Source organism: Janthinobacterium algoris, from assembly GCF_051380935.1.
Lineage (GTDB): Bacteria > Pseudomonadota > Gammaproteobacteria > Burkholderiales > Burkholderiaceae_D > Janthinobacterium.
Window position 1 is genome coordinate 1 of the sequence record NZ_JBNYXZ010000010.1, and the last position, 228337, is coordinate 228337.

The window sequence follows — 228337 nt, forward strand, 5'->3', positions numbered from 1 at the left end:
CTGCTTATTTACTACTCTCGCGCTATCGACAAAGCGTTGTGTTTGTCAGCTGCGAAGAAGGAAGAGTATGAAGCATTTCAGCACAATCGTCAACTCCTTCTTTTACTGCCCAGCCCCTGAAGGCTGTCCCTTTTGTGCCGCAAACTAGTGCGTCTCATCGGGGAGGCGAATCATATCAAAGACCATCGAAGTTTGGCAAGCGCTTTTCCAGGAAAGCGTGCATGCCTTCTTTTTGAGCAGGGGTGCCGAAGGCGGCCTGGAACAAACGGCGCTCGTAGGCGACGCCGTCGGTCAAGGTGGTTTCAAAGGCGCGGTTGACGCAATCCTTGATCATCATGGCCACCGAGGTCGGCATGGCCGCGATAGTCTTGGCGGCGGCCAGGGTTTCTTCCAGCAATTTATCGGCCGGCACCACGCGCGATACCAGGCCGATGCGTTCCGCCTCGGCGGCGTCGATGGTGCGCGCCGTCAGCAACAGGTCCATGGCCTTGGCCTTGCCGATGGCGCGCGGCAGACGCTGCGTACCGCCCGCCCCTGGCGTGACGCCGACCTTGATTTCCGGCTGGCCAAATTTGGCGCTGTCAGCAGCGATCAGGAAATCACACATCATGGCCAATTCGCAGCCGCCACCAAGCGCGTAGCCAGCCACTGCGCCCACCACCGGTTTGCGTACGCGCAAGATATGCTCCCAGTTGCGGCTGATATAACCCTGGGTAAAGGTATCGGGATAAGTGTAATCGGCCATGGCGGCAATATCGGCGCCGGCGGCAAACGCTTTTTCGCTGCCCGTGAGCACGATACAGCCGATATTGTCATCGGCGTCGAATTTGAGCAGGGCGTCGCCCAACTCATTCATCATATTGTCATTCAAAGCGTTCAAGGCCTTCGGGCGATTCAGGCGGATGATCGCCACTTTGTCCTGGATGTCGATGATCAGATCTTCGTATTGCATAGTGTCTCCTCTGGATGAACGGTGTGACGATTGTAGCGGCTAACGGCAGCGGCGCGACAGGTGCGCTGCTATTATTGTGAGCCCGATCACCTTTATCGAGCAGCGTATTTTCTCCTCCTTCTTTCAGTACTGCACCCACTACCTGCGCGGTGACGGCAGCGCCGCCAGCGTCAATTTTCGCCGCCTGTGGTTCAGCAACGGCCTCAATTGCTTTGGCGCCCAGATCACCTCGCTGGCCCTGCCCCTGTGTGCGGTACTCTTGCTGCATGCGACGCCGGAACAGATGGGCGTGCTCGTTGCCCTGCAGGCGCTGCCGTTCGCCCTCTTCGGCTTGCCAGTCGGCGTGCTGCTGGACCGGCGCAGCAAGCACCCGATCATGCTCTTCAGCGAAAGCATGTCGGGCCTGGCCTTGGCCAGCGTGGCCGTCGCCTACTGGTGCGGCGTACTGTCGATGCCGTGGTTATATATAGTAGGATTCATCATCGGCACAGGTTTTGTCGTCGGCGGCGGCGCCGAACAGGTTTTCCTGACCTTTTTGGTGGGCCGCGATGGCTTGATCGATGCACAGTCGAAATTTGCCGCCACTGAATCGGCTTCGCGCCTAATCGGCCCAGGCCTGGCCGGCGTGCTGGTGCAAGTTTTGTCAGCGCCCGTCGCCATCCTGTGCACGGCCTGCGGCTATCTGGTTTCCGTCTTCAATTTGCGTGCCATGAGCGTACGCGATCCACGGCCTGCGCCGTCAGACAAGCACGCCCTGCGCGACATCGCTGACGGCTTGCTGTTTGTCTGGCGTGAACCGCTGCTGCGCGCGCTGGCATGGGGTGCCGGCATCTGGCACTTCCTGTTTTACGCCAGCATGGCCTTGACGGTGCTGTTCGCCACGCGCGACCTGGGCATGAGCCCCGGCGTGCTGGGCATGACACAGATGCTGGGCGGCGCCGGCGTATTGCTCAGCGCCTTCATCGTCAAGCCGCTGACGCGCCGCTATGGTGCCGGCCGCACCATCCTCATCGGACTGGCGTCCACCTCCGTGTGCTTTGCCATGACGCCCACCATCCCCGCTGCGCTGTTCGGCAGCGCGGTCGCCAGCGCCGTGGCGTATGCCGTGCTGATGTTCTTTTTCGATTGCGGCGTGATGCTGTTTTTTATTCCCTACCTGGGCCTGCGCCAGAAAGTCACACCCGACCCCATGCTGGGCCGCATGACCTCGACCATGCGCTTCCTGACGGTGGCGACGGCGCCGCTGGGCGCGCTGGCCGCCGGCTGGGTAGCGGAACACTTTGGCGTGCGCAATGGCCTGGCCTGCATCGCGGCGGGCAGTATCTTGTTGACCGTCGCCATGGTGTGGGGCACGCCGCTGCGTAGCGTGCGCACCTGAAGCGATAAACGGGCATACACTGCTGAAAGATTGCCTTGGCGACACTATTCATGCCAAAGCCTGTGAGGTTTGATTTACATCAAGGTTTTAGTTGATGTAAATCCATAAGCTGTCTTACATCACTCTAGGAGCACGTCATGTTTAACACCATTTTATTTCCCACCGACGGCTCGCCGCTGTCCGACAAAGCGGCCGAGACGGCTCTCGCCTTCGCTCAATTGAACAAGGCCAAGCTGGTCGCCCTCAGCGTGGTGCAGCCCTTCCCGTTCTCGCCGATGGCCGATGGCGGCATCGTGCTCGACGCCGGTTTGTACGAACAACAAATGCAGGAAGCATCGCAACGCGCTGTCGACAAGATCGGTGAAGCGGCGCGCGCCGTCGGCGTGCCCTTCGAAGGCGTGGTCGCCGTCTCGCCCAGCCCGCACGAGGAAATCGTCAATGCGGCGCAAACCTACCATTGCGACATCATCCTGATGGCCTCGCATGGCCGCAAAGGCTTGAACAAGCTGTTCGTGGGCAGCGAAACGCAAAAAGTACTGGCGCATACCCAGCTGCCAGTCATGGTCTTGCGCTAACCTTGCGTTAGCGCATCCCCGCCCGGCGCCGCGAGAAACTCAGCGCGCCGGCGCCTGTTTCGGCAGCAATACCCACACGGCGCCGCTCTGCTTCATGCGGCCCGCATTCTCCGCCGCTTCCGCACCAAAACCAAAGAAGTAATCGACCCGGATGGGCCCGCGAATGGCTCCGCCCGTATCTTGCGCCATCACCAGGCGCTGCATGGGAATCTCGCTATTGGCTTGCGTGGTGGACAGGAACACGGGCGCACCCAGCGGCAGGAAACGCGAATCGATGGCCACCGAGCGTTGCGGCGTCAGCGGCACGCCCAATGCGCCTTTCGGCCCCACTTTCGGATCGGGCAAACGCTCCTCCTTGAAGAAGACATAGCTCGGGTTGGCGTTGAACAATTCATCCTTGCGCGTGGGATGGCCGGCGATCCACGCCTTGATGCCCTGCGCGGACGCCTGGCTCAGGGTCAGCTCCCCCTTGTCGACCAGGTAGCGGCCGATCGATTTGTATGGGTGGCCATTCTGGTCAGCGTATGCCACGCGCACGGTTTCCTGCGTATCGGTCAGCTGCACGCGCCCGGAACCCTGCACTTGCAGGAAGAAGGCCTCGACTTCGTCATCCACCCACAGCAATTCCTTGCCCGTGACGGCCGTGGCACGCTCGATGTCGGCGCGGGTCGCATACGGGATCACCTTCTTGCCGACCAGCTTGCCCCGTAAACGCATGTTTTTCAGTTCTGGGTACACGCCAGCCAGGTCGACGGACACGAGATCGTCCGGCACCTTGTACAGCGGCGTCTGGTATGGACCGCCGCGCTTGCGCGCGCCGTGCAGCAGTGGCTCATAGTAGCCCGTGACGAGGCCAGTACTGACGCCATCGGCAGTGATGACTTGATTGGGCACAAAGAAAGTCTCGAAGAACAGGCGGATGGCCTTGTCGCTGTCGGCATTCACCTGACGCGCTATCGTGCATGATTCTTTCCAATCCGGACGTTTCACCAGCACGCCGCACGAAGCCATGAACGCTGGCCAGGCGGCGCGCATGTCATCGCGGCCCCAGCCAGGCAAGGCGGCAAATTTGGCGGGTACGAAGGTGGGCGCTGCCGCATCCGTGATATCCCTGGCATCGGCCGGCTTGGCCGGCACCGGCTTGACGACGGTCGGAGCGATGGCCGGCGCCTTGCCAGTCGCGGTGACCGGCGCTGCCGGCGGCGTGGTACAGGCGGAAAGCGCAAGCGCGACGGCGCCGACTGAAACGGGTAGACTACCGCGTGTCAACAGACGGCGGGTAAATACTAAGCTGCGGGTAAATAACATAGGAGTGCGTATGTGGATCTTGATTATAGAGGCGCTGGTGGCGTTCTTCTTGCTGGCATTTATAGTCTGGTGGACCATGTATTCGGGCAAAAAGCCCGCGCCACCGGCGCGCAAGCAGCTCAGCAAAGAACAGGACAGCACCGAAAAATTGAAGTAAGGGGGCACAAGCCCCCGGCGTCACGTCAGTGCAGGGTACGCGGCACCGACAGCACGAACTCGGGAATCGGCGCTTCGAACTGATGGCCATCTTCAGCCACGCAAAAGTATTCGCCGTGCATCGAGCCTTGCGGCGTGCCCAGCATGGTGCCGCTTGTGTATTCGAATTGCTCGCCCGGCTGCAGCAGCGGCTGGTGGCCGACGGCGCCCAGGCCGCGCACCTCTTCCACCTTGTTGTTCGCATCCGTGATGACCCAGTGGCGCGAAATCAGTTGCGCACCGGCCGTGCCCGTGTTGACGACGCGAATCGTGTAGCTGAACACATGCCGCCCCTCGTCCGGTGCCGATTGCTCGGGCAGATATTGCGTCTTAACCGTTACCGTAAATTCATAAGTCGCCATCGTTATTCCTATTCAGACATTGCCAGTCGTATATTGTGTGTCGCGCGCGCCGCCTTGGCCATCGCGCGCCGTGTATTCTGCGTTCCAGTAAGGCATGGTAACGGCGTCAAGCGTAAAATAGCGCATCTTCGCATTTTCTACTCTTAGCCCTTAGCCACCATGACAACATTCCGTATCGCTCCCAGCATCCTGTCCGCCGACTTTGCCCGCCTGGGCGAAGAGGTGCGCAACGTCGTTACCGCCGGCGCCGACATCATCCACTTCGACGTGATGGATAACCATTATGTGCCGAACCTGACCATCGGCCCGCTGGTGTGCGAAGCGATTCGCCCGCACGTGCAAGTACCCATCGATGTGCATCTGATGGTCAAGCCTGTTGATCGCATTATCCCGGATTTCGCCAAGGCTGGCGCGAACATCATCACCTTCCACCCGGAAGCGTCGGATCACGTTGACCGTTCCTTGCAGCTGATCCGCGACAATGGCTGCAAATCGGGCCTGGTGTTCAACCCGGGCACGCCGCTGCACTTCCTGGAACACGTGATGGACAAGATCGACATCATCCTGATCATGTCGGTCAATCCGGGCTTTGGCGGCCAGTCCTTCATTGCGCATACGCTCAAGAAAATCGCCGAAGCGCGCCGCATGATCGACGAATCGGGCCGTGACATCATGCTGGAAGTCGATGGCGGCATCAAGATCGACAACATCGCCGCCGCCGCTGCCGCCGGTGCCGACACCTTCGTCGCCGGCTCGGCCATCTTCGGCAAGCCGGACTACAAGGCCGTGATCGACGCCATGCGCGCCGAATTAGCCAAAACGGTGGGCAACTGATGCAGCCGGGCACGGTGAAAGACCACGTACTGGCCGGCGTGCGCGCCGCCATCATCGACCTCGATGGCACGATGCTCGACACCGTGCCCGATTTTCATGTCGCCATCAATGGCATGCGCGCCGAATTGAATCTGGCACCCATCAGCGCCGAGGCCATCAAGCTGATGGTCGGCAAGGGCTCGGAAAACCTGATCCGCACCGTGCTCGCGCTCGACTTCGATGCGGCCGGCGTGGAGCAGCGTTTTGAGCAGGCGATGGAGGCTTACCAGCGCCACTACCTGGCCATCAATGGCCAGTTCAGCACCCTGTATCAGGACGTGGAAGCTGGGCTGGCGGCAATGAAGGCGGCGGGCTTGCGCCTGGCCTGCGTCACCAACAAGCCGATCGCCTTCGCCCTGCCCCTGCTAAAGCAGAAAAACCTGGCACAGTATTTCGAGATCGTCTACGGCGGCGATTCGCTGCCGAAGAAAAAACCCCACCCCATGCCACTGCTGCAAGTGTGTGCGGACTTCGACCTGGCGCCAGCCAAAGTGGTGGCCATCGGCGACTCTTCGAATGACGCGCAAGCGGCACGGGCTGCGGCTTGCCCTGTCTTGACGGTACCGTATGGTTACAACCACGGACACTCTATACACGACACCGATTCCGATGGTATAGTCAATACGCTGCTCGAAGCGGCCAATTTTATTAGCATGCACAACAGACCAGCATACTGACCAACCCCAACACCATATCGTGAACACGTTTCTCATCAAAAAACACAATGTCACCCAAACCGGCTCGATTGAGGCCTGGCTTTGGCGACGCTGGCAATCCTGGCAGGCCTAAGGGCCGAGCCGTGTAAGATTGCTGTCGGCGGCAGGCGCGCATGTGCGTGCTGTATGCACCGGCAGGTTTTTTGATAACCCACCGCAGGGTTTGTGCTTTGTAAGCACGACGCACACGCGTACCCTGGCGGCATGGAGAGACACATGACCGAACTCGAATTCAAATCGCTGGCCCAGCAAGGCTACAACCGCATCCCCCTGATTGCGGAGGCTTTTGCCGACCTGGAAACCCCGCTCACGCTGTACCTGAAACTGGCGCAGACCCAGCAAGGCGGCAAGAACACTTTCTTGCTCGAATCCGTCGTCGGCGGCGAGCGCTTCGGCCGCTATTCCTTCATCGGCTTGCCCGCCACCACCGTCTTGCGCAGCCATGGTAACCGCACAGAGATCGTCAAGAACGGCGCCGTGATCGAAGAGCACGAAGGCAATCCGCTCGACTTCATCGAACAGTACCAGTCGCGCTTCAAGGTGGCCCTACGCCCCGGCATGCCGCGCTTTTGCGGCGGCCTGGCCGGCTACTTCGGCTACGACACCGTGCGCCACATCGAGAAAAAACTGGCCGGTGGCGCACCGAAAGATGATTTGAACCTGCCCGACATTCAGTTGATGGTGACAGAGGAACTGGCCGTCATCGACAACCTGTCCGGCAAGTTGTACCTGATCGTGTATGCCGACACCACGCAGCCCGAGTCGTTCTCGAAAGCGCGCCAGCGCCTGAAGGACTTGCGCATGATGCTGCGCCGCGGCGTCGATGCGCCGGTCACCAGTGCCTCCGTGCGCACGGAAACCATCCGTGACTTTTCCAAGGAAGACTATCTGAAGGCGGTCGCCAAGGCGCATGAATACGTGATGGCCGGCGACTTGATGCAAGTGCAGATCGGCCAGCGTATCCGCAAACCGTATGTCGATTCGCCGCTGACCCTGTACCGCGCCCTGCGTTCGCTCAATCCGTCGCCCTACATGTACTTCTATAATTTCGGCGACATGCAGATCATCGGCGCCTCGCCCGAAATTTTGGTGCGCAACGAGACGACGACGGACGGCGGGAAAAAAGTCACGCTGCGTCCCATCGCCGGCACGCGTCCGCGCGGCGCCACCCCGGAACGCGACGCTGAATTGTCCAGGGAACTGCTGGCCGACCCGAAAGAAATCGCCGAGCACGTGATGCTGATCGACCTGGCCCGCAACGACATCGGCCGCATCGCCGAAACGGGCAGCGTGCACGTCACCGACCGCATGGTCATCGAAAAATACTCGCACGTGCAGCACATCGTCTCGAACGTGGAAGGCACCTTGAAAGACGGCTTGTCGAACCTGGACGTGCTGCGCGCCACCTTCCCCGCCGGCACCCTGACGGGCGCGCCGAAAGTGCGCGCCATGGAAGTGATCGACGAGCTGGAAATCACCAAGCGCGGCATCTATGGCGGCGCCTGCGGCTACCTGTCGTTTGGCGGCGAAATGGATGTGGCGATCGCCATCCGCACAGGCGTGATCAAGGACGGCATGTTGTACGTGCAGGCCGCGGCCGGCATCGTGGCCGACTCGATCCCCGAAATGGAATGGCAGGAAACTGAAAACAAGGCGCGCGCCGTACTGCGCGCCGCCGAACAAGTGCAAGATGGCCTGGATGGGGAGTTTTAAGATGCTGCTAATGATCGACAACTATGACTCCTTCACCTACAACATCGTGCAGTATTTCGGCGAGTTGGGTGAAGACGTGCGGGTCTACCGCAACGATGAAATCACGATCGAACAGATCGAAGCGCTGAATCCGGACCGCATCTGCATCTCGCCCGGCCCGAAAGCACCAAAGCAGGCGGGCATTTCGGTCGACGTGCTGAAACACTTCGCCGGCAAGAAGCCGATACTGGGCGTGTGCCTGGGCCACCAGGCCATCGGCGAGGCGTTTGGCGGCAAGGTCATCCGCGCCAAGCAAGTCATGCATGGCAAGACTTCCCTTATCGCGCATACGGGCGTGGGCGTTTTCAAAGGCTTGCCCAGCCCCTTCACAGTGATCCGCTACCACTCTTTGGCGATCGAACGCGCCTCGCTGCCTTCCTGCCTGGAAGTGACGGCGTGGACGGACGACGGCGAAATCATGGGCGTGCGCCACCGGGAATACGATATCGAGGGGGTGCAGTTCCACCCCGAATCGATCCTCTCGGAGCACGGCCACGCCCTGCTGAAGAATTTCCTCGAGCGCTGATTCCATGCGCACGCCACGGCGTGCCATCAGTGTCCTCCTGCGCCATCATTGAAGAAGGAAGCATCATGCCGATCACCCCACAAGAAGCCCTGCTGCGCTGCATCGAACACCGCGAAATATTTCACGACGAAATGCTGTACCTGTTCCGCCAGATCATGTCCGGCGAAATGTCGCCCACCATGATCGCAGCGCTGACCATGGGCTTGCGCGTGAAAAAGGAAACCATCGGCGAAATCGCCGCCGCCGCGCAAGTGATGCGCGAGTTTTCCACCAAGGTGCCCATGGCCGACACCACCAACCTGCTCGACATCGTGGGCACGGGCGGCGACGGCGCGCACACTTTCAATATCTCCACCGCCTCGATGTTCGTGGCGGCGGCAGCCGGCGCGCGCGTGGCCAAACATGGTGGACGCAGCGTCTCGTCATCGTCCGGCAGCGCCGACGTGCTGGACTCCCTGGGCGTCAACATCAACCTGCAACCCGAGCAGATCGCCCAGTCGATCGCGCAGACGGGCATCGGTTTCATGTACGCGCCCAACCACCACGCGGCCATGAAGCATGCGGCGCCCGTGCGCAAGGAGCTGGGCGTGCGCACGATATTCAACATCCTCGGTCCGCTGACCAATCCGGCCGGCGCGCCCAACATTCTGATGGGCGTGTTCCACGCCGACTTGGTCGGCATCCAGGTACGCGTGCTGCAGCGCCTGGGCGCGCAGCATGCCATCGTCGTGTATGGCCGCGACAATATGGATGAAGTATCGCTGGGCGCGGCCACCATGGTCGGTGAACTGATTAACGGCGAAATCCGTGAATATGAAATCCATCCCGAAGACTTCGGCATGTCGATGATCGCCAGCCGCAATCTGAAGGTGGCCGACTCCATCGAGTCAAAGGCGAAGATGATGGAAGCGCTGCGCGGCGAACCGGGTGCTGCCGCCGACATCGTCGCCCTGAACGCGGGCACGGCGCTGTATGCGGCTGGCGTGGCCAGCTCGATTGAAGACGGCCTGGCGCGTGCGCGCACCGCCGTCAGCTCGGGAGCCGCCCTGGCAAAACTGGAACAATTCGTGCAGGTGACGCAGCAGCTGGGCACCCCGGCGCAAGCGTAAGTTCCCCGCCCTCCTTTATAGAATAGCGACCATCATGTCCGACATACTCGATAAAATCCTGGCCGTGAAGGCCGATGAAGTGGCGAAGGCCAAAGCCCACCGCAGCCTGGCCAGCCTGCGCAACGACGTGGAAAGCGACAACGCCCTGCGCGCCGGCCTGCGCGGTTTCGAGGCAAGCCTGCGCCAGCATATCGCCGCCGGCAAGCCTGGCATCATCGCCGAAGTAAAAAAGGCATCGCCATCGAAAGGCGTGATCCGCGCCGACTTCCGCCCGTTTGATATCGCCGCCAGCTATGCGGCGCATGGCGCGGCTTGCCTGTCCGTGCTGACGGACGAACAGTTCTTCCAGGGATCCGTGGCATATCTGCAGCAGGCGCGTGCCGCCTGCGCCATCCCCGTGCTGCGCAAGGATTTCATGGTCGACATGTACCAGATCTATGAAGCGCGCGCCATGGGCGCCGACTGCATCCTCCTGATCGTCGCGGCGCTCGACCATGGCCTGATGGCCGAGATGGAAGCGTGTGCCCACGAACTGGGCATGGGCGTGCTGATCGAAAGCCACGACGGCGAAGAACTGACGGCGGCGCTCAAGCTCAAGAGCGCGCTGATCGGCATCAACAACCGCAACCTGCGCACCTTCGAAACGTCGCTCGACACGACCATCAACCTGTTACCGCGTATCCCGCAAGACAAATTGATCATCACGGAATCGGGCATCCACAGCACGGCCGACGTGCAACGCATGCGCGATGCGCACATCCACAGCTTCCTCGTGGGCGAAGCGTTCATGCGCGCGCCGGACCCCGGCGTGGAGCTGGAGCGCCTGTTCAGTTAAACCGTGGTAGTCTGGCAGACATGAGACACGCGATCACCATCCTTGCCGCCACTGTCCTGCTGTCGGCTTGCCAGAATGCATCCCCGCCAGCGGGGCGCATGCCCTTGCCTGTGGAGCGCACGCCCCCTCGCACGCCGGCCGCGATACAGCTCGCCGCCAGCATCGACGCTTACAAGTCGCTGGTGGCGCAGCAGATCATGGCGGCCAACGGGGAATACACGTTCAACGGGCGCCTGCCGCCCATGTTGCCGGCCATCGTCGTGCTCGACCTGAGCGTGGGTCCCGACGGCGAACTGAAAAGCGTGCATGTCCACCGTTCGCGCGACAGCGAAGCATCGGCCGCGGCGCTGGCTGCCGTGCGGCGCGTGCCAGCGTTCTTTCCGCCGGCGGGACACCTGATGCGCCGCCACGCACGGACCTTCGATTTCTCCGAAACCTTCCTGTTCAACGACCAGTACCGATTCCAGTTACGCACCTTGTCCGGTCCTCAGTAAACGCGCAAGCATCGAGTTCGATGCGGTCGCGTCCCCGCTCCTTGGCCAGGTACAGGGCAGCATCGGCGCGCGACAGCAACTGTTCCAGCCCCTCCACCACCGATGCCTGGCAAGCGACGCCAATGCTGACCGTACACGATGGCAACCCCGTATGACTGGACTCGCGCAGCAAGGCGCGAATGCGTTCGGCCACGCCCAACGCACTTTGCGCAGGCATGTCCGGCATCAGCACGACGAACTCCTCGCCGCCGAAACGCGCCACGCAATCCGATTCGCGCAGGGCACCTTTGATAACGGTGGCCACATGCGCCAGCACCTGGTCCCCCACCGCGTGACCATAGCGGTCATTGATCGATTTGAAGTAATCGAGGTCGATGCTGAGCAGTGTCAGCGGCAAACGGCGGCGGCGCAGATTATCTATTTCGCGCGCATAAGCATCGCCAAAGCCGCGCCGGTTCAGCACCTGCGTCAGCGGATCGTGGGTCGAGCGGCGCTCCAGTATTTGTTGCAGGCGGCGCGTCGCCACCGTCATGAAGCCTACCGTCAGCAGCAGCGCCATGAAATTGGCGACCGCCAGATAGATGCCGGCCGGCGTACCGCTCACCGACAGGTTCACGCTGGCGCCGCCATGCAGCAACGCCGACACGCCACGCACCAGCACCACAACAGCTTGCAGCAGCATCAGCGCACCAAAGAAAAAACTCGAAAAATGGCGCTCGCCGTAGCGCCATACCAGCTGCACCTGCCGCGCATAAAACAGGAAGACCAGCAGGGAGAAGACCGCCACGCGCGCCGAGAAATCGGGGTGCACCAGCAACCACCAGCTGCTGCCAGCGATGGCCAGAACAAGTATCAGCAGATAGGCGCGGCGACTCGTCGCCAGTCCAAAGAATTTCTCTGTACCCAGCATCGACAGGCCGATGCCGGCCACCAGTGCCGCATTGGCCGTGATCAGGGACAATGCCGGCGGCAGCATCTCGCGTGTACCGAACAGCATGGACGCGCACACCAGCAACAGCAAACCGGCCGCCCAATGTCCCAGGCCATGCACCTCGCGCCGAAAACTGCGATAGACCGAGAACATGACGATGCTCATCGCCCCGCACATCAGGGTCGTCATCAACATAATCGTTCGTGGATCGAGAGTTTGCACGTTGGCGCGATCTAAAAGAAACAGTTCGGCAATTCTAGTTTAGTTAAAGAAAAATTAGTTCATTTGCAGTAAATATGATGGCAATCCACCAGTGCTGGCGGATGAGTTGCATCTGAGAAATTACTGCTTGAAATGAAAAACCGGCCAGTGACGGCCGGTTTTCTGTCTTACTGCATGACAAACAACATCATGCCGCGCTAGGACGCTTCGGCCCCGTGGCTTTCTTTGGCGCCGGCAACAACGCCAGGCTGACGCCAGGCACGCGGTCGCCCTGCAATACGGTAGTAAACGTCATCAGCTCATCGCGGCGAAAGGCGTGGATGGCCACCTTGGCGCCGACGGCGTAACGGCCCAGCAAGGTGTCCAGGTTGGCCGGGTTGCCCGTCACGCGCAAGCCATCGATGGCCACCAGCACGTCGCCTGCCGACAGGCCTGCCGCATGGGCGGCGCCGCCCTGGTGTACCTGCGCCAGCCTGGCATCGTTGCCGTCTCGGCCCAGGTTGACGTCCAGGCTGGGCTTTTCCGCCTTGCGCTGGTCGCTGTACTTCACGCCGAATGGCGCCAGCAGACGCGCCAGCGGCACGTCGTCCGTGCCGCGGATGTAGCGCTCGAAGAACGACTTCATGCGCGTGCCGGAGATCTCATCGAACAAGGCTTCGACTTCGGCCGGCGTCACGCCGCGGCCTTTACCTTCTCCTTTGCCATTGTAAAAATCGCGGCCATAGCGCTGCCACAGTGCCTGCATCACGTCGTCCAGCGATTGCTCGCCATTCGTCTTGGTGCGCAGCGTCAGGTCGAAGGCCAGCGCGATCAGCGAACCCTTGGTGTAGTAGCTGACGATGGCGTTCGGCGCGTTTTCATCCTGGCGATAGTACTTGCCCCAGGCGTCGAAGCTGGAATCGGCCACGCTTTGCTTGCTGCGACCGCTACCGCGCAGCACGCTGTTGACGGTCTTGCCCAGCAGCTTGAAATAGGCTGCCTCGTCGATCAGGCCGGCGCGCACCAGCATCAGGTCATCGTAATAGCTGGTGAAGCCTTCGAAGAGCCACAACAGCGGCGAATAGCTTTCCGCCTGCAGGTTGTACGGCGCAAAGGCGGCCGGCTTGATGCGCTTGACGTTCCAGGTGTGGAAATACTCATGGCTGCACAAGCCCAGGAATTTCAGGTAGCCGTCGCCGATCTCGGTGCTGTTTGACGCCGTCGTCGGCAAGTCGGCACGGGCGCAGATCAGCGCCGTCGAGGCACGGTGTTCGAGGCCGCCGTAACCGTCGCCGACGGCCATGGTCATGAACATATAGCGGTCCATCGGCGCTTTTTTTGTCTTCGGCTCAAAGAAGGCGATCTGCGTTTCGCAGATGGCTTTCAGGTCACGGCACAAACGGACCAGGTCCAGGTTTGGCACCTTGCCCGTGACGACGATATCGTGCGGCACGCCATGCGCCTTGAAGGTGGCCAGCGCGAAGTCGCCCATTTCCACCGGGTGGTCGATCAACTCATCGTAATTGGCGGCCTGGTAACTGCCGAAACCATAGCGCTTCGCGTTAAGTTCCGGCAGGGTGGTGGCCACGCGCCATGTCTTGCAAGCGGCATCCTTCGGCTGCACGATATGCACCTCGTGCGTATCGGATTCCTGGCCCAGCACGCGCAGGAACACGCTGGTGCCGTTGAAGAAGCCGTGGTTCTGGTCCAGGTGCGCGGCGCGCACGGATAAATCCCAGGCGTAGACGTCGTATTCGACCGTCAAGGTCCCCTTGCATGGGGCGGCTTGCCACGAATGCTTGTCCAACTTGGCCAGCGCCACGGCCTTGCCCTCGGACTCGGCGCGGATGCTGACGATATTGCGCGAAAATTCACGGATCATATAGCTGCCCGGGATCCAGGCCGGCAAGGACAAGACCTGGCCGATGGCGGCCGGCGACTTGACTGTCAATGTCACTTTGAACATATGACCGGCCAAGTCGGCCGCGGCGATGCTGTAGATGATGCCGGCGGCGGGCACCTTGGCGATGCTTTTTTTAATTGGAGCTTTTTTCATGTTTTTCTCGTGTCTGGCATGGATGTTCTAAAGTCGCCCGGGCGCGCCATGCACCGGCGACAAATCGTCAGGTGTATCAATATCGCGCAAGATGCCGCTGTCGTCCACTGTCACGTCGCACACGGCATGGCTGTTGACAATGCTGCGCGCGCCCTGGTCGCCATCGAGCGCCAGCAGCAGCGGCAAGTGAAAGGCGCTGAAGGCGACAGGATTGCCGCGCCGCCCCTGGAACACGGGCACGGCGATGCGCGCGCCATCGCCGATGGCTTGCGACAAGGCGGCGATTGTAGCCGGTTCCACACTAGGCATGTCGCCCAGCGCGATCAGCCAGCCCGGCGCGGCACGCACATAGTCGATGGCGCAGGTGAGCGAGGCGGCCATGCCCATGTCGGCATCATGGCAGACGCGCACCTCGCAGCCCAGCGCGCCGAGCACGCGCGCCACCTGCGTGTCGTCGGCACGCACCACGACAAGCACGCGCGGCAAGGCCGCCAACATGTTCCTGGCCGCCGCCGCCACCACGGGCAAGCCCGCATGCGGACCTTCCGTCAAGGGCTGCATCAATTTATTCTGCACGCCGGAAGGATCGAATCTGCGTCCCCTTCCGGCTGCCAGCAAGATGCCGACCGTACTCAAGACACCACTGCCGTCATGCGGCCGCCAAATCAAACGGCAGCTTGCGTAGGCGTTTACCCGTCAGGGCGAACAGCGCGTTGGCGAAGGCGGGCGCCAGCGGCGGCACGCCCGGTTCGCCCATGCCCGTGGGCGCGTCGCCCGACGGCACCAGGTGCACCTCGATCACCGGCATGTCGGGCATGCGCGGCACGGGGTAGTCGCCAAAGTTCTGCTGCTCCACCACGCCATCCTTGAGCGTGATGGCCGCGCCGGGAATGGTCATGCCCAACGCCATCAGCGCGGCGCCCTGCACTTGCGCCTCGATCGTCAGCGGATTGACGGCCAGGTTGCAATGCACGCCCGCCCAGACCTGGTGCAGCCTGGGCGCGCCTTCCACCACCGACGCCGTCACCACGTAGGCGACTACGGAATTGAACGATTCATGCATGGCCACGCCCCAGGCCTGCCCTTTCGGCAGCTTTTTCCTGCCATAGCCGGACTTGGCCACGGCCAGGTCCAGCGCGGCGATATGGCGCGTGTGCTTGGCATCGATCAGCTGCTTGCGGTAAGCGACGGGGTCCATCTTTGCCACATGCGCCGCTTCGTCAATCAGGGTTTCCATGACAAAGGCCGTATGCGTCGAGCCGACGGAGCGCCACCACAGCACGGGCACGTTCGCCTTGGCCGTGTGCACGGACAGCTTCATCGGCACGGTGTACGGTTCGCCCATGCCTTCGACCATGGTGCCATCGACGCCATTTTTCACCATGAAGGCTTCGAACGGCGTGCCGGCCATGATGGACTGACCCACGATGGTATGGTCCCAGGCGAGTATCTTGCCCTTGGCGTCGAGGCCAATCTGCGCGCGGTGCACATGCGACGGCCGGTAGTAGCCACCCTTGATGTCATCCTCGCGGCTCCACATCAGTTTCAGCGGCCCGCTCTTGCCGGCAGCCAGGTACGCCTTGGCGACGTTGACGGCTTCGACCACATAGTCGGACGACGGCACGGCGCGCCGGCCGAAGCCACCGCCGGCCATCATCGTATGCAGGGTCACCTGCCCGGGTTTCAGGCCGGAGGTAGCCGCGATGGCCGCCTGGTCGCCCGTCTGGAATTGCGAGCCTACCCACATCGTGCATTTGTCAGCCTGCAGGTCGATGACGCAATTGAGCGGCTCCATCGGCGCGTGCGCCAGGTAGGGGAATTCGTAGACGGCTTCGATCTTTTTCGGCGCCGTGGACAATGCGGAGACATCGAATGCGCGCGCCACCGTGCCCGGCGTTTTGGCCAGCGCCTTGAAGGCCGCCAGTTGCTTGTCGCTGCTGACCTTTTCCACGGCGCTGCTATTCCATTCGATCACCAGCGCATCGCGTCCCTGCTTGGCCGGCCAGTAGCCGTCGGCGATGACGGCCACACCGCTGCCGCCACGGTCGGTTTTCACTTCCAGCACCTCAAGTACCCCCTTGATGGCCTTGGCCTTGCTGGCGTCGAACTTCGCCACCTTCGCGCCGAACACGGGCGGGCGGGCCACCATGGCCACTTTCGCGCCGGGCGGTTTGAAGTCGATGCCGAACTGCTGCTTGCCAGTGGATTTGGCTGCCGCGTCCAGGCGTTTCACGGGTTTACCGATGATGACAAATTCGCGCGGGTCTTTCAGCTTGACGGTGGTGGGCACGGGTTGACGCATGGCCGCGTCGGCAAGTTCGCCATACGTCGCCTTTTGTCCGCCAGGACCATACAGCACGCCCTTGGCGGCGCGCACCTGGTCGGGATGGACTTTCCACTGCGCGGCGGCGGCGCCCACCAGCATGGCGCGCGCCTTGGCGCCGATTTCGCGGTACTGCGTAAACGAATGGGCGATGCTGCCCGAGCCGCCCGTCATCTGCATGCCGTAGGCGGCATCCTTGTACTGTTCCCCGGCCGGCGCCAGAGCGCCATGCACCTGGCTCCAGTCGGCGTCGAGTTCCTCGGCGATCAGCATGGGCAAGCTGGTTTGCACGCCCTGGCCAAATTCCAGCCGGTTCACCTGTACCGTCACCGTGTTATCGGGGGCGATGTGAAGGAAGGCATTCGGCGCATATACGGGCTTGGCGGGGGCGCTATCGGCCGCCATCGCCAGCTTGCCCGCGCCCGGCAGGAAAAAACCCAGCATCAAGCCGCCACCAGCCGCCGCGCCAGCCTTCATGAAACCGCGCCGCGACACGCCATCGGCCGCGCCAACCACAGCCATCGGCGCCGATGCCAGCGCCGCGCCCAGGGTCACTCCGCCATGCTGCAATGCTTCCTGATTCAACCATTCGATACGCATGTCGTTCTCCTCAGGCCAGGGTCTTGGCCGCGTCCTTGATGGCCGCGCGGATCCGTTGATAGGTGCCGCAGCGGCAGATATTGCCGCTCATGGCGCCATCGATTTCGGCATCGCTGGGCGCCTTGTTGGTGCGCAGCAGCGCCGTGGCGCTCATCACCTGGCCGCTTTGACAGTAGCCGCATTGCGGCACGTCGTGGCGCACCCATGCCGCCTGCACCGCCTTGCCCACCTGATCGTTTTCCATCGCCTCGATGGTGGTGATCTTTTGTGCGCCGACCGAGGAAATCGGCGTAATGCACGAGCGGATCGGCTGGCCGTCGAGGTGCACCGTGCAGGCGCCGCACAGGGCCGCGCCGCAACCGAATTTGGTGCCCGTCATGTTCAGGTTATCGCGCAACGCCCACAGGATGGGCGTGGAAGGATCGGCGTCGACCTGCGTGTCGCGTCCGTTGATATTCAAGGTAATCATCTGCTGCTTCCCCTTTTTTGGATTGTTATGGCATTTACAAACAACACTTGATGATACGACAGCGGAAAAAAGTGCAAAAAAAGGCGCGCCTTGCGAGGGCGCGCCGTCCAGCCTTCCTGGCGACAGCCCGGATTACTTAATGGTCGAGAATTTCTGTTCCAGCGTTTTCGCATCGACTGCGCCCGGAATGCGGCTGCCGTCGGCAAAGAAGATGGCCGGCGTGCCCGAGACGCGCAACTGCTGGCCCAGAGCCAGGATTTTTTCATGCGGGTTGGCGCAAGTGGCGGCCACCGTAGCTGGCGCCTTGCCGTTCAGCATCCAGTCATCCCAGGCCTTATTGCGGTCCGGTGCGCACCAGACATTGCGCGACTTGGCGATGGAATCGGGCGACAAAATGTTGTACATGAAGGTGTAGACGGTGACGTTGTCGATTTCCTTCAGCGCGTTCTGGCGGAAACGCTTGCAATAACCGCAGTTCGGATCTTCGAACACGGCGATCACGCGCTTGCCATTGCCCTTGACGGTTTTCATGGCCGAATCGAGCGGCAGGTCGGAGAACTTGATACGATTGACTTCGTCCAGGCGCACCTTGGTCAGGTCTTGCGACGTCTTGGCGTCAAAGACGTGGCCGACGAACAGGTATTGCGCGGCTTTGTCCGTGTACAGGATGTCGCCACCCGTGCGCACTTCGTACAGGCCGCCATACGGGGTTTCCTTGACCGAATCGACCTTGGCGCCTTCGCCCAGGCGCGGCTCGATCAGCTTTTTGATGCTCGCTTCCGTTGGCGTTTCCGCGCCGGCGCACGACATCATCAGGCCCGAGGCCAGCACTAATGCGATTCTGCTCATTTTTATCACTATCACTTCTCCACTTGAAACGCCTGGCGGAACTGGCATCTGGTCCGGCGGCGATCTTTTTAACAAAACGAACGCCGCAGACCAGCTGCGGCGACCTTGAATTTTCACTGCTACCATTATCCGGCGATATCTTAAGATTCGCTGATATCCCAACGCTTAAGACTTACTGATGTCCCAATGCGTGTGAAATCATTTTTCGCTTCAGGGCCGGTAATTTATCCAGCAAGTTTAATCCCAAATTGCGAACCACGCGCAGCGGTTCCAGATCGGCGCCAAATAATCGCGCCAGGCCATCGGTGGCCAGTTGCATCAGCAGCACGTCTTCCTTGCGCGCGCGCGCATAGCGGGCCAGCACGCGCTCGTCGCCGATGCCGCGGTGCGCCTCGCGTTCGCTGATCGTCTTGACCAGCTGCGCCACGTCGGCAAACCCCAGGTTCATGCCGTGACCGGCCATCGGGTGCACCACGTGGGCGGCGTCGCCCACCAGAGCCACGCGCGGCGCCACCATGGCGTGCGGGCGCATCAAGGTCAGCGGAAACGCGCGCACCAGCTCCGGCTGCAACGGCGTCAGTTTGCCCAGTTTGTCGTGGCAATATGCGGCCAGGCGCGCGGCCAGGGCATCGGCCGATTCGGACATCAAGGTGTCGGCCAGCGCATCGGGCGCCGACCAGACCAGCGAAACGCGGTCGCCCGGCAGCGGCAGCAGCGCGACGATGCCTTGGCTGCCCGTGAACCACTGGTGGGCCGCGCCATGATGCGGCTTTTCGCAGGCGAAGTTGCTGACCACGCCGCGCTGGCCATACGAGCGGTAATCGAGTCCGATATCGCACTGACCGCGCACCCACGACTGGGCGCCGTCCGCGCCCACCACCAGCGCGCAGGTGATGCTGTCGCCGCCATCGAGGTGCACGATGGCCGACTCATTCGTCCATTCCAGGCGGCTGGCGCGGCCCTGCACCACGTTGACGTTCGGCGCGAACTTCAGGGCGGCGTCCAGGGCCTGGCCCAGGTTGCGGTCTTCGACGATCCACGCCAGCGTGCCCACATGGGCGCCATAGGCGTCGAAACCGAGTCCGCCCGCCTGCGCGCCGTCGCCGTTGACCAGCATGGCGTCGACGGGCGCCACCCTGTCGGCCTGCAGCGCGCCCCATACCTTCAGCGACGACAGCAACTGGTGCGCCGTGTGATTGAGCGCATACACGCGCACATCCCAGCTGGCTTCGACCGGCTTGGCGGCCGGCGCGGGAGGGCTGACCGGGGATAACAGGGTGACGCTTTGTCCTGCCTGGGCAAACGCCAGCGCCGTGGTTTTCGCGATGGCGCCGTTGCCGACGATGCAAACGTCGCTGTGGCTATGCATGAAGCGCCGCATGGTAGGGGGAGTGGGACTGTTCATGCGGCCATTATAGCGTTTGCCTCAGCTGTTTCAGATAGTCCGGAAGTACAGGACGCGTGTCCCAGATCAAGCGGCGCCATGAAATACGGGCAGCACGTGGTCCGCGATCTCCTGTAGCGTCTCGGCCAGCGGGCGGCGGTTCTGCCGCAGCTGCAGGCCGATATGCCGCACGCCGGCCTCGCGCATCGCGTGCAGCTCCGCGATCAGGCCATCGCGCCCCATGCGCCCGCCGAAACGAAAACGCTGCAGCGGCAAGTTCGGATCTTCGTCCAGGTCCAGGTGGATGAAGCTGACGTAGGGCTTGTCGTCACCGGCCACTGCGCGCCATTGCGCCGCCCGCCGCGCATGGTCGTCCGGCGTGCCCGGATACGCGAGCCAGCCATCCATCTGTGCGCCGATCCACGCGGGCGACTGCTGCGCCAGCCCCGCCACCAGCAGCGGCAACGGCGCGGCGGGCTTGGGCAGCAGGCGGATGCCCGCTGGCAGGCGCGTCTCGCCCCAGTCGCGCAGCATGGCGACCTGCTCGCGGAAGGCAGCGCCACGCTGATCGAAGTCGCGGCCAAACACGGGATACTCGACAGGCCGGTCACCGCTGGCCACGCCCAACAGCAAGCGCCCGCCACTCAGCTGGTCGACGCTGGCCGCCGCCTTCAAGGTCAATACCGGTTCGCGCAGCGGCAGCACCACGGCGGCCGTGCCCAGCAAGATGTTCTTGGTGATGCCGGCCAGGTAGCCCAGATACGTAAATACCTCGAAGACCTGGGCAGCATCGCCGAACGATGGATCGTACAAGGGCACGTCGCGCAGCCACAGCGCTCTGAAACCCAGGCGATCGGCCAGCTGCGCCAGATCCGCATGCTGCTTCATGTCAGGCTCCCCCGGTACGCGGCGCGACGCCGCATTCGCCTGGCGTCCCACGGACGACCAGTCATTATCGAGCGGCAGTTCCAGGCCGATATTGAAACCGCCCTGCCCCAGCTTCGTCATGGCGCCCATATCAATCCCACTGCGGCGCCAGGCCGTCCGGGTTGGCCAGGCGCTCGCCCCGTTCCAGGGTCGCCATCTGCGCCATGTCATCCGGCGACAGGGTGATACGCTGGAAATGCAGGTTCGCTTCCAGGTTGGCGCGTTTGGTCGATGACGGGATCACGGCAAAGCCCTGCTGCAGCGACCAGCTCAGGGCCACTTGCGCCGGCGTCACGCCATGCTTGGCTGCGATGGCCGCAATCACGGGGTCGGCCACCACCTTGCCATACGCGAGCGGCATGTAGGCCGTGATGTGGATGCCCTGGCTGCGCGCGAACTCGATCACCTTGCGGTTTTGCAGGAAGGGGTGGATCTCGACCTGCTGCGTGGCGATTTCAGATGCCCCCACCGTATCGATCGCTTGCTGCAGCTGCGCATTCGTGAAATTCGACACGCCGATGGCCTTGGTCAGCCCCTGCGCCTTGGCGTCAAGCAGCGCCGCCATGTACTCGGCGACGGGAATCGCGTCTTGCGGCGACGGCCAGTGGATCAGGGTCAGGTCCAGTTGCTCCAGCTGCAGCTTGTGCAAGCTGTCTTTCAGGCTGGGAATGAGTTTGTCGCGCTGCAGATTGTCGATCCAGATCTTGGTGGTGACGAACAGATCGTCGCGCGGGACGGGGCTAGCGGCGATCGCCTGGCCCACTTCGGCTTCATTGCCGTAGATTTGCGCCGTATCGATATGGCGGTAGCCGACGTCCAGGCCCGTGGTGACGGAATCGATGACGACCTGGCCCTGCAGGCGGAAAGTGCCCAGGCCGATGGCGGGGATGGCGGTGTGATCGGTGGTGGCGTTCATGCGGTAGTCCTCTCAAATCAGTAACGATGAGTACACTATGCACTCTTCTTTTGTTGAGAAAAATACCGTTTATCTCAAATAATATTTGATCCACAGGCAAGTAAGGACCTGCCGCTGCAAGAAATCCGGGAAAAGTCACAGCCGGCTCTTGCATTCCCGTTTTGGTCTGCTATAATTCGCCACCTTGGCCTGGTAGCTCAGTCGGTAGAGCAGAGGATTGAAAATCCTTGTGTCGGTGGTTCGATTCCGCCCCGGGCCACCAAGAATTCGTTCACGCAACGCCCACTCATGTTAGTGGGCGTTGTCGTTTCTGGGGTGCGCAGTCCTTGGCGCCGTTTCATTTCCGGCGCAAAAGCTGCACCCCGTTGACATCCCTCACTTCAGCTCGACCTGCGCCGTGCCTTGCGTCGCCCAGAGGCGCCGATAGGCCCCGTCTGGATCATGGTCACGCATTTGCTTTTGCAGGTTGAACCGTCGCCCATTGCGCGGGTCGGTCCCTCGGCCGGCAACGTACAGCCAGTTACCCTGATTGCTGTAAACGTCGTAGTCGATCAGTTGCGCTTCAAACCAGGCAGCGCCGGCGCGCCAATCGCAGCCCAGATCGTGCACCAAGTAACTGGCAACAATTTGACGCAGCCGGTTGGAGAGATAACCGGTGGCACTGAGCTCGGTCATGCCCGCATTGACAAGCGGTTCACTGGTGCGGGCTTGGCACCATGCTTCGAATCGATGCGCATCGTGACTGGGCTGGCTCAGGCTGCTCAAGCCTTGCGCACGGTACAGCGCGCCCCCATGCTGCAGGTGCAGAAAGCGAAAATAGTCGCGCCACATCAATTCAAACCAGATCCAGTAAGTGCTGTCGTTGGCGCCATGCTCTGCTTCAAATTGCCTGAGTGCGGCGCACACCACGCGCGCGGATAGCGCGCCGCAGGCTAGCCATGGAGAAAATTTGGTGGAATAGCCCACGCCGGTCAAACCATTGCGTGAGAGCTTGTAGGTGTGTGCCAGCTCGCCACCGAAATACTGGTGCAGATGTTCAGCGGCGGCACTCGGGCCACCATAAAAAGCCGGTAGCGCGTACGGGAACGACGACCGTGCGGTGGCAAGATGCGCGTCCTGGAGCACGTACGGCACCACCGCCCAGGTTTCAGCCAGTGCTTCGAAGGTCGGCGGCAACGGCGGAATTGTCGGCGGCCGCGCGAGCGGGGTCGACGGCGCCACCTGCTCTCGCTCTATGAGTATACGGAAGTTGGTGAATACATCGGGCAAGGCAGCGCACGGAAACGGCAGCGCGGCCGGATCGAGCAAGCTCGATTGCCACAGCGCTTCTACTGTCAGGCCAGCAGCACGCAGTGCGGCAAGGTCGCCCTGCTCTTCTGGCGCGGCAATCTCCTCGCAATGGATAGTCGTCGCGCCGATGGAATGCGCCAGTGCCAACAACACCTGGGCGGGGTCGCCCTCGACCTCCAGCAACTGACTGCCGTGCGACACCAGCTGCGTCGCCAAGTCCGTCAGACCCGACCGGAGAAAATGCTGGCGATGCGGGCTGGTGCGCGGCACATTCCAGCGCGTCGCGACCGACGCGCTGCGATGGCAATACACAAACAACAGATGGCCGGCGCGTTGGCAGGCCTGGCGCAAGGCCGGATTATCCTCGAGCCGCAAGTCATTGCGGAACCAGTAAATATGCGTTTGTGCCGACCTTGCGACGGGGGCGATATTCATGTCTGACGCTTGCTATCCTGGCGACAGCGATCTGAACAGTATTTCACCTCGTCCCAGACCTTTTCCCATTTTTTACGCCATGCAAACGACAACTGGCATTGCTGACAGCGTTTGGTCGGAAGGTCAGATTTTTTTCGCATACGCATGTTGATAACTCTGGCTAACGAAGGACGCAGGGTGTCACGGGAGGCAGCCGAAACAGAAGCCGGTCGCAACTGGGCGGCCTGACGGCCCGCTCGATCGAGTATGCCACATTCGGGCGGCGCCACAATCTTACGGAAAAACGGATCTGGCGCTGTTATAAACTCCGTCCTGAACGAGCCGTTTCCGGCCCGCTCGCTACCATCATCCAACGCACCTGGCGCCGGGAAATCGCCTCCTTACCACATCAAATCATCAGGAATCTGGAACGCCGCATACGGATCATCCTCGTCCACTTCGGTGCTGGCCTGTTTTACACGCACGACGATGGCGGGATCGCGCTCGGCGATTTTGTCGGCGATGATGCGCGGCACCAGTTCCACGGCGCCGCCCAGGCAGACGATCACCAAACGGCCCGCCACCAGGTGGGCTTGCACGGCAGCCGTCACGTAGAGGCGCTCGATCTTGTTGTTGAACGTAAAGTTGTACGGCACGTCGCCGTTGTTGCCCTTGCTCTGGCGGTTCTTTTGCACCATTTGCGCAATCTGCGCCACGATGGCCTTCTGGTTGGCGGCCGCGTCGCGCTGGGCGTTCAGTTCGCGCGCGCGTTCGGCATTCTTGCGCTGCGTCTCCAAGGCGGCCAGGCGCACCTCATCGACACTTTGCGTACCGCTCTTGCGCTCGTCCTTTTTTTGCTTGCTCTTGTCCTGGTTGGCCAGTTTGACCTTCTTCTTGTCGACCAGACCGGCCTTTAAAAACTGCTCTTGCAACGAGACCATAACTACTCCGTATTGAGGGTGCGCCGGCCAAGACAGCGGCATCGACCGGTGGAAAGACGCTAGCATAGCAAAAAACAGGGCCGCTGCCGCCGCAGAATGGCTGCCCGGGCCAGCCGGTGGAGGCTTGGCGCCTGGCAGTAACAAAAAGACACACTCGATTAGAAATTTTGTTGATAAATGTCATATAGTTAGTTACGTTCTGCATATCGGCTTAGCTGCCGGTTGCATCCCCCCTTCCACTGACTGCGTCTACAAGGATTTGCCATGAAACAATTAATCGCCCTCTGCATCGCCGCCGCGTTTGCCAGCACCGCCTTTGCCGCCGCACCGGAAGCGGCTCCCGTCGCCAAGACGGCGCAACAGTCAAAAATGACCACTTGCAATGCCGATGCTGCCGGCAAGAAAGGCGATGAGCGCAAAACCTTCATGAAGGAATGCCTGAGCGCCAAGCCGGCACCGGCCATGACGCAGCAAAACAAGATGAAGGCGTGCAATGCCGACGCCAAGGACATGAAGGGCGACACGCGCAAGGCGTTCATGAAAGAATGCCTGAGCGCGCCCAAGAAATAAGCGCCGGTTCGAAGCGCCAGTGGACGCTTCACTCCACAGCGCCAGCCGGAAGGCTGGCTTTTTTTTGTTCCCGATATGGAACCCCCTCTTGCCCTATCGCCAGTCCCCTTCCTCTGCCAGCAGCCTGCTGGCCACCGCCTGCCTCGCCCCCCTCTTGGCAGGCTGTCACACGGCCACGCGACAAGGCTGAACGCTGAACGCCGGCAATCATGATGAATGATCAAGATGACATGGGGAAAGATAGCGCGTAGTATTTAATCAACCTACTGCTCAGTACGGTTACACGGCATTCTGGAGAAAGGACGGCAGCGTGGCGGCGTCGAACGATCTCGCGCACTGGCGCGGCCAGGTCTTTAACCGCCTGCTGCAGGTGGTGCTGCTGCTTGGCTTCGTGACGGCCATTCCCAGCGCGCTGCTGGCCGCGAGCGAAGCTATCTGGTCGATTGTCGCCCTCGACTTGCTGGCCATCGGCTGGGTCGGCGTCATCTGGCATCTGCGGGCCATGCCCTACCGCTGGCGCGTGTGGCAACTCCTCATCGTCGCCTACCTGGTGGGCGTGGGTCTGTTGCTGAAAATCGGCCCCGTCAGCCAGATCTACATGATGCTCATGCCCGTGCTGGCGGCCTTGCTGCTTGGAATGCGGCCAGCCCTGACGACGCTGATCCTGACTTCGCTGACCCTCTTTTTTCTCGGCCTGCATCCCGACGTCGCCCTGCAACTGCCGGGCACGCCCGATTCTCCCGTGCTGCGCGCGCTGATCGTGGCCCTGAACTTCCTGTTTATCGCCGCCGTGCTGACCCTGTCCTGCGCTTTCCTGCTGCGCCACCTGGAAGACAGCAGCCAGGCCCTGTCGCAACGCAACGCCGAGCTGCGCTTGACCGCCACGGCGCTGGCCCGCCTGAACGATATGGTGATGATCGCCGAAGTGGCCGAAGTGGCCGAAGTGGCTGATGCACCGCCCGGCCCCGGCGCGGTGCCGGCCACGCACATCATCTTCGTCAACGACGCCTTCGAGCGCAGCAGCGGCTATGCGCGCGCCGAGGTGCTGGGCCGCAGCCTGCTGTTCCAGCACGGCCCCGCCACCGATGCAGACGAACTGGCGCGCATCGCCGCCGCCATGGCCCGCGCCCAACCGGCTCGCGCGGAATTACTGAACTACAACAAGAGCGGCAAGGCGTACTGGGTCGTAGCGGAACTGGTGCCATTCACTGATGCGGACGGCAAGCAGACGCACTGGGTGGCCGTCGAGCGCGAAATCGACGAGCGCAAGAAATCGGAAGCGGACATCCACCGCCTGGCCTTCTACGACGTGCTGACTGGCTTGCCCAACCGGCGCCTGCTGATGGACCGCATCGCCCATTTGCTGGCCGCCGCGCCGCGCGACCATACAATCAGCGCGCTGATGTTCATCGACCTCGACCACTTCAAGCACATCAACGATGCGCGCGGCCATGCCACCGGCGACGCGCTGCTGCGCCTGGCGGGCGAACGGCTGGCGCAACTGATGCGCAAGGCCGACACGGTGGCGCGACTGGGCGGCGACGAATTCGTCGTGCTGCTGGCGCACCTGGCCGAGGACCTGGACAGCGCCGCCCATGCTGCATCCCAGGTGGCCGAGAAAATCCGCGCCGCCATCGCACGCGACTTCGATATCGGCGGGCAGTCCTACCATTGTAGCGCCAGCATTGGCGTGACCCTGCTGCCGAAAGCGGGCCGGCAGGCGCACGACCTGCTGCGCGAAGCCGATATCGCCATGTACCGCGCCAAGGCCGAAGGGCGCAACGGCGTCGCCTTCTTTGAAGCGGCCATGCAGGCGGGCGTGGAGCGGCGCCTGACCCTGGAACGGGCGCTGGCGCGCGCCCTCGATGACCATGAATTATGCATGCACGTACAGCCGCAGGTCGACCGCGATGGACGGGTGACGGGAGCCGAAATGCTGATGCGCTGGCCGCAGGCGGACGGCACGCACGTCGCGCCGGGCGTCTTCATCCCCATCGCCGAAGAATCGGGTCTGATCGTCAGGCTGGGCCACTGGGCCCTGCGCGAAGCGTGCCGCGCCGCTACGTTGCTGGCGCAGGCCGGATCGCCCATCGCCCTGTCGGTGAACGTCAGCCCGGCCCAGTTCCGCCAGCCCGATTTCGCCTCCCGCGTGCAGGCGGCGCTGGCCGAACACGGCACGCCGGCGGCCGCCCTGATCCTGGAATTGACGGAAGGCTTGCTGATCGACCAGCGCGACGCCTCGCTGGCGCGCATGCGCGAACTGGCCGAGCTCGGCATCCGCTTTTCCATCGACGATTTCGGCACCGGGTATTCCAGCCTCGCCTACCTGACCTCAATGCCGCTGTACGAACTCAAAATCGACAAGCGCTTTATCGACGACACGCCGCGCGATGCGCGCGACACGGCCATCGTGCAAGCGATACTGGCCATGGCGCGCCACCTGGGCTTGCGCGTGGTGGCCGAAGGCGTGGAAACGCAGGAGCAGGCCGACTTCCTGATCGCCCACGATTGCGACGGCTTGCAGGGCTACCTGTATGCGCGGCCGATGCCGCTCGAAGACTTTCTCGCCTGGCTGGCCCGGCATCAAGCTTAGCTTTCCGACATTTCCTGCACGAAACTCCTCCGCTAGAATACCGGCCTCATAGCCTGTACCTTCACCATCCCCTTTGATTAAAGTGATCCCCGATGCGTCTGGTTCTTCCCCTGCTGCCGCTCCTGCTGCTATCTCTGCTGCCCGCCGCCCATGCGGCCCCCTCCACCACCATCACGCCCACGCCGATCACCCTGGACCAGGCCATGGCCGATCCCGACTGGATCGGCACGCCCGTCGAAGCGGCGTGGTGGGGCTGGCATGGCCAGCTCTACTACAAGCAAAAACGCCTCGGCTCGCCCCTGCGCGACACCTATCAATTGCCAGGCGCGAACGCCAGGCTCAATAGCGGCAGGAAGGTCGACGATGCGCAACTGGCGAATCTCGATGGCCAGCAGATGGTGGTCAACCGGGCCGGCACGCGCGCCATCCTGCTGCGCAACGGGGATTTGTTCGAACGCGACCTGAAAAACGGCGCCTTGATCCAGATCACGCGCGGCGTCCCGGCCATCAGCGACCCGCAATATTCCGCCGACGGCAGCGCGGTACAGTACCGCAGCGACACCGACTGGTTTAGCTGGAACCGCTCTGACCGCCTGAGCGCCCCGGTGGCCCTGCTGCGCGCGGCCAAGGACCCGGACGCCAAGCCGGAAGCGGACACCCTGCGCGACCTGCAACTGCGCCTGATCGTCAACCTGGCGCGCCAGAAGGAAGACCGCGATGCCAGCCGCGAGCGTCGTCACGAAGAGCGCCGCCTGGACAGCACGCGCGCGCCGGAACCGATCTACCTGGGCGAGAAAGTCACGATTTCGGGCAGCGCCCTGTCGCCGGACGGCCGCTGGCTGCTGTTCCTCACGCAAGATAAAGCCGCCGAGAAGGGCAAGCTGGGCAAACTGGCCCGCTACGTCACGGAAACGGGCTACCCGGACGTGGATGACGAGCGCACGCGCGTGGGCCGCAACATGCCCATCGCACAAAGCCTGAAACTGGCCGACCTGCGCACGGGCCAGGTGCGCGAGATCGCTTTCGACAGCCTGCCCGGCATCGCCGTGGACCCGCTGGCCGAGCTGCGCGCCGAACAGAAGCTGCCGCCATTGAAGGGCAACCGCCCCGTGCGCATCGACGCCCAGCGCGACGGCATCGCCTGGACCGATGACGGTTCCAAGGTGGCCGTGCGCATCCGCGCCATCGACAACAAGGACGGCTGGATTGCCAATGTCGACCTGGCCAACGGCGCCCTCATGCCCGTGCACCGCATCAGCGACGCGGCCTGGGTCAACCGCCGCGCCGACGAATTCGGCTGGCTGCCCGACAATGCCACCTTGTGGTATTTGTCCGAGGAAAGCGGCTACGCCCACCTGTACACGAAAACCGGCACAGCACCCGCACGCGCCTTGACCAGCGGCCAGTGGGAAGTGAGCGCCGTCGAGTGGAGCCGCGACGGCAAGCACGCCTATTTTCTATGCAACCGGCAGGCGCCGGGCACGTATGAAGTGTGCGCCAGCACGGCCAGGGAGGGCGGCGCGCGCGAAGTGACGAACTTGAAAGGCGTGGAAAACTTCGGCCTGTCGCCCGATGGCAGCAAGCTGCTGCTGCGCTATTCGACCAGCTATGTGCCGGCCCAGCTGGCGACGGTTTCTGTCACTGGCGGCAAGGCGAATATCCTGACCGATACGCGCAGCGACGCCTTCAAGGCGCGCAACTGGATCATGCCGCAGCTGGTGCAAGTGCCGTCCTCGCATGGCGCGGCGCCCATCTGGGCCAAGCTGTACCGTCCGGTGCAACTGGAAGCGGGCAAACAGTATCCTGTCGTCATGTTCGCGCATGGCGCAGGCTACCTGCAGAACGTGACCGAACGCTACCCCGTCTACTTCCGTGAACAGATGTTCCACAACCTGCTGGTAGAGCAAGGTTACATCGTGCTCGACGTCGACTACCGCGCCTCGCTCGGTTACGGCAGCGCGTGGCGCACGGCCATTTACCGCCAGATGGGCCACCCGGAACTGGAAGATTTTATCGACGGCGCCAATTGGCTGGCGCAGCAACACCAGGGCGATATCAAGAATGTGGGCATCTATGGCGGCAGCTATGGCGGCTTCATGACACTGATGGCCCTGATGCGCGCGCCGGAAGTCTTCAAGTCCGGCGCCGCCCTGCGCCCTGTGACTGACTGGACCACCTACAACCACGAGTACACGGCGAATATCCTGAACACGCCGGACATCGATACGCAAGCGTATAAAATCTCGTCGCCAATCGAATACGCCGACAAACTGACAGGCAACCTCTTGATTGCCCATGGCATGATCGACGACAACGTGTTTTACCAGGATTCGGTGCGCCTGTCGCAGCGCTTGATCGAGCTCAAAAAGGATAACTGGGAAATGGCCAGCTACCCGATGGAGCGCCACGGCTTCGTGCAGCCGGAAGCGTGGTATGACGAGTACCGCCGGATTTATCAGTTGTTCCAGCGCACGCTGAAGTAAACCTCCAATGCCCGCTTTCAAGCGGGCATTTTTTATATGCAGCTCACTCAGTCAAACGGCACCGGCCGCGGCGTCGTGTCCGACGATGGCGGCAAGATCGGCAGCACGATGTGCGGCTGCTTGCCCGTCAAGGTCTTCAGGAAAGCCACCAGCTTGGCATTTTCATCGGGCGTAAACGTGCGGCCCAGTTGCAAGCGGCCCATCACGTCAACGGCCTGCGTCAGGGTCGCCGCTTCGCCATCATGGAAGTAGGGGTAGGTCAATTCCACGTTGCGCAGGGTGGGGACCTTGAAATTGAAGCGGTCCGCATCCTTGCCCGTCACGGCCGAGCGCCCTTGCGCCGTCATCGCCGTTTTATAGGGTTCCACCACGCCCATCTTCTGGAAGGTGTTGCCGCCCACGGCGGGACCGTTATGACAGGCGATACAGCCGCTCGATTTAAATAGCTGGTAGCCAGCCAGCTCGTCTTTCGTCAACGCGCTCTTCTTGCCGACCAGCCATTGGTCAAAGCGCGCACCGGGCGTCACCAGCACCTCTTCAAAGGCGGCGATGGCGCGCGTGACTTGCTCGATGGTCAGCTTATCCTGGCCAAAGACTTGCCTGAATTCCGCGCGGTAGGCGGGAATCGAGGCCAGCACGTCAATGGCCAGCTCGTGCGTAAAAGCCATCTCGCCGGGATTGGCGATGGGGCCACCCGCCTGCTCCTGCAAATCCTTGGCGCGGCCATCCCAGAATTGCGCCACGTTCATGCTGGCATTGAGCACCGTGGGTGAATTGATGGGCCCCCGCTGCCAGTTGTGGCCAATCGACGTCTTGATGTTATCCGTGCCGCCCATGCTCAGGTTATGGCAGCTATTGCAGGAAATGAAGCCCGAACGCGACAGGCGCGGGTCGAAAAACAGCTTTTTACCCAACTCGACCATCGCCGGATTGGCGACCTTGGCGGCAGTGATCGGCTGGATCGGCTCTTTCTCGGCGGCATGAAGAGAAACGGCAAAAGCCAGGCTGGCGATGAAGACAAAGGGGGATAAGGTGCGGCGCATAGTCTAACTCCTGGAAACATTCCCGAATCGGCGGCACGCGCCGGCGCGGGAATGCAGCACGCCGGCCCGGTTGCCACCCGACCATCGCTGGTTGGATGTTGATTTATATTAACTTTGACTGCTTGGCAATGAAAATGACCGGGATCAAGGATAGTCCAGCGCGCGAATCGAGCTTGCCATTTGGGCAAGCGTGGCACATGATGAGGGCATGCAAACGCCAATCTACCCCACCCTGTTGCCACTGCTGCGCGCCGCGTGCGCCGGCCTCCTGCTGCTGGCCGCCAGCGCCTGCGGCAGCGCCCCCACACAAAATGATGCACCGCCCGCCCCCGGCAATGCCGGCTTGCTGGCGCAGATCCAGGCGGAAGTGGGCAGTGCTGCCTGCGATTCCACCCAGCAATGTCAAACCATCGCCATCGGCGCCAAGGCGTGCGGCGGACCGGAACGCTACCTGGCCTGGTCCAGCAAGGACAATGACGGCAAAAAACTCAAGGCACTGGCCCAGGCGCACGCCGAGGCGAGCCGCAAGCAGCAGCAAGCGGATGGCATGATGTCGACCTGCTCCATCGTCACCGACCCGGGCACCACCTGCGAGGCGGGACGCTGCGTGCTGCAAAAGAGCGGCCTGGGCGGCAGTTCGGCCCTATAGGCAAGCATAACCACGCCGCTGGGTCAGCGGATTTTGGGGTTTTGCTACGCGTCAGGACTGCAATTGCAAGGTCTTGACGATCTTGCTTTCCACCTTCTCGCCCGCGCCTGAAGTGGCATTCTTGCTTTCCTTGCGCAGCAACAATAAATGGTCACCGCTGACACCATACTGGCGCGTCTCGTCCGTCTTTTGCGTAAAGCTGATAACGACAAAGGCGCGTCCGCTCACATCCACGTGGAAATGGCTGGCCAGCGGCGTACCGTCCGCGGCGATCCACACCTCAATGCCGCCTTCGAACTTTTTCACATACTTGCGGTCTTTTTCAGGCACCTTGTCGAGCGACAAAGTAAAGCTGAGCAGGCGCGCCGGCTTGCCCTTGTAGCTATCCATTTTTTCGCCGCTGAACACAGCTTCCTCAATCTCGCGCGACAGGGTATCCGCCGCCGACACCATGGCACGCAGCTCCGCCGCCTTCATTTCCCCCAACGCAAAGCCGATCGGCGTCTTGACCTTCGGATCTTTCACCCTGGCGCGCTGTTCGGCTTCCACTTTCGCCAACAAGTCCTTACTGTAGAGCACCTGCAAGCCCGCCGGCCCGCCCTCGACAGCCACCGTGGCCTGGCCGCTATCCTCGTCCGCCGTCTTGCCCTCGCCCTCGCGGCGCCAGGTTTTCGACTCGACCTGCGCCTTGATGGGCATTTGCCCCTGCAAACGCGCCAGTGCCGCATTCAAATCGGCCAGCCCGTCGGCCTGTGCGGCACCGCAAAACAAACTGAACAAGCCCGCCACCGCCAAGCCTTGCACTCCAATACGTCGCTGCATCGCCACATCCCTTCAGGTCATACAAGGATGCCAAAACACCATGTTTTGGCCATCTGTTGCATTTGAACACAGCTAGCTCTGGTCAGGTAGAAAGTCTTTCTGCTATAATTCGCCGCCTTGGCCTGGTAGCTCAGTCGGTAGAGCAGAGGATTGAAAATCCTTGTGTCGGTGGTTCGATTCCGCCCCGGGCCACCAAGAATTCAGCAGCACCTATCAAAAACGCCACCTTCGGGTGGCGTTTTTGTTTCCTTTCCACACAACTTCCGCCACGCCCCTCCGCTGTGTACGCAAACGTACGGACTGCAGCCGTCCAAGAGCACATGCTGCATGCAGACCAGCACTTCCCATCCCGCCGCCAGCGCCCTGCGCGACAAGGCGGAACGGCCACCTGGTCAGATTCTCTCCGTCACACCGCCATGCGAAACTCGCGCCCGACGCCGTCGAGCCGTTCCGTACCTAACGGCACACTGCCAAAGGATGCATCATGAAAACTACCCTGATATTACTCGCGCTCGCCTCTACCCTCGCCTTGACCGCTTGCCAGCGCGAATCACCACCTGTCGTGCAAGTCGTTCCCGGCCCTGCCGGCGCGCCTGGTCCTGCCGGCGCTACGGGTGCCAAAGGCGCCGAGGCCCCTGCCGGCGCAACCGGTGCCACCGGCGCCACGGGCCAGACCGGCGACAGCGGTGCTACAGGATACGATGGTGCCAAGGGCGCCACTGGTGCACAAGGCAACGAAGGTGCCAAGGGTGACGATGGCGCCAAGGGCAAAACGGGCGACACGGGCGATACCGTGATTGTCGTTCCACAACGCTAAGACGAGCAACCCCGTGAATCACCGGGAACTTTGTTCCCGCACAACGCCAACCCTTGCGGTTGGCGTTGTGCGTATGCGCAGTACCGTACAGTAGCATCGGCTGCATCGGCCTATCCTGTTCTTATTCAACAGGAGATATCGCATGCTGATGATGATGATGATGATGATGATGATGATACTGGCAGCCTTGCTCTGCCTGATCGCACTGTTCGCGCCCGGCCCCGTGCGCCGCGCCCTACTCGCTCCACGCCTGCTGGCCCTGTTCAAGCGCATCTTGCCAACCATGTCCGAGACGGAACGCGACGCGCTCGAGGCGGGCACCACGTGGTGGGACGCAGACCTGTTTTCCGGGCGGCCCGACTGGCCAAAATTGCTGGCCTACGGACGCGCCTCACTCACCGCCGAGGAGCGCCGCTTTCTCGAGCATGACGTCGAGCGGCTGTGCGAACTGGTCAACGACTGGGAAACGCAGCAGCAACTCGACTTGCCACCGCAAGCGTGGGCCTACATGAAAAGCCAAGGTTTCCTCGGCATGATCATCCCGAAACAATACGGCGGCAAACAGTTCTCCGCCTACATGCATTCGCAAGTGGTCATGAAATTGTCGAGCCGCTGCTCGGCGCTGGCGGTGACCGTGATGGTGCCCAATTCGCTGGGGCCGGCCGAATTGCTGTTGCACTACGGTACCGAAGAACAGAAAAACCATTACTTGCCGCGATTGGCTGCCGGCACCGACATTCCCTGCTTTGCGCTGACCAGCCCGTATGCGGGTTCCGACGCGGCCGCCATTCCCGACCTGGGCGTGGTGTGTATGGGCATGCATGAGGGGCGCGCCACCCTGGGTTTCCGCCTCACCTGGAACAAGCGCTACATCACGCTGGCGCCCGTGGCGACCTTGCTGGGCCTGGCATTCCAAACCAGCGATCCCGAACATTTGCTCTCCGATAACGATGCGCCCGGCATCACCTGCGCCCTGATCCCCGCCAGCCACGACGGCGTGGTGATCGGCCGCCGCCATCACCCATTGAACGCGGCATTCCAGAACGGCCCGACGTCAGGTCAAGATGTCTTCATCCCCATCGACTGGGTCATCGGCGGCCAGGCGCAAGTGGGCAAGGGCTGGCGCATGCTGATGGAATGCCTGGCGGCCGGGCGCGCCATTTCGCTGCCCTCGTCCAGCGTGGGCATGGGCAAGATGGCCGTGCGCGGCAGCGGCGCGTATGCGGCCGTGCGGCGCCAGTTCAACATGCCTATTGGCAAGTTCGAAGGCGTGCAGGAAGCGCTGGCCCGCATGGGCGCCAACTTGTACCTGATGGATGCGGCCCGCACCCTGGCCGCGCACGCCGTCGACCTGGGCGAAAAGCCGGCCGTCATTTCCGCCATCGTCAAATACCACGTCACGGAGCGGGGACGCGCGCTCGTCAATGACGGCATGGATATCCTCGGCGGCAAGGGCATCTGCATCGGCCCCAACAATTTCCTGGCCAGCGCCTACCAGCAAATCCCCATCGCCATCACGGTCGAAGGCGCCAACATCCTCACGCGCAGCCTGATCATCTTTGGCCAGGGCGCCATCCGCGCGCACCCGTATGTGCTCAGGGAAATGGCCGCCGTCAGCGAAAGCGACGGTCGCAAAGCCGTGCGCGATTTCGACTCTGCCTTCTTTGGCCACGTGGGCTTTGTGCTGGGCAACCTGGCCAGAGGGCTGTGGTACGGACTGGGCGGCGCGCGCCTGGCGGCCGTGCCCGAGGCCAGCGCGCCCGCACTGGCGCCCTACTACCGTGCCCTGACGCGCATCTCGACGGCCTTTGCCGTCATGACGGATATGTCGATGTTCGTGCTCGGCGGCGAGCTCAAGCGCCGCGAACGGTTGTCCGCGCGCCTGGGCGACGTGCTGGCGCAACTGTATCTGGCTTCGGCGGTGCTGAAGCGCTACGAGGACGATGGCCGGCCCGAGGCCGACCTGCCCTATGTGCACTGGTCGCTGCAAGATGCGCTGCTCAAGGCGCAACAGGGCTTGACGGGCGTACTCGATAACTTCCCCGCGCGCGCACTGGCGGTGCTGCTGCGCATGCTGCTCTTGCCCTTCGGCCTGCCCCATCGTCCGCCATCCGACGAACTGGGCAGCGCGGTGGCGCAGGCCTTGCAAACGCCGGGCGCCGACCGCGAACGGCTGCTGGCCGACGGCCATGTCGCCAGCGAGGGCAGCCACGGCGACGATCCGCTGGCCTGCGCCGAGCGGGCGCTGGCCTTGCTGCCCGAGGTCCTGCACATCGAAAACCGCCTGAAAGACACGCCCGCAGGGGCGGCCCTCCGGCACCTGCCGCAAAGCCTGTCCGCCATGCAACAGTGGCTGGCGACGGCCAAGCCGGCTGGCTCGGTCAGCTGCCAGGAGCACAATACCTTGCTGGAATATGCGCGCCTGGTCGACGGCTTGATACAGGTCGACGATTTCGCCCCCGCCGCGACGCAAGCCTCGCTTGCCTATCCCCGCGATGACGCAGGCATGTTTGATGCCAGCGGCAAGCGCAGCACGAGCGGCACCAAGGCCGCGTACACGACGATGGCGGAGAGCCAGATGGCGCCGGGCCAGTGCGCCCTGACGCCAAAATAAATACTGGAAAACACCAGCGGGCACAGCACGGATGCCAGGCTCACGGACGAGGCCAGTACGCCCTGGAATTGGCCTTGCCGGTCATCGGCAACTTGCCGCGTGGCCAGCGATTGCAGGGCCGGCGCGCCGATGCCGCCCAAGGCGAACACGGGCATGATGGCAAAGATCATCCAGCTGCGGGTAGCGAAGGCCATGACGAGCAGCGCCAGGCAGGCGCAGGCCACGCCCGCCAGGATGGTGGCGCGCTCGCCCAGCAGTTTCACTGCCGGGCCGGGCAAGAAGGCCTGGGCCAACGCCTGGCACACGCCAAAGGCGCCCAGCGACAGGCCGATCCACAGCCCGTTCCACTCGAACGCATCGTGGCCCCACAGCGCCCAGCACACGCCATACACTTCACCGGCCGCGCTGAAGGTAAAGAAAATGACGGTAATCGGCAGCAAGCTTTTCTCAGAGAAAACCCAGCGCAGCGGGCGCACGGGATTCAATGCCGCCAGGTCGATTTTTGCGCGCATGGGCGGGCGCATGAGCGGGCGAGATTCGGGCAACGTCAACAACGCCAGCAGCAGGTTAGCCATATTCAGTACGGCGGCCGCCATGAATGGCAGGCGCAGCCCGTAATCGCCCAGCGCGCCGCCCAGCACGGGGCCGATGATGAAGCCTGCCCCGAACATGGCGTTGAGCAAGCCGAAACGGCGCGCCCGCTGGTTTTCAAGAGAAATATCCGTGATGTAGGCCGTCGCCACGGAGATGTTGGCACTCGTCAAGCCCGCGATGGCGCGTCCCAGCAGCAGCATCCACAGGCTGGGTGCAAAGGCCAGGAACAGGTAATTGACGGCGGCGCCCGCCAGCGACAGCAGCAGCACAGGACGCCGGCCCAGGCGGTCGCTCAGCGCTCCCAACACCGGTGCAAAAATGAACTGCATCAGCGCGTACAGGGCAGTCATGATGCCGATATACGGTGCCACGTTGGCCACATGCGTGACATCTTGCAGCAGCGCGGGCAGGATGGGGAAAATCAGGCCGATGCCGATGGCGTCGAGGAGGACAGTGGCGAAGATGACAGGCAGCGCTGTCGCTGGAACCGATATTTTCATATACTCAATCTAAATATGTACTCAGTACATAAATAATACGCCACGCCTTGCTGCGCCATCAAGCGTTATCTGTACTCAGTACACATGGTGTATGATCGTGGCAACATGACGCTGCCTTCCGACCTACGCTCCCGCAAACGCCTTGCCACCCGGCAAGCCATCTCAAATGCCGCCACGCGCCTGTTTTTCGTGCGCGGCTTCGAGCAGGTGACGGTGGACGAGATCGCGGCCGCCGCCAACGTCGGACGCATGACCGTGTTCAACCACTTCCCGCGCAAGGAAGACATGTTCTTCGACCGCGAGGAAGAGGGACGCGAGTTGCTGCGCGAGGCGCTGCGCCAGCGCGATCACGCCATCGCCCCCATCGAGACCCTGCGCTTGCTGGCGCATCGGCTGGTATTGGAAGACAGTCCCTACATCACGTTTTCCGCCGCCGGCCAGGGTTTCATTGCCACCATCGAGGCCAGCGATACCCTCAAAGCGCGGGCACGGGCGATACGCGACGAGCTGGCGCAAGTGGTGGCGCAAGCGCTGACCGAGTGCACCGGGCGCGACGCGCGCGATCCCCAGGCCCACCTTGCGGCCAGCCTGCTGCTGGCCACCTGGAGCACAGCGCTCATCGAGGCCCACCGCGCATTCCGTCAGCATGGCGACGCGCAGCAAGCCAAGACCGGCTTTCTTGCCCTGGTGGACCAGGGGCACGCAGGCTTGAACGCCGCCATGGCGGGTACGCCTTACGCGTGATGTTGCCTGGCAGCGACCCGGAATCAGGGTTTCCTTGACCCAAAGCAATGCAATACGGCGCCAGCCAGCTTAAGATCGTCGGCTTTGCCCCTCCTCCATGCGCCACGCTCCCGAATTACTCCTGCCTGCCGGCTCGCTGGCCAAGATGCATGCCGCCTTCGACTATGGCGCCGACGCCGTCTACGCGGGCCAGCCACGTTACAGCTTGCGCGTGCGCAATAACGATTTTTCGACCTTGCAAGCCTTGCAGGAAGGAATCGATGGCGCGCATGCGCGCGGCAAGCAATTCTTTGTCGCCAGCAATATCTTCGCCCATAACGCCAAGCTGAAGACGTACGTGCGCGACATGGAGCCGGTGATCGCCATGCATCCCGATGCCTTGATCATGGCCGACCCGGGCCTGATCATGATGGTGCGCGACAAGTGGCCGGAGATTCCCGTGCACCTGTCCGTGCAAGCGAATGCCGTCAACTGGGCTGACGTGAAATTCTGGCACCGCATGGGCCTGACGCGCGTGATTTTGTCGCGCGAACTGTCGCTCGACGAGATCGAGGAAATCCGCCAGCGCTGCCCGGAGATGGAACTGGAAGTGTTCGTCCACGGCGCCCTGTGCATCGCCTATTCGGGCCGCTGCCTGCTGTCCGGCTATTTCAATCACCGCGACCCGAACCAGGGTACCTGCACCAATTCCTGCCGCTGGGATTACAAGGTGAAAAATGCCACGGAAGACGCCAGCGGCGACCTGGGCGGCATGCAGGTGGTGCCGCTGGAATTTCACCAGGCGCTGGCCGAGGCCGACAACAATGCGTTTTCCGCGCTGCACCAGCAGCCGCGCCATCCACTGGCCGACCAGCCCTATTTCATTGAAGAAGCGCAGCGCCCGGGCCAGCTGATGCCGATCCTCGAAGACGAGCACGGCACCTACATCATGAACTCGAAGGACTTGCGCGCCGTCGAGCATATCGAGCGCCTGGTGAAGATCGGCGTCGATTCGCTGAAGGTCGAAGGCCGCACCAAGTCGCTGTACTACGCAGCGCGCACGGCACAGGTCTACCGCCAGGCCATCGACGACGCCGTGGCGGGCCGTCCTTTCGATATCGGCCTGCTGGGCCAGCTGCAAGGCTTGGCCAACCGTGGCTACACAGACGGCTTTTACCAGCGCCACCACACGCAAACGCACCAGAACTACATGCGCGGCGCCTCCGAGGCGGACCGCAGCCAGTACGTGGGCGACGTGCTGGGCGTGACGGACGGCTGGGCCAGGGTGGAAGTGAAAAACCGCTTCGCCGTGGGCGACCGCATCGAGGCCCTGCATCCGGGCGGCAACCGCGATTTCACCATAGCACGCATGCTCAGTGATGACGGCAAGGAGATCCAGGTCGCGCCCGGCAGCGGCCACTTCGTGCGCATCGAACTCGACGGGGCACTCGACAAGGCCTTGCTAGCGCGGTATTTGTAAGCACCACTCTGGTGCGCGGGCGTGGCCGGCCCCATCATCAGCTGGATCAACACCCTGCCCGCCACATGGCGCTTGCAGGATTACAGGCTGACGTCAAACTTCTTCTGGATCGTCGTCCTCGCCACCACCTTCGGCTTGCTGCTCAGCTTTACCAGCGCGCGCAGCCTGGAAGGTGCGGGCGCCTCGGCCAATGGCTCGGCCATGCGGTACCTGCTGTTGGCCACCATCGGCATGCACATGGACCTCGGTGCCTTGCTCGACTAGCCTTTCCTGCTGGGCCTGATCGGGCTCGCCGGGCCTGGCGCTGAACCAACCTCATCACTTGCACCCAACAAGATCAGTGCCCTTTCCCTCTGCCGGAGAGCCTCCCAAAAATCACCACCATGTAGCAGAAACCCATCAAAACCAAATTTTCGCACCATTTTTGTGCGAAATCTGCGATGATCATTGCCCAAATAACCGATTACCTCCATGGAATTCTGATGAAATACGCATCTGCTCACGAGTATGTCCAGCATGTCGCCGCACGCAATCCAGGTCAAGCCGAGTTTCTGCAAGCCGTCACCGAAGTCATGGAGAGCTTGTGGCCATTCCTGGAACAGCACCCGAAATACGCGGAACAAGGCTTGCTGGAACGCTTGATCGAGCCGGAGCGCGTGGTAATGTTCCGCGTGTCGTGGGTCGATGACCATGGGCAAGTGCAAGTCAATCGCGGTTACCGCATCCAGCACAGCATGGCCATCGGGCCGTACAAGGGCGGCATCCGCTTCCACCCTTCCGTGACCTTGTCCGTGCTGAAATTCCTCGCCTTCGAACAGACGTTCAAGAATGCCCTGACAACCTTGCCGATGGGCGGCGGCAAGGGCGGCGCCGATTTCGATCCGAAGGGCAAGAGCCCGGGCGAAGTGATGCGCTTTTGCCAGGCGTTTGTCAGCGAACTGTTCCGCCATGTGGGCTCGGACACGGACGTGCCGGCCGGCGACATCGGCGTGGGCGGACGGGAAGTGGGCTACATGGCCGGCATGATGAAAAAACTCAGCAACCGCGCCGACTGCGTGTTCACGGGCAAGGGCGCCAGCTTTGGCGGCTCGCTGATGCGTCCGGAAGCGACGGGCTACGGCACCGTGTATTTTGCCGAGGAAATGCTGAAAACGCGGGGCCGCTCGTTCGAAGGCATGCGCGTTTCCGTTTCCGGCTCGGGCAACGTGGCGCAATACGCGGTGGAAAAAGCCATGGCCATGGGCGCGAAAGTCATCACCGTCTCCGATTCGAGCGGCACCATCATCGATGAAGGCGGTTTCACGCCGGAAAAACTGGCCATCCTGATGGAGATCAAGAACCATCTGTATGGCCGGGTCAGCGACTACGCCGAACGCACGGGCGTGCGCTTCGAGGCGGGCGTGTCACCATGGCATGTGCCAGTCGACATCGCCCTGCCCTGCGCCACGCAAAATGAATTGAACATCGACGACGCGCGCATCCTGATCGCCAATGGCGTGCAGTGCGTGGCCGAAGGCGCCAACATGCCCACCACCATCGAGGCGGCAAAAGCGTTCGAAGCGGCCGGCGTGCTGTATGCGCCGGGCAAGGCCAGCAATGCGGGCGGCGTGGCCACGTCGGGCCTGGAAATGAGCCAGAACGCGGCCCGCATGGCCTGGCCGCGCGAAGAAGTCGATGTGCGTTTATTGCAGATCATGCAAGGCATTCACGCAGCATGCAAACAGTACGGCACGCGCGCCGATGGCACCGTCAGCTACGTGGATGGCGCCAACATCGCCGGCTTCGTGAAAGTCGCCGATGCCATGCTGGCGCAGGGAGTGATTTAAAGCATTTCAGGCTTCATCAGGCTCTTGCGGCTGATCGTGCGGCCCGACACCATGAACTCGCCGTTGCCGCGGTAGTGCAGGGTTTCGGGCAGCTTGGGCGAGGTGGCCACGTGGGCCTTCACGCACTCGAAGATGAAGAAGCCACCCTTCGGATTGCCCGCCACCTGGGCCAGCTTGCATTCGAAGTTGGCATAGCACTCGGCAATCAGGGGCGCGCCCACCTTTTCGGCCGGCTGCGCCGTCAGGCCGAAAGCGGTGAACTTGTCCGTGTCTTCGCCACTGCAATTGCCGATGGCGACCACCTGATCGACCATGTCGGCCGTGGGCAGGTTGATCACGCACTCCATGCTGCGCTTGATCATTTCATAGCTGTGATTCGCGTCGGAAATGAAGCAGCCCAGCAAGGATGGCGACAATTCCATCAACATGTGCCAGGCCATCGTCATGACGTCGCTTTCACCCTTCCACGTTGAACTGACCAGCACCACCGGCCCCGGTTCAAGGAAACGGCGGATGTCGGCGACGGGATAATCTTCTTTGTGATAATTTTTCATCTGGTCTCCAGGACGCGGTACGCGGTACGCCATAGCATAGACCAACGGCGTCTGGCCGGGCGCGCGGCTGGCCGATGGCCGCTGTCATCCGCGCCGCGATTTGTGCAGTTCGTCGCAAATTTCTCCCCAATGGAGATGTTGCACAATAGAATACACTGATCAACTACTCAAGGAAACCGCCATGCGCCCTCTGTTCCTGTTGTCCGTCCTGTCCCTGGCTTGCCTCGCTACCCTCGCGCATGCCGACGAGCAAACCCGCACAGTCGGCGCCTTCAACGCCATCGATATCCGTGGCCCCATCAGCATCGAAGTCGAATCGGGCAAGGAGCAGACCCTGCTGCTGCGCGGCGACCAGAAATTCCTCAGCGGCGTGATCACGGAAGTGGTCGATGGCGAGCTGAAGATTTCCATGAAGGATAAAGATATCAAGAAAACGGAAGGCGACCCGCGGGTCATCATCACCATGCCTACCTTGCGCAAGCTGATCGCGGAAGGCGCGGGCGAGAAGATCTTGACCAAGCTCAATGGTCCACGAGTCGACATCAGCTACAAGGGCGCGGGCCGCCTGGCCGCCGATGGCCGGGTTGACTGGCTGCGCCTGAAGGCGCAAGGCGTGGGCGAAGTCGATACGAAAGCCTTGCTGGCGAAAAACGTCGATGTCAATTTCGAAGGCATCGGTTCCGTCAAGGTGTATTCCTCGGGCGAACTGAACGCCGTGGTGCGCGGCATGGGCGAGCTGACCTATTACGGCAAGCCGAAGATCGTGCACAAGTCGATCGCCGGCATCGGCAGCGTCAATGCCGCCAAATAAGATTTCCTAAAACAACAAGGCCATCAGGCCACTGGAGACCGCATGACCGCAACACATGACACGGAAGCGCCGCTGGTGCTGCGCGAGGATGAGGGTGGCTTGGTCACCCTGCGTTTGAACCGCCCCCTGCAATTCAATGCCCTGTCGGAAGCCATGCTGGCGGCGCTGCAAGAGGCCTTCGATACCATCGCGCAACAGCCGCACGTGCGCTGCGTGGTGCTGGCCGCCGAAGGCAAGGCCTTTTGCGCGGGCCACGATTTGCGCCAGATGCAAGCCACGCGCCAGCTTGCGTATTATCAAACCCTGTTCGCGCAATGCTCGCGCGTGATGCAGGCAATCCAGGCCTTGCCCGTGCCCGTGATTGCCAGCGTGCACGGCATCGCCACGGCGGCCGGCTGCCAGCTGGTGGCCAGCTGCGACCTGGCCGTGGCGGGCGCCTCCGCGCGCTTTGCCGTGTCCGGCATCAACGTGGGCCTGTTCTGCGCCACGCCATCGGTGGCCCTGTCGCGCAATGTATCGCCCAAGCGAGCCTTCGACATGCTGGTGACGGGCCGCTTCATCGACGCCGACACGGCCGCCGACTGGGGCCTGATCAATGAAACGGTGGCCGACGCGGCGCTCGACGAAGCCGTGGCGCGCCTGGCGCAACAGATCATGGCAAAAAGCCCGACAGCCATCCGCTACGGCAAGGCCATGTTCTACCGGCAGCGCCAGTTGCCGCTGGACGACGCGTATGCATATGCGGGCGACGTGATGGCGCGTAACATGATGGAAGAGGATGCGGAGGAAGGCGTGAGCGCCTTTTTAGAGAAACGGCCGCCCAGCTGGGCGCGGCCGTAACTTAATTTAGCGTAACTTAGCGTAACTTAGCGCTCTTGCTTCATCTGCTGCTGCACGGACAGACTCAAGGTACCCAGGTCTTCCTTGCCCAGCAGCGGCAATTGCGCCAGCAGTTGCATCAGGGCGGAACTGCCCGTCACGTCCAGCTCGGACGATTGCACCAGCACCGTGCCGGCGCCCGTGAAGTCGATCTGCTTTTCCTCGCCAGATAAACTGAAACCCGTGAGCGCGCCGGCAGCCGAGGCCCAGCCCTGCACGTGGGCATAATCGTAATGGTAGGAAGGGCTGGGGCAATCTGCCCAGCCCAGCACGGCCTGCTCGTCGACGCGGCATGGCAATTCCAGAAAATGCACGGGGCCGTTCGACGAGGCGATCACCTTGCCCGTGCCGATCATGGTGAGATAACCGGGCAAGGTCGATTCCTGGCAAATCACATCCTTGCTAAACCCCAGCAGGTTTTTCGCGCGGATGGTCATGTTGGCATTGTCCAGGTCATAGCACGCCAGGTCGTTGCCGTTGTCGCCCAAAATCAATTGACCCTGGCCTTGCGCCACGACAAAGTGGTGGATGTATTTCGGTGCATTGAAGGCATTGCGCACGATCAAATCGAGCACGCTGCTGCCCATGGCTTCGAAGCGCAGTTCGCCATAGAAGGCGATCATCTTGCCCTTGCGAATGAAGATCTGTTCCTTGACGTCGATGACATACGAAAAACGGTTCAGGTTATCGTTCTTCGGCAAGGTATCGGGAGTGTAAATCGTCATGGCTTACCTTTCGCTCGCTTGGATGTAGACCGTGCCCTGGCCCGTAAACTTCACCTGGTACGATTCGCCGGACGCCTGGCCGACAAAGGTTTTCCAGTTCAGGTCCGTGACGATGGTCGAGCTCAGCTGCCCCGTGTGGCCGATATACGCTTGCGGGTCGACAAACACGGGCACGTCCGGCGTGACGGGCAAGCCGATGGCATTGCCATCCGACAAAATCGCCACGTCGCCCGTGCCTTGCAAGGTGGTGGTAAACAAGCCCTGGCCCGAGGCCATGCCGCGCACCACGCCCTGCACGCCGCCCTGGTTGCCAAGGAACATGGTGCCGGCCGTCAGGCGCGCATCGAAGGCCAGCAGGGAATCGCTTTCCACATAGAATGTTTCACCGCGCACGGGAACGATGGTGACGAACAGGCCGCCCTGCGCGTAAAACACGCTGCCCGTGCCACGCGCCGACATCATGGCGTAGCCTTCGTTCGTGACGGCGCGCATGGCCAGGCTTTGCACGCCCTGACCGGCCAGGAAGGAGCGGCTGAACGCCACATCGCCCTGGTACGACACCATGGCGCCCTTGCGCGCGAACACTTCTTCATTGCCGAGTTTAACCTCTAGCATCTTTTCATTAATCTGCTGATAGACAGGCATCGCGGGTCCTCGCTAACTTAACGTTCGGCGGGCTGGATGAACACCACGCCCTGGCCGGTGAATTTGTGCTGGTACGATTCGCCCGAGCTCTGGCCGATCATGGTGCGCCAGTTGACGTCGAAGACGAATTCCTGGCGTATATCTCCCTTGAAGCCGACGAAGGCGTCCGGGTCCACGCACAGCGGGTGCGCCGGCGTCACTTCCAGCATGATCAGGTTGCCGCGCGAAATGACGGCCAGGTTGCCGTGACCTTCGACGGTGGTGGAAAACAGGCCCTGGCCCGAGCTGGCGCCGCGCAAGCCGGCAAAGCTGGTGCCCGTCTTCAGGCTGGTGTCATAGGCCAGCAGGCTGCTGCTTTCGATGGTCAGCTTTTCGCCGGCCAGCGCCATGACAGTGATCTCAGCCGCATTCTGCGCAAAAAACACGGTGCCCGTGCCGGCGGCCTGCATCACCTGCATGCCTTCGTTCGTTACCTTGCGCTTGAGCGCGCCGAAGAGGCCCTCGCCACCGAGCAGGGATTTTTCAAATTTGATGGCGCCCGTATAGGCGACCATGGCGCCGGCTATCGCCAGCACTTTTTCATCCTGCAGGCGCACTTCCAGCAGGCGGTCGGTATTGGTGCGGAAACTGGTCACGCGCGACTCCCCAAGAATGCCAGGGCACAAAGCCATGGCTATCCGACAAGATACCGGGGGCGTTACCGCCATGCAAGTGCTATTCCTCCCGAACGGGGGTGAGCGAATAAAAAAAGGCGTGCCCGAAGGCACGCCTTGCGTTCACACAGGGAACGGTTTATTCAGCCAGCACCGGTTTGGCGCCACGCGCGTTCTGCAACAGCGGCACGGGGTCATTGGTATTGACTTCCACCACCGTGACGCCCTGTACCACGCCAGCCACCTGGTAGCCGACGGCGCCCAGGTGACGCTTGCCTTCGGCCAGGTTGGACCAGCTCAACGAGACAGATGCGGTGCCGCCCGTGTAGGCCGTGCCCGGCATGAGCGCCTTGAAGCTGCCATTGTTCAAGCCCGGCGCCAGCACCCACGACGACAGGGTGTAGTCGGCCTGGCCGTTTTGCGGCGCGAAACCGATCACGCACACCTTGTACGTGCCGGCGGCAGGCAGGCGCAATTCCACTTGCTCATTGGAACTTTCATTGCCGCTGCTGCCGACCAGCACATTGGCGGCGTTGTAAACCTCCATGTCCATGTCGGTATTCGCGCCGCCCGTCGTTTCCGCATCGTAGGTGGCAAAACGCGCCGCCAGGGTACCGGCCGGTATCACCACGTTGTGCACGTTCACACCCGTGGCGCCACCGGCCTTACAGGCGGCCGATGCGGCGGCGCCCGTCGTCGCCTGGCCGACCGTGCGCGCTTCGCGCACGGCTTCGACCAGCCCCGACTTGACGCCCACCAGCGCGCCAGTGAAACCCGTGCCCAGAGTCAGCACCTTGCTGCCCGTGGCCGCTTCGCTGCTGACCCGCGAAATGGCGGCCAGCGAGGTGCCGCGCGCCGTCAGCGGGCTGCGCACCGTGTGCCTGCCATCCGTCCAGCTCAGGGCGCCGTAAGTCCAGGTATTGGCCGGCGCCGTGGTGCGCGTCAGCTTGACCTGGAACTGGCCCTTGGCGCCCGGTGCCAGGCTCAGGCTGGTTGGCGTCACCGCCACCGTATAGCCGGGCAGGCTAGCCGAGACGTTGTAGACGGCGCTGCTGGCGCCCACGTTGGTCACCGTGCGCGTCAGCGTTTGCGTGCCCAGCACGTTGGCCGCCGTCAGCGATGCCAGATTCAGGTTGTAGGCAGCGATGCTGCCGATGGCCTGGCAAGTGGCTGCGCTGTAGACCTTCAGGTTCAGGCCGCACAAGAAGCGCGCATAGTCTATTTCCGACATGTCATACACGAGGCCGGGATCGGCCGCGCTGTTCGGCGCGATGTGGCCGGCACCCTGGCCCCACGGCAGCTGGCCCGAGTTCTTCGCCGTGGCATCCCACGACACGGAACCGTTCAAGCCATCCGAATAGGTGCTGAAGGCCGTCGTCATCAGCGCCGACTTGATGGCTGCGGGCGACCAGTCCGGATGCTGCTGCTTGAGCAGCGCCGCCACGCCGGCCACGTGCGGGCTGGCCATCGAGGTGCCGGAATAGAAATCCCACTCGGCCGACGGCGCCACGCCACCGGCCGCCACGGCATCGCGCTGCGCCTGCGTCAGGTCGGCCGTCACGCCGGCCAGCACGTTGGTGCCGGGCGCCGACAAGTCGGGTTTCAGGATGTTCGCATTGGCCACGTTCGGCCCGCGCGAGGACCGGTCGCTGACGATCGGCGCCTGCACCGTGGTGTCGGCAATGGTATGGATTTCGCCCAGGGCCGCCGTGCCGTCGGGCGTCGCCGCCATGAAAACCTTCAGCGCGTCGCCCTGCGCCTGCGCCAGGTGCACGGTCGACAGCGCGTGCGCCTGGTTGATGATGGTGTTGGCGCCTCCGGCCACGTTGGCGATGATGACACCCGCCGCGCCCGCCGTCTTGGCGTTCGCGCTCTTGTTGACCAGCACATTGCCGCCACGATCGCACACCAACACCTTGCCCGCCACCTTCGCCGGGTCCAGATACGCCGAGCTGGCATCGGCCGCGCCGAAGCAGCGCAGCAGCTTGACATCCGTTGGCAACACGCCGGCCAGGCCAGCGTCGCGCGACCGGATCAGCGGCAGCGCGGGCGTCTTCGCATTGCTCGATGCGCCTTCCAGCTTGCTGCCGTTGCTGAGTATCACATTGCCCGCGTACAGGCGGTTGTGGGTGGAATTGGCCACCGTCGCCAGCCATGGGCTGATGTGCGACACGGGCGCCGGCACGTCGGGTGCGGGCGTGGCCGGGCCGGAATTGCCGCCGGACGTGGCGACAAACACGCCCGCTGCCGCCGCGCCGAGGAAGGCCACTTCCGTCGGTTCGTCGAAGGCGCCGCCGCCCGCGTTCGGGCCGATGGAGAAGTTGATGACATTCACGCCGTCCTTGACCGCCTGGTCGATGGCGGCCACGCTGTCGGCCGTGGCGCAGCCGTTGCGCCCCGTCGAGGCGGCCGTCCAGCAGACTTTATAGGCGGCGATGCGGGCGCGCGGCGCCATGCCCGACGCCTTGCCCAGCGAGACGCCGTTCGAGGTGGCCAGGGCGCCATTGTTGCCGCCGGCCGTGGACGCCGTATGCGTGCCATGGCCGCCGTGCCCCGTCAGGCCGGCGACGGAATCGCGCGGCGACAAGAATTCCGTCCAGTGCAGCGCCGACGTGGCGGCGCGGTAGTAGCGCGCGCCGATCAGCTTATTGTTGCAATTGTCGGCAGAGAAGCCTTCGCCCGTCTGGCATGTGCCCTGCCAGCTGGCCGGTGGCGCGCCGTACACGACGTTGTTGCCGCTGTGGCTGGGCACGCCATTCTCGTCGAGGCGGTCGGCAAAGGCCGTGTTCTCGGGCCAGATGCCGCTGTCGACGATGCCAATGATGATGTCTTCGCCCGCGTGCGCCTTGCCGCCCAGCTGTTCCCAGATGCCGCCCGGTTTGTCCAGGCCCAGGAAGCTCGGCGTGTAGCTGGTGTCGAGCTGCAGGATGGAATCGGCGCTGATGCTGGCCACGCCGCTGTTCTTCTTCAGGGCCCGCACTTCATCGTCCGTCAGCAAGGCGGAAAAGCCGTTAAAGACGACGCTGTACTGGTGCGTGATTTCAGCCGCGCTGACGGTGCCGGCCACGGCGGCCTGTTTGGTGTCAAGGTAGCTCAGGTAGGCCTGCACATCGGCGGCGCCCACATCGATGCGGGCGCCCGGGGCCGGCCTGGTGGCGGCCAGGCCGTCGACCTGGCCCGTGTAGGTGGCGGCCGGCTTGTCGACCAGCTGCACGATGTAGGAGCGGCGTTCCTGCGCCTGCGCCGCTTGCGCCAGGCTGGCGGCCAGCAGAAGGATACCGAGTGAAACGGGACGTAGTTTCATCTCACGCTCCTTGCACGGTGAAAGCTGCGAACTTGCCGGCGCGGCGGCGCGACAGCATGCCGATGGTGCCCAGGCCGGCCAGCATCAGCATGTAGGTCGACGGCTCCGGCACGGCGCTGATATTGATATTGTCGAGCGCAAACTGGCCCTGGTTAAAGGCGGGGAAATCGAGGGAATTGCTGCACGCGCCGGTGTCATTGAAAATGCAGGCGTTGAAGGTCAGACCCGTGAAGGCGTAGTTGCTGAAGCCGCTCAGCAGGGAAGCGCTCTGGAAATGGTAATTGCCATCGCTGCCCTGGCCGGGAAACGCCAGCGAGGTGCTGATCACCTGGCCGTTGCTGAGGGTGCCGCTCAGTTGCAGTTCGCCCCAATTCATGTTCGGCAAGCCCGACACGGGCGCGATGAAGGAATAGTCGAAACCGGCCAGGGTGAATGCCTGGTGGTCGGCACGCGCGAAATTCACGCCGCCATCGTTGAGGATGGCCAGGTAGTTGCCGGTGGCGCCCTGCGGGCAGGCAGCGATATCGCACGACGAGCCCGCGCGGCCATCGAGGATGGCGCCCACGCCGCTGACGCCGCCGCCGGCCGCCGTGGTCGGGTCGGCCAGGAACAGCAGGTTGTAGCTCGACGTATTGAGCGTCTGGCCGCTTGCATACACGTCGGGGCGCAAGTTATCAAAGCTCAGGACACCGGCCATGGCCGGCGCCGAGGCCAGCACGGACAAGGTGGCGAATACGGCAAAGACGGTGGAGCGACCGCGGGTAGCGGGCGGATTGACGGTGGCGGGCGATACCCGCGCATGTGATAAACGATTCATTCTATTCCCTTGATTGTTGTGGATAGATAGGTCGGCAGGTCTGACGCCCACTTTCAGCTTTTTCACAAAAGTGTCAACAAATATAGCAAATTACATAAAATAAATATCATATTTTTAATATCATTTATTTATTTTTTATCTAACTCTGCGAAACTTTGTTTTGTTTTATCTATGAAAGCTTGAGGAATCTCAACGTTACATTTGAACAACAGTTCATGGCGGCCCAGGCGTGCGCGCCAGCGTGCCGACGCGACTTCAGATAAGCTCGAAATCCGTGCTTGCCGCAGCGTCACATCGCGGTACACCTGTTCCATCCTGGAACACTGCCTGGTCTGCCGGCGCTCCGCCAGACGCCCCCCTTGCGCCCCCTGCGCCGATGGCATGAAGCTTGCACGATAAGGACATCGACCGTGCTTAGGGAGCAGCATCATGCAACACCATCAACTTGGCGCCCAGGCAAGCGCGCGCGCCCGGCCGCGCGGGTTCTTCCTGCTGTGCTGCGCGCTGGCGCTGGCTTTTTTCCTGCTGGCCGCCAGGCTAAACCTGGCCGAACGGCTGACGCATGCCCTCTGGCGCCAGGAGCACTGGCAACTCGATGAACTGGTCCTGAGCCTGCTGCTGCTGGTGCTGGCGCTGGCCGGCTTTGCCGTGCGACGCGGACGCCAGGTGGCGCTGCTGCTGGCGCAAAACCGCGCCCTCACGCAGCGCCTGCTGCGCGCGCAGGAAGAGGAACGCTGCGCGCTGGCGCGCGAGCTGCACGACGAAGTGGGACAAGACTGCACCGCCATCCGCGCCGCCGCCAGCTACATCCTGCGCGCGCGCGATGGCGACCAGGCGAACGTGCAAGCGTGCGCCGCCAGCATCGCCCGCTCTGCGGAAGCGCTGCAGGCGATGGTGCGCAGCATGCTGCGCCGGCTGCGCCCGCCCGTGCTCGACAGCCTGGGCCTGGAAGCGGCTCTGCAGGCGCTGTGCGACAGCTGGGCGCAGCAGCACGGCATCGCCTGCCGTTTCGCCCAGCAGGCCATCCCCGCCGACTTCGACGATAGCACCGCCACCGCCATCTACCGCCTGGTGCAGGAGGGCTTGACGAATGTGGCACGCCACGCCGGCGCCGACCATGCCACGGTGGAATTGCGCGCCGATGCGCACGGCTCGCTGCACCTGGCCATCGAAGACAATGGCCAGGGTTTGCGCCAGGACAGGCAGCAGGATGCCGGTTTCGGCATGCTGGGCATGCGTGAAAGAGTGGCTGGCTTGCGCGGCCATATCCGCTGGATCAGCGCACTGGGCAAGGGCTTGCGCATCGAAGTGGCCATGCCATTGACGGCCAGCGCCGCATGAACATGCGCCCGATCCGCGTGATGCTGGTGGATGACCACCCGGTGGTTCGCACGGGCTACCGGCGCTTGCTGGAACAGGGCGGCGAGATCGCCGTCGTAGCCGAGGCAGGCAATGGCGAAACGGCGTATGGCTTGTACCTGGAGCACGCGCCCGACGTCTGCGTGACGGATTTGTCCATGCCCGGCATCGGCGGCCTGGAATTGCTGCGCAAGCTGCTCGCCCGCGACGCCGCTGCACGCGTGCTGGTGTTCAGCATGCACGACACGCCGCAACTGATCGCGCGTGCCCTCGACGGCGGCGCCTGCGGCTACGTCAGCAAGCAAGCCGACCCGGAACACCTGATCGACGCCGTGCGCGCCGCCCACGCGGGCCGGCGCTACCTCGATCCGCACAGCGCGCCCGGCGTGCTGCAGGGCACGGCCCGCATGGAAGCGCAGCGTTTGAGCAGCCTGAGCCAGCGCGAATTCGAAATCTTCCGCCTGCTGGCCGAAGGCCGCAGCGCCGCCGACTGCGCCCGCCTGCTACACGTCAGCAGCAAGACAGTGGCCAACCACCAGACGTGCATCAAGGAAAAGCTGGACGTGCCCGGCCCCGCCGCCCTCGTCCATCTTGCGCTGCGCAATGGCGTCATTGAGCATATCCACCCTTAAAAAGCGTAGCGCAAGCCCACATTCACGCTGCGCGGCGCGCCGGCCGCATAAAACGTCGCATTGACCATCGGATAGTCGCCGTTCACGGCCGGCAGCGGCCTGGCGGCAAAGTTGCCGTTGGCATCGAAACCCGTGGCCCCCAGCTGGGCCGCCGTCGCGTATTTCCGGTCGAACAGGTTGTTCACCTGGGCAAATACGCTCAGGCGTGGCGTCAGCTGATACTTGCCATTCAGTTCGACCACGGCATAGCCGCCGCTCTTGCCCGAACCCAGATACGATGGTCCTCCCGCCTGGTGCTGCTTGTTTTCATTGCCGCGCGCATAGGCACTGGAGACGGCCGTCATGGCCAGGCCCACCGTCCAGTCGCGTCCTCCCTGGACATCCACGTGCGCCTTGAAAATATGGCTGGGTGTCAGGGGAATCCGGTTTCCCGGCGTGATGACGATATTGCCTTCCAGGCCGGGCGCGTCCGCGTCGCTGCTGCTGTTGGCGCTGCCGTTGACCACTTCGCGGCTTTGATAGGTCGCCTGCAGCCACGTGTAGTTGACGCCGAAATCCAGCGCGCCCGCCTTGCCATCCACCGCCAGTTCGACGCCCTGGTGGCGCGTCTTGCCGAAATTCTTGAAATAGCCAAAGCCGGCTTGGTTGTCGGCCACGAACAGGATATCGTCGTGGTTTTCCGCGTGAAACACGCCCGCGCTCCAGCGGGCCAGCTCGCCCCACTTGCCGCGCACGCCCGTTTCCCACGTCTTCGTCACCACCTGTTTTAATGGCGGGTCGCCGGCCATGGCGTTGGGCAGGCGGCATGGGTTTTCCGGGTCGGCGCAACCGAGTTCGATGGCCGTCGGCGTGCGGCTGCCTTCGTTGTAGCCCAGGTAGGCGCCGATGCCGGCCGCTGGCGCATAGGCCAGGCCGATGGCGGGATTGAAGCGGCTGAAACGGTGGTCGCCGTCCAGCGAACCGCTGCCGCCGCCGGGCGTGATGGCGTCGCGGTTGCGCACCGTGCTGCGGTTGTAGCGGCCCGAGACGGTCAAGGTCAAATTTTGATTGAACGCAATGCTGTCGCTCGCATACACGCTCCAGGTGCGCATGCGCCCGCTCAAGTCGACCCGGTTGTCCACTGGCGTGCCATCGTCATCGATTTCCGTGCCGTCGGCAAAGAAGTCGACGGGCGTGATGCTGCGGTCCGGGTTCAGGTAGCCGAACTGGCTGGTCTGGCGGAAGGTGGCGTGGCTGGCATCGAAGGCGGCGCCGGCCGTGACAGCATGGCGCGCTCCCGCCAGGTCGGCCAGCGCAGTGAACTGGCCAGAGAGCCCATAGTTTTCCTGTTGCGTATGGCTGCGGTTGATCATGCCGTTGCATTTTTCGGCCGGCTCATCGTTCAACAAGACATTGCCGATGCAGCGCCACTGCGGAAACGGCGTATTGCTTGCATTCGCTCCGCTGGCGGGAAAGCCTGTGTAGCCGGCCGCCGCCAGCGCCGCCCGCTCGGCCGCGCCGGGCTGGTAGACAGACTGGTCGAGCGACTCGTCGTTCAGGTCGCCGTTAAACGTGTGCGTGTCGATCTTGCGGTAGTACACATTGCCGGACAAGAGCAAGGTTTCGCTGGCCTGGTGCTTGCCCGTCAAGTTCAGCAGGGTCGACTTGTTCTGCGTCAAATCGGGCTTGGTGTACACGCTGCGGTAATCGCGCGCCAGCAAGCGCTGCTCCTGCAAGCCGTTGCCCGTCAGCGCATTGTCCGCATGGGCAACGGTGACGGCAAGGTCCGTGCGCGCATCGCTCCAGCCCAGCTTGCCAAACACCTGGCGCACGTCGGACGGCGAATTGTCGCGCCAGCCGTCTTCCTTGAAGCGGTTGCCCGTCACATACCAGTGCCAGCCCTGCGCATTGCTGCCGCCATGCTCGAATTCGACGGCGCGTCGCTGGTGCGAACCCAGGCGCGCCTCGATGGCGGTGCCGGGGCTGCTGCGGCCATCCTTGGTTTGCAGGGCCAGCGCGCCGCCCAGGGTGTTGAGGCCAAACAGGGGATTCGAGCCGGGCATCAGGGTCAGCGAGGCTATCGCCATGCGCGGGATCAAGTCCCAGCTGACGACGTCGCCAAACGGCTGGTTCAGGCGCATGCCGTCCAGATACACGGACAGCCCTTGCGGCGTGCCCAGCAGGGGCGAAGCCGTATAGCCGCGATAGCTGACGTCGGGCTGGAACGGGTTGTTCTGCACTTCATTCACGTAGACGCTGCCCAGGTTGCGGCGCAAGAAGGCGGAAATATCGAGCGCGCCGCTGCGGGTAATCTGCTGCGCGCTGGCCGTTTGCACGGGCGCGGCCAGCGTATCGCGCGGCTGCTCCACGCTGGGCAGCGGCATGCTGCCCGTGATGATGACGGTGGGCAAGTCGCCCGAGGTGGCCAGGCTGGAGGCCGGGTTGGCGTCGCCGGCAAGGTCGGCGGCCTGCGCCTGGCACAGCGCCATGGCGGTGGCGGCGAATAAAGTCAGTTTCATGCGTATCCCCGTTTTTATAGTGGTTTTTATTGCGTCCAGTATCGAACAGCCACCAGGGATGAACTAGGGAAAAACTCCCGCCGTGCAGGGAAGGGGTAACAAAGTCAGCGCTGCAGCGGCAAGTAACTTTGTTTGAGCTGGTGCAAGACAAAGCTCGATTTGCTGTGGCGGATGCCGGGAATTTTATACAGGCGCTCGCGCAGCAGGCGCTCGTAATCGCGCGTGTCGCTGACGGCGATGCGCAGATAGTAATCGTAGTCGCCCGAGACGAGAAACGCTTCCAGCACTTCCGGGATCATGGCCAGCGCGTGGCCGAATTCGAACAGGGCCTGGTCGGAATGGTCGTCCAAGGTCACTTGCACGATGACGGTGTCGGCCAGCCCCACCTTGGCCGCGTTGACGTTCACCGTGTAGCCCTCGATGACGCCATCGTCTTCCATGCGCTTGATGCGCGCCCAGCATGGCGAAGAGGTCAGGCCCACCTTCGCGCTCAGCTCGTGCAGGCTGATACGGGCATCCTGTTGCAGGGCCGTCAGGATGGCGAGGTCGAATTTATCGAGCTTCATTCTGCTAACTCCTAATTTAACAGCAAATTTTGCTGAAGTAGGCATTTTATACGAGAAAACCAGCAGCCTTTTCTGCCGAAGCAAGCAGAAAATAGACCCATGAAACCCGATCCCGCTCCCCTCCTCGCTCCCGCCCACGATCTTGCGCCGCGCAACGGCGCCAGCGTCCTCATCGACACCCTGCTGGCCCTGGGCGTCGACACCGTTTTCGGCTACCCGGGCGGCGCCGTGCTGCCCCTGTACGACGCGCTGCATGCGCAGCCCCGCTTGCGCCACGTGCTGGTGCGCCACGAACAGGCAGCCGTGCATGCGGCCGAAGGGTATGCGCGCAGCACGGGCCGGCCTGGCGTGGTCTTCGTCACCTCCGGCCCCGGCATGAGCAACACCACCACGGGCTTGCTCGACGCCCTGTGCGATTCGATTCCCCTCATCTGCATCAGCGGCCAGGTGGCCACCACCAGCATCGGCACCAACGCCTTCCAGGAATGCGACGCGCTGGGCATTTCGCGCCCCGTCACCAAGTGGAACCGGCAAATCCGCACGGCAGAGGAAACGGCGGCCGTCGTGCACGAGGCCTACGCGCAGGCCACGCAGGGCCGGCCCGGCCCCGTGCTGATCGACTTTCCCAAAGACTTGCAGCTGGCGCCGGTCAAGGCAACGGCGACGCTTGCCCCCAGTATGCCGGCCAGCGCCCCCCTGCCCGGCAGTGGCGACCTCGAACGGGCCGCCAGCCTGATCGCCAGCGCGCGCCAGCCCGTGTTCTATGGTGGTGGAGGCCTCATCAATTCCGGCCCGGATGCCTGCGCCGCGTTCGGGCAGCTGGTCAAGCTGGCGGCCGCACCCTGCACCTTGACCCTGCTGGGCCTGGGCGCCTTTCCCGCCTCGCACCCGGCCTTCCTGGGCATGCTGGGCATGCACGGCACGCTGGAGGCGAACCTGGCCATGCACCATGCCGACCTGATCGTCTGCGTCGGCGCCCGCTTCGACGACCGGGTCACGGGGCGGCTGGGCGCCTTCTGCCCCGGCGCGAAAATCATCCACATCGATATCGACCCGGCCTCCATCGGCAAGGTGGTGCGCGCCGACGTGGCCCTGCGCGGCGACTGCGCGCCCGTGCTGGCCGCATTGCTAACTACCTTGCTGGCGCAGCTGCGCGGGCGATTGCTGGCGGACCGCCAGCCGTGGTGGCGGCGCATCGATGGCTGGCGCGCGCAAGACAGCCTGGCGTTCGACGACACGCCGGAGGTGATCGCGCCGCAGGCGCTGATGCGCCGGCTGCAGGCAGCGCTCGACGGAATGGACGCCATCGTGTCCACCGACGTGGGCCAGCACCAGATGTGGGCGGCGCAGCACTTGCGCGTCGAGCAGCCGCGCCGCTGGCTGACTTCGGGCGGCGCCGGCACCATGGGCTATGGCTTGCCGGCCGCCATCGGCGCGCAGGTCGCCCATCCTGAAAAGTGCGTGGTGTGCGTCAGCGGCGATGCCTCGATTTTGATGAATATCCAGGAATTGGCGACCGCCACGCAACACCGTCTGCCTGTGAAAGTGGTGTTGTCGAACAATGGCACCATGGGCATGGTGCGCCAGTGGCAGGAACTCATCCATGGCGGGCGCTACAGCCACAGCTACATGGAAGCGCTGCCCGATTTCGTCGCCCTGGCGCGGGCGTTTGGCTGGCAGGCGCACACGGTGAGCCGGCGCGAGGAACTCGACGCAGCGCTGGCAGCCTGCCTGGAATCAAGCGGCCCGTATTTTCTCGACGTGCGCGTGCATGGCGCAGAAAACTGCTTCCCCATGATGGCCCCCGGCGCGGGCCACCATGAAGTCACGTTGACGAAAGGCGTCGTCTATACCGAGTAAAAACCCCGTTTAACTCCACACTCGATAAACCCAGTAACTTTCATCATCGCGGCTGGCACGCGCCAGTTCGGTAGGGCTCAAGCCCGTGATGGCGCGTACCTCGCGGCACAGGTGGGCCTGGTCGGCGTAACCGCCCTCGGCGGCGATATCGCTCCATGAGGCATTGCCTTGCAGCATGGCCTCGCGCGCGTCGAGAAACGACTGCTCCGCGCGGCGCATGCGGCGCAAGGTGCGCATGGGCTGGCCGGCCCAAGCCTTGATGCGGCGCTCGATATTGCGCGCGCCACTGGCCAGGCCCGTCGATGCCGCTTGCACGCCCAGGCGGCGCACCCAGTCCTGTATGGCGCCGGCCGGATGGTCGCCGCTTTTGCGCGCCACCGCCCAGCGTGGCGCCAGGAACGCTTCCACCAGCGCGATGCGCGCCGCGTCGTCGGGTGCGGCCAGCACGGCATCGGACAGCGCCAGCCAGTCGGCGTCAAACAGGGGGGCTAGCGGGCGCACCTGGTCGAACAGGACTGCCATGTCGATGCCCGTCAACGCATGCAGGGCGGCCGGATACAGCATCACCATGAATGAGTGCACGGGGCCGGGGTTGTAGCTGACCAGCGGATAGCCGCGCGGACCGCTGAACAGGGCGGGCGGCATGCGCACGTCCGGCAGCGACAGGCCGGGCGCCGCCGCCTCAACCTCGCCCGCGACGGTCCACAGCAGACAGCACATGGGCGTGGCGGGAAAGCGGTTCAGGCGCTGCTCTGGCGGCAACGGCGCGCAGCGCGTGGTGTCGCGCACGAGGAAGGCGCGCACACAGGAAGCGAGCGCGGCGCGTGGCGCGATCAAGCGGGTCAGGGGTGTAGGGGCGGCAGGCATGGCGACGATTGTACCGGCAATTTCCGGCGCCGCGCGATGTCGTATTCGTTCAAGACGCGGGCACGCAAGCGCGCTACAGTGATGCCATTGTCGCCATCCACCAGGAGTACGCCATGCCCCCACTCGACCACGCCATCGCGCCCGCCGCCACCCCGACCCTGCGCCAGATCCGCCAGTTGCCGGGGCCTTTCGCCCTGCCCATCATCGGCAACGCGCTGCAAGTGAAACTGCCGCGTATCCACCGCGACGTGGAAGGCTGGGTGCGCCACTATGGCCCCTACGTGCGCGCCTGGTTCGGCCGCACCCTGGTGCTGGTGGTGGCCGACAGCGAAGCCGTGGCAGCCGTGCTGCGCGACCGCCCGGACGGCTTCCGGCGTCCGCTGTCGAGCTATATCGTGTCCGAGGAAATGGGCGGCAACCCCGGCCTGTTCCTGGCCGAGGGCACGCAATGGCGCAACCAGCGCCGCATGGTGATGGCCGGCATGGCGCCGGGCGCCATCAAGGCGTATTTCCCCGCGCTGGTGACGGTGGCGCAGCGTCTGCAGCGACGCTGGCATCTTGCCGCCACGCAAGGCCAGGCAATCGGCCTCGATGGCGACCTGAAACGCTACACGGTCGACATCATCGCCGGCCTGGCCTTCGGCACGGCAGTCAATACGCTCGAATCGGGCGAAGACGTGATCCAGCGCCACCTGGACGCGATCCTGCCCGCCGTGGCGCGGCGCAGCCTGTCGATGCTGCCGTACTGGCGCTACTTCAAACTGCCCGTCGATCGGCGCCTGGACCGCGACGTGGCCGCGCTGGACGTGGCCGTGGCCGACCTGGTGCGGCAAGCGCGTACCCGCCTGGAGCGCGATCCCGCGCGGCGCGTACGCCCGCCCAACCTGCTCGAAGCCATGATCGCCGCCGCCGACGAAGCCGACAGCGGCGTGGACGACCGCGCCGTGGCCGGCAATGTAATGACCATGCTGCTAGCCGGCGAAGACACAACGGCCAACACGCTGTCCTGGATGATTTACCTGCTGCAACGCCATCCGCACGCCCTGGCGAAGGCGCGCGAGGAAGTGCGGCGCCTGGCACCCGACGTGGCGCACTTCACCCTGGCGCAAATGGACAGCCTCGACTACCTTGGCGCCTGCGCCAGCGAAGCCATGCGTTTGAAACCGGTGGCGCCCTACATCCCGCTCGAAGCGCTGCGCGACACGGTGGTGGGGGACGTGGCCGTCCCCGCAGGCAGTTTGCTGTGGTGCGTGATGCGCCATGACAGCGTCTCCGATGCGCACTTTCCCGATGCGCAAGCCTTCCAGCCCGAGCGCTGGTTGGAGGACAGCAGCGAGTCCAACAACAAGCGCGCCGCCATGCCGTTTGGCGCCGGTGTACGCACCTGCCCCGGCCGCTATCTGGCCTTGCTGGAAATCAAGATCGCCTTGGCCATGCTGCTGGGCAGCTTCGACATCGTCGGCGTCGATACGCCCGATGGCGGCGAGGCGCAGGAACTGATGGGTTTCGTGATGTCGCCCATCGGCCTGACGATGCGCCTGGCGCGGCCGCAGTGATACCATGGGGGACATCCTATTCATTCGATCTCCCCATGACTATCCGCCTGGAATCGCCGCAGCAAGCCGACGTGCAAACCCTGATTGCCGAGCTTGATGCCTATCAACAAACCCTGTATCCGGCCGAATGCGTGTATTCGCTGGACCTGGCGTCCGTGCCGCCGGACAGCCTGCTGTTTGCCGTCGCCCGCGATACAGCGGGCACGGCGCGCGCTTGCGGCGCCATCGTCGTCACGCCCGATTTTGGCGAGGTCAAACGCATGTATGTGCACCCGGAAAGCCGCGGCCTGGGCCTGGCCAAGCGCCTGCTGGCTCTGCTGGAAGAGCAGGCGCTGGCGCGCGGCTGCCGCTTGCTGACGTTAGAGACGGGCATCCACCAGCCCGCAGCCATCGCCCTGTATGCGCGCCACGGCTATCAACAGCGCGGCCCCTACGGCGACTATCCCGACGATCCGTTCAGTGTCTTCATGGAAAAACCGCTGCAGGTGGCGGCATGAACGCGCCCGTCGACAGCTTGCTCGACATCCGCGCGCGCCTGCGCGCCTTTGCCGACGAACGCGACTGGGACCAGTTCCACACGCCGAAAAACCTGGCCATGGCCCTGTCCGTGGAAGTGGCGGAACTGGCCGAGCACTACCAGTGGCTGCCCACGGGCGCGGACGCCGAGCTGGACGACGCCAAGCGCACGGGCATCCGCCACGAGCTGGCCGACGTGCTGATGTATCTGGTGCGCCTGGCCGACAAGAGCGGCGTCGACCTACATGCGGCCGTGCTGGAAAAGATGGAGCTGAACGCGCAAAAATACCCGGCGCAGCAGGTGCGCGGCGACGCGCGCAAGTATAGCGAGTACTGATAACCCCATCCGTGCGTGGCTGCAGCCTAAAAAGGCGTAGCATCAAGGCATGCGTATTCCTCTATCCCTGCTGCTCGCCGGCTTGCTCGCTGCCCCACCGTACAGCGCTATTGCGCTGGCGCAAACCGCGCCCGTGCCGCAAGTGAAAGTCGATGCCACGCGCGACCCTGTGGATAAATCCTACCGCAAGATGCTGCAGGGCGTGGACCGCTTCGAGCGCGACCATGCGCTGGCGCCGCAGGCGGTGTTGCGCTTTCGCTTGCTGCCGCGCCAGCCCGGCGTGGACATGACGGGCGTGCAGCTGCGCATCGCCGGCGATACGGTCAACATCCCCTTGCCCTTGGCGGAAGACAACAGCTTTGCCCCCGTGCGCCATGCGCAAGCCGCGCGCGAAGACGCCGTGCTGATCGCCAACCGCAAGGCCTCCACCATGAGCTGGCGCGCGCAAGTCATCACGCCCGGCTTGCCGCCCGGCACGCGGCGCCTGGGCGACTTGCGCCTGGAATGCCGCGCCGGCATGGATTCCGGGCTGATCTCGAACGACCCGCAAATCATCGCCTGGCTGTCCAGCATGCTCTACAGCACCGACAAGGTGTGTTCCGAGCCCGACGGCAATTATTTGTTTTTCACGGACCGCCCCCTGTTCGGCGTGACCCTTGTGCATGGCGAGCGCAGGGTCACGCTGCCATTCACCATGCTGTACGCGGGCGGCGAGCAAACCCCCGCCTCGCTGCCCTATTGCGATTGCCAGGTCTTGCTCGACCGCACGTATTACGCGCCCCTGTGGGATGCCAGCTGGCCCGACGATACCTTGCTGGAATTTACTTACATGGACGGGGTGGCCCCATGAAGTGGCTGAGTGTCTTCGCGCTGATGCTGCTCGCCGCCTGCTCCGGCACGCGCGCCTTGCAGGCAAGCAAGAATGTGCCTTACGCAACCCTGGAGCAGACGGTGCAGCCGGGCAGCAGCACGCGCGAGCAGGTGCGCGCGGCGCTGGGAGACAGCACGTCCATCCGCTTCGACAGCGGCATTGAAGTGTGGATGTACACCTACCCGATCGCTGCGGGCGCGCAGGGTGAGTATGTGATCATGTTTGGCGGGGATGGGGTGGTACGCAAGGTACGCAGCGGAGAAGTCTACCAGATACGGAAATGAACCCCGCCAGCGCTACACTGGCGGGGTGATTGTCTTAGCGCGCCTTCAGCAAGGCCCGTGTGGCCATGCCCGCGCCCACGCTGGGGTTGCGGCCTACGCCGGCAGCCTTGCGCTTGGGCGACGCCTTCAGTTTGAAGATGCCGATCGACTGGGCTACGCTGTCGGTGCGCTGCGCCAGGCTGGTGGCAGCCGCAGCCGCCTGCTCCACCAGCGCCGCATTCTGCTGCGTGATGCCATCCATCTGGATGACGGCCTGGTTGACTTGCCCAATGCCCTGATTTTGCTCGCGCGTGGTGGAGGAAATCTCGTCCATCACTTCCGTCACGCGGGCCACCGAGGCGATCACTTCCGTCATGGTGGCGCCCGCATTGCTGGTCAGCACGCTGCCCGCATTCACGGTGGCGATCGAATGGTCGATCAAATTCTTGACTTCCTTGGCCGCCGTTGCCGAGCGCTGCGCCAGGCTGCGCACTTCACCGGCCACGACGGCGAAGCCGCGGCCATGCTCGCCCGCACGCGCCGCTTCCACGGCCGCGTTCAAGGCAAGAATGTTGGTCTGGAAGGCAATGCCGTCAATCAGGCCGATGATGTCGAGAATCTTGCGCGACGACGTACTGATTTCATTCATCGTGGTGACCACTTCGCTGACGATGGTACCGCCCTTGGCGGCGACGGTGGATGCCTGCGCCGCCAGGTCGTTGGCCGTGGCCACGTGGTCGGCGCTATTCTGCACCGTGGACGTCAGTTCTTCCATGCTGGCCGCCGTCTGCTCCAGGCTGGAAGCCTGCGATTCCGTGCGGCTGGACAAGTCCATATTGCCAGTCGCAATTTCCGCCGTCGTGACGCGGATATCCTCAAAGTTGGCGCGCACGTCGCCGATGATGCTGTGCAGGTTGATGTTGGTCTGGCGCAAGGCCGCCATTAATTGCCCCATATCATCATCACGCACCTTGTCGATGACGCCCGTCAAGTCGCCACCGGCCATCTTGCGCGCCACCGTGATGGCGTCGCCCAGGGGCGCGACCAGCGAATTGTGCAGATGGGCCCAGAAATACAGCATCAGTGCGACGGCCACGGCGGCAGTGCCGCTGAGCCAGCTGCGCGTGGCCGTGCTCGTATCGCCATCGATATTCCATACGGCGCAGCCGAGGATGGCCAGCACCACGCCAAAGACGATGCAATGCAGGGCCAGGTCTTGCGACAGGCTCAGCTTGCGCCACTCGGCCAGCTTGGCGGCCCAGCCCTGGCGCACGACGCGGCCATTGCGGAATGCCAGCCTGGCGGCGTTGCCATCTTTAAAACTTTTATACAGGGCTGCTGCTTCGTTGATCTGCTCGCGTGTGGGCTTGGTACGCACGGACATGTAGCCGATCGGGCGGCCGTTCTCGATGACGGGCGTGATATTCGCAAAGACCCAATAAAAATCGCCATTCTTGCAGCGGTTCTTGACCATGCCGGTCCATGGCATGCCCGTCTTGATGGTATCCCACAGGTCGGCAAACGCTTCGGCCGGCATATCGGGATGACGCAGAATATTCTGTGGCGCACCCAGCAGTTCCATTTCTGAAAAACCGCTGACTTCAATGAAATACTGATTGGCGTAATTAATGTTTCCCTGTAAATCCGTGGTGGAAACAATCGTCATGCCTTCATTTAATACGTATTCATTTTGCGTGATAGGCGTATTGACCCGCATCGTCGCTCCTCTATTTTTTCAACTAGCATAACAAAAACATAAAAACAATATACCACATCAAGCACCAGCGAGATATCGCCACGGCGACAGTGACACTCGTCAAACAATTTAATAAAAGTCAATTTTTTTATGTTTTAGAATTTACTTTACTTCAACTTGATTGACTTTATTGAAATTAAAAATTTCAATAGCAGGCAGGACGGATAATTAATTAAATATTATTTATTGTTATCCGGTGCGATAAACAAGCCGCCTACGCCGATTAAAAGATGGCAACACCAGGCCAATAGGAAAAATACATGGCGCAGCCATCCGCGTTAGTAACGGAGCAATAAGGTTCATTTCTTGACGGGGGGAATAAAAACTGGCGCGAACGCGCCAGTGGGGGATATGTCTCCAATCCGCGACACAGGCGCCGGAGCGCCTGTGGGATGGCTTACTTAAATGACTTACGCGGCGGCGACTTCGGACGCGGTGCCGCAGGCTTGCGCTCCGTCGTGCCATCATCCAGGCTGATGCGCAGTTTCTGGCCCGAGACCACGACCGATTTCAGGTGGTCGAGGATTTCTGGCGGCATGCCTTCCGGCAAGTCCAGCACGCTGTAGTTGTCAAAGATATCGATGCGGCCGATATGCTTGGCTTCCAGGTTCGCTTCGTTGGCGATGGCGCCGACGATGTTGCTTGGCGTCACAGCGTGCTCACGGCCCACTTCGATGCGGTAGGCCGTCACGCCTGGACGTGGACGTTCCTTCTTCGGCGCGCGCGGCGCTGGTGCTGGTGCAAGTGCTGCGTCGCCCGCGTCGGCCGGCGCATCCTTGAACGCTGGCGCGGACTTGGCGGCAAACGGCTTGCGTGGCGCGGCTGGCGGCGCCAGGTCCGGTGCATCGCCATCGCGGCTGATGCGCAGCTGCTGGCCCGCCACCCACACGGTTTTCAGCTGGTCCAGCAATTCTTTCGGCATGCTGTCCGGCAAGTCCAGGACGCTGTAATCGTCATAGATTTCGATGCGGCCGATGTTTTTCGAATCGATGCCCGCTTCGTTGGCGATGGCACCCACGATATTGCCCGGTTTCACGCCATGCTGATGACCTACCTCAATGCGGAAGGTTTGCATGCCGGCGTCGGCTGGGCGCTGGATGCGTTCCTTTTTCGGGAAGGCCGGACGTTCGCCACGCTCGCTGCGCTCGTTACGCTCGAAGCGGTCGCCCCGTTCCGGACGGTCGTTGCGTTCGAAGCGGTCTTGGCGCACAGGACGGTCGTCTTGCCACGTGGCTTGCTCGCGCGCCTTATTCTTGTCCAGCAACAGAGGCACATTGCCACGCGCCATCTTCGCCAATGCGGCGGCGATCTCGATGGCGGGAATGTTTTTCTCGCGTTCGAAATCCTCGATCAGCGACTGGAACTGTTCCAGTTCGCCCAGGGCCAGGGTGTCGCTGATCTGTTCCTTGAACTTGGCGATACGCACGTCGTTGACGGCCTGAATCGTCGGCAGTTCCAGCATGCCGATCGGCTGGCGGGTCGAACGTTCGATGGCTTTCAACAAGTTCTTTTCACGCGGGGTGATGAACAGAATCGCTTCGCCGCTGCGGCCGGCACGGCCTGTGCGGCCAATGCGGTGGGTATAGCTTTCCGGATCGTGCGGGACGTCGTAGTTGACGACGTGGCTGATGCGCTCGACGTCCAGGCCGCGGGCGGCCACGTCGGTTGCCACGAGGATGTCGATCTTGCCGTCTTTCAATTGCTGGATCGTGCGCTCGCGCTGGGCTTGCTGGATGTCGCCATTGATGGCGGCAGCCGAGAAGCCGCGTGCTTGCAGCTTGCCGGCCAGCTCTTCCGTGCCCAGCTTGGTGCGGGCAAAGATGATCATGCCATCAAACACTTCCGCTTCCAGGATGCGGGTCAATGCGTCCAGCTTGTGCATGCCCGACACCAGCCAGTAGCGCTGGCGAATGTTGTCAGCCGTGCCCGTCTTGGCGGCGACCGTCACTTCGGCCGGATTGACCAGGTAGGTCGTGGCAATGCGCTTGATGACGGAAGGCATGGTGGCCGAGAACAGGGCCGTTTGATGGCCATCCGGCGTTTCCTTCAAGATGCGTTCGACATCGTCGATAAAGCCCATACGCAGCATTTCATCGGCTTCGTCCAGCACCAGCGTCTTCAACTTGGACAGGTCGAGCGAACCCTTGTCCAGGTGATCGATGACGCGGCCAGGGGTGCCGACGATGACATGCACGCCGCGACGCAGGGCCGACAACTGCGGGCCGTAGCTTTGGCCGCCGTAGATCGGCAACACGTGGAAGCCGGGAATGTGGGCGGCGTACACCTGGAACGCTTCGGCGACCTGGATGGCCAGTTCGCGTGTCGGTGCCAGGACCAGGGCTTGGGGTGAGCTTTGTTTCAGATCAATGCGCGACAGGATAGGCAAGGCGAAGGCGGCGGTCTTACCCGTGCCTGTTTGCGCCTGGCCCAGCACGTCGCGGTTAGCGAGCAATAATGGAATCGTGGCCGCCTGGATAGGCGACGGTGTTTCGTAACCGACATCCTTGAGCGCGCGAATCAGCGGCTCGCTCAGGTTAAGGTCGGAAAATAAGGAAATTGGTGTATCAGACATGAAATCACTCACAAGTTCGCTCGAATCGCCCAATGCGAAAGAGTGTATCTGCTAGTTTACTCTTTACTGGACCTTACCGGGTGGCTGCATGCCGCAGAACGCCGTTTTTTGCGCCATATCTACCGAAAAAAGGCAGAAAAATCGGTGATCCGCACGCAATTGGCGCGTGATTTTACCAACATTAAACGATACACAACAATGTGCCGCCTGCGCCTGTTCTGCGCGGCAACGGCAACGGCGGGCGCGGAAGCACTGCGGCGCCCGCCCCCCTCAGGTACGCAAGAACTCCAGCAAGTCCTCGTTCAGACGGTCTTTGTGCGTCGTCGCCAAGCCGTGCGGCGCGCCTGCATACACGAGCAGCTTGCTGCCGATGATGAGCTCAGCCGTGCGCCGCGCCGAGGCGGCGATCGGCACGATCTGGTCATCGTCGCCATGGATCACCAGGGTCGGCACGTCGAATTTGCCCAGGTCGCTGGTGAAGTCCGTTTCGGAAAATTGCTTGATGCACAAATAGGCTGCCGGCATGCCCGCCTGCATGCCTTGTCGCCAGAAACTGTCGCGCACGCCCTGCGACGGCTTGGCGCCGGGCCGGTTGTAGCCATAGAACGCCTCGCTCAAGTCGCGGAAGAATTGGCTGCGGTCGGCCTGCACGCCGGCGCGGATGGCGTCAAAGGCGGACAGCGGCAAGCCCAGCGGATTGTCGGCCGTTTGCAGCATCAGCGGCGGCACGGCGCCCACCAGCACGGCGCCGGCCAGGCGCTGCGTGCCATGGCGGCCGATGTAGCGCGCCACCTCGCCGCCGCCCGTCGAATGGCCCACCAGGGTGGCGCCCGTCAAGTCCAGCGCCGCGATCAACGCGGCCAGGTCATTGGCATAGGTATCCATGTCGTTGCCGTCGAAAGGCTGGCTGGAGCGGCCATGGCCGCGCCGGTCGTGCGCGATGACGCGGTAGCCGTGCGAGGCCAGATAAAACATCTGGTCTTCCCAGGCGTCGGACGACAGCGGCCAGCCGTGGCTGAAGACGACGGGCGGGCCGCTGCCCCAGTCCTTGTAGTAGATCAGGGTGCCGTCGGCGGTACGCAGGGTATTGCTCGATTGCAAGTCGGTGGCAGTCATGGGACGCTCCTTGTCGGTGGGCCAGCGGCCATTGTGGCCGCAATGGCGCGCGCACGCCGCGCGCTACGCTGGAGCATTGCGGTAGAGTAAGATTGCCGCTGCTTTGCTTTCCCGTATTCACTTTTGGAGTTGTCATGCGTTTTCCCATCGTCCTCGCCGCCAGCCTGTTCAGCACGGCCGCCCTCGCCCAACCGCTCGTTGCCGAAGCGCCCCTGCGCGCCCATCTGTCCTTCCTGGCCGACGATTTGCTGGAAGGACGTGGCACGGGCCAGCGCGGCGGCGACCTGGCCGTGCGCTACCTGGAAACGCAGGCGGCCGTGGCCGGCTTGCAGCCTTTAAAAGATGGCACGTACCGCCAGGCGCTGACCATCGTCGGCAGCAAGGCCTTGCCATCGAGCAAGGTCACGTTCAGCGCGGGCGGCAAGACGCTCGCGCCCGCCTTCGGCAAGGACATCGTCTTCGGCGCTTCCAATGGCCAGCAGACAGTGGCGTTTGACGCGCCCGTCGTGTTTGCCGGCTACGGCATCCGCGCCCCCGAGGAAAATTGGGACGATTTCAAGGGTATTGATTTAAAAGGGAAATTGCTCATCATGATGGTCAACGACCCGCAGCCGACAGCTGCCGAGCCGAGCCGTTTTGCCGGCAAGTCCCTCACCTATTACGGCCGCTGGGTCTACAAGTACGAGGAAGCGCTGCGCCAGGGCGCCGCCGGCGTCTTGCTGATCCACACGACAGCATCGGCGTCGTATCCGTGGTCGGTGCCCGCCAACGGCTTCGGCCACGAGCGCTTCAGCCTGGCTGGCGCGGGCAACGCCATGGAAGGCTGGCTGCAGGAAGACATGGCGCGCGCCCTGTTCCAGCAAGCAGGACAGGACCTGGACGCCTTGCGCGCGCAGGCCGAAACGCGCGATTTCCGCCCCGTCGCCTTGAACGCCACGGTCAAGGTGGCACTGGATAGCCAGATCCGCAGCATCGAGCAATTCAACGTGGCCGGCATCGTGCCGGGCACGGACCCGAAACTGAAGGACGAGGCTGTCATTTACTCGGCCCACTGGGACCACCTGGGCAAGGATGAGGAAGGCAGCAGCCAAGGTGTCAAACAGGGCCGGAGCGACCCTATCTACAACGGCGCCATCGACAACGCCTCGGGTGCGGCAGCACTGCTGGCCATGGCGCAGGTTGCCGTGAAAAAACCGGCGCGCCGCACACAGATCTTCCTGTGGCCGGCCGGCGAGGAAACGGGCATGCTGGGCAGCACGGCCTACACGCGCGCTCCCCTGTGGCCGCTGGCGAAAACGGCCGCCGACCTGAACCTCGACAGCATGAACTTTGTCGGCAAGACGCACGACATCGGCGTGGCCGGCGCCGAGCGCAGCAGCCTGTACGCAAGCGCCGCCAAGGTGGCCAAGCGCATGGGCCTGCGCCTGGCGCCCACCATTCCCGACCTATCCGGCGCCTTTTACCGGGCTGACCATTTTGCCTTCGCCAAGGCCGGCGTGCCCGCCTTCAACGTGGGCTCGGCAGTATTCTCCGGCGACGGCGCGTTCGACTTCGTCAAGGAGCCGACAGCGTCCAGCGAGCGCCTGGTGGCCTTCAAGAAGGATTACCATCAAGTCACCGACGAATACAAGCCGTCGTGGGATCTGTCGGGCATGGTGCAGCAGGCGCAGTTCACCCTGAACCTCGGCTATGCAGTGGCGAACGACAAGCACTTGCCTACTTGGAACAAGGGCGAAGCGTTTGGCAAGGTAAAACGCTAAGCGCCATGAAAAACACCGGCCTTGGCCGGCGGTGTTTTCATTTAAATCGCCATGATGCGTTTCAGATCCACAAACGCGGTTTCGTACAAATGCTGAAACGCGCCGATCATGACCTCTTCCACGCCTTCGGCCGCGTCGAACTCGCTCGACCATTCTGCCACGCAGGAAGCGACGCCCGGTTCGCCCGTGACGCGCAGGGTGGAACGGTAGTTCTTGACGGGGATCGGGCCAGAGACGATGGTGTAGCTGTAGCTCTTGTCCGCTTCGCTGTAGCTTTGCAGGCGTTCGGCGATGACGGCGCCGTCCGTGGTTTTCAGGCGGCGCACGCGACCGCCATGCTCGGACAGGCTGGTCTTGATGGCGCTCGACCATTCAGCCAGCGACTGGAAGCCGCCGATAAAATCCCACACGCGTTCGGCGCTTGCCGCCAATGTTACAGAAACAATTACTTGGGCCATCTTTAATTCGGTTCCTCATCCAGGTTTGCCGGGCGCGGCGCCCGGCCGGCCGGAGTTGCCCGGCACAGCCGCTATTTTAGCGCCCATGCGGCTTTGCTGCTGGGCGCATATCGGCCTGGACAATCGCGGCTGGTCAGCCTGGCGATGAGGTTTTACAGATTTTCTGCCAGGAAAATTAAAGAATTGCCATGCGCGTGGGCTGCGGCGCGCTGCTGGTAGCTGTCGCGGTGGGTGCAATTGAAACCGTGTTCGGCGCCCGGGTAGATATGGATTTCCACGTCTTGCCGGTCTTCGAAGCGCTCGGCGATCTTTTGCACGGCGTCCGGCGGGATATGGCTGTCCTGGCCGCCGAAATGCATGAGCAGCGGCACCGTGATTTGGTCGGCCAGGTCCAGCTTGTTCTGGATGCCGCCGCCGTAATAGGCGATGGCGGCGTCGACCAGACCGGCCGCAGCCGTTTGAAACGACAGACGGCCACCGAAGCAGTAGCCGACCGAGGCCAGCTTGCCCGTCACTTCCGGGCGCGCGCGCAAGACGGCGACGGTGGCGGCGATATCGCTGTCGGCGTGGGCGTTATCGGTGGCTTGCATCAGCTCCACGGCGCGCGTCCAGCCGTCAGCGTCATAGCCCAGTTCAATGTGCGCGCCCGCGCGCCAGAACAGGTCAGGCACCAGCACCACGTAGCCATCGGCCGCATACTGGTCGGCCACGGCGCGGATGTGCTCGTTGACGCCGAAAATTTCCTGCAACAAGAGGATGGCGGGGCCCTTGCCTACGTGCGGCACGGCCAGGTAAGCCTGAAAGCTGCCGTCCGGGCCGGCGATATCGATCCACTGCGAAGTTGTGCTCATAGAAACTCCAGTCTGAGGTTGGGGGAATGCCACAGCCAGGCATGTTACTGGTTTTTCGCTCTGCCTGCGTCCGCCCCCTTTGCCCAGGCTCAATACAGCTCGCGCAGGTAAATCACGGGGCCGGACTTGAGGATGCCAAAGACGACGGTACCGACCGTGCTGCCCAGGTAGGGATGGTTGCCCACGGATACGTCCACGCTGCCGGCCTTGCCGGCGCCGGGCGCCAGCAAAGTCAGGCGATTGGCCTGCGGTAGTGCGCCTTGCACGACGGTATAGGTCCGATCATCAGCTGCCAGTTTGCTGCAGTCCAGCGTTTTCTTGCAATTGGCCAGCACCACTTCCGACTTGTTGAACGCACTGATGCTGTCAAGCAAATTCGTCGTCCATTTCGTCCCATTCCAGTACTGCACTTGCACGGCCAGCCGGACGGGCAGCAACTCGGAGCCATAGCCGTGGGCTACTTGCCATTGCCCCGACAGCACGGTCAGCCTTGCCTCGTTGTGTATCAAGGCGGAAGTTGAACTGACGACGGCGCCGCCGGGATACGTGCTGCTGGCGCGCAGCCGCACGTCGGTGGGCGCCACCTTTACCGGCACGCCCGCCTTGCCCGGAAAACGGTAGGCGACCATGGGCGAGGCAACGCCCAGTATAAATATCACGGGCGCCACGCCGGTGACGGTGGTTTGCGCCCTGCTGCCATCGGTGAGCCGGCTGCGGCCATCGGAAGTGCTCGGCGGAAAGGAAATCGTGCCCTTGGCCGCATCCAGGCCTTCGAGCAACACGGGCGCCAGGACGCTCGGGACGCGGTCGTCATAATTTTGGGTCGTCGCCACCCCCTGGGCGCGCGCCGTCACGCGCACGCCTATGGCCTGCCCCGAGTATGCGTAGCGGCCTGTCGCCCCATCGTTGGCGCAGGTAAGCGGCGGCGCGCACGGCACGGCGATCCCGTTGCTAGCCTTGGGCTGGTCAGCTTCGTTGTCCTTGATCAACTCCGTGATGAAGTGGTGCGGGATGAACTGCACCTCCCCGCTCACGCGTGAGGGCTTGGGCAAGTCCAGCACCGGAGTATTGGCATCCAGGTAGCCGTTGCGATTGGCCAATTTGAAGGCGATGGTGATCGTTCCCACCTCTGGCCAGTTCATGTCGCTGCTGGCAACGCTGCCATTCTTGAAGACCACGCCACCCTGCATGGCTGGCTTGTTTGGCTCGGCAATCTCGTCCTTCGTCGGCCTGACCAGGCTGGCCAGCGTAGGCAGCACCGTCTCTGGCAATTTTTCATTGCCAAAGTTCGGCGTCACGGCACCCTCGTTATTGAGCGCGCTCATGCTGACAGCCACTGGCGCACCCGCGCGCTGAGGGCTGGCAATGATAGGGATGCTGAACGCGGCCGGCACGACAATGACATCGCCGTTGCCCGTCATGCTCAAGCCGGCGTCGCCGGAAGTGGCCGACCCCGTATAAGTGGCCTTCAAATTCACCTTCCCCACATCCGCGTAGGACATGGTGGCCTTGGCGACGCCCTGGTTATCGAACGCCAGGTTGACCGTCTTCCCCAAGATACTGCAAGCACTGCTGTTATCCGGGGCCAGGGCGATGAAGCCACCCGTGCCTTTGATAAAGACCGGCAAAGTGCCGCTGGCGGGATTGCTGTAGCTGCAAGCGAGCGTCAAGTCCTTGCTCTTGTTGGCAAACAGGGGCACGCAAGCTTGCTGATTGGGGCGGGCCTGCACCGCGCTGATGCCAAACGACGGCTGCGTGGCCGAGACATGGTTGACGGGGGTGACAATCAAGCCTGTTTCCGCGAAATCCATAACGCAACTGGCGCTCTTGTCCGAGCTGCGTTTGCACACCAGCGCGTCCGTAGCGCCGGGCACGCTCGTCAGGCTCAGCGTGGCACTGCCGACGGCGTACTGGCGCACGGTGGCCGTGACCATGCCACTGCTGCTTATCTGCGTCGCGTCGCCCCCCGGACTCAACGTGACAGTGGCGCCACCCGCGTACGTGCTGCCGCAGGCGGCATCCGCGCAAGCCGTCACCGTCACCGTTTGCGGCGCGCACGTCAGGGCAGTGCCTGGATGGTCGATCTGGAAATGGTGGGGTCCGGTCGGGGTGCCGGGGACGCACTTCGGACCCAGCGGCTCGTTGAAGGCATAGCCGCTGTTATTCGTCACGCAGCTGCAGGGGTTGGCCGGGGTATAGGCCTTGCAGGTGATCGTCTGATGCACCCGGCCGCGCGAGCCCAGGGTAATGTGATCGACCTTGGCATTGCCCGTGATATACGCATTCGCCGATTTCAAGGTCACGTCGCCGCCATCCACATTACCTTTGATGCCATTGCCAGAAGCAATGGTCAGCGTATTCGACGCTGCCACATCGCCCGTGACGAGCACACCGGACGCCTGCAGGTCGATGGTCGGCGAGACCAGGTTGCCCGTGACTTGGCTACCGGTACCGACGGTCAACGAGGTGCTGGCGTTGATGTCGCCTTGCACTTGACTTTGTGCGGCCTCGATGCTGACCACGGGCGCCTTGGTCTGGCCTTTCAAGGTGCTGCCCGAGCCCAGGCTGAACGACATGGCAGCCGTCACGTCACCCGTGATCGTGACCTTGGAGTTGGTGATGATGGTGTTGCCCTTGAGGGGACCGGCAATGGAAGAATTTGACGCGATATTGATCTCGCCGCTAGCCGTCACGCTGCCGCTGATAGCCACATTCGCGTTGGTGACGACCTTGCCGCCATCGATAGCGCCAACCAAAGTCGAGCTGGCTGAAATATCGATCATGCCCGTGGCCGTAATGTTGCCCGTGACTTTGACGGCAGAACCACCGAGGATCACGGAGGCAGCCGAAATATCGGCCACGATGGCCTGGCCGTTCTGCGAGCCCAGTTTGAAACTGCCGCCCTTGGCCGTCAGGCTGCCGCCCGAGATCTTCAGGTTGGGCGTATTGACGTTGCTCAAGTCGAGATTCCTGTTGACGGTCAGGGCCGCCGTGCCGCTCATGCTCAGTCCCTGGTTATAGCCCATGGTCACGTCGCTGTTGACCGTGACGCCGTAGCCGCTGGCGATCACGATAGCGTCGCTACTACCCACAAACTGGAGGTTACCGCAGGTATATTGTGCGCCCGACCGGGTGCAATTGCTGACGTCGCCGCCGTTGAAATTAAAAGTGACCGCCTGGGCCATGCCGGTCGATAACAAGAAAAACAAACCAAGGAAAAAAATGTGTATGCGCACGATGTTCAGAAATCGGATAAATGGGAGGTGGCCGGCGGCATATTAACTATCTCATGCTAAGCTACACCGTCGCCGCTCTTGCATTATGGCAGTGTTTTCCACCCTCACGCATATCGCATGATCAAGCAAAGCCCCAAAGAATTTCCCCTGCGGACCGTCGACATCATCGTCTACCCCGGCTTCAAGGCACTCGAAGCCATCGGCGCCATGAAAGTGTTTGACTACGCCAACACCCATTTGCGCCTGCGCAATTTGCCTGGCGGCTACGACGTGCGCATCGTGTCGACGGCCATCGGCCCCGTCGAGTCGGACACCCTGATGTCGCTGCACGCGAGCAAGGCGCTCGATGCCAACCGCCTGCCCGATTTGGCCGTCATCGTCGGCTGCCACCACGTCGAGCAAGTATTGCAAGACATCCCCGCCCTGGCCGCCTGGGTGGCAGCAGCGGCGCCGCGCATCGCTACCCTGGCGGCGCTGTGCACGGGCTGCTTCTTCCTGGCCGAAGCGGGCGTGCTCGACGGCAAGAGCGCCGCCACGCACTGGAGCGCCGTGGATAGCCTGCGCCAGCGCTATCCATTGATACAGGTCAATGCCGATGCGATTTTCGTGCGGGAAGGAAAATTCTGGACGTCGGCCGGCGTGACGGCCGGCATCGATTTGGCGCTGGCCCTGGTGGAAGACGATTTCAGCCGCGATATCGCGCTGGAAGTGGCGCGCGACCTGGTGGTGTATTTGAAGCGGCCCGGTGGTCAGTCGCAGTTTTCCGTACACCTGTCGAGCCAGATGACCACGCATCCGACCATCCGCCAGTTGCAGGGCTGGATCATGGAACACCTGGCCGAAGAACTCACGGTGCCACTGCTGGCGGCCAGGCTGGCCATGAGCGAACGCAATTTTACGCGCGTATTCCAGCGTGAAACGGGCAGCAGCCCCACGGAATTCATCGAGACGGCCCGCTTTGAGGTGGCGCGCCGCTTGCTGGAAGACAATGTGTCTTCCTTAAAACAGGTGGCTGTGCAAGCGGGCTTGCACAGCGAGGAAAGGCTGCGCCGTCTGTTTCAAAAGAAACTTGCCATCACGCCGCGCGACTACCGCGAACGCTTTTCCAGCACATCAAGATGACAAGCCGATATTAGTACAGGACGACGGAACGAATCGACTCGCCGCTTTTCATCAACTCAAAACCTTGATTGATGTCTTCGAGCTTCAGCCTGTGCGTGATCAAATCGTCAATGTTGAGCTTGCCTTCCATATACCAGTCGACGATCTTCGGCACGTCCGTGCGCCCGCGCGCGCCGCCAAAGGCCGAACCGCGCCATTCGCGCCCCGTCACCAATTGGAACGGGCGTGTGGAAATTTCCTGGCCCGCTGCCGCCACACCGATGATGAACGATTTGCCCCAGCCCTTGTGCGTGCATTCGAGCGCCTGGCGCATCAGGGTCGTGTTGCCGACGCATTCAAAACTGTAATCGGCGCCGCCATCGGTCAGTTGCACGATGGCATCGACGACGTTTTCCACTTCGTTCGGGTTGATGAAATGCGTCATGCCGAACTTGCGCGCGATGGCCTGGCGCGCCGGATTGATGTCGATGCCGATGATTTTATCGGCGCCGACCATTTTCGCCGCCTGGATCACGTTCAGGCCGATGCCGCCCAGGCCAAATACGGCCACATTCGCGCCCGCTTCCACCTTGGCCGAGAACAGCACCGCACCCACGCCCGTCGTCACGCCGCAGCCGATGTAGCAAACCTTGTCGAACGGCGCATCTTTGCGGATCTTGGCAAGAGCGATTTCCGGCACCACGATATAGTTGGAAAAAGTCGAGGTGCCCATGTAGTGGAACAAGGGCTGGCCGTTCAGGGAAAAGCGGCTGGTGGCGTCCGGCATCAGGCCGCGGCCCTGCGTGGAGCGGATGGCCTGGCACAAATTCGTCTTTTGCGACAGGCAGAACTTGCACTGGCGGCATTCCGGTGTGTACAGGGGAATGACGTGATCATCCTTTTTCAGGCTTGTCACGCCCGGGCCCACGTCGACGACGACGCCAGCGCCCTCATGGCCCAGGATGGCGGGGAAGATGCCTTCCGGGTCGGCGCCCGACAGGGTGTAGTAATCGGTATGGCAAATGCCGGTGGCTTTCAGCTCGACCAGCACTTCGCCGGCGCGCGGGCCGGCCAGGTCGACTTCTTCGATGGTCAACGGGGCGCCCGCTTTCCAGGCAATCGCGGCTTTGGTTTTCATGGGGATACTTCCTGCTCGGTTTCAGATGCGCCATTATCGGACGCTTGCGGGCGTGGCGGGGCCAGTGGCGGCGCGCTTGTCTGAAAACGCGGCGCATTTGTCCGATGCCGCCGCACGGTGCAGCAGCGCACGGAAGCGCGGCGTGTGTCAGGCGTATGCTTGCGTAAGCTCAATCTTGCGGGCACAAAAACGCGCATTCTTGACGCAACAGCATTCCCTTGATGCATCGCACTGACTCGTCCTCACCAACTCGCCATTTCATCGTTCCCGCAGGAGACTGACATGCGCACCTCGCTATCCCGACTGTTCCCCGCCTGGCTGGCCCTGCTGCTGGCATGCTGCCTAGCCCTGCTGGCCGCCTGCGGCGGCGGGGGCGGCCACCACCCGCCCGCCGCCACCACCGGCAGCCTGGCCGTCACCATCGGCGGCTTGCCGGCCGGCGTGGCGGGCGCCGTCACGCTCAGCGGACCCGCGTCCTACAGCAAGCTGCTGACGGCGAGCACCACGCTCACCGACCTGGCGCCCGGCGCCTATACGCTCAGCGCCGCCAGCGTGGCGCAAGGCACGGGAACGCTGGCGCCCACGCCCGTCACGCAGCAGGTGCAAGTCTATGCGGGCGCGACGGCCAGCGCCAGCGTCGCCTATGCGGCCACCGCGCCGCTGGCCCTGGCCCTGCAAGAGGTGGCCAGCGGCTTGAGCGCGCCCATCTTCCTCACGGCGCCACCCGGCGACAGCCGTTTGTTCATCCTCGAGCGCCCCGGACGCATCCGCGTGGTGCAAAACGGCAATCTGCTGGCCACGCCCTTCCTCGACATCAGCACCCTGACCACTACCAGCGGCGAACGGGGCTTACTGTCGCTGGCCTTCCATCCGCAGTACGCCAGCAATGGCTATTTCTTCCTGTATTACACCAACCTGGCCGGCGATATCGTCATCGAGCGGCGGCAAGTGTCGGCTGGCAACGCCAATGTGGCCGATCCCCTGTCTGCGCTGGCCATCCTCACGATTCCCCACCCCACGTTCAGCAACCACTATGGCGGCTTGCTCAGCTTTGGCCCGGATGGCTATCTGTACGCAGGCACGGGCGACGGCGGCAGCGCGGGCGACCCGTCCGGCAATGCGCAAAACACGAATGTGCTGCTGGGAAAACTGCTGCGCCTGGACGTCAACGCCAGCACGGTGGCCCAGCCATACGCCATTCCACCAGGCAATCCATTTGCCACGGCAGGCGGACGCGCTGAAATCTGGGCCTACGGCTTGCGCAACCCATGGCGCTACGCCTTCGACGTGCCGGCACAACTGCTGTACCTCGCCGACGTGGGCCAGGCCAATTGGGAAGAAGTCGATGTGCGCCCCGTGGGCCAAGCGGGCAACAACTATGGCTGGAATATCATGGAAGGCGCGCGCTGCTACAGCAGCAGCGGCAGCTGCAACCAGGCGGGGCTGGTACTGCCTGCCGTCGAATACGGCCACGATACGGCCGGCGGTTGCTCGATCACGGGCGGCTATGTGTACCGGGGCACGGCCTTGCCGGAACTGGCGGGGCAGTACCTGTATTCGGACTACTGCAGCGGCTGGCTGAAAAGCTTCAGCTACAGCAATGGCACGGCCTCCACCGTGACAGACTGGGGCATCACCAACGTGGGCAACATCCTGTCTTTTGGCCAGGATGCGCAAAACGAGCTGTACATGCTGAGCGGCACGGGCAAGGTCTACCGCATCGTACACAAATAGGCGTACGCAAATGAGCGTGCGTCAGTGAAGCGGAGCGCGCGTGGCAGAGGGCATTTTTCGACGGGGCGCGGGGAACCGGCTAGAATGGTTTTTTTCCGCCGCGCCCTGCGCACCAGCCCAAGAGAACACCATGGCCCGTTTGAAACTTGAATTTCCCGAAGACCAGTACTGCTATTCCTCGCAACTGACGGTACGCACCACGGACATCAATGCCGGCAACCATCTCGGCAACGATTCCATGATTTCCATGATTTCCGAGGCCCGCGCGCGCTTCCTGTTCGAATTCGGCGTGCGCGACATTGAAGCGGACGGCACCGGCATCATCGTCACCGACCTGGCCACCACCTATCGCGCCGAAGCCCATGCGCGCGACCAGCTGCTGTTCGAAGTGGGCGTCATGGATTTCAATAAATATGGCGGCGACATCACTTTCCGCATCACGCGTCCGCGCGACAACGCCCTGATCGCGATGGCCAAGTCGGGCTTTGTGTTTTTCAACTACAAGCGCAGCCAGGTCGTGCCCATGCCGGAAGAGTTCGGCAGCAAGTTCCCACAGGTAAACTGGATCAATTAAGCGATAGATTACGCGGGTCGTCATGCCGCCATGCTGTATGCTTGCTAGGAAGACATTAAAACTGGAGCGGCATGCAAGCAGCGATAACGGCAAGACTGTGCCTGGCCCTGGCGTTGCCGGGCGTGTGGCCAACCGCCCTGGCCGCGCCGCACACCGTCATCCTGTACGGCGACGACGACTATGCGCCATACAGCTACGTGGAAAATGGCGTGTTCAAGGGCATGTACGTCGATATGCTGCGCGCCGCCGCCACAAGAATGCCGGAGTATCGGCTGGACCTGCAGCCGCGCCCCTGGAAACGGGGACTCGATGCGCTGGAAAAAGGCCAGGTATTCGGCCTGTTCCCGCCCGGACGCAAGACGGAACGGTCGTACGTGCAAGCGTATTCGGCCATGCTGTACCGCGAATCGGTGGTGTTGTTCTGCCATGACGCCGTCATGCGCACGCCGCGCACGCACTTCCCGACCGACTTTGCCGGCCTGAGCATCGGCGTCAACACGGGGTTTTTACTGTCGGAAAAATTGATGGCGCCGGCCCGCCAGGGATTGCTGCACCTGGAAGCGGCCAAGGGCAATGAAGCCAATCTGAGAAAACTGGCCCTGCGGCGCATCGATTGCTACGCCAGCGACCGCGCCGCAGCCCGCCACACGGCGCGCCGGCTGCAAGGCGAACTGACCAGTTACGGCTTGCAATTGCACGAGGTGCTGGAACTGTCGTCCGAAGCCACGTATATCGCCTACAGCGCACGCAATACGCCGGCCTACAAGGCCGATTTCATCGAAAAGATGAATGCGGCCTTGCTTGCCATGCGGCAGAACGGCCAGCTGGCACGCATCGAAGGAGCCTACCTGCGCTGAAATAGCGACGCATGCTCACTTACTTGCGCGTCTGGCGCTTCACCTTGATGCCGAAAGTATCGGCAAACCAGTCATCGATCATCAGCTTTTCATAGCGCAGCTTTTCATTGCTGAAGTAATGATTGATGCGGCTCAGGTAAGACATGTCGGACAGAGCAGCATCGCCACTGCGAATGACTTTGCCATCCTGTTCCAGCACATAGTGCAAGCGCATGCGCGGCCAATCGACCCGGCCATTCATGACGCGGATATCCTGGCCGGCACGCAGCGCGGGATTTTCACGGCCCGCCAGGTCCACATCCGTGACGTCGATTTTCAAGGTCTGCCCGGGCGGCAGCGATGCGCCCAGTTTCTCGAAATGCCGGCTCAGTTCCTTCAATACCTCTTCCCGTTCCTGCGGGTTGAACGGGACATCCGTGTATTGATCCGGTTTGCTGAACTGCACTTCCGTTCCTGCCCAGGCCGCGCTGCTGGCCAGCAAGGCCAGGGCGGCGACCAGGGCGCGCGTCGTTTGTTTTTGCATGATCTACCCTTTCAGGAAATGTGAATGGCATGGGGCCACTTCTTATGCCTACTCAATATAGCGCGCTGCATCCCATTCTGGCGCGCAATTCATACCTTGTTACTTTTCTGATTTCCGCCAGGAAGGCAAGGCGCCGACTTTTTTTTACAGATTTATTGGCAATATTAATTAAAACAAAGTATTGTCTTGAAAATATAGTTGCCTAAGCGATAAAGTGTAGATAGTGTGAGCGGCATGGATTTAAAGTGCCTTTTTAGCACGTGTGTTGCATGACTTTAGTCAATTGTTCTTGCTCATTGTTAATACTTAGCTGTCAGTCTACAATCGATAAAATGCGCCCGAAAAACGCGCAACGCCGGTAATGGCGCACAGGAATTCCTGGCGCAGGCGTCTCAGCATTGCGTCAGTTATGCCTTTTAGCGGAACTCGCCCCTATGTCATTTTTGTCTTCAGCTTCGCCCAAGTTACCTCCCTGGAAAGTCCTGCTCGTCGATGATGAACCCGACATTCACGACATCACCAAACTGACACTGAACCGTTTTCGCCTCGAGGGCCGCGCCCTGAGCTTCGTACACGCCTACAGCGGCGCCGAGGCCAAGCAGGTGCTGGCGCGCGAAGAAGGCATCGCGCTGGTCTTCCTGGACGTGGTGATGGAACGCGAAGACAGCGGCCTGGAAGTGGCGCGCTGGATGCGCGAAGACCTGGGCAACCAGTTTACGCGCATCGTGCTGCGCACGGGCCAGCCTGGACAGGCGCCGGAAGAGCGGGTGATCGTCAACTACGACATCAACGACTACAAGGAAAAGACGGAACTCGACCGTACCAAGCTGTTTACCACGACCTTTGCCGCCCTGCGCGCCTACCGCGACATCATGAAGGTCGAGGACGCGCGCCTGGCCCAACTGCACTACCGCGAAGGCCTGGAACGGGTCATCGCCGCCTCGGCGCATATCTTCAAGCAGCGCAACCTGCGCGACTTCGCCAGTGGCCTGCTGCAGCAAGTCGTCGCCCTGCTGCGCCTGGAAACGAGCATGCTGCTGCGCCTGCGCGGCGCCAGCGCCATCTCAGGCGAACAGGATTATGAAATCCTCGCGCAAATCGGCGACCATGAAGCCGATGGCGGCATCCTCAGCCCATCCCTGCTGTCGCAGCTGGACGATGCCAAGAGCAACAAGATCTCGCGCCTGCACGGCGACACCTATGTCGGCTACTTTCCCAACAGCAGCGGCAAGGCGTCCTTGCTGGTACTCAAAGGGGTGGAAGAGATTTCCGACCTCGATGCGCAATTGCTGGAAGTATTCTGCTCCGGCGTGGCGATTGCCTTTGACAATATCCTGCTGACGCAGGAAATCACCGATACCCAGGCCGAACTGATCCTGCGCCTGGGCGACGTGGTCGAATCGCGCTCGCACGAGGGCGGCAACCACGTGCGGCGCATGGCCGAAGTGTGCCAGCTGCTGGCGCAGGCCTCCGGCATGTCGGAAGAAGAAACCATGGTGCTGCGCCACGCGGCACCCATGCATGACATCGGCAAGATTTCCACGCCTGACGCCGTGCTGCTGAAACCAGGCAAGCTCGACGCGGCCGAGTGGGAAATCATGAAGCAGCATCCGACGGTGGGCATGTCCATCCTCGACGGCTCGCAGCGCCCGCTGCTAAAGGCGGCCGCCGTGATCGCCCACCAGCATCATGAAAAGTACGATGGCAGCGGCTACCCGCAAGGGCTGGCAGGCGAAAACATCCACAAATACGCGCGCATCGCCGCCGTCGCCGACGTTTTCGACGCCCTCATGCACAAACGCTGCTACAAGGACGCCTGGCCCCTGGAGCGCGTGGTCAGTTATTTGCGCGAAGTGAGCGGCAGCCACCTGGACCCGCAGTATGTGGAGTTGCTGATTGCGAATCTGGATGATGCGCTTGCGTTGAATCAACGTTTCCCTGATTAGGCGCCACATTTAACCCAAGTACAAATACCGGGGTCAGACCCTGAGGGTCTGCCCCCCCCCCGCACACCGGCAAAACACGCTTCGGCCCCAGCCCCCAACACGGGCGTCCCGGGCCAAGCGGACCTGAAAAATGTCGAGGGCAAGGCGCAGCGACGCAGACAGTACGCATGTACGGCAAGGAGCTGCAACGCCGCCATCGGCATTTTCTCAGGCCCGCGTCTCCGGCCCGCCGTTTTCAAGCTTTCAAGCGCTTTTCGGCTCTAGCGGGAAGCGTATCTTGTAATGCAATCCCATGCCCGGCGCGCTGACCACCTTCACCGTGCCGCCCAGCGGCCCCGTCACCAGGTTGTACAGGATGTGCGCGCCCAGGCCGCTGCCGCCGGAACCCCGTTTGGTCGTGAAGAAGGGGTCGAACAGCTGGCCCAGGGTGGCGCTGTCCATGCCCATGCCATCGTCACTGTAGTCGAGTTCCAGCATCTCGCCGGCCGTCCGCACGCTGATTCTGATCTTGCCCGGCTCGCCTTCGACAAAGCCGTGCACCAGTGAATTGACCACCATGTTCGTGACGATCTGCGATACGGCGCCCGGATAGCTGCGCAGTTGCACCTCAGGCGCGCAATCGATCTCCACCTTGATCGGCTTGCCCTTCAGCTTGGGCTGCAGGGAGAGCAGGATTTCATCGAGGTATTTGCGCAAGTTAAAGCTGCGCAGCTCGTCCGAAGACTGGTCCACGGCCACCTGCTTGAAGCTGCGCACCAACGCCGCCGCACGCTGCGTATTCGTCGTCATGATGCGCAGGGTCTGGTCGATGATGTCGAAAAACTGCCGCAAACCATCTTCATCGAGCTGGCCGCCTTCCAGGTCTTCGCGCGTGAGTTTCAATTCCTGCACCAGGTGGCTGGTGGCCGTCACGCAAATGCCCAGCGGCGTATTGATTTCATGCGCCACGCCCGCCACCAGGCGCCCCAAGGACGCCAGCTTTTCCTGGCGCACCAGTTCCGACTGCGCTTCCTGCAAGGCGCTGAGGGCGCTGTTCAGGGCCGCGTTCTGCTCTTCCAGCGCTTCCTTGGCCTGGCGCATGGCGCTGTCGGCCTGGATGCGGGCCATCGCCACGGCCACATGGCTGGCCATGAAGGCCAGCACGTCCAGTTCCGCTTGGCCATACACGACGGAAGTGTCGTAGCTTTGCACGATGATCACGCCATATTTGCGCTCACCCAGCAGCATGGGCGCGCCCATCCAGCTGGCGATGCCCACATTGCCCAGCGGCTCGTCCATCTCGCCACTGGCCACCAGTGCCGCGTAGCTGTCCGCATCCAGCAGGCAAGCCTGGCGCCGCGCCAGCACGTAGGAACTCATGCCGATGCCGTAATGAAAGCGCTTCACGGGCGCTTGCGCATCCTTTTCATCGACAAAATACGGGATCGTGATGTCCTTGTTGTCCGGATGGTACAGGGCGATGAGGAAGTTCTTTGCCGTCACCAGCTCGCTGATGATGGCATGCAGGCGCACATACAGGGTGGTGGCATCGGCCGCTTGCGCCGACAGGTTGGCGATTTCATACAGCGCATGCTGCAGGTTTTCCGCGCGGCGCCGCTCGGCCACCTCGTGCGCCAGCAGGGCCGTGCGCTCCTGCACCGCCTTTTCCAGGCGGTCCATGCTTTGCATGCCTTGCAGCGCGCTCGACACGTGCGTGGCGATCAGCGCGAACAGGGCCTGGTCTTCCAGGCTGAAGCGGTGCTGCGCGTCATAGCTCTGGATGACGATGGCGCCCAGCACCTGGTGCTGCTGATCCAGCAGCGGGCAGCCGATCCAGTGCTCGGCCGCCGTGCCGCCGCCCCAGGCCCCACCACCGATGGCGCGCATGGCGTCGTCGTCGGCCGTCATCACCAGTTGCTTGCGGTTGACGATGACCCACGCCGTGGGCGACTGCGCGGCGCTGGCCAGGCGCACGCCCACGTCCGGGTCGGGCGCGGCGTCGAATTCATCGACAAAATAGGGAAAGTGGACCAGGCCGTCGTCGCGGTCGCTCAGCGCCACATAAAAATTGGCCGCATACATGATGCGCCCCAGCGCCGCATGCACCGCCTGCAGGAATTCGCTGATATCGCTGCAGGTGCTCGAGCGCTGCCCGATTTCCAGCAACACGGTTTGAACGGCTTCCAGGCGGCTGAGACGGCTTTCCATGGGTGACTATGTACCTTGCGCAAGTATATGTTCTGAAAATCAATATTATCAGTTCAGCCCAGCCTTGGCACGGCATAAAACGCAGAATCTTGCCTTGAGACAGCGCGACACACGCCACGTGCGCATTTGCCACGCTGGCAATACAGTGGCAGACTAGGCCCCTTCCTACAGACCAGACCGTCCTCATGACTGCCACGCTACGCGCCTCGCTTCGCCCCTACACCCTCGCCGGCCTGCTGGCCTTTGCCGCGCTGGGCATGCCGCCGCTGTGCGCCGCGCCAGCCAAGGCGCCGGCGGCGGAAACGGCCGATGGCGGACGCTATTTCGGCCCTCTCGTCGCGGGCAAGATGCATGGCCAGGGCCGGCTCGAGTACGCGAGTGGCGCGTTTTATGAAGGGGGCTTCGCGCGCGGCGTGTTTTCCGGCCAGGGCACGCTGCGCCAGGCTTCCGGCGTCGAATACACAGGCGCCTTTCGCCAGGGCGCCTTCGATGGCATCGGCCGCTACACCTCGCCCAAGGGCGAGATCTATGCGGGCAGCTTCATCAAGGGCAGCTTCGAGGGGCAAGGCCGCTTCCAGGGTGCCGACGGCGCCACCTTCGAAGGCCATTTTAAACACTGGCGCCCGCATGGCGCCGGCAAGCTGACCGACACGGACGGCACCGTCTTTGAAGGCGAATTCGTCCAGGGACAGGTACAGGGTAAGGCCACAGTCAGCACCAGCGACGGCATCCACTACGAAGGCGAGCTGAAAGACTGGAAATTCGAGGGTGTAGGCGTGCTGCGCACGGCCGAGGGTGACGAATACCGGGGCGGCTTCAAGAATGGCCAGTTCGACGGCAAGGGCGTGCTGCGCTACGCCGTCGCGCAGGCGGATGGCCGGCGCGAAGACAGCGGCCACTGGACGGAAGGCCAGCTGGACGACCCGGTCGCCGACAAACTCACGCGCGACAATATCGAACTGGCCCTGTATAACCAGCGCACCGTGCTCGATGGCGCCCTGGCGCGCATCGCGCCGCGCGATGCGGCAAAAAAAATCAATCTCTACCTGCTGGGCGTGGCGGGCGATGGCGCGCAGGAAGTGTTTCACCGCGAAACGGCCTTCGTGCAGCGCCAGTTCGACCGCGATTTCGGTACCGTGGGGCGCTCCTTGATGCTCGTCAACAGCCGCAACACGGTGGCGCAGCAGCCGATGGCCACGCGCACCAGCATAGCCGCCAGCCTCGATGCGCTGGGCGCAAAGATGGACAAGCAGAACGACATCCTGTTTTTATTCCTCACCAGCCACGGCTCACCCGAGCACGAACTGGCGCTGGCGCAAAACGGCATGGACTTGCACAGCCTGCCCGCGCAGGAGCTGGCCGGCATGCTCAAGCACAGCGGCATCCGCTGGAAAGTCATCGTGATCTCGGCCTGCTATGCGGGCGGCTTCATTGCGCCCTTAAAAGATGACAACACCCTCATCATCACGGCCGCGCGCAGCGACCGCACCTCGTTCGGCTGCGACGACCAGAACGATTTCACGTATTTCAGCGAAGCGTATTTCAAGGAAGCCTTGCCGAAGAGCAGCAGCTTCACGGAAGCGTTCGACCAGGCCAAAGTGCTGGTGCAGGCGCGCGAGGCGGCCGATTTCCGCGAGGGAGGCATGGAAACGGAAGAGCATTCCGAGCCGCAGCTATTCCAGGGTAAGGCCATCGCCGCGCAGTTGAAAGCATGGCGCACCCAGCCGCGCTAAGCGCGGCGCGGACTTCCTTCTTTCTGTACAATAGCTGTCACCATGCGACGATTTTTCCTCATTTTGCTGCTGTTCGTGCTTCCGCTCCAGATGTCCTGGGCAGCGGCGAGCGCGTATTGTCTGCACGAGGAAGGCAAGGCGGCGCAGCACCTGGGCCACCACAGCCACCAGCACAAGGCTGATGCGGACAAGAAACCCGTGGCCGACAAGGCTGACAAGCAATCCAAGGGCCAGCCGCACAGCGATTGCAACGTCTGCCATGGCATCGGCCATGCGTGGCTGCCGGCCGGCTCCAGCCTGCCCATCGGCGACACGGCGTCCGTGAACGCGGACACCGCCCCCTTCTTTTACGCTTCCCACATCCCGGACGCTCCCAAGCGCCCTGACTGGTCGTCGGCCGCCTAGGCCGACGGGACGTTTCATTCCACTGATCGCAATACACGCGCCTGATTGACTTGGGCGCCAGCCTGCGCGTCCCGTCGAATTCTTTTCCATGCTTTTGGAGAATTCGATGTACCGAACCATCTTGTTACTTTCCGCCGGCCTGCTGGCTGGCAATCTTGCCCATGCACAAGCACCTGGGGAACCTGCCGGCTCCCTGACTCTGCCCGCCGCGCTGGCCTTGGCCGAAGGCGGCAACGCCACCCTGTCGGCCGCCCGCCATGAACTGGCGGCGCAGGGCGGCGTCCTGCAACAGGCGCGCGCCCTGCCCAACCCGGAACTGCAAACGGTGCTGGAAGACACGCGGCGCGCCACGCGCAGCACCACCGTGCAGCTCAATCAGTTGATCGAGCTGGGCGGCAAGCGCGGTGCCCGCGCGGCTGTCGCCCAGCGCGGCGAAGAGCTGGCGCAAGCGGGCCTGTCACTGCAGCAAGCGGACACGCGCGCGCTAGTGACCACCGCCTTTGTCGACGTGCTGGCGGCGCAGGAAGGCTTGCGCCTGGCCGACAGCGCGCAGGCGCTGGCCGCGCGCGCCAGCGATATCACGGCGCGCCGGGTCACGGCCGGCAAGGCCTCGCCCGTCGAGGAAACCCGCGCCAAGGTCGCCGAAGCGAGCGTGCGGCTGGAGCTGAACCTGGCTCGCAGCACCCTGGCCAGCGCCCGCAAGCGCCTGGCCGCCCTGTGGGGCAATGCCACGCCCCGTTTTTCCCTGGCCGAGGGCCGCCTGGAAACCTTGCCGGAACTGCCACCGGCCAGCGAACTGGCGGCGCGCCTGGCCCAGGCGCCGGCCGTGCGCCAGGCGCGCAGTACGCTGGCGCAACGGCAAGCCATGCTGGACGTGGAACAGCGGCGCGCCACTCCCGACGTCACGCTGAGCATCGGCATGAAGCGCTCGGAAGAGCTGGGCCGCAACCAGGCCATCATCGGCCTGGCCTTGCCGCTGCCGCTGTTCGACCGCAATGCCGGCAACAAACTCGATGCCCTGCGCCGCAGCGACAAGGCCAGCGACGAGCTGGCCGCCGCCCGCATCGCCGTGCAGACGGCCGTGGCTGCCGCCAGCGAACGGCTGGCCACGGCCCGGCTCGATGTGGAAAGCTTGCGCCAGGACATCTTGCCCGGCGCCCAAAGCGCCTACGACGCGGCCAGCAAGGGTTTCGAGTTTGGCAAGTTCGCCTTCCTCGACGTGCTCGATGCCCAGCGTACCTTGCTGCAAGCCAAAAACCAATACCTGCGCGCGCTGACCGAAGCGCAGCACGCCGCCGCCGAGATCGAGCGCCTGCTCGGCGCCCCCGCTCCCCTGTAAGGAAGACCCGACATGCATATCAAACTCGACAAGAAACAGGCGATCGCCATCGGCGCCATCGCGGCCGCCGGCATCCTGCTCGCTACCCTCATCCTCGGCACGGGCAAGTCCATGACTGCGCCGCCCGCCGCCGTCAAGACGGAAGCACATGCTGAAAAGAAAGACGAACACGGCCACGAGGCAGTGGAAGGCAAGCTGGAATTGAGCGCCGCGCAAAGCCGCGCGGCCGGCGTCGTCATCGCCACGACCGCGCCTGGCCGCATCCAAACCACGGTGGCCCTACCCGGTGAAATCCGTTTTAACGAAGACCGCACGGCGCACGTCGTGCCGCGCCTGGCCGGCGTAGTCGAGGCCGTGCAAGCGGACCTGGGCCAGCTGGTAAAAAAGGGACAAGTATTGGCCGTCATCGCCAGCACGGAACTGTCGGAACAGCGCAGCGCACTGCTGTCGGCGCAGCGGCGCTTGTCGCTGGCCCGCTCCACGTATGAGCGCGAAGAAAAACTGTGGCGCGAAAAAATCTCGGCCGAGCAAGATTATCTGCAGGCGCAGCAAACGTGGCGCGAGGCGGAAATCGCCGTGCAGAACGCGCAGCAAAAGCTCAGCGCGCTGGGTGCCAGTGGCGTCAGCAAGGGGCCGCTGAACCGCTACGACATCCGCGCGCCGTTCGACGGCATGGTGCTGGAAAAACATATCACCCTGGGCGAAGCCGTCAAGGAAGACGCGAACATCTTCGTCATTTCCGACCTGTCGACCGTGTGGGCGGAAATCGCCGTGCCGGCGAAAGACCTGGCCACCGTGCGCATGGGAGGCAAGGCAGAGGTGAAAGCCAGTGCCTTCGACGCCAGCGCGCAAGGTACGATCACCTATGTGGGCGCGCTGCTGGGCGAGCAGACGCGCACGGCCAAGGCACGCATCAGCTTGCTGAACCCGGACATGGCCTGGCGTCCGGGCCTGTTCGTCAGCGTGGAAGTGGTGTCCGGCGAAGCGGACGCACCCGTCACCGTGCAAAGCACGGCCATCCAGACGGTGGAAGACAAGCCCGTCGTCTTCGTGCAAGTCAAGGATGGCTATCAGGCCACGCCCGTGGTGCTGGGGCGCAGCGATGGCAAGTTGACGCAGATCAAGCAGGGCCTGGCCGCCGGCACGCCGTACGCGGCGCAAGGCAGCTTCGTGCTGAAGTCCGAGCTGGGCAAAGATGCTGCCGGCCATGAACATTGATCACGTTAAACAAAGGAAACCATCATGTTTGAACGCTTGATCCGCTTTGCCATCGAGCAGCGCTGGCTGGTGATGCTGGCCGTCGCGGCCATGGCTGGCCTGGGCATCTACAGCTATCAAAAGCTGCCCATCGACGCCGTGCCCGACATCACCAATGTGCAGGTGCAAATCAATACCCAGTCCGCCGGCTATTCGCCGCTGGAAACCGAGCAGCGCGTCACCTTCCCCATCGAGACGGCCATGGCCGGCTTGCCAAACCTGGAACAGACGCGCTCGCTGTCGCGCTATGGCCTGTCGCAAGTGACGGTGATCTTCAAGGATGGCACGGACATCTATTTTGCCCGCCAGATGATCAACGAGCGCTTGCAGGAAGCCAAGGAAAGCTTGCCGGCAGGCATCACGCCAAAGATGGGGCCCGTCTCCACGGGCCTCGGCGAAATCTATCTGTGGACGGTGGAAACGCAAGACGGCGCGAAAAGGCCGGACGGCACGCCCTACACGCCGACGGACTTGCGCGAAATCCAGGACTGGATCATCAAGCCGCAATTGCGCAATGTCACGGGCGTCACGGAAATCAATGCCATCGGCGGCTACGCCAAGCAGTACCAGGTGGCACCGTATCCGGAAAAACTGGCCGCCTACGGCATCAGCCTGCAAGACGTGGTGACGGCGCTCGAACGCAACAACAGCAACGTGGGCGCCGGCTACATCGAAAGGCAGGGCGAACAATTACTGATACGCGCGCCGGGTCAGGTGGCATCGAAAGACGACATCGCCAACATCGTCGTCGCCAATGTGCAGGGCGTGGCGATTCGCATCCGCGACGTGGCCGACGTGGTGCTGGGGCGCGAGTTGCGCACGGGCGCTGCCACGGAAAACGGCCGTGAAGTGGTGCTGGGCACGGTCTTCATGCTGATCGGACAAAACAGCCGCGCCGTCTCGCAAGCCGTCGACAAGAAGATGCTGGAAATCAACCGCAGCCTGCCAAAAGGCGTGCACGCCGTCACCGTGTATGACCGCACGGTACTGGTCGACAAGGCCATCAATACGGTGAAGAAAAACCTGCTGGAAGGCGCCGTGCTGGTGATCGCCATCCTGTTCCTGTTTCTCGGCAATATCCGCGCGGCCGTCATCACGGCCATGGTGATTCCGCTGGCCATGCTGTTCACGTTTACGGGCATGCTGCAATACCATGTGAGCGCGAACTTGATGAGTCTGGGCGCGCTCGACTTCGGCATCATCATCGATGGCGCCGTGGTGATCGTGGAAAACTGCGTGCGACGCCTGGCCCATGCGCAGCAGAAACTCGGGCGGCCCCTGACCTTGCAGGAACGTTTTCATGAAGTGTTTGCGGCATCGCAAGAGGCGCGCCGCCCCCTGCTGTACGGTCAGCTGATCATCATGGTCGTGTACCTGCCCATCTTCGCGCTGACGGGCGTGGAAGGGCGCATGTTTACGCCGATGGCCCTGACGGTGGTGATCGCCTTGCTGGGCGCCATGCTGCTGTCGATCACTTTCATTCCGGCCGCCGTGGCGCTGTTTATCGGCGACAAGGTGGCGGAGAAAGAAAACGCCATCATGCGCGCGGCCAAGCGCTGGTATGCGCCGCTGTTGGACAAGGTGATGCGCAACACGCCCGTCGTCTTGACGGGCGCGGCGGTGGCTGTAGTGCTGTCGGGCTTGCTGGCCACGCGCATGGGCAGCGAATTCGTGCCCAGCCTGAACGAGGGCGACATCGCCATCCAGGCCCTGCGCATCCCCGGCACCAGCTTGAGCCAATCGCTGGCCATGCAGCAGCAGCTGGAAAGCAAGCTCATGGCAAACCACAAGGAAATCGCGCGCGTGTTCGCCCGCACGGGAACCGCCGAGATCGCGTCGGATCCCATGCCGCCGAATATTTCTGACGGCTACATCATGCTCAAGCCCCGCGATCAGTGGCCGCAACCGACAAAATCGCGCGAGCAATTGCTGGCGGAAATCGAGGCGACGGCCACCAGCTTGCCGGGCAACAACTACGAGTTTTCGCAACCGATCCAGCTGCGCTTCAATGAACTGATTTCCGGCGTGCGCAGCGACGTGGCCGTGAAGCTGTTCGGCGACGACATGAGCGTGCTCGACAGCACGGCGGCGAAGATCGCCGGCGTGCTGGGAAAAATCCCGGGCGCGACGGAAGTGAAAGTGGAACAGACGACGGGCTTGCCCATGCTGACGGTGCAGATCGATCGCGAGCAGACGGCCCGCTACGGCCTCAACATTGCTGACGTGCAGGCGGCAATCGCCACGGCCATCGGCGGGCAAGAGGCAGGCACCCTGTTCCAGGGCGACCGCCGCTTCGACATCGTCGTGCGCCTGCCCGACAGCCTGCGCAGCGACCTGGAGCAGTTGAAACGCCTGCCCATCGCCCTGCCCCTGGGGGCGGCGGCGGAAGGCCGCGCCCGCTTCATCCCGCTCGGTGAAGTGGCCAGCCTGCACCTGGCGCCGGGGCCGAACCAGATCAGCCGCGAAGACGGCAAGCGCCGCATCGTCGTCAGCGCCAACGTGCGTGGGCGCGATATCGGCTCCTTCGTGGCCGACGCCACGCAGCAGTTGCAATCGCAAGTGGCCATTCCCCCCGGTTACTGGACCAGCTGGGGCGGCCAGTTCGAGCAATTGCAGTCGGCCACGAAACGCCTGGAGCTGGTGGTGCCCGTGGCGCTGGCCCTCGTCTTCGTCTTGCTGTTTGCCATGTTCGGCAACGTGAAAGATGGTTTGTTGGTGTTCAGCGGCATCCCATTCGCCTTGACGGGCGGCATCGTCGCCCTGTGGCTGCGCGACATTCCCATGTCGATCTCGGCAGCGGTGGGCTTCATCGCCCTGTCCGGCGTGGCTGTACTGAACGGCCTGGTGATGATCGCCTACATCCGCCAGCTGCGTGAACAGGGCATGCCCTTGCAGGAGGCGATACGTGTAGGCGCCATTACCCGCCTGCGTCCCGTGCTGATGACGGCGCTGGTGGCCTCGCTGGGCTTCGTGCCGATGGCCATTGCCACGGGCACCGGCGCCGAAGTGCAGCGCCCGCTCGCTACCGTGGTGATCGGCGGCATCCTGTCATCGACAGCCTTGACCTTGCTGGTGCTGCCGCTGCTGTACCGGCTCGCGTACCGCAAGGAAGAGGAGGTGGAAATGCAGGCCGCGCCCAAAGGCGCGGCGGTACAACTGAGTAAATAAAGACGCTAGAGACGCGCGCTACCGCATGGGCTTAACCAGGCTTGCGGTAGCCGCCTTCGATCCAATTCGCCGCGGACGTGGCGTTGAATTTGAAGGCGGCCGAGGTGCGCACCTTGGCGATCTGCTCGCCATCCGGGTCATAGGCGCTCAGTTCCGCGTACGGGTGGTCTTCGTCGGGCACGATGTCGAACATCACCTTGACTTGCCCCTCGTCGGTGGCCACAAACAAGTTCTTGTGCAACTGCGCATGCAGTTGCTGCTCGTGGCGGCGCAGCACTTCCGAGGCCGTCTTCACCAGCGTGTTAAACGCGTTGACGTCGAGCGGCTTCGGGTTTTTCTTGTCGCGGCCCATGGTCCACGGACCCACCAGCGCCGGCTCCGGTTCGCCATCCTTGATCATGGCCACGGCCCAGCCTTCATCTTCCTCGTTCTTGATCACGCGCGCCGTCCAGCCATTGCCTACCCACAGGCGCGGCTCCTGGATCGGGGCGTCATTGTCTTGCTCGGCTGCTGCGTCGGAAAAGTCGGGGAAATCGGTACTCATGGCGGTGCTCGTGATGGAAGGTCGGGGCTAGCATGATAGTCGAAAACGCCCACCCGTGCCGCCTTGCCGCAAGGTAAGGCGCGGCCCGCCATAGTCGATCTCGGCAATAAGACAAGCTATCAATGTAGTGGCTTTATTCTAGCAATCGAGCTTTGATATTCCTCAAGTAATACTATTATTATTTTGCAATCTGAATTGTGTTTTTTATATTTCAAATATTGCATGTAGTAATGCTTGGCCACAAGAAATTCTTTTCATCATGCGACGCCCCTCACCCCTGCACGCCGCACTGCCACGCCACGCCACGCCAGGCACTTTCGTCGTTCTGATAAAAATAGCCGTGTACACCTATCTATATTCGAGGGTATCAACATGAAAATCTTGTCCACTATGGCCTTCGTGACGCTCGCCGCCGTCGCAGGAAGCGCCAGCGCAGTTCCCACCTTCACTACCGGCGGTACGGTACTGGCAGGTGAGGGGCTAGTCACGTCGGTCGCGGGCGCCACCACCATCAATTTCAATGATGGACTAGTGCCCAGCAATTACACGGGTAGCGTCTTTAGCAGCGATCACCCAAGCTACGCCGCGCAGCCACCGAACGATCTGACGGCCTTCTATTCCGTCGGCGTGACGAATGGCCAGATCACCCCTGGCGTCGCCACCTTCGGTGGCGGACTGAGCTATTTTGGTTTCTACATGGGTTCGCCAGATACGTATAACAGCGTCGTCTTCACCATGGCAAATCAGAGCACGGTCACGCTAACGGGATCGCAAATCAGCACGCTGGGCAATATCAGCGCCAATGGCGATCAATCGGTCGGTCTGTATGTGAATGCGTGGGCGGGCGAAGGGGAAAAATTTACCTCGATCGCCTTCCACTCAACAGGCCAGGATGCATTTGAAAGCGATAACCACGCCTTCATCACCGCCGTCCCCGAACCGGAAACCTATGCCATGCTGCTTGCCGGCCTGGGCTTGCTGGGCTTCATGCTACGCCGCAAACAATCCTGATGCCAATGCATGCACCAACAAAAGCCCGCGCGCGGGCTTTTGTTACGGCAGCCATTGCATGGACGGCGATGACGCAGGCAAGCGCTTCAGCACATGGACATGGCAGGCCGGTTGGGCCAGGTCAGCGGAGGACCGGGCGGTACCCAGCGCGGGTCGATGGCTGGCAGTGGCGCATGGTAATTAAAGGGATTGATGATGATCGGCGGTATCGCCGATGGCGCGCCGACGGGTTCGGCGCAGGACTGCGGGGCGCTACGCTGGCGCGTGATGTGATGACCAGAAGGGGATAGCGATTGATCCCCTGTATCTGCAAACAAAAGCATGTTGCCCTCCTTGCGAGACTGAGGTGTTCAGTATAGGACGGCTTGCGTACATTACAAGAAAAGAAATCTTGTTCTACATCAGCGTTTTCTGCCCGCCAGCGCCTTCCATACCGTGATATTGACCGCCTGTCGCACGCCGCTGGCAGCGCCAGCCGCGCGCCGCTACAGTGTGACCATGCAATACCCAGTCACCCATCCTCAGAGGCCCATCATGAAAAAATTACTCACCTTCGTCCTCATCGTCATGCTTGCCGGCCTGTTCCTCGACAAGATCGGCGGCAGCGACATGCACATGCAGTTCCACGGCGACGATATCGATGGGCCGCTGGAGTGGCTGTTCGGCCTGGTGTTTGCCGGCGGCGGCTTGCTGATCGCGGCCATTGCGCTGGTGTGCGCCGCCGTCGTCACAGGCGTCGTACTGGCCGGCGTGGGCGTGGTGCTGATCGCCGTGGTGGCCTTGTGCGTGGTGTTGGCGCTGGCGCTGAGCACGCCCGTGCTGCTGCCGCTGCTGATTCCCGTCGCCATCGTCTGGCTGATCGTCAGCCGCAATCGCAAGCAGGCGCAAACGCGTCAGCACAGCCTGTAATCACTGCGCCATGAACTTGCTGAGCACGCCGTCGCTGCCGCCGTCATTCTGTTCGATACGGTTGCGCCCACCCCGCTTGGCCCGGTACAGCGCCTCGTCGGCGCGTGCCAACACGGCGTCGGAATCGGCATCGGTACCGGCCATGGCGGCCATGCCGATGCTCACCGTGATGGTGATCAAGATGCCGCCATCGGTGGTCAGCGAACTTTCCGCCACACGCCGGCGCAGCCGTTCGGCAAACACGGCCGCCGCCGCCAGGTCGGTGCCGGGCAGCAAGATGGCAAATTCTTCGCCGCCCACGCGGCCCGGCACGTCGACCTTGCGCAGCGCCTGGCACATCAGCGCGCCCAGGTGGCGCAGCACGGTATCACCCACCGCGTGGCCATACTCGTCGTTGACGCGCTTGAAGTGATCGATGTCGAGCATCAGCACGCTGGCGCAGCTGGCCAGTTCGCGCTGCAGCCGTGCATGCTCGTTTTCCAGCGCCGCCATGAAGTGGCGCCGGTTCGGCAAGCCAGTCAAAAAATCGGTGGTGGCCAGCTGCAGCAATTCCGCATTCATGCGCTTGCGCTCGGTGATATCGAGCGAAGACACCATGACAAAGTCCAGGCTGTCCGCATGGCCGGGCATCACCAGCAAGCTCAATTCATTTTGGCGCGCCGCACCATCGAGACGCACGAAGCTGCTCTCGCACTCGTACAGGTGGGCGCCGCCAGCCAGCGCCAGCAGCGCATCGCCGAAACGGGGCAAGGCGCTGTCATCAAAATTCTGTGCCAGGCTCAGCGCGCCGCGGCGCTGGTCGTCCTCGTTGGCACGCACCTGCGCCAGTGCGGCACCGTTCGCATCGATGATGCGCACCAGCTCCGCCAGCCGCCGCAGCGCGTTCGGATTGGCATGAAAGTAGGCGCCCAGGTCGCGCACGCCCGCTTGCCCGAGTGCGTCGAGCGCGGCGCGCACGGCCGACCAATCCTGCTCCCACAGGGCCACCGGCGCATGGTCGTACAGGCTGCGGAAACGCGCTTCGCCGGCGCGCAGGGCCAATGCCACCTGCGCCTGTTCGATGGCCATGCCGGCCAGGTGCGCCGCCTCGCTCAGCCGCGCCAGATGCGCCGCGCCCGGCAAGGTGGGCTGGCGGTGATACGCCGTCAGGACGCCAAGCAGCTTGCCCGAGCCGCCACGCACGGGCTCGGCCCAGCACGATTGCAGCTGGGCTCGCCACGCCAGCTCCATCGTCTCTTGCACATTGGCGGCGGCATGCAAGTCGCCCACAATCACGCGCTGGCCGTCGCGCAGGGCTTGCGCGGCGATGCCATGCACTCCCTGCAGGGTGTCGAGGTCATGGCCATGGCTGGACAGGTTAAAGAACGCGGGCAAGCTCGGCGCCGCGCCCAGCACCAGGCGATGGCGGTTTTCATCGAGCAGCAAGATGCTGCACAGCATGGCGGGATGGTCGGCTTGCACGCTCAGCACCACGCTTTCCAGCACGCGTTCCAGCGGCGCGCCCGTGGCCAGCATTTCCAGCACCTGGCGCCGCGTGTGCTCGCGCCGTTCCATCTGGCTACGCTCGCTGATATCGCGGAAGGTCCACAAGCGCGCCTGTTCGTTGCCTAGCTGCATGCTGCGCACATATTGTTCGACCACCCGTCCATCGCGCAGGTGCAGCACATCGCGCCGTTCGCGGTGGCCGTGCGGCGCGTGAGCGCGTGCTCCAAGGAAAGGCGCCGCCTGCCACAGCTGGCTTTCCACATGGCGCACCAACACCGCGCCATCGGCTTGCCAGTCGAGCGCATCGGGCACTTGCCACAGGTCGCGGAAGCGCCGGTTCGAGGTGAAGATGCGGCCATTGATGTTATCGACCAAAATGCCGTCAATGGTCGAATCGAGGATGCTGCGCAGCATGGCCTGGCTGCGCTGCGCTGCCTCGGCCATCGCCAGCACGCTCGCCTGGCCCCGCTCCAGCTGGCCGGTCAGCTCGCTCGAGCGCGCCAGCGCCGCCTGGGCGCGGGCGCGACCCGCAGCCAGCAGCCAGGCCGCCAGCGCCAGCACGATGCTGGCCAACAAGCCGGTCAAGGCCACCAGGCGGGGCCGCGCCAGCAGTTCGCCATCGAAACCGGGCATGGTGCGCACGCGCAAGGTCCAGGCATGGCCGGCGATGCTGATCGCCTGCTGCGACAGCAGACTGTCCGAGGCGGCAGACGACTGCGCGCCCGGCAAGCGGTCATACATCAGGGCCGCCTCGGACAGTTGTGCGCCATCATAGATTTTCAAGTCCAACTGGCGCGCCCCCTCGCCGCCCACGCCCGCCATCAGGTCACCCATGCGGAATGGCGCAAACACCCAGGCGCGCAAGGCGGCGCGCCGCTGCTCCACGCTGGCATGCGGCAAGCCACTGTCATATACGGGCAGCACGACCAGAAAGCCATGCGTCTGGGCGCTGCCACCATCTTGCACCAGGTGGATCTTGCCCGTCATGGCGGCCTGGCCCGTATCGCGCGCCTGTTCGAGCGCGGCGCGGCGCACGGGTTCGGACCCGATGTCATAGCCGAACGCCAGCAGGTTGCTTTCGCTTAAAGGTTCCAGATAAGTGATGGGCGCATGCCAGGCGCGCTGGCCCGGCGGACGCACGGCATAGCCGGGATAGCCTTCCGCGCGCACGCTCGCTTCGTGGCGCGCCAGGGCGGCACCGGGCAACAGCGGCAGGTAACCGATGCCGTGGATGCCGGGGAAGTGCCGATCCACCTGCTGCACCGCCAGATAGGCATGGAATTCGCTGCGCGTGACGCCCTGCGAACTGGCATACAGTCCCTGCACGCCGTGCAGCACCTGGATGTAAGTCTGCATGCGAACGACGATGTTGTTGACCAGTTGGCGCACGCGGAAGTCAAAATCGGCCTGCACCTGCTGTTCGCTGGCGTCGTGGGCATTGCGCCAGGCGCCATACGTCAGTCCCAGGCACAACGCCAACACCAGCGCGGCCAGCACGCGCGGCCCCACCCAGTGCGACACTGACCGAGCAAACCACGACGAGGACGTGCGTGTAGGCATGACAGGCTAATAAGCAGGATGGACATCAAACCGCTACACGACCAGCAACATGGCTGGCAGCGGACTGCACGATTACCATCGGTAGTCGATGAAAACGATAGTACGTTACAGCGGGCGCCCTTGCAATGCTGAATATTGTATTAAAAAAATCACATATTTCGTCAATGCAATGATGCGTACTCCAGGAAAATTCGATGCCGTGAAAACCATCTCCACCGGCTGGTATGATCGCCGCGCAATCCATCATCAAGGAGTCGCGTTTGCAGCAGAATAGCTGGCAGGGAACACTATGGCTGGCGCCGGACTTTGCCATCCTGCATGGCGCAGTGGGCGCCACGGACAGCCACGCCCATTATGCGCACCAACTGATGCTGAGCACGGGCGGGCCCTTCACGGCAGAGCTCGACGGCATCGTCCACACCGCGCAGCACTTGCTGGTCGAGAGCCTGCGCCCGCACGCCATCCTGGCGGCACCGGCCCCCATGCTGACCATCTATGCGGAACCGCAGCGCCTGGGCGGGCGGGCCTTGCTGGCAGCCGCCGGCAGCGCAGGCGCGGCCAGCCTGGACAGCCTGGCCGCCGCGCTGCAGGCACAGCCGCGCGAAATCCTGGCCGACGCACGCGTGCAGCGCGCGCTGGACCAGGTCGATGCGCTGCTGTCCGGCAAGGTCAGCGCGGCCGCCGTGGCCGAGGCGGCGCATTTGTCGCTGAGCCAGCTGGAACGCCTGTTCAACGCCCAGCTGGGTTTGCCCGTGCGGCGCCTCGTGCTGTGGCGCCGCTTGCGCCTGGCCATCCGTTGTATTTTGCTCGGCAGCACCCTGACAGAGGCGGCCCACGGCGCCGGCTTTGCCGATGCCGCGCATTTTTCGCGCACCATGCGCAGCCTGTTCGGCGTGCGCGCCGACCGCAGCTTGCGCCAGCTCAACGTCAAACTGATCGGTTGACTTGTCGCCTAAGACCCGTGGCGCAAGCCTGCCGGCAGCTCGGGCGCGCGCACGCCCTCTTCCGCGCGGAACGGCTCGATCAACTGCGGCAGGTAGGCCACCGGATAGTTGGGACGGCTGCCGATGCCCAGGTCCTCGCCCCGCATGCGGTAACCGGGGGCATCGAAACGCGTGCCCAGCAAGCGGTCCCAGCAGGTAAAAAACAGGCCGAAATTCACGTCGCCGGCCGTGCCGTATTTCATGTGGTGGAAACGGTGCAGAGGCGCCCAGGCAAACACGTGGCGCAGCGGCCCCATGCGCATGTCGACATTCGCGTGCTGCAGCAATAGCTGGATCGCCACGGCAAACGCCAGCACGGCCATGACAGGCTCCGGGATACCCAGCAGCAACAAGGGCAGCATGCCGCCCGCCGCTTCCAGCAGCAAGTGCAAGGGATGTTTCATCCAGCCATTAAAACCGTACAGGCGCTGCACGCTGTGGTGCACGGCGTGCAGCTTCCACAGAAAGTAAGCACGATGGCTCAGGTAATGCACGAGCGTGATGCCGCAGTCGGCGATGAGGATCGCCAACAGCAACTGCCCCCAGAACGGCAACTGGACTGGCCACAACGGCCCCAGCGCCAGATGGCCAGCCAGCAGGGGAAATGCAGCCAGACCCAGCAAGTACAGCGCCTCGTTGACGAGCGCGTGCAGGCTGTCGCGCCAGCCATCGCCGTGTCCATGGTTCCAGGCAGCGTCATACGGCAGATAACGTTCGGCAAGAAAGGACGTGAACAGGGCCAGCAGCAACAGCGGCGGCAAGACCCAGAGGGAATGCTGGCGAAGCGCCACCAGCGAGCTGGCGGCGCCGATGAAGCCAGCCCAGAAGACGGGGCCGTACAACGCGGCAAAGAGGGATTTCATGGCAAGGCGCTCCTGTGGCAAAAACCACAGCATGGCCCGCAACCCTGCGGCGCCGCTTGAAGAAACGGCGCAACCTTTATTTGGCAGCCCGGCTTACTTGGCCGCCTTGCGCGCCGCGTATTGCTGGTAGCCGTTCGCGCGCAGGGCACAGGCGGGGCAGGTGCCGCAGCCATAGCCCCAGTCGTGCAGCTCGCCCCGCTCGCCCAGATAACAGGTGTGGGTGCCGCTGCGGATCAGGTCGACCAGCGGCTGGCCGCCCAGGTCTTCCGCCAGGTCCCAGCTTTGCGCCTTGTCCAGCCACATCAGCGGCGTTTCCAGTTTCAACCGCGTGTTCATGCCCAGGTTCAGGGCCACTTGCAGGGCCTTCATCGTGTCGTCGCGGCAATCCGGGTAGCCGGAAAAATCCGTCTCGCACATGCCGCCGACCAGCACCGTCAGGCCGCGGCGGTACGCCACGGTGGCGGCCACTGTCATGAACAGCAAGTTGCGCCCAGGCACGAAGGTGTTCGGCAAGCCGTTTTCCTGCATGACGATCTCGACATTCTGTGTCATGGCCGTATCGGAAATGGCGGAAATCACAGACAGGTCTATCATGTGATCCTGGCCCAGGCGGCTGTCCCACTCGGGCGACTGCTGGCGTATCTGCTCGAGCACGCCGGGACGCACAGTCAATTCGATGGCATGGCGCTGTCCATAGTCAAAGCCGATGGTTTCCACGCGGCTATAGTGCTTGAGGGCCCAGGCCAGGCAGGTGGTGGAATCTTGTCCACCGCTAAAGAGCACCAGTGCGGAGTCCGTTGCTAGCATAAATTTTCTTTCCATGTTTTTATCTGTTGCAATAGTGCGCGGGGAAACGAGATTCCCCATGCAAAAAATACTTATTCGTCCGCCATCAGTTTACCTATTCCGGTAACATGCAGTCAGCATTTACTCATCTGGAGCACCATGTTTTCTGCACGACCCATACGGCATACAGTTGCCGGCAAGGCGATACGACCACGAATTTTGGCACAAGTAGTGACAAAAGCAATGGGTCAACTGACACTGGCGGCCGCCGGCAGTGTCATCTTGATATGCCCGCTCGCCCAAGCCCGCGCGCAAGAGGGCACGCAAGTGAGCACGCAAGAGAACACGCAAAACTCGCCCGGCGACAACCCCGCCACGGAGGTGGAGGCGGCGCCCGCGCCGCTGCAGTACGAGGTCAAGGTCAACGCGCCCGGCGACCTCGATGAGTTGCTCGAAAAAAACCTGGACCTGGAACGCTTCCGCGGCAACCCGCGCATGGACCGCGAGCAATTGCAGCGCCTCGTGCGTGATACGCCTGAGCAAGCCAAAAACCTCGTCGCGACGGCCGGCTACTATACGCCCGTCGTCACGGTGCGCGTCGATACGACGGGCGCCAAACCCGTCGTCATCGTCGACGTCGATCCGGGCGCACCGGTGACCATCGACAAGGTCGAGCTGGAATTGCGCGGCTTCGATCCCACGCCACCCTTGGCCGCTTCCGAACAGTATGATACGGAAGCGCTCAAGCGCAGCTGGCCGCTGAAGACGGGCAGCGTGTTTCGCCAGTCCGACTGGGAATCAGCCAAGCGCGCGCTGCTGCGCGAAGTGGTGCAGACGCGCTATCCGCGCGCCCAGCTGGTCGATACGCAAGCCGTGGTCGACCCGGAAACGCACAAGGTGTCCTTGCTGGTGGTGCTCGACAGCGGCCCCGAGCTGCGCTTCGGCGAACTGCGCATCGAAGGCTTGAAACGCTACGATGCCAGCATCATCCGCAACCTCGACAAGATACACCCGGGCGACTATTACAGCGAATCGGCGCTGCAATCGCTGCAGGCGCGCCTGCAGGACACGGGCTACTTTGCCAGCGTGGAAGTGAGCGCCGACATGAGCAGCATCTTGGGCGAGCAGATCGAGGCAGGCCAGGAAAGCCAGCAAGCCGATGCCGCCGGCGCCGAAGCCAAGCCGGCCAATCGCGGCCCCGCGCCGCTGCTGCCGCTGGTCGTGCGCGTGACGGAAAACAAGCAGCAGAACGTCAGCGCCGGTCTCGGTTTCAGTACGAATACGGGGAATCGCGCCCAGCTCAACTATGACAACCTGAATGTGTGGGGCACGCGCTTCAAGAGCGCCCTCACCATGGAAACGAAGAAACAGGCGGCGCACGCCAACTTCTATTTCCCCACCACCGAGCGCGGCTACAACGACAGCGCGGGCGCCTCGTTCGAGCGCAGCGACATTTCCAACGAAATCACGGCCGTCACCACCATCTCGGCCAAGCGCAACTGGGGCGGTACCAACCTCGAGCGCAGCCTGACGTTCGAGTTTCTCAGCGAAGACAAGACCATCGTGGGCATGGAACAGACACGCAGCAAGAGCTTGCCCCTGACCTATGCCATCACCAAGCGCAGCCTCGACAGCCTGCTGTTCCCCACCAAGGGCTATGTCATCAATGCCCAGGTGGGCGGCGCCCTGCTGCCCGTGCTGACGGACGAGCGCTTCGTGCGCGTGGCCAGCAAGGCCGTGTATTACCGACCGCTGGGCGAAAAAGGCGAACTGATCGTGCGCGGTGAAATGGGCGCGCTCGGTTCGAAGGAAAAACGCGGCGTGCCGGCCGTCTACCTGTTCCGCGCGGGCGGCGACCAGTCGGTGCGCGGCTATGGCTACCAGGAACTGGGCGTGAAGGAAGGCGATGCCACCACCGGCGGGCGCTACATGCTCACCGGCAGCGCCGAATACCAGTACTGGTTCAAGCCGAAATGGGCGATCGCCGCCTTCTATGACGCCGGTAACGCGGCCGACACGGTAAAAGCGGCCATGACGCCGAAATCGGGCTATGGCCTGGGCGGGCGCTACAAGAGCCCCGTCGGCCCCATCAATGTCGACGTGGCGTATGGCCACGCCGTCCACAAATACCGTTTGCACTTCTCTCTGGGATTCACTTTCTGATGTCCGATATGACTACCGAGTCCCATAACGCCGCCCCTCCACCTCCGGCGAAAAAACCGCGCCGCTGGCACCGCTATGTGCTGATCGCCGTCACCAGCCTGGCCGTGCTGCTGGGCGCCGCCTTCTGGTTCCTGGGCCGCGAATCGACCTTGCAGATGCTGGTGCAAAAAGTGGCCAGCGCCAGCGGCGGCGAGATCGCCGTCACGGGCGTGTCCGGCTCGCTGTACAAGCGCATGCACCTGGGCCATGTCAGCTACCGCAGCAAGACGCAGCACATCACGGCCGACAATATCGACATCAACTGGTCGCCGTTCCAGTTTTTCTCGGAAGGCATCGCCATCAGCGAACTGCATGTGGCCAGCCTGTCCGTGGAAAGCACGGCACCCTCCGAGGAGCCGTCGATCATGCCTGCCAGCCTGGCCCCGCCTTTTAAAATCGGCATCAGCGACGCGCGCCTGGACAAGGTGACATTGGTCAGCGCAGGCGGCAACACGGTGTTTGAAAAAATCCATTTCAGCCTGTCGGGCGACAAGTCGCAATGGCAGCTGGAAGACGCCTCGGCGCTGACGCCGTTCGGCCAGGCCACGGCCAGCGCGACGATTGCCGCCACGCAGCCGTTCAAACTCAGCGGCAAGGCGGGCTTGACGCAGCTCCATGCCGCCGCCGGTGAAAAACCGGCCGCCCTGGCGCTACAGCTGGGCGGCGACCTGAATGTACTGAACGTGACGGCCAAGGGCAACGCGGGCGCAGCCACGGCCGACGCCCAGTTGGCGCTGGCGCCGTTCGACCCCGTCATCATCCTGCGCTCGGCCAGCATTCGCGGGCGCAACATCAATCCGGGCAAGTTCGACGCCACCTTGCCGCAGGCGGACCTGAGCCTGGAACTCGATGCCGCCATCGACACGCGCCCCAACGCGCAAACGGTGTCGGGCAAGCTGGCCATCCTCAACCACGCCACACCCGGCCCCATCGATCAGCAAAAGCTGCCGCTGCGCCAGTTCGAGGCGCGCCTGGGCGGCACCCTGACGGCCACGACGCTGGAATCGGCCATCATCGATTTCGGCAACGCGGGCAAATTCACGGGTAGCGGCAAGCTCAACCGCGACGCCGCCGATGCTCCCATCGGCAATGCGCAACTGACCTTGCACACCGACAAGATCGACTTGCAACATATCTACAGCAGCATCAACAGCACCAAGATCGTGGGCGACATCGTGCTCGACAGCGACGGCAAGACGCAAACCCTGCGCGCCAAGCTGGGTGAAGCCAAGCTGCGCCTGAACGTGGAAGCCACCCTGGCCGATTCCCTGGTGCAGCTGCGCAAGGCAACCTTGCAAGCAGGCAAAAGCAGCGTCAACGCGACGGGCCAGATCAGCCTGCAAGACGAGCAACCATTCAAAGCCGTGGCGAACGCCAGCCGCCTCAATCCCGCCGACTTCGGCGCCTTCCCCGTGGCCGACCTGAACGTGGACGTGCGCGCCAACGGCCACGTGGCACCCAAGTGGCTGGCGAATGCGGACTTCACCGTACGCCCCAGCAAGCTGCTTGACCAGCCGTTGTCGGGCAAGGGCAAGCTGACGGCCGATGCCGCCCACTTCAGCGGCATCGACGTGCAATTAGCGTTGGGCAAGAACAACGTGACGGCCAAGGGAAACTTTGGCGGCGCCGGCGAAAAACTCAACTGGAATATCGATGCGCGCCAGCTTTCGGCCTTGCAGGGCGACTTGCTGGGCGCCGTGCAAGCCAGCGGCGTGGTGCAGGGCACCCTGCAGCAGCCGCGCACGACGTTTGTTGCCGATGCAAAGGGATTGGGCCTCACCAGCGGCAAGCGCCCCGCGCCTGACAGCGCCATCCACGCCAGCGGCGACGTGGGCTTGACGGGGCCGAAGAAGGAAGCGGAATTGAAAATGAGGGGTTCCTTGCAAAAGATCAACCCGGCCGCGTTTGGCGCATCACTGCCCAACGGCAACGTGAATGCGGATTTCACCGGCAGCGGCCGCTTGAGCGGCGACTGGCAAGTAGCCCTCAATCTGGCCTTGCGCGAATCGACCCTGCAAAACGCGCCGCTGGCTGGCTACGCCAAGCTGTCGGCCAACGCGAAACGGGTCGACAGCGTCGATGCGGAACTGCGCCTGGGACCGAACAGCCTGCTGGCCAAGGGCGCGCTGGGCGGCGCCACCGACAAGCTGACGTGGAAACTCGATGCGCCGCAACTGTCGACGCTCGGTCCCCGCTTTGCCGGCGTGCTGCATGCCTCCGGCTCCGTCTCGGGCAAGATGGATGCGCCCGCCGCCCAGCTGAGCCTCGATGGCCGTGACTTGACCTTCTTTGGCGACCAGCAATTGAAAGCCGTCAAAGGCAGCGCCAGCGTGGGCGCCGGGCAGGGCGCACTCGACCCCATGGTCAGCAGCCTGGACATCACCGGCTACAGCACGCCCACCTTCAAGCTGGCCAGCGCCCGGCTGGGCACGACCGGCACGCGCGGCAGCCATACGGTCAGTTTGACGGCGCGCAATGACGATTTCGATGCCACCGTGCAAATCCGCGGCAGCCAGAGCGGTGCCAGCTGGACGGGCACCATCGACAGCCTGCAAAACAAGGGCCGCTATGCGCTGGTGCTGCAAGCGCCCGTGCCCGTGAAAGTGGCCGGTCCGGCCGGCAGCGGCGTGGCCGGCCTGGGCCAGCCTGAACAGATCAGCGTGGGTAACGCCGTCATCAAATTGCCAGCAGGCAGCATCACCATGCAAAGCCTGGTCAAGAACGGCCCCCGTTGGACCAGTTCCGGCCAGGCGGCCGGCGTGGCGCTGACCTATCTGGCGCAAGTGATCCCCTCGCTGCAAGCCAATGCGCGCAGCGACCTGACCCTGGGCGCGCAATGGTCGCTCGACATGCAGGTGCCGACGGCCAAGCAGAAAGACCCGTCTTTGGCCGGCATGCTGCACATCTACCGCGAAAAAGGCGACGTGACGGTAGGCGTGGAACAGCCGCTGGCACTGGGCTTGCGCACCTTCGATGCGCGCATCGACGTGGCCAACCAGCAATTGCGCCTGGCCGTGAAACTCGATGGCGCCCGCGCGGGGCAAAGCGATATCAATGCCACCGTGCAAATGCTGGGTGGACGCATCAGCAACGACAGCGCCCTCTCCCTGACGGGCACCACCAATATCGATTCACTGGCATGGCTGGCGCCGCTGACGGGCCAGCCGGGCCTGGAGCTGGGCGGCGCCTTGAAAGTGGCCCTGTCCGGCAGCGGCAGCATTGGCGCGCCGCAATTGAATGGCGACATCAACGGCAGCAAGCTGCTGGTGAACTGGGCCGACCAAGGCTTGAAATTGCGCAATGGCGTGCTGCAAGCCAAGCTTGCCGGCGATCAATTGCAATTGCAGCGTCTGAGCTTTGACGGCGGCGATGGCAAGGTACAGGCAGATGGCTGGGTACGCTTTGCGAATGGCGAAGCGAGCCTGGAACTGAAACTGATGGCCGACCGCCTGCAGGCGCTGTCGCGTCCCGACCGCACCTTGATCCTGTCGGGCAACAGCACCCTGGTGCGCAACGACAAGCGTTTCAGCTTCGAAGGCAAGTTCAAGGCCAACCGCGCGCTGATCGAACTGGCGCCGCAAGATACCCCGACGCAAAGCAGCGACGTAGTGGTGCTGGGCAAGGAAGTCAAGGGCAGCAAGGAAGCACCGTCCTTGCCCCTGAATATCGACCTCGAATTCGACCTGGGCAATGCCTTCCACTTGCGCGGCATGGGCCTCGACGCCGACCTGGCGGGCAATGTGCGCGCGCGCGTCATCAACCGCGCCGCGCCGCGCGTGACGGGCAGCATCCGGGTCGTCAACGGCCTGTATGCGGCGTATGGGCAGAAACTGGCCATCGAACGTGGCTTGATCGCCTTCACGGGCGCCTACGACAACCCGTCCCTGAATATCCTCGCCGTGCGCAAGCGTCCCGAGGGTGAAGCGCTGTCGGAAACGAATGTGGAAGCGGGCGTGGAAGTGCGCGGCACGGCCCAGGCGCCGACAGCCAAGCTGGTCTCCACACCGAGCGTGTCGGACAGCGACAAGCTGGCCTGGCTGATCCTCGGCCATGGCGCGGAAACGGCGGCCGGCGATGAAATGGCCCTGCTGACGACAGCCGCAGGCGCCCTCTTCGGCGGCTCCGGTGGCGGCTTGCAAGGCAAGCTGGCCAGTTCGCTGGGTCTCGATGAAGTGGGACTGTCGCAGGCGCAAGGGCTGGAAAGCACCGTTGTCACCGTCGGCAAGCGCCTGTCCTCGCGCGCCTACCTGACGTTCGAGCAAGGCACCAGCACGGCGACCAGCCTGGTCAAGCTGCGCTACAAACTGAATCGCCGCATCACCCTGCAATTCCAGACGGGCACCAACAATGCGCTCGACGTGTTGTACACCTGGGCGTTTGACTAGATTGAGCGTAGGTTGGATTAGCGGCGTAGCCGCGTAATCCGACACCACCACCAGAAACAGCAAAGGGCGCCTCGGCGCCCTTTGCTTTGCTCTGCAGCAAACAACTTACTCGGCTATGTCGAGGCCCCGCTCGATCATGCCTTCGACGTAAGCGCGCAAATATTGCTCCAGCGCGGGGCCGGACAGCACGTTGGCCGTCAGCGCGCCGTGCGGCGAGCCTTTCAGCACGCCGTCGTGAGACACGCGCGCAATCCAAGCCACGTCCGCGCCCTGGGTGTAATCGAGTTCATAGTCGAACGATTCTCCGCTGACTTTGCGTGTGTAGACTTCCTTGACAATTGCCATCTGAAACAGCCTTTCTTGACGAGATTAACTGGGATGCGGGTGCGGCACCGGATCGTCCTGCGGCACCGGATGCACGGGCCCCGGATGGCGCCCGGGGGCTTCTTGCGGCTCCGGCGCCGGCAGGGGTTCATCGACAGGCGCCGGGTCGGGCGCGCGGTGGACATGGATGACGGGCATGGCTGGCCTCCCTGCAGACAAAGGAAGACCATACCACGAGATGCGCGCCGCTGCCCTTATTTGCCGGCCGGCTTGACATCCGCGACCGGCGGCGGGGCGTTCTTCACATATTTTTCCAGCCAGTTGTTGCTTTCATACAGCATCTGCATGATTGATTCGCGCGCGCGGTAGCCGTGGCTCTCGTTCGGCAGCATCACTAGGCGGGCCGTGCCGCCCAGTCCCTTGACGGCCTGGAACATGCGCTCGCTCTGGATGGGGAAGGTGCCCGAGTTGTTGTCCTGCTCGCCGTGGATCATCAGCAGCGCATCCTTGATCTTGTCCGCATAGTTAAATGGCGACATGGCCTGGTAGACGGTCGGCGCTTGCCAGAACGAACGCTCTTCCGACTGGAAGCCGAACGGCGTCAGGGTGCGGTTGTAGGCGCCGCTGCGGGCGATGCCGGCACGGAACAAGCGCGTGTGCGCCAGCAAATTGCCTGTCATGAAGGCGCCATACGAATGGCCGCCGATGGCGATGCGGTTGCGGTCGGACACGCCACGGCGCACCACTTCGTCGACGGCCGCCTCGGCATCGGCCACCAGTTGCGGCAGATAGGTATCGTTTGGCTCCTGCTCGCCGGCTCCCACGATGGGGAAGGATGGGTTGTCGAGCACGGCATAGCCCATGGACAGGAAGGCGGCCGGCCCCCAGTAGCTGACGGCATTGAATTTATACGGCGAACCAGTGGTCTGGCTGGCGGCGCTGGCCGTCTTGAATTCCTGCGGGTAAGCCCACATCAGGGTCGGCAGCGGGCCGTCGCGCTTGGCGTCATAGTTGGGTGGCAGCATCAGGGTGGCCGTCAAGTCCACGCCATCGGCGCGCTGGTAGCGGATCAACTCTTTCTGCACGTCCTTCAATTGCGGCAGCGGGTGGGGGAAATGCGTGAGGGCCGTCAATTGCGCTGCGCCCTGCTGCTTGAGGTTGCGCACATAGTAGTTCGGCTGCTCGGTCGGCGATTCGCGCGTCGACAGCAGACGGCTGCCGTCCTCGTCCAGCACGGCCACCACGTTTTCATAGTAGGGTGCGGCGCTCTGGAACAGGCGTTCCTTGTGTTTCGTCGCCAGGTTCAGGCGGTCGATGAAGGGGCGGTCGCCTTCCTTCGAGGCGCCCTGGCCGTCGAGCAGGATGGAGCCATCGGCGGCGATAAGCAAGCGCGGCAAGCCGGCTGCATCAGCGCGCATGACGGGCTGGCCCGGATCGTTGTAGCGGTCTTCGAAGGAACCCGCATACACGAGGTCGGCCGGCGTGGCCGGCTGATCCGGGGCTATTTTCCATTGCTTGACGGCGCGCGTCTTGTACCACGCCTCGCTGAGCAGGGCCAGGTCGCCGCGGCCCCAGGCCACGCCCGCATAGCGCGAACCGAGCCTGGCCAGCACGGTTGGCTTGGCCGAAAACGGCGCCGCCTGCGTGTAGACGATGTCGCGGATCTCGGCCACCCTGGCCGGGTCGCCGCCATCCTGCGCTTCGGCCCACACCAGGGTGGCGGGCGCATCGACGCGCCAGCTGACGGAGCGCACGCCGGCGGACACGGCATCATTGCCTGGCGGCAGCCCTTCTTCCAGCGGCAGGGCCGCCACCGCATGCAGCACCTTGCCATTCAGGTCGCGCACGTCGATCTGGTGGCCGAAGTCATGCGCCGGCACGATATAAGAATACGGACGCACGATGCTGGTTGTCAGCAGATGCTTGCCATCGGGCGAAGCCGACACGCGCGAGAACTGGCCGGGCTGGCCCACCAGGCGCTGCTTGCCCGCAACGTCCAGCAAGGCCAGCTGCACGGTAATGTAGTGTTCGAACAGTTGCGCATCCGGTTCGTTTTTCAGCAGGTCGGGATAGGTGCGCAATTGCTTGACGCCACCACCCGGCACGCTGTCCTGGATGGACGGGCCGGTCGGGATGCCACTGGTCACAGGCGCCGCGCCCAGCTTGGCCGGCTTCAGCTGCACCAGCAAAGTCTTGCTGTCGGGCATCCAGGAAAAGCCACGGCCATACACGGCCGACAGGGGCGCGCTGGCCAGCTTGCGCGCCGCTTTCGTCTGCACGTCGAGCAGCCACAATTGCACGCCGGACTCCTTCACGCCCCTGGCGGGATCGGCATAGGCGATGTGCGTAAACGCCAGGTAGCGCTGGTCGGGCGACCAGGCCAGGTCGGCGATGCGGGGCGAGGCAGGCAAGCCGCTGACCTTGATCTCCTTCTGCGTATCGATGTCGAGCAATCCCAGCCCCGTGTGGAAACTGAAGCGGCTGGCCGCATACGTGCGCGGATTGATGCGCAAGCCGGCCAGCTTCAGTTCCGGCTGTGCCACTTCGCTGATGCCGGGCAGGGATGGCGTGGGCAGCACGGCGGCCAGATTGCGTTTCGGGCTCAGGCTCAGGGTCGGTGCGCGCGGCGCATCGACGATGGCTTGCAGGGGCGCCGGTGGCATTTGATAGCCGCCATCTTGCGCCATGGCCAGGGAGGACGAGGCCATCAGGCCGACAGTGATGGGCAGCAAAGGCAAACGAGTAGACATGAAACTCCAGTATAGGGAAGTGGCGACAAGCAGCGAGCGCACCGCGCCGCTCGTGGCGGCACTTTGTGACAAAGCATAGTGCGTTCATGCCAAGTATATGTCAACAAGCAACTTTTACCGTTTAACAAGCATCGCCGCCCGCCCTCATCTCGCTTACAATCGCTGTTTTACCCGTACCCGAATGCCTACATGGAAACCACCACCCTCGCCCTGCTGTTCCTGGTCCCACTGCTGGTCTGGCGCATTTATTCGCGCCTGAAGAAACTGGTGGCGCGCCAGAAATCGCAGCCGTGGCGGCACTGGAGCGTGGCGATCGCCTTGCCCGCGCTGCTGCTGTTCCTGGCAACGACGACGAAATTCGACGTCCTGCCCCTGTCCTGCCTGGGTGCGGCTGCGCTGGCCGGTGGCTGGCTGGGCGTGCTGGGCTTGAAACTGACCCGCTTCGAACAAGTCGGCAAGGATTTCTTCTTTACCCAACACCGCTACCTGGGCCTGGCCATCACGATGCTGTTCATCGCCCGCTTGCTGTACCGCGGCATGGAAATCTACCTGAACACGCGCCTGGACGTGCCCGTGCCGCCGCCACCGTTCGGCCAGAGCCCGCTGACCATGGCCGCCTACGGCCTGGTCATCGGCTACTACGCTATCTACGCCTGGGGCTTGCTGCGCTGGCGCCAGCGCAACAAGCCACTGCAAACGCCCGAGTAAATCATCCCGTCAGTAGTACTGGCACAGACCTTCACAGCTCGTCACCGCCAGCGCCTGGCGTATCGTCGCCAGCGCCGGCGCCAGGACGGGATCGATATCCTTGTCCGCGCCGGCCAGACTGGTCAGCAGGCGCTCGCGCAAGGGCGGCTCCATCAAATTGGCATTCGCCGTGGCGTGCTGCGCGGCCGCGTCCAGCATCCGCTTCTTTTGCGCCACGTTCCAGAACGGTACTTGCACGAACTGCACTACGCCAGTGTAGACAACGGCCGCATTCTTGCTGAAGGCGCGTGCGCGCAGACGCTCGGGGCCGCTCACGACATCCGCCGGCTGGGCGCTGAATTCCTGCTCCATCAGCCCAATCAAATGGCCATGGCAGTGCATGCTGAAAGCAAACAAGGTGCTCATTTCATCGCCATAATTGGCCAGGTTCTGCGTCACTTGTTCCTTGCGCGCCTGCTGCAGCTCGGCGCCGGACAGCGGCAAGGGCCATTCAAGGCCAAACACATAGTATGTTTTTCCCAAACGCATGGCCTTTTCGCAGACGGCCACGCTCTGGTCCACGTCTTGCAGCGCGGCGACAGGCGTCTGGAACAGGCGCGGGCCGTCGGCGATGTGGGCAAACAGCTGCGCCACGGCAGGGTCCGGCAGGCGCGGCAAGCCGCTTTGTGGCGTTGCCTTGGCCATCAGCGCTTCCAGCTGGCCGCTGGCTTGCTGGAAATCGGTATAGCTATCAGCCCAGGCGGCGGGCGCCACGAGGGCGGAGGAAAGGCAGAACAGGCGGCCGAGGCGGCGCAGCGGCGGGGAAATCGATAGAGACATGGGATCAGAAGAACACTATTGGATAATTGGCAATTATGGCAATTTGTATCCACAGTGCATTTAATTGTGTTTTACATATTGCTTGCCTAGGATGATAGTGACGCGCGGCCAGCGCGCCGCATAGTCCTTGCTGGCCAGGCGCTGCGCATAGCCGTCCAGGCTGATGCGCGCGGGGTTGCGCCACACCACCATGGCGAACAGGTCATCGAGACCGTGCGGCGCGCACGATGCCGATCTCTCCATCCGGCTGCAGATAAATGCCGACGGCCGTGGCAAACTCGGGCCAGGAAGCGATGGCATCGTCCAGCGAGCGCAGGGGCGGCACGGCGTAGCCAAACTCAGCTTCGAACCACAGGTGCACCCGGGCCTGGTTGCACACGTCCCACGGCACGCCGGGCAGCAAGGTTTCCAGGCGCTGGCGCAGTTCCACCTCGCGCCCGGGTTGCAAATTGTGCGCATCGAAATACGCCACGTCGACGTCGCCCAGCGCCGACGGTTGCGCGTAGCCGTGAAGGCATCCCACACGAGCTTGCGCACGGCGCCGGCGCCGATGCAGCAGTCCGGCAAGCCCAGCTGCGCCACGGCGTGCAGGGCCTGCATGCACCACGGCGTGGCGCCGGCGATGGCGCGCAGGCGCGCCGCCAGTGCGTCCTGGGTGCTCAAGTGCGTGCGCAAGCGCTCACGGCCGGATCTGCGGGGCCACGCCATCGTGGGCGCCACTGATCTCGACATTGCCGAAGTACACGTCCAGGTCTTGCTTCGGATGGAAGTTGCGCAGCTTGACTTGCAAGGTGGTGGGGTTGATTTTGGTAAACGTGCCGGGGAAGCACAAGCTGACCAGCTCGTCCGGCTTGCCCTTGATCAGGTTCAAGGTAAAGTCTTCGATGCCATTCTTCCAGGTGTTGCCCGTCGTCAAAATGTACGAGACCCAGACAGCATTGACGAAGCCGCTTTCGCCCTGCTTGGCCGCCAGGCGGTTCCACGTCTTGTAGAAGGCCTTGTCGCCGCAGTATTTCTTTTCAAATGCATTGCCATCGCCCAAGTAAGAAGCTCCGGGGCCGGCCGCGACGAATGGCGCATATTGATGGCGCACGCGCACGACTTTACCGGCGGGGAATTTCTGCTGCCACAAGTAGATGACTTTCACAGTCCAGGCCGGCACCCATTCTTCGTCATACAGCTGGGCCAGCAAGCCTTCGCGTATCATGATCTTGCTCTGCGCGGCCGTCAGCGGCGCCACCTTCTTGTCGAACGGCGTATGCGAAGGGAAATAAGCAATTTGCGCGTCCGACAGGCCCAGCTGGCGCAAGCGGGCCGTCACGTCCTCGGTGTCGAGCTTGGCAACGAAAGTGGTTTGATAATCCTTGCGCTTGCCATCCACCTCGACAGTAAACTGCTGCGGCTGGCCATAATACGTGGGCGAGCCATGGTAGCCGGCCGCGTATTCGGGCAAAGGGAAGAAAATCGTCTCTTCCACATCCTTCGCCGATTCATTGAGAAATTCGTACTCGACCTTGATCAAGTCCGTGCTCACGCTGAGCACTTCCTTTTTCATGGCCACGGCGTCGGTCTTGCCGAACAGGATGCCGCCGGCGCTGACGGAAGCGATGCCATCGTTGGCCATGGCCGGCGCCGAACACGCCAGCGCCAGCGCAGTCGCGGCCAGCAAAGTGCGTACGCGCATCACGCCACCTTGCCCGGCACGGGCTCGACCCGGCGCTGCAGCACGAAAATCGGTTGCGCCCATTGCGTATCCTTTTTCTTCTTGCTGGTGATCAAAGTCAGCTCCGAGGGATCGTAGACATCCGTGTTATGCGTCAACGGCGTCGTCATCAGGTATTGCGCTTGCGTGTTTTTCAGGAACTCGCCGACCAATTGAATGTTGCGGATGTCGAGGTGGGCAAACGGTTCGTCGATGAAGACGAAGCCGCCGGAACCGTCTTCCGATTTCAGCAAGCCGATCAGCAGCACCAGCGACTTCATCACCTGCTGGCCGCCCGACGCTTCGCCATCGTTCATGCCGATGACGCCCTTGCCATCGAACTTGAAGCGCACGTGCAAACCCGCCTGCGACAGTTGCACGTCGTCGTTTTCGAGGCGCACGGGGTCGGCATGCACTTCGATGCCGGCCAGTTCACCCAGCTCTTTGATGTTCTTGCTGTAAGTCTTGATGGTATAGCGCAAACGTTCCATATAGGCGCCGCGGGCATTGCCCGTCGCTTCGATGGCGCGGTTGTTCTGGTAGCGGCGCTCGTCCGTTTCCGACTGGCGGCCATGCAGCTGGTCCGACAGGCGGTGATGCTGGTCGATGACGGTGGCGTCGAGTTCCCAGTCGTCGCGCGCCAGGCTGTTTTGCAGGCTGGCCACGCGCAGGTCGACCTGGTGCGCATTCTGGTGTTCAGCGACAAGCGCCGTGCGCCTTGCTGGCCTGCGCCAGCTTTTCGGCAAGTGGCGCCACGCATGGCGCAAGGCCAGCAAGGCGCGTGCATGCTCGGCGCGCTGTTCAATTTGTTTCTTGTAGCCGAGGCGCGAACCGGCTTCCGCTTCCGACAAAGCCAGGCGCGCGTTTTGCCACACCGTATCGGCACGCGTGCGCGCCACGGTGGCGTTCTTGGTGAGGTTTTGCAACTCACCCAGGCGCCCGCCCACTTCCAGGCGCTCTTCCTTGAGCGGCTTCGAATTGCGCAGCGCTTCGGCGAATTCTTCCTGACGCGCACTGAGTTCCTTGGCCGCGTCGACGCCGGCGATGCGCGCCTTCAGCGCGCCCACTTCGGCCGCCAGCTTCGAAATCGCCAGGGTCAAGGTATCTTCCTGGCCTTCCAGGCCCGGCAGGGACCGCAGCAACGCTTCCAGGCGGCCGCTGCGGCCTGCCTGGCCGAAGCGGTAGCGCGACGCTTCTACGAACAGGGATCGGCCGCCGCGGCGTTCACGGTGATATGCCTCGGGCGTGATCCACTCTTCATGGTTGCCCAGCTTGAAGCCCGCTTCCACGGAATCGACGCGGGCGATGCGCGACAGCTGCTCGATCAGCCAGCTGGGCACGGGCGCGGAAAATTTCACCACGGCCAGCAGGCTCTCGTCTTTCGCCACCGGCGCCGTGACCAAGTCCGGCACGATAAAGTGGCGGTAGCGTTCTTTTTCCGCCAAACGGTAGGCGCTAGACGCATCCTTGGCCTGGTCCAGCAAGACCACCGAGGCGTAACCGCCCAGCACGCCTTCGACGGCGCCCTGCCAGCGGCTGTCCGTCACTTCGACGATATCCGACAGCATCGCGTGGCCGATGCCCGCGTCGCGCAGCGCGCGGCGCATGGCGCGCACATTGTCCGGCTCCGGCATGGCCGTCTTGCCTTGCAGCGCGGCAATGGTGGCCTGCTCACCCGCGATGCGCGCCGACAAGGCGTCGCGCTGCTGGCGCTGGCGCAGCAATTCCGCTTCCTTCTGTTCCAGCTGGGCCGCCACTTCGGCGATGTCACTGCCCGAGTCCGCTGCCAGCTTGTGCAAACGCTCCTTCTGTTCCAGCAGGCTGTCCAGCGGTTTCAGTTTGGCATTGATCAGCGACAAACGGCTCTGCAGACCGATGGACTCCTGCTCCAGCAGGGTTTCATTCATCTGCGCGTCGGACAGGGCCTTGGCTTGCGCCGCCAGCGCATTGCGTTTATCCGTCAACTGCTGGTCGGCCTGCGCCATCGGTTTGCGCGCATCGCGCAATTGCCGGCTGGCGATGGCGGCTTTTTCGCGCGCCTCGTGGTACTGCAGGCTGGGCAGCACTTCTTCCAGCAGGTTGCGGCGTTCCTTGTGCAGCCCTTCCCACTGGTGGTAATTGGCCACGCGCAGGCGCAAGCCTTCCAGGTTGGTCTTCGACGCTTCGAGTTCCGTCTCGAAACGTTTCAGCTCCACTTCCGTGTCGCGCTGGTGGCGCTTGGCTTCGTCGTAGGCGTCCAGCACTTCCTTGTCGCCAAACACTTGGAATACCAGGTCGAGCAACTGGCGCGGCGCGTATTCGCACAATTTATCCGTCTCGCCCTGCTCCAGCGCCAGCACTTTCGACATGGCGGGCGACAAGCCGGCATTGGCCAGGCGCTTGCGGTAGTTTTCCACGCCCAGCCAGTCATTGGCATCCGTGATGTCCTCGATTTGCACATTGCCAGGACGCATCAGATACTGGCGCTTCCAGTCGCCGCCATTTTTCTGGATCTGGCAAAACAGCGTCACTTCATCGTCGCTGAAGAAGCCGGAACTGCGGAACGGGCGGTTCGACAACTGCTTGCCCACGTTCTTGTTGTCGACCACGGCGCGCAGCCAGGCCGTCTGCTGTCCCGAGTGGCGCGCATAGTGTTTATACGTGCGTCCCATCGAACAATCGAGGCCGAACAAGGTGCGCAAGGCGTCCAGCAAGGTGGTCTTGCCTGAACCATTCTGCCCCGCGATGGTGATGATCTTCGCGTCGAGCGGAATATTCTTGATGCGCTGCCAGTAATCCCAGTGCACCAGTTCAAGTGATTTGATATGAAACATGGGTGCTTTCAGTGAGGAAGGTCGGACGCGGGCTCGTCGCCGGTGTCTGGCAAGTCGCCGATGTCGGCGGACAAGTCGTCTGCCAAGTCGGCATCGAGCAGTGAATCAACGCTGACAGCCACCAGGCGTGCCGGCGCGCGCTTGAATACGTCGGCCAGGGCGCCGTTGATGATGCGCTCTTTCAAGACGTCCGTATCCATCATCAAGTCCAGCAGCGGACCTTCCAGGATGAAATCGCCGCGCCGCTCGATGAAGCCCAGCTTGGCCAGCGTGCCCAAATTCATGTCCATGCGCGTTTTCTTACCCAGCTTGTCGCCAAAGTCCGACAGCAGCGCCTTGTAAGAAATGCCGATCGACGCGTCTTCCGCGCGCGGCAACGGCTTTTCCGTGCCAAACATGTCGTTCTGGTCATCATCCGCGTGCTGGTGCGTTTCCTGGCGTTCGCGCTTGGGCAGGATGATCTGCGCCCACAGCACCACCAGCAAGGCCACACCATCGCGCGCCAGACCGAAATTATTGTTTTGCCACACATCGCGCGCGCCAAAAATCTTCGGCTCGATGGTGCGCGTCAGGGCCAGGGTCACATGGTCGGCATACACGTTGTCGAGCAATTTCAAGCCGCAGGCCAGCAGGCGCGCATCGATCTCGGCGCGGAACAGCTCGTCGGACAGCACACGCTTGACGAGCTTATCGTCGCGGCGCAGGGTTTGATGCGTGAGCAGGCGCGCAATCAGGATTTGGGAATCGTCATTCATCGGCTGTGCCGCTATCTAAATCAAGTGAAACATTCAGTGAAAGCGAGGCGATCGACATGGCCGCCACGTGGGGGTCGGTCAGTTGGACCATCTCGTCGGTCGGTGTAAAGGTAATCGGCAAGCGGGCCAGTTCGGCCGTCGAGCCTTGCAAGCTCGCTTCGGATACATCGCCCAGCAGCGGCAGCATGGAAGCGCGGTAGGACGCCACGGCAAAGCTGGCCGGCAGCAACGAATCCTGCACCGGCACCGACTTCGGCCCTTCTTCGCCGATGCTGGGGAAATTGCCCAGGCTGGCAAAGTTCGACAGGCGTTCGAGCAAGTCATCGAGTTCAAGCTGCATGACGGGTCCGTCGCTGATAGTGGTAGGGGCATCTTCGCCGCTGGGCAAGCCCGTGTTGGTCACGCCTGCGGCCCGTTCGGACAGCAGTTCCGTTTCGGCCACGTCGATCATCTCGGCCGGCGTGGAGAACAGGGGCACGACGGGCTGATCGATGGCGCCCTCGGCCAGGCTGGCCAGGTCTTCATGCAACAAGAGCCAGCGCTTGATGTCGGTGGTCGACAGGCCGGACTGCCCCAGGTGCACGCGCTGGCGCTCGATCTGGTTCAGGGCACGCGAAAACATGCCCTGCATGTTCAGCAATTTACTTTGCGCGCGGCCGATCGCCTGCGCCGCCTTGTGCGTGGCGCTGTCCGCATTTTCATCGGAGGTGATCGCCACGAGAATCTCGGAACCCTTCTCGACCCAGTCGCAAGCCATGTTCCACTTCGCTTGCGCCGTGCGCAAACGAAATTCGGAACCGGAGGCAATGGCGTCGGAGAATTCTTCCGTCAAGTCCACCAGGCGCCCCAGCAAATGCTGAAGTTGCTCAACCGACACGCCACCGACGGCTTGCGCACCCGCCACTTGCGACAGCAAGAAGCCCATTTCCGCTTCGTCTTCCGTCTGGCCCAGGCCCAGCAAGCTGTCGATGGCGGACAGCACATTGCGCGCCATGGGCGTGACGCGGTACACGCCCTGCTGCGCATCCCAGGCCAGCAACTGGTTCGAACGCAAGCGCAGCAAGACCGTTTCCAGGCTTTCCGGCAACAGATACGCCAGTTTCGTGTTGATATCGGCGCGCGTGTAGGCGGACGTGGCCGCATCGGACGCCAGCTCACGCAACACCAGCAGTCGCACCAGCACGCCATCGAAACCGCCATGAAACAGGGCCGTAAACACTTGCAGCAAGGGCTGCGCCCGCTTCAAATGAAAAACTTGCTCGATTTCATCGGCCGAAATATTGGGCTGGAAATGCGCCTGCAAGGAATCGTGATGCTCTTGCTCTGTCTGATGTGCATCCGTAGCCACGGCTGCACTTGCCATTATATCAATCATTCTTTTCCGGATGAGTGTTCAGCGGGCGGCGCTGCGGGCTAACGCGGCACTGCGGGGCGGGGGCGTCAGTATATCAGTTCTGACATGCAATTTAGCCTGCGGGAGGGGGCGCTGCGGATGCGACGCAACACAGCGGCGGCGCCGTGCTGGGCCAGAATGGCAAAACAGGGAAGCAAACCCAGTATGTGTTGCTCCGCGCATTGGTGAGCACTTACTTTTTGACGATCTTTTGCAAGGTTTGCTCGACATAATCACCGTCTTCATCGGCGAACGTCACCTTCACGGGATACCATTCCAGCGACGGCGCCAGCCACAGGTCCACTTGCTGGCCCTTCTTGTCCGGCGGCGGCGCCTTGACCAGGTGCATGGCAGCGACCTCCCCCATGCCCGTGGCCACCATCTCCTGCTTGACGACCTTGAAGGTCCATGGTTCGGCGTCGTGGCGGCCGGCAACGAAGAAGCTCCATTCCGAGCCGGGCGTGAATTTCTCGGGGGCGGCGCGCGCCACGCTGACCAATTGCCAGACGGTGCTGTTGCGGTCCTGCTCGCCGCCTTTCAGCGGATAGCTGTCATCGCCTTCGCTGAAGACGATGGTCTTGCTGTCGCGCTTGAAGGTGGTCGTGGCCGCTTCCTTGCGGAAGCGTTTTTCTACGAACTGGACAGGCGCCAGGCCGTAATCGTCGACCATGCCTTCGCTGCGCTGCTCCAGGATCTTGCCAAACAGGGCAGCCTTGGTTTCGGCCAGCAGCGAATACTTGCCGTCGCCCACGCGCCAGTTGCTGACCGATTCGCCGGACAGCCCGATGCCGCGCTGTTTGGCCTTGATCGAGTAGACGAGGTCTGCCGATGGCGCCAGCTTGTACGGCCGCTTGATGACGGGATGCTCCACGGGCGCGTCGGCCATTGCGCGAGGCAAAGCGGCGACCAGCAAGCTGGCGAACAAAACGCGTTTCAAAGTAGTCAAAGTAGTCATTTATTTTCCTGTAGCGTCATTGACGCGAATTTGGGTCACGGTTTGCGTGGTCAGCGCCCCGCTCGCTTCGGTATTGCGTATTTGTACCGGATACCATTGCATGGACGGCGCCAGCCAGATATCGAGCTGCGACGAATACGTGCCGGGCTTTGGTGGCCGGCGCAAATGCCAGGTCACCAGGCGGCCCATTTTGGTGTCGAGTTCTTCCTCGCCCACCAGCTGGAAGCGGAACACGGTCGCTTCCTTTTCCTCGCCGACGAGGATATCGATATTGCCGGCCAGTTGGTTGACGTCGGCGCGGCCGATGGCGGCCAGCTGGAACGGCACGCTGGCCTTGTCCTGCGCGCCGTCCTGCCATGGCGCCGTGGCCGTCGAGGCCGAAAACGTGATGCTTTTGGCGTCACGCTTGAAATGCGTGGCCGTTTGCGCGCGGCCCTTGCGTTTCTCCGTGGCCGTGACGGGCACGATGCCGCTGGCATCGATCATTCCCTCGCTGGTCAGCACCAGCAGGTTGATGCGCGTGATCAGCATGCTCAAGCCCACTTCCAGTTTCAACTGATACGTGTCGCCCCGGTTTTCCCACGCCATGGCGGCCACGCCCTGCCACTTGGTGCCATCCGCATCACGCCGGTCCACATGCAGGTCGAACTGGGCCGAGGCAGGCGCATTCGTCTTGTAGTGCCGTGCCTGCTCGATGGCCGCTGGCGGCGCGCTGGCCGGCGCGGGCGCGGCCGCCACGGCTGGCGCGGGCGCCGTCATGGCCGGGGCAGCCGCCGCGGCCGGCTCGGAGGTGGCAGGGCCTTCCGGCACGTCGCTGGCGGGCGCCGTCCACTGGGGCGCTTCGCTCGACGCCAGCTCCGTCGGTGGCAGCGGTGGCGGCGGCCTGGGCTTGGGCACGGGCAGCAGTTCGGGCGGCGGTGGTGGCGCCAGCATCGGCCGGGGCTTGAGTGGCTCGGCGAGCAATGCCATGCTGACCACCTGCGCATGATCCTGCCCCAGCGGCACCATGCTCGCTTGCGAGGTGAGCCACTGCAGCGCCACGTAATGCAGTGCGCCGATGACCGCGACAAAGATGACGGTACGGCGGCGCGGTGGCGAAAAGAAGGAGTCTGGCATCATAGGCCGTAGTGTAACGCTTTCACCCCACTTCCCGCTTCTTGCCCGCGCTCAACTCCTGATGTTTTATGTAAGAAAATGTTGGCAGCGTTGCGTCAGTTGCAAGCTGATATCTGCTACGCTAGAGACATCCACCTTCTAGGAGATTTTGCATGGCAAATCCGCAAATGCCCCAAATACCGGGCGCAGCAGTTGTGACCGATACCCTCGACTTCGTCAAGAACCTGTGGGGCAGCATGAGCGTGCCCGGCATGGGCATGCCAGGCATCACGGCGCCCACCATGTCGGTGGAAGAGCTGGACAAGAAAATCAGCGACTTGAAAGCCGTCGAAGCATGGCTGAACCTCAATACCAGCATGTTGCGTGGCAGTATCCAGGCGCTGGAAGTACAGCGCGGCACCATCGCCACCCTGAAATCCATGGGTGCTTCGCTGGCGGCGGCCATCACCCAGCCAGGCGCCAGCGAGAAAACGGTATTTGAATCGGTGCCCTATGCTTCCGCGTTTTTCCAGCAGGCAGCGCCTGCGGCACCCGCGCCGGCACAGAAACCTGCACCTGCACCAGCACCTGCACCAGCCGCCGCGCCGGAACCCGCTGCGGCGGCGCCCACCGATGCCGGCAGCCAGGCGGCAGCCCAGCTGGCCAATCCAAATGCTTGGTGGAATTTGTTACAAGATCAGTTCAAACAGGCGGTGTCGACGGCCATGTCGCCCGACGCCGCCAGCGCGGCAACGGCCAGTTTTGGCGGTGGAGCGGCTGGAGCGACGGCCAAGCCAGCGGCCAGCAAGTCCGCCAAGCCGGCAGAAGCCGGCACGGCAGCCAAGGCCAAGGCCCCGCTGCGCAAGGCGCCCGCGAAACGCGCAGCGCCCAAGTCCAAAGCACCAGGCAAGGCCTGATGCTGCAAGCCGGCAATATGATCAGGCGATACGATGAATGCGGATCGCCTCGATCATGTTGTCGGCCTGGCGTTTTACGTCACCGATCGTGATCAGGCCTTCGTCGGCCAGCGCCTTGGCGTGCTCGTACGAAGACTGGAATGTTTCCAGCGTGTCTCCCTTGGCGGCGACCGGGCGTACCCAGGCAATACTGCCGACTTTCATTTTTTTGTACACTTCATTGACCACATCACGCATAGTTTCTTCCTTATTGTTGTAAAGCAACTCAAGCACGGGCGAACCCACGCTGGCCCCTAGTTTATCATCCGGCACGCTCGCGCACGGATTTTCCCCCTTTTTCCGGCGCCGGCGGCGCTTTTTCCGGCACCTCGACGGCCAATTCCGGCCCGGGCGGCGGCGTCAGCTGCACCAGTTGCTCCATCAATTGCGCGAAGCGCTGCTGCCCTGGTGCAATTTTGTCTACATACAACAACACTTCCATGGCTTCGGCCGCCAATTCCGCCTGGTAGCCGCGCTGTTCCAGGAAAGACACGATGATTTGCGCGGAATTGAACAGGATGCGCAGGTTGTTGGGCAGTTTTTCACGCGCCGCGCGCATCCAGGCGACCGCCTCGTTGAGCTTATCCGTCTTCCACAGCAGCACGCCCTTGTTCATCAAGTCCGACGCTTCCTTGCGCGCAGCGATGATCAAGCTGGTGCCCTCGTCGCCCATCTTGGCCTTGTCGAAGATCTTTTGCACCTCGTCCTGCACCACCTGATTGTCGTGGTTGTTCTTCACCACATAGGACAGCAGGCCGGCCGGCGCATCCTTCACGCCGACGGCGAACAGCAAGGTGGCCAGTTCCATACAGATACTTTTTTCGGGCCGCGCCGGGTCTTCAAGCAGCATGGCTTCGAGCTCATCGCCGCACTTGCGCGCGCGCCGGTAATCGCCCGTTTCGTGGTGCACCATGCCTTCCGTGATCTTCGCGCGCAAACCGATTTGCTCGGGCGGGAATTCACGTTGCGCCAGCAGCAGCCATTGCAGCGCCTCTTTGGCATCCTTCTTCAAGCCGCACACGCGCGCCAGTCCCAGGTAGGCGTCGGGCGTCTTCATGACGGAAAATTCACCGATGGAAATACACTTGCGAAAAGCCTTTTCCGCCATGCTGACATTACCGACTTTCAAGGCAGCCAACCCCAGGTTGCGCTGGCGCGGCACGGAATTGGGCGACAGGCGGGCCGCCTTTTCCAGCACGCCGCAGGCTTCCTCGTGCTGGCCCATCAGCTGGTAGGCGACGGCCATCTGATCGTAGGCGTCGATGTAATACTTGTTTTCGACAATCACGCCCTGGAATATCTGCCGCGCCGCCTCGTGCTCGCCGTTATTCATGCGGATCTTGCCCAGGCCCGCCCTGGCCCAGCTGTAATCGCGCTCGGCCAGCACTTTTTCGTACACGGCACGGGCCTTTTCCGGCTCGCCGCTTTTCAGCAGCAGGGATGCCTTCATGCGCAGCAATTCCAGCTCGTGCAGCTTGTTGACCTCGATCTGCGCGTCGCACAATTTGGCCGCGCGCAGGTAGTCCTTTTCCATGCAAGCTTGGTCGATTTCTCGAAATACCTGCTTCTTGTGCCACACGCGGTTCAAACGCGTCAGCAGCACGCCTTCCGTGATCGGCTTGATCAGGTAGGCGTCGGGCTGGTGCTCGGCCGCGCCCATCACCGATTCCACGCTTTTCTCGGCTGATACCATCAGCCACACGCTCGATGGCGCCGTCAGGTTGCGCACGCGCGTCTCTTCCAGCACTTGCTGGCCATTCTTGCCTTCGCCCAGGTTGTAATCGCATAGCACCACGTCGTAGCGCGTCTTGGCCAGCAGCTTCATGGCTTCGCCACCGCTGGCCGCCTGATCGATATGGCGCGCGCCCAGGTTGCGCAAGGATTCGCGCAGCAGGATGCGGATGCCGATGAAGTCATCGACCAGCAAATAATGCTTGTCGGCCCAGTCGGTGCTGCCCGCTTCGGCGGCGGTGGCGTGGCTGTCTGTCGTCATGGCATCCTCGTTCAGGGCAGGCGCAGGATGAAACAGCCGCCGCCCAGCGCGCCGCCATTTTCCAGGACAATGCTGCCGCTGCTCCCCCGGTGCTTGTGCATCTTGGCCACGACACTGGAAAAATACAGCCCCAACCCCGTGCTGTTGGTGGAAAAGTTCACGCCGGCCGCCATGCCATCCATGGCCGCGCTGCCCGCGTCAAGCAGCGCCTGCGAGTAGCCCTCGCCATTGTCTTCCACGCGCAGCTCCAGCAAGGCGTCCACCTGGCGTACGGACAGGCGGATCGTGTCCTTCGTGTAGCGGATGGCATTGTTGATGGCATGCGCGAGCACGCCGATGACCAGGTCTTCATCCAGAGTCCAGATCAGCTCCGGCGGGCAAGCCGTCTCCAGGCGGATGCCTTTCGAGGCCAGCAGGATCTTTTCCTGGTCCACCACCTGGTCGACTACCTGGCTCACCAGTTGCGGCTGCACATCGAAGGGATAGCCGGGCTTGCCCACTCCCTTGTACAGGGCCAGCAGCTGGATCAGGTTATCGTTGAGGCGCTTGGTCTGGTACAGCATCTGCGCCATCTGCAGGTAGGCGGGGTCAGCCTGCGGCGCGGGCTTGGCCTGCTCGGCCGCCAGCAAGGATTCCAGCGTGCCGCTGACCACGCTGATCGAGTTTTTCATGTCGTGCACGGTCGACGCCAGGAACAGGAAAAGCTCGGGCGAGCTGTGTTGATCTTCCACCGAATATCTCCTTGGGGCCGCAGCTTGAGTATTGCCAAGGATAAATTATACCGCCAGCATGCAGACGCCAGCCAGCCGCGCGCAAAGACCGTGATCTGAAGCAACAATGCCGCCCCCGCTTGCGCAAGGACGGCATAGTCTTGGCAAACCGGCAAGGTCAGCGGCGCGCGCCCGCCAGGCGGCGCACCACCGCGATCAGCCGGTCGATTTCCTCATACGTGTTATAGAAAGCGAAAGATGGCCGCACGGTCGCTTCCACGCCGAAGCGGCGCAAAATCGGCTGGGCGCAGTGGTGGCCCGAGCGCACGGCGATGCCCTCGTGGTTCAGTGCGCGCCCCACTTCCGCCGGCTCGTAGCCGGCCAGCACGAACGACGCCACGCTGGCCTTGTCCAGCGCCGTGCCGATCAGGCGCACGCCGGGTATGGCTTGCAAATGGTGCGTGGCGTATTCCAGTAGCGCGTGCTCGTAGGCGGCGATGTTGTCCAGGCCGATGCGCTGCACATAATCGATGGCCGCCCCCAGGCCCACGGCATCGGCGATATTGCCCGTGCCCGCCTCGAAACGGTTCGGCACGCCCTGGTAGACGGTGCGCTCGAACGTCACGTCGGCGATCATATTGCCGCCGCCCTGCCACGGTGGCAGTTGCTCCAGCAAGTCGGCCTTGCCATACACGGCGCCGATACCCGTCGGACCGAACACTTTATGCCCCGAAAACACGTAAAAATCCGCGTCCAGCGCCTGCACGTCCACGCGCAGGTGCGACACGGCCTGCGCGCCGTCGACCAGCACGCGCACGCCGGCCGCATGCGCCAGCGCGATGATCTGCGCCACGGGCGTCACCGTGCCCAGCGCATTCGACACCTGCGTCACGGACACCAGTTTGGTGCGCCCGTTGAGCAACTTGCGGAATTCATCGACGATGATCTGGCCGCTGTCGTCGACGGGAATCACGCGCAGTGTCGCGCCCTTTTCCGCCGCCAGCTGCTGCCACGGCACGATATTGGCATGGTGCTCCAGCTGCGAAACGATGATTTCGTCGCCGCTGCCGATGTACTTGCGCCCGAAGGTATTGGCGATCAGATTGATGCCTTCCGTGGCGCCGCGCACAAAGATGATTTCATTGGCCGAGGCAGCACCGAGGAAATTGGCAACCTTGGCGCGCGCCGCCTCGTACGCATCGCTGGCGCGCGCCGCCAGCGCATGCGCCGCCCGGTGGATGTTCGAATTCTCGTGCGCATAGAAATACGCGATACGGTCGATTACCGATTGCGGCTTGTGCGTGGTGGCCGCATTGTCGAACCAAGCCAGCGGCTTGCCATTGATCCGCTCTGCCAGCACGGGAAAATCACGCCGCACGGCATGCACATCGAATGGCGCCGGCGCCTGGCTGTGACCCGGCTGCGTCGCTGCGGGCAGCTCGGTCTGGAAATAGAACGCGGGCTGGCCGGCGGCGGGCGTGACGGGCAGTTGGCGCGCAGGTGACCGCTGCGGTGTGGCAAACAGTCCCCGCAAATCATCGGGGGCTGCCGGCCCCTGCCCCAGTCCTTGCTGCGCCAGTCCATCGAGCTTGCCGTTCGACGCGGGGTAGCCATGCGCACCGCCGACAAAATAGTAGGGCGACGGCGCACCGATGCTTGATGCGCGTGGCGTCGGCACGGAAGCAGGCGCCGGCGCGATGGGCGGCGCCAAAGGCGCCGTCACAGGCGGCACTTGGGCCGTCGCCACGCCGGGGGCGATGGCGGCGAACGAAGGGCCGGGCTGCGGCGGCGGACGATTCGCATAGCGGGGCGCCGCATCGAGCACGCTGCCGTAACCACCGAGGCTGGGCGATTTATCCAGTGCAGGCGCGAGCCCCGGCAAACGCGCGAAAAACTCGCCCGCCAGCCGGTTCAGGGTCGCTTCGTCAGGCAAGAGGGACGACGGTGCCAGGGCCGCCGCGCCATTACTTGTAGGTATCTGGGTAGTCATGGTATTTACCGATCTCCACGTCTTCCAGCACGGCCAGCGCATCGTCCGTCAGCACGGCCAGCGAGCAATACAGCGAAATCAGGTAGGACGAAATCGCGTGGCGGTTGATGCCCATGAAGCGCACGGACAGGCCCGGGCTTTGCTCGCCCGCCAGGCCAGGCTGGAACAGGCCGATCACGCCCTGGCGCTGTTCGCCCGCGCGCAGCAGGATGATCTTCGTCTTGCCGTCTTCGATCGGCAGTTTGTCGGACGGCACCAGCGGTACGCCGCGCCACGTCAAAAATTGGGAACCGAACAGGCTGACGGTGGGTGGCGGCACGCCGCGGCGCGTGCATTCGCGCCCAAAAGCGGCAATGGCCAGTGGATGGGCGAGGAAAAAGCCCGGCTCCTTCCACACTTTCGTCAACAGTTCGTCGAGGTCGTCCGGCGTAGGCGCGCCCGTCAACGTAAAAATGCGCTGGTCGTCATGCACGCTGGCCAGCAGGCCGTAATCGGGATTGTTGATCAATTCGCTTTCCTGACGCTCCTTGATCGTTTCGATGGTCAGGCGCAGCTGCTCCTTGATCTGGTCGTGCGGGCTGCTGTACAGGTCGGACACGCGCGTGTGCACGTCGAGCACCGTGCTGACGGCATTGAGAAAATATTCGCGCGGCTGCTCATCGTAGTCGACGAAAGTTTGCGGCAGTTCCGACTCGTCGCGCTGCGAGCAGGCCACGCGCACATCCTTCGGGTTTTTCACGCGGTTCAGGCGGTAGATACCCGCTTCCACGGGCAGCCATTGCAGCAAGTGCACCAGCCAGCGCGGCGTGATCGTGGATAACTGGGGGACGCTCTTGCTTGCATTGGCCAGCTGGCGCGCGGCGTTATCGCCCAGCGCAAACTGGCTCTCTGTTGCTTCTGCCATGACTACTCCTGATGAGAAAAGTGAATATGCTTATCTGAAAAACGAATAAAGTATCGGACGTCTCCCTTCTTCTCTCAACATGCTATCGCCATCAACGCGGCGCTTTAATCCACCAGCTCCGGTTCGCAGCGCGCCATCAATCCCGCCAGGCCGATACCGAGCGCGCCGGCCAGTTTTTCCACCGTCAGCAGCGACGGCGTGGCGGCGCCCCGTTCGATTTCGCCGATGAACGAGCGGTTCAAGTCGGCCGCTTCGGCCAGCCGCTCCTGCGACCAGCCATGCCCTTCGCGCAACTGGCGCACGGCCAGTCCAAACTGTTTGATCAACATGCTGTCCTCATGGGTGATGGGCAAATGCGGGGTGGGATGGCGTCGGCAACTCCGCTGCCTCCTGCTGGTTGTGCGCTTGCGTGACATGGCTGCCCGGCGCCACGCTGCGGGTCAGCCAGACATTGCCACCGATGACGGAGCCCTGGCCGATGGTCACCCGTCCCAGGATCGTCGCACCTGCGTAGATGACCACGTCGTCCTGCACGATGGGATGGCGCGCCAATCCCTTTTTCAGCACGCCGTCAGCGCCGGCGGGAAAGCGCTTGGCGCCCAGGGTGACGGCCTGGTAGATGCGCACCCTTTCACCGATGATGGCTGTCTCGCCGATCACCACGCCCGTGCCATGGTCGATGAAAAAGCTGCTGCCGATGATGGCGCCAGGGTGGATGTCGATGCCCGTCTGCGAATGGGCCACTTCGGCGATGATGCGCGCCACCAACGGCGCACCCAGTGCGTACAAGGTATGGGCCAGGCGGTAGTGGATGATGGCCAGGATGCCCGGATAGCACAGCAGCACTTCATCGACGCTGTGCGCGGCCGGGTCGCCATGGAAGGCGGCCGCCACGTCCGTGTCGAGCTGGGCGCGGATGCGCGGCAGCGCGCGGGCGAAGCGCTGCACGATGGCCAGCGCCTGCTGTTCGATGGAGACCGTCTGCTGCAAGCCATGCTGGCGCGCGTGGTAACTGAGTTCGCGCCGCACCTGTTCATGCAAGCCCGTGAGGGTGGTGTCGAGCGTATGGCCGACAAAGAAATCCTCGCTCTCCTGCTGTAGGTCGAGGGGCCCCAGGCGCATGGGAAACAGGGCCGCGCACAGGGCGCCGACGATATCGCGCAAATGCTGGCGCGACGGAAATTCGCGCGCGCCGCACTCCTGGCTGCCGGCCAATCCTTCGCGCCACTGCGCGCGCACGGCGCGTAATTCATCGACGATCTGGTGCAGTTCCCATTGCGGCTGCGCGGCAAGGGAGGCAGGGGGAAGGGCTCGCTGGTTCATGGTGGTCCCGGGAAGAGATTTAATCTTGCAGCCAAGGCAGCGCATGCCAGCGCCAGCCGCCGCTATGGCCACGCTGTTGCTGCGCGTCGAGGTCGCCCTCGAAGCCTTGCGCGATATTGAAGACGTGCGTGAAACCGGCCTTGGCGGCCGCTTCGGCGGCTGCGGCCGAGCGCTTGCCGCTGCGGCACAGCAGCACCACGACGGCATCCTTGCCACCCACCTTCGATTCCAGTTCGCGCACGAAGCGGGGATTGCGGTGCATGGCCGTGCCGGTGGCCCACGCCACGTGCAGCGAGGCGGGCACGTAGCCGACGAAGGTGCGCTCTTCATTCGTGCGCACGTCGACCAGCGCGGCTTTGCCGGCCTGCACCAGCTGCCATGCATCCTGCGCACTGACGATGCCCGCATACGGCAAGCCTTGCGCCTGCGCGTGGGCGCGTGCGTTATTCAGCACCTCCTCAAACGCCGCCTCGCCGTGCGCGGCGCGGGAATCGAAAATCAGTTCTGCAGCAGCCATCGTTCCACCTCTTAATTACGTCGTCAAAAACCAGCACGAGTCCACTGTAGCGAACTTATGTTGTTCGGAAAACAAATTTAAAAGAGTTTGGAAAGCTGAAAAACGTATATGGGAGATTTATGAAGTGCGGCGGCGTTCGCGCAGCAGGAAGCGCGCTGGATCGAGTGCAGCAGCCAATTGTGCCTCGACAGGTAGCGGCTCGCCCTCCAGCTGGCAAGCCAGCAGTTCGGCTGCCAGCGGCGCCCAGATCAGGCCGCGCGAGGCGTAACCCAGCAAGCCAAACAAGCCGGGCCAGCGGGGTACATCGCGCAAGCGTTCGCAGCGGCCCGGCACGCCCGGGTCGGGCAAGGCGCCCGCCAGCGGCAGGCGGTCCGGCGCCATGCAGCGAAAGCCCGTGCGCCCGGCCAGCGGCGCGTCAAATGCAGGCACATCGAAGATAGCGGCGATCTTGTGGATATTGTCGTGCTGGCTCGATGCGCGCACCTCGGCATCCGCGTCCGCATCGTAACTGGCGCCCACGCACACGACGCCCTGGTGCGCCGGCGTCATGTAGGCTTCGCGGCAGACGACGAACGGCAAGGAGGGCAGACTGCCTTCGGCCAGGTGCGTGACCTGGCCGCGCACGGCATCCAGCGGCAAACCGGCCGCCTGTTCGAAATCCACGGCACCCGTGCCTGCCGCCAGGATGACGGTGGGTGCCGCCGCGATCAAGGCACCGTCCGCATCGCGCACCAGCCATTCCTCATCGCCGCGCTCCAGGCGCAGGGCGCTGCTGGCAAAGCGCCGCGTCAGCAAGGCGCCGCAGGCGTCCAGCATGGCCGCGCAGACGGAAGACGGTCGCGCCCAACCGCCCTGTTCGAACCACCAGGCGCCATCGGGCGCCGACGCGCCCAGCATGGCGGTCGCCTCGGGCGCTTCCAGCCAGCGGGCGAATTCGCGCGGGTACAGGCCACTGGCAGCGATCTGCCGTTGCACCTGCGCATGCGCGCCGTCGCGCGCCAGGTGCAGCACGCCGCTTTGCACACCCTCGATGGCGGCGCCGATGCCGCCCAGGTCTTTCCAGCGGCTCAGCGAGTACAGGTAGGCGGCGCGCACCAGGCGCGTGGCGATATTGTCATCCTTCGACATCAGCGGCATGAAGATGCCGGCCAGGTTGCCCGACGCTTCGCCGGCCGGCTGCGCGTGGCGCTCGACCAGGGTCACCTTCCAGCCGCGCGCGGCCAGCCGTTCGCAGGCAGCCGCGCCAGCCACGCCCGCGCCGATGACGATGGCGCGACGCTCGGGCGCCACGGCAGCCACGTGCTCTGCGCGCCGCGCATAAAACACGGCGCGCAAACGGCTCTCGTCGAAGACAAAACCGTTCTGTTGCAGGGCCACGCGCTGCGCCTCGTCAAGGTGCACGGCCTGCAGGCGGGCGCCGTCCATCATCAGGCGCGCCAGCACCGTCACGGCGGCAGGCACCCACGCCAGCAGCACTTCATCGATGCGTGCCGATATCTGCGCCAGGCAGGCATCGGGCTCGCCGATCAGCACATCGAGGGTAAGCAAGCCATCGCGCGAAACCATGCGGTGCAAGCCAGGCACGCAAGGCGGCCATTGCATGCGCCACTCTTCGGGCAAGTGGCTGGCGTCGACGGGACGCGGCGCCAGCGCGATGTAATGCAGGCGGCGCCCGCCATGCGCCGCACAGGCGGCGCGCAAGCGCGCGCCGTCGAAATCCGTGTCGAGCAGGACCAGGGCGCGGCGCATCAGTGCCCCGCGCGGCAAAAGCAGGCAGGCGCATGGTCGTTGACCATGCCGATGCCCTGCATGTAGGCGTAGATGATGGTCGAGCCGACGAACTTGAAACCGCGCTTCAGCAAGTCTTTCGACAATGTATCGGACAAGGCCGTCTTGGCGGGAAATGCGCCGGGCTGCCAGCTGTTGACGATGGGCTGGCCATCGACATACGCCCACAAGAAGCTGTCCAGGGTCTGGCCTTCCGCGCGCAGGCGTAGGTAGGCTTGCGCATTCGTGATGGCTGCCGCCACCTTCAGGCGGTTGCGCACGATGCCGGGGTCGAGCAGCAGCTGCGCCACCTTCTCCGGGCCATAGGCGGCGATCTTTTCCGCGTCCCAGCCGTCAAAGGCTGCTCGGTAGGTGTCGCGCTTGTTGAGGATGGTTTCCCAGCTCAGGCCCGCCTGCGCGCCCTCCAGGTTCAACATCTCGAACAGCCGGCGCTCGTCGTGGCAGGGCACGCCCCACTCCGTATCGTGGTAATCGAGATAGCGGGGATTGGCCGGATTGGCCCAGGAGCAGCGGATAGTGGTCATGGTCGTGTTCTTCATGTGCGGGCAACCACCAGTATAGTTTATCGGCCGCGCAGGATGCGTCCCAGTTCCAGCAGGCCGTGCTGCATCTCTGCCGGGGGAATGGCGGCAAAGCCCAGCAGCAGCCCTGCCGGCGTGGCGCACTCCGGGCCGGCCGCTGGATCGGCGTAGTGGCTCAGCGGACGCAGTTCGATGCCCCGCTCCAGCCCTGCGCGCGACACCGTTTCTTCATCGTGGCAGCCGCGAAAATACGCGCACAATTCCAGGCCGCTGTCGGCCGGCCCGAACATGAGCTGGTCGTCGAGTTCGCGCGCAATCCCCCGCACCAGCTGGTCGCGCCGTTCGGCATTGCTGTCGCGCGTGCGACGGATATGCCGGCCAAAGTGGCCCTCGGCGATGAAGTCGGCCAGCGCCATCTGTGGCACGATGGCCGTGTGGCGGTCCATTACGGCCTTCGCCTGCACCAGTGCCTCGGCCAGCGCGGGCGGCGCCACCATGTAACCGAGGCGCAGGCCGGGGAACAGTACTTTTGACAGGGTGCCCACGTAGACCACGCAGCCGGCCCGGTCCAGACTTTGCAGGGACGCCAACGGCGCGCCCGCGTAGCGGTATTCGCTGTCGTAATCGTCTTCCACCAACCAGGCCTTGTTGTGCGCGGCCCAGGCCAACAGGGCCAGGCGGCGGGGCAAACTCATGCTCACGCCCAGCGGCATCTGGCGCGATGGCGTCACGTACGCCAGCTTCGCCTGCGGACAGTGCGCCACGCCATACGCCACGTCCAGTCCCTGCGCATCGACGGGAACGGGAAAGACACGCGCGCCGGCCGCGCGCAGCGGGCCGCTGGCGCCACGGTAGCCGGGCGACTCCATCCAGGCCGCGTCGCCCGGCGCCAGCAGTATGGTCGACAGCAAGAACAGCGCCTGCTGCGAGCCCGAGGTCATCACGATCTGCTGCGGCGTGCATTGGACGCCGCGCGAGGCCTTCAGGTACACGCACAGCAGTTCGCGCAACGGCAGGTAGCCTGCCGGGTCGCTGTAGCCGAACTGGTGGTCGGGGCGGCGCCAGCGCCGCGCTTCCAGGCGGTTCCACACGTCGAAAGGAAAATGGTCGATGCGCGGCATGCCGACGCGAAAAGCGCGCAGCGGCCCCCGGTGGAACGCCACCTGGCGCATGGCCGCCACCACGCCCTGGCCGCGCGCCGACAAGGGCCGCAGCAGGCCGGGCGCCTCGACCTTGCCAACCGGCCCGGCCATGGGTACGGGCAACGGAACGTCGCGACTGACGAAAGTGCCGCGCCCCACGGCGCCATCGAGATAGCCTTCGGCCACCAGCAGCGCATACGCATTGAGCACCGTCTGGCGCGACACGGCCAGCAGGCTACAAAAATCGCGCGTGGGCGGCAACTGCATGCCGGGACTCATGCGGCCATCGAGGATGGCGGCCTTGATGGCCGCATACAGCTGGCGAAACAGCGGTTCGATGGCGCCGCGCTGCAGCGGCAAGGCGGCGATGATCTGGTTCAGGTGAGAGGCTGGCATGGTGGGATGGCCATTAAATTGGTAGCTTAAAGATAGCACTTATTGGTTGTTTTAAATAGCCAAGACTGAGACTAAGATGACGCATCCCCTTCTACTCTTGCGGAGCATCCATGCATCAGTTTTTCGCCACCGTGGCCTGGCAGCGCGACGGCCAGGATTTCGCCGACCAGCGCTACAGCCGTGGCCATGCATGGCAGTTCGACGGCGGCCTGACGGTACCCGCCTCGTCGTCGCCCTTGTCCGTGCCGCACCCCATGTCGGTGGCGGAAAATATCGATCCGGAAGAAGCGCTGGTGGCCGCCACGTCGAGCTGCCACATGCTGTTCTTCCTGTCGCTGGCAGCGCAGCGCGGCTACGTCATCGACGACTACCGCGACGAGGCCGTCGGCGAACTGGGAAAAAATGCTGCGGGCCGCCCGGCCATGACGCGCATCGTGCTGCGCCCGCGCATCGCCTTCGCAAGTAAAGCGCCATCACCCGAGGCGCTGGCCGCCCTGCACCACGACGCGCACGCGCGCTGCTACATCGCCAATTCGCTGACGGCCGACGTGGTGGTGGAAGGAGCGGCCTAGATGTACACGCCCGCCAGCTTCCGCGAAGAGCGCCTTGAGGTGCTGCATGGCCTGATCCAGGCCCATCCCCTGGGCGCGCTGGTGCGCCATGGCGACTATGGTTTGTGCGCCGACCATCTGCCGTTCGAGATCGCCGCGCCCACGCCTGATGCACCATTCGGCATCCTGCGCGCCCACGTGGCGCGCGCCAACCCGCTGTGGCGCGGCGCTGGCGGAAACGATGACTGCATGGTGATTTTCCAGGGACCGCACGCCTACATCACGCCCGCCTGGTATGCGGAAAAGCAGCGCAGCGGCAAAGAAGTGCCGACCTTCAATTACACAGTCGTGCATGCCCACGGCCCCCTGCGCGCCATCGACGATGCGGCGTGGCTGATGGACTTGCTGGAGCGGCTGACGGCGCGCCATGAGGCTGGCCAGGCGATGCCGTGGACAATCGCCGATGCACCGGCCGACTACATCGGCAAGCTTTTGAAAGCCATCGTCGGCATCGAAATCCCGCTCACGCGTCTGACGGGAAAATGGAAGCTGGGGCAGAACCGCAGCCTGCAAGACCAGGCCAGCATGGCGCACGGCCTGGCGCTCGATACCCAGCCGGGCGCGGCCCGGGCGCTGGGCGCGCTGATCGCCGCCAACGTCACCCCCGCCAGCTGACAGCCGCCGAAAACGTCAAAAACGACAGCGCCGTCGAGACCAGTATGATGCGGGCGATGCGCGCTGTGTTAGCCCCGAAACGCTCGGACAGCAGCGAGACATTGCTGGCGCTGGGCAGGCAAGCCACCAGCACCATGCAGGTCAGCGCGAATGGATCGAGCGGCGCGCCCAGCGCGATGGCCGCGTGGCCGATGGTAAACAGGGCGACAGGAGAGGCGGCGTCGGCCAGCAAGCCCACCGTCTGCATCAATGGCTTGGGCAAGGCCAGTTCCAGCCAAGACGACAAGGCCCCGAGCACAATCGCCCACGGCATCGGGTTGCCCGCCATGCCTTTCAAGGCATTCTGGCGTCGAGCAGTTGCGCGATGGGCGCGGCGGCGCCGAAGCGGTACAGCATGCAGGGCAGCGCGAAGTACAGGACAAACCTGTTCAAGCCGCCGATGGCGGCCAGCGGCAGCAGCGTGCGGCGCACGGCCAGGTAGCCACACAGCACCAGGGCGAAGAAGGGAAAAGTGATGGCGAGGATGGTCAGCATGGAGCGCCATTGTAGCGCGCTGCGCCGCGCCGCCGCAGGGCGCAAAAAAAGGCCGCTCGCGCGGCCCAAGGAGGTTTCAGGGAAAACGCCGCTGAGCCGGCTAGGGCTTGAGCTGGGCGCGGATTTCGCCGGCCGGGTAGGCGGCGCTGTGTACGTTTATGTACAGGTTGCCGGCCCGGTAACTCGCATACTGGGGCGGCGTGAGCAGGGTGCCGGCCGGCACGGCCAACATGCCGGCGCCCGTCTGCAGCAGGGCCATGATGACAGGACCGTTGGCGCCGGCGGGCGCTTCATGGATATGCGCGACGGTGGCCAGCATACCCGTATAGCGCACGCCGCCGCTGACGCTGCGGTCGTGCGCAACGCGGATAGTGCTGCTGCCGCTGGCCGTGCTGGTATTTGCCGGCACTTCCTGCGCGCCTGTCAGGGTGACGTCATGGCCGCCCGGGTGATGCGGACCATGGGAACAGGCGCCCAGCAGGGCGGCCAGCGCCAGCACGCCGGCGGCGCGGCGCGCGTGTTGTTGCAATGTGCTCATCGCAGTACTCCTTCAACGGACAGCGGATCACGGATGGCGCCCTGCCCCACACAACCGGGCATACGCCGCACTTGTGTTGCATAGTGCGACAGTAGCGCCAGGCCGCGCCGCCCGCTTTGCTTTTCGCCAAACTTGATGCTCGCCTGCCCGCGCGCCTCAGGCCAGATGGCCTTCCGCCACCCAGCCGCGGTTGGCGGGCGCGGCCTTCGGCTTGGGCGCGATACCGCTGCTTTTCTCCGCATCGAGGATGATGCTGCGCATGCTGTCGCTGGCGGCCGGCCCCGGCGCAAACGCGTAGTACTCGTCATTGATGGGCAAGCCCGTCATGGCGTCGACCAGCACCGGATCGGCGGCCAGGCCCGTGTCGCGACTGGCGATGACGAGGCTGGCGCCTTCCGGCGCGAAGTTTTCATTGCCCCAGGCAATAAAAGCCAGCAAGACAGGCTTGAAGGCGCGCCCGGACTTGGTCAGCACATAATCATAGCGGGGCGGCTTGGCGCAATACAGGCGGCGCGTCATCAAGCCGCCTTCCACCAGGTCGGCCAGTCGGCGCGTCAGGATGGTGGGCGCGATCTTGAGACTTTTTTCAAATTCGTCAAAGCGCGTCTTGCCGTAAAACGCTTCACGCAGGATGAGGATGCTCCACCATTCTCCCACCTTGCCCAGGCTGCGTGCAATCGGGCAGGGCAAATTATTAAAGTTGGTATGTTTCATGACCATCTCCTCACGTTGATTCAACACAACAATCAAAAATATTTCAGTTGCAACACGAAAACTTAATTACTATCATTTTGCAAGTGACCTTGATGCCACGGTAGCGGCTTGAAAATACGCAAAAACTCACACTTTCCTCGTTCAAGTACAATCATGGCTGGTTCTGCTCCCCCAATCCCGGTGCGAAAAACGGTGTCCGCCACGCCTTCCAGCGCTGCTGCCGACGCCCGTTTTTCACGCGATACATTCACGATGACCCCTTTGAAACTTGCCGTACTGCCCGCCATGCTCGCCCTGTCCCTTTGCCAGACCACCACCGCCGGTACCGTGTCTTCCGCTTCGTTCCAGGCCACCTTCGTCGTCCAGGAAGCCTGCACCATCGTTGCACAGCGCAACAGCGCCCAGGTGCGCTGCCAGCACAACACGCCGTATCTGCTGCTACAGCAGGCAACACCATCAGGTGCCGGCCTCGTCACCGTCACGTTCTAAAAATAAATCGTTGCCGTCACCGTGTCCTTGTAGTCGCCGGGGCGCGGCGACACCTGCGCCGGCACGCGGCCGTAAATCGTCAGCGGCACGCTGGCGCCCGTGCCCGTAGCGGTCACCATGCTGCTGCCAGCCGTGCCATCGCCCCAGAGCGGGCCATCGAGGGTGGACGACAGCAGATAACTGACCTTGTCCGTCGTTAAGATATTTTTCATCTGGCGATTCGCCACATCGGCCGCCACGCTGCCGCCGTTCAGGGCAATCTGATATGCATTGTTATTCACGCAACGCACCGACAAGGTGCTGGTGCTGCGCAAGTTACCCGTCAGGATGGAAGCGTTCGCGAACGCCATCGGACTGGCCGTGATGGTGCAGTCGTTGACGGCCGTGGCATTCACCGTAAAACCGAAGCTGCCGCTATTGACAGTGCAGCCAGACAAATTGACGAGGCCATACGTGGTGTAGGTGTACGTACCCTGGCCGGCAAAGCTCGAGGTATACACGGTATTCGCGTTAGCGACCGTGGGCACGGCCGCCAGCGCGGTACCGGCAGGGATCTTCGCATACACGGTGAACGTCATCGAATACGTGCCGGGCGGCGCCAGCACGCCGGCCGACAAAATCATGCCGAAGGTCGATGGCGCGCCCGTCACGCCGGCGCCGCCCCAGATCTTCGCCGTCGCATACGAATTGTCCACGTACACGTTGTACTCCATGCGATTGCTGCCATTGCCCAGCTTGCGCGGCAAGGCCGAGGTGGAATTCGTGCCCAGCCCCAGCGAGATGCACACTTGCGCATTCGGCGTGAGCAACTGCCCCAGGTTCAGCGATGAAAACACGCAGCTAAAGGTGCCCGTTGCCTGCGCCACGTGATCGGTGCCGGAAATCGGGCTAACGGGGCCAAAATCGATATTCGTCATGCTGACCGTGCAGGTATCGGCCTGCGCCACGCTGCCCCAGGCACATCCCAGCAGCATGGTCAGCCATAGCAGCAGGCGGCGCATCAGCGGTCTGCCCCGGCGCCGGCGCTGCAGCGCAGCGGCCCGAGCACGGGCAAGCCGCCCGCCGCCGGACGCGCATAGGCAAAACGCACCGTGCACGCGCTGTCGCCCTCGCCGACTTGCAACTGATTCTGCTCCAGCAGATCGTCGACGAAAACGATGCCGTCAAATCCCACCACCGTCTGCTTGCCGCTTTGTACGTGCAGCACGGGCAAGCCCGTCGCCAGCGGCTTGCCATCGGCGCCTTGCACGATGACGGTGGCCGCGCTGTAGCGTTCAATGGGAAAGGCGGCCAGCACGCCAGCCAGCTGTTGCGGCACAACATTGATATTCGTCACGGGCACCCGCGCATCGACGTCGAGTTCCTCCGTGGCGATGCTGATCTGGTTATTGCCATAGGGATTCAGATTCGGCACGAGCAGATAGCCACTCCTGCCCGTCAGGCCGATCTGGCGGTTCTCATGCAACACAGCAATATTGCCCACGCCGCCCGTGGAGACCAGCGCAAAACCGTTGCCCACCTGGCGCGCCGCCTCGACATGGCCATCCATCAGCACCAGCGCACCGGCCGCGCCCAGCGAAGAAGCATTGCCCATGCTGCTGCTTTGCGTGCGCGCGCTGAGGCGGCCGTCATTGCCCAGGTATTCCAGTTGCGCCTGCCGGTAGGCGTTGCCGCCCACCGTGCCCGCCTGCAAGCCCCAGCCAAAGCCGCCACCAAAGTCCGCCGCGCGCTGCGCGCTGATGCTGCGGCCGCTCTCGCCGTTTTGCCGGCTGCTGTTCGTGCTGATGGCCAGATTGTTGTCGAAAGCCATGCTCAGGCCGAAGTAAAAACCCCGCTTCCCGCGTTGACGCAAGTCCTGGAACAGGCTGGCGTTGAAGAACAGGGCGTGAAACAGGGTGGCCGAAAAGCCCACCGTGGCCAGCTTCGACGGTGGCGCGCCGGGCGTGCGGTAACTGATATAGCTGCTGCTGATGCTGCTTCCTGCCGGCAATGGCAAGCTGACGGTGAATCTATCCGCCGCGCGCACCACGGCACTGCCATCGCGCGAGGCCAGGTCGCCAAAACCAACGCTGGCGCGTACGCTTTGCACATCGACGCTGAAGCGCGGCCCCATGTACTGGTAGCCGGCGCCCAGCTGCACGCCACGGCTGCGGCCGGTGCTGGCCGACAGCGAACCGCTCAGCACGCCCGCCTGGCCCAGGCGCAGCAGCGCGCCCGCCCCCGCCTGATACAGGCCGGCAGTCAGTTCCGCATGGCCTTCGATGGTGAAGTTGTCGCTGACGCCGTGGCGGCCGGACGCACTGGCGAGCAGTTGCCGTTCATAGCCGAACAGGCGGCGGCCATACTCGCGCCGCACGGCGCCCGCCTCGACCGAGTAATCGCTCAAGCCGCGGGCCAGCATGCGCGTATCGACATACAGGGGCAGCACGGTCGTCACGCTACGCCCCAGCGGATCGCGCGTGATGACGGTGGCTTGCCCGGCGCCATTGATGCCGGCCACTTGGTTCAGCACAAACGGACCGCTGGGCACGCTGGCAGCATATTGCTGCACGCCATTGACGTACAAGCTCAGCGACGAAGGCACCAGCGCCGTGCCATCGACGGAGGCGACGGGAAACGTCAGCAGGTCGGGACGCAGCTGGAAATTCTTGCGCCACTGCACACCGCCGACGCGCACGGCGCGGCTCCAGCTGAGCGAGGAGGAAATCAGGTCGCCCACTTGCCACGTTTGCAGGGTCTCGGGGTCGGCGTGGCTCCAGAAGGTGTCAAAGCGCATGTACTTGCGCTGGTCCGCGCCCAGGTTCACGGTGCCGGTATTGCTAAAAACGCCGCTGTCATTGAAATAACGCACATCGTTAAAGATGGCGGCGCGCCGCGTTTGCCCCAGTTCCGCATAGGCTTCGTAATTGAGGACGGCGCCGGGCGTGACGCGCGACGGCGGTGTCTGCGCCCCCAGGCGCGCGTTGATGCGGTACGGCGAGCGCAAGTCGTCCGCCACCTGCAGCGACACGCTCTGGCGCGCCGCATCATAGTCATAGCTGAGTCCGGGAATCGCATCGAGCGCCACGTCGGCCCGAGCGGGCGCGCCCAGGCGCGCCGGGTCCAGCCCAAGCTGCTGCAAGTTCGCCACACTGCTGCGCAAGGATTTACCCACCTGGGTAAAACGCAAGATCAGCCCGGTTGATACAGCATTCACGGTGACCTCCAGATACAGTTCATTCGGTGCCATCGGATCGCTGGGCAAGCTGGCCGGCCCCGGATCGGCGCCCGTCACGGCAGCCGACCCATCGGCCCTGGCCAGTGATGCCATGGCCAGCAGCAGCAAGGTCCAGCAGGTCCGCCAGCTCAGTGCGCGTCTCATGGTTTAACCCGGTTGCGCCCATGCCGAAGGCGCGCGGCAAGCTCGCCCGCCATGGCGGTTCAGTTCAAGGTGTCGAATTCGTGGCAACGAGCGCCTTTGCATTCACATTCACCGCAATACTCAACGGCCCATCCAGTTCAGCCTCCCTGGCGACGGGCAGGCGCCATACGCGCATGCGTGCCGCCAAGACATAGCCAAACAGCCCCTTGCTGATAACAAACTCCTTGCCTGCCTGGTTCGTGAATGTCATCGCACCGATCTGCGCATGGACATTGCCGCTGTTCTTGATACGCAACATCCACTCGCCCCGCTCACGAAAGATGTGCCAGTCGAGCATTTCCTTGCCCGCCGCACCGGCCGGCAGCACGAACACGGGCACCGAGTAGCGCAGGCGGATATCGACGCCGCTGCGACCCAGGTCATCGTCGCGGCTGACTTCATCGATGAGCACGCGATATGTTTTTTCCTGCGCGACAGAGCCGGCCTGGGCACGCACCAGGCGGATGGCCTGGCGGCTGTTGGCGGCGATTTCCACGATCGGCGGACTGGCCACCAGTTCCTGCGTGGGTGCCAGTACTTCTTCGCCATCGCGCTGGTCCCAGGCGAACACCCGCACCTGTCCATACATGGGCTGGTCGCCCAGGTTTTGCAGATTGATCCCGGCCGCGCTCTGTGCTGCGCGCAGGGTCAGCGTCACCGGCGAAATCTGCAGATTGGCGCCGTGCACGCCCGCCGCGCAGCAGGCCAGCAGCGCCAGCACGCTTTTGATCAGGGAAGCAACACCGGCCTTCACGCAGCGCCTGACTTAAAAGTAAACGGTGGCCGTGATGGTCGACTTGTAGGTATCGGGCGCCGGTGTCGCTTGCGGCGGAATATTGCCGTACACCGTGATCGGCTGCGATGCGCCGCTGCCGGTGCCGCCGACCGTATTCGTGCCCTGCGTATCGCCCCACAAGGTGGCGCCGGCTGTCTGGTACAAATTGAATTGCACCGTCCCCAGGTTGCCGCCGGTGCCGCTCAGATAGCGCGTGGTGCCGGTCGAACCCGTGCCCGTGCCCGCCGTCAGGCCCACGTTATACGGCGTGGTATTGGTGCAGATCACACTCACGGTCGTATTGACGTTCACGGCAGTAGCCAGTACACCCTGACTTTGGCCAAAGTCGAGATTGGCCGCCGCAATGGTGCAATTGGCGATGATTTTCAGGGTGACATCAAAGGTCGCGGTGTTGCTGCCGTTCAAATACACGGCTGCGTCGGCAACGCCAGGCATGAGCGCCGTGCTGACCACAACAACGCTGGCGGCAACGATAAAGCGGGGAAAAATAACTCGCAACATGATACCTCCTGATGATGAAACATCATTAATGAGCCCGTCAATATGAGGGGCGTCGAGGATAGTCACGGTATTGCCGGCGTTTTCTGGGGCACGCAAACCAGGACAACAAAACATCAGCGCTGAGAGCCAGGAACCTGTGGCCTACAGCTCTTTTGCCGCATTCGCAAAGCAGATTTTTTAGCAATCGACATTGCTTCAAGTCAATGCATGAGTGAATTATTAGCGATCTGGGAAATCGCCGCTTCTTCTGGCGGAGAAAGCTCTTTTGAAACGCGAGAAAAGCAGAAAAAAAAGAAAAAGCGAGGCATAATAAGCCACAACTTGCTTTTTGGTTAAGTCATCCAAACCATGCCATTGACCAGCGAAACCATCAGAAAAAACATTTTGATCGTGGACGATTCCGCGTTCGAGCAGCGCATGCTGATGGAGCTGCTCAGCGAGCAGCCCTACCGTTTCAGCATCGCGTTCAATGGCTACCAGGGCTACCAGCTGGCATTGGCCACGCTTCCCGACCTGATCCTGCTCGACGTGCGCATGCCCGAGATGGATGGTTACACGGCATGCCGTTTGCTCAAGGCCAACCCTGAAACGGAACAGATACCCGTAATCTTTCTCAGCGGCGCCGATGCCGCCAAGGAACGCATCATGGGCTTGCAGGTGGGCGGCGTCGATTACATTTCAAAGCCGTTCACGCCGGAAGAACTGGCCGCGCGCATCCATATCCACCTGGGGTTGATGCGTAAAAGCAACAGTACCTTGCCAGCCGCGATGCCGATCAGCGACAAGCTGCAGCATCCCGACCTGGTGTTCGTGAATGCCGTCAAACAGCTCATTCTCGACAACCTGGGCAGCCTGCCCAACCTGTCCGACATCGCCCGCAGCGTGGGCACTTACCGCGAAAAGCTGACCCTGATGTTCCGCGAACAAACGGGCATGACCGTGTTTGCCTTCATCCGCGAAGCGCGCATCGCCCGCGGTGTGGAATTGCTGCAGCAGACGGGTATCGATGTACAGGATATCGCCCTGCTGATCGGTTTTCACAACGCGGGCAACTTCGCCACCGCCTTTCGTGAACGCATGGGCGTCACGCCCAGCGCCTACCGCCAGCGCCTGCAGGAGCAGACAGGACAGCGGCAGGCGGCGGGCGGGCGCTAGTGGTAAATCTGCCGCGCGCTCAGAACTTGTAGTTCAGCTTGAGTGCCGCAACGCGTCCACGCGGATCGGCCTGGGTAAAGTCAAAGCCGGTGGAGGCATAGTCCCAGGGCGCACGTTTGTTGGCCAGGTTTTGCACGACGAAAGTGACGTTCGCCTTGGGTGTCACCTGCCAGCTGCTGGTCACGTCAAAGGTGCTGAAGGCAGCCACCGATTCATCGAGATGCTTCTGCTGCGCATAGCTGCCCACGTAGTTCCATGTGAGCGTGGACGACCACTTGCCCTGCTCCCAAGTGGCCGAGGTGACGCCACGCCATTTCGGGATGGAACCGAAATAATTGGTGCCGGCGCCATTCGTCAGCGGCGCGCCATCGGACAAGGGCTCGGCAAAGCGCAGCACGCGGCTCAGTTGACCGGCCAGGGTCAGCTTGCCCCAGTCCTTGTCGACGAAGCGCTGGCGCAGGTCGATATCGATACCCGATACTTCGCGCTTCCCCTGGTTGCGGAACTGGCGGTACAGCGTCGTGATGCGGCCATCGGCACCGCGCGTGATCTGTTGCGGCGCCGTGGTTTCATTCTCGAGAATGGTGGTGGCGCTGGCCGTGCCGATCACGCCATCTTGCTTGATGCGGTAATAATCGAGGCCGATGCTCGAGCTGCTGGTGGGTGACACCACCACGCCCAGGTTCAGGTTATTCGAGCGCTCGGGACGCAGGTTCGGATTGGCGATGGTCATGACCGTCACGCCGCGCGACTGCGTTGGCGTCAATGGATCACGGGCATCGATCACGCCGGTATAGCTGACGGCCGTGCTGTCGGTGATTTCCGGCAGCGACGGCGCACGGAAGGCGCGTGAAACGGTGCCGCGCAGCAGCAGCCATGGCGCCGCCTGATAGCGGGCGCTGGCTTTAGGTGAAAACGCATTGCCAAAGTCGCTGTAATGGTCGGCGCGGCCCGCCACGTTGACGGACAGGTCCTTCACCACGGGCACATTGAATTCGGCGAACAGGGCCGACACATTGCGCGAGCCGTTGATGATATTAAGTGCGGGGCGCAATTCCGTGCCCGACAGCACGGCTGTCGAGGTTTGCGAATCCATCTTTTCGCGGCGCCATTGAAAGCCGGCGGCAAACCCCAGCGGACCGGCGGGCAAGTCCCAGATCTCCTTGGCCGCCGAGAAGTCGAGCGTATCGAGCGTCGATTCGGCCGGGCGCAGGGTCGACAAGCGCAGGCGCTTGCGCACCGCTTCGCTGTTTTGCGATTGATCAAAGAAATTGTAGCTGCCCTCGGCCAGCACTTTCTGGAATTCATAGCGGTTGACGAAGTTCTGCACTGTTTCTTCCAGCTTGCTGCTGGAATGGGCCACGGCCGTGTCCCAGTCCCAGCCCGCCCAAGTACCCTTGGCGCCGGCCAGCGCGCGGTAGAAGGTGACGCGGTCCTGCTTCAGGCGCGGGCCCAGGTCGAACAGGGTGGCCGTGAACGGCAAGGGCGTGGTGCCCGGATTGTTCGGATGGCCCACGGGCAGCACCACGGGAATGGTGTCGAGCAGCTTGGTGCTGTTATTCCACACGCGCGTGGCGTTATTCACGCTCAAAGGCGCGCTGAAGGTCTGGTCGGCGCGCGAATAACTGTGCAGCAAGTCGACATAAGCTTCCGTGTCCGCGTTCAGCTTGAGGGTGCCGCGCAGCGACGAGTGGATGCGCTGGATGCCCGGGATCAGCGTTTTATACGGCGCCGGATTGTAGGCCAGCACCTGGCCGCTGCGATCGGGATTGATGTCCTTGTACGGCACCAGTTGCAGCGGGCCGCGCACGCCACCAAGCGTCTGCGTGGGATCGTTGCCGGCATAATTCGTGGCGGCCCAGCCCAGGCTGCCGCGCTGCTGCTGGCGGTAATCGGCATCGCGCAGCCATGCCACGTCACTTTGCTGCAGCTTGTCGCGATGCTGCGCATCGACCGAGAAGACCACGCTGTAGCCATCTTGCTCGATCTTGCCGAAACCCGTTTGCAACGCCGCGCTCTTTTCATGCTGGCCCGTGCCTTGCGTCGAGCCACCCCATTGCGCCGTGATGTCCGTGCCCGTGAATTCCTTGTACAGGATGATGTTGACCACGCCAGCCACGGCGTCCGAGCCATACACGGACGAGGCGCCATCCTTGAGCACCTCGATGCGCTGCACGGCCGCCATCGGCAGGCTGTTCAGGTCAACGAAGGTTTGCTGCAAATCCTGCGCCGTGGCATAGCTGGCCACGCGGCGGCCATTCACCAGGATCAGGGTATTTTGCTGGCCGATGCCGCGCAGCGACAGGCCCGAGGTACCGGCCGAGAAACTGCCCGTATATTGTTCGTTGTAGCTATTGCCGCTGTTGGCGGAAATGGCGCGCAGCACCTCCGAGACGCTGGTCTTGCCGCTGGCTTTCAATTCCTTGGCGGTGATGACCTGCACGGCGCTGGCGCCCTCCTTTTCGCTGACGCGGATATTCGATCCGGTGACGTTAACCCGCAGCATGTCGTCCTCGGCGTGCGCAAGGGTGGGGAAAACGGGAAAGGCGGCGGCGATGGCAAGACTGATGGCGAGTGGTTTGAACATGGTTTCCTCTTATTGGGATTGCAGCCTTTATCAGATAAAAAGGCCGAGCAGGGGCACGCGGACCGGGTGGGCCAGCGGGCAAACGACAACGAAACGGATGGGAATGACTTAGGGGATGCGTGGACGGGCACGCATCGGCATCCACTGCGCCATGCATTGCATGGTCAGTTGATGCGGGGCGGCGTAAAAATAGGTAGAAAGACTAATGCGCAACATAAAAAACACCGGTAAGCGGGGAAAAGCCACTATATCTCGGTGTCTTTATGGCGTGAACGAATTAAAAATTGATTGTATATACGATTTGAATCTAAGGACTTGGCGTTTGGCAATATCAGGCGTCGGCACTCACTGCGGACGGCGCCGCGGGCGCCAGTGCCGCACGGCGTGCCTGCACGCTCCACCAGTACCAGGAAATCAGGGCGTTAACCCAGTAGGCCGCATACAGCACGGCCGTCAGGTGCAGGCCGCGGCTGTAGTAGAGCGGCACCGCGACGGTGTTGACCAGCAGCCAGAAGGCCCAGGTTTCGATGCGCCGGCTCATCAGCAAGAATTGCGCGATGATGCTAAATACCAACACTGCCGAATCGATGAAGGGCGCGTAGGCATTCGTCAAGCGGTGCAGCAGCATGCCGTAGATGAGCACGGAGGCGATGCCGGCAGGCACCACCCAGGCCAGGCTGCGCCAGCCCATGCGCGTGATCGGCAACGGCTTGCCGCCGGCGCCGCGCCGCCATTGCAGCCAGCCGATGACGCAGGTGACGATGAAAAACAGTTGCAGCATCACGTCGGCATACAGATTAACCTGGAAAAACAGCACGGCAAACAGCACGCAGCCGAGCATGCCGATCCACCAGGAATGAATATTATTGCGTCCGGCCAGAATGATGGAGGCAGTCATCAGTACATTGGCGGCAATCTCGAGCGGGGCAGTCAAGCGGTCTTCCTTTGCGGGGCGATAGTGCACCGCGCCACTATAGCCGATTACACTGCACGGTGTTCACGGCGCCGGACGGCGGCGCAGGGAATCGGCAAAAAGCGTGCGAAAATCCACGAAAAGCACCGCCGCACCTGCCCAGGAGACCCAGCCCCCTTGACTTCCACGGGTATTCTGGCAAATTGAACATCAGTGACACACCATGGAAACACCTCCCGTATGCATATGCGCCATTTCCTGTTTTTGGCAGTGCTCGGCCTCTGCGCCCTGCCCGCCCTGGCCTGCCGCATGACGATGGCGCTCGAGCAATGGCCGCCCTACCTGTATCGTGACGCGCAAGGCAAATATACGGGGCTGGACCTGGAGCTGCTGCGCGCCATCTTTAAAGAAGCACGCTGCACCTTGCTGAGCGTGCCGGAACTGCCCACGGCGCGGCGCCAACTGCTGTTTCAGAAGGGCGAGCTGGACCTGCTGCCCGCCGCCTCCGACACCTCGGAACGCCATGCGTATGCACGTTTCAGCATGCGCTACCGCGACGAAACCGTGGGCATCTTCGGCAAGGCTGGCACGCCCGCCGTGCAGCGCCCTGTCGGCAGCTTCGGCCAGCTGGCGCGCAGCACGGCCACCCTGCTGGCGCCCAAGGTCGGCTGGTACGGGGCAGATTATGCGGCGGTCCGGCCGGCACTGGAAAAGGCCGGCCGCATGAATGCGTTCGGCAGTTTCCAGCAAGGCGTGCGCATGCTCGACGCGGGCCGCGCCGACCTGCTGCTGGGCGACGTACTGGCCGTGCGCCATGAAGCGCGCCAGCAGGGCGTCCCCCTGACCGCCCTGCCGTTCCTGGCCCTGCGCGCCCCCGTGCACCTCATGCTCAATGCGCGCACGACCAGCGCCGCCGACCTGGCGCGCCTGAACGCTGCCATCACGCGCCTGGAGCAGCGTGGCACGCTGGCGGCGATACGCAGCAGCTACGAAGCGCCGTAGCGGCGCTCAAGCCTTGGCAGCCGCATCCAGAATCTCCAGCTTGGTTTCCCGGCCATGCTTTTGCACGTCCTGCGCCTTGTCGTAGCTTTCGATCAGCGCGCGGTACGACGGCACGATATGGTCGGTCATGATGGCGGCGAACTCCATCGCGTCGGCGCGGTTCCAGGTGCTCATCACTTCAGCCAGTACCGCATACGTGTCGATCGGCACGGCGCCGGCCTGCGTCACGCGCGCCATGGTGATGTCGGTGGCCATCTTCGACCAGTTGCCCGACGCGTCGATAATGGCAAACACCTTGTAGCCGGCCGCCAGCGCACTGATGGTGGGAAAGGCCATGCACACGCTGGTGAGCGTGCCGGCGATCAGCAGGGTCTTGCGGCCCGTCTTTTCGATCGCCTCGACCCATGCCGGATTGGCCCAGGCATTGATCTGCCCCGTGCGCGGGATGTAGACGGCGTCCGGATTGAAATGGTGGATTTCCGGGATCAATGGGCCATTCGGGCCGTCGGGCACGGAAGCGGTGGTGAAGGTCGGCATATTGGCCAGGCGCGACAGCTTGGCCAGCGCCGTGACGTGACCGCGCAGCACATGCTGTTCGATGTCGCGCACCAGCTGGAACAAACCGCTCTGGTGGTCGATCAGCAGCATGACGGCGTCGTCGGGATCGATCATCGGTGGCAAACCTTGGAAGTTGGCGGGGGTGCTCATAGTGGTCTCCTGAAAAACCATGCCGTGGGATGCGGCATGGGTACTGCACAAATTAACTACACAAATTACGTCGCGATGCGGGCAAAGCGGCCGCTGTTGAAATCCTCGAACGCCTGCACGATTTCCGCTTCAGTGTTCATGACGAAGGGGCCATGACCGACGATGGGCTCGTCAATCGGCTCACCACTCAGCAGCAGTACCACGGCGTCATTGTTCGCTTCGACGGTGATGCTGTCGCCATCGCGCTCGAACAGCGCCATCTGCGCCTCGCGCACCACGCTCTCGCCGTTGACCAGCACCGTGCCATGCAGGACGATCAGCGCCGTGCTCCAGCCTGGCGTGACGGGCAGTTCCGTCAGCTTGCCCTGGGCCAGGCGCAAGTCCCACACCTGCATCGGCGAGAACGTGCGGGCCGGCCCGTGCTGGCCATCGAAGTCGCCGGCGATCACGCGCACCGCACCGGCGCCATCGGGCAACGCTACCGTGGGAATGGTGCCGCTGGTGATGGCCTGGTAGTCGGGCGCCGTCATCTTGTTCTTTGCCGGCAGGTTGACCCACAGCTGCACCATTTCCAGGGTGCCACCCGACTGCGTGAAGGCAGGCGAGTGAAACTCTTCATGCAGGATCCCGGCGCCGGCCGTCATCCATTGCACGTCGCCGGGACCGATCACGCCGCCCTGGCCCGTCGAATCGCGGTGCGCCACTTCGCCCTTGTAGACGATGGTCACCGTTTCAAAGCCGCGGTGCGGGTGCGAACCGACGCCGGGCGGATGCGTGCCGGGCGCAAAATCGGCGGGGCCGGCGTAGTCGAGCAGCAGGAAGGGGCTCAGCTGCTTGCCATGGCCGTTATACGAAAACATCGAGCGCACGGGAAAACCGTCGCCGACCCAGTGCTGGCGCGGTGCGCTATAGATACCTGTGACTGTGTTCATCTCGATCTCCTGTGTGGTGTGCATGAGGATGGAGACAGAATACGCTTGCAACGATGGAGGCGGTAGACGGTAAAATCCGCCATCAGCGTTCTAAAAATAGAACGATCGAGGAGGCAGCATGCAGGATTTGAATGACTTGTATTACTTTGTGCAGGTGGTCGACCATGGCGGCTTCGCGCCGGCCGGGCGCGCGCTGGGCATGCCGAAATCCAAACTGAGCCGGCGCATCGCGCTGCTGGAAGAGCGCCTCGGCGTGCGCCTGCTGCAGCGTACGACGCGGCATTTTTCCGTCACCGACGTAGGGCAGACGTTTTACGAACATTGCAAGGCGATGCTGGTGGAAGCGGAAGCGGCGCAAGAAGCGATCGAACTGACGCGGGCCGCGCCGCGCGGCACGGTGCGCCTGTCCTGCCCCATCGCCCTGCTGCACTCCCTGGTGGCGCCCATGCTGGCTGGTTTCATGCGCGAGCATCCGCAGGTGACCCTGCTGCTCGAAGCGAGCAACCGCCGCGTCGACCTGGTGGCCGAAGGCATCGACGTGGCCATCCGCGTGCGTCCGCCGCCGCTGCCCGACAGCGACCTGGTGCTGCGCGTGCTGGCCGAGCGCAGCCAGTGCATGGTGGGGAGCCCGCTGCTTTTCGGCGACGCCGCCAGGCCAATCGCACCGGCCGACCTGGCCGACTGGCCCAGCCTGGCCCTGGGCATGCCGCAACAGCACTACCAATGGGATTTGCACGGCCCGGACGGCGCGCGCGCCCAGCTGCGCCACGTGCCACGCTTCGTCACGGGCGACATGCTGACCTTGCGCGACGCGGCCGTGGCCGGCGTGGGCGTGGTGCAGCTGCCGACCATGATGATCACCGAGCAGGTAGCCAATGGCAGTCTGCTGCCGCTGATGGAGCAGTGGCGGCCGCAGCGTGAAATCATCCACGCCGTGTTTCCCTCGCGGCGCGGCCTGCTGCCGGCAGTGCGCGCGCTGATCGACTATCTGGCGCACAGCTTCGCCGCGCTGGAGGAAGAGTGAGGGTTTTCAGGTACGATGGCGTACTCTCGAATCGCCTGGATACCGCATGCGTTTATTGATTTTATCGGACTTGCATCATGAATTATGGCGCGACGCAGCGCCGCAAGGCGATCTTGCGCTCAGCTGTCCCGACGCCGTGATCCTGGCCGGCGACATCGACACGGGTACCCGCGCCGTCGCCTGGGCCGCCAGCACGTTTGCGGGACTGCCGGTGCTGTACGTGCATGGCAATCACGAAGGCTATGGCCACCATCTGGACAAGGTGCGCCAGGAGCTGCGCAGCGCCTGCGCCGCCACGGCCAACGTGCATTTTCTCGACGCCGATAGCCACGTCATCACCGACCAGGCAGGCAACGCCGTGCGCTTCCTGGGCGCCACGCTGTGGACGGATTTCCGCCTGCTGGGCGACGACACGCGGCAAGCGGCCATGCGCGACGCGGAAGCCGTCATGAACGACTACAAACGCATTCGCCTGGCCAACATGGGCTTTCGCAAATTGCGCGCGGCCGACACGGCCATGTTCCACGCACAGCAAAAAGCCTGGCTGACGCGCGAACTGGCGCAGCCCTTCGATGGCGCGACAGTCGTCATCAGCCACATGGCGCCGTCGCTGCTGTCGGTCGATGATGCGTATGGCAGCGAGGGATGTTCGCCCGCCTATGCCTCGCGCCTGGACGATCTGGCCGCGCAGGCGGACCTGTGGGTGCACGGCCACCTCCACATCTCGCGCGACTACCTGATCGGCCCGTGCCGCGTCGTAGCTAACCCTTGCGGCTACAGGACGCGTAGCGGCACGCCGCAAAATCCCCAGTTCAACCCGAACTTCATCGTCGAACTGCCGGCCCGCTAATCATCAGGTTTGAGGCGGCCCGCCAGCCATTGCTGCAGGCGGTGCTTGCCGGCCCGGCGCGCCGCCCGTGGCGATGCCTCCGACTGGTGCGCGCCGGCGCCGCCGCGCAGCCTGGCGGCCGCCACCAGCGGGTTGCGCGGCTTGGATACAGGCTTGAGCTTGAGCTTGATCTTCATGTCTTCTCCTCTCAGCCCTTGATGCAAACGACCTGGCGCAAGGTATGCACCACTTCCACCAGATCGCTCTGATGCGCCATGACGGCGTCGATATCTTTATACGCGGCCGGGATTTCGTCGACCACGCCACCATCCTTGCGGCACTCGATGCCCGCCGTTTGTTCGGCCAGGTCGAAGCGGTTGAAGCGGCGCTTCGCCTCGCTGCGGCTCATGCTGCGCCCCGCCCCGTGCGAGCAGGAACAGAACGACTCCGGGTTGCCCTTGCCGCGCACGATGAAGCTGCGCGCCCCCATGCTGCCGGGGATGATGCCCAGCTCGCCCTGCCGCGCCGAAATGGCGCCCTTGCGCGTCACATACAACTCTTCATTGCCATGCGTTTCGCGCGCGATGTAGTTGTGGTGGCAGTTGATGGCCTCCCCGTCCAGACGGAACGGCGGCGCATGCCGGGCCAGTACGTCGAGCACGCGACGCATCATTTCGCTGCGGTTGAGCAGCGCGTAATCCTGCGCCCAGTCCACCGCTTCCACGTAATCGTCGAACACCGTGGAGCCTTCGCTGACATACGCCAGGTCCGCGTCCGGCAACTGCAACTGGTGGCGCCGCATATCCTTCTGCGCGGCGGCGATGAAATAGCGGCCGATCACGTTGCCGATACCGCGAGAACCAGAATGCAGCATGACCCACACGCGCTGTTCCTCGTCGAGGCAAATTTCAATGAAGTGGTTGCCGCCGCCCAGGGTGCCCGCCTGGCAGATCCACGTGCGCTCGAACTGGCGCAGCATCTTGGCGATGCCGCGGTGACGTTCCACAATGTGCGCCAGGCGGTCGCCGAGGGGCCGCACGGCCCGCACCTGGCGCGAACCTTGCACACGGCTCCATTCGTGCTGCTCGAAACCGACGGGCACTTCCGCTTCGATGGCGCTGCGCAGGCGCGCCAGGTTGTCGGGCAGGTCGCTGGCCATCAGGGTAGTGCGCACGGCGTACATGCCGCAGCCGATGTCGACGCCAACGGCGGCCGGGATGATGGCGCCGCGCGTGGGAATCACGCTGCCGACGGTGGCACCGATGCCGGCATGCACGTCGGGCATGGCCGCCACATGCGGATGGACGATGGGTAGGCTGGCGATATTGTGCAATTGGCGCAGCGCCTGCGCATCGATATCGTCGGTAAAAATATGCACGGGCACATGGGCGCCGCGCAGTGTCTGATGAATTGGCATAACGGTATTCCTTGGTATTGTCGTTATGCCGGGGTCGTCCAAAACAAAAAACCCCGGCGAGTTTCCTCACCGGGGTTTGAAGGACACCGGCTCGGGATCGGCAATGTGCCGATGGCCCCGAGCGTCATGCACGGGGCTAGTGGTAGGTCAACTTGCTGCCAGCCTGCTCGAACATGGGTTTCCTTGTTTGGTTAATCTGAACTGCGGACGCTGATTCTGCACCTTATGCTGCAGTGCGTCAACCCATTTTCATTACGAATGCGCCAACGTTGTTATTTTATCTCAGCCGCTTTTTCTTTCGCAATGCGGGCATCGAGCTTCACTTCATTTTTGGCAGCGTAGTTGCTGCACGCTTGCGCATCGATGAAGGGATTCGGCGTGACGCCTTCCAGCAATTGCGTCAGCTTGCGGTCGCCGCCGGAGTGGTCGGGGTGGGCCGAGATCAGGATATCGCACGGCAGTTTGGCGAAGTCTTGCATGACGCGGCGAAAGGCCGGCGTCAAGTCCGCGTGACGATCATCGGCCAGGTAATGAAAATCGTCGGCCGCCACCGGCGTGAGGCTGGCGCCGAACACCACGTTCAGGCATTCCTGACGCTCGGCATCCTCGCACGAAACCCAGGTCCAGCTGGTGCTGCCCGGCGTATGGCCGGGCGTGTAGCGCGCCGTGATGCTCACGTCACCCAACTGCAGGGTTTCGCCATCGGCGATTTCGCGCACGTTTTCCACGGCCGGCATGGGATCGATTTCGCCCGCTTGCGGATCCATGGCGAGCACCGCTCCCGCGCGCAGCGCCTCCGCTCCCAGCGGGCTGGCGACCACTTGCGCGCCGCTGTCGCGGGCCAAGGCGGCGATGCCGCCAGAATGGTCGAAATGCGCTTCCGTATTCAGGATGAATTTGATGTCTTCCAGGCGAAAGCCCAGCTCGAGGATATGTTCCTTGATGGCGGCCACCGATTGCGGCAACGCGCCATCGATCAGGATCAAGCCTGCACGCGTATCGATCAGCACCACGCTCAAGCCGCCCACGCCCACGTAATAGGTGTTGCCGTGGATACGCGCCGGCTGCTGCGGACGGTTCCACTGCGCCGCATAAGGCGAGGCGATCGGCTGCGTCAGGGGATCGACGGCGGGCATGGCGGCATGCGCGGCAAACGGCAGCGCCATGGCGGCCAGCGCGATACTGAGCAAAGTCTTGGGAGTGAAGAAGGGTGGCATGCGGCTCCAGGAAAATAGGCGGTATGAATCGATGCCATAGGGTAACGTCGCCAGCCTGGCGCGGTCAAGCAGACGCATGCAGCGACTTGCGCTACGATAGAGGCCCATAGACCTGCCGTGCGCCTTGCCGCGCCCACTGCCATGCGTTTGCTGATCCTGTCCGACCTGCACCTGGAAGTCTGGGGTGAAGACACGCCCGCCATCGACCTTGCCACCAGCCGCCCCGACGTGGTGATCCTGGCCGGCGACATCGATACGGGCAGCAACGCCATCGCCTGGGCCGCGCGCACCTTCGGCGCCCTGCCCGTGCTGTACGTGCATGGCAACCACGAAGGCTATGGGCATCAGCTCGAACACATGCAGGACGCCGTGCGCGACGCCTGCGCCAGCGCCAATGCGCACGGCGCCAACATCCGCCTGCTCGATGGCGACGCCGTGACGCTCGATGGCGTGCGCTTCCTCGGCATCACGCTGTGGACGGATTTTCTGCTGTTTGGCGCGGAGCGCCGGGAAGAAGCGCTTAACGCGGCGCAAGCCTACATGCCCGACTACAAGCGCATCAGCACGGGCGGCGATACGCCCCGCCTGCTGTGCGCCAGCGACACGGCGCAGCTGCACGCGCAGCACAAGGCCTGGCTGGAACAGAAACTGGCGCAACCCTTCGATGGCCAGACCGTTGTCATCACGCATATGGCGCCCTCGATGCTGTCGGTGGAGGAGCAATACGCGGCCAACCTGGGCTCGCCCGCGTTCGCCTCGCAGCTGGACGAACTGGTGGCGCAGGCGGACCTGTGGGTGCATGGCCACATGCACGCCTCCCTTGACTATCGCATCCAGGACTGCCGCGTGGTCTGCAACCCCTGCGGCTACAAGCGCCCCGATGGCAGGCCGGAAAACGAACGCTACGATTCCGGCTTAATCGTCGACATCGCCAGCGCGGTTTAATGCTTTCGATAGCGCAGCTGCGCCACGCCGCTGGGTAGCTGGCGCGTGCCGTCCAGGCGCCAGTCGCTACGCGGCAAACCATCCTCGAACAGGCGCACGCCCTTGCCCAGTACCACGGGTAGTACGGACAAGGTCAAGCTGTCGATGACGCCCTCGCGCAAGCCGGCGCGGATGACGGCGCCGCCATCGAGATACACGTGACGGCAGCCCTCCTCTGCCAGCTGCACCAGCACTTCGCGCACACTGCCTTCGCGGCGCTGTTCGCCATGGCGCGGCGCGAAGTCGCGGTGACTCAATACCACCACGCGCTTGCCCGCATACGGCCATGGCTCGAACCCCAGCACGGCGTCATAGGTGGTGCGCCCGATCAGCAGGGTATCGACTTGATCCATCAAGGCCGTGTAGCCGGTGGCGTCGGGCGAGTCGGGCGCCAGCTCGGCCAGCCAGGACAGGTCGCCGGTTTCCCCGGCGATACAGCCATCGATGCTGATGCCGAGAAAAACGCTGACAGAGGTTTTTTGCATGGATGTTCCTTGAATTAATTCTACAGTGTAGAATTATGCCCATGAAACCGCCAAAACTTCAAGCTATTGAAAATTCCGTGCGCCGCGCGGGCCGTCCCCGCCGCATCACACCCGCGCTGGACAGCGCCAGCATCCTGCACGCTGCCCTGGCCCTGCTGGAAGAGCAAGGCGAAGCATTTTCCATGCGCGCGCTGGCGCAACGCCTGGGCGTCGATGCCATGGCCGTGTATCACTACTACGCAGGAAAAGAGGAGTTATTGCTGGCCTTGATGGCGCAGCGTTTTGCCGCGCTCGATCCGCGCCAGCCGCCGTTTACGCAGCGCCAATCACCACCACGGCGGGTGCTCGCGCTGTGCGCACTGTACCTGGAACTGGTCAGCGCCACGCCGTATTTCGTGCGCCTGATGGCGCGCGGGCTGGTGACGCACGCCGATGTGGCCGAGCGCTTTACGGCGCTGTTCGAGCTAGCCGTCGATGGTCTCGCGCTGGACAAAAAAACCCGGCTGCGCGGCTGCGATACGCTCGTCGATTTCCTGCACGGCTATGCGCTGGCGGGCCGACCGGCCAGCGAGACGCAATGGCACGCCTCGGTCGGCCTGATCCTGGCGGGCATGGCCGCCGGGGCATGAAGCATTCACGCACGGCTTTCTCGCCGAACGTACTACCGGGATATCAGGCCAGCAGCTTAAGCAGCGCCTGGGCGGCCGCTTCCGACGATGCGGGATTCTGGCCCGTAACCAGCAAGCCATCGGTGACCGCGTACGGCTGCCAGTCGCCCAACTTGGAATAGACGCCGCCGTTTTGCTTAAGCATATCCTCGACCAGGAAAGGCACGATGGCCGTCAAGCCGACGGCGTCTTCCTCGGTATTTGTAAAGCCCGTCACCTGCTTGCCGCGCACCAGCGGCGTGCCGTCAGCCGCCTTCACGTGGCGCAGCACGCCCGGTGCATGGCAAACGGCGGCGACGGGCTTGCCGGCGGCGATCATCTGCTCGATCAGCGCGATCGAGTGCGGGTCTTCGGCCAGGTCCCACAGCGGACCATGGCCGCCCGGGTAAAACACGGCGTCAAAGTCGGCCGCCTTCACGTCGGCCAGCTTACCCGTGTTGGCCAGCACGGCTTGCGCAGCGGCGTCCTGCTTGAAGCGGCGCGTGGCGTCCGTTTGCGAATCGGGCGCGTCGCTTTTCGGGTCCAGCGGCGGCTGGCCGCCGTTGGGCGAAACTACCGTCAGCTTGGCGCCCGCTTCCTGCAAGGCATAGTAGGGCGCGGCGAATTCTTCCAGCCAGAAGCCGGTTTTCTTGCCGGTGTCACCGAGTTGGTCGTGCGAGGTCAGTACCATCAGGATATTCATGTTGTTTCCTTTTATGTCAGAGGGTTACAGTGCTGCTTCGAGGATACGGCGGCTGCGCGCAAGGTCGATATCGCGGTGTTCGCCAAGAGAGGTCATGCCGTGTGCTTCCAGTTGCGTCAGGACCGCTTCCACCGCTTCCTGGCCCAGCTGGTAAGCGGACAAACGGGTCGGCAAGCCCAGGCCTTCAAAGAAGGCGCGGGTGCGGGCGATGGCTGCATCGATGCGCTCGTCCTCGCTGCCGCTGGTGATGTTCCAGACACGTTCGCCATATTGCAGCAACTTACCGCGTTTCTGTTCGCGCTGCACGTCCAACAGTGCCGGCAGCACCAGCGCCAGGGTGCGTGCATGGTCGATGTCGTACAGAGCCGTCAGTTCGTGGCCTATCATGTGGGTAGCCCAGTCCTGCGGCACGCCGGCGCCGATCAAGCCATTCAGGGCCAGGGTGGCCGTCCACATCAGGTTGGCGCGTGTGGCGTAATCGTCGGGCGCGGCGATCGCTTGCGGGGCGATCTCGACCAGCGTCTGCAGCAAGCCTTCGGCAAAGCGGTCCTGCACCTTCGCCTGCGCCGGATAGGTCAGATACTGCTCCGTGGTGTGGACAAAAGCGTCGACCAGGCCATTGGCTACTTGCCTGGCCGGCAAGGTAAAGGTCTTGCTCGGGTCAAGTACGGAAAATTGCGGGTACAGCAGCTGACTGCGAAAACTCAGCTTGTCATGCGTGACTTTTTTCGTCACCACGCCGCCGTTGTTCATTTCCGACCCCGTGGCCGGCAAGGTCAGTACCGTGCCAAACGGCAGGGCTTGACGAACGTTGGCGCCGCCGCGCTCGGCAATTTCCCACGGCTCGCCGTCGTACAGGGCGGCGGCGGCGACGAACTTGGTGCCATCGATCACGGAGCCGCCGCCGACGGCCAGCAGGAAGTCCAGTTTTTCGCCACGCACCTGCACCACGGCACGCATCAAGGTTTCATAGCTGGGATTGGGTTCGATGCCGCCAAACTCTTGCACCGTGCGCTGGCCCAAAGCGGCGCGCACCTCTGCCAGGGTGCCGGTCTTTTCCGCGCTGGCGCCGCCGTACAAAATCAACACGCGCGCATCGTGCGGTACCAGGGTGGACAATTTGGCGACAGTGTCGGCACCGAACACGATACGGGTCGGATTATGAAATTCAAAATTTTTCATGATGTCGCTCCTTATTATTAGACTGGTCGTCTAGAATGCAGTTCAAAAAAAGCGGATGTCTGTCATCCGCGTACTTGGCGCCCGCTCATTAGTCCGGCGGCAGCCGCAACATCGCCAGGGTCGCCTGCCAGGCCGTTTGCAAGGCGCTGGCGTCGCGCCGCAGCTTGGTCAGCATGGCAGCACCCAGCCACAACTGGTACAAGGTGGCGGCCATCTGCGCCGGATCGGCAACCGATGGCAGTGTATCGTCCACCCTGCCCCGCGCGATGGCCAGGGCCAGCCTGGCAATGATGCGGTGAGTGCCGTCGAGCAGCGCCACGCGCATCGCTTCCGACATGTCCGCCACTTCGCTGCTGAGCTTAACCACCAGGCAACGGCAGTCGCAAGCGCTGCCATCGAGACTCTCGCTGGTCCAGCTGGCCCAATACGCCATCAGCGACTGCGCCGCGTTCTGGCCGGGCTGGCCCAGCACCACATCCATCTCGGCCAGGTAGCCGGTCACGTAATCTTCCAGCATGGCTACGCCAAACAATTCCTTGGACTTGAAGTAATGGTAGAACGAACCCTTGGGCACATCGGCGGCCGACAAAATCTCGTTCAGCCCCACGCCTGCAAAGCCCTTGCGCGTGATGATGGCCTTGCCCTGATCGATAATGTGCTGGCGCACGTCGGTGTATTCAGCTTTCATGCGAGGCATTGTAGCACAATTAGACCAGTCGTCTAGATTCATTAGATGACGTGTGTTGAAAACCTGCCATCTCATGCGGCGAGATGGCAGACGCTGCCTTAGGCAAACTTCTTGAAATCCGGCTTCCTCTTTTCAAAGAACGCCGTAAACGCTTCCTTCGCCTCGGCGCCGCCCAGCATGGCGCTGAACAGTTTGTTTTCGTCGGCGATGGCCGCCTTCATCGGTTCCATGCGGCTTTGCTTCATCAGGCGCTTGGTGGCGCGGATCGAGGCCGCTGGCAGGGCCACCAGTTTGGCGGCCTGGCCTTGCGCGAAGGTCATCAATTCGTACAGGGGCACGACTTTCGAGACCAGGCCCATTTCCAGCGCTTCCTGCGCAGGGAACGACTCGCCCAGCATCAGCTTTTCCGCTGCGCGCGGGTAACCAGCCAGTTGCGTGAGCAGCAGGCTGGAGCCGAATTCCGGGCACAGGCCCAGTTGCGTGAACGGCATCGAGAAGCTGGCGTTGTCGGCCGCGTAGACCAGGTCGCAGTGCATCAACAAGGTGGTGCCGATGCCGATGGCGGGGCCGGAGACTGCCGCCACCACGGGCTTGCTGCTACCGTACAAGGCGCGCATGAACTGAAATACGGGACGGTCATGGTCGAGCGAACCATCCTTCGGTCGCGCCGTCTTCATGAAGTCATCGAGGTCATTGCCTGCCGTGAAAATCTCGCGCTTGCCGCAGATCAGGATGGCGCGCACCTCGTCGTCCGTCTCGGCCGCCACCAGCGCATCGGCCAGGGTCTGGTACATGGCACCCGTGATCGCATTCTTGCGTTCCAGGCGGTTAAATTCCAGGGTAAGGATGCCCTCGCTCTTGCTGCACAAAATATCCATGTCGTCTCCAAAAAGATAAAGGGCGCCGGGGTAATCCCGCAGCGCCCTGTTTTATTGCTTTAGCCCGCCAAACTTAGACGCGTTCAAAGATGCCTGCGGCACCCATGCCGGCGCCCACGCACATGGTGACCATGCCGTATTTCTGCTTGGTGCGCTGCAGCGCGTGGATCACGGTGGCCGCGCGGATGGCACCGGTGGCGCCCAGCGGATGGCCCAGGGCAATCGCGCCGCCCATCGGGTTGACCTTCGATGGGTCCAGGCCCAGGTCGCCGATCACGGCCAGCGCCTGTGCGGCAAACGCTTCGTTCAACTCGATCCAGTCCAGCTGGTCTTGCGTGATGCCGGCGGCGGCGCACGCTGCAGGGATGGCGAATTTCGGACCGATGCCCATGATTTCCGGCGGCACGCCGCGCACGGCGAACGAAGAGAATTTCGCCAGCGGGGTCAGGTTATGCTCGCGCAGGATCTTTTCGCTGACGATCAAGAGCGCACCGGCGCCATCGGACATCTGCGAGCTGTTGGCGGCCGTGACGGTGCCCTTGGCGGCAAACACGGGTTTCAGTTTGCCCAGCGACTCCATCGACGAATCGGCACGCGCACCTTCGTCGGTGTCGACGGTGCGGCGCGTCACATCGACTTGGCCGGTGGCCAGGTTAGGCGTGCGCGTGATGATTTCGACGGGCGTCGTTTCGGCCTTGAAGAAACCGGCTTGCTGCGCGGCGATGGCGCGGCGGTGCGATTCAACGGAGAAAGCGTCCTGCTGTTCGCGCGACACTTTCCATTGCTGCGCCACTTTCTCGGCCGTCAGGCCCATGCCGTAGGCCATGCCGATGTTTTCATCGCTGAACATGTCCAGGTTCATCGATGGGTGGTGGCCCATCATCGGCACCATCGACATCGATTCAATGCCGCCGGCGATCATCACGTCGGCTTCGCCCACGCGGATACGGTCGGCCGCCATGGCGATGGCCGTGATGCCCGAAGCGCAGTAGCGGTTGACAGTGACGCCGCCCACGGTTTTCGGCAAGCCGGCCAGCAGCACCGAGTTACGCGCGATATTGAAGCCTTGCTCCGCTTCCGGGAACGAGCAGCCGATGATGGCGTCGGTGATCAGGGCCGGATCGAGGCCAGGCGCTTGCGCCAGGGCCGATTGCAGCACGCGCACCAGCAGGTCGTCCGGGCGGGTGTTTCTGAACATGCCGCGCGGTGCCTTGCCGATCGGGGTGCGGGTTGCAGAGACGATATAGGCGTCTTGAAGTTGTTTGCTCATTTTGTTCTTTCAAAGATGTTGAACGAAGTTCGTGTTCTGTCGAATGTCCGAGGTAGTCAGGTTGCCGCTTAGCGCTTCTGCGACAAATACCAGTCCACCGTCACCTGTGCCGCCAGCGTGCCTTCGGCGTCGAAAATATCGACTTCCACGGGAAACGCCACCTTGCCGTCCTGTGCCAGCTGCGCCTTCAATGCAGCCAGGTCGCCCGGTACCCGACCTTCGGCGCGCGTCGCGCCCCGGGCCACCTTCTGGTAAGCGATACGCGACTCCTTGGCCACCGGGCGCAAGCCCAGTATCAGCTCGGCGAAGCCGCCAGCCATGGCCGCGCCGGAAGCCGTTTCGGCCAGGGTAAACAAGGCGCCCGCATGCTGCGTGCCCAGGTGATTATGCAGTTTGGGATCTTCCGGCATCGACACCTTGGAGGTGCCGGCGCCGATGTCATCGATGCTGATCCCCAGCAGCCGCACGAAGGGCAAGGTGTCCATCATCTGTTGTTTGATACGGTCATACACCATGCTTGGCCTCACGCGCAGTAATACTTTAAATACCAACGACAGGATCGACATCGACGCTGTGCTTAGTTGCGTACCGGCTTACCGGTTTGCATCATGCCCATGATCCGTTCCTGGGTTTTCGGATGGTTCAACAGCTCCAGGAATGCCTTGCGTTCCATATCCAGCAGCCACTGTTCGCTGACGAAACTGCCCTGGTCCACGTCGCCGCCCGATACGATCTCGGCGATCATCTCGCCCAGCTTGAAATCGTGCGCCGAAATGAAGCCGCCGTCGCGCATATTGACCAGCTGCGCCTTGATGGTGCCCCAGCCGTAACGGCCCGTGACCTGGATCAGCGAAGGGAGTGCTGGACGGAAGCCGGCGTCGAACATGGCGCGCGCTTCGACCTTGGCCACGTGCAGCAGCTCGTAGGCGTTGAACACGATCACGTCATCTTCTTTCAGGTAGCCCATTTTTTTGGCTTCCAGCGCCGATTTCGACACGTTGGCGGTGGCCGCATTGGTGAAGCCCGTTTTCAGGAATTGCAGGATGTCGTTACCCTTGGCTTCCTTGTAGGCGCGCTGCGCCGCTTCCTTCAGGCCGCCACCGGCTGGAATCAGGCCCACGCCCACTTCCACCAGACCAATGTAGGACTCGATCGAGGCCACGCGCTTCGATGCGTGCAGCGCCAGCTCGCAACCGCCGCCCAGCGCCAGGCCAGCGACTGCAGCGATCACCGGCACGTTCGCGTATTTCAGCGACATGAAGGTATTTTGCAGTTCGGCGATGATCGGATCGACGGCTTTCACGCCGCCTTGCATGAAGGCCGGCAGGGCCGATTGCAGGTCGGCGCCGGCCGAGAAGGCACCGCCTTCGGCTGCGTCGGCATGCCAGATCACCAAACCTTTGAAGTTCTTTTCCGCTTCCGCTAATGCGAGTTTGAGTCCATTAATCACGCCTTCACCAATCACGTGCATCTTGGTCTTGAAGGAGATGATCAAGACATCGTCGCCCGTATGCCAGACGCGCACGGATTCGTCTTCGAAGACGGTGGTGCCGGCAGTCTTGGGGTCGGCAGCGCCGCTGCCCAGGTTGGTACCAAAAACGGGCGCGCGGAATGGCTGGCGGTCATACACGGCCAGGGACGAACGAGGCACGAAGCTGTTCGACACGGCGGAGTAGGAGCCTTCCGGCGTATGCACGCCGCCTTTTTCAGCGACCGGACCTTCGAAGACCCAAGCTGGCAACGGTGCGTTGCACAGCGCGTGGCCGGCGTCGATATCTTCCTTGACCCAGTTGGCCACTTGCAGCCAGTTCGATGCCTGCCACGTTTCAAACGGACCGACGTTCCAGCCGAAGCCCCAACGCATGGCGAAGTCGATATCGCGCGCATTGTCCGCCACGGTGTCCAGATGAATGGCGATGTAATGGAAAGCGTCACGGAAGATCGCCCACAAGAACTGGCCTTGCGGATTCGTCGATTCGCGCAGCGCCTTCATCTTCTTGACCGGATCCTTTTCCTTCAGGATGCGGGCGATGATGTCGGCAGCCTTGGCGCCGCCGGCCACGTATTCACCGGTGGCGAAATCGAGGCGTTGAATTTCCTTGCCGACTTTCTTGTAGAAGCCCGCGCCGCTCTTCTGGCCCAGCGCGCCTTTTTCCACCAGTTGCGCCAGCACGGCCGGGGTCTTGTAGACGGCAGCGAACGGGTCGTTCGGCAGGTAGTCCTGCATGGTCTTGATCACATGGCCCATGGTGTCCAGGCCAACCACGTCCGCCGTGCGGAAGGTGCCCGACTTGGCGCGGCCCAGCTTGGAGCCCGTCAAGTCATCGACGACGTCCACGGACAGGCCAAATTTTTCAGCTTCGTGCACGATGGCCAGAATGCCGAACACGCCAACGCGGTTGGCGATGAAGTTCGGCGTATCCTTGGCGCGTACCACGCCTTTGCCCAGCGTGGTGGTCAGGAAGCCTTCCAGCTGGTCGGCGATCTCCGGCTTGGTGAACTCGGTCGGGATGATCTCGACCAGGTGCATATAGCGCGGCGGGTTGAAGAAGTGCACGCCGCAGTAGCGCGACTTCAGGTCGGCGTCGAAGCCTTCGGCCAGCTTGGTGATCGACAGGCCCGAGGTGTTCGAGGCAAAGATCGCGTTCGGACCGATGTGCGGAGCGACCTTTTGATACAGGTCGTGTTTCCAGTCCATGCGCTCGGCGATGGCTTCGATGATCAGGTCGCAACCGGCCAGCAAATCCAGGTTGTCTTCGTAGTTGGCGACCTGGATCAGCGATGCGTCATCCTTGTTGCCCAACGGCGCAGGCGACAGCTTTTTCAGGTTCTCGATGGCGCGCAGCACGATGCCATTCTTCGGACCTTCTCTTGCAGGCAGGTCGAACAGCACGACCGGCACTTTCGCGTTGATGCAATGGGCGGCGATCTGCGCGCCCATCACGCCGGCGCCGAGGACGGCTACTTTTTTAACGATGAAATTGGTCATATTTTCCTCAAGTCTTAGAACAGGTCTGCGTCGAGTGCCATCAGGTTGGCCGAACCGGAACGCGCCTGACGGATCAGGGTTGCCGTTTCAGGCTGCAAGCGGGCGAAGTAGAAACGTGCGGTAGCCAGTTTGGCGGTGTAGAACTTGTCGCCGCTGGACTCTTTTTCGAGGGCGATCTTGGCCATCTGCGCGAACAGGTAGCTATAGATCATGTGGCCGACGACGCGCAGGTAAGGCACACATGCCGCGCCCACTTCGTCAGGATTCTGGAATGCCTTCATGCCGATTTCCATGGTCAGCTTGGTGACTTTGTCGCCCAGGTCGCCCAGTGGGGTGACGAATTCGCTCATCGCTTCATCGGTGCCGTTGTCTTCGACGAAGGCCTTGATCTTTTCGCCGAACTTGCGCAGCTTGGCGCCGTTGTCACCCAGGATCTTGCGGCCCAGCAGGTCCAGCGACTGGATCGTGTTCGTGCCTTCGTAGATCATGTTGATGCGCGCGTCGCGCACATACTGCTCCATGCCCCATTCCGAGATGTAGCCGTGGCCGCCGAACACTTGCATCGCGTCCGAGGTGGCGATCCAGGCGTTGTCGGTGATGAAAGCTTTGATGACGGGCGTCAGCAGCGCCACTTCGTCAGCGGCTTCTTTGCGCACGTCGGCGTCAGGGTGGTGCAGTTCGCGGTCGATCTGCAGCGCCACGTAGGAAGTGAAAGCGCGCGCGCCTTCTGCATAGGCTTTGCCCGTCAACAGCATGCGGCGCACGTCAGGGTGCACGATAATGCGGTCGGCCGGCAGTTCCGGGTTCTTGATGCCGGACAGCGAGCGCATTTGCGTGCGGTCCTTGGCGTAGATCAGCGCGTTCTGGTAAGCGATTTCCGTCAAGCCCAGCGACTGCATGCCCACGCCCAGGCGGGCTGCGTTCATGAAGACGAACATGGCGTTGAGGCCCTTGTTCGGCTGGCCGATGATCCAGCCTTTCGCGCCGTCCAGGTTCATCTGGCAGGTCGAGTTGCCGTGGATGCCCATTTTTTCTTCGATGGCGCCGCAGGTGATCGGGTTGCGCTCACCGACCGTGCCGTCCGCGTTCGGCAGGAATTTCGGCACCAGGAACAGCGAGATGCCTTTCGAGCCTTCCGGCGCGTCCGGTACGCGGGCCAGCACCAGGTGCAGGATGTTTTCCGCCATGTCGTGTTCGCCGGCCGAGATGAAGATCTTGTTGCCGGTGATGGTCCAGGAACCGTCCGCCTCGGGCAGCGCCTTCGAGCGCAGCAGGCCCAGGTCGGTGCCGCAGTGCGGTTCGGTCAGGCACATGGTGCCCGTCCATTCGCCCGACACCAGTTTCGGCAAATACACTTCCTTCTGGTGGTCGGTGCCGTGTTCCTTCAGGCACTCGTAGGCGCCATGCGACAAGCCCGGGTACATGGACCAGGCCTGGTTCGACGAGTTCAGCATTTCATAGAAGGAGTTGTTCAGCACGACCGGCAAGCCCTGGCCGCCGTATTCGGGATCGCAAGCCAATGCCGCCCAGCCGCCTTCGACGTACTGTTTATACGCTTCCTTGAAACCTTTAGGCGTGGTCACGCTTTTCGTGACAGGATCGTGGTGGCAGCCTTCGCGGTCGCCGGAGTGATTCAGGGGGAACAATACTTCGGAAGTGAACTTGCCGCCCTCTTCCAGTACCTGGTTGATGATGTCGGCATCGACGTCGGCGTACGACGGCATTTGCTTCAGTTCTTTTTCCACTTGCAGGAACTCATGCAGAACGAATTGCATATCCCGGATTGGCGCGACGTATTGACCCATAATTTTCTCCTGAAGGCGTTTAGCTAAAGTGTTGTACTTGTGAACTGCGTGTGCGTTGTTGCGGATACTGCCTGACGGCTTATTTGCTTGTTACAGAATTCTGGTACGACGCCAGCAAACGGACAAATCCTGCCTGCGCCCTTTCGATGCTGCCCGGCACGCGCAAGAAGCGCGCATCGTGATGCAGGGCCAAGATCAGGCCATACATCTCGTACACCAACTGCTGGGCGTCCGTGTCCGCTTTCAAGTCGCCCGTGGCGATCGATTGCTCGACACAGCGCAGCAACGCGCCCTGCCAAGCCTGCACCATGGCCACCAGGGACTCGCGGATGGGGCCGGGACGGTCGTCATATTCGACGGCGCCGCTGATATAGATGCAGCCGGAAGCGATCTCCACGCTGACCCGCTTGACCCAGCGCGCAAACATCGATTGCAATCGCTCGATACCGCGTGGTTCTTTCATGCTGGGGAAAAAGACTTCTTGCTCGAAACGATAGTGGTAGAGCTTCAGCACTTCCATCTGCAAGTCCTCGCGCGAGCCGAAGTGGGCAAATACGCCCGACTTGCTCATGTTCATTTTGTCCGCGAGCAGCCCAATGGTCAGGCCTTCCAGGCCGTCGCGGCTGGACAGGTCCAGCGCCACGTCGAGGATGGCTGCACGGGTCAGTTCGCCCTTGCGCATGAATTTGACTGAAGTATTCAAGAGGTCCATTCTAAAAGTGATGTTGCCGATCTGGCGGATGGGAACGCGGGGGAAAAAAGCACGCCCCGAAAAAATCCGAACGCTCGTACTATTATCCACTACCACGTAAAAGTCAAACGGGAACTTTAGAGCCGACGTTCTATTGGTGCAGCGCAGCATTTTTTGGCGATGTGTTTGTATTGATTTCAGGAGGGCAAAAGCGTTGCGCGCCTTGTCTTACAACAACAGCCGCGCCTCAGGAAAGGTCGCCTGCCTTGCTCAATTGACGGCGGTCGCGCTTGGTCGGCCGCCCCTTGATGGTGGTGCCCGGCTCGCGGAACAGCTTGCGCTCCTCGGCCAGCTGCTCGCGGCGGGCAATGCTGGCCGGCGTTTCCCCATACAGCAGGCGCGCCACGGGTGCCGCTCCACGCTTGTCGGACAGGCCCAGCACGGCCACTTCCCACGTTTCCGCGCCATTGTCGATGGCCAACTCGTCGCCCACGCGCAGGCTGCGCGCCGGTTTAACACGCTCGCCACCCACTTTGACTTTTCCCGTGTCAACGGCCTCGCTAGCCAACGATCGCGTCTTGAAGAAGCGCGCCGCCCACAGCCATTTGTCCAGCCTTACCGTTATCATGTCGTTCATGCGTACTTGCCTACTGAAAAAATGCGCATCACCAGCCGGTACACGAGGAAGGCGGCTTCGTAACCGATACGCCGGAAACGGCCGATGTGCTTGAAATCATCCTGGTGAATCACGATGCCGTCGGCCACGCCCTGCTCGATGTGCTGGCGCAGGCTTTGCGCGAATGCCACGTCCTTGATTACCACGTTCGCTTCCTGGTTCAAGAACAGGCTCAGCGCGTCAATATTGCTGGAACCCACCGTCGCCCAGTCATCGTCGACGACGGCCACCTTGGCGTGCAGTTGCGTCTTGCGGTATTCGACGATTTTCACCCCGGCAGCCAGCAGTTTCGGATAAAACGAGTGCGCCACGGCATCTTGCATGCGGAACTCGCCCACGCCGATCAACAGGACCACGTCGACACCCCGCTGGGCCGCCTGGGCCAGGGCGTGGCGCAGCTTGTGTCCGGGCGCGAAATACGGGTTGGCCAGCATCACGCTTTTGCGCGCCTGGCCCAGCGCCTGCAGGTAGGCGCGCTGGATGGTGCGGCGGTTGCGCAGGTTATCGCGCACGACAAAGCCGGCCACGACAGGGTTTTTCGCCAGCTCCTTGCTGACCACGCGCATCTTGCGGTACAACTTGATACGCCGCACCAGGTTCATCTTGCCTAGTCGCGCCCACTGCGCCTGCACTTCCTCATGGATGGCATCCACCAGCGGGCCTTTCACCTGCACGGCGAAATCCCAGCGCGGCGCTTCCAGGCTGATGCTGTGATCGTAGTCGCAAAACATGTCGTCGTTGATATTGATGCCGCCCACCAGGGCGATCTCGCCATCGGCCACGCAAATCTTGCGGTGCGTGCGCGTGATGCCGCGCCGGAACCACGGGTTGAAGATGCGGTGGTGCACGCCGGCCGCTTCCAGCTGCGCATGCATGGCTTTCACGCGGCGATTGCCCGTGCCGAACCAGTCCGTGATCATGCACACCAGCACGCCGCGCGCGGCGGCACGCTTGAGCGCATCGAGCACCAAGGTGCCCGTGGCGTCGTCGGCAAAGATATAGGTTTCGAAATAGACTTCCGAGCGCGCGCCATCGATGGCGGCTATTAGCGCGGGAAAGTAATCGGTGCCGCAATACAGCAGCTTGATGTCGTTGTGGGCGATGAAATTGACTGTGCGCATGCCGGCAGTCTACGCGAGTTTTAAAGCGGCAACGATCGGCGCGTGGTCCGACAGTTTTGCCCACAGGGTGCCATGCATCACTTGCGCGCCTTCCACGTGGAAACCGCGCACATAGATGCGGTCCAGGCGGAACCACGGCAAGGCGGCGGGAAAGGTACGCGCCGGCACGGGCACGGGCGTCTTCGTCTGGCGCCGTGCCAGGGTGCGCACCAGGTCGCCCAGGGCCGAGTTCGACGCGCGCTGGTCGAATACCTCGACCACACCGAGCGCATTGCGCAGCTTGTCGCTGAGCGTATTGCGCCAATCGTTGAAATCGCCGGCGATGATGACGGGCTCGCCATTCGGCGCCGATTCCATGACGGCGTCGATCAGCGCCTGCGTCTGACGGCCCCGTCCCGACTCGAACAGGCCCAGGTGCACGACATAACAGTGCACATCAGCCTGCGGCGTCTTGAGCACGCAATGCAAAATGCCGCGCTGCTCGTAGGCATGGTCGGACACATCGTGATTGGTTTGCGAAGCGATGGGGAACTTGCTCAGCAAGGCGTTGCCGTGGTGACCATGGTCGTACACGGCATTCATGCCGTAGGCGGAATGGTGTTCGGCACCGGCAAAGAATTCATGCTGCGACGCTTCCGGCCAATGCTTGTGGCCATTTTTCTCGGCACCATAGCGGGCCGCATTGCGGTCATGCTTGCCTTGCACTTCCTGTAAAAAGACGACATCGGCATGGAACAGGGCAATCGCCTGCTTCAATGCATGCACCCTGGGCAAGCCCCGCACGGAGGAGACACCCTTGTGAATATTATAAGTTGCTACGCGGATTTTCATGCCTTGATTCTACTCCCAGACGGGCCCCGCGCGGCGTCAGCGTAGGTGCGCGTGCGCACCTACCACGCACAATCACGCCAGCATGCGTCCCACGCCCGCCGTCACACTGACGAGCAGCGCGGTAATGCCGGCCGCCCAGACAATCTTGACCAGCAAGGGCGCGCCGCGCCAGGCCACGGTGCGCTTGCCCTTGGCAAACGCACCCGGATGCAACAGCCAGCCGATCGCCATCAGCGGCATGCCGATGGGCGGCGTGCGGCCGGGCACGGTGGAGCTAAACAGCAGGAAAATAAAGCACAGGCAAAAAACGATGCCCAGGGTGCCCAGCAGTTTTTGCTGCGCAGTCAAATGTAACCAGTTCAACATGGAATGCTTTCTAGGAAAATCAGGTGGGACGCGCCAGGCCCGTCATGGCCGGCAATTGCAAAATCGCTTCCGCGTTGGACGACGAAAAACAGCGGTCGGCCGCCGCCAGGTACGGTAGCCACGCGTATTGCAGATGTTCGCGGGGACTTAAGGTGATGGCGATGTCGCGCGGCACTTGCACGCTGAACACGTGCTCCGTGTTGCGCGTCACGCCGGGCGCGTAGCGGTGGCGCCAGATCGGATAAATTTCATACACATTCGACAGCTTCCAGTCGCGCAGCGCGATGTGCTGCCCATCGACGACGATGCCGGTCTCCTCGCACAATTCGCGCGCGGCCGTCTGCAGCAACGGTTCGTCGACAGCGTCGACGGAACCGGTCACCGATTGCCAGAAACCGGGCTGGCCCGCGCGCTCGATGAGCAAGACATCCAGATCAGCCGTATGAATGACGACCAGCACGGAAACAGGAATTTTATCAGTCATATCAACAATGAAAAAGGCGCTTCGTCAGCGCCTCTTTTTGCATAGCATTATCAAACAGCGGCCGCCGCAGCGGCCGCATGATGCATTACGCTACTTTTGGCTCGGCGCCGCGCAAACGGATGTGCAGCTCGCGCAATTGCTTCTCGTCCACTTCCGACGGTGCTTGTGTCAGCAGACACTGGGCGCGTTGGGTTTTCGGGAAGGCGATCACGTCGCGGATCGAATCGGAACCCGTCATCATGGTCACGATACGGTCCAGGCCGAACGCCAGGCCGCCGTGCGGTGGCGCGCCATATTGCAGGGCGTCAAGCAGGAAGCCGAACTTCAGCTGCGCTTCTTCGGCATCGATTTTCAATGCGCGGAAGACCTTGCTTTGCACTTCCTCGCGGTGGATACGGATCGAGCCGCCACCCAGTTCCCAGCCGTTCAAGACCATGTCGTAGGCCTTGGCGATGCAGGCGCCCGGATTCGTTTCCAGCATGTCTTCATGGCCGTCTTTTGGCGCCGTGAACGGATGATGAGTCGCCGTCCAGCGGTCCGCCTCTTCATCGTGCTCGAACATCGGGAAGTCGACCACCCACAATGGCTTCCACACGTCTTCGAACAGGCCGGCTTTCTTGCCGAACTCGCTGTGACCGATTTTCACGCGCAGCGCACCGATGGCGTCGTTGACGACCTTGGCCTTGTCCGCACCGAAGAAGATCAGGTCGCCGTCTTGCGCACCGGTCTGCTCGAGAATCGTGGCCAGCACGTCGGCAGGCAGGAACTTGACGATCGGCGACTGCAAGCCTTCAGGGCCCTTGGCTTTCTCGTTGACCTTGATGTAAGCCAGGCCCTTGGCGCCGTAGATGGCGACAAATTGCGTGTAAGCATCGATTTCCGAACGCGGCATGCTGCCACCTTGCGGAACGCGCAGGGCGACCACACGGCCGCCTTTCATGTTGGCGGCGCCGTTGAAGACCTTGAATTCGACCGTTTTCATGATGTCGGTCAAGTCCGTGAAGGCCAGCTTGACGCGCATGTCCGGCTTGTCGGAACCGTACAGGCCCATCGCTTCGGCAAAATCCATCACCGGGAACGGGTTCGGCAAGTCGATGTTCAGCGTGTTCTTGAAGACGACGCGGATCATGTCTTCGAACAGGTCGCGGATTTCCTGTTCCGTCAGGAACGAGGTTTCGCAATCGATCTGCGTGAATTCAGGCTGGCGGTCGGCGCGCAAGTCTTCGTCGCGGAAGCACTTGGTGATCTGGTAGTAACGGTCGAAGTTGGCGACCATCAACAGTTGCTTGAACAACTGTGGCGATTGCGGCAAGGCGAAGAAGCTTCCGGCGTTGACGCGCGACGGCACCAGGTAATCGCGCGCGCCTTCTGGCGTCGATTTGGTCAGCATCGGCGTTTCGATGTCGATGAAGCCCAGCGCGTCGAGGTACTTGCGCACTTCCATCGTCACCTTGTAACGCAGGCGCAGGTTGTTTTGCATTTGCGGGCGGCGCAAGTCCAGCACGCGGTGCGTCAGACGCGTCGTTTCCGACAGGTTGTCGTCATCGAGCTGGAATGGCACGGGCACGGAAGGGTTCAGCACTTCCAGCTCCGAGCAAACCACTTCAATCTTGCCCGATTTCAGGTTGTTGTTGATGGTGCCGTCGATACGGTTGGTCACAACGCCCGTCACGCGCAGGCAGAATTCGTTGCGCACGGCTTCGGCGACCTTGAACATCTCCGCTTGTTCCGGGTTGCAGACGATTTGCACCAGGCCTTCACGGTCGCGCAAGTCGATGAAAATCAGGCTGCCGTGGTCGCGGCGGCGATGTACCCAGCCGCACAGGCTGACGGTTTGTCCCAGCATGGCTTCGGTAACGAGGCCGCAGTATTCAGTACGCATAGACATAAAATTCTCAGTTCAGGTTAGTGAGTGTTCAATCCGGCCACGTCCCGCGTGGGACGCCTGCCTTTATTCTTTGGCTGCCGGGGCCGGTACAGCAACAACTTCCGCAGGCGCCACTACGCCCATCGAGACGATATATTTGAGCGCCGCATCGACGCTCATGTCGAGTTCAACGACATCGCTGCGTTTCATCATCAGGAAAAAGCCCGATGTCGGATTCGGCGTCGTCGGCACATATACGCTGACATAATCGCCCACCAAGTGGTTCGCCGCATCGCCGCCCGGCACGCCGGTCAGGAAAGCGATGGTCCAGGAGTTCTGATGCGGATACGGCACCAGCACGGCCTTGCGGAAGGCATTGCCCGACGGGGAAAACAGGGTATCGGAGACTTGCTTGACGCTCGAATACAGGGAATTGACGATGGGTATGCGTTGCAGCAACTTTTCCCACAGTTTCACCACGTAATTGCCGACCAGGTTATTCGTCAGCAAGCCCGTGAAGAACACGATCAGTACCGTCAATACCGTGCCCAGGCCGGGAATCGTGCTCAGCGCGGGAACCTGGCGGCCGAACCATACGCTGGGCTTCGTACTGCCGGGCACCAGCAACAGCGACTGGTCCATCGTGCTGATGACCAGATTCAGGACCCAGGCGGTAATGGCCAGGGGCACCAAAATCAGTAATCCGGTAATAAAGTATTTACGCATCGGTTTCTCGGTAATGGATCATATCGGCGCGGCGCGCTTTTTCAATCCGCTTTCGGCGCAGCCGCAGCCGCAGCCGGCGCGGACGCAGGCGCAGCAGCAGGCGCGTTTTCGGCTGCTGGGGCGGGCTTGGCGCCATCGGCCGGGCCCGTCGGAATGGCCGTGCTAGGGGCCGTGCCACCGCGAAAATCGGTCGCGTACCAGCCAGTGCCCTTCAATTGGAAACCGGCGGCCGTCAATTGTTTCTTGAAACTGGGCTTGCCGCACGACAGGCACACCGTCAGTACTGGATCGGAGATCTTTTGCAAGACATCCTTGGCAAAACCACACTCGTCACAACGGTAAGCGTAAATCGGCATCTCTACTCCGAGAAAATCATCAAAAACCCTGAATTATAAAGCTTTTCCGCCATTCCCAGCGGAAAATGCCCGCTCGCTCAGCCTGTTAGCCTCAGCCCGCCCGGCGGCGCCAGCTCATCCAGCGCTCCTTGCCGGCGAAGACGGCAATGGAATCGTCCACGGCCTCATCGGCCAGGCAGTCGAAATGCGGCGCCAGCAATTCCTGCAGTTTCTCACGCGAAATGCCAAATGGCGGCCCCTTGGCATTGTCATCAAAGAAAAAGTAACCGGCCAGCATGGCACCTGGCGCCAGCAGCTGCGCCCAGCGGGCCGCCACTTGCGGCCACATGACGCGCGGCATGGCGCACAGGAAAGCCCGTTCATAGATCAGGTCTAGCGGCGCAACAGCTTCCCAGGCAAAGAAATCGGCTTCCACCACCTGCCCTGCCCGTTCGCCGACGACGGCGCGCGCGGCCGCCACGGCAGCCGGCGAAAAGTCGATGGCCGTCGCATCCCAGCCGTGATCGAGCATGAAGACCAATTCATACGCGGAGCCGCAGCCGGGAATCAGGCAGCGCAGCGGCGCCGGGCTAGCGGCAACAAAGCTGCGCAAACGCGACGGCACGCCGCCCTGGTCCCAAGGCGTAAATTGCTTCTCAAAACGCTCGTCCCAGAAGGCGGGCGAGAGCGGATCGCGGGTTTGAAAGTCAGCCATCACTTACGTCCTCAGCCTTTAAAACGGCAATTGATGCCAGCGCATGAACACTTGCAAGCCCAGCGCGCCGAGGGCGAAGGCGCCCACGAAGTACACGATAAAGCTCAGCAATCGATTCGTCTGGCGTTGCTCTGCCAGCAAGGTTTTCATCAATTCCACGTCGTTTTCACGTGGTTCGCCATGCACCGTCAAGGCCTGGTGCAGCAAACGCGGCAGTTGCGGAAAGATGTGCGCATAACGGGGCGCCTCGGCGCGCAAGCGTTCCATGAAGCCTTGCGGCCCCACTTGGTTGCTCATCCATTTTTCCAGATAAGGCTTGGCCGTTTGCCACAAGTCCAGTTCCGGGTCCAGCTGGCGGCCCAGGCCTTCGATATTGAGCAGGGTCTTTTGCAGCAGCACCAGTTGCGGCTGCACTTCCACATTGAAGCGGCGCGAGGTCTGGAACAGGCGCAACAGCACCTGGCCGAACGAGATATCCTTCAGCGGACGGTCGAAGATCGGCTCGCAGCAGGCGCGCACGGCCGCTTCCAGCTCATCGACGCGCGTATCTTTCGGCGCCCAGCCCGATTCGATGTGCGCCTCGGCCACGCGCTTGTAGTCGCGGCGGAAGAAAGCGAGGAAGTTTTGCGACAGGTAATCCTTGTCGTAGTCATTCAATGTGCCCACGATGCCAAAGTCCAGCGCAATGTAGCGGCCGAACGATTCAGGCGCGATCGACACGAGAATATTTCCGGGGTGCATATCTGCATGAAAAAAACCGTCGCGGAACACTTGTGTGAAGAAAATCTCCACGCCATCGCTGGAGAGTTTACGCAAATCCACGCCGGCGGCCACCAGGCGGTCGGTTTGCGACACGGGAATCCCAACCATCCGCTCCATGACGATGACGCTGCTGGAGCAATAATCCCAGTGCATTTCCGGCACCATCAGCAAGTCCGAATTGGCGAAATTGCGGCGCAGCTGGCTGGCATTGGCCGCCTCGCGCATCAGGTCCAGCTCATCATGCAGGTATTTGTCGAATTCGCCCACGACTTCGCGCGGCTTGAGGCGCTTGCTGTCGGCCCACAGGCGGCTGGTCCAGTCGGCGGCGATGTGCATCAGGGCCACGTCTTCGTCGATCAGCTTTTTCATGCCTGGACGCAAGACCTTCACGGCCACTTCGCGGCCATCTTTCAGGGTGGCGAAATGCACCTGGGCAATGGAGGCGGACGCCACCGGCTCGCGCTCGAAGCGGGCAAACAACTGATCCGGGTGCGCGCCCAGCGACTTGGTGATCTGTGCAATGGCCAGGTCGGAGTCGAAGGGCGGCACCCGATCTTGCAAGCGCGCCAATTCTTCGGCGATGTCGGGCGGCATCAGATCGCGCCGGGTCGACAGCACCTGGCCGAATTTGACGAAAATGGGACCCAGCTCTTCCAGCGCCAGGCGCAGGCGCAGGCCCCGCGGCGGCGACAGGTCGCGCCAGAAAATCAGGGTGTCGATCAATTTGGCGGTGCGGGGAACTTGCAGACCAGAAATCGCTATCTCATCCAGACCGTACTTGATGGAAACACGGATGATTTTAAACAGGCGCAGGAATTTCAATATCATGTAGACAAATCCGGTGTGGGAGACAAAGGCTGGGTGGCGGCGGCCACCTTTTCCAGCCGGGCAAGGCGCTTGGCCAGGCGTTCGACGTCGTCGCGCACGCGCGTCACGCCAGCGGAATACTCTTGCAGGGTAGCAGGACGGATCAGCATGGGCTGTTCATCGATAAAATATTCGGCCACGTTTTCCGCCAGCTTTTGCTGGCCCATGCGCACAAAAGCGGCAGCATCTTTCGCACCGGAAACAAGGCGCGTGGCCAGCACGGGACCGACTACCTTTTCCAGGTCATGCTCGGCTTCCCAGCGCAATCCCTTGCTCAGTTGCGAAATCGCATTGGCAAACTCGGCATCGCCTTCGATCTTGACGTAGGAAAACGCCCGCTCGCGGTGTTGCAGGATCAGCGGCACATCGGACAATTTGACGCGGATGGTGACATTCGCCGGCATGTCGGCCGGCGCCGCTTCCAGCATGCCGGCGCTGTCGACGCGCAGGCGCAAGGCCACGGCGCCCGTGTCGATGCAAGCCAGTTTGCCGGCATGCACGGCCAACTGCTGGCGCGCCCACGGCTCTTGCGCCAGCAAATGGTTGATTGTCGCGATGACGGGCGTCATCAAGGAGAGATCGGAAAGTGATGGCATCATGTGCTTGCGCGCCAAACGCGCTCCTAAAAATGAAAAACCGCCCGTAAAACAACGCGGGCGGTTTCGATCTTACCAGTTCAGCAGGAAATATCTGTCAAGCATCATGCATTGCGCATGGACTTAAGCCATGATTCAGCAAGTTTTGACAATTAATTCAATTGCTGGATGCCTGCCAAGACCCAGCCGCTATTGCCGCTGACGGGTTTCGACATATTCCACACTTCCGCGAACGGTTCCGCTGCCGCACCCTGCGCCGAACGGATCAGGCCCGTAAACTTCACGCTGGCCAGGTAATCGTTAACGCTGGTCTCGATCCCCATCAATTCGGCGTCGATGGTGACGACATCGGTAAAGTCCGGCTGCGCGCCCCGTTCCTGGATTTGCATGCGCAGTTCCGCATACACTTCCGGCGACGTGAATTCGCGGATATCGTTGACGTCCGCCTTGTCCCAGGCCGCTTGCAAGCGAATGAAATTGCTTTTCGCGTGGCGCAGGAAGGCTTCCTTGTCGAAGTCGCTTGGCACGCCCCATGGCGCGGCAACTGGTGCCGGGACCGGGACCGGCTTGTCCAGGCCGACGCCGGACGAAACGGGCTGCAGCGGTGGAATGCGCGAACCAATGTCAGGCACGTTGCCGGCCGGTGCCGGCTGGTTGCCGCCAAAGCCCGCGAACGGCGCATTGCCGCCGGCGTTGCTGTCACGCTTGCCGCGCACCATGCGGTAGATGAAGAAGACCACGCCGGCCAACAAGGCCACCATCAGCAGGGTGCTGATCATGCTGGCCAGGGCGCCGCCCAGGCCGAAATGCGACAGCAGCGCGCCCAGGCCCAGGCCCAGCAAGGCACCGCCCAGCAAGCCCTTCCAACGGCTCGGGGCCTTGGCGGCAGGCGCCGGCGCGGGGGCCGGTGCAGGTTGCGCCTGGCGTGGCGTGGCAGCCGGTGCCGGGGTCGGCGCCGGTGCGGGCGCCTGGCGGCCCACGTTTTGCGACTGGCGGCCAAACGAACGGCCACCGCCCATGGGTCGGGCCAGCGCCTCGCCCAGCATGGATACCGTGGTCGCGGCCAGCATCATGCCGACCATAAATTTCTTCAATTTCATTCCATCTCCTAAAATCACCAACATTGATGCATTACATCTTGATACCGGTATGCAAAGCGGCAATGCCTGCCGTCAAATTGTAGTACTGCACGCGCTCCAGGCCCGCCGTTTCCATCATGGTCTTCAGCGTTTCCTGGTCCGGGTGCATGCGGATCGATTCTGCCAGGTAGCGATAGCTTTCCGCGTCGCCGGCGATTTTTTTTCCGAACCACGGCAAGACCGAGAACGAATACAGGTCGTACGGCTTTTGCAGGGGAGCGGCCACCTTGGAAAATTCCAGCACCAGCAGCTTGCCACCCGGTTTCAGCACGCGGCGCATTTCCGCCAGCGCCACATCCTTGTGCGTCATGTTGCGCAGGCCAAAGGCCACGCTAACACGGTCAAAATAGTTATCGGGGAATGGCAGTTTCTCCGCGTCACACAACAAGGTGGGGGTGAGCAAGCCGCGATTCAAGAGGCGGTCGCGGCCTACGCGCAACATCGATTCATTGATATCGGTCAACCAGACTTCGCCGGTGGGGCCCGCCTGCTTGGCAAATGCCTTCGACAGGTCGCCCGTGCCGCCGGCGATGTCGAGCACCTTGAAGCCGGGGCGCACGCCCGCATTGGCAATCGTGAACGTCTTCCACAGACGGTGCAGCCCGCCCGACATCAAGTCGTTCATCACGTCGTATTTGGCAGCGACGGAATGGAACACCTTGGCGACTTCGCGCACTTTGTCGTCTTCTGCAACTGTTTTGTATCCGAAATGGGTCGTATTGGTCATGGTAGGCAGTCTGTTTGAACTTGGGAGCATTATACAAGCGGCAGGCGCATTTCCCCGTGACGCCGGAGAAGGTATTGCCTTTCCACTGCATTCGCAGCAAGCATTGCCGCCCGGGCATACGCCGCCAGCGCCCCCGGCCGGTCGCCGTGGCGGCGCAGCAAGTCGGCCCTGGCCGCATGCAGATAATGCGATTGCGCCAGGCTGGGCACGGTTTCCAGCCGCGCCAGCCAGGCCAGGCCGTGTTCGGCGCCATGCGCCATGGCACAGGCAATCACCGCATTGAGCAAAATCAAGGGTTCCGGCTTGTGCCGCAGCAAGGCGCCATACAGGGCGCTGATCTGGCGCCAGTCCGTCTGGCTGGCTGCAGCCGCTTTGGCGTGCAAGGCGGCAATGGCCGCCTGCAATTGATATGGTCCTGGCGCGCGCGTCGGCAAGGCTACTTCCAGCACGGCCAGTCCCTCGGCAATCAAGTCACTCTGCCACAGGCGCCGGTCTTGTTCTTCCAAGGTCAGCAAATATCCTTCGGGCGAGAGGCGGGCCGGGCCGCGCGACGCCTGCAGCAGCATCAGGGCCAATAAACCCTGCACTTCCGGCCGGCCGGGCTGTAAAGCGTCGAGCAGCCGTCCCAGCCGCAGCGCCTCCGCGCACAGGTCCGCGCGCAGCAGGGTGTCACCCCCGCTGGCGCAATAGCCTTCGCTGAACACCAGATAGATTACCTGCAGCACTTGCGCCAGCCGTTGTGGCCAATCTTGCGTCCGCGGCAACTCGAAGGGGATGCGCGCTTCGGCGATCTTGCGTTTGGCGCGCAATAGCCGCTGCGACAGGGCCGCTTCCGCCAGGCCGAAGGCCCGCGCGATCTCGGCCGTGGACAAGCCACACAGGGTGCGCAGGGCCAGCGCCACTTGCGCCTCGGGCGCCAGCGCGGGATGGCAACAGATGAACAGCAGGCGCAAACGGTCGTCCTCGATGGCGTGCGTTTCTTGAATCATGGCCGCCGGCAGACTCGACAGCACAGCCTCGGCATCGCTGATGCTCTTGCCCGCCCGACGCACCTGATCGAGGCCCGCGTTACGCGCCACGGAACTGAGCCAGGCGGCGGGATTATCGGGTATGCCCGTGCGCGGCCACAGTTCCAATGCCTTGCGGCATGCTTCCTGCAGCACATCTTCCGCCAGGCCCAGGTCACCGAAACGCCGCATCAGGCTGGCCAGCACCCTGCCCCGCTCCTGGCGAAAGACATGCTCGACGGTCGACATGGCGTCGCAGATCATCGTCAGGCCGTGACGGGCCGTACTTCGATAGTGCCCAAAGAGGCTATCGGACAACGCGCAGCCCAGGCCAGCGCCTCGTCCAGGTTGACGCAGGCTAGCAGATAGTAGCCGCCCAGTTGCTCCTTGGTTTCCGCAAACGGCCCATCCGTGATGACAGGCTTGCCATTTTGCACACGCACGCTGGTGGCGCTGTCCACGGACGCCAGCTCGGCCCCGCCGCGCAGCACGCCGGCCGCTTCCAGAGCTTGCGTATAGCTGGCAAAGTCGGCCATCAGGCTGGCCATCTGGCCCTCTTCCATGGCTGCATAGCACGCCTCGTCGGCATAGATCAGGATCATGTATTCCATAGTCTCTTCTCCAAAAGAAAAATGCCCGCAAGCGCGGGCATTCATACGACGAACGGGGCGGCGGTTTTCCGACAGATTACCGCATTATGTTTTTTGCTTAATGTTTATGCCCGCAGCTCGGGCCATGCACATGACCGCCGGACGCTTGCTTGACCGTCATGTCGGCCTTGGCATCGCGGCCGCTATCGCCCGGGTAGCCGGCCGCCGTCAGACGATCCAGGTAATCCTGCCACAGGGTCGCTTGCTGCGCGCCCAGCTTGTACAGGTAGGCCCAGGTGTACAGGCCGGAATTGTGGCCATCGCTGAAAGTCGGCTGCACGGCGTAGTTGCCGACAGGCTCGATGCCCGTGATGCCGACCAGGCGTTTTCCTAGTTGCAAGGTTTCCTGGCCCTTGCCATGGCCCTGCACTTCGGCCGACGGCGAGTACACGCGCAGGTATTCGAACGGCAGCGCAAATGTGCTGCCATCATCGAACGCCACGTCGAGCACGCGCGACTGGTTGTGCACGGTCAAGCCGGTCGGTTGGGGTGTTGCTACTTTTTCAGTCATGACAATACTTTATGCGGATAAACGTTGAATGATGGCGGCGCGCAGTGCCGGCAACAGGGCGCGGCGCGCGGCCAGCACGGCCGGTGCCGTCTCGCGCTGCATCACCGCCCAGCTGGGATGTGGGAAATGCGCATCGTCGCGGTAGCGGGGAATCACGTGCCAATGCACGTGCGGCGTCATGTTGCCGAAACTGGCCACATTGACCTTTTCCGGTTGCATGACTTCGCGCACGGCCAGCTCGACTTGCCACACGACTTCCATGACATAGTTGCGCTCACCGGGCGTCAAATCCGTCATTTCCTTCACGTGTTTGTTCCAGATCACGCGGCAAAAGCCGGGGTAGCCTGGATCGTCGACGGCCACCACGGACAGGCGCTCGCTACGCCACAGCAAGGTTGCACAACCCTGCTTGTTGGCGAAGCTATCGAGCAACTGACATAAATCACAGGTCAAGGAGGTCACACGAGCACCCGTTCAATGCCACCGTCATTCGCGCGTTTCACGTAATCCGGCATCCAGTTCTCTCCCAGCAAATGTTTGGCGATCTCGACGACGATGTAGTCGGCCGTGGTGCCCGAATCGTCATTGTAGCGCGACAAGCCTTGCAGGCACGATGGGCAGCTGGTGAGGATTTTGACGTCGCCCGTGAACCCGTCACCGCGCAACTTGTCGGCGCCCTTGACCATCTCTTCTTCCTTGCGGAAACGCACTTGCGTGGAAATGTCGGGACGCGTGACGGCCAGGGAACCCGATTCGCCGCAGCAACGGTCATTTTTCTCGATCTTCACGTTGTCTACCGTGCTGATCAGGGAATTGATGGTCTTTCCCGACTCCTGCAGCTTCATCGGATTATGGCATGGCTCGTGGTACATATAGCGCGTGCCGTTGACGCCTTCCAGCTTGACGTTTTTCTCCAGCAAGTACTCATGGATATCCATGATGCGGCAGCCGGGGAAAATCTTTTCAAATTGATACGTCGCCAGCTGGTCATAACAGGTGCCGCACGAGACGAGCACCGTTTTGATATCCAGGTAATTGAGCGTGTTGGCCATGCGGTGGAACAAGACGCGGTTGTCCGTCATCATCTTCTCGGCCTTGTCGAACTCGCCAGCGCCCCGCTGCGGATAACCGCAGCACAGGTAACCGGGCGGCAAGACCGTCTGCACGCCCACTTCCCACAGCATCGCCTGCGTCGCCAGGCCCACTTGCGAGAACAAGCGCTCCGAACCGCAACCGGGGAAGTAGAACACGGCTTCCGTATCGGCCGTGGTCGTCTTCGGATTGCGGATGATGGGAATGACTTTATCGTCTTCGATGTCGAGCAACGCGCGCGCCGTTTTCTTCGGCAGGTTGCCCGGCATCTTTTTATTGATGAAATGGATCACCTGCGCCTTGACCGGTGGCTTGCCTGTCGATGGCGGCGGCGCCTTGGTCTGCTTCTTGGCAAATTTCTTCAGCAAATCGTGGCCCAGGCGCTGCGCCTTGTAGCCCCAGTCGATCATGACCTTGCGCGTGGCGTTGATGGTCACGGGATCGGTGGCGTTGAGGAACAGCATCGTTGCCTTGGTGCCGGGATTAAAACTCTTCTTGTCCATCTTGCGCAGCAAGTTGCGCATGTTCATCGACACGTCGCCAAAGTCGATATTGACGGGGCAAGGCGTGACGCATTTATGGCACACCGTGCAGTGATCGGCCACATCCTCGAACTCTTCCCAATGCTTGATGGAAATGCCGCGGCGCGTCTGCTCTTCGTACAGGAAGGCTTCAATCAGGGACGAGGTCGCCAAGATCTTGTCGCGTGGCGAGTACAGCAAGTTGGCGCGCGGCACGTGGGTCGCGCATACGGGTTTGCACTTGCCGCAGCGCAAGCAATCCTTGACGCTGTCGGCGATGGCGCCGATATCGCTTTGCTGCATGATCAGCGATTCGTGGCCCATCAGGCCGAACGATGGCGTATAGGCATTGCGCAAGTCGGCGCCCATGCCCGGCAGATTCAGCAATTTGCCTTTATTAAAACGGCCTTCCGGGTCGATGCGCTGCTTGTAGCTGCGGAACTCGCCGATTTCTTCTTCCGTCAAGAATTCCAGCTTGGTAATGCCGATACCATGCTCGCCGGAAATGACGCCATTCAGCGAGCGGGCCAGTATCATGATGCGGCCCACGGCTTGGTGGGCATCTTGCAGCATTTCGTAATTGTCCGAGTTGACGGGCAAGTTTGTGTGCACGTTACCGTCGCCCGCATGCATGTGCAGCGCGACAAACACGCGGCTACGCAGAATGCGCGCATGGATGGCGGTCGCCTCATCAAGGATCAGCTTGAAAGCGGCGCCGTTGAAGATCTGGCGCAGTTGCGCACGAATCTCTTGCTTCCAGGTAATGCGCACGGTACGGTCCTGCACCACGTCAAACAGGGTGGCAGCGGGCTGCGTTTCCAGGCGTGCATCGAACACGGGCAACAAACGCTCCAGGCCCAGTTCAGCCAACTCGTTTTTCACGTCCGCCAGCGGACGGTCCAGCTGGGCCAGCAGATAGGTCCAACGTGCCGTGACTTGCGCCAGCAATTGCTGCGCCTGCTCGGCGCGGTCGCCCAGCATTTCAGCGTCGTCGACCCGGTCGTCCGACGCATCGTCGCTCTTGCCAATTGGCAAGTTACCCTTGGCAAAGAATTCACTGAGGGCATCGGCCAGTTGCAGCTTGTTCTTGATCGACAGTTCGATATTGATGCGCTCGATACCATCGGTGTATTCGCCCATGCGATTCAGGGGAATCACCACGTCTTCATTAATCTTGAACGCGTTGGTGTGCTTGGCAATGGCCGCCGTGCGGGCGCGATCGAGCCAGAATTTCTTGCGCGCTTCCGCGCTGACGGCAACAAAGCCTTCGCCCACGCGGGTGTTGGCGATGCGCACCACTTCCGACGCCGCTTGCGCGACGGCATTTTCATCGTCGCCGACGATGTCGCCAAACAAGGCCATCTTCGGCAGCACGCCCCGCTTCGACTTGGTGGCGTAACCGACGGCGCGCAGGTAGCGCTCGTCCAGGTGTTCCAGGCCCGCCAGGCGGATGGTCGTGTATTGTTCGCCCTTGGCCGGCAAGCCATCGAGGTAATCCTTGATTTCCACGATCGATGGAATCGCGTCGCGCGCCTGGCCAAAGAATTCCAGGCAGACGGTACGGGCGAACTTCGGCATCTTGTGCAAGATCCAGCGCGCCGACGTGATCAGGCCGTCGCAGCCTTCTTTCTGGATACCCGGCAAGCCGGCGAGGAACTTGTCCGTCACATCCTTGCCCAGGCCTTCCTTGCGGAAGCGGCGGCCGGGAATTTCCAGGATTTCCGTCTTGAACGGCGCGTTTGGTTTCGTCGCGTCGCGCGTACTCGGGTGGCGCCATTCCAGCTGGAAACGTGCCAGTGCGATATCGTGGATTTTGCCCAGGTTATGGTCGAGACGCGTGACATCGAGCCAGTCGCCGTTCGGGTCGACCATGCGCCACGAAGCCAGGTTGTCCAGCGCCGTACCCCACAGCACGGCCTTCTTGCCGCCCGCATTCATGGCAACGTTACCACCAATGCAAGAGGCGTGCGCCGAGGTCGGGTCGACGGCAAACACGAAGCCGGCCTTTTCCGCCGCTTCCGATACCTTGTTCGTGATCACGCCCGCGCCCGAATTGATCGTCGCGTATTCCTGCGTGAGGCCGGGCAAGAGCGTCATTTCCACGGCGCCCAGGGTAATCAGTTTTTCCGTGTTGATGACGGCCGACATCGGCGTCAGGGGAATCGCGCCGCCCGTGTAGCCGGTGCCGCCGCCGCGCGGGATGATGGTCAGCCCCAACTCGATGCAGCCTTTCACCAGGCCGGCCATTTCTTCTTCCGTGTCGGGCGTCAGGACGACGAACGGGTATTCGACGCGCCAGTCGGTGGCGTCCGTCACGTGCGACACGCGCGTCATGCCATCGAAACGCACATTGTGTTTTTCCGTGTAGCGCCCCAGCACCTTGACCGTGCGCTTGCGCAAGTCATAGGTCTTGCGGAACTCGTCGCCGAAATCGGCCACGGCCTTGCTGGCCGCTTTCAGCAGCAGTTCCACATTGTGGCTTCGCGCCTGCGCCACTTCGGGCGCTTCGCCACTAACCGCGACATCGCCGCCGGCCGCATCGATGCCCAGGCGGCGCTTGTCGACTTCGGCCAGGCGGTGATGCAAGGCATCGATCAAGCCTTGGCGGCGCTTCGGGTTATCGAGCAAGTCATCTTGCAGGTAGGGATTGCGGCGCACCACCCAGATGTCGCCCAGCACCTCGTACAGCATGCGGGCCGAACGGCCCGTCTGGCGGGCGCCGCGCAGCTCGTCGAGCAGGCGCCAGGAGTCCTCCCCCAACAGGCGTATGACGATCTCGCGATCGGAAAACGACGTGTAGTTATACGGGATTTCGCGCAGGCGGCTTGCTGCGGGACCATTCGGCGTTTCTGCCAGTAAAGCTTGGAGTTGTGCGGGAGCGTTCATGGAGTATGGTGACGATGTGGACTGGGCCCTAAAGGACCATTTTATCTTATTGCGCCGCAGCATGCGGGAACAGCCTTAGCCCGCCTAAGGTTTAAGCACCTCGCCCACCACCATAGCAAATACGGGAAAGCTTACTTTTTCATGAATAAAAAATCAGTTTTCCTGATTTTTTGACGTGAAACTGCCAAGAATCGGACTCAGCCACAAACTATCAATCTGCCCAAAAATAGGGCAAACAGGCGTTGCAATACGTACCATCGCCATCACGCCAGCATTTGTCCGATCCGGTGCCATACGCCGTCTGGCACGTACAACAGCAAGCCCGTCATGGTCAGGTAGCGCGCGCACTTGCCGATGGCCATGTAGGCCACGCTGGGCCAGAATGGCAGCTTGAGCCAGCCCGCCAGCGTGCACAGGGGGTCGCCCACGAGCGGCAGCCAGGCCAGCAGCATGGTCTTGGCGCCATAGCGGGCCAGCCAGCGGAACCAGCGCGTGTCGCGCTCCTTGGCGAACGCCTGTTTGGCACGGTAGCCCATCCAGTAGTCGACGATGCCGCCCAAGGTATTGCCCAGGGTGGCGACGCCGATGGCGGCCCAGAACAACGCGGGATTGGCCTTGATGACGGCAAACACGGCCGGCTCCGAGCCGAGCGGCAGCAAGGTGGCGGAAATAAAGCTGATCAGAAAGATCGATGTCAGCCCGACTTCCGGCGCTGCGATCAGCTGCAGCAGCCAGGCGATTGCGGATTCGATCATGGAACACTTCGCGATGCAGTAAGGCTCTCCATTATAATGAAGCGCAGCTTGCGCGCCGCACAATCCGCGCCGACCAGCCAGGGCTCACCGGCCCCTAGTTCCACAGAGCATTATTTGTCGCCAGGCTATCCGCCGCCGCGCCGCCGCTATCGACCGACACGCTCCAGAGCCTTTCTGGCCCAGAATCACTTGCTAGCAGACTATGAACATCGACTACCTCAAGAAAATCCTGACCGCCCGCGTCTATGACGTCGCCACCGAAACGCCGCTGGAACTGGCCCCGGCCCTGTCGCAGCGCCTGAACAACCAGATTTACTTCAAGCGCGAAGACATGCAAAGCGTGTTCAGCTTCAAGATTCGCGGCGCCTACAACAAGATGGCCCAGCTCAGCGATGCGGAACGCAAGCGCGGCGTCATTTGCGCCTCGGCCGGCAACCATGCCCAGGGCGTGGCCCTGTCGGCAGCGCGCATGGGTTGCCGCGCCGTCATCGTCATGCCCACCACCACGCCCCCCGTCAAGATCGACGCCGTCAAGGCGCGCGGTGGCGTACATGTGGAAATCGTGCTGCACGGCGAGTCCTACACGGATGCTTATAACCACGCGCTGACCCTGGAAAAAGAACAGAAGCTGACCTTCGTGCACCCGTTCGACGATCCGGACGTGATCGCCGGCCAGGGTACGATCGGCATGGAAATCCTGCGCCAGCATTCCGGCCCCATCCACGCCATCTTCGTCGCCATCGGCGGCGGCGGCCTGATCGCCGGCGTGGCTGCGTACGTGAAACAGATTCGCCCCGACATCAAGATCATCGGCGTGCAAACGGTCGATTCGGACGCCATGGCGCGCTCGCTGAAAGCGGGCGAACGCGTCACCCTGCCCGACGTGGGGCTATTTTCGGACGGCACGGCCGTGCGCCTGGTGGGCGAAGAAACCTTCCGTTTGGCACAGCAATATGTCGATGAAGTCATTATCGTCGACACGGACGCCATTTGCGCCGCCATCAAGGATGTGTTTACGGATACGCGCAGCATCCTGGAACCGGCCGGCGCACTGGCCATCGCGGGTGCCAAGGCCTATGTGGAGCGGGCCAGCCTGAGCAAGCACCCGGTCGTCAACCAGACGCTGGTCACCATCGCCTGCGGCGCCAACATGAATTTCGACCGCTTGCGCTTCGTCGCCGAGCGTGCCGAGCTGGGCGAGTTCCGCGAAGCCGTGTTTGCCGTCACCATGCGCGAACAGCGAGGCAGCTTCAAGCGCTTCTGCTCACTCATCGGCGCGCGCAACGTGACGGAATTTAATTACCGCATCAGCGATGAAAAAGCCGCGCACGTGTTCGTCGGCATTCAAATTGCCGACAGGCATGAATCGGGCGTGCTGGCGAAGACATTCGAGGAACACGAATTCAAGACGCTCGACCTGACGCACGACGAGCTGGCCAAGTCGCACATCCGCCATCTGGTCGGTGGCAAGAGCCGGCTGGCCCAGGACGAGCTGCTATACCGCTTTGAATTCCCAGAGCGCCCCGGTGCGCTGATGCGCTTCCTCGACAGCATGGCGCCGAACTGGAATATTTCCCTGTGTCATTACCGCAGCCAGGGCGGCGACGTGGGCCGCATCCTCATCGGCCTGCAAGTGCCACCCGACGAGATGGGCGAGTTTGCCCGCTTCCTCGACACCCTGGGGTACCGTTACTGGGATGAAAGCAGCAATCCTGTGTATAAGCTGTTTTTAGGTTAAGCATCACCTCCCAACGGCGACTACTCGCCGCTGGGGGAATTAGGCTACCATGCGTGCTTGACTGAATTCACGCCACACGACCATGACCGCCACCCACGACCTCGCCGAACAATCGCCCCTGGGCAAAAACTCCGCCTACCGCAGCGATTACGCACCGGAACTGCTGTTCCCGATTCCCCGCCAAGGCAAGCGCGATGAATTGGAACTGCACGGCACACTGCCGTTCTTTGGCCTCGATATCTGGAATGCCTACGAACTGTCATGGCTGAACCAGCGCGGCAAGCCGCAGGTGGCCATTGCCAAGGTCAGCGCGCCGGCCGATTCGCCGAACATCATTGAATCGAAATCGTTCAAGCTGTACCTGAACTCGTTCAACCAGACCAAACTGGACGGCCCGGATGCGCTGCTGGCCCTGCTCAAGCAGGATTTGTCGATGGGTTTTGGCGCGCCCGTGCAAGTGGAACTGACCTTGCAGGAAGATTTTGGCAAGCTCAAAATGGGCGAATTCGATGGCGTACTGCTCGACCGCCTGGACCTGGAAATTACCGAGTACACGCCTTCGCCGCAACTCTTGAAGGCAGCGCTGGATGAGGCTCCGGTGGAAGAAAAACTCGTCTCACACTTGCTCAAATCGAATTGCCTGGTGACGGGTCAGCCGGACTGGGGCAGCGTGCAGATCGCGTATGCAGGACCACAGATCGATCAGGAAAGCCTGTTGCGCTACCTGATTGGTTTCCGCGAACACAATGAATTCCATGAGCAATGCGTGGAGCGCATCTTTGTCGATATCTTGCGCCAGTGCAAGCCGCAAAAACTGTCCGTGTATGCGCGCTATACGCGCCGCGGCGGACTCGATATCAATCCGTGGCGCAGCAACTACAGCACGGGCGCGATGCCGGCCAATCTGCGTAATGCGCGCCAGTAACACGGCGCAACACCTTGAAATCATGCCAACAGGAATGTTGGCGGTGTTTTAAAACAACGTTGCAGTAGTGCCCCAGTGCAGGTCAGAGACGCTGAAAAATCGGAAAATCGGCATTCGGCGGCGGAAAAACCGGCGCGCCGCGTGTTTTTAATCAAGAAATAGCCGATACACCCCGGTGTTGGTTTTTTGCCAAAATGATGGCGACATGGGCTGTAGCGCACACTGCGCCCACAGCGGGCGTATACTGTTGAGAATTGGCGTTACAGGCCGCAGAAACAGGCCTATAATTCGGCTCGCAAGCCCTCTGCGCATTGCACCATTTCATTGAGTGTCATGACTAATCTTAGCAAAATACTATCCCTCGAAAACGTCCTGCTGGACCTGGAAGTCTCCAGTAAAAAGCGCGCCTTCGAGCAAGCCGGCCTGATCTTCGAAAACAACTACGGCATCGCCCGCTCTACCGTTTCGGACAATCTGTTTGCCCGCGAACGCCTGGGCTCGACAGGCCTGGGGCATGGCGTGGCCGTACCGCACGGCCGCGTCAAGGGCAGCAAGACCTTGAAAGCGCCGCTGGGCGCCTTCGTGCGCCTGGCCGAGCCGATTCCCTTCGAGTCGCCCGATGGCAAGCCCGTCAATCTGCTGTTTTTCCTGCTGATTCCCGATCATGTCACCCAGCAACATCTGGAAATTTTGTCGGAAATTGCCGAAATGTTTTCCGACGATGCTTTCCGCACGGCGCTGGCCACGGATCCGGAACCGAAATCCGTGCATTCGCGCATCGTCAATTGGCAACCCAGTCTGCAAGCGGCGGGTTAAACTTCAGGTATTCCTCCACTCCTGAAGAAGACTGCCATGTTGCAAACGCCACTGACGATACAACGCCTGTACGACGATAATCGTGAAAGTCTGCAACTGGGCTGGTTCGCCGGCTTCCCCGGCGGCGAGCGCCTGATCTCGGGCGATGTCTCGTCGGCCGCCGACCAGGTGGGCCACTTGAACCTGATCCATCCAGGCCGTATCCAGGTCTTCGGCCACCAGGAAATCAATTACTACCAGCGCCTGAAGGTCAATACGCGCACCCACGTGATTGGCGAACTGATCGCTGGCGGCCCGCCCGCGCTGATCATCGCGCAAGGGTTGGAAACCCCGCCCGACATCCTCGCCATCTGCGACGAGCAAAACATTCCCCTGTTCTCCACCCCGCTGCCGGCCGCGCAAGTGATCGACTTCCTGCGCGTCTACCTGTCGAAAAAGCTGGCGCAGCGCATCATCATGCATGGCGTGTTCATGGACGTGCTGGGCGTCGGCGTGCTGATCACGGGCGACTCTGGCCTGGGCAAGAGCGAGCTGGGCCTGGAACTGATTTCGCGCAGCCACGGCCTGGTGGCCGATGACGCCGTGGAATTCTCGCGCATCGCGCCGAACATGATCGAAGGCCGCTGCCCGCCCCTGCTGCAAAACCTGCTGGAAGTGCGGGGCCTGGGCTTGCTCGACATCAAGGCCATCTTTGGCGAAACGGCCGTGCGCCGCAAGATGCGCTTGAAACTGATCGTGCATCTGGTGCGCCGCAACGCGCTGGAAGAAGAAGTCGAGCGCCTGCCCTTCCTGTTCCCCACGGAAGACGTGCTCGGCTTGCCCGTGCGCAAGGTTGTCATCCCCGTCGCCGCCGGCCGCAACATCGCCGTGCTGCTGGAAGCGGCCGTGCGCAATACGATTTTGCAACTGCGCGGCATCGATACCTTGCAGGAGTTCATGGAGCGGCAGAGATTAGCTATGAGCGGTGACTAGTCTGCAGTGGAGTTCACCCTTGCAAGGGCGAACCGTTGCGCAGGCGGAGAGCAGCGCTCTCCGAAATCCCTGCGACACCAACGTTTGGCGATGAGTGGGGATTGAGAGCTCGGTAAGACACCAGCATTTGCTTAACCAACACTCCAGTCCAAATTGCAATAATTTGTAAAGATAGTTGCCTCGGGAGCGCAGCGCCGATCTTTATTGTATGATCGGCGTATGCATATCGTCCTTATCACCGGAATATCCGGCTCCGGTAAATCCGTCGCGCTCAATGTGCTGGAAGATACCGGCTATTATTGTGTCGACAATCTGCCACCGGCCTTGCTGCCCAGTTTGGTGCAAACGCTGCTCGACGAAGGGACGCCGCAACTGGCCGTCGCCGTCGATGCGCGCAGCGCCGAGTCGCTGACCAGCCTGCCACACAATGTGGCGCTGCTGCGCGACCAAGGGCACGACGTCAAGGTCATGTTTTTGACGGCGACCACGCATTCCCTGGTGGCGCGTTTCTCCGAAACGCGGCGCAGCCATCCCTTGTCGCACGAATTGCGCCCAAATCAGAATCCGGCCAGCCGCCGCACCCTGATCGAATGCATCTCGGAAGAGCGCGAACGCCTGTCTGCCATTGAACAGCTGGGCCATGTGATCGACACCTCGGAACTGAGCGCCAACAAATTGCGCGCCTGGATCAAGGATATCGTCGCCGCCGAACGCGCCCCGCTGACCCTGTTCTTTGAATCGTTCGCCTTCAAGCTGGGCGTGCCGCTGGACGCCGATTTCGTCTTCGACGTGCGGGCCTTGCCGAATCCCTATTACGACTTGGCGCTGCGCCCGCTCGACGGACGCGACGCGCCCGTGATCGCCTTCCTCGACGCGCAACCGAGCGCGCTGGAACTGCTGGCCGACATCCGCGCCTTCATCGAGAAATGGTTGCCGTCATTCAAGTCCGATAACCGCAGCTACCTGACGGTGGCCCTGGGTTGCACGGGCGGCCAGCACCGCTCCGTGTACATGGCGGAACGGCTGGCGCAATACTTCGGCCCCAACGAGCGCGTGGTTCTGCGCCACCGCGAGCGCTCTTAATTAATTCAGACGGTAAAGCGGATGTGCGGCGGCCGGCCAGACGGGAGCGAAGAAACGCGCCACCATGGCCGCATCGACCTCGTCCAGGCTGGATGGATTCCAGCGGGGCGCATTGTCCTTGTCGACCACCAGCGCGCGCACGCCCTCGATCACTTCGCCATGCTCGAAATTGTGGCGTACCACCGTGCGCTCCATGCGCAGGCAATCGGCCAGACCCAGGTGGGCGCCCCGCTGCAGCAATTCCAGGGTCACCGACATCATCAGCGGCGAACGCAGACGCATGGCCGCCAAGGCCTTGCTGGCGAACACGCTGTCATCCTGCGCCAGCGAAGCCATGATGGCGGCAACAGAAGGGGCGCCGAAATGGCGGTCCAGCGCCGCGCGCGCCGCGGCCAAGACAGAAGCGCCCGCCTCGGCCTGGAACGGTGCCGCCAGCGCCTTGATGGCCACCGGCAAGGCCTCACCCGGCGTCGATTCGAACAGGTCCAACAGCGCCCCCATGTGCGCCTCAGGCAGGTACACATCGGCCAGGCCCGTGTACAGGGCATCGGCCGCGTTGATCGTCAAACCCGTCAAGCCCAGGTACAGGCCCAGCTGGCCCGCCAGGCGGGAAAGAAAATAGCTGCCGCCCACGTCCGGGAACAAGCCAATATTGACTTCCGGCATGGCCATGCGCGTGCGGCCCGTGACGATGCGCAGGCGGTTGCCTGGCCCGGCTTGCGCCACGCCCATGCCGCCGCCCATCACCACGCCATCCAGCACGGCGATATACGGTTTCGGATAGAAATGAATTAAATGATTTAAGGCATATTCTTCCGTAAAGAAATCTTCCAGTTGGGCACTGCCGCCTTGCGGCGTGGCCAGGCCCGCATCGTAAAAGAAACGGATGTCGCCGCCGGCGCACAGGGCTTTTTCACTACTGGAACGGATCACGACGGCGTCCACCTGCGGATCGTAGCGCCAGGCCAGCAAAGCCGCGCTCAGCGCGCGCACCATGTCCAGCGACAAGGAATTCAAGGCTTTCGGGCGGTCGAGCACGATGTGGCCCGTGCGGTTGCGAATGGAGGTCTGGACGAAGTCGCTCATGGCAAAATGAAAAAAAGTGAGAACGGGAACATTCTAGCGCTTGCGAGGGGAATATTGCGTTTGACAGGTCCGGGCGCAAAAAAGGGCGCAATGTGCGCCCTTAGTTGATCACAACCGGTTCAAAGTCGCAGGCCGTAGAACACGTGGGAAAACCGTAGCGAGCGGATGTGAGTTGTGGCTGAGAAGCGGAGCTGTGCATATGCACAGTAAGCATCGGAGGCCGCAAATCGCGACGCGCAGTAGGTTTTTTGGTGTTCTTAGGCGGCGGCGAATTCTTCGTCCGAGTTGTCTGGCAGATGCTTGATCGCCTCTTTACCGTGCCCTTGCACTTTGGTTTTGTACTTCATCACTTGCCTGTCCAACTTGTCGATCAGGGTATCAATCGCGGCATACAGGTCTTGCCCCAGGCTTTCCACGTAGACGGTCTTGCCACTCAGACGCAGGTTGACTTCAGCCTTTTGACGTTTTTCTTTCTCTTTGAGGTTATCCACGGTCAGAATCACGGCAATATCGATGACTTGATCGAAATGACGTTTCACGCGTTCCAGCTTCGTTTGTACGTATTCACGGATGGCTGGTGTGACTTCGAGATGATGTCCGCTGATGGTGAGATTCATACACACTCCTAAAGATGATCGGGTTCGTGCGGTCCATCGACTCCGGCCCGCAGAGGAACCGAAAAAAACTTACAAACACTTACGCAGGCTCACTGGCGGAATTTTCAACGCTTCCCGGTATTTGGCAACAGTACGTCGCGCAATCACCATGCCTTGTTCCCCCAGCATGTCCGCAATCTTACTGTCGGATAAAGGATTTTTAGGGTCTTCTGCTCCTGTCAGTTGCACGATCAATGCCCGTATCGCCGTCGATGACGCTTCGCCCCCCGCTTCGGTGGCGACGTGGCTACCAAAGAAATATTTCAACTCAAACATGCCATGCGGGGTCAGCATGTACTTTTGAGTTGTTACCCGCGAGATAGTACTCTCGTGTAAACCCAGTGTATCAGCTATTTCACGGAGCACAAGGGGGCGCATGGCAACGGCCCCATGCGAGAAAAAGTTCTTTTGTCTTTCTACTATCGCCTGCGCCACGCGCAAGATCGTGTCAAAGCGCTGGCGCATATTCTTGATCAGCCACTTGGCTTCCTGCAACTGTGCGCCCATGGCGCCCTCACCTTTGCCCTGCTTGAGCAAGTTGGCGTACATGGCGTTGACGCGCAGGCGCGGCATGACGTCGTTGTTCAGGGTGACTTGCCAGCCATTGCGCGCGCGCTTGACGACGACGTCGGGCACCACGTAATCGGACACATCTGAGGCGAAGACGGCACCCGGATGCGGATTGCACTGGCGAATCACGGTCTGCGCTTCGCGCAAGTCTTCCTCGTCGCAATCGAGGGCTTTTTTCAGCTTGTTGAAATCGCGCTGGGCAAACCAGGCCAGGTGCTTTTCCACGATGACGAGGGCCATGCGCCGCGTCACCATGGCGATATGCGGCAAACGCTTGATTTGCAAGGCAAGGCATTCGGACGCATTGCGCGCGCCCACGCCGGGCGGATCGAAACTTTGCAGCAGGGACAAGGCCGTGCGCAACTCGTCGGCGTCGATTTCCAGCTCTTGCGGCAGGCGTGCCAGGATGTCGTCGAGCGACTCTTCCAGGTAGCCATTGTCGTCGAGCGCGTCAATGATCAGCTCGACCAGCGCGCGGTCGCGCAATTCGAGCACCGTCACGCGCATCTGCTCCATCAAATGTTCGCGCAGGGTGCAGTGATGGGCTTCAAGTTGCGGGCGCGAATCTTCGTCGTCGGGCGCCTTGCCCCGGCTCGCCTCGCTCCAATCGCTGTCGCCGCCATCCGCTGCGGCCGGGCTGTCGCCAGCCTCGCCATCAAAGGTCTCCGCTTCGGCCGGCGCTGCAGGCGCCTCCTGGCTTGGCGGCTGGGGCGGTGCATCGGCCGGCGCGGCCGTGGAACTCAAGGCGCCATCGGACAGCAGGCGCAGCGAACGGTCGAGCGGATCGTCGAGGCGCTCGAGCAAGGGATTGTCCGTCAGTAATTGCTCTAGTTCCTGGTGCAATTCCAGGGTAGACAATTGCAACAGGCGTATCGATTGCTGCAACTGCGGCGTCAGTGCCAGGTGCTGCGAAGTGCGCAGCTGCAATGATTGTTTCATTGGCTCACATGCGGAAGTGTTCGCCCAGATAGACCCGGCGTACCGACTCGTTCGCGATGATGTCGTCGGGGCGTCCTGACGCCAGCACCGAGCCCTGGTTAATAATGTAGGCACGGTCGCAGATACCCAGCGTCTCGCGCACATTATGATCGGTGATGAGGACGCCGATATTGCGCTCCTTCAAGAAGCGCACGATACGCTGGATCTCGATCACGGCGATGGGGTCGACACCGGCGAACGGCTCGTCGAGCAGCACGAAACGCGGGTCGGTGGCCAGCGCGCGGGCGATTTCCACGCGGCGCCGCTCGCCGCCCGACAGGGACAGCGCCTGGTTCTCGCGCAACTTTTCAATCTGCAAGTCGGCCAGCAATTTATCCAGGCGCTCCTCGATCTCGGCCTTCTTCAGGGGACGGCCTTCGACGGTCTGGATTTCCAGCACGGCGCGGATATTGTCTTCCACCGTCAGCTTGCGAAACACGGATGCTTCCTGCGGCAGATACGACAGGCCCATCTGCGCGCGGCGGTGGATCGGCAGGCGGGAAATGTCCACGCCGCTGATATCGATGCTGCCGCCGTCCGACGGCACCAGGCCGACGATCATGTAGAACGAGGTGGTCTTGCCGGCGCCGTTCGGACCCAATAGCCCGACCACTTCGCCGCATTCGACTTGCAGCGAAACATCATGTACGACTTGCCGCTTGCCATAGGTTTTTTGCAGCCCGCGAACGATCAGGGTGCTGCCGCAACGAGTATTGTCCATTATTTCTTTCCTGGCGCAGGCGTGGCCGGCGCTTTCTCCGCCGCCGGTGCCTTGGTCTTCGGCTGGATCACCATGCGCACGCTGCCGCCATCCGCGGTACTGGTGCCGCTGTCGGAGTTTTCCATCGCAAACACTTCCTTGCGGCTGTCATATGAGATGAAGGCGCCATTGGCCACGTCAGTGACTTTTGTGCCTTCCAGGCGCGTCAGCTTGGCTTTGGAAAACAGTTTCACCACTTCCGTCTTGTTGTCGTATTCCACGCGCTCCGCTTCGCCTTCGACCCACAGATCGCCCGCGCCATCGCGCTTCTGGCGGAAGGTGGCCAGCTTGCCGGGATCGGCCCAGAAGGTAATGAACTGGTAGCCTTGCGGATCTTCCGTGATCAGGGCCCGGCCCGCCTTCATGGTCAAAGTACCCTTGACCAGCACGACGTCGCCCGTCAGGGTACGCACCTGTTTGACGTCATCGACATGGCCGCTACGTGCCGTGATGACGGCTTCCTTCTCGGAATCGGCCTTCTCGGCATGCGCCACGCCCATCATGGCCAGAGAAAATACGGTCAACAGCAAGATGTTCTTCATAGTATGGTTTCCTTGTTTCATTCTGTCATTTTGCCGCCGCGGCCGGGCGCGGTTTCGGCGGGAGGACCATGCGCAGCGCATTCTGCACTTCCACCACGCCGGTAGCGTTATTGGCCTTCATGCCGATGCCATTGATGCGCGAGGCGCCCGTCAGGATATCGACGGGCACGTCCGTTTCCATTCTTTCCTCATCCGGGAACACCGTCAGCGCTTCCGTCTTGACTGTCAGTTTCTGCGCCTTCGGACTGGCCACGCGGTCGATCACGACATTGCGGTGCAGTTGCAGCCGGGTATTGTCCTGGTCGATATGCGCCAATTCCGCATTCATGTTCATCGGCGGCATGCCTGGCGTGAGCTTGCGTACGAAGGGCTGGTCGATATCGGATGAATCGTCCAGCGGATAATGCGTGAGCTTGGTGCCCGATACGATATAGCTGGGCTTGCCCGTCAAGTCCATGCGCACCAGGCTGAAATTGGTGATGAAATAGTCTGGCTCATCCAGATGCTTGCTGGCCGTGATGTCCTGGGCATTCTTGTTCATCACTTCCAACAGCCAAAAACTGCCCAGCGCAAAGACGACGGCCCCCAGCACGGTAAAAATCATGCGCCAGCGATGGGCGCCTCCTGGCTTACGCATAGGATTTCACTCTTTCAAATCTCACTGGCGGCATGGCAATGCGCCTCACTCCAGGAACGGCGCCATGACGCGCGCATAGTTGTCCTGGGCGCGCAGCAGGAATTCACAGATCTCGCGCACCGCGCCGCGGCCGCCGCCGGCCTGCGTCACATGGTGCGCCAGTCCCTGCACTTCCGGACGCCCGCCCGGCACGCTGACGGCAAAGCCCACGCGGCGCAGGATGGGCGCATCGATGACATCGTCGCCGATATAACCGCATTGCTCTTCCGTCAAGCCCGTCAGCGCCAGCAGTTCCCGAAACGGCGTCAGCTTGTCGTGGCCGCCCTGGTGCACATGGGTAATGCCCAGGTCTTGCGCGCGGCGCGCCGTGATGGCCGAGCGGCGCGCGCTGATGATGGCCGTCTGCACGCCCGATTCCTGCAGCAGCTTGATGCCCAGGCCATCATACACATTAAACGTTTTCATCATCTCGCCATCCGGGCCGAAATGCAGGCTGCCGTCGGTGAGCACGCCATCGACGTCAAAGATCATCAGTTTGACCTTGGCCGCGCGCGCCAAGTTGTCCGCTACGCTGTCCATCAGATCACCTTCGCTTGCGTCAGATCATGAATATGCAGGGCGCCCACCAGCTTGCCGTCGGCATCGACGACCAACATCTGGTTGATGCGGAACTGCTCCATCACGGCCACGGCGTCGACGGCCAGGCGCTCGGGCGCGATGCTGCGCGGCTGCGCATGCATGACGTCGCGGATCGCCACTTGCGTGAAATCCTGCACGCGCTCGAACATGCGGCGCAAGTCGCCATCGGTGAACACGCCCACAGGGCGGTCATTCGCATCGACGACGGCCGTCATGCCCATGCCCTTCTTCGTCATTTCTTCCAGCGCCTGCAGCAAGGACGCGTCCACGGCTACCTTGGGCACCCGTTCGCCGCTGCGCATGACGTCATGCACATGCGTCAGCAGGCGACGGCCCAGGGCGCCGCCAGGATGCGAGCGGGCGAAATCTTCTTCCTTGAAGCCGCGCAAGTCGAGCAAGGCCACGGCGATCGCATCGCCCAGGGCCAGGGTCACGGTGGTGCTGGCCGTCGGCGCCAGGTTCAGCGGACAGGCTTCTTTCTCAACAGAAATATCCAGGTGTACGTCGGCCAACTGGGCCAGGCTGGAGTTCGGTTTACCCGTCATGGAAATGAGCACGCCGCCCATACGCTTGACGACGGGCATGATGGCCATCAGTTCCGACGATTCGCCGGAGTACGATATGGCAATAAAAGCATCTTCCGAGGTGACCATGCCCAGGTCGCCATGGGCCGCTTCGGCCGGATGCACGAACAGGGCCGGGGTGCCGGTGGAAGCGAGGGTGGCGGCAATCTTGCGCGCGATATGGCCGGACTTGCCGATGCCGGAGACGACGACGCGTCCCTTGCATTGCAACAACATCGCCACGGCGCGGCCCACGCTGTCGTCCGTGGCCAGGCGCGTGTGCAGCGCAACGATGGCGTCGGACTCGATCTGCAAGGTGGTACGGGCCAGCGCGACGGCGCGCTCGGTCGTCACTTGCATGTCAATTCGATCAAAAGCTTTCAGCATTGTTTTTTCATGGGTTACACTCATGCCCAAAGTATAAACGAATTAGGAAAGCAAAAAACTTGCCAGTCACAACAAACAACGATTTCCATTGACCGTACCGGGCAACCCATGTTTTCCTCGCTTGAACTGACCCTGATGTTACTCGGCAGCGCCGTGCTGGGCGTGGTCGCTTTCAGAATGTTGCATTTGCCGCCCATGCTGGGCTACCTGGCCGTCGGCATCGTCATCGGCCCCCACGCGCTGGGCCTGGCAGCGGAAAACGAGGCCAGCCACACCCTGGCCGAGTTCGGCGTCGTCTTCCTGATGTTTTCCATCGGGCTCGAATTCTCTCTGCCCAGGTTCCTCGCCATGCGGCGCATCGTCTTCGGCCTTGGCATGGCGCAGGTGGTCACCACCATCGTCGCCACCGTCGTCTTCGGCTGGTTCGTCGGGCGCTACCTGTCCGCCTACATCCACCTGAGCTGGCAAGCCGCCTTCGCCCTGGGTGGCGCGCTGGCCATGTCGTCGACGGCCATCGTCTCGAAAATGCTCACGGAACGGCTGGAGCTGGAAAGCGAACACGGCCGCAAGATCATCGGCATCCTGCTGTTCCAGGACTTGGCCGTGGTGCCCCTGCTGATCCTGATTCCCGCCCTCACGCGCGATTCGGACAACCTGGCCGAAACCCTGGCCTGGGCGGGCGGCAAGGCCTTGGTCGTACTCATTTTGCTCTTGTTCATCGGCCAGAAGCTGGTGCGGGGCTGGCTGACCATCGTCGCCAAGCGCCGCTCACAAGAATTGTTCATGCTCAACCTGCTCTTGATTACGCTGGGCGCGGCCTGGATCACGGAACGGGCCGGGCTATCGCTGGCCCTGGGGGCGTTTGTTGCCGGCATGCTCATTTCCGAGACGGAATTCAAGCACCAGGTGGAAGAGGATATCAAGCCGTTCCGCGACGTGCTGCTGGGCCTATTCTTCATCACCGTCGGCATGCTGCTCAATATCCGCGTCGTGCTCGACAACTGGTGGCTCGTCTTGCTGCTGCTGTGCGGCCCCGTGCTGCTGAAATTCGCCCTGATCGCGGGCCTGGCCCGGCTGTTCGGTTCCAGCAACGGCGTGGCCTTGCGCACGGGGCTGGGACTGGCGCAGGCGGGCGAGTTCGGCTTTGTGCTGCTGAACCTGGCTGGCGGCATCAAGCTGATGGACCCGTTCGTCGTGCAGGTGGTGCTGGCCTCGATGGTGCTGTCGATGCTGGCGGCGCCCTTCCTCATCGCCAAGTCCGACGCCATCGTCATGAAACTGGCGGCCAACGACTGGATGATGCAATCCTTGGCGCTTACCAAGATCGCCACGCGCACCATGGCGTCGCAGAAACACGTGCTGATCGCCGGCTTCGGGCGCAGCGGGCAAAGCCTGGCCACCCTGCTGGCAGAGGAAAAGATCGAATACCACGCGCTGGACCTGGACCCGGAACGGGTGCAGGAAGCGCAACTGGCCGGTGCCCACGTCTCGTATGGCGACGCGGGCCGGCGCGAAAGCCTGGTGGCGGCCGGCATCTACCGGGCCAGCGCCGTGGTGATTACCTACGCCAACACACCCTCGGCACTGAAGTTATTGCATCTACTTAAAGAAATGGCGCCGACTTTGCCCGTTATCGTGCGCAGCCACGACGACACCGACCTCGACCTGCTGAAAAGGGCGGGCGCGGCCGAAGTGGTGCCGGAATTGATGGAAGGTAGCCTGATGCTCGCTTCGCACGCGCTGATCATGATGGGCGTGCCCCTGCGCCGCGTGGTGCACCGGGTGCAGGCGGCGCGCGAAGAGCGCTACGCCTCCTTGCGCGGCTATTTCCACGGTTCCAGCGACGCGGGCGACGATGCCGAGTTGGAACGCCTGCATACGGTCACCATCAACGAGGGCGCGCACTGCGTGGGTTTGCCGTTGAGCACGATCGACGTGGCTGGCTGCGGCGCGTTTGTTACGGCCATCCGCCGCGGCCGCGGCAGCCTTGATGTTACCCCCGAGACGCGGCTGGCCAGCGGTGACGTGGTGGTACTGCGCGGCACGGCCGATGCCGTGGCCAAAGCGGAAACATTGCTATTGAAATAATCAACCGATCTTGGTCAGCCCACCTGCGCCTGCCAATTGACGACTTTGTTGCGTCCGCCCGCCTTGGCCTGGTACAGGGCCTGGTCGGCGTGCGCCACCAGTTGCTGCGCCACCGTTTCGATGGGTAGCAGCGCCGCGTTCGCTTCCAGGCTGGCCACGCCTATCGACACGCTGACCCACGCTTGCGCGCTGCCCGGCAAGTCAAACATGGTGCCGGCGATACTGGCGCGGATGCGTTCGGCGACAAACGTCGCGCTATCGAGGGCGGCGTCGATCAGCAGCACAACGAATTCCTCGCCGCCGAAGCGGCCCAGCGCATCGGAGCGGCGCAACTCCGTGCGGATGCGCGTGGCCACTTCGCGCAGCACTTCATCGCCACCCTGGTGGCCATAGGTGTCATTGACCAGCTTAAAATGGTCGATGTCGATATACATGCATGAGATGCAATAATTCTGGCGCCGCGCGCGGGCGATTTCTTCCAGCAGGCGGCGGTCGATATAGCGCCGGTTATAGACGCCCGTCAAGGAATCGGTCAAGCCGATGTATTTCAGCATTTCATTGCTGATCACGTTTTCCAGGCAAATGGCGATGATGGAGGCCATGTGCTTGATGAAATCCGTGCCCAGCGAGGGCGTAAAGCGCGTCACGTCGCCGCTGGCCAGGTTCAGGCTGCCAATCAGGCGCTTGTTGCGCAGCAAGGGCACCAGGGCCACGCTGCGCAGGGGAGCGTCGATCTGCGGAAAGCGCGGGCCATGCACGGGTGCATCGAACTGTCCCAGCAGCGGCAACGGCGGCAAGGCCGCTTGTCCCTCGGCCACGGAAGCCGGCGCAGCAAAACCCAGCTCCGCCACGGCATGCACGAACAGCAACTGCGGAAAGGCGCTGAAATCGACACCCAGTTTTTCCATCACCAGTACGATATCGTCATCCTCGTCGAGCAGGCTCAAGGTGACGCCGTCGAGGTCGGAAATCACGGGCAAGGTGCGAAAAATGGTGCCGATCAATTCGGGAAACGTGGACGCGCTGACGATTTCCAGGTCAAACGCCTGGTGGCGGCACATGATGTCATGGTTGCGCTCGACCTGTTCCAGCAGGAAAGCCATGCGCGCGTGCAAGGCCCGGTTTTCGGCTTCAAGGCTGGCAATGCGCGGGTCCGGCGGTATTGCTTGATTCATAGAAACCTTAAACCCTTCTGTACGGGCGCCATGCTTAAAATGCCAGTTCGAAACCGATGTCCTGCCCTACCACGATACGCTCGTCGCCGCCGTCAGTGACGATGGCGTTCATGCCGAAGCAGATGGCGCCATCGAGCTCGGGCTTGGCGCGATAGCCATGCATGACGTCGAGCGGGTCCGGTCCGGGCACGCCTGTGGCCTGGTCCACCGACGGAATCGGACAGCGCGAGCACGGCTTGACGGGTTTCAAGGTAGTCGCGCCGAATTGCAGGAACTCGGCGTAGTCTTCCTCGAAGGCGCCGATATCGCCGATCACCAGGTTGGGACGGAAACGGTTCATCGGCAGCGCTTCGCGGCCGGCGGCACGAAGTTTATCATTGACATCGTCGAGCGAGGCGGTACCCGCTATCAGCACCGGGTAGCCATCGGCAAACATGGTCGAGGCGGCCACGCCATCCGTCCCATTCGCCCATTCTGTGCTGGTGGCGCGCACCACGTCCGGGTGAAAGCGCACCAGGCGGCACGGCACGCCGATGGCGTTGGAAAACCAGGTGGCCGTGACCTCATCGCAATCGTAGGCGCGCACGGTATCGTCCCACACCTGCACCTCCAGCATGGGCGCCAGTTGCGGATGCGGCAAGCCCAGCGCGATTTCCAGGCGCAGCATGCCCGGCGCGCGCAATTCGAGCGTGGTGGCCTTGATGGACGGCACGATCAGCGCCATGCGCGGATGTTCGCGCTGGGTCAGGAAGCGGCCCTGCAGGTCCACCACCATCCATTCGCGGTCGAACACATGCTCGCTCATCAGCCCGGAATGCGTGAGCACTGCCTCCTGCAAGTGGATGCCGGCGCACGATTTGATCGGATACAGGATGATGTCGGACAGGATAGCCATGGACAGGGGGACAAGGAACAGTATTGCTGCTTCTGCCAGGAAGTTATTCAGAACCGAAGTATGGCAGCAAAGCGGGCAAGCGTAAATCAGCCAGGCTCAACCAATGAGGCTGGCCTGGCGCGACAAGGATCAATACGTGTAGAAAATACGCTGGATTTCTTGCGTACTATTCGTTTTGGTCAAGGCCAGCATCAGCAAGATGCGGGCCTTTTGCGGGTTCAGGGTGTCGGACACGACACTGTCGAGTTCATCGTCGTTGGCTTCGCCATTACGCGCCACGATGCCCTGGCCGACGCGGCTCGAGCGCACGATCAGCACGCCCTTCTGGCGCGCTTCCACCAGGGCCGGCTTCATTTGCGCGGCCACGCTGCCATCGCCCACGCCCGCGTGGATGATGCCCTTGGCGCCGGCGGCAATGAAGGCGTCCATGCCGATCCGATTCATGTTGGCGTAGCCATACACGATGTCCACTTGCGGCAGAGCATCGAGCTTGCTGATGTCAAATTCCGATTCCAGCGTGTGCTTGCGCGTCGACTGGCGGTAGAAAAAGGCCTTGCTGCCCTGGATATAGCCGAGCATGCCCAGTTCCGGCGACTTGAAGGTGTCGGTCGTCGAGGTGTTCGTTTTGGTCACTTCGCGCGCGGCGTTGATCTGGTCGTTCAATGCCACCAGCACGCCCTTGCCCACGGCTTCCTTGCTGCCTGCCAGCATCACAGCGTTGTACAGGTTGATGGGTCCGTCAGCCGAGATGGCCGTCGACGGACGCATGGCGCCCACCACCACGACCGGCTTGTGGCTTTTCACGGTCAGGTTCAGGAAATACGCCGTTTCCTCGATGGTGTCGGTGCCGTGCGTGACGACCACGCCATCGACGTCGTTCGAGGCCAGCAACACGTTGATGCGCTTGGCCAGCGCCAGCCAGTGGCTATTGCCCATGCTTTCGCTGGCGATCTGGAACACTTGCTCGCCTTTCACATTCGCCACTTTTTTCAGTTCCGGCACGGCCGCGATCAAGCGCTCGACGCCCACGGTGGCCGAGGTGTAGCCGACGGTGGTGGTGCTATCGGCGCCGCTGCCGGCGATGGTGCCACCCGTGGCCAAAATCACCACATTCGGCAATTTGACGGCCGCTTGCTGCGCGCGCGCCGGGGAAGCGGCGATAAAGCCCATCAGCAAGGTAGCCAGCATCAGCTGTGCACAAGAATGAAATTTGCGTGAAAACATGGTGCTCCCGTGAGGTGTACTGTCAAAAATAACAAAGTCGTATGCAAATTATATGTCATCCGTGCGCGGGTAAATTTCCAATTCATGCGTAGCGTGCAAACGTGCGCGCCCGCCCATGCGCTACAGTGGCGCCATGTCCACACTGCCGCCCATCCGATCCTGTCTCGTCCTGCCGTTTATCTTGATGGCGCTCAATGCCTGCTCCACGCAAATCGAACTGCGCACGGCGGCGGAGCAAGAGCAGTTCGCGCGGGAAGCGGCCAGCCGGGGCGACTGGGCACAAGCCATGCGCAGCTACGCAGCCGCGGCCGACAATGTCGAACTGGGCCAAGGCGACCTCGCCTGGCGGGCGCGGCTGCATCACCAGGCGGGACGCACCGCCAGCGGGGCCTGCCGCTACGATGCGGCCGAGTTTCATTTCCGGGAAGCCATCGCGCTGGCGAAGCACAGCACACAATCGAGCGCCCTCAGCTACAAGGCGCTGATCGACCTGTATGACCGCCAAGGCAAGGCGACGCAAGCCTTGGCCGTGCGCAATGAACTGGGCTGGCATCAAGCGCAGGCACTGGGCGCCTTTGCCGACCTGGAATCGCTGCCTGTCGGCAAGCCTTGCGGAGTCCCTCGATGAACGTCGCGCCTACCTTGCTGGCCGCCTCCGTACTCTTGGCCGCCATGGCGCCCGCGTGCGCCGCAGAGCCAGCGTTGCCTTTATGGGAAGCGGGCGTGTTTGGCGGCACGGCCGTCACGCCCGCCTATCCCGGCGCCAGCGAGCGCTCGACGCGCAGCCTGGCCCTGCCCTATTTGATTTATCGCGGGAAAGTCTTGCGCGCCGACCGCTCCGGCGTGGGCGCGCGCCTGCTCGATACGGACAGAGTGGAATTCGACGTGGGCTTCGCCCTGTCCTTGCCGGCCAGATCCAGCGACGTGCCGGACAGGCGCGGCATGCCGGACTTGGGCACCCTGGTGGAATTTGGCCCGCGCCTGAAAATCAAGCTGGCCGAACCGACCCGCAACAGCCGCCTGGGTCTGGAACTGCCCTTGCGCGCCGTCATCGAAGCGCGCGGCGGCCTGCGCCGCCAGGGCGCCACGTTCGAGCCGCGCCTCGTGTACGCGCTGCAAGGCGATCGGCAGGCATGGCAACTGGACGCCAGCGTCGGCGCCGTACTGGGCAATACCGCCATCAACGATTATTTTTATGGCGTCAACCCTGCGTTTGCCACCGGTCAGCGCCCTTCGTATGCGGCCAAGAGCGGGCTGATGCTCACGCGCCTGGGCCTGGGCGGTTCGTACCGCTTGCACCAGGACTGGCGCGCCTTTGCCTTTTTACGCTACGACAACTACGCAAACGCCGCCAACCGCGCCAGCCCCCTGCTGCGCCAGAACAGCGGCACCTCGACCGGCATCGGTCTGATGTGGACGTGGCAACGCTCGGGCCGCATGGCCGTCGAATGATTATTGCGCCGGCTAGTGCGGGAACACGGCGCTGCCCGGTCGGGTTTCTGGAAGGATATACACGATGCCGTCAAATGGCATGAAGGCCGGAATGACAACGCCATGGTAAAACTTGGCGGGCACATTGAAGCAGCCATAAGAAAAGCGATTGTCGAGCGGCGCGGCGCTGGCCATGCGCTGCTATTGACCCTATAGTTGCTGGCGTCCGCCCCGGTCAGGCCCATGCCGGTGTCCAGCACCGCCTTGTTGTTGCCAAAATTCTGATTCTCAACGGTGGCCGAACCGCCGGTACAGCTGACTGTCGCCGTATCGGACGCCGGCACACCAATCAGGCTGCGGCTGGTGATATTGGCGCCTTGGTTGCCGTCGTAGACCTTGCTGGCCCGATGATCGCAGCGCGCTGATATTGGCCGAGCTGCTGCCCGTACCGTTGCCGAACAGCGCGAAGCGCGCCATGTCGCCGCCGCCGAGGCTGTAGCAGTTGTCGGCAACGACCTTGCCGGTGCCGACAAGCTGCGCATATACAGTGCTGTGGCGCGAGCGTATCAGCGGAAAACTGCCACAGATGCTGGCGATTTTCGCCGTGGCCGGGGCGCCCGGGGCTGTCGAATTCCTTACCCAGCTTGTAATCGAGCCAGCCGTACGCGGCGCGCGCATATTTCAAGCCGATCTGGCCATACTGGCCTTCCAGCAACGTGATCGTGACCATTCCATCCTGAATATCCTGCGCGGGCAATACGCCTGAGCGACGACATAGCCGTTGCTGCGATAGTGCTGTTCGATCATCAAGGCCATGGCACTAAACTTGGCCAACGTCAGCCGGCTGCCCGGCTGGAAGCCCGTCTGGACCAACAGCACCGCCTACGGATAGACGGTACGCTCGTCACGTGCAAGCGCCTGACCTCGATACTAGCGGCCGAAGACGGCATGTTGGCAACTAGCGGCTCGGCGGCTGTGGAGCAGCACGAGCAGCGTCAAGCTGTTCGTCTTGTGCGCGTGATGCACGCGGCGACGGGGAGGAAATTTGCTAAAATATCCTTTGTCATGTGGTTTAGCAACACAGACAGCAGCGTCTTTCAGAAGACCATAGCGCCTGTCGCTCAACAATATGCAGCCAGCCCTATCCGACCGGAAGCGGCCGTTGCGAACCAAGGGCAGTAAGCATGAACGACATTCACCGTGCCGGTGCCGCCGCACGCGCAGCCCAGCCTGCGCTCCTGAAAGCAGGAGTACTGCAGGAAGCCATCTTCAGCAGCCCCTATTTTTCCTGTATCGCCACCGATGCACAGGGTGTGATCCAATTATTCAATGTCGGTGCCGAGCGTATGCTGGGCTATCTGGCAGACGAGGTGATCGACCAGATTACACCGGCCAGCATATCCGATCCGGCCGAGGTCATCGCCCGCGCCGCCGCCCTCTCGCAAGAACTCGGTACGCTGATCGCTCCCGGTTTTGAGGCACTGGTCTACAAGGCGTCGCGCGGGATCGAAGACAGTTATGAGCTGACGTATGTGCGCAAGGATGGCAGCCGCTTCCCGGCGATCGTCTCGGTGACGGCGCTGCGCGATGCGGACGAGGCCATCATCGGCTATCTGCTGATCGGCACCGACAATACCGTGCGCAAGCATGCGGAGCAGGAGCGCGAGCTACTCAATCGCGTGCTGAGCGACAATAGCGTCGAACTGGAAAACGCGCGTGCGCAAGCGGACAAGGCAAACCGCGCCAAGTCGGAATTTTTGTCGAGCATGAGTCATGAGTTGCGCACGCCGCTCAACGCGGTACTGGGCTTTGCCCAGCTAATGGCGTCGGACACGCCGCCGCCCAGTGCCTCGCAGCAACGCTCGCTGGACCAGATCCTCAATGGCGGCTGGTATCTGCTACGCCTGATCAATGAAATTCTCGACCTGTCGATGATCGAATCGGGGCGGGTCGCCATGTCGCGCGAGGCGATGGCGCTCACTGATGTCTTGCGCGACTGCCGCGCCATGATCATGCCGCAAGCGCAAAAACGCAATATCACGCTGTCTTTCCCCTCGCTCGACCAGCCGTTCTACGTGCATGCCGACTTGACGCGCGTCAAACAGGTGGTCATCAATCTGCTGTCGAACGCGATCAAATACAACCGCACGGGCGGCAGCGTACTGGTGCAATGCAAATTGCATGGCGAACGGGTACGCCTGAGCGTGCGCGACACAGGCAATGGCTTGCGTAGCGAGCAACTTGCGCAATTGTTTCAGCCATTTAACCGGCTGGGACAGGAAGCCGGCGTCGAGGAAGGTACCGGCATCGGCCTCGTGGTGACCAAGCAACTGGTCGAACTGATGGGCGGTACGCTGGGGGTGGAGAGCGAAATCGGGGTCGGCACGCTGTTCTGGATCGAACTGGCGGCCTCATCCGCTCCCGAACTGCTGCTCGGCACGCATGCGGCAGACCTGGGCCGGGAACCATCGGGCGAGGTGTCCTGCGATACCCCTTGCCGCAAGGTACTGTATGTGGAAGACAATCCGGCCAATCTAATCCTGGTTGAGCAACTGATCGCCCGCCGTAGCGACCTGGGCATGCTCAGCGCCATTGATGGACACCTTGGCATCGCGCTGGCGCGCCAGCATCAGCCCGACCTGATCCTGATGGATATCAACCTGCCCGGCATCAGCGGCACCGAGGTGCTGGGTTTGCTGCGCCTCGATCCGCTGACGGCGCACATTCCCGTCATCGCCTTGTCAGCCAACGCCCTGCCGCGCGACATACGCAAGGGCCTCGATGCCGGCTTCCTGCGCTATCTGACCAAGCCCATCAACGTACCCGAGTTCATGGAGGCGCTCGACACGGCGCTAAGCATGACGGCTGCTCCGCCAAAAGGAGTCGAGACACGCTAGCCTGTCTGGCGATGCGCCTAAAGCAAAAAAACCTCGCAAGCCGCGAGGTTTTTTTATCTGCCATACGTTTAGACGTTGAACAGGAAGTTCAGCACGTCGCCATCCTTGACCACGTATTCCTTGCCTTCGGCGCGCATCTTGCCCGCTTCCTTGGCGCCTGCTTCGCCCTTGTAGGCAATGAAGTCGTCATAGGCGATGGTTTGCGCGCGGATGAAGCCGCGTTCGAAGTCGGTGTGGATCACGCCGGCCGCTTGCGGTGCCGTGTCGCCCACATGGATAGTCCAGGCGCGCACTTCCTTCACGCCAGCCGTGAAGTAGGTTTGCAGGCCCAGCAGCTTGTAGGCGCTGCGGATCAGGCGGTCCAGGCCTGGCTCTTGCATGCCCATGTCGGCCAGGAAAGCACCCTTGTCGGCGTCGTCCAGGTCGGCGATTTCCGCTTCCAGCGCCGCGCAGATAGCGACGATAGGGGCGTTTTGCGATTGCGCGTAGGCCGTCAGCTGGTCCAGCAACGGGTTGTTGGTGAAGCCCGTGTCGGACACGTTGGCCACGAACATGGCTGGCTTGGCAGTAATCAGGCACAGAGGCTTGATCAGTTCCATTTCGTCAGCATCCAGGCCCATCGCGCGCACCGGCTTGGCGTCGTTCAGGTAAGGCATCATGCGTTCCATGATGGCCAGCAGCTTGGCAGCATCCTTGTCGCCCGAGCGGGCTTTCTTGTTTTCGCGGTGGATGGCTTTTTCCACGGTGCCCATGTCGGCCAGCGCCAGTTCGGTCTGGATGACTTCAATATCGTCGAGCGGATTGATCTTACCGGCCACGTGGATGACGTTGTCATCTTCAAAACAGCGCACGACGTTGACGATGGCGTCCGTTTCGCGGATGTGCGACAGGAACTGGTTGCCCAGGCCCTCGCCCTTCGATGCGCCGGCCACCAGACCGGCGATGTCGACGAATTCCACGATGGCGTTGACCGTGCGTTCCGGCTTGACGATGGCGGCCAGCGCATCCATGCGTGGATCTGGCACTTCGACGACACCGACGTTCGGCTCGATGGTGCAGAACGGATAGTTTTCAGCCGGGATGCCGGCTTTCGTCAGTGCATTGAACAGGGTGGACTTGCCGACGTTCGGCAAGCCGACGATACCGCATTGGAGACTCATGGAAAACCTTTAATAATCAAAGCACATGGCGCCGTCTATCGGCGTGCTTGCCGTGCTGTTAGGGAAAACGGAGCGATTGTTCGCCCTTTTCCGGGGATAGTGCGTGTGCTGCATTTCAAGGGGTCAATTGTACCCGTGTCCCGCGCGCTTCAAAAGCCCGATGATGGGCAAATGACGCCAAAACAGCCGTATCATGACGCCATCAGGCCCTACTCTCAAGCCGTATGCAGCTTCATGGTCGCTGCCTCGAACTTGCCTTCGACGATCTGCGGCATCACCTGCAAGGATTTGTCGATGGCTTGCTCGATCAGCTCCTGGTCTTCGCGGCGTGGACGGTGCAGCACGAAATCGGCCACTTGCTGCTGCAGGCTCAAGGTGCGCGGGTGACCGATACCCAGGCGCAAGCGCCAGTAATCCTGCGTGCCCAGCGCGGCCGTGATGTCCTTCAAGCCATTGTGGCCGCCGGCCGAGCCGCCCTTCTTCAGGCGCGCAATGCCCGGCATCAGATCGAGCTCATCGTGCACCACCAGCACTTCATCGGCGGCGATCTTGAAGAAGCGCGCCAGCGCGCCCACGGACTGGCCCGAGCGGTTCATAAACGTCAACGGCTCAAGCAACCAGACTTCCTTGCCGGCTATCGACGTTTTCGCCAGCATGGCGTTATAGCGCGAATCGCGCTGCAAGCGCGTGCCGGGCAAGCTGTTGGCAAGATTGTCCACCAGCCAGAAACCGGCATTGTGGCGGGTTTGTTCGTATTCGGGTCCCGGGTTGCCGAGGCCGACGATCAGGCGTATGGGCATGGCTTTGTCTGCAATGAAAAAGAAAACATTATCGGTGAAAACAGGCAGAAAAAAACCCGCGCGGCGAACCTGGCGGGTTTTTCCTTGCGACTACCGCATTGCTGCGGCGGCAAAATTACTTCTTGTCGGCTTCAACAGCAGCAGCTGCTTCAGCTTCAGCTTCAGCAGCAACGTGGCCAGCCGGTACCGAAGCGGTAGCGATGGTCAGGTTGGCGCCGTGGGTGACAACGGTCACGCCAGCTGGCAGGACCAGGTCGCCGACGTGCAGCGAGTGACCGACGTCGATGTTCGACAGGTCAACGTTGATGAATTCTGGCAGTTGGCCTGGCAGGCACGAAACTTCGATTTCGTTGGCAACGTGGCTGATGGTCGCGCCATGCAGTTTGACTGCTGGGGAAACGTCAGCGTTGATGAAGTGCAGCGCCACTTTCACGTGGATAGCTTGCTTAGCGTCAACGCGCTGGAAGTCAGCGTGCAGAACCAGTTGTTTGTATGCGTGGACTTGGAAGTCGCGCAACAGAACTTGCTGGGAAACGCCGTCGATTTCCAGTTCCAGGATCGACGAGTGGAACACTTCTTTTTTCAACGCGTGGTACAGGGCGTTATGATCCAGCGAGATCAGCACAGGGGCTTCAGCGCCACCGTAGACGATACCAGGGGTTTGGCCGGAAATGCGCAGGCGGCGGCTCGCTCCGGAACCTTGCAATTCGCGTTTAAATGCGATAACTTTCATGTGAAACTCCAAGAAGAACAAGGCTTGCACCTTGTGTTATGAAGATTCCCGCGACCAGGAATCTTCGGAAATGGGCGCATAAGCGCCCCGAAAACTAAAACACTGCGGCGCAACAGGCAAAAAGCCGGTCGCGCCGCAGGCATTACGTCTGTTGCTACTCTTGCCGAATTAATCGATAAAGAGGGAAATAACCGAATCACCCTTGATGATGCGCTTGAACGTCTCGGCCAGCAATGGCGCGCACGTCAATTGACGGATCTTGCCGCAGGCCAGGGCCGCTTCGGACAGGGGGATCGTGTCGGTCACGACCAGTTCATCGAGTGGCGATGCCGAAATACGGTCGATCGCCGGGCCGGACAGCACCGCGTGCGTGCAATACGCCACGACTTTTTTCGCGCCACGCTCTTTGAGCACTTCGGCAGCCTTGGTCAGGGTGCCTGCCGTGTCGACCATGTCATCCATGATCACGCAATTGCGGCCTTCGACTTCACCGATGATGTTCATCACTTCGGACACGTTCGCTTTTGGACGGCGCTTGTCGATGATGGCCAGGTCGCAGCCCAGGCGTTTTGCCAGGGCGCGCGCACGTACCACACCGCCGACGTCCGGCGACACCACCAGCAAATCCTGGTAGTTTTTCTTTTGCAGGTCACCCAGCAAAATTGGCGAAGCGTAAATATTGTCGACTGGGATATCGAAGAAACCTTGAATCTGGTCAGCGTGCAAATCCATGATCAGGACGCGCTCGACACCGGCTTCTTCCAGCATGTTCGCTACCACCTTGGCTGAAATCGCTACACGCGCGGAGCGCGGACGACGGTCTTGGCGGGCGTAGCCGAAGTAAGGAATCGCGGCGGTGATGCGGCCAGCGGAAGCACGTTTCAAGGCATCAACCATCAGCATGATTTCCATCAGGCTGTCGTTGGTTGGAGCACAGGTGGATTGCAAAACAAAAACATCCTTGCCGCGCACGTTTTCGTTAATCTCGACCATTACTTCGCCGTCGGAGAATTTTGAAACGTTTGCTTTACCGAGAGGAATGCCGAGGTTTTTTGCGACCCCCTCTGCCAACGCTGGATTCGCGTTGCCGGTAAAAACCATCAGGTTTTCGTAAGCCATGGGAGTCCCAAGAGGTGATATAGAAGTCTTGAAAAGCACTAACCGGGCATAGGCCCGGTCAGTCATTGTTTAGAATATGCCGCGTGGCGGCACATCTGCTTTTTCCCGTACTGGACGCCAACTTCGCATCGACAGACTACGGTGAAATGGGTGGCAGGGGAAGAAGGATTCGAACCTTCGCATGCTGGAATCAAAATCCAGTGCCTTAACCAGCTTGGCGATTCCCCTACGTTACTGACTGCTTGCCGTCATGTTGGCCAGTATTATACCGACTATTTGACACTAAGCAAAATCTTTTTTTGCTGCTTACTTTGCTTCACAACACCGTGAGCATCGGGTGGCGATTCAGCGCTTTTGCCTTCCAGGCGACCCAGACTGGTGGCACATTGCTGAGCACCGCATCCGCTTCTTCCTGACTGTCAAACGCACTAAACACACAAGCACCGGAACCAGTCATCCTGGCCTCACCGTAAGCACTCAGCCATTCTACCGCATCTGCTACCGGCTTGAAAAGGCTGCATGCTACTTGCTGTAAATCATTCTTACCAAATCCGCCCGCATTGTTTCCTTCTGCGAGGTACCTGGAAAAGTCCGCTATTGTGACGGGTTCGGTATTTCTCGTCAAGCCTTCCGCGCAAAAAATTGCAGCGGTGGGCACTTGCACGCCCGGCTCGATCACCACATACCAGCATTCTGGCGTGGCGACAGGCTGCAAGGCTTCGCCCACGCCTTCGGCAAAGGCATTCTCGCCAAAGATGAAAAACGGGATATCGGCGCCCAGCGGCAAGCCCAGCGCCATCAATTCTTCGCGCGTCAACCCCGCTTGCCACAAACAGTTCAGCGCCATCAGCGCCGTGGCCGCATCGGAAGAGCCGCCTCCCAGGCCACCGCCCATGGGCAGCACCTTGTCGATGGCGATATCGACGCCGCGCGGCAAGGCGCCCGTGCGGCGCATTACTTCGGCCTGCAGCAATTTCGCGGCGCGGATGATCAGGTCCTGCTCCTCCGGCACGCCGGCCAGCACCGTCACGCGGACAATCGCCGTATCGTTGCGCAGCGCGAAGTGCAAGGTGTCGCCATGGTCGAGCAATTGGAACACCGTTTGCAGCAGATGGTAGCCATCGGCGCGGCGGCCGTTGACGTGTAGAAATAAGTTCAGCTTGGCCGGGGCCGGGCAATGGTTCAGAGTCGTCAGTGTCATGGTGCAGGTGCGGAAGGGGCAGGATCGAGCACGATGCGCAGCGAGACGGCATCGGCCTGCGCGCTGGCATTGCGTTCGGCATCGATACGCCGCGGTTGCGGCAAGGCGCCCGGTGTATTTTCGCCCGCATTTTGCCCTACTTCTTGCCATGACACATAGCGCAAATGCCAGCCGTCTTTGGTGGTCACGCTGTCGTTGGCCGGCGAAGCGACGAAGCGCTTGCCGTCGGCGCCCACGGCATGGCCTTGCAGCCAGTCGCGCAAGCCCGACACCGGCAAGGACCAGCCCAGCATCTGCGCGCTCAGGGTATCGACATCGGGCGCGCTGCGCGGCGCCTTGCCGCTTTGCGTCAATACGGCCTGCTGCGGCGTGACGGCAATCGTCGCCAAGGTGCTGCCGACGGGCGAATACAGGGTCACGTCCGTGCGCTGGGCCGTCTGCTGCCAGTTGAAATTGACGGTGGCCGATTCGGGCTTGTCATCCTTCTGGTACACCACGTTCAAGCGGCCCGTCAGCTCCACCTGTTCGCGGTACGGGGCCACGGCCGTACCCGATGGCGCGGCGCCGGACGAGAATGGAGAACTCAGGGTCGAGCAGGCCGAGAGGGCCAAGGACAGGGACAGGATAGTCAGGGGCAGGCAATGTTTAAGCATGGGTTTGAACATGGGCAAAAGGAAAAACCAGCGCCATGGCGCTGGTTTTTATAGTGAAGTTAATCGGCTCAATCACAGACTGACATTCAGGCGCGCCAGGGTGCTTTTCAGCGCATCGTTTTTCGGGTCCTTGCGTTGCGCATCGCGCCACAATTTTTGCGCTTCATCCTTGTCGCCCTTCTGCCACAACACTTCGCCCAGGTGGACGGCGATTTCCGGATCACTGCGCACGGCATAGGCGCGGCGCAGCGCATTTTCCGCCGCGGCCAGGTTGCCCATGCGGAACTGCACCCAGCCCATGCTGTCCATGATGAACGGGTCGCCCGGCGCCATCTGCAAGGCTTTTTCGATTAGCGCATGGGCTTCCTGCAGGCGGATGCCCCGTTCGGCCAGCGAGTAGCCCAGGGCGTTATACGCATGCTGGTTGTCGGGCGCCAGCGCCATGACCCGGCGCAGGCTCGCTTCCATCAGCTCGAGTTTATCCAGGCGTTCGGCCAGCAAGGCGTAGTCATACAGTAGTTCCGGATTGTCGGGGAAGCGCAGCAAGGCGTTTTCCAGCACCGTATAAGCGCTTTGCACATAGCCGGCATCGCGCAGGAATTGCGCGTCGACCAGCAGCACCTGCGCCTGGCTTGCCGGATCGTCCGTTTCGATTTCCGTCAGCGCCTTGCGCGCCGCATCGAGATTGCCGCCACGGGCAATCAGCTGGGCGCGGCGCAAACGCGCCTCGACATAGCCGGCGGAAGCGCTGTTGTCTACCTTGTCCAGCCAGGCGATGGCGCCGGCCGTGTCGCCGCGCGTCTCGGCGATCTGCGACAAAATCATCAGGGCCTTGAACGGATCGCGCGCGTCGCCAGGCGATTTGTCGAGCACGGCGAGGAAGCGCTTGAAGTACTGCTCGGCGCCCTTGGTGTCTTCCAGCTGCAGCGCCACGATGCCGAGCGCATACAGAGCGCCCACGTTATCTGGCGCGCTTTTCAGCAGCAGCAGGAATTGATCGCGCGCCGGCTCCAGCTGTTTTTGCTCAACCAGCAGGCGCGCATACGCGCCGCGCACTTCGACGGCGTCCGGATTCTTTTGCAGGAACGTGGCCAGCACCTTGTTTGCCGCCTCGGGTTCGCCCGTCACCTGCGCCAGCGTCAGCGCGGCCAGCTCGGAGTTCGGCTTGATCGTCAGCGCTTTGTTGGCTTCGCCGATGGCGCGCTCGCGCTCGCCGATCGACAAGGCGCCCTGCGCCAGCACCAGGTGCGCTTCGAACATGTCCAGGTAGGGCTGCACCAGGCGCGTCACCATCGAGTAGGCATACAGCTTGTCATTCGAGCGCGACAGGATCTGCTGCATCTGGAACAAGGCCACGCCGCGCGCGCCCGCTGGCGCATTGGCAAGGCGCTCGGCAAAAATCGGTTCCGCTTCTTCGATCTTGTCCGTCAACACGACGAAGCCGAGGAAGAACTGGGTCGCCTCGTCCGAATCGGGTGCCAGCTCGCGCCACAGGCGGATGGCCGCCAGCGCTTCGCCGCCCTGCTTGGCGGCCAGCGCCATTTCGGAGGCGCGGCGCGCCAGGCGCGGGTCGCGCGTCTGCTGCGCCGCTACCATCATCGTCACGTACGGCCCTTGCCACTGGCCGCTCTTGAATTCCATTTCAGCGCGGGTCAGCTTGTACAGCAAGTCGCTGCTCAATTCGACCTTCGGCAAACCGTCAGCCTTGGACTCGGCGCCCTCTTCCTGTGGCGCGACGGGCACGGCCACAGAGGGGCCAGCCGCGGCATCGGCGGGGGCGACGGGCGTCTGTGCCATGGCATGCGTGGCCATCAGGGCGGACAAGGTTACAATGGCGAAAGCGTTTTTCAAAGGCTGATCCTGGCTAAACGGCAAAGTTTGATTCTACGCCCAACGCGGCTATCGCGTACTTCACGTATGTAACGAAATATATACGTCGTGGCGGCATAGCGTGCCCGGGCCAGCCATCCGTCAGCAAACTGCCTGTTTTTTACCCGGTTTTCAACCATTCGAGCCCTATGCCAGAATTGCCAGAAGTCGAAGTCACACGGCGCGGTGTCGCGCCCCACATCGAAGGCCGCGCCGTGCGCGCCGTCGTGCTGCGCCGCGACGGCCTGCGCTGGCCCTTCCCCCCTGCATTGGGCGAACAATTGTCGGGGCAAACCATCGGATTGACGGGGCGGCGCGGCAAATACCTGCTGATCCACTTCCGCCACGGCACGCTGATCATCCACCTGGGCATGTCGGGCCACCTGCGCGTGCTGCCGACGGGGACGGAGGCGCAAAAGCACGATCATTTCGACCTCGTCGTGGAAGACGTGGATGGCGGCAGCCAGGTGCTGCGCATGACGGACCCGCGCCGCTTCGGTGCCGTGTTGTGGCACGACGAGGCCGACGGCCCGCTGGACGGCCATGCGCTGCTGCGCGGCCTGGGCACGGAGCCGCTGGAAGGCGGCTTCACGGGCCAGCTGCTGTTCGAGAAAACGCGCAACAAGGGCACCAACATCAAGCAGGTGCTGATGGCGGGCGACATCGTCGTCGGCGTGGGCAATATCTATTGTTCCGAAAGCCTGTTTCGCGCGGGGATCAACCCAAAGACGCCGGCCCGGCGCATCGGCCTGGCCCGCTATGAGAAACTGGCGCAATCGATCCGCGACGTGCTTGCCGAAGCCATTATGCAAGGTGGCAGCACCCTGCGCGACTTCATCGGCGTGAACGGCCAGTCCGGCTACTTCCAGCAGACGTATTTCACGTACAACCGCGCAGGCAAGCCGTGCCGCGTCTGCGGCGCGACTATCCGGCAAATCGTGCAGGGTCAGCGTTCCACGTTTTACTGCGTGAATTGCCAGAAATAGCTGTCAACAGTATGTCATAGGCAAAGGGAGCCAGATGGTCAGAGACTTGGAACAATACAGCGCGTGGCGCCAGGATGTGCTGGCGGCCTTGCAGGCATACCGGCAAGCCGCCAACGCGGCAGGCTTGGTCGATGGCGCTTCCGCGCTGCGCCTGGCCCGCTGCGTGTCCCGCCTGCTCGATGACCGCCTGTCCGTGGCCTTCGTGGCGGAATTCTCGCGCGGCAAATCCGAGCTGATCAACGCCATCTTCTTTGCCGACTATGGCCAGCGCATCCTGCCCTCAGGCGCGGGCCGCACCACCATGTGCCCTACCGAACTGCTATACGACGCGGCCTGGCAGCCATCGATCCGCCTGCTGCCCATCGAAACGCGCGCGCAGAACCTGTCGACCAGCGACTACCGCGAGCTGCCCGCCGCCTGGACCGTCCTGCCCCTGAACATCGATGCGGGCGGCGACATGCAGCAAGCCCTGCGCCAGGTCAGCCTGACGAAAAAAGTCAGCGTGGAAGAAGCTGCGCGCTACGGCCTGTACGACGCCGACGATGCGGATGCCCCCGCCATGCTCGACGAGGACGGCCAGGTGGAAATCTCCATGTGGCGCCACGCCATCATCAATTTCCCCCATCCGCTGCTAAAACAGGGCCTGGTCATCCTCGACACGCCGGGCTTGAACGCCATCGGCACGGAACCGGAACTGACCTTGAACCTGATTCCGAATGCGCACGCGGTGCTGTTCATCCTGGCCGCCGACACGGGCGTCACGCGCAGCGACATCGAGGTATGGCGCAACCATATCGGCGCCGGCGCCGGGCGCCTGGTGGTGCTCAACAAAATCGACAGCATGTGGGACGAATTGCGCGGCGACCTGGAAGTAGCGCAAGCCATCAAACGCCAGCAGGCCAGCGTGGCGCATCTCCTGACGCTGGACGCGAGCCAGGTGTTTCCCGTCTCGGCGCAAAAGGCCCTGGTGGGCAAAATCAACCACGATGCGGCGCTGCTGGAAAAAAGCCGCCTGCAGGCGCTGGAGACGGCCCTGTTCGAGGAGCTGATCCCCGCGCGCAAGGACATCATCCGGCGCCAGCTGGCGTTCGACCTGGACGCCATCGTCGCCGCGCAGCAGGTGCAGGCGGCGGCCCGCGCGCGCGGTATCGCCGAGCAGTTGCACGAGCTGCACAGCCTGCGCGGCAAGAACCAGAGCGTGATCGCGCACATGATGCGGCGCATCGATATCGAGAAGAAGGAATTCGACAGCAGCCTGTTCAAGCTGCAAGCCACGCGCGCCGTATTTACCCGCCTGTCGACGGAACTCTATACGAGCCTGGGCATGGACATCGTGCGCGACGATATTGATGGCGTGCGCGCCGCCATGCAGCGCAGCCGCTTTTTCACCGGCCTGCGCGAAGCCGTGCGCCAGTATTTCGAGCGCATCGCCAGCAACCTGGATCGCTCGGAAGGCAAGACGGCCGAAATCACGGAAATGATGAATGTGATGTACCGCAAATTCGCCACCGAACATGGTCTGGCGCTGGCCGTGCCGATGCCGTTTTCGCTGGCCCGCTATCGCCAGGAAATCGCCGACATCGAAGCCGTGTATCACAAGCAGTTCGGCACGGCGACCCTGCTCACCACCAGCCGTGTCGTGCTGATGGAAAAATTCTTCGACACCATTGCCTCGCGCGTGCGCCGCAGTTTCACCAACGCCAACGACGATGCCAGCGCCTGGCTGAAAGTCATCATGGCGCCGCTCGAAGCCCAGATCGTCGAGTACAAGGAGCAGCTAAAACTGCGCTTTGCCTCGATCCAGCGCATCCACGACGCCACCGGCAGCCTGGAACAGAAAATCGCCGGCTTCGAGGCCAGCCTGGCAGCGCTCGAACGCGACAAGGCGCAGCTGGCGCAATTGCTCGCCGCCTTGCGCATGGCCAGCGCAACATAACACCACACTGGAATCCTGCATGAAACGTCTGCTGCATCCGCTCTCGCCCGCCACGGGCGCGGCACTCTTTGAAGACTATGTCGACCCGACTTTTTCCGCCACCGTCATCGCCTGGCAAAAGCAGCATGGCCGCCATGCGCTGCCGTGGCAAAACACGCGCGACGCCTACCTGATCTGGCTATCCGAAATCATGCTGCAGCAAACGCAGGTCACCGCCGTGCTCGGCTATTACGCGCGCTTCCTCGAACGCTTCCCCACCCTGCGCGACCTGGCAGCAGCGCCGGTGGAAGACGTGATGGCGCAATGGAGCGGCCTAGGCTACTACACGCGGGCGCGCAACCTGCACAAGTGCGCGCAGCGCGTGGTGGCCGAATACGATGGCGTGTTCCCCAGCGACCCGGCACTGCTGGCCGACCTGCCCGGCATCGGCCGCTCGACGGCAGCCGCCATTTCCGCGTTTTCCAGCGGTACGCGCGCAGCCATCATGGACGGTAACGTCAAGCGCGTCTTCGCGCGCACCTTTGGCATCGATGCCTATCCCGGTGAAAAGCGGGTCGAAGACGCCATGTGGCGCCGCGCCGACGCCTTGCTGCCAGAGACCGGAATCGAAGCCTACACACAGGGCTTGATGGACTTCGGTGCCACCCTGTGCACGCGCAGCAGCCCCGATTGCGGCCGCTGCCCCTTGCAGCCGCGCTGCGTGGCTTACGCCACCCATCGGGTCAAAGACTTACCTGTGCGCAAACCGAAGAAAACCAGCCCGGAAAAGCACGCCGTCATGCTGGCCATCATCGACAACGGCCAGGTGCTGCTGGAGCAGCGCCCGGGCTCCGGTATCTGGGGCGGCTTGCTGTCGCTGCCCGAACTCGATGACCACGTGCTGGCCGGCGAAGACCGTCCGCGCGACATCGACCAGGATGCGCTGGCGCGCGCCGTGGCGCCGTTCGGCGAGATCGAGACGCAGGAACGGCTGCTGCCCATCGTGCACGTGTTTACCCACTATAAGCTGCACATCGCCCCCTGTCGCATCACCCTGGCGCGCCGCCTGGCGCTGGCCGGGGAAGCTACCCACGTCTGGTATGACGGCGCGAAAATCGCCGACGCGCCGCTGCCCGCGCCCATCAAGAAACTGCTGCTGGACCTGTTCGGCGATGCGCGTTCGGCGCAGCGCAGCATGTTCTAGTGCGCAGGCTTGCCTTGGTGGCGCTGGCGCTCTTGCTCGCGCCAGCGCATGCCGAAACAGCGCTGCCAGAGGTACCGGAGGTGAGAATTGGCGTGCTGGCCTACAAGGGCGGCGACGCCGTGCAGCAGGACTGGTCATACGTGACGCGCCACCTGCAGGCCAGCATTCCCGGCATCCGCTTCGTGCTGGCTGACTACGACCAGGCGGGATTGACGCGTGCCGTGCAGTCGCAGGCAATCGCCTTCGCCATCACCAGCAGCGGTCATTACGTGGCGCTCGAGCACAGCGACGGCGCCAGCCGCATCGCCACGCTCGAATCGCCATGGACGGACTCGCCGCGTCTAGCCATCGGCTCGGCCATCGTCGTGCGCAATGCATCGCCGCTGCACGACCTGGCCGACCTGGCGGGCAAGAACGTAATGGCCGTGGCGCCCGATGCGTTTGGCGGTTACCAGATCGCCGCGCGCGAACTGCTGGAAGCGGGCATCGACCCCGCGCACGATTTTGCCAGCCTGCGCTACAGCGGCTTTCCCTCGCAGCAGATCATCGAAGCCGTGCGGTCCGGGCACATGGATGCGGGCATCGTGCGCACCTGCCTGCTGGAACAGATGGTGGCGCGCGGCGAAGTGCCGGCCGACGCACTGCGCGTAATCACCACGCGCCCGATTCCAGGTTTTCGCTGCGCCAGCTCGTCGCGGCTGTATCCGGACTGGCCCTTCGCGGCCTTGCGCCAGACGCCGCCGGCACTGGCGAAAAAAGTGGCGCAAGCCCTGCTGGCCATGCCGCGTACCGATGAAGGCTATAGCTGGACGGTGCCCAGCGATTACCAGATCGTCGATGAGCTGTTCCGCGATTTGCGCATCGGCCCCTACGCCTATTTGAACAAGCTGACGTTCGAGACGGCGCTGCGCCGCTACTGGGGCTGGATGCTGCTAGTACTGGCCTTGCTCGTGGCTTGGGCCGTGCATACGGTGCGCGTGGAATACTTGGTCAGCCGGCGCACCGAGCAATTGCGCGCCGCCCAGCACCAGCAGCGCGCGCTGGAAGAACAGGCGCGCCAGCGCCAGGCCACGCTCGATCACACGGCGCGCCTGGCGATTTTAGGCGAGATGGCCAGCGCCATCGCACACGAATTAAACCAGCCGCTGGCGGCCATTGGCAATTTCGCGCGCGGCATGGCGCGCCGCATTGCGGCGGGCCGGCTGGACGCGGCGCCTTTGCTCGACGGCGCGCAGGAAATCGCCACGCAAAGCGAACGCGCGGGCGCCATCATCCGTCACATCCGCGCGATGGCGCAAAAGCGTCCCGCGCACAGCACGGCCTTCGCTCTAGCCGACGCCGTGGAGCAAGCGGTATCGCTGTTCCGCGCGGCCCATCCGCAAGCCAGTATCAATTGGCGCCACGACAGCGCCAGTCGTGAGGCGCGCGTGCTGGCCGACCCGCAGCAAGTGCAGCAGGTGCTGCTCAATCTACTCAAGAATGCGCTCGATGCGCAGGTGGAGAACGATAATCCCGGGCACGCCATCGGCGTGCTGCTGCACCGGGAAAACAGTGCCTGCACGGTGGCCGTGCGCGATGCCGGCTGCGGCCTCGATGCGGCGCAGATGGCACGCCTGTTCGAGCCCTTCTTTACCACCAAGGCCGAAGGCCTGGGTCTGGGCATGTCGCTCAGCAAAAGCATCATCGAATCGTTCGGCGGCAGCCTGTCGGCGCACGCCAACGCCGACGCGCCGGGCTTGACGGTCTGGTTCCGCCTGCCCGAAGATAGCGGCATGGAAGCGCATAAGGAAATACAAGAGGAAACACCATGAACGAAAGCGATGCGATTATCTTTGTCGTCGACGACGACGCCGCCATGCGCCGCTCGCTGGCCTATCTGTTCGATTCGGCCGGCTGGCAAGTGGAGACGTTTGAATCGGCGCGCGATTTCCTGCAGCGCTATGACGGCCATGCGCCCGGCTGTTTGCTGCTCGACGTGCGCATGCCCCTGATGAGCGGACTGGAGCTGCAACAGGAGCTGTCGCGCCACGCCATAACACTGCCCGTGATTTTCCTCAGCGGCCACGGCGACCTGGCCATGGCCGTGCAGACGATGAAGGCCGGCGCGTGCGATTTTTTGGAAAAGCCGTGCAAGGACCAGGTGCTGCTGGACGCCGTCAGCCGGGCCGTGGCCCGCAGCGTGGACGAAAGCCGCAGCGCCGCCAGCGCGAATACGGCGCAATCGGCGCTGGCCAGACTCACCGCGCGCGAGCGCGAAGTGGCGCTGCTGATGGCCGAAGGCAAAGCCTCGAAAGTCATCGCCCGCGAGCTGGGCATCAGCGACAAGACGGTACAGGTGCACCGCCATAACACGATGGAAAAACTGGGCCTGCACTCAGCAGCCGAGGTGGCCCGGCTGCTGATGGCCAGCGGGCAGATTTAAGCCCGCACGATACGCGCCGGCAGCCCTTGCCGCACCGACGTGCCCGAGACGGGATCGACAAACACGTTCTTGTCGCTGCGGCTCGGGTCCGTCAGCCCCAGGTCGTTCAGATTGATGCCCGCGCCGATGGCCGGTTCATCGGGCTGGCGCGACTTGCCGATGCGGTGGGCCCGCGCGCCGTGCTCCTTGTGACCGAAACCGTGTTCGATGGCGATCACGCCCCGCTGCACGCCATGGCGCAGCATCACCGTGGCCCTGGCCCTGCCACCCGGCGTTTCCAGAAAAATCGCATCGCCATTTTCCAGCTTCAAACGCGCCGCATCGTCGGGATGCACCGCGACGGGATTGTCGGGATGGATGCCGCGCAAGCGCCGCGCGCCGATGCTGTAGGAGTTCTGCAGCGCCGACTTAAAACTGATCAACTCAAACGGCCATTCGCTGGCCGGGTAGGTTTTGCGCACTGGCGTGCCATCGGCAAACGCCGCCACTCTCCAGGCGGGCGTACCGGGGAAGCGTTTGCCGCTCAAGCTGTTCTTGCTCACGCCCAGACCCTCGTTGTACAGCATCATCGGTTTCAGATAGCGGTGCGTGGACCAATCCTGCGGATACGGCGTCTCGTCGGCCACCGGTGCGGGAGCCACCGGCGCCTTGGCATTCGCGGGCGGCGGCAGGCGCAGGCCGAACATCTCGCCATAGCTCTGGTAGCGCCCTCCCCGTGCCAGCATGAAAGCCACCTTGCGCCATTCTTCCGGCTTCAAGGTGCGCTCCAGTTCGGGGCGAATGCGCGCCACGCCGGAAAGTTCGATATCGTCGTCGCTCGCTTCCGGCACGGACGTTTTTCCTTGCCAGGCGATGTTGGCGCCGCCGCGCAGATACCAGTCTTCCGCGCGCAGCAAGGGGAAGCGCTGGCCATCCATGTCCTGCAAGGCCTCCGGGCCGAAGCCCGGCAAGGCCATCGTTTTGGCCAGCGCGATGAAGAACGATTCCATGCAAATGGTCTGGCCGTCAGGCGTTTTCTGCACGCGCGGTTCGACCACGGGCCAGCGCGCCGTGCTCATTTTGACGGGCATGCCGCCCCAGGCACCGGCCCAGCCCCAGCTTTCATACAGCAAGGTATCGGGCAGCAGGTAATCGGCAAACGCCGAGCTTTCATTGATGAAAGGGTCGATGGCGACGATCAGGGGAATCTTCTTCGAATCGGCCAGCTCCTTGCCGATCTGCGCGCGTAAGCCCGTGATGCCGTAGACAGGATTGCAGCTCCACAGGATCAGCGCCTTCAAGGTGTACGGGTAGCCATTCATGGCGCTGGTGAGCCACTCGGTCGCCAGCGCCGGCGCGTTCGGATACCACGGCGCCCTAGCCGGATACGCCTTGCCCGCTTCCTTCTTCAGCTTGAATTCCGAGGTTTTTTCATACGGCACATTACGCCCGATCGGCATGCCCACCGCCTTGATCTCGCCGTCGAAACTCTCGAGGTTATAGCGCGGACCGGGTCCCGCATCCTTGAAGCTGCCGCCGTTGACCAGGGTGCCGCCCTTGCGGTTCAAATTGCCGATCAGGGTGTTGAGCATGACCAGCGCGTACGCGTTATAAAAGCCCGCGCCCGACATCATGCCGCCATGCGCATTGACGGCGGCGCGCTTGCCATGGCTGGTGAGTTCCTGCGCCAGGCCCTCGATGATGTCGCGCGCGATGCCGCAGGCGCTTGAATATTCATCCATGCTGTGGCGCTGCGCTTCTTCGTTCAACATCGTCATGGCCGTCTTCAGGTGCAGCGGCACGCCGGCCACTTCCAGCGGGCCGTCGAAGAACAGCCGTGCCTCGCCCTTGGCGGCATTGTGCAGCACGATGGCTTGCGTCGCGGCGTCGATCACGCAAAATGCATCGCCATCCTTGTAGCGCTCTTCTTCCGGCAGCTCCACCAGCCCCAGGTCCGAAGCGCGCAAGTAGCGGCCGTCGCGCGGATGGCCCTTTTCGTTGATGATCAGATGCGTGGCGTTGCACCAGGCGGCCTCGCCTGCCGCTTCCGCCACCTTCAGGTTCGGCTGCGCGAGGAAGCGACGGTCATAGCGTTCCTGTTCGATGATCCAGCGTATCATCGCCATGGCCAGCGCGCCATCCGTCCCCGGCTTGATCGGTACCCAGCGGCTGCGGTCGCCCGCTGCCAGGCTGTCCGCATTCGTCAGCACAGGGTCGACAACGACGTAGCTGAAATCGCGCTTGCCCGAGCGGGCTTTCGCAATCAGCGTGCCCTGGCGCTTGAACGGATTGCCCGCATTACCGGGCGCCGTGCCGACGAAGATGCAGAATTCCGTGTTTTCCAGGTCCACTTTCGCATGCGGCATTTTTTTCATGTCGCCGAACATGGCGCCCGAGCCGCTGCGGTAAGCGCCACCGCAATACGAGCCGTGGTTGACCAGGTTCAAACTGCCGTACGACTGCTTGAAAAAGCGCGTGCCAAACGCCAGGCGACCATCGTCTGTGCTGCACATCAGGCCCACCTGATTGACTTGCGGGCCCAGTTCCGGCTGCGCCGGATCGATGGGCTTTTCCAGCTCGCGCAAGGCGCGCAAGCCCTGCACATGGCCTTCGCCAAACAGGTCGCCGCCTTCCGTCACTTCCTTCACCAACTGGTCGAAGGCGATCGGTTCCCACTGGCCGCCGCCGCGCGGTCCCACGCGCTTCATCGGCGCCAGCACGCGGAACGGCGACTCCATCTGCTCCAGCACGCCATTGCCGCGGCCGCAAGCGGTCGAGCGCCCTTTCAAGCCCTTTTCCTGGAAGCGCGAGAGCGACACGAAACTGTCGCGTATCGAGGTCTGGTATGGCAGCGCCGGGTCGGCCGACATGGGGCTGTACGGATTACCCGCCACGCGCAGCACCTTGCCGCTTTTCTTGTCGAGGCGCACGCGCACGCCGCAAAACGTGGTGCAGCCCATGCACATGGTGTAGCTGACCTGCTGGTCGGGATTGACCGTCAATTTTCCCGTGGCGGTATCAACGGAAAACTCGGGCGGCAGGGAATTGCCGTGCAGTTTCTGCACCGGCTTGTCTTTGCCCAGCGCGTGCTCGACCATGCGGCCGGCCGTGGTGGAAAAACTGGCGGCAAACGCGGCCAGACCGCCGCCGATGGCGCCGTAGCGCAGCAGCTTGCGGCGCTTTTCGTTTTCGTCTTCAGGGACGTCATTGTTTGCGTCGTTATGTACTTGATCGTTCATCTTTAACTCCTCAGTGCATGGCCATGGCGGTACGGCTGCGTGTAGCGACGACGCGTCCGGCCCATGGCAAAAATTCCAGCATCAGCAACAGCAGCGCGATCCACAAACCGGCCGTACCGATAATCCCCAGCAAGCCATCGTTCCCCATCGGCAGGTGATAGTCGTACAGGCCCGCACCCGTTTTCGGGATCGTCTGGCCGCCGATGAAAATCGTCCAGCGCATCATCCAGGCGCTATGCAGCGCGATCAGGCCATTGACCAGGCCACTCGTGGCCGGGCGCCAGATGGCCAGGGCCATCGGCACGATGGACGACAGCACGGCCCAGACAGCGGTGAACTGCCATTGCGGCATGCCGGCCACCTGGGTAAAGGCCATGCTGTGGCTGGCGCTCACACCAGAGAGACTCACGAACAGCCAGCCGCCGCCCAGCGCCAGCACCAGCGCCAGCGACAGGGCCAGTGCGCGGTTCAGCGACACTTCCAGGGCCTGGTCGCGGCCCGGCAGGAAGCGGTTGAACAGCAGCGCCAGGCCGATCGCCCCGACAAAGGCCGTGGCGGCAAATTGCGCCGGCAGGAAAGGCGTGTACCACAGGGGACGGGCGCGCACCACCATCACTTCCATGCCCGTGTACAGACCCACGACAAAGGCGGCGAGCAAGGTGAAGGCGGCGGCAAAGCGGATGGCCCGCAGGGAGGCGGCACCACCGCGCCCGGCCAGGCGGTACAGGAAGGCCAGACGGTCCTGGCCCTGCCCCCGCGTGGCGAAGTCCACGCGCAGCGCCAGCCACGCGTACAGCATCAGACAGCCCAGATACAGGGGAATGAAGAACGAGCCCCACGACATCCACGACTGCGGCTGGAAGTAAATATAAAAATGGTAGAAGCGGCCCGGCCCGTGCAGGTCGGCCAGCAGCGCCACAGGCGCCGTCATGCCGCAGACGAGAGATGCCAGCAGCGCGATGCGCCCCAGGCGCTCATACGCCTTGCGGCCGAAGACAAAGTACGGCAAGGTCAGCATGAAGCTGCCATAACTGAGGCCGATGAGGAAAAAATACTGCACCGCCCACGGCAGCCATGCCGCTTCGCGCGTGACGTTGATAATTTCGGTGATGTGGCTGTCCATGGTTTATTTCCCGTGTTTGCTCGGTTGCCAAAGTGTCGCTTCGCCCTCGACGTGGCCGGCGAAGCGCGTGTCCAGTCCCAGGTAAAACACATGGGGTTGGGTACCCTGTTCGGGCTTGAGCACTTTCACCTTGTTCTCGGTGAGCAGCTGATGCACCATGCTTTCCGGGTCATTCAGGTCGCCGAAGATGCGCGCGCCGCCGACGCAGGTTTCCACGCAGGCCGGCAGCAGGCCTTCGTCGACGCGGTGCGCGCAGAACGTGCATTTGTCGGCCTTGCCCGTTTCGTGGTTGATGAAACGCGCGTCGTACGGGCAGGCCTGCACGCAGTAGGCGCAGCCCACGCAGCGGTCGCCGTCGACGACGACAACGCCATCCTTGCGCTGGAAGGTGGCGCCCACGGGACAGACAGGAATGCAGGGGGGATTGGCGCAGTGGTTGCACAGGCGCGGCAGCATGTAGGTGCCGCAGCGGTTCTCTTCCTTCACTTCATAGGTCGAAACGACGGTGCGGAAGCTGTTTTCCGGCACGGCGTTTTCCATGATGCAGGAGACCGTGCAAGCCTGGCAGCCGATGCATTTCTGCACATCGACCACCATCGCCCAGCGCTGCCCACCCTCGCCCTTCGTTGCAGCCTTGCCGGGCAGCGGCGCGATGGCCGCCCCGATGGTGACGGCTGGCAAGGCGCGCAAGAAACTGCGGCGCGATTCAATCATGACACTCTCCTTGACTATGGGCGGCAAGCCCTTGTTGACTTGCTGCCATGATAGAAAAGAAGTTGCCGTACGGATATTGGGGTGATCGGGTGGGGGCCTAGATGATCATGCCAATTGACAGAGGAGGAAAATGAGGGTATTGCGCCTACAGTTCGTCAAGCGAATACAGCCGGCGATGCTCGCGGATCGCATAGCGGTCCGTCATGCCGGCGATGTAGTCGGCGATCTTGCGTGCCTGCTGCGTGAGGTCGCCATCCTTGAGTTGATAGTCGGGCGGCAGCAGGGCCGGTTCGGCCATGAAGCTGTCATACAGTTCGCGCACGATGCGGCTCGCTTTCACGCGCATGCGGTTGACCTGGTAGTGGCGGTACAGATTGACCCGCAAGAAGCGTTTCAGCTCTGTCGCGTCCGTGCGCATGGCGTCGGAAAAACGGATCAGCGGGGCACTGGCGCGCACTTCGCTGACGTCGCGCGGCGCCGCGTCAAGGATCAAGGCATTCGACGTGACGATCAAATCGTCGGCCAGCGCCGTGATCAGCCGACGCAAGGTTTCATAGATGGCGCGCCGGCCCGACAGGCCGGGAAACACCTGCTGCACGTCGCGCCACAGGCGGCCGAAGAATTCCACCTCTTCCAGCTGGGCGATGGTGATCAGACCGGAACGCAGGCCGTCGTCGATATCGTGGCTGTTGTAGGCGATTTCATCGGCCAGGTTGGTCAGCTGCGCTTCCAGTGTCGGTTGCGTGCGGTCGATGAAACGCTGGGCCACGGGGCCCAGTTCGCGCGCATGCGCCAGCGAGCAGTGTTTCAAAATACCTTCGCGCGTCTCGAACATCAGGTTCAAGCCGTCGAAGGCGCCGTAATGCTCTTCCAGCGTGTCGACCACGCGCAGGCTTTGCAGGTTGTGCTCGAAGCCGCCGTGCTCCCGCATGCACTCATTGAGCACGTCCTGGCCCACGTGGCCGAACGGCGTGTGACCCAGGTCATGCGCGAGGGCGATGGCTTCGACCAGATCTTCGTTCAGGCGCAGGTTGCGCGCGATGGAGCGACCCACTTGCGCCACTTCCAGGCTGTGCGTCAGGCGCGTGCGGAACAGGTCTCCCTCGTGGTTGAGGAAAACCTGGGTCTTGTATTCGAGACGGCGGAAGGCCGAGGAATGGATGATGCGGTCGCGGTCGCGCTGGAACTGGCTGCGCGAGGCGTGTGCCGCTTCGGCAAAGCGACGTCCCTGCCCCTGTGCCGAATGGGCCGCATACGGGGCGAGGAAGTCTTCGGGGGTCATGCTTGCTGTACTCCGGCGGCCAGGGTGGCCAGCACCAGTTCATGCGGCGCGGACGTGATGCACGGGCTGCCCAGCGGTTTCAACAGGATGAACTTGATGGCGCCGCCCTCGTTCTTCTTGTCCACTTCCATCAGTTCCAGCCAGCGCTCGACACCGAGGTCCGGCGCCTTGACCGGCAGGCCGGCGGCGGCGACGAGCTTGCGCACGCGCTCCACGGCTGCCTGGTCGATATAACCCATGCGGCAGGAAAGGTCGGCCGCCATCACCATGCCGCAGCCGACGGCTTCGCCATGCAGCCAGTGGCCATAGCCCAGGCCCGCTTCAATGGCGTGGCCGAAGGTGTGGCCGAAGTTCAGGATGGCGCGCAAGCCGCCTTCGCGTTCATCCTGGCGTACCACGTCAGCCTTGATTTCGCACGAACGGGCAATCGCATACGCCAAAGCCCCCTTGTCGCGCGCCATCAGCTTGGCCATGTTCGCCTCGATCCAGTCGAAAAACGCCGCATCGATGATGGCGCCATGCTTGATCACTTCGGCGAGACCGGCCGACAGCTCGCGCGCCGGCAGGGTTTCCAGGGTCGAGGTGTCGGCGATCACGGCGCGCGGCTGGTAGAAGGCGCCGATCATGTTCTTGCCCTGCGGGTGGTTGATGCCCGTCTTGCCGCCGACGGAGGAATCGACCTGCGCCAGCAGGGTGGTGGGCACTTGCACGAAGCCGATGCCGCGCATGTAGCTGGCCGCCGCATAGCCGGTCAGGTCGCCGATCACGCCGCCGCCCAGCGCCACCAGGGTGGTCTTGCGGTCGCATTTATTGGCCAGCAGCGCGTCGAAGATCTGCATCAGGCTGGCCCAGTTTTTATATTCTTCGCCGTCCGGTAGGACGATGCAGATCACTTCGCGGCCATCGCTGGCCAGCGCCGCCTGCAGGCGGCCCAGGTACAGAGGCGCGACGGTGGTATTGGTGACGATGGCCACCTTATGGCCGCTGATATGGCGCAGCAGCGCATCGGCGTCGGCCAGCAAGCCGGGACCGATGGCGATCGGATAACTGCGTTCGTCGAGGTCTACGCTCAACAACATTTTGGATTGCTCGTTCATCGAAGGCTCTGCATGAATGACGCAGTTGGGCGAAGCCTCGCATTCGAGGCTGGCCAGCTGCATCAGGATGGTCTGAACCATCGATTGTACGTTAGGACGGCCCGTGTCGATCACAATGTCGGCCACTTCCATGTAATGGGGCTCGCGCTGTGACGTCAATTCTTCCAGCTTGCGACGCGGGTCGGCCGTCTGCAGCAGGGGGCGGTTCTTGTCGTGGCTGGTGCGCGCCAGGATGTTGCTGACGCTGGCGCGCAGGTACACGACCGTGCCCCGCTCCTTCAGGTAGGCGCGGCTGTCGGCATTGAGGATGGCCCCGCCGCCGGTGGCCATGACGATGCCTTCCTGGGCGCTCAGGTCGCGGATCACCTCGGCCTCGCGCCGGCGAAAGCTCGCTTCCCCCTCGATTTCAAAGATCCACGGGATGGTCGCCCCCGTGCGTGCCTCGATCTCGTGGTCGGAATCGACAAAGCGCAAGCCCAGTTTGCGGGCCAGGATGCGCCCGATCGTGGTTTTGCCTGCGCCCATGAGGCCGACAAGGAAAATATTACTGTTGGAAATTTCGGACACTTTTAATATCAATCAGAAAATAAGCGGGCACCGCCTTTACCGCGCCCGTTTCCCCTTGCGTCAAGGACAGGAGAATGTCAGTCTAAACGGGTAACTGGTGGCGTTACCCAGCGGCGTCGTCACTGTCACATTAAACGTGCTGACCACATTCGCTACACAATTTGTCGGCGTCAGGCTGTTAATTGTAACGGCATGCCGGCCTCCCTGGTTACCTTGAATGTTGCCTCCGGTACGGTCATCCACGCCAAGCGTGTTGTGCGGATAGATATTTTGAATGCTATCCGGTGTGATGGATCCGACTCCATTGATCATATTCGTGATCGCGACAGTCGTCCCGGAAGGCATGGGATTTTGATGCAAATCGCTCAATCGCAGGCTGAATTGACGCACTGCAGAGGCCGAAACGCTCCCCAAATCATAGGTGCTGCGATCCAGACTTACCTGGGCCGACTGATCGAACAGCGTGACATTTTCGGGATGGCTACCGCTTAAAAAGATGGCGATCTTCGCGAACAGCGTCTTGCTGCCGTCCGAAGTGCTGGCGCAGACGGTTGCCAGGCCTGGCCACAGGCTGTCGGGCGTGCCGCCATGGCTGACGTCATTGCAGGGCGTGACAGGTGGATTGGTCGCCACACGCGGGTTCTGGCTGCGGAAGTCGACCGAGCAGCCGCCGTTCATGGTAGTGCAGCCGCCCATGCTGGATGAGCCGATGGCGCCCAAATTGCTCTGAAATACCACCGGCGTGCCGTCAGGAACAGGGTTGCCCGCTTGGTCTGCCAGCAAGATAGTGACGGTCGTAGCAGGGGTGCCTACGGGGCTGTCATACGACCAGCCTTCCACGCTGGACTTGACGGAGCTGAGCGAAAACGCCGTTTGCACAGGCAAACCCGTCGTTACCAAGATGGAATCGGACAAGGTGGAAATGCCAGAGGCCAGGCTGGCCTTAACACGGAAGGTGGTCGGGGTGGTGCCGGAATTGACGGTGGTGATGACGTCACCATTGGCATCCGTGGTGTCTTTCACTTTATTGAGCGTCATGCCAGGACCGTTCAACAACGAAAACGTCACTTCCTGGCCGACCAGCGGTTTGTTGAAAGTATCGAATACGCGGAAAGTGAGCGTAGCCATTTCCGTGCGCGCTATGCCGCCCTGCCCTTGAATCACGATCGATTTGCCTACCGGACTGACGCTGGAAAATTGTACCGATGCCGGCGCGGCGCGACCGATCGGCAGCGTCGCGTGATACATGGAAGCGCTGCCCATCACTGTGGCATTGACCATATCGTAGTCATTGCAACCCAGGTCGCGGAAAACAGCTGTAGCCTTGCCATTGACTACCGGCACGCCGCTGGTCACGCTAGCCTTGCCGGCCTCCACGCAAGTCGAACTGAAATTTACCGTCTGGCCTGATCCCGTGTACAGGCTGGTGCCAGCCATGACATCGACCGTGACGTTGGTGGTGCCATAGGCCGGGATGCTGTCGGGCGAAAAATGTATGTCGCTCACCGTCAGGTCGGTGGCTCCCAGCACATAATTGATCTGGCTGCTGACGACGGCACCATTGGCCGTCGTCGTCGCCTGCAAAGTGGCCGCGCCGCTGGCGGACAGGCTGAAAGGCCGCAGCGTGACGCTGGCCGTGCCTGTCGCATCGGTCAGTGCCGTTCCCACCGATGACGACATGACGGCCAGGGTGTTGTCAGTGGAGAACGCGACCAGGGCGTTGGTGAGTGGCTTGCCGTTTAAATCGGTCACCAGTGCCTTGGCCGTCAGCGGCGTGGCGCTCGACAGCGCGTTACTGGCGCTGGCACCACTGAACAGCGACAGCGTCATTTTGGCGCCCGATGCCTGCGCAGTCTTGATTTCATAGCTCGCCTCGCCGCTTATCGTGGCGGTGCCCGCCGCGACAGTGGCCGTCAGCTTGCCCGCACCGGCAACGGTGGCGTTCAGGGCCGAGACGGTGATGCTGGCATAGCCCTTGGCGTCGGTCAGCGCCGTGCCGTTGGTCGATGACAGCTTTACCAGTGTGGCGTCGGAGGCGAAAGTGACTATCGTATTGCTGACCGGAGCACCATTTTTATCGATCACCAGCGCCTTGGCCGTCAGCGGCGCAGTGCTGCTTAGCGTACTGGCAGGCCGGTCGGCCGAGTTCAACAGGCTCACCGTGACCGTCGCGGCCACACCACCCGTCGTACCACCGCCCTTGCCGCCATCAACGGTCGGATCACCGCCACCGCCACCGCAAGCGGCCAGTACAGTGCTCATGACCAGCAGAGCCAGCCAATTCAATGCCCTACTCCAAGAAGTATTGCCTAAAGAAAAATTCCGCATAGTCGCCATCAGTTCGCTTTCGTTTGCATTGTTACTTAAACGTAAAGATGTGACATTAACGTGTTGCTGGCCGATCTGCCACTATTTTCGGCGTAATAAACACCATTAGTTCCGTTTTTTCTTGACTGCGGCCCGTGCTGCGGAAAAAAA

General features: G+C 62.5%; 202 protein-coding genes, 3 tRNA genes and 5 pseudogenes (1 of these 210 cut by a window edge). 75 read left to right on the plus strand and 135 right to left on the minus strand.

Annotated features, from left to right (window positions below):
* Positions 1-175: 175 nt before the first annotated feature.
* Positions 176-952 (minus strand): enoyl-CoA hydratase, encoded by a 777-nt coding sequence (locus ACQ4W7_RS15895; RefSeq protein ID WP_426073152.1) that lies wholly within the window; start codon positions 950-952, stop codon positions 176-178.
* 76 nt (positions 953-1028) lie between these two features.
* Here ACQ4W7_RS15895 and ACQ4W7_RS15900 point away from each other — a divergent pair, with 76 nt between their 5' ends.
* Complete coding sequence (locus ACQ4W7_RS15900) at positions 1029-2330, plus strand: MFS transporter (RefSeq protein ID WP_436531661.1); 1302 nt, start codon at positions 1029-1031, stop codon at positions 2328-2330.
* Positions 2331-2467: 137 nt separating this feature from the next.
* Positions 2468-2905, plus strand: coding sequence for a universal stress protein (locus ACQ4W7_RS15905; protein WP_426073154.1), 438 nt, complete (start codon positions 2468-2470; stop codon positions 2903-2905).
* 39 nt (positions 2906-2944) lie between these two features.
* Here the strand turns inward: ACQ4W7_RS15905 and mltA are convergent, their stop codons facing one another.
* Entirely contained in the window at positions 2945-4213 is a 1269-nt protein-coding gene (gene mltA, locus ACQ4W7_RS15910) for a murein transglycosylase A (protein WP_495542744.1), read from the minus strand.
* A 10-nt stretch (positions 4214-4223) separates the two neighbouring features.
* Here mltA and ACQ4W7_RS15915 point away from each other — a divergent pair, with 10 nt between their 5' ends.
* On the plus strand, positions 4224-4370 hold the full coding sequence (locus tag ACQ4W7_RS15915; RefSeq protein WP_436531664.1) for a hypothetical protein: 147 nt from the start codon (positions 4224-4226) through the stop codon (positions 4368-4370).
* Between the two features lie 25 nt (positions 4371-4395).
* On the opposite strand, the gene apaG is transcribed toward ACQ4W7_RS15915, so the two are convergent.
* Positions 4396-4770 carry a Co2+/Mg2+ efflux facilitator ApaG/CorD gene (gene apaG / locus ACQ4W7_RS15920; protein ID WP_426073157.1) on the minus strand — a complete coding sequence of 125 codons (375 nt, stop codon included), beginning with the start codon at positions 4768-4770 and terminating at the stop codon, positions 4396-4398.
* A 159-nt stretch (positions 4771-4929) separates the two neighbouring features.
* Here apaG and rpe point away from each other — a divergent pair, with 159 nt between their 5' ends.
* From rpe to ACQ4W7_RS15955, 7 genes are all read left to right on the plus strand, one after another.
* A complete protein-coding gene (gene rpe, locus ACQ4W7_RS15925; protein ID WP_426073158.1) occupies positions 4930-5604 on the plus strand; it encodes a ribulose-phosphate 3-epimerase in 675 nt (224 codons plus the stop codon).
* Entirely contained in the window at positions 5604-6320 is a 717-nt protein-coding gene (locus ACQ4W7_RS15930) for a phosphoglycolate phosphatase (protein ID WP_436531666.1), read from the plus strand. Before rpe ends, ACQ4W7_RS15930 begins: the two co-directional genes overlap by 1 nt.
* A gap of 255 nt (positions 6321-6575) precedes the next feature.
* Positions 6576-8072: an anthranilate synthase component I gene (gene trpE, locus ACQ4W7_RS15935; protein WP_436531668.1), complete on the plus strand. Its 1497-nt coding sequence runs from the start codon at positions 6576-6578 to the stop codon at positions 8070-8072.
* 1 nt (position 8073) lies between these two features.
* Positions 8074-8637 carry an aminodeoxychorismate/anthranilate synthase component II gene (locus tag ACQ4W7_RS15940; RefSeq protein ID WP_426073161.1) on the plus strand — a complete coding sequence of 188 codons (564 nt, stop codon included), beginning with the start codon at positions 8074-8076 and terminating at the stop codon, positions 8635-8637.
* Between the two features lie 65 nt (positions 8638-8702).
* Entirely contained in the window at positions 8703-9746 is a 1044-nt protein-coding gene (trpD, locus tag ACQ4W7_RS15945) for an anthranilate phosphoribosyltransferase (RefSeq protein WP_219891412.1), read from the plus strand.
* Between the two features lie 34 nt (positions 9747-9780).
* A complete protein-coding gene (trpC, locus tag ACQ4W7_RS15950) occupies positions 9781-10581 on the plus strand; it encodes an indole-3-glycerol phosphate synthase TrpC (protein ID WP_436531671.1) in 801 nt (266 codons plus the stop codon).
* A 20-nt stretch (positions 10582-10601) separates the two neighbouring features.
* On the plus strand, positions 10602-11075 hold the full coding sequence (locus ACQ4W7_RS15955; RefSeq protein WP_436531673.1) for a hypothetical protein: 474 nt from the start codon (positions 10602-10604) through the stop codon (positions 11073-11075).
* Here the strand turns inward: ACQ4W7_RS15955 and ACQ4W7_RS15960 are convergent.
* From ACQ4W7_RS15960 to dkgB, 9 genes are all read right to left on the minus strand, one after another.
* The gene (locus ACQ4W7_RS15960; RefSeq protein ID WP_436531675.1) at positions 11026-12195 is read right to left on the minus strand and encodes a GGDEF domain-containing protein; all 1170 of its coding nucleotides are present in this window, start codon (positions 12193-12195) and stop codon (positions 11026-11028) included. The genes ACQ4W7_RS15955 and ACQ4W7_RS15960 overlap by 50 nt on opposite strands.
* A 220-nt stretch (positions 12196-12415) precedes the next feature.
* On the minus strand, positions 12416-14263 hold the full coding sequence (locus ACQ4W7_RS15965; RefSeq protein ID WP_436531677.1) for a M61 family metallopeptidase: 1848 nt from the start codon (positions 14261-14263) through the stop codon (positions 12416-12418).
* A gap of 27 nt (positions 14264-14290) precedes the next feature.
* On the minus strand, positions 14291-14899 hold the full coding sequence (locus ACQ4W7_RS15970) for a nucleotidyltransferase family protein (RefSeq protein ID WP_436531679.1): 609 nt from the start codon (positions 14897-14899) through the stop codon (positions 14291-14293).
* Between the two features lie 13 nt (positions 14900-14912).
* Complete coding sequence (locus ACQ4W7_RS15975) at positions 14913-17186, minus strand: xanthine dehydrogenase family protein molybdopterin-binding subunit (protein WP_436531681.1); 2274 nt, start codon at positions 17184-17186, stop codon at positions 14913-14915.
* Between the two features lie 10 nt (positions 17187-17196).
* Positions 17197-17655, minus strand: a complete 459-nt coding sequence (locus tag ACQ4W7_RS15980) for a (2Fe-2S)-binding protein (protein WP_426073170.1) — start codon at positions 17653-17655, stop codon at positions 17197-17199.
* 132 nt (positions 17656-17787) lie between these two features.
* Positions 17788-18504, minus strand: a complete 717-nt coding sequence (locus tag ACQ4W7_RS15985) for a DsbC family protein (protein WP_426073171.1) — start codon at positions 18502-18504, stop codon at positions 17788-17790.
* Positions 18505-18676: 172 nt separating this feature from the next.
* Positions 18677-19909, minus strand: coding sequence for an FAD-dependent monooxygenase (locus tag ACQ4W7_RS15990; protein WP_436531684.1), 1233 nt, complete (start codon positions 19907-19909; stop codon positions 18677-18679).
* A 66-nt stretch (positions 19910-19975) separates the two neighbouring features.
* On the minus strand, positions 19976-20905 hold the full coding sequence (locus tag ACQ4W7_RS15995; RefSeq protein WP_436531686.1) for an LLM class oxidoreductase: 930 nt from the start codon (positions 20903-20905) through the stop codon (positions 19976-19978).
* 1 nt (position 20906) lies between these two features.
* On the minus strand, positions 20907-21731 hold the full coding sequence (gene dkgB, locus ACQ4W7_RS16000; RefSeq protein ID WP_426073174.1) for a 2,5-didehydrogluconate reductase DkgB: 825 nt from the start codon (positions 21729-21731) through the stop codon (positions 20907-20909).
* Between the two features lie 186 nt (positions 21732-21917).
* Between dkgB and ACQ4W7_RS16005 the strand changes: the two genes are divergently transcribed.
* Positions 21918-21993: transfer RNA gene (locus tag ACQ4W7_RS16005), tRNA-Phe, on the plus strand.
* 113 nt (positions 21994-22106) lie between these two features.
* Here the strand turns inward: ACQ4W7_RS16005 and ACQ4W7_RS16010 are convergent.
* The 3 genes from ACQ4W7_RS16010 to ACQ4W7_RS16020 all read right to left on the minus strand — a co-directional run bounded on the left by ACQ4W7_RS16010 (position 22107) and on the right by ACQ4W7_RS16020 (position 24376).
* The gene (locus ACQ4W7_RS16010; protein WP_436531688.1) at positions 22107-23456 is read right to left on the minus strand and encodes a DASH family cryptochrome; all 1350 of its coding nucleotides are present in this window, start codon (positions 23454-23456) and stop codon (positions 22107-22109) included.
* Positions 23453-23602, minus strand: coding sequence for a DUF2256 domain-containing protein (locus ACQ4W7_RS16015; protein ID WP_101484844.1), 150 nt, complete (start codon positions 23600-23602; stop codon positions 23453-23455). Before ACQ4W7_RS16015 ends, ACQ4W7_RS16010 begins: the two co-directional genes overlap by 4 nt.
* Before the next feature lie 234 nt (positions 23603-23836).
* On the minus strand, positions 23837-24376 hold the full coding sequence (locus tag ACQ4W7_RS16020; RefSeq protein WP_426073177.1) for a DUF2058 domain-containing protein: 540 nt from the start codon (positions 24374-24376) through the stop codon (positions 23837-23839).
* A 264-nt stretch (positions 24377-24640) separates the two neighbouring features.
* On the opposite strand from ACQ4W7_RS16020, the gene ACQ4W7_RS16025 reads away from it, so the two are divergent.
* The 3 genes from ACQ4W7_RS16025 to ACQ4W7_RS16035 all read left to right on the plus strand — a co-directional run bounded on the left by ACQ4W7_RS16025 (position 24641) and on the right by ACQ4W7_RS16035 (position 30022).
* A complete protein-coding gene (locus ACQ4W7_RS16025; RefSeq protein WP_426073178.1) occupies positions 24641-24946 on the plus strand; it encodes a PsiF family protein in 306 nt (101 codons plus the stop codon).
* A 310-nt stretch (positions 24947-25256) separates the two neighbouring features.
* Positions 25257-27539, plus strand: coding sequence for a putative bifunctional diguanylate cyclase/phosphodiesterase (locus ACQ4W7_RS16030; RefSeq protein WP_436531691.1), 2283 nt, complete (start codon positions 25257-25259; stop codon positions 27537-27539).
* Between the two features lie 92 nt (positions 27540-27631).
* Positions 27632-30022, plus strand: coding sequence for a S9 family peptidase (locus ACQ4W7_RS16035; RefSeq protein WP_436531693.1), 2391 nt, complete (start codon positions 27632-27634; stop codon positions 30020-30022).
* Positions 30023-30069: 47 nt separating this feature from the next.
* On the opposite strand, the gene ACQ4W7_RS16040 is transcribed toward ACQ4W7_RS16035, so the two are convergent.
* Positions 30070-31065, minus strand: coding sequence for a cytochrome-c peroxidase (locus ACQ4W7_RS16040; protein WP_436531695.1), 996 nt, complete (start codon positions 31063-31065; stop codon positions 30070-30072).
* A gap of 208 nt (positions 31066-31273) precedes the next feature.
* On the opposite strand from ACQ4W7_RS16040, the gene ACQ4W7_RS16045 reads away from it, so the two are divergent.
* Entirely contained in the window at positions 31274-31714 is a 441-nt protein-coding gene (locus ACQ4W7_RS16045; protein ID WP_436531697.1) for a hypothetical protein, read from the plus strand.
* 51 nt (positions 31715-31765) lie between these two features.
* Here ACQ4W7_RS16045 and ACQ4W7_RS16050 read toward each other — a convergent pair whose 3' ends face one another.
* Complete coding sequence (locus tag ACQ4W7_RS16050; protein ID WP_436531699.1) at positions 31766-32536, minus strand: hypothetical protein; 771 nt, start codon at positions 32534-32536, stop codon at positions 31766-31768.
* Positions 32537-32655: 119 nt separating this feature from the next.
* Between ACQ4W7_RS16050 and ACQ4W7_RS16055 the strand changes: the two genes are divergently transcribed.
* From ACQ4W7_RS16055 to ACQ4W7_RS16065, 3 genes and pseudogenes are all read left to right on the plus strand, one after another.
* Positions 32656-32731 (plus strand) — tRNA-Phe (locus tag ACQ4W7_RS16055).
* A 289-nt stretch (positions 32732-33020) separates the two neighbouring features.
* Positions 33021-33353 carry a collagen-like protein gene (locus ACQ4W7_RS16060; RefSeq protein ID WP_426073184.1) on the plus strand — a complete coding sequence of 111 codons (333 nt, stop codon included), beginning with the start codon at positions 33021-33023 and terminating at the stop codon, positions 33351-33353.
* A gap of 142 nt (positions 33354-33495) precedes the next feature.
* Positions 33496-35889: pseudogene (locus tag ACQ4W7_RS16065) on the plus strand (acyl-CoA dehydrogenase); the annotation flags it as partial.
* On the opposite strand, the gene ACQ4W7_RS16070 reads toward ACQ4W7_RS16065, so the two are convergent.
* Positions 35838-37061 (minus strand): TCR/Tet family MFS transporter, encoded by a 1224-nt coding sequence (locus ACQ4W7_RS16070; protein ID WP_436531701.1) that lies wholly within the window; start codon positions 37059-37061, stop codon positions 35838-35840. The pseudogene ACQ4W7_RS16065 and the gene ACQ4W7_RS16070 overlap by 52 nt on opposite strands.
* A gap of 105 nt (positions 37062-37166) precedes the next feature.
* Between ACQ4W7_RS16070 and ACQ4W7_RS16075 the strand changes: the two genes are divergently transcribed.
* The 4 genes from ACQ4W7_RS16075 to gdhA all read left to right on the plus strand — a co-directional run bounded on the left by ACQ4W7_RS16075 (position 37167) and on the right by gdhA (position 41090).
* Positions 37167-37805 carry a TetR/AcrR family transcriptional regulator gene (locus ACQ4W7_RS16075; protein ID WP_436531703.1) on the plus strand — a complete coding sequence of 213 codons (639 nt, stop codon included), beginning with the start codon at positions 37167-37169 and terminating at the stop codon, positions 37803-37805.
* Between the two features lie 97 nt (positions 37806-37902).
* A complete protein-coding gene (gene trhP / locus ACQ4W7_RS16080; RefSeq protein WP_436531705.1) occupies positions 37903-39264 on the plus strand; it encodes a prephenate-dependent tRNA uridine(34) hydroxylase TrhP in 1362 nt (453 codons plus the stop codon).
* Between the two features lie 21 nt (positions 39265-39285).
* Positions 39286-39528, plus strand: coding sequence for a DUF819 family protein (locus tag ACQ4W7_RS16085; protein ID WP_436531707.1), 243 nt, complete (start codon positions 39286-39288; stop codon positions 39526-39528).
* Between the two features lie 218 nt (positions 39529-39746).
* Positions 39747-41090, plus strand: a complete 1344-nt coding sequence (gene gdhA / locus ACQ4W7_RS16090) for an NADP-specific glutamate dehydrogenase (protein WP_436531709.1) — start codon at positions 39747-39749, stop codon at positions 41088-41090.
* Here gdhA and ACQ4W7_RS16095 read toward each other — a convergent pair.
* A complete protein-coding gene (locus ACQ4W7_RS16095) occupies positions 41087-41644 on the minus strand; it encodes a flavin reductase family protein (RefSeq protein ID WP_426073190.1) in 558 nt (185 codons plus the stop codon). The genes gdhA and ACQ4W7_RS16095 overlap by 4 nt on opposite strands.
* Positions 41645-41825: 181 nt before the next feature.
* Here ACQ4W7_RS16095 and ACQ4W7_RS16100 point away from each other — a divergent pair, with 181 nt between their 5' ends.
* Together ACQ4W7_RS16100 and ACQ4W7_RS16105 are read left to right on the plus strand one after the other, a co-directional pair.
* Positions 41826-42455: a head GIN domain-containing protein gene (locus ACQ4W7_RS16100; RefSeq protein WP_436531711.1), complete on the plus strand. Its 630-nt coding sequence runs from the start codon at positions 41826-41828 to the stop codon at positions 42453-42455.
* A 42-nt stretch (positions 42456-42497) separates the two neighbouring features.
* A complete protein-coding gene (locus ACQ4W7_RS16105; protein WP_436531713.1) occupies positions 42498-43295 on the plus strand; it encodes an enoyl-CoA hydratase in 798 nt (265 codons plus the stop codon).
* A gap of 26 nt (positions 43296-43321) precedes the next feature.
* Here the strand turns inward: ACQ4W7_RS16105 and ACQ4W7_RS16110 are convergent, their stop codons facing one another.
* From ACQ4W7_RS16110 to ACQ4W7_RS16135, 6 genes are all read right to left on the minus strand, one after another.
* Entirely contained in the window at positions 43322-44059 is a 738-nt protein-coding gene (locus ACQ4W7_RS16110; RefSeq protein ID WP_436531715.1) for an AIM24 family protein, read from the minus strand.
* A gap of 3 nt (positions 44060-44062) precedes the next feature.
* Entirely contained in the window at positions 44063-44674 is a 612-nt protein-coding gene (locus ACQ4W7_RS16115) for an AIM24 family protein (RefSeq protein WP_235211788.1), read from the minus strand.
* Positions 44675-44721: 47 nt separating this feature from the next.
* Positions 44722-45375 (minus strand): AIM24 family protein, encoded by a 654-nt coding sequence (locus tag ACQ4W7_RS16120; RefSeq protein ID WP_436531717.1) that lies wholly within the window; start codon positions 45373-45375, stop codon positions 44722-44724.
* Positions 45376-45496: 121 nt separating this feature from the next.
* Complete coding sequence (locus ACQ4W7_RS16125) at positions 45497-48661, minus strand: S8 family serine peptidase (RefSeq protein ID WP_436531720.1); 3165 nt, start codon at positions 48659-48661, stop codon at positions 45497-45499.
* A 1-nt stretch (position 48662) separates the two neighbouring features.
* Positions 48663-49478 carry an NF038120 family PEP-CTERM protein gene (locus ACQ4W7_RS16130; protein ID WP_436531722.1) on the minus strand — a complete coding sequence of 272 codons (816 nt, stop codon included), beginning with the start codon at positions 49476-49478 and terminating at the stop codon, positions 48663-48665.
* Positions 49479-49606: 128 nt separating this feature from the next.
* Positions 49607-49909 carry a hypothetical protein gene (locus tag ACQ4W7_RS16135; RefSeq protein WP_426073197.1) on the minus strand — a complete coding sequence of 101 codons (303 nt, stop codon included), beginning with the start codon at positions 49907-49909 and terminating at the stop codon, positions 49607-49609.
* Here ACQ4W7_RS16135 and ACQ4W7_RS16140 point away from each other — a divergent pair.
* Both ACQ4W7_RS16140 and ACQ4W7_RS16145 read left to right on the plus strand, forming a co-directional pair.
* The gene (locus tag ACQ4W7_RS16140) at positions 49908-50819 is read left to right on the plus strand and encodes a histidine kinase (RefSeq protein ID WP_426073198.1); all 912 of its coding nucleotides are present in this window, start codon (positions 49908-49910) and stop codon (positions 50817-50819) included. The two genes, ACQ4W7_RS16135 and ACQ4W7_RS16140, sit on opposite strands and share 2 nt — an antisense overlap.
* Positions 50816-51469: a response regulator transcription factor gene (locus tag ACQ4W7_RS16145; RefSeq protein ID WP_426073199.1), complete on the plus strand. Its 654-nt coding sequence runs from the start codon at positions 50816-50818 to the stop codon at positions 51467-51469. Before ACQ4W7_RS16140 ends, ACQ4W7_RS16145 begins: the two co-directional genes overlap by 4 nt.
* Here the strand turns inward: ACQ4W7_RS16145 and ACQ4W7_RS16150 are convergent.
* Both ACQ4W7_RS16150 and ACQ4W7_RS16155 read right to left on the minus strand, forming a co-directional pair.
* Positions 51466-53967, minus strand: coding sequence for a TonB-dependent receptor (locus ACQ4W7_RS16150; RefSeq protein WP_436531725.1), 2502 nt, complete (start codon positions 53965-53967; stop codon positions 51466-51468). The genes ACQ4W7_RS16145 and ACQ4W7_RS16150 overlap by 4 nt on opposite strands.
* A gap of 104 nt (positions 53968-54071) precedes the next feature.
* Positions 54072-54533, minus strand: coding sequence for an Lrp/AsnC family transcriptional regulator (locus ACQ4W7_RS16155; RefSeq protein ID WP_436531727.1), 462 nt, complete (start codon positions 54531-54533; stop codon positions 54072-54074).
* Positions 54534-54632: 99 nt separating this feature from the next.
* Between ACQ4W7_RS16155 and ilvB the strand changes: the two genes are divergently transcribed.
* Positions 54633-56393: a biosynthetic-type acetolactate synthase large subunit gene (gene ilvB / locus ACQ4W7_RS16160; RefSeq protein WP_436531729.1), complete on the plus strand. Its 1761-nt coding sequence runs from the start codon at positions 54633-54635 to the stop codon at positions 56391-56393.
* Positions 56394-56402: 9 nt separating this feature from the next.
* Here the strand turns inward: ilvB and ACQ4W7_RS16165 are convergent, their stop codons facing one another.
* A complete protein-coding gene (locus tag ACQ4W7_RS16165) occupies positions 56403-57260 on the minus strand; it encodes a helix-turn-helix domain-containing protein (RefSeq protein WP_436531731.1) in 858 nt (285 codons plus the stop codon).
* A gap of 113 nt (positions 57261-57373) precedes the next feature.
* Between ACQ4W7_RS16165 and ACQ4W7_RS16170 the strand changes: the two genes are divergently transcribed.
* Genes ACQ4W7_RS16170 through bamE form a run of 5 tightly spaced genes read left to right on the plus strand, consistent with a single transcriptional unit; the run spans position 57374 to position 60824 of the window.
* Positions 57374-58816 carry a cytochrome P450 gene (locus tag ACQ4W7_RS16170; RefSeq protein ID WP_436531733.1) on the plus strand — a complete coding sequence of 481 codons (1443 nt, stop codon included), beginning with the start codon at positions 57374-57376 and terminating at the stop codon, positions 58814-58816.
* Between the two features lie 35 nt (positions 58817-58851).
* The gene (locus tag ACQ4W7_RS16175) at positions 58852-59313 is read left to right on the plus strand and encodes a GNAT family N-acetyltransferase (protein WP_426073206.1); all 462 of its coding nucleotides are present in this window, start codon (positions 58852-58854) and stop codon (positions 59311-59313) included.
* Positions 59310-59669, plus strand: coding sequence for a nucleotide pyrophosphohydrolase (locus ACQ4W7_RS16180; protein WP_436531735.1), 360 nt, complete (start codon positions 59310-59312; stop codon positions 59667-59669). The genes ACQ4W7_RS16175 and ACQ4W7_RS16180 overlap by 4 nt, the downstream gene beginning before the upstream one ends.
* A 49-nt stretch (positions 59670-59718) precedes the next feature.
* Positions 59719-60519: a hypothetical protein gene (locus tag ACQ4W7_RS16185; RefSeq protein ID WP_436531737.1), complete on the plus strand. Its 801-nt coding sequence runs from the start codon at positions 59719-59721 to the stop codon at positions 60517-60519.
* Entirely contained in the window at positions 60516-60824 is a 309-nt protein-coding gene (gene bamE, locus ACQ4W7_RS16190; RefSeq protein WP_436531739.1) for an outer membrane protein assembly factor BamE domain-containing protein, read from the plus strand. Before ACQ4W7_RS16185 ends, bamE begins: the two co-directional genes overlap by 4 nt.
* A gap of 34 nt (positions 60825-60858) precedes the next feature.
* Here the strand turns inward: bamE and ACQ4W7_RS16195 are convergent, their stop codons facing one another.
* From ACQ4W7_RS16195 to ACQ4W7_RS16205, 3 genes are all read right to left on the minus strand, one after another.
* Positions 60859-62520, minus strand: a complete 1662-nt coding sequence (locus ACQ4W7_RS16195; RefSeq protein ID WP_426073210.1) for a methyl-accepting chemotaxis protein — start codon at positions 62518-62520, stop codon at positions 60859-60861.
* Between the two features lie 436 nt (positions 62521-62956).
* Positions 62957-65131: a DEAD/DEAH box helicase gene (locus ACQ4W7_RS16200; RefSeq protein WP_426073211.1), complete on the minus strand. Its 2175-nt coding sequence runs from the start codon at positions 65129-65131 to the stop codon at positions 62957-62959.
* 270 nt (positions 65132-65401) lie between these two features.
* Positions 65402-66247, minus strand: a complete 846-nt coding sequence (locus ACQ4W7_RS16205; protein WP_436531742.1) for an alpha/beta fold hydrolase — start codon at positions 66245-66247, stop codon at positions 65402-65404.
* Positions 66248-66381: 134 nt separating this feature from the next.
* Between ACQ4W7_RS16205 and ACQ4W7_RS16210 the strand changes: the two genes are divergently transcribed.
* Positions 66382-68007, plus strand: a complete 1626-nt coding sequence (locus ACQ4W7_RS16210) for a M28 family peptidase (RefSeq protein ID WP_436531744.1) — start codon at positions 66382-66384, stop codon at positions 68005-68007.
* 41 nt (positions 68008-68048) lie between these two features.
* Here the strand turns inward: ACQ4W7_RS16210 and ACQ4W7_RS16215 are convergent, their stop codons facing one another.
* From ACQ4W7_RS16215 to ACQ4W7_RS16225, 3 genes are all read right to left on the minus strand, one after another.
* Complete coding sequence (locus ACQ4W7_RS16215) at positions 68049-68465, minus strand: SRPBCC family protein (protein WP_426073214.1); 417 nt, start codon at positions 68463-68465, stop codon at positions 68049-68051.
* Between the two features lie 152 nt (positions 68466-68617).
* Entirely contained in the window at positions 68618-69316 is a 699-nt protein-coding gene (locus ACQ4W7_RS16220) for a dienelactone hydrolase family protein (RefSeq protein WP_426073215.1), read from the minus strand.
* An 89-nt stretch (positions 69317-69405) separates the two neighbouring features.
* Positions 69406-72408, minus strand: a complete 3003-nt coding sequence (locus ACQ4W7_RS16225) for a DUF6701 domain-containing protein (protein WP_436531746.1) — start codon at positions 72406-72408, stop codon at positions 69406-69408.
* A 261-nt stretch (positions 72409-72669) separates the two neighbouring features.
* Between ACQ4W7_RS16225 and ACQ4W7_RS16230 the strand changes: the two genes are divergently transcribed.
* Entirely contained in the window at positions 72670-73674 is a 1005-nt protein-coding gene (locus ACQ4W7_RS16230; protein ID WP_436531748.1) for a GlxA family transcriptional regulator, read from the plus strand.
* Between the two features lie 10 nt (positions 73675-73684).
* Here ACQ4W7_RS16230 and ACQ4W7_RS16235 read toward each other — a convergent pair whose 3' ends face one another.
* Positions 73685-74791, minus strand: a complete 1107-nt coding sequence (locus ACQ4W7_RS16235) for an S-(hydroxymethyl)glutathione dehydrogenase/class III alcohol dehydrogenase (protein WP_436531750.1) — start codon at positions 74789-74791, stop codon at positions 73685-73687.
* A 282-nt stretch (positions 74792-75073) separates the two neighbouring features.
* Here ACQ4W7_RS16235 and ACQ4W7_RS16240 point away from each other — a divergent pair, with 282 nt between their 5' ends.
* The 3 genes from ACQ4W7_RS16240 (at position 75074) to ACQ4W7_RS16250 (ending at position 77956) form a co-directional block, all read left to right on the plus strand.
* Complete coding sequence (locus tag ACQ4W7_RS16240) at positions 75074-76525, plus strand: PQQ-dependent sugar dehydrogenase (protein WP_436531752.1); 1452 nt, start codon at positions 75074-75076, stop codon at positions 76523-76525.
* Between the two features lie 130 nt (positions 76526-76655).
* On the plus strand, positions 76656-77099 hold the full coding sequence (locus ACQ4W7_RS16245; protein ID WP_436531754.1) for a thioesterase family protein: 444 nt from the start codon (positions 76656-76658) through the stop codon (positions 77097-77099).
* Between the two features lie 71 nt (positions 77100-77170).
* A complete protein-coding gene (locus tag ACQ4W7_RS16250) occupies positions 77171-77956 on the plus strand; it encodes a substrate-binding periplasmic protein (RefSeq protein ID WP_436531756.1) in 786 nt (261 codons plus the stop codon).
* 19 nt (positions 77957-77975) lie between these two features.
* Here the strand turns inward: ACQ4W7_RS16250 and ACQ4W7_RS16255 are convergent, their stop codons facing one another.
* Positions 77976-78479 (minus strand): DUF3016 domain-containing protein, encoded by a 504-nt coding sequence (locus tag ACQ4W7_RS16255; RefSeq protein WP_436531758.1) that lies wholly within the window; start codon positions 78477-78479, stop codon positions 77976-77978.
* A gap of 434 nt (positions 78480-78913) precedes the next feature.
* On the opposite strand from ACQ4W7_RS16255, the gene ACQ4W7_RS16260 reads away from it, so the two are divergent.
* On the plus strand, positions 78914-80425 hold the full coding sequence (locus tag ACQ4W7_RS16260; RefSeq protein WP_436531760.1) for a DUF3369 domain-containing protein: 1512 nt from the start codon (positions 78914-78916) through the stop codon (positions 80423-80425).
* A gap of 243 nt (positions 80426-80668) precedes the next feature.
* On the opposite strand, the gene ACQ4W7_RS16265 is transcribed toward ACQ4W7_RS16260, so the two are convergent.
* The gene (locus tag ACQ4W7_RS16265) at positions 80669-82612 is read right to left on the minus strand and encodes a GAF domain-containing sensor histidine kinase (protein ID WP_436531762.1); all 1944 of its coding nucleotides are present in this window, start codon (positions 82610-82612) and stop codon (positions 80669-80671) included.
* Positions 82613-82797: 185 nt separating this feature from the next.
* Between ACQ4W7_RS16265 and ACQ4W7_RS16270 the strand changes: the two genes are divergently transcribed.
* The 5 genes from ACQ4W7_RS16270 to ACQ4W7_RS16290 all read left to right on the plus strand — a co-directional run bounded on the left by ACQ4W7_RS16270 (position 82798) and on the right by ACQ4W7_RS16290 (position 90514).
* Positions 82798-84345 carry a C13 family peptidase gene (locus ACQ4W7_RS16270; protein WP_436531764.1) on the plus strand — a complete coding sequence of 516 codons (1548 nt, stop codon included), beginning with the start codon at positions 82798-82800 and terminating at the stop codon, positions 84343-84345.
* A gap of 42 nt (positions 84346-84387) precedes the next feature.
* Positions 84388-84750, plus strand: coding sequence for a cation efflux protein, CzcI family (gene czcI / locus ACQ4W7_RS16275; RefSeq protein WP_426073226.1), 363 nt, complete (start codon positions 84388-84390; stop codon positions 84748-84750).
* Between the two features lie 106 nt (positions 84751-84856).
* On the plus strand, positions 84857-86089 hold the full coding sequence (locus ACQ4W7_RS16280) for a TolC family protein (RefSeq protein ID WP_436531766.1): 1233 nt from the start codon (positions 84857-84859) through the stop codon (positions 86087-86089).
* 12 nt (positions 86090-86101) lie between these two features.
* Positions 86102-87307: an efflux RND transporter periplasmic adaptor subunit gene (locus tag ACQ4W7_RS16285; protein ID WP_436531768.1), complete on the plus strand. Its 1206-nt coding sequence runs from the start codon at positions 86102-86104 to the stop codon at positions 87305-87307.
* A gap of 24 nt (positions 87308-87331) precedes the next feature.
* On the plus strand, positions 87332-90514 hold the full coding sequence (locus tag ACQ4W7_RS16290) for an efflux RND transporter permease subunit (protein ID WP_436531770.1): 3183 nt from the start codon (positions 87332-87334) through the stop codon (positions 90512-90514).
* 31 nt (positions 90515-90545) lie between these two features.
* Here ACQ4W7_RS16290 and ACQ4W7_RS16295 read toward each other — a convergent pair whose 3' ends face one another.
* Entirely contained in the window at positions 90546-91058 is a 513-nt protein-coding gene (locus tag ACQ4W7_RS16295; protein WP_436531772.1) for a hypothetical protein, read from the minus strand.
* A gap of 372 nt (positions 91059-91430) precedes the next feature.
* Here ACQ4W7_RS16295 and ACQ4W7_RS16300 point away from each other — a divergent pair, with 372 nt between their 5' ends.
* Positions 91431-92069 carry an Npun_F0296 family exosortase-dependent surface protein gene (locus tag ACQ4W7_RS16300; protein ID WP_436531774.1) on the plus strand — a complete coding sequence of 213 codons (639 nt, stop codon included), beginning with the start codon at positions 91431-91433 and terminating at the stop codon, positions 92067-92069.
* A gap of 86 nt (positions 92070-92155) precedes the next feature.
* Here the strand turns inward: ACQ4W7_RS16300 and ACQ4W7_RS16305 are convergent, their stop codons facing one another.
* Complete coding sequence (locus tag ACQ4W7_RS16305) at positions 92156-92392, minus strand: hypothetical protein (RefSeq protein ID WP_426073231.1); 237 nt, start codon at positions 92390-92392, stop codon at positions 92156-92158.
* A gap of 211 nt (positions 92393-92603) precedes the next feature.
* On the opposite strand from ACQ4W7_RS16305, the gene ACQ4W7_RS16310 reads away from it, so the two are divergent.
* Entirely contained in the window at positions 92604-92978 is a 375-nt protein-coding gene (locus tag ACQ4W7_RS16310) for a hypothetical protein (protein ID WP_436531776.1), read from the plus strand.
* Here the strand turns inward: ACQ4W7_RS16310 and ACQ4W7_RS16315 are convergent, their stop codons facing one another.
* Positions 92979-96023: a sensor domain-containing diguanylate cyclase gene (locus ACQ4W7_RS16315; RefSeq protein ID WP_436531778.1), complete on the minus strand. Its 3045-nt coding sequence runs from the start codon at positions 96021-96023 to the stop codon at positions 92979-92981.
* A gap of 224 nt (positions 96024-96247) precedes the next feature.
* On the opposite strand from ACQ4W7_RS16315, the gene ACQ4W7_RS16320 reads away from it, so the two are divergent.
* The gene (locus tag ACQ4W7_RS16320) at positions 96248-96967 is read left to right on the plus strand and encodes a helix-turn-helix domain-containing protein (RefSeq protein WP_436531780.1); all 720 of its coding nucleotides are present in this window, start codon (positions 96248-96250) and stop codon (positions 96965-96967) included.
* Positions 96968-96975: 8 nt separating this feature from the next.
* Here ACQ4W7_RS16320 and ACQ4W7_RS16325 read toward each other — a convergent pair whose 3' ends face one another.
* Together ACQ4W7_RS16325 and queC are read right to left on the minus strand one after the other, a co-directional pair.
* On the minus strand, positions 96976-97869 hold the full coding sequence (locus ACQ4W7_RS16325) for a sterol desaturase family protein (protein ID WP_436531782.1): 894 nt from the start codon (positions 97867-97869) through the stop codon (positions 96976-96978).
* A 93-nt stretch (positions 97870-97962) separates the two neighbouring features.
* Positions 97963-98676: a 7-cyano-7-deazaguanine synthase QueC gene (gene queC, locus ACQ4W7_RS16330; RefSeq protein WP_426073236.1), complete on the minus strand. Its 714-nt coding sequence runs from the start codon at positions 98674-98676 to the stop codon at positions 97963-97965.
* A 222-nt stretch (positions 98677-98898) separates the two neighbouring features.
* Here queC and ACQ4W7_RS16335 point away from each other — a divergent pair, with 222 nt between their 5' ends.
* A complete protein-coding gene (locus tag ACQ4W7_RS16335; protein ID WP_436531784.1) occupies positions 98899-100818 on the plus strand; it encodes an autotransporter assembly complex protein TamA in 1920 nt (639 codons plus the stop codon).
* An 8-nt stretch (positions 100819-100826) separates the two neighbouring features.
* Complete coding sequence (locus ACQ4W7_RS16340; RefSeq protein WP_436531786.1) at positions 100827-105242, plus strand: translocation/assembly module TamB domain-containing protein; 4416 nt, start codon at positions 100827-100829, stop codon at positions 105240-105242.
* A gap of 105 nt (positions 105243-105347) precedes the next feature.
* On the opposite strand, the gene ACQ4W7_RS16345 is transcribed toward ACQ4W7_RS16340, so the two are convergent.
* Both ACQ4W7_RS16345 and ACQ4W7_RS16350 read right to left on the minus strand, forming a co-directional pair.
* Complete coding sequence (locus tag ACQ4W7_RS16345; RefSeq protein WP_436531788.1) at positions 105348-105587, minus strand: hypothetical protein; 240 nt, start codon at positions 105585-105587, stop codon at positions 105348-105350.
* Between the two features lie 233 nt (positions 105588-105820).
* Positions 105821-108316 (minus strand): alpha/beta hydrolase family protein, encoded by a 2496-nt coding sequence (locus tag ACQ4W7_RS16350; protein ID WP_426073241.1) that lies wholly within the window; start codon positions 108314-108316, stop codon positions 105821-105823.
* Positions 108317-108505: 189 nt separating this feature from the next.
* Between ACQ4W7_RS16350 and ACQ4W7_RS16355 the strand changes: the two genes are divergently transcribed.
* Positions 108506-109024 carry a CcdC protein domain-containing protein gene (locus ACQ4W7_RS16355; RefSeq protein ID WP_426073243.1) on the plus strand — a complete coding sequence of 173 codons (519 nt, stop codon included), beginning with the start codon at positions 108506-108508 and terminating at the stop codon, positions 109022-109024.
* A gap of 9 nt (positions 109025-109033) precedes the next feature.
* On the opposite strand, the gene ACQ4W7_RS16360 is transcribed toward ACQ4W7_RS16355, so the two are convergent.
* From ACQ4W7_RS16360 to ACQ4W7_RS16400, 9 genes and pseudogenes are all read right to left on the minus strand, one after another.
* Positions 109034-109843: a hypothetical protein gene (locus tag ACQ4W7_RS16360; RefSeq protein ID WP_436531791.1), complete on the minus strand. Its 810-nt coding sequence runs from the start codon at positions 109841-109843 to the stop codon at positions 109034-109036.
* 60 nt (positions 109844-109903) lie between these two features.
* Positions 109904-110086, minus strand: a complete 183-nt coding sequence (locus ACQ4W7_RS16365; RefSeq protein ID WP_436531793.1) for a nucleotidyltransferase family protein — start codon at positions 110084-110086, stop codon at positions 109904-109906.
* Positions 110046-110575: pseudogene (locus ACQ4W7_RS16370) on the minus strand (nucleotidyltransferase family protein). The gene ACQ4W7_RS16365 and the pseudogene ACQ4W7_RS16370 overlap by 41 nt, the downstream one beginning before the upstream one ends.
* Entirely contained in the window at positions 110523-111527 is a 1005-nt protein-coding gene (locus tag ACQ4W7_RS16375; protein ID WP_436531795.1) for a DUF4424 family protein, read from the minus strand. The pseudogene ACQ4W7_RS16370 and the gene ACQ4W7_RS16375 overlap by 53 nt, the downstream one beginning before the upstream one ends.
* Entirely contained in the window at positions 111527-114358 is a 2832-nt protein-coding gene (locus ACQ4W7_RS16380) for an ATP-binding protein (RefSeq protein WP_436531797.1), read from the minus strand. Before ACQ4W7_RS16380 ends, ACQ4W7_RS16375 begins: the two co-directional genes overlap by 1 nt.
* A gap of 8 nt (positions 114359-114366) precedes the next feature.
* Positions 114367-115113: a hypothetical protein gene (locus ACQ4W7_RS16385; RefSeq protein ID WP_436531799.1), complete on the minus strand. Its 747-nt coding sequence runs from the start codon at positions 115111-115113 to the stop codon at positions 114367-114369.
* On the minus strand, positions 115106-116488 hold the full coding sequence (locus ACQ4W7_RS16390) for a hypothetical protein (RefSeq protein ID WP_436531801.1): 1383 nt from the start codon (positions 116486-116488) through the stop codon (positions 115106-115108). Before ACQ4W7_RS16390 ends, ACQ4W7_RS16385 begins: the two co-directional genes overlap by 8 nt.
* A gap of 211 nt (positions 116489-116699) precedes the next feature.
* Positions 116700-117461 (minus strand): DUF3108 domain-containing protein, encoded by a 762-nt coding sequence (locus tag ACQ4W7_RS16395; RefSeq protein ID WP_426073249.1) that lies wholly within the window; start codon positions 117459-117461, stop codon positions 116700-116702.
* Positions 117462-118580, minus strand: a complete 1119-nt coding sequence (locus ACQ4W7_RS16400; protein ID WP_426073250.1) for a DUF3108 domain-containing protein — start codon at positions 118578-118580, stop codon at positions 117462-117464.
* A gap of 149 nt (positions 118581-118729) precedes the next feature.
* Here ACQ4W7_RS16400 and ACQ4W7_RS16405 point away from each other — a divergent pair, with 149 nt between their 5' ends.
* Positions 118730-119473, plus strand: coding sequence for a PhaM family polyhydroxyalkanoate granule multifunctional regulatory protein (locus ACQ4W7_RS16405; protein WP_436531803.1), 744 nt, complete (start codon positions 118730-118732; stop codon positions 119471-119473).
* 21 nt (positions 119474-119494) lie between these two features.
* Here the strand turns inward: ACQ4W7_RS16405 and ACQ4W7_RS16410 are convergent, their stop codons facing one another.
* The 11 genes from ACQ4W7_RS16410 to pdxR all read right to left on the minus strand — a co-directional run bounded on the left by ACQ4W7_RS16410 (position 119495) and on the right by pdxR (position 130796).
* Positions 119495-119758 (minus strand): hypothetical protein, encoded by a 264-nt coding sequence (locus ACQ4W7_RS16410; protein ID WP_225317168.1) that lies wholly within the window; start codon positions 119756-119758, stop codon positions 119495-119497.
* Between the two features lie 16 nt (positions 119759-119774).
* Positions 119775-121505 (minus strand): response regulator, encoded by a 1731-nt coding sequence (locus ACQ4W7_RS16415; RefSeq protein ID WP_426073252.1) that lies wholly within the window; start codon positions 121503-121505, stop codon positions 119775-119777.
* Positions 121506-121516: 11 nt separating this feature from the next.
* Complete coding sequence (locus tag ACQ4W7_RS16420; protein ID WP_426073253.1) at positions 121517-122236, minus strand: sensor histidine kinase; 720 nt, start codon at positions 122234-122236, stop codon at positions 121517-121519.
* A gap of 157 nt (positions 122237-122393) precedes the next feature.
* Positions 122394-124205 (minus strand): family 2A encapsulin nanocompartment cargo protein cysteine desulfurase, encoded by a 1812-nt coding sequence (locus tag ACQ4W7_RS16425; protein ID WP_426073254.1) that lies wholly within the window; start codon positions 124203-124205, stop codon positions 122394-122396.
* Positions 124180-125109 (minus strand): family 2A encapsulin nanocompartment shell protein, encoded by a 930-nt coding sequence (locus ACQ4W7_RS16430; protein WP_426073255.1) that lies wholly within the window; start codon positions 125107-125109, stop codon positions 124180-124182. The genes ACQ4W7_RS16425 and ACQ4W7_RS16430 overlap by 26 nt, the downstream gene beginning before the upstream one ends.
* A gap of 104 nt (positions 125110-125213) precedes the next feature.
* Positions 125214-125438, minus strand: coding sequence for a helix-turn-helix domain-containing protein (locus ACQ4W7_RS16435; RefSeq protein WP_034784364.1), 225 nt, complete (start codon positions 125436-125438; stop codon positions 125214-125216).
* 7 nt (positions 125439-125445) lie between these two features.
* Positions 125446-126432 (minus strand): serine O-acetyltransferase EpsC, encoded by a 987-nt coding sequence (epsC, locus tag ACQ4W7_RS16440; RefSeq protein WP_426073256.1) that lies wholly within the window; start codon positions 126430-126432, stop codon positions 125446-125448.
* Positions 126433-126451: 19 nt separating this feature from the next.
* Positions 126452-126949 carry a rhodanese-like domain-containing protein gene (locus ACQ4W7_RS16445; RefSeq protein WP_436531807.1) on the minus strand — a complete coding sequence of 166 codons (498 nt, stop codon included), beginning with the start codon at positions 126947-126949 and terminating at the stop codon, positions 126452-126454.
* A 117-nt stretch (positions 126950-127066) separates the two neighbouring features.
* Positions 127067-128698: an FAD-dependent 5-carboxymethylaminomethyl-2-thiouridine(34) oxidoreductase MnmC1 gene (gene mnmC1, locus ACQ4W7_RS16450; RefSeq protein ID WP_426073258.1), complete on the minus strand. Its 1632-nt coding sequence runs from the start codon at positions 128696-128698 to the stop codon at positions 127067-127069.
* Positions 128698-129261, minus strand: coding sequence for a DNA-3-methyladenine glycosylase I (locus ACQ4W7_RS16455; protein WP_426073259.1), 564 nt, complete (start codon positions 129259-129261; stop codon positions 128698-128700). The genes mnmC1 and ACQ4W7_RS16455 overlap by 1 nt, the downstream gene beginning before the upstream one ends.
* Positions 129262-129299: 38 nt before the next feature.
* On the minus strand, positions 129300-130796 hold the full coding sequence (gene pdxR / locus ACQ4W7_RS16460) for a MocR-like pyridoxine biosynthesis transcription factor PdxR (protein ID WP_436531810.1): 1497 nt from the start codon (positions 130794-130796) through the stop codon (positions 129300-129302).
* 110 nt (positions 130797-130906) lie between these two features.
* Between pdxR and ACQ4W7_RS16465 the strand changes: the two genes are divergently transcribed.
* Both ACQ4W7_RS16465 and ACQ4W7_RS16470 read left to right on the plus strand, forming a co-directional pair.
* Positions 130907-131368 carry an OsmC family protein gene (locus tag ACQ4W7_RS16465; RefSeq protein ID WP_426073261.1) on the plus strand — a complete coding sequence of 154 codons (462 nt, stop codon included), beginning with the start codon at positions 130907-130909 and terminating at the stop codon, positions 131366-131368.
* Positions 131369-132022: an FMN-binding negative transcriptional regulator gene (locus ACQ4W7_RS16470; protein WP_436531812.1), complete on the plus strand. Its 654-nt coding sequence runs from the start codon at positions 131369-131371 to the stop codon at positions 132020-132022.
* Here ACQ4W7_RS16470 and ACQ4W7_RS16475 read toward each other — a convergent pair.
* From ACQ4W7_RS16475 to ACQ4W7_RS16485, 3 genes and pseudogenes are all read right to left on the minus strand, one after another.
* Positions 132006-132556: pseudogene (locus ACQ4W7_RS16475) on the minus strand (AEC family transporter). The gene ACQ4W7_RS16470 and the pseudogene ACQ4W7_RS16475 overlap by 17 nt on opposite strands.
* Before the next feature lie 100 nt (positions 132557-132656).
* A complete protein-coding gene (locus ACQ4W7_RS16480) occupies positions 132657-133094 on the minus strand; it encodes a CHRD domain-containing protein (RefSeq protein WP_426073263.1) in 438 nt (145 codons plus the stop codon).
* A gap of 156 nt (positions 133095-133250) precedes the next feature.
* Positions 133251-133808, minus strand: a complete 558-nt coding sequence (locus ACQ4W7_RS16485) for a winged helix-turn-helix transcriptional regulator (protein ID WP_010394680.1) — start codon at positions 133806-133808, stop codon at positions 133251-133253.
* 252 nt (positions 133809-134060) lie between these two features.
* Between ACQ4W7_RS16485 and ACQ4W7_RS16490 the strand changes: the two genes are divergently transcribed.
* Entirely contained in the window at positions 134061-134297 is a 237-nt protein-coding gene (locus ACQ4W7_RS16490; RefSeq protein WP_426073264.1) for a hypothetical protein, read from the plus strand.
* Here ACQ4W7_RS16490 and ACQ4W7_RS16495 read toward each other — a convergent pair.
* From ACQ4W7_RS16495 to ACQ4W7_RS16510, 4 genes are all read right to left on the minus strand, one after another.
* Positions 134294-135298: a Csu type fimbrial protein gene (locus tag ACQ4W7_RS16495; RefSeq protein WP_426073265.1), complete on the minus strand. Its 1005-nt coding sequence runs from the start codon at positions 135296-135298 to the stop codon at positions 134294-134296. The genes ACQ4W7_RS16490 and ACQ4W7_RS16495 overlap by 4 nt on opposite strands.
* On the minus strand, positions 135298-137658 hold the full coding sequence (locus ACQ4W7_RS16500) for a fimbria/pilus outer membrane usher protein (RefSeq protein WP_436531815.1): 2361 nt from the start codon (positions 137656-137658) through the stop codon (positions 135298-135300). Before ACQ4W7_RS16500 ends, ACQ4W7_RS16495 begins: the two co-directional genes overlap by 1 nt.
* Before the next feature lie 64 nt (positions 137659-137722).
* On the minus strand, positions 137723-138451 hold the full coding sequence (locus ACQ4W7_RS16505; protein ID WP_436531817.1) for a fimbrial biogenesis chaperone: 729 nt from the start codon (positions 138449-138451) through the stop codon (positions 137723-137725).
* A 12-nt stretch (positions 138452-138463) separates the two neighbouring features.
* Positions 138464-138928: a Csu type fimbrial protein gene (locus ACQ4W7_RS16510; protein WP_426073389.1), complete on the minus strand. Its 465-nt coding sequence runs from the start codon at positions 138926-138928 to the stop codon at positions 138464-138466.
* A 273-nt stretch (positions 138929-139201) separates the two neighbouring features.
* Between ACQ4W7_RS16510 and ACQ4W7_RS16515 the strand changes: the two genes are divergently transcribed.
* Together ACQ4W7_RS16515 and ACQ4W7_RS16520 are read left to right on the plus strand one after the other, a co-directional pair.
* Entirely contained in the window at positions 139202-139330 is a 129-nt protein-coding gene (locus ACQ4W7_RS16515; RefSeq protein ID WP_426073268.1) for a hypothetical protein, read from the plus strand.
* A 12-nt stretch (positions 139331-139342) separates the two neighbouring features.
* Complete coding sequence (locus ACQ4W7_RS16520; protein WP_426073269.1) at positions 139343-140149, plus strand: response regulator transcription factor; 807 nt, start codon at positions 139343-139345, stop codon at positions 140147-140149.
* Positions 140150-140168: 19 nt separating this feature from the next.
* Here ACQ4W7_RS16520 and ACQ4W7_RS16525 read toward each other — a convergent pair whose 3' ends face one another.
* A complete protein-coding gene (locus ACQ4W7_RS16525) occupies positions 140169-142736 on the minus strand; it encodes a TonB-dependent receptor (protein WP_436531820.1) in 2568 nt (855 codons plus the stop codon).
* Between the two features lie 331 nt (positions 142737-143067).
* Positions 143068-143670 carry a nicotinamide riboside transporter PnuC gene (pnuC, locus tag ACQ4W7_RS16530; RefSeq protein WP_426073271.1) on the minus strand — a complete coding sequence of 201 codons (603 nt, stop codon included), beginning with the start codon at positions 143668-143670 and terminating at the stop codon, positions 143068-143070.
* Positions 143671-143889: 219 nt separating this feature from the next.
* Between pnuC and ACQ4W7_RS16535 the strand changes: the two genes are divergently transcribed.
* Positions 143890-144651: a substrate-binding periplasmic protein gene (locus ACQ4W7_RS16535; RefSeq protein WP_426073272.1), complete on the plus strand. Its 762-nt coding sequence runs from the start codon at positions 143890-143892 to the stop codon at positions 144649-144651.
* A gap of 6 nt (positions 144652-144657) precedes the next feature.
* On the opposite strand, the gene ACQ4W7_RS16540 is transcribed toward ACQ4W7_RS16535, so the two are convergent.
* Both ACQ4W7_RS16540 and ACQ4W7_RS16545 read right to left on the minus strand, forming a co-directional pair.
* A complete protein-coding gene (locus tag ACQ4W7_RS16540) occupies positions 144658-145359 on the minus strand; it encodes an isochorismatase family protein (RefSeq protein WP_436531823.1) in 702 nt (233 codons plus the stop codon).
* A 65-nt stretch (positions 145360-145424) separates the two neighbouring features.
* Positions 145425-146291 (minus strand): pirin family protein, encoded by an 867-nt coding sequence (locus ACQ4W7_RS16545; protein ID WP_436531825.1) that lies wholly within the window; start codon positions 146289-146291, stop codon positions 145425-145427.
* Positions 146292-146409: 118 nt separating this feature from the next.
* Between ACQ4W7_RS16545 and ACQ4W7_RS16550 the strand changes: the two genes are divergently transcribed.
* Together ACQ4W7_RS16550 and ACQ4W7_RS16555 are read left to right on the plus strand one after the other, a co-directional pair.
* The gene (locus ACQ4W7_RS16550; protein WP_426073275.1) at positions 146410-147315 is read left to right on the plus strand and encodes a LysR family transcriptional regulator; all 906 of its coding nucleotides are present in this window, start codon (positions 146410-146412) and stop codon (positions 147313-147315) included.
* Positions 147316-147361: 46 nt separating this feature from the next.
* Positions 147362-148165 (plus strand): metallophosphoesterase family protein, encoded by an 804-nt coding sequence (locus ACQ4W7_RS16555; protein WP_436531827.1) that lies wholly within the window; start codon positions 147362-147364, stop codon positions 148163-148165.
* Here the strand turns inward: ACQ4W7_RS16555 and ACQ4W7_RS16560 are convergent.
* The 3 genes from ACQ4W7_RS16560 to bla all read right to left on the minus strand — a co-directional run bounded on the left by ACQ4W7_RS16560 (position 148162) and on the right by bla (position 150778).
* The gene (locus ACQ4W7_RS16560; protein ID WP_426073277.1) at positions 148162-148341 is read right to left on the minus strand and encodes a hypothetical protein; all 180 of its coding nucleotides are present in this window, start codon (positions 148339-148341) and stop codon (positions 148162-148164) included. The genes ACQ4W7_RS16555 and ACQ4W7_RS16560 overlap by 4 nt on opposite strands.
* 11 nt (positions 148342-148352) lie before the next feature.
* Entirely contained in the window at positions 148353-149561 is a 1209-nt protein-coding gene (locus ACQ4W7_RS16565; protein ID WP_436531829.1) for an RtcB family protein, read from the minus strand.
* A 272-nt stretch (positions 149562-149833) separates the two neighbouring features.
* The gene (gene bla, locus ACQ4W7_RS16570) at positions 149834-150778 is read right to left on the minus strand and encodes a subclass B3 metallo-beta-lactamase (RefSeq protein ID WP_436531831.1); all 945 of its coding nucleotides are present in this window, start codon (positions 150776-150778) and stop codon (positions 149834-149836) included.
* A 141-nt stretch (positions 150779-150919) separates the two neighbouring features.
* On the opposite strand from bla, the gene ACQ4W7_RS16575 reads away from it, so the two are divergent.
* Complete coding sequence (locus ACQ4W7_RS16575; protein ID WP_436531833.1) at positions 150920-151723, plus strand: metallophosphoesterase family protein; 804 nt, start codon at positions 150920-150922, stop codon at positions 151721-151723.
* Here the strand turns inward: ACQ4W7_RS16575 and ACQ4W7_RS16580 are convergent.
* The gene (locus ACQ4W7_RS16580; protein ID WP_436531835.1) at positions 151720-152247 is read right to left on the minus strand and encodes a dihydrofolate reductase family protein; all 528 of its coding nucleotides are present in this window, start codon (positions 152245-152247) and stop codon (positions 151720-151722) included. The genes ACQ4W7_RS16575 and ACQ4W7_RS16580 overlap by 4 nt on opposite strands.
* A 41-nt stretch (positions 152248-152288) precedes the next feature.
* On the opposite strand from ACQ4W7_RS16580, the gene ACQ4W7_RS16585 reads away from it, so the two are divergent.
* Entirely contained in the window at positions 152289-152876 is a 588-nt protein-coding gene (locus tag ACQ4W7_RS16585; RefSeq protein ID WP_436531837.1) for a TetR/AcrR family transcriptional regulator, read from the plus strand.
* A gap of 43 nt (positions 152877-152919) precedes the next feature.
* Here the strand turns inward: ACQ4W7_RS16585 and ACQ4W7_RS16590 are convergent, their stop codons facing one another.
* From ACQ4W7_RS16590 to ACQ4W7_RS16725, 28 genes are all read right to left on the minus strand, one after another.
* Entirely contained in the window at positions 152920-153597 is a 678-nt protein-coding gene (locus tag ACQ4W7_RS16590; RefSeq protein WP_426073311.1) for a type 1 glutamine amidotransferase domain-containing protein, read from the minus strand.
* Positions 153598-153621: 24 nt separating this feature from the next.
* On the minus strand, positions 153622-154779 hold the full coding sequence (locus ACQ4W7_RS16595) for an iron-containing alcohol dehydrogenase (RefSeq protein ID WP_436531840.1): 1158 nt from the start codon (positions 154777-154779) through the stop codon (positions 153622-153624).
* Positions 154780-154867: 88 nt separating this feature from the next.
* Positions 154868-155467, minus strand: coding sequence for a TetR/AcrR family transcriptional regulator (locus ACQ4W7_RS16600; protein WP_436531842.1), 600 nt, complete (start codon positions 155465-155467; stop codon positions 154868-154870).
* 98 nt (positions 155468-155565) lie between these two features.
* Positions 155566-156345, minus strand: a complete 780-nt coding sequence (locus ACQ4W7_RS16605; RefSeq protein WP_436531844.1) for an enoyl-CoA hydratase — start codon at positions 156343-156345, stop codon at positions 155566-155568.
* Between the two features lie 73 nt (positions 156346-156418).
* Positions 156419-157615, minus strand: a complete 1197-nt coding sequence (locus ACQ4W7_RS16610; RefSeq protein WP_010394649.1) for an acetyl-CoA C-acyltransferase — start codon at positions 157613-157615, stop codon at positions 156419-156421.
* Positions 157616-157683: 68 nt separating this feature from the next.
* On the minus strand, positions 157684-158130 hold the full coding sequence (locus ACQ4W7_RS16615; RefSeq protein WP_426073316.1) for a PaaI family thioesterase: 447 nt from the start codon (positions 158128-158130) through the stop codon (positions 157684-157686).
* A 62-nt stretch (positions 158131-158192) separates the two neighbouring features.
* Positions 158193-160604 carry a 3-hydroxyacyl-CoA dehydrogenase/enoyl-CoA hydratase family protein gene (locus ACQ4W7_RS16620; protein ID WP_426073317.1) on the minus strand — a complete coding sequence of 804 codons (2412 nt, stop codon included), beginning with the start codon at positions 160602-160604 and terminating at the stop codon, positions 158193-158195.
* A gap of 14 nt (positions 160605-160618) precedes the next feature.
* Positions 160619-162409: an acyl-CoA dehydrogenase C-terminal domain-containing protein gene (locus ACQ4W7_RS16625; protein WP_426073318.1), complete on the minus strand. Its 1791-nt coding sequence runs from the start codon at positions 162407-162409 to the stop codon at positions 160619-160621.
* A 79-nt stretch (positions 162410-162488) separates the two neighbouring features.
* Positions 162489-163091, minus strand: a complete 603-nt coding sequence (locus tag ACQ4W7_RS16630) for a TetR/AcrR family transcriptional regulator (RefSeq protein WP_426073391.1) — start codon at positions 163089-163091, stop codon at positions 162489-162491.
* A gap of 256 nt (positions 163092-163347) precedes the next feature.
* Positions 163348-163737 carry an RNA-binding S4 domain-containing protein gene (locus tag ACQ4W7_RS16635; protein ID WP_426073319.1) on the minus strand — a complete coding sequence of 130 codons (390 nt, stop codon included), beginning with the start codon at positions 163735-163737 and terminating at the stop codon, positions 163348-163350.
* A complete protein-coding gene (clsB, locus tag ACQ4W7_RS16640; RefSeq protein ID WP_070221631.1) occupies positions 163734-164897 on the minus strand; it encodes a cardiolipin synthase ClsB in 1164 nt (387 codons plus the stop codon). Before clsB ends, ACQ4W7_RS16635 begins: the two co-directional genes overlap by 4 nt.
* Before the next feature lie 9 nt (positions 164898-164906).
* The gene (locus ACQ4W7_RS16645; protein WP_152256781.1) at positions 164907-165728 is read right to left on the minus strand and encodes an endonuclease/exonuclease/phosphatase family protein; all 822 of its coding nucleotides are present in this window, start codon (positions 165726-165728) and stop codon (positions 164907-164909) included.
* Positions 165729-165800: 72 nt separating this feature from the next.
* Complete coding sequence (locus ACQ4W7_RS16650; protein WP_072457749.1) at positions 165801-166094, minus strand: hypothetical protein; 294 nt, start codon at positions 166092-166094, stop codon at positions 165801-165803.
* A gap of 19 nt (positions 166095-166113) precedes the next feature.
* Positions 166114-166578: a dihydroneopterin triphosphate diphosphatase gene (nudB, locus tag ACQ4W7_RS16655; RefSeq protein WP_426073321.1), complete on the minus strand. Its 465-nt coding sequence runs from the start codon at positions 166576-166578 to the stop codon at positions 166114-166116.
* 85 nt (positions 166579-166663) lie between these two features.
* Positions 166664-168466, minus strand: a complete 1803-nt coding sequence (aspS, locus tag ACQ4W7_RS16660) for an aspartate--tRNA ligase (protein ID WP_167389606.1) — start codon at positions 168464-168466, stop codon at positions 166664-166666.
* A 63-nt stretch (positions 168467-168529) separates the two neighbouring features.
* Complete coding sequence (locus ACQ4W7_RS16665; RefSeq protein WP_426073322.1) at positions 168530-169171, minus strand: DUF502 domain-containing protein; 642 nt, start codon at positions 169169-169171, stop codon at positions 168530-168532.
* A gap of 41 nt (positions 169172-169212) precedes the next feature.
* A complete protein-coding gene (locus ACQ4W7_RS16670; protein ID WP_426073323.1) occupies positions 169213-169527 on the minus strand; it encodes an FmdB family zinc ribbon protein in 315 nt (104 codons plus the stop codon).
* Between the two features lie 91 nt (positions 169528-169618).
* Positions 169619-170221, minus strand: a complete 603-nt coding sequence (locus ACQ4W7_RS16675; protein WP_436531851.1) for a methyltransferase — start codon at positions 170219-170221, stop codon at positions 169619-169621.
* A gap of 18 nt (positions 170222-170239) precedes the next feature.
* Entirely contained in the window at positions 170240-171811 is a 1572-nt protein-coding gene (gene ubiB / locus ACQ4W7_RS16680) for a ubiquinone biosynthesis regulatory protein kinase UbiB (protein WP_436531853.1), read from the minus strand.
* On the minus strand, positions 171808-172446 hold the full coding sequence (locus ACQ4W7_RS16685; protein WP_436531929.1) for a ubiquinone biosynthesis accessory factor UbiJ: 639 nt from the start codon (positions 172444-172446) through the stop codon (positions 171808-171810). Before ACQ4W7_RS16685 ends, ubiB begins: the two co-directional genes overlap by 4 nt.
* A 152-nt stretch (positions 172447-172598) precedes the next feature.
* Positions 172599-173546 (minus strand): Tim44 domain-containing protein, encoded by a 948-nt coding sequence (locus ACQ4W7_RS16690; protein WP_436531855.1) that lies wholly within the window; start codon positions 173544-173546, stop codon positions 172599-172601.
* A gap of 31 nt (positions 173547-173577) precedes the next feature.
* Positions 173578-174312 (minus strand): bifunctional demethylmenaquinone methyltransferase/2-methoxy-6-polyprenyl-1,4-benzoquinol methylase UbiE, encoded by a 735-nt coding sequence (ubiE, locus tag ACQ4W7_RS16695; RefSeq protein ID WP_426073328.1) that lies wholly within the window; start codon positions 174310-174312, stop codon positions 173578-173580.
* Between the two features lie 29 nt (positions 174313-174341).
* A complete protein-coding gene (locus ACQ4W7_RS16700) occupies positions 174342-175583 on the minus strand; it encodes an RNA polymerase sigma factor (RefSeq protein WP_436531857.1) in 1242 nt (413 codons plus the stop codon).
* 2 nt (positions 175584-175585) lie between these two features.
* Positions 175586-175930: a YciI family protein gene (locus tag ACQ4W7_RS16705; RefSeq protein WP_436531859.1), complete on the minus strand. Its 345-nt coding sequence runs from the start codon at positions 175928-175930 to the stop codon at positions 175586-175588.
* A gap of 97 nt (positions 175931-176027) precedes the next feature.
* Entirely contained in the window at positions 176028-176480 is a 453-nt protein-coding gene (locus ACQ4W7_RS16710; protein ID WP_426073331.1) for a gamma-butyrobetaine hydroxylase family protein, read from the minus strand.
* Between the two features lie 9 nt (positions 176481-176489).
* The gene (locus tag ACQ4W7_RS16715; protein WP_436531931.1) at positions 176490-176933 is read right to left on the minus strand and encodes an HIT family protein; all 444 of its coding nucleotides are present in this window, start codon (positions 176931-176933) and stop codon (positions 176490-176492) included.
* Between the two features lie 5 nt (positions 176934-176938).
* On the minus strand, positions 176939-180979 hold the full coding sequence (locus ACQ4W7_RS16720) for a DUF3683 domain-containing protein (protein ID WP_436531861.1): 4041 nt from the start codon (positions 180977-180979) through the stop codon (positions 176939-176941).
* A 263-nt stretch (positions 180980-181242) separates the two neighbouring features.
* Positions 181243-181734, minus strand: coding sequence for a YqaA family protein (locus ACQ4W7_RS16725; RefSeq protein WP_426073333.1), 492 nt, complete (start codon positions 181732-181734; stop codon positions 181243-181245).
* A gap of 202 nt (positions 181735-181936) precedes the next feature.
* Here ACQ4W7_RS16725 and ilvA point away from each other — a divergent pair, with 202 nt between their 5' ends.
* From ilvA to rapZ, 5 genes are all read left to right on the plus strand, one after another.
* Positions 181937-183472 carry a threonine ammonia-lyase, biosynthetic gene (gene ilvA, locus ACQ4W7_RS16730; RefSeq protein ID WP_426073334.1) on the plus strand — a complete coding sequence of 512 codons (1536 nt, stop codon included), beginning with the start codon at positions 181937-181939 and terminating at the stop codon, positions 183470-183472.
* An 82-nt stretch (positions 183473-183554) separates the two neighbouring features.
* The gene (queF, locus tag ACQ4W7_RS16735; protein WP_436531864.1) at positions 183555-184397 is read left to right on the plus strand and encodes an NADPH-dependent 7-cyano-7-deazaguanine reductase QueF; all 843 of its coding nucleotides are present in this window, start codon (positions 183555-183557) and stop codon (positions 184395-184397) included.
* Positions 184398-184730: 333 nt separating this feature from the next.
* Positions 184731-185213, plus strand: a complete 483-nt coding sequence (locus tag ACQ4W7_RS16740) for a PTS sugar transporter subunit IIA (protein ID WP_071079718.1) — start codon at positions 184731-184733, stop codon at positions 185211-185213.
* 36 nt (positions 185214-185249) lie between these two features.
* The gene (hprK, locus tag ACQ4W7_RS16745; RefSeq protein ID WP_034753337.1) at positions 185250-186185 is read left to right on the plus strand and encodes an HPr(Ser) kinase/phosphatase; all 936 of its coding nucleotides are present in this window, start codon (positions 185250-185252) and stop codon (positions 186183-186185) included.
* Between the two features lie 219 nt (positions 186186-186404).
* Positions 186405-187268: an RNase adapter RapZ gene (gene rapZ, locus ACQ4W7_RS16750; protein ID WP_426073336.1), complete on the plus strand. Its 864-nt coding sequence runs from the start codon at positions 186405-186407 to the stop codon at positions 187266-187268.
* On the opposite strand, the gene ACQ4W7_RS16755 is transcribed toward rapZ, so the two are convergent.
* From ACQ4W7_RS16755 to ACQ4W7_RS16790, 8 genes are all read right to left on the minus strand, one after another.
* A complete protein-coding gene (locus tag ACQ4W7_RS16755) occupies positions 187269-188354 on the minus strand; it encodes an enoyl-CoA hydratase/isomerase family protein (RefSeq protein ID WP_436531866.1) in 1086 nt (361 codons plus the stop codon).
* A 257-nt stretch (positions 188355-188611) separates the two neighbouring features.
* Complete coding sequence (gene hpf, locus ACQ4W7_RS16760; protein WP_426073338.1) at positions 188612-188971, minus strand: ribosome hibernation-promoting factor, HPF/YfiA family; 360 nt, start codon at positions 188969-188971, stop codon at positions 188612-188614.
* A 69-nt stretch (positions 188972-189040) separates the two neighbouring features.
* The gene (locus ACQ4W7_RS16765; protein ID WP_426073339.1) at positions 189041-190519 is read right to left on the minus strand and encodes an RNA polymerase factor sigma-54; all 1479 of its coding nucleotides are present in this window, start codon (positions 190517-190519) and stop codon (positions 189041-189043) included.
* Between the two features lie 4 nt (positions 190520-190523).
* Entirely contained in the window at positions 190524-191279 is a 756-nt protein-coding gene (gene lptB / locus ACQ4W7_RS16770; protein ID WP_099760888.1) for an LPS export ABC transporter ATP-binding protein, read from the minus strand.
* Positions 191279-191860 carry a lipopolysaccharide transport periplasmic protein LptA gene (gene lptA, locus ACQ4W7_RS16775; protein ID WP_426073340.1) on the minus strand — a complete coding sequence of 194 codons (582 nt, stop codon included), beginning with the start codon at positions 191858-191860 and terminating at the stop codon, positions 191279-191281. Before lptA ends, lptB begins: the two co-directional genes overlap by 1 nt.
* 25 nt (positions 191861-191885) lie before the next feature.
* The gene (gene lptC / locus ACQ4W7_RS16780; protein WP_426073341.1) at positions 191886-192497 is read right to left on the minus strand and encodes an LPS export ABC transporter periplasmic protein LptC; all 612 of its coding nucleotides are present in this window, start codon (positions 192495-192497) and stop codon (positions 191886-191888) included.
* Between the two features lie 45 nt (positions 192498-192542).
* On the minus strand, positions 192543-193076 hold the full coding sequence (locus tag ACQ4W7_RS16785; protein ID WP_096233521.1) for a KdsC family phosphatase: 534 nt from the start codon (positions 193074-193076) through the stop codon (positions 192543-192545).
* The gene (locus ACQ4W7_RS16790) at positions 193076-194086 is read right to left on the minus strand and encodes a KpsF/GutQ family sugar-phosphate isomerase (protein WP_436531870.1); all 1011 of its coding nucleotides are present in this window, start codon (positions 194084-194086) and stop codon (positions 193076-193078) included. Before ACQ4W7_RS16790 ends, ACQ4W7_RS16785 begins: the two co-directional genes overlap by 1 nt.
* A gap of 108 nt (positions 194087-194194) precedes the next feature.
* On the opposite strand from ACQ4W7_RS16790, the gene ACQ4W7_RS16795 reads away from it, so the two are divergent.
* The gene (locus tag ACQ4W7_RS16795) at positions 194195-196174 is read left to right on the plus strand and encodes a cation:proton antiporter domain-containing protein (protein WP_436531872.1); all 1980 of its coding nucleotides are present in this window, start codon (positions 194195-194197) and stop codon (positions 196172-196174) included.
* Between the two features lie 14 nt (positions 196175-196188).
* Here ACQ4W7_RS16795 and ACQ4W7_RS16800 read toward each other — a convergent pair whose 3' ends face one another.
* From ACQ4W7_RS16800 to ACQ4W7_RS16810, 3 genes are all read right to left on the minus strand, one after another.
* Entirely contained in the window at positions 196189-197349 is a 1161-nt protein-coding gene (locus tag ACQ4W7_RS16800; protein WP_436531874.1) for a GGDEF domain-containing protein, read from the minus strand.
* Between the two features lie 34 nt (positions 197350-197383).
* Complete coding sequence (locus tag ACQ4W7_RS16805; RefSeq protein ID WP_426073345.1) at positions 197384-198244, minus strand: MOSC domain-containing protein; 861 nt, start codon at positions 198242-198244, stop codon at positions 197384-197386.
* A 129-nt stretch (positions 198245-198373) separates the two neighbouring features.
* Positions 198374-199468, minus strand: coding sequence for a type II asparaginase (locus tag ACQ4W7_RS16810; RefSeq protein WP_426073346.1), 1095 nt, complete (start codon positions 199466-199468; stop codon positions 198374-198376).
* A 133-nt stretch (positions 199469-199601) separates the two neighbouring features.
* On the opposite strand from ACQ4W7_RS16810, the gene ACQ4W7_RS16815 reads away from it, so the two are divergent.
* Positions 199602-200096: a hypothetical protein gene (locus tag ACQ4W7_RS16815; RefSeq protein ID WP_436531877.1), complete on the plus strand. Its 495-nt coding sequence runs from the start codon at positions 199602-199604 to the stop codon at positions 200094-200096.
* Positions 200093-200920 carry a MipA/OmpV family protein gene (locus ACQ4W7_RS16820; RefSeq protein ID WP_436531879.1) on the plus strand — a complete coding sequence of 276 codons (828 nt, stop codon included), beginning with the start codon at positions 200093-200095 and terminating at the stop codon, positions 200918-200920. The genes ACQ4W7_RS16815 and ACQ4W7_RS16820 overlap by 4 nt, the downstream gene beginning before the upstream one ends.
* A 12-nt stretch (positions 200921-200932) precedes the next feature.
* Here the strand turns inward: ACQ4W7_RS16820 and ACQ4W7_RS16825 are convergent, their stop codons facing one another.
* Both ACQ4W7_RS16825 and ACQ4W7_RS16830 read right to left on the minus strand, forming a co-directional pair.
* Positions 200933-201094: a hypothetical protein gene (locus tag ACQ4W7_RS16825; protein ID WP_426073395.1), complete on the minus strand. Its 162-nt coding sequence runs from the start codon at positions 201092-201094 to the stop codon at positions 200933-200935.
* 17 nt (positions 201095-201111) lie between these two features.
* Positions 201112-201441 (minus strand): annotated as a pseudogene (locus tag ACQ4W7_RS16830) (YDG domain-containing protein); the annotation flags it as partial.
* Between ACQ4W7_RS16830 and ACQ4W7_RS16835 the strand changes: the two are divergent.
* On the plus strand, positions 201402-201665 hold the full coding sequence (locus tag ACQ4W7_RS16835; protein WP_436531935.1) for a hypothetical protein: 264 nt from the start codon (positions 201402-201404) through the stop codon (positions 201663-201665). The pseudogene ACQ4W7_RS16830 and the gene ACQ4W7_RS16835 sit on opposite strands and share 40 nt — an antisense overlap.
* A 418-nt stretch (positions 201666-202083) precedes the next feature.
* On the plus strand, positions 202084-203796 hold the full coding sequence (locus ACQ4W7_RS16840; RefSeq protein ID WP_436531881.1) for a PAS domain-containing hybrid sensor histidine kinase/response regulator: 1713 nt from the start codon (positions 202084-202086) through the stop codon (positions 203794-203796).
* 68 nt (positions 203797-203864) lie between these two features.
* On the opposite strand, the gene ychF is transcribed toward ACQ4W7_RS16840, so the two are convergent.
* From ychF to ACQ4W7_RS16880, 8 genes are all read right to left on the minus strand, one after another.
* Positions 203865-204956 (minus strand): redox-regulated ATPase YchF, encoded by a 1092-nt coding sequence (gene ychF / locus ACQ4W7_RS16845; protein ID WP_102121118.1) that lies wholly within the window; start codon positions 204954-204956, stop codon positions 203865-203867.
* 215 nt (positions 204957-205171) lie between these two features.
* Positions 205172-205756: an aminoacyl-tRNA hydrolase gene (gene pth, locus ACQ4W7_RS16850; RefSeq protein ID WP_436512170.1), complete on the minus strand. Its 585-nt coding sequence runs from the start codon at positions 205754-205756 to the stop codon at positions 205172-205174.
* A gap of 115 nt (positions 205757-205871) precedes the next feature.
* Positions 205872-206489 (minus strand): 50S ribosomal protein L25/general stress protein Ctc, encoded by a 618-nt coding sequence (locus ACQ4W7_RS16855; protein ID WP_436531883.1) that lies wholly within the window; start codon positions 206487-206489, stop codon positions 205872-205874.
* 168 nt (positions 206490-206657) lie between these two features.
* A complete protein-coding gene (locus tag ACQ4W7_RS16860) occupies positions 206658-207608 on the minus strand; it encodes a ribose-phosphate pyrophosphokinase (protein ID WP_034753270.1) in 951 nt (316 codons plus the stop codon).
* 151 nt (positions 207609-207759) lie between these two features.
* A tRNA-Gln gene (locus ACQ4W7_RS16865) sits at positions 207760-207836 on the minus strand.
* An 88-nt stretch (positions 207837-207924) separates the two neighbouring features.
* Positions 207925-208809: a 4-(cytidine 5'-diphospho)-2-C-methyl-D-erythritol kinase gene (gene ispE / locus ACQ4W7_RS16870; RefSeq protein WP_436531885.1), complete on the minus strand. Its 885-nt coding sequence runs from the start codon at positions 208807-208809 to the stop codon at positions 207925-207927.
* Positions 208806-209462 carry an outer membrane lipoprotein LolB gene (locus ACQ4W7_RS16875; protein ID WP_436531887.1) on the minus strand — a complete coding sequence of 219 codons (657 nt, stop codon included), beginning with the start codon at positions 209460-209462 and terminating at the stop codon, positions 208806-208808. The genes ispE and ACQ4W7_RS16875 overlap by 4 nt, the downstream gene beginning before the upstream one ends.
* Positions 209463-209534: 72 nt before the next feature.
* Positions 209535-211313 carry a tetratricopeptide repeat protein gene (locus ACQ4W7_RS16880; RefSeq protein ID WP_436531889.1) on the minus strand — a complete coding sequence of 593 codons (1779 nt, stop codon included), beginning with the start codon at positions 211311-211313 and terminating at the stop codon, positions 209535-209537.
* A gap of 167 nt (positions 211314-211480) precedes the next feature.
* Between ACQ4W7_RS16880 and mutM the strand changes: the two genes are divergently transcribed.
* From mutM to ACQ4W7_RS16905, 5 genes are read left to right on the plus strand one after another with little or no spacing between them, the layout of a single operon-like run.
* The gene (mutM, locus tag ACQ4W7_RS16885; protein ID WP_436531891.1) at positions 211481-212317 is read left to right on the plus strand and encodes a bifunctional DNA-formamidopyrimidine glycosylase/DNA-(apurinic or apyrimidinic site) lyase; all 837 of its coding nucleotides are present in this window, start codon (positions 211481-211483) and stop codon (positions 212315-212317) included.
* Between the two features lie 34 nt (positions 212318-212351).
* Positions 212352-214253, plus strand: a complete 1902-nt coding sequence (locus tag ACQ4W7_RS16890) for a dynamin family protein (RefSeq protein ID WP_436531893.1) — start codon at positions 212352-212354, stop codon at positions 214251-214253.
* A gap of 19 nt (positions 214254-214272) precedes the next feature.
* The gene (gene mutY, locus ACQ4W7_RS16895; protein ID WP_436531895.1) at positions 214273-215436 is read left to right on the plus strand and encodes an A/G-specific adenine glycosylase; all 1164 of its coding nucleotides are present in this window, start codon (positions 214273-214275) and stop codon (positions 215434-215436) included.
* The gene (locus ACQ4W7_RS16900; protein ID WP_436531897.1) at positions 215436-217247 is read left to right on the plus strand and encodes a sensor histidine kinase; all 1812 of its coding nucleotides are present in this window, start codon (positions 215436-215438) and stop codon (positions 217245-217247) included. Before mutY ends, ACQ4W7_RS16900 begins: the two co-directional genes overlap by 1 nt.
* Positions 217244-217858 (plus strand): response regulator transcription factor, encoded by a 615-nt coding sequence (locus tag ACQ4W7_RS16905; protein ID WP_436531899.1) that lies wholly within the window; start codon positions 217244-217246, stop codon positions 217856-217858. The genes ACQ4W7_RS16900 and ACQ4W7_RS16905 overlap by 4 nt, the downstream gene beginning before the upstream one ends.
* Here ACQ4W7_RS16905 and ACQ4W7_RS16910 read toward each other — a convergent pair.
* From ACQ4W7_RS16910 to ACQ4W7_RS16940, 7 genes and pseudogenes are all read right to left on the minus strand, one after another.
* Positions 217855-221076: a molybdopterin dinucleotide binding domain-containing protein gene (locus ACQ4W7_RS16910; protein ID WP_436531901.1), complete on the minus strand. Its 3222-nt coding sequence runs from the start codon at positions 221074-221076 to the stop codon at positions 217855-217857. The genes ACQ4W7_RS16905 and ACQ4W7_RS16910 overlap by 4 nt on opposite strands.
* Positions 221077-221086: 10 nt before the next feature.
* Positions 221087-222199 carry an NrfD/PsrC family molybdoenzyme membrane anchor subunit gene (nrfD, locus tag ACQ4W7_RS16915; RefSeq protein WP_436531903.1) on the minus strand — a complete coding sequence of 371 codons (1113 nt, stop codon included), beginning with the start codon at positions 222197-222199 and terminating at the stop codon, positions 221087-221089.
* Positions 222200-222202: 3 nt separating this feature from the next.
* Positions 222203-222913: a sulfate reduction electron transfer complex DsrMKJOP subunit DsrO gene (gene dsrO, locus ACQ4W7_RS16920; RefSeq protein WP_071079747.1), complete on the minus strand. Its 711-nt coding sequence runs from the start codon at positions 222911-222913 to the stop codon at positions 222203-222205.
* 145 nt (positions 222914-223058) lie between these two features.
* Positions 223059-224195, minus strand: coding sequence for a deoxyguanosinetriphosphate triphosphohydrolase (locus ACQ4W7_RS16925; RefSeq protein WP_436531905.1), 1137 nt, complete (start codon positions 224193-224195; stop codon positions 223059-223061).
* Positions 224192-225817: a bifunctional shikimate kinase/3-dehydroquinate synthase AroKB gene (gene aroKB, locus ACQ4W7_RS16930; RefSeq protein WP_436531933.1), complete on the minus strand. Its 1626-nt coding sequence runs from the start codon at positions 225815-225817 to the stop codon at positions 224192-224194. Before aroKB ends, ACQ4W7_RS16925 begins: the two co-directional genes overlap by 4 nt.
* A gap of 102 nt (positions 225818-225919) precedes the next feature.
* On the minus strand, positions 225920-228121 hold the full coding sequence (locus tag ACQ4W7_RS16935; RefSeq protein ID WP_436531907.1) for an Ig-like domain-containing protein: 2202 nt from the start codon (positions 228119-228121) through the stop codon (positions 225920-225922).
* Positions 228122-228242: 121 nt separating this feature from the next.
* Positions 228243-228337 (minus strand): annotated as a pseudogene (locus tag ACQ4W7_RS16940) (type IV pilus secretin PilQ) (its annotated part continues 1231 nt past the right edge of the window); the annotation flags it as partial.

Coding starts and splice junctions, on each gene's coding strand:
- ACQ4W7_RS16150 (WP_436531725.1), bottom strand. CDS start 53,967: ATGAAACTGACTTTATTCGCCGCCACCGCCATGGCGCTGTGCCAGGCG.
- ACQ4W7_RS16405 (WP_436531803.1), top strand. CDS start 118,730: ATGGCAAATCCGCAAATGCCCCAAATACCGGGCGCAGCAGTTGTGACC.
- ACQ4W7_RS16815 (WP_436531877.1), top strand. CDS start 199,602: ATGTCCACACTGCCGCCCATCCGATCCTGTCTCGTCCTGCCGTTTATC.
- ACQ4W7_RS15965 (WP_436531677.1), bottom strand. CDS start 14,263: ATGAAAAAAGCTCCAATTAAAAAAAGCATCGCCAAGGTGCCCGCCGCC.
- ACQ4W7_RS16755 (WP_436531866.1), bottom strand. CDS start 188,354: ATGAGCGACTTCGTCCAGACCTCCATTCGCAACCGCACGGGCCACATC.
- rpe (WP_426073158.1), top strand. CDS start 4,930: ATGACAACATTCCGTATCGCTCCCAGCATCCTGTCCGCCGACTTTGCC.
- ACQ4W7_RS16105 (WP_436531713.1), top strand. CDS start 42,498: ATGACCGCAACACATGACACGGAAGCGCCGCTGGTGCTGCGCGAGGAT.
- ACQ4W7_RS16470 (WP_436531812.1), top strand. CDS start 131,369: ATGTACACGCCCGCCAGCTTCCGCGAAGAGCGCCTTGAGGTGCTGCAT.
- ACQ4W7_RS16115 (WP_235211788.1), bottom strand. CDS start 44,674: ATGCTAGAGGTTAAACTCGGCAATGAAGAAGTGTTCGCGCGCAAGGGC.
- ACQ4W7_RS16175 (WP_426073206.1), top strand. CDS start 58,852: ATGACTATCCGCCTGGAATCGCCGCAGCAAGCCGACGTGCAAACCCTG.
- ACQ4W7_RS16390 (WP_436531801.1), bottom strand. CDS start 116,488: ATGATTGATATAATGGCAAGTGCAGCCGTGGCTACGGATGCACATCAG.
- ACQ4W7_RS16280 (WP_436531766.1), top strand. CDS start 84,857: ATGTACCGAACCATCTTGTTACTTTCCGCCGGCCTGCTGGCTGGCAAT.
- ACQ4W7_RS16185 (WP_436531737.1), top strand. CDS start 59,719: ATGCGTATTCCTCTATCCCTGCTGCTCGCCGGCTTGCTCGCTGCCCCA.
- ACQ4W7_RS15930 (WP_436531666.1), top strand. CDS start 5,604: ATGCAGCCGGGCACGGTGAAAGACCACGTACTGGCCGGCGTGCGCGCC.
- ychF (WP_102121118.1), bottom strand. CDS start 204,956: ATGAGTCTCCAATGCGGTATCGTCGGCTTGCCGAACGTCGGCAAGTCC.
- ACQ4W7_RS16165 (WP_436531731.1), bottom strand. CDS start 57,260: ATGCCTGCCGCCCCTACACCCCTGACCCGCTTGATCGCGCCACGCGCC.
- ACQ4W7_RS16215 (WP_426073214.1), bottom strand. CDS start 68,465: ATGGCCCAAGTAATTGTTTCTGTAACATTGGCGGCAAGCGCCGAACGC.
- ACQ4W7_RS16295 (WP_436531772.1), bottom strand. CDS start 91,058: ATGAGTACCGATTTCCCCGACTTTTCCGACGCAGCAGCCGAGCAAGAC.
- ACQ4W7_RS16700 (WP_436531857.1), bottom strand. CDS start 175,583: ATGATCTGCGACGCCATGTCGACCGTCGAGCATGTCTTTCGCCAGGAG.
- ACQ4W7_RS16510 (WP_426073389.1), bottom strand. CDS start 138,928: ATGCCTGGCGTTGCCGACGCAGCCGTGTATTTGAACGGCAGCAACACC.
- ACQ4W7_RS15960 (WP_436531675.1), bottom strand. CDS start 12,195: ATGACGACCCTGATGTGCGGGGCGATGAGCATCGTCATGTTCTCGGTC.
- ACQ4W7_RS16585 (WP_436531837.1), top strand. CDS start 152,289: ATGAAACCGCCAAAACTTCAAGCTATTGAAAATTCCGTGCGCCGCGCG.
- ACQ4W7_RS16765 (WP_426073339.1), bottom strand. CDS start 190,519: ATGAAACAATCATTGCAGCTGCGCACTTCGCAGCACCTGGCACTGACG.
- ACQ4W7_RS15980 (WP_426073170.1), bottom strand. CDS start 17,655: ATGATTACCTTGAATATCAACGGACGCGACACGCAGGTCGACGCCGAT.
- ACQ4W7_RS16400 (WP_426073250.1), bottom strand. CDS start 118,580: ATGATGCCAGACTCCTTCTTTTCGCCACCGCGCCGCCGTACCGTCATC.
- nudB (WP_426073321.1), bottom strand. CDS start 166,578: ATGACTGATAAAATTCCTGTTTCCGTGCTGGTCGTCATTCATACGGCT.
- trpE (WP_436531668.1), top strand. CDS start 6,576: ATGACCGAACTCGAATTCAAATCGCTGGCCCAGCAAGGCTACAACCGC.
- ACQ4W7_RS16480 (WP_426073263.1), bottom strand. CDS start 133,094: ATGAGCACATTGCAACAACACGCGCGCCGCGCCGCCGGCGTGCTGGCG.
- ACQ4W7_RS16560 (WP_426073277.1), bottom strand. CDS start 148,341: ATGAAGATCAAGCTCAAGCTCAAGCCTGTATCCAAGCCGCGCAACCCG.
- ubiB (WP_436531853.1), bottom strand. CDS start 171,811: ATGATATTGAAATTCCTGCGCCTGTTTAAAATCATCCGTGTTTCCATC.
- ACQ4W7_RS16040 (WP_436531695.1), bottom strand. CDS start 31,065: ATGCGCCGCACCTTATCCCCCTTTGTCTTCATCGCCAGCCTGGCTTTT.
- ACQ4W7_RS16125 (WP_436531720.1), bottom strand. CDS start 48,661: ATGAAACTACGTCCCGTTTCACTCGGTATCCTTCTGCTGGCCGCCAGC.
- ACQ4W7_RS16705 (WP_436531859.1), bottom strand. CDS start 175,930: ATGGAATACATGATCCTGATCTATGCCGACGAGGCGTGCTATGCAGCC.
- ACQ4W7_RS15975 (WP_436531681.1), bottom strand. CDS start 17,186: ATGCGTATCGAATGGTTGAATCAGGAAGCATTGCAGCATGGCGGAGTG.
- queC (WP_426073236.1), bottom strand. CDS start 98,676: ATGCTAGCAACGGACTCCGCACTGGTGCTCTTTAGCGGTGGACAAGAT.
- ACQ4W7_RS16935 (WP_436531907.1), bottom strand. CDS start 228,121: ATGAGCACTGTACTGGCCGCTTGCGGTGGCGGTGGCGGTGATCCGACC.
- ACQ4W7_RS16325 (WP_436531782.1), bottom strand. CDS start 97,869: ATGAAATCCCTCTTTGCCGCGTTGTACGGCCCCGTCTTCTGGGCTGGC.
- ACQ4W7_RS16795 (WP_436531872.1), top strand. CDS start 194,195: ATGTTTTCCTCGCTTGAACTGACCCTGATGTTACTCGGCAGCGCCGTG.
- pdxR (WP_436531810.1), bottom strand. CDS start 130,796: ATGCCAGCCTCTCACCTGAACCAGATCATCGCCGCCTTGCCGCTGCAG.
- ACQ4W7_RS16240 (WP_436531752.1), top strand. CDS start 75,074: ATGCGCACCTCGCTATCCCGACTGTTCCCCGCCTGGCTGGCCCTGCTG.
- ACQ4W7_RS16515 (WP_426073268.1), top strand. CDS start 139,202: ATGAGTGAATTATTAGCGATCTGGGAAATCGCCGCTTCTTCTGGCGGA.
- ACQ4W7_RS16230 (WP_436531748.1), top strand. CDS start 72,670: ATGATCAAGCAAAGCCCCAAAGAATTTCCCCTGCGGACCGTCGACATC.
- ACQ4W7_RS15895 (WP_426073152.1), bottom strand. CDS start 952: ATGCAATACGAAGATCTGATCATCGACATCCAGGACAAAGTGGCGATC.
- ACQ4W7_RS16300 (WP_436531774.1), top strand. CDS start 91,431: ATGAAAATCTTGTCCACTATGGCCTTCGTGACGCTCGCCGCCGTCGCA.
- ACQ4W7_RS16305 (WP_426073231.1), bottom strand. CDS start 92,392: ATGCTTTTGTTTGCAGATACAGGGGATCAATCGCTATCCCCTTCTGGT.
- dkgB (WP_426073174.1), bottom strand. CDS start 21,731: ATGAACGCCACCACCGATCACACCGCCATCCCCGCCATCGGCCTGGGC.
- ACQ4W7_RS16135 (WP_426073197.1), bottom strand. CDS start 49,909: ATGATGCTGCTCCCTAAGCACGGTCGATGTCCTTATCGTGCAAGCTTC.
- ACQ4W7_RS16210 (WP_436531744.1), top strand. CDS start 66,382: ATGCGTTTTCCCATCGTCCTCGCCGCCAGCCTGTTCAGCACGGCCGCC.
- ACQ4W7_RS16840 (WP_436531881.1), top strand. CDS start 202,084: ATGAACGACATTCACCGTGCCGGTGCCGCCGCACGCGCAGCCCAGCCT.
- nrfD (WP_436531903.1), bottom strand. CDS start 222,199: ATGGACAGCCACATCACCGAAATTATCAACGTCACGCGCGAAGCGGCA.
- gdhA (WP_436531709.1), top strand. CDS start 39,747: ATGAAATACGCATCTGCTCACGAGTATGTCCAGCATGTCGCCGCACGC.
- ACQ4W7_RS15990 (WP_436531684.1), bottom strand. CDS start 19,909: ATGAACAGTCCCACTCCCCCTACCATGCGGCGCTTCATGCATAGCCAC.
- clsB (WP_070221631.1), bottom strand. CDS start 164,897: ATGCGCACAGTCAATTTCATCGCCCACAACGACATCAAGCTGCTGTAT.
- epsC (WP_426073256.1), bottom strand. CDS start 126,432: ATGAACCAGCGAGCCCTTCCCCCTGCCTCCCTTGCCGCGCAGCCGCAA.
- queF (WP_436531864.1), top strand. CDS start 183,555: ATGACCGCCACCCACGACCTCGCCGAACAATCGCCCCTGGGCAAAAAC.
- ACQ4W7_RS16455 (WP_426073259.1), bottom strand. CDS start 129,261: ATGACCACTATCCGCTGCTCCTGGGCCAATCCGGCCAATCCCCGCTAT.
- ACQ4W7_RS16020 (WP_426073177.1), bottom strand. CDS start 24,376: ATGGTCTCGTTGCAAGAGCAGTTTTTAAAGGCCGGTCTGGTCGACAAG.
- ACQ4W7_RS16555 (WP_436531827.1), top strand. CDS start 147,362: ATGCGTTTATTGATTTTATCGGACTTGCATCATGAATTATGGCGCGAC.
- ACQ4W7_RS16430 (WP_426073255.1), bottom strand. CDS start 125,109: ATGGCAGAAGCAACAGAGAGCCAGTTTGCGCTGGGCGATAACGCCGCG.
- ACQ4W7_RS16310 (WP_436531776.1), top strand. CDS start 92,604: ATGAAAAAATTACTCACCTTCGTCCTCATCGTCATGCTTGCCGGCCTG.
- ACQ4W7_RS16645 (WP_152256781.1), bottom strand. CDS start 165,728: ATGAAAATCCGCGTAGCAACTTATAATATTCACAAGGGTGTCTCCTCC.
- ilvB (WP_436531729.1), top strand. CDS start 54,633: ATGAAACCCGATCCCGCTCCCCTCCTCGCTCCCGCCCACGATCTTGCG.
- ACQ4W7_RS16140 (WP_426073198.1), top strand. CDS start 49,908: ATGCAACACCATCAACTTGGCGCCCAGGCAAGCGCGCGCGCCCGGCCG.
- mutY (WP_436531895.1), top strand. CDS start 214,273: ATGAAACGTCTGCTGCATCCGCTCTCGCCCGCCACGGGCGCGGCACTC.
- ACQ4W7_RS16495 (WP_426073265.1), bottom strand. CDS start 135,298: ATGCGCCGCCTGCTGCTATGGCTGACCATGCTGCTGGGATGTGCCTGG.
- ACQ4W7_RS16245 (WP_436531754.1), top strand. CDS start 76,656: ATGGCCCGTTTGAAACTTGAATTTCCCGAAGACCAGTACTGCTATTCC.
- ACQ4W7_RS16070 (WP_436531701.1), bottom strand. CDS start 37,061: ATGAAAATATCGGTTCCAGCGACAGCGCTGCCTGTCATCTTCGCCACT.
- ACQ4W7_RS16740 (WP_071079718.1), top strand. CDS start 184,731: ATGACTAATCTTAGCAAAATACTATCCCTCGAAAACGTCCTGCTGGAC.
- ACQ4W7_RS16130 (WP_436531722.1), bottom strand. CDS start 49,478: ATGAATCGTTTATCACATGCGCGGGTATCGCCCGCCACCGTCAATCCG.
- ACQ4W7_RS16610 (WP_010394649.1), bottom strand. CDS start 157,615: ATGAGCAAACAACTTCAAGACGCCTATATCGTCTCTGCAACCCGCACC.
- ACQ4W7_RS16250 (WP_436531756.1), top strand. CDS start 77,171: ATGCAAGCAGCGATAACGGCAAGACTGTGCCTGGCCCTGGCGTTGCCG.
- ACQ4W7_RS15995 (WP_436531686.1), bottom strand. CDS start 20,905: ATGGGCGCCATGACGAAGCTGGGGCAGGGCGGTTTCAATATCGGCCTG.
- ACQ4W7_RS16350 (WP_426073241.1), bottom strand. CDS start 108,316: ATGTCTACTCGTTTGCCTTTGCTGCCCATCACTGTCGGCCTGATGGCC.
- ACQ4W7_RS16200 (WP_426073211.1), bottom strand. CDS start 65,131: ATGTCTGATACACCAATTTCCTTATTTTCCGACCTTAACCTGAGCGAG.
- ACQ4W7_RS16050 (WP_436531699.1), bottom strand. CDS start 32,536: ATGCAGCGACGTATTGGAGTGCAAGGCTTGGCGGTGGCGGGCTTGTTC.
- ACQ4W7_RS16025 (WP_426073178.1), top strand. CDS start 24,641: ATGAAACAATTAATCGCCCTCTGCATCGCCGCCGCGTTTGCCAGCACC.
- ACQ4W7_RS16625 (WP_426073318.1), bottom strand. CDS start 162,409: ATGGGTCAATACGTCGCGCCAATCCGGGATATGCAATTCGTTCTGCAT.
- ACQ4W7_RS16635 (WP_426073319.1), bottom strand. CDS start 163,737: ATGAACGACATGATAACGGTAAGGCTGGACAAATGGCTGTGGGCGGCG.
- ACQ4W7_RS16010 (WP_436531688.1), bottom strand. CDS start 23,456: ATGAATATCGCCCCCGTCGCAAGGTCGGCACAAACGCATATTTACTGG.
- ACQ4W7_RS16565 (WP_436531829.1), bottom strand. CDS start 149,561: ATGCCAATTCATCAGACACTGCGCGGCGCCCATGTGCCCGTGCATATT.
- aroKB (WP_436531933.1), bottom strand. CDS start 225,817: ATGGGCGCAGGCAAAACCACGATCGGGCGCATCCTGGCCCGCAAACTG.
- ACQ4W7_RS16120 (WP_436531717.1), bottom strand. CDS start 45,375: ATGGCTTTGTGCCCTGGCATTCTTGGGGAGTCGCGCGTGACCAGTTTC.
- ACQ4W7_RS16800 (WP_436531874.1), bottom strand. CDS start 197,349: ATGAATCAAGCAATACCGCCGGACCCGCGCATTGCCAGCCTTGAAGCC.
- ACQ4W7_RS16095 (WP_426073190.1), bottom strand. CDS start 41,644: ATGAAAAATTATCACAAAGAAGATTATCCCGTCGCCGACATCCGCCGT.
- ACQ4W7_RS16810 (WP_426073346.1), bottom strand. CDS start 199,468: ATGTTTTCACGCAAATTTCATTCTTGTGCACAGCTGATGCTGGCTACC.
- trpD (WP_219891412.1), top strand. CDS start 8,703: ATGCCGATCACCCCACAAGAAGCCCTGCTGCGCTGCATCGAACACCGC.
- aspS (WP_167389606.1), bottom strand. CDS start 168,466: ATGTCTATGCGTACTGAATACTGCGGCCTCGTTACCGAAGCCATGCTG.
- ACQ4W7_RS16320 (WP_436531780.1), top strand. CDS start 96,248: ATGATCGCCGCGCAATCCATCATCAAGGAGTCGCGTTTGCAGCAGAAT.
- bamE (WP_436531739.1), top strand. CDS start 60,516: ATGAAGTGGCTGAGTGTCTTCGCGCTGATGCTGCTCGCCGCCTGCTCC.
- ACQ4W7_RS16170 (WP_436531733.1), top strand. CDS start 57,374: ATGCCCCCACTCGACCACGCCATCGCGCCCGCCGCCACCCCGACCCTG.
- ACQ4W7_RS16355 (WP_426073243.1), top strand. CDS start 108,506: ATGGAAACCACCACCCTCGCCCTGCTGTTCCTGGTCCCACTGCTGGTC.
- ACQ4W7_RS16685 (WP_436531929.1), bottom strand. CDS start 172,446: ATGCCATCACTTTCCGATCTCTCCTTGATGACGCCCGTCATCGCGACA.
- ACQ4W7_RS16890 (WP_436531893.1), top strand. CDS start 212,352: ATGGTCAGAGACTTGGAACAATACAGCGCGTGGCGCCAGGATGTGCTG.
- ACQ4W7_RS16315 (WP_436531778.1), bottom strand. CDS start 96,023: ATGCCTACACGCACGTCCTCGTCGTGGTTTGCTCGGTCAGTGTCGCAC.
- ACQ4W7_RS16910 (WP_436531901.1), bottom strand. CDS start 221,076: ATGAACGATCAAGTACATAACGACGCAAACAATGACGTCCCTGAAGAC.
- ACQ4W7_RS16255 (WP_436531758.1), bottom strand. CDS start 78,479: ATGCAAAAACAAACGACGCGCGCCCTGGTCGCCGCCCTGGCCTTGCTG.
- ACQ4W7_RS16490 (WP_426073264.1), top strand. CDS start 134,061: ATGACCCCTTTGAAACTTGCCGTACTGCCCGCCATGCTCGCCCTGTCC.
- ACQ4W7_RS16340 (WP_436531786.1), top strand. CDS start 100,827: ATGACTACCGAGTCCCATAACGCCGCCCCTCCACCTCCGGCGAAAAAA.
- ACQ4W7_RS15905 (WP_426073154.1), top strand. CDS start 2,468: ATGTTTAACACCATTTTATTTCCCACCGACGGCTCGCCGCTGTCCGAC.
- ACQ4W7_RS16485 (WP_010394680.1), bottom strand. CDS start 133,808: ATGAAACATACCAACTTTAATAATTTGCCCTGCCCGATTGCACGCAGC.
- czcI (WP_426073226.1), top strand. CDS start 84,388: ATGCGACGATTTTTCCTCATTTTGCTGCTGTTCGTGCTTCCGCTCCAG.
- ACQ4W7_RS16905 (WP_436531899.1), top strand. CDS start 217,244: ATGAACGAAAGCGATGCGATTATCTTTGTCGTCGACGACGACGCCGCC.
- ACQ4W7_RS16075 (WP_436531703.1), top strand. CDS start 37,167: ATGACGCTGCCTTCCGACCTACGCTCCCGCAAACGCCTTGCCACCCGG.
- ispE (WP_436531885.1), bottom strand. CDS start 208,809: ATGACACTGACGACTCTGAACCATTGCCCGGCCCCGGCCAAGCTGAAC.
- ACQ4W7_RS16270 (WP_436531764.1), top strand. CDS start 82,798: ATGACTGCCACGCTACGCGCCTCGCTTCGCCCCTACACCCTCGCCGGC.
- lptB (WP_099760888.1), bottom strand. CDS start 191,279: ATGGACAATACTCGTTGCGGCAGCACCCTGATCGTTCGCGGGCTGCAA.
- ACQ4W7_RS16500 (WP_436531815.1), bottom strand. CDS start 137,658: ATGAGACGCGCACTGAGCTGGCGGACCTGCTGGACCTTGCTGCTGCTG.
- ACQ4W7_RS16435 (WP_034784364.1), bottom strand. CDS start 125,438: ATGTTGATCAAACAGTTTGGACTGGCCGTGCGCCAGTTGCGCGAAGGG.
- ACQ4W7_RS16015 (WP_101484844.1), bottom strand. CDS start 23,602: ATGCGTATGCGAAAAAAATCTGACCTTCCGACCAAACGCTGTCAGCAA.
- ACQ4W7_RS16805 (WP_426073345.1), bottom strand. CDS start 198,244: ATGGCTATCCTGTCCGACATCATCCTGTATCCGATCAAATCGTGCGCC.
- ACQ4W7_RS16615 (WP_426073316.1), bottom strand. CDS start 158,130: ATGGTGTATGACCGTATCAAACAACAGATGATGGACACCTTGCCCTTC.
- mnmC1 (WP_426073258.1), bottom strand. CDS start 128,698: ATGCGCCGCGCCCTGGTCCTGCTCGACACGGATTTCGACGGCGCGCGC.
- ACQ4W7_RS16825 (WP_426073395.1), bottom strand. CDS start 201,094: ATGGCCAGCGCCGCGCCGCTCGACAATCGCTTTTCTTATGGCTGCTTC.
- ACQ4W7_RS16535 (WP_426073272.1), top strand. CDS start 143,890: ATGCATATGCGCCATTTCCTGTTTTTGGCAGTGCTCGGCCTCTGCGCC.
- ACQ4W7_RS16380 (WP_436531797.1), bottom strand. CDS start 114,358: ATGTTTCATATCAAATCACTTGAACTGGTGCACTGGGATTACTGGCAG.
- ACQ4W7_RS16595 (WP_436531840.1), bottom strand. CDS start 154,779: ATGAAAAATTTTGAATTTCATAATCCGACCCGTATCGTGTTCGGTGCC.
- ACQ4W7_RS16720 (WP_436531861.1), bottom strand. CDS start 180,979: ATGAACGCTCCCGCACAACTCCAAGCTTTACTGGCAGAAACGCCGAAT.
- rapZ (WP_426073336.1), top strand. CDS start 186,405: ATGCATATCGTCCTTATCACCGGAATATCCGGCTCCGGTAAATCCGTC.
- ACQ4W7_RS16855 (WP_436531883.1), bottom strand. CDS start 206,489: ATGAAAGTTATCGCATTTAAACGCGAATTGCAAGGTTCCGGAGCGAGC.
- ACQ4W7_RS16725 (WP_426073333.1), bottom strand. CDS start 181,734: ATGATCGAATCCGCAATCGCCTGGCTGCTGCAGCTGATCGCAGCGCCG.
- ACQ4W7_RS16425 (WP_426073254.1), bottom strand. CDS start 124,205: ATGACTACCCAGATACCTACAAGTAATGGCGCGGCGGCCCTGGCACCG.
- ACQ4W7_RS16375 (WP_436531795.1), bottom strand. CDS start 111,527: ATGCGCGTACGCACTTTGCTGGCCGCGACTGCGCTGGCGCTGGCGTGT.
- ACQ4W7_RS16265 (WP_436531762.1), bottom strand. CDS start 82,612: ATGGAAAGCCGTCTCAGCCGCCTGGAAGCCGTTCAAACCGTGTTGCTG.
- ACQ4W7_RS16650 (WP_072457749.1), bottom strand. CDS start 166,094: ATGTTGAACTGGTTACATTTGACTGCGCAGCAAAAACTGCTGGGCACC.
- ACQ4W7_RS16665 (WP_426073322.1), bottom strand. CDS start 169,171: ATGCGTAAATACTTTATTACCGGATTACTGATTTTGGTGCCCCTGGCC.
- ACQ4W7_RS16925 (WP_436531905.1), bottom strand. CDS start 224,195: ATGACCCCCGAAGACTTCCTCGCCCCGTATGCGGCCCATTCGGCACAG.
- apaG (WP_426073157.1), bottom strand. CDS start 4,770: ATGGCGACTTATGAATTTACGGTAACGGTTAAGACGCAATATCTGCCC.
- trhP (WP_436531705.1), top strand. CDS start 37,903: ATGCGCCACGCTCCCGAATTACTCCTGCCTGCCGGCTCGCTGGCCAAG.
- ACQ4W7_RS16520 (WP_426073269.1), top strand. CDS start 139,343: ATGCCATTGACCAGCGAAACCATCAGAAAAAACATTTTGATCGTGGAC.
- ACQ4W7_RS16145 (WP_426073199.1), top strand. CDS start 50,816: ATGAACATGCGCCCGATCCGCGTGATGCTGGTGGATGACCACCCGGTG.
- ACQ4W7_RS16220 (WP_426073215.1), bottom strand. CDS start 69,316: ATGAGCACAACTTCGCAGTGGATCGATATCGCCGGCCCGGACGGCAGC.
- hprK (WP_034753337.1), top strand. CDS start 185,250: ATGTTGCAAACGCCACTGACGATACAACGCCTGTACGACGATAATCGT.
- mutM (WP_436531891.1), top strand. CDS start 211,481: ATGCCAGAATTGCCAGAAGTCGAAGTCACACGGCGCGGTGTCGCGCCC.
- ACQ4W7_RS16860 (WP_034753270.1), bottom strand. CDS start 207,608: ATGGCTTACGAAAACCTGATGGTTTTTACCGGCAACGCGAATCCAGCG.
- ACQ4W7_RS16195 (WP_426073210.1), bottom strand. CDS start 62,520: ATGCGGGTCAATACGCCTATCACGCAAAATGAATACGTATTAAATGAA.
- ACQ4W7_RS16525 (WP_436531820.1), bottom strand. CDS start 142,736: ATGTTCAAACCACTCGCCATCAGTCTTGCCATCGCCGCCGCCTTTCCC.
- ACQ4W7_RS16395 (WP_426073249.1), bottom strand. CDS start 117,461: ATGACTACTTTGACTACTTTGAAACGCGTTTTGTTCGCCAGCTTGCTG.
- ACQ4W7_RS16180 (WP_436531735.1), top strand. CDS start 59,310: ATGAACGCGCCCGTCGACAGCTTGCTCGACATCCGCGCGCGCCTGCGC.
- dsrO (WP_071079747.1), bottom strand. CDS start 222,913: ATGATTGAATCGCGCCGCAGTTTCTTGCGCGCCTTGCCAGCCGTCACC.
- ACQ4W7_RS16540 (WP_436531823.1), bottom strand. CDS start 145,359: ATGAGCACCCCCGCCAACTTCCAAGGTTTGCCACCGATGATCGATCCC.
- ACQ4W7_RS16550 (WP_426073275.1), top strand. CDS start 146,410: ATGCAGGATTTGAATGACTTGTATTACTTTGTGCAGGTGGTCGACCAT.
- ACQ4W7_RS16290 (WP_436531770.1), top strand. CDS start 87,332: ATGTTTGAACGCTTGATCCGCTTTGCCATCGAGCAGCGCTGGCTGGTG.
- ACQ4W7_RS16060 (WP_426073184.1), top strand. CDS start 33,021: ATGAAAACTACCCTGATATTACTCGCGCTCGCCTCTACCCTCGCCTTG.
- ACQ4W7_RS16675 (WP_436531851.1), bottom strand. CDS start 170,221: ATGGCTGACTTTCAAACCCGCGATCCGCTCTCGCCCGCCTTCTGGGAC.
- ilvA (WP_426073334.1), top strand. CDS start 181,937: ATGAACATCGACTACCTCAAGAAAATCCTGACCGCCCGCGTCTATGAC.
- lptA (WP_426073340.1), bottom strand. CDS start 191,860: ATGAAGAACATCTTGCTGTTGACCGTATTTTCTCTGGCCATGATGGGC.
- ACQ4W7_RS16590 (WP_426073311.1), bottom strand. CDS start 153,597: ATGAATATCCTGATGGTACTGACCTCGCACGACCAACTCGGTGACACC.
- ACQ4W7_RS16335 (WP_436531784.1), top strand. CDS start 98,899: ATGGGTCAACTGACACTGGCGGCCGCCGGCAGTGTCATCTTGATATGC.
- ACQ4W7_RS16235 (WP_436531750.1), bottom strand. CDS start 74,791: ATGAAAACCAAAGCCGCGATTGCCTGGAAAGCGGGCGCCCCGTTGACC.
- ACQ4W7_RS16875 (WP_436531887.1), bottom strand. CDS start 209,462: ATGCTTAAACATTGCCTGCCCCTGACTATCCTGTCCCTGTCCTTGGCC.
- ACQ4W7_RS16545 (WP_436531825.1), bottom strand. CDS start 146,291: ATGAACACAGTCACAGGTATCTATAGCGCACCGCGCCAGCACTGGGTC.
- ACQ4W7_RS16155 (WP_436531727.1), bottom strand. CDS start 54,533: ATGAAGCTCGATAAATTCGACCTCGCCATCCTGACGGCCCTGCAACAG.
- ACQ4W7_RS15915 (WP_436531664.1), top strand. CDS start 4,224: ATGTGGATCTTGATTATAGAGGCGCTGGTGGCGTTCTTCTTGCTGGCA.
- ubiE (WP_426073328.1), bottom strand. CDS start 174,312: ATGACCAATACGACCCATTTCGGATACAAAACAGTTGCAGAAGACGAC.
- trpC (WP_436531671.1), top strand. CDS start 9,781: ATGTCCGACATACTCGATAAAATCCTGGCCGTGAAGGCCGATGAAGTG.
- ACQ4W7_RS16110 (WP_436531715.1), bottom strand. CDS start 44,059: ATGACGATTTACACTCCCGATACCTTGCCGAAGAACGATAACCTGAAC.
- ACQ4W7_RS16285 (WP_436531768.1), top strand. CDS start 86,102: ATGCATATCAAACTCGACAAGAAACAGGCGATCGCCATCGGCGCCATC.
- ACQ4W7_RS16365 (WP_436531793.1), bottom strand. CDS start 110,086: ATGGAGAGATCGGCATCGTGCGCGCCGCACGGTCTCGATGACCTGTTC.
- ACQ4W7_RS16385 (WP_436531799.1), bottom strand. CDS start 115,113: ATGAATGACGATTCCCAAATCCTGATTGCGCGCCTGCTCACGCATCAA.
- ACQ4W7_RS16670 (WP_426073323.1), bottom strand. CDS start 169,527: ATGCCGATTTACGCTTACCGTTGTGACGAGTGTGGTTTTGCCAAGGAT.
- ACQ4W7_RS16785 (WP_096233521.1), bottom strand. CDS start 193,076: ATGGACAGCGTAGCGGACAACTTGGCGCGCGCGGCCAAGGTCAAACTG.
- ACQ4W7_RS16045 (WP_436531697.1), top strand. CDS start 31,274: ATGCAAACGCCAATCTACCCCACCCTGTTGCCACTGCTGCGCGCCGCG.
- ACQ4W7_RS15985 (WP_426073171.1), bottom strand. CDS start 18,504: ATGAGCAGAATCGCATTAGTGCTGGCCTCGGGCCTGATGATGTCGTGC.
- ACQ4W7_RS16445 (WP_436531807.1), bottom strand. CDS start 126,949: ATGGCTGCTGCAGAACTGATTTTCGATTCCCGCGCCGCGCACGGCGAG.
- mltA (WP_495542744.1), bottom strand. CDS start 4,213: ATGTTATTTACCCGCAGCTTAGTATTTACCCGCCGTCTGTTGACACGC.
- ACQ4W7_RS16465 (WP_426073261.1), top strand. CDS start 130,907: ATGCATCAGTTTTTCGCCACCGTGGCCTGGCAGCGCGACGGCCAGGAT.
- hpf (WP_426073338.1), bottom strand. CDS start 188,971: ATGAATCTCACCATCAGCGGACATCATCTCGAAGTCACACCAGCCATC.
- ACQ4W7_RS16620 (WP_426073317.1), bottom strand. CDS start 160,604: ATGACCAATTTCATCGTTAAAAAAGTAGCCGTCCTCGGCGCCGGCGTG.
- ACQ4W7_RS16580 (WP_436531835.1), bottom strand. CDS start 152,247: ATGCAAAAAACCTCTGTCAGCGTTTTTCTCGGCATCAGCATCGATGGC.
- ACQ4W7_RS16100 (WP_436531711.1), top strand. CDS start 41,826: ATGCGCCCTCTGTTCCTGTTGTCCGTCCTGTCCCTGGCTTGCCTCGCT.
- ACQ4W7_RS16360 (WP_436531791.1), bottom strand. CDS start 109,843: ATGTCTCTATCGATTTCCCCGCCGCTGCGCCGCCTCGGCCGCCTGTTC.
- ACQ4W7_RS16260 (WP_436531760.1), top strand. CDS start 78,914: ATGTCATTTTTGTCTTCAGCTTCGCCCAAGTTACCTCCCTGGAAAGTC.
- ACQ4W7_RS16630 (WP_426073391.1), bottom strand. CDS start 163,091: ATGCGCAAGGGCGAACTGACCCGTGCAGCCATCCTCGACGTGGCGCTG.
- ACQ4W7_RS16690 (WP_436531855.1), bottom strand. CDS start 173,546: ATGAAATTGAAGAAATTTATGGTCGGCATGATGCTGGCCGCGACCACG.
- ACQ4W7_RS16035 (WP_436531693.1), top strand. CDS start 27,632: ATGCGTCTGGTTCTTCCCCTGCTGCCGCTCCTGCTGCTATCTCTGCTG.
- ACQ4W7_RS16605 (WP_436531844.1), bottom strand. CDS start 156,345: ATGGATATTTTGTGCAGCAAGAGCGAGGGCATCCTTACCCTGGAATTT.
- ACQ4W7_RS15940 (WP_426073161.1), top strand. CDS start 8,074: ATGCTGCTAATGATCGACAACTATGACTCCTTCACCTACAACATCGTG.
- ACQ4W7_RS16600 (WP_436531842.1), bottom strand. CDS start 155,467: ATGAAAGCTGAATACACCGACGTGCGCCAGCACATTATCGATCAGGGC.
- ACQ4W7_RS16205 (WP_436531742.1), bottom strand. CDS start 66,247: ATGACTGCCACCGACTTGCAATCGAGCAATACCCTGCGTACCGCCGAC.
- ACQ4W7_RS16415 (WP_426073252.1), bottom strand. CDS start 121,505: ATGACGACAGACAGCCACGCCACCGCCGCCGAAGCGGGCAGCACCGAC.
- ACQ4W7_RS15955 (WP_436531673.1), top strand. CDS start 10,602: ATGAGACACGCGATCACCATCCTTGCCGCCACTGTCCTGCTGTCGGCT.
- ACQ4W7_RS16575 (WP_436531833.1), top strand. CDS start 150,920: ATGCGTTTGCTGATCCTGTCCGACCTGCACCTGGAAGTCTGGGGTGAA.
- ACQ4W7_RS16345 (WP_436531788.1), bottom strand. CDS start 105,587: ATGGCAATTGTCAAGGAAGTCTACACACGCAAAGTCAGCGGAGAATCG.
- pth (WP_436512170.1), bottom strand. CDS start 205,756: ATGCCCATACGCCTGATCGTCGGCCTCGGCAACCCGGGACCCGAATAC.
- ACQ4W7_RS16790 (WP_436531870.1), bottom strand. CDS start 194,086: ATGCTGAAAGCTTTTGATCGAATTGACATGCAAGTGACGACCGAGCGC.
- ACQ4W7_RS16820 (WP_436531879.1), top strand. CDS start 200,093: ATGAACGTCGCGCCTACCTTGCTGGCCGCCTCCGTACTCTTGGCCGCC.
- lptC (WP_426073341.1), bottom strand. CDS start 192,497: ATGCGTAAGCCAGGAGGCGCCCATCGCTGGCGCATGATTTTTACCGTG.
- bla (WP_436531831.1), bottom strand. CDS start 150,778: ATGCCACCCTTCTTCACTCCCAAGACTTTGCTCAGTATCGCGCTGGCC.
- ACQ4W7_RS16710 (WP_426073331.1), bottom strand. CDS start 176,480: ATGACTGAAAAAGTAGCAACACCCCAACCGACCGGCTTGACCGTGCAC.